General features: G+C 27.2%; 217 protein-coding genes, 1 tRNA gene, 1 pseudogene, 8 riboswitches and 2 other annotated features. Of the genes and pseudogenes, 52 read left to right on the forward strand and 167 right to left on the reverse strand.

Translation table 11 applies throughout. The features are described 5' to 3' along the window. Positions 1-63 precede the first annotated feature (63 nt). From truA to IC175_RS02130, 21 genes are all read right to left on the reverse strand, one after another. Positions 64-804 carry a tRNA pseudouridine(38-40) synthase TruA gene (truA, locus tag IC175_RS02030; RefSeq protein ID WP_227483137.1) on the reverse strand — a complete coding sequence of 247 codons (741 nt, stop codon included), beginning with the start codon at positions 802-804 and terminating at the stop codon, positions 64-66. 21 nt (positions 805-825) lie between these two features. Next, a complete protein-coding gene (walK, locus tag IC175_RS02035) occupies positions 826-2259 on the reverse strand; it encodes a cell wall metabolism sensor histidine kinase WalK (protein WP_227435951.1) in 1434 nt (477 codons plus the stop codon). 2 nt (positions 2260-2261) lie between these two features. Continuing rightward, positions 2262-2960 (reverse strand): cell wall metabolism DNA-binding response regulator WalR, encoded by a 699-nt coding sequence (walR, locus tag IC175_RS02040; RefSeq protein WP_227435949.1) that lies wholly within the window; start codon positions 2958-2960, stop codon positions 2262-2264. Between the two features lie 28 nt (positions 2961-2988). Beyond that, entirely contained in the window at positions 2989-4368 is a 1380-nt protein-coding gene (locus IC175_RS02045) for a hypothetical protein (RefSeq protein WP_227435946.1), read from the reverse strand. A gap of 147 nt (positions 4369-4515) precedes the next feature. Beyond that, positions 4516-5664, reverse strand: a complete 1149-nt coding sequence (locus IC175_RS02050; RefSeq protein WP_227435943.1) for a THUMP domain-containing class I SAM-dependent RNA methyltransferase — start codon at positions 5662-5664, stop codon at positions 4516-4518. Between the two features lie 53 nt (positions 5665-5717). Beyond that, entirely contained in the window at positions 5718-6536 is an 819-nt protein-coding gene (gene larE, locus IC175_RS02055; RefSeq protein WP_227483139.1) for an ATP-dependent sacrificial sulfur transferase LarE, read from the reverse strand. A 364-nt stretch (positions 6537-6900) separates the two neighbouring features. Then, entirely contained in the window at positions 6901-7602 is a 702-nt protein-coding gene (locus IC175_RS02060; RefSeq protein ID WP_227435938.1) for a DUF4253 domain-containing protein, read from the reverse strand. Between the two features lie 824 nt (positions 7603-8426). Then, positions 8427-8789, reverse strand: coding sequence for an arsenate reductase family protein (locus tag IC175_RS02065; RefSeq protein ID WP_227435937.1), 363 nt, complete (start codon positions 8787-8789; stop codon positions 8427-8429). 458 nt (positions 8790-9247) lie between these two features. Continuing rightward, on the reverse strand, positions 9248-9919 hold the full coding sequence (locus tag IC175_RS02070; protein ID WP_227435935.1) for an amino acid ABC transporter ATP-binding protein: 672 nt from the start codon (positions 9917-9919) through the stop codon (positions 9248-9250). Between the two features lie 32 nt (positions 9920-9951). Further along, positions 9952-10563 (reverse strand): amino acid ABC transporter permease, encoded by a 612-nt coding sequence (locus tag IC175_RS02075; RefSeq protein WP_227435933.1) that lies wholly within the window; start codon positions 10561-10563, stop codon positions 9952-9954. Between the two features lie 37 nt (positions 10564-10600). Then, positions 10601-11404: an amino acid ABC transporter substrate-binding protein gene (locus IC175_RS02080; protein ID WP_227435931.1), complete on the reverse strand. Its 804-nt coding sequence runs from the start codon at positions 11402-11404 to the stop codon at positions 10601-10603. Between the two features lie 132 nt (positions 11405-11536). Next, positions 11537-11797 (reverse strand) — a binding site (T-box leader). Positions 11798-11883: 86 nt separating this feature from the next. Further along, positions 11884-13191, reverse strand: a complete 1308-nt coding sequence (locus IC175_RS02085) for a hypothetical protein (RefSeq protein ID WP_227483140.1) — start codon at positions 13189-13191, stop codon at positions 11884-11886. A 691-nt stretch (positions 13192-13882) separates the two neighbouring features. Next, on the reverse strand, positions 13883-14215 hold the full coding sequence (locus IC175_RS02090; protein WP_413926924.1) for a helix-turn-helix domain-containing protein: 333 nt from the start codon (positions 14213-14215) through the stop codon (positions 13883-13885). A gap of 92 nt (positions 14216-14307) precedes the next feature. Continuing rightward, positions 14308-14748 carry a SufBD protein gene (locus IC175_RS02095; protein ID WP_227435925.1) on the reverse strand — a complete coding sequence of 147 codons (441 nt, stop codon included), beginning with the start codon at positions 14746-14748 and terminating at the stop codon, positions 14308-14310. Positions 14749-15075: 327 nt separating this feature from the next. After that, complete coding sequence (locus IC175_RS02100) at positions 15076-15453, reverse strand: C-GCAxxG-C-C family (seleno)protein (protein WP_227435923.1); 378 nt, start codon at positions 15451-15453, stop codon at positions 15076-15078. An 86-nt stretch (positions 15454-15539) separates the two neighbouring features. After that, the gene (locus tag IC175_RS02105) at positions 15540-16034 is read right to left on the reverse strand and encodes a methylated-DNA--[protein]-cysteine S-methyltransferase (RefSeq protein WP_227435913.1); all 495 of its coding nucleotides are present in this window, start codon (positions 16032-16034) and stop codon (positions 15540-15542) included. Positions 16035-16162: 128 nt separating this feature from the next. After that, positions 16163-20434: a 2-hydroxyacyl-CoA dehydratase gene (locus tag IC175_RS02110; RefSeq protein ID WP_227851046.1), complete on the reverse strand. Its 4272-nt coding sequence runs from the start codon at positions 20432-20434 to the stop codon at positions 16163-16165. Between the two features lie 387 nt (positions 20435-20821). Beyond that, a complete protein-coding gene (locus IC175_RS02115) occupies positions 20822-21991 on the reverse strand; it encodes a hypothetical protein (RefSeq protein ID WP_227834425.1) in 1170 nt (389 codons plus the stop codon). 381 nt (positions 21992-22372) lie between these two features. Next, entirely contained in the window at positions 22373-23389 is a 1017-nt protein-coding gene (gene gap, locus IC175_RS02120; RefSeq protein WP_227435901.1) for a type I glyceraldehyde-3-phosphate dehydrogenase, read from the reverse strand. A 464-nt stretch (positions 23390-23853) separates the two neighbouring features. Further along, positions 23854-24462 carry an NUDIX hydrolase gene (locus tag IC175_RS02125; protein WP_227483146.1) on the reverse strand — a complete coding sequence of 203 codons (609 nt, stop codon included), beginning with the start codon at positions 24460-24462 and terminating at the stop codon, positions 23854-23856. A gap of 82 nt (positions 24463-24544) precedes the next feature. Then, positions 24545-25246 carry a B3/4 domain-containing protein gene (locus IC175_RS02130; protein WP_227435897.1) on the reverse strand — a complete coding sequence of 234 codons (702 nt, stop codon included), beginning with the start codon at positions 25244-25246 and terminating at the stop codon, positions 24545-24547. A gap of 239 nt (positions 25247-25485) precedes the next feature. On the opposite strand from IC175_RS02130, the gene IC175_RS02135 reads away from it, so the two are divergent. Beyond that, positions 25486-25749 (forward strand): DUF1294 domain-containing protein, encoded by a 264-nt coding sequence (locus tag IC175_RS02135; protein WP_255604585.1) that lies wholly within the window; start codon positions 25486-25488, stop codon positions 25747-25749. Positions 25750-25859: 110 nt separating this feature from the next. Here the strand turns inward: IC175_RS02135 and IC175_RS02140 are convergent, their stop codons facing one another. The 14 genes from IC175_RS02140 to IC175_RS02205 form a co-directional block, all read right to left on the reverse strand. Further along, positions 25860-26279 carry a YjdF family protein gene (locus tag IC175_RS02140; RefSeq protein ID WP_227483147.1) on the reverse strand — a complete coding sequence of 140 codons (420 nt, stop codon included), beginning with the start codon at positions 26277-26279 and terminating at the stop codon, positions 25860-25862. 195 nt (positions 26280-26474) lie between these two features. After that, positions 26475-27257, reverse strand: a complete 783-nt coding sequence (locus IC175_RS02145) for a PhzF family phenazine biosynthesis protein (RefSeq protein WP_227851047.1) — start codon at positions 27255-27257, stop codon at positions 26475-26477. 216 nt (positions 27258-27473) lie between these two features. Further along, entirely contained in the window at positions 27474-28817 is a 1344-nt protein-coding gene (locus IC175_RS02150; RefSeq protein ID WP_227851048.1) for an MATE family efflux transporter, read from the reverse strand. 106 nt (positions 28818-28923) lie between these two features. Continuing rightward, positions 28924-29379: a MarR family winged helix-turn-helix transcriptional regulator gene (locus IC175_RS02155; RefSeq protein ID WP_227435888.1), complete on the reverse strand. Its 456-nt coding sequence runs from the start codon at positions 29377-29379 to the stop codon at positions 28924-28926. A gap of 239 nt (positions 29380-29618) precedes the next feature. After that, a complete protein-coding gene (locus IC175_RS02160; protein WP_227483150.1) occupies positions 29619-30845 on the reverse strand; it encodes an RtcB family protein in 1227 nt (408 codons plus the stop codon). Between the two features lie 244 nt (positions 30846-31089). Continuing rightward, positions 31090-31920 carry a class I SAM-dependent methyltransferase gene (locus IC175_RS02165; RefSeq protein ID WP_227483151.1) on the reverse strand — a complete coding sequence of 277 codons (831 nt, stop codon included), beginning with the start codon at positions 31918-31920 and terminating at the stop codon, positions 31090-31092. Positions 31921-32271: 351 nt separating this feature from the next. Continuing rightward, positions 32272-33174 (reverse strand): SPL family radical SAM protein, encoded by a 903-nt coding sequence (locus IC175_RS02170; RefSeq protein WP_227834428.1) that lies wholly within the window; start codon positions 33172-33174, stop codon positions 32272-32274. A 49-nt stretch (positions 33175-33223) separates the two neighbouring features. Beyond that, positions 33224-33685, reverse strand: coding sequence for a pyrimidine dimer DNA glycosylase/endonuclease V (locus tag IC175_RS02175; RefSeq protein WP_227435873.1), 462 nt, complete (start codon positions 33683-33685; stop codon positions 33224-33226). A 51-nt stretch (positions 33686-33736) separates the two neighbouring features. After that, the gene (gene def, locus IC175_RS02180) at positions 33737-34192 is read right to left on the reverse strand and encodes a peptide deformylase (RefSeq protein ID WP_227435871.1); all 456 of its coding nucleotides are present in this window, start codon (positions 34190-34192) and stop codon (positions 33737-33739) included. Then, positions 34173-34427: a helix-turn-helix transcriptional regulator gene (locus IC175_RS02185; RefSeq protein ID WP_227483153.1), complete on the reverse strand. Its 255-nt coding sequence runs from the start codon at positions 34425-34427 to the stop codon at positions 34173-34175. The genes def and IC175_RS02185 overlap by 20 nt, the downstream gene beginning before the upstream one ends. A 96-nt stretch (positions 34428-34523) precedes the next feature. Then, a complete protein-coding gene (locus IC175_RS02190; protein WP_227851049.1) occupies positions 34524-35240 on the reverse strand; it encodes an ABC transporter permease in 717 nt (238 codons plus the stop codon). Further along, the gene (locus tag IC175_RS02195; protein ID WP_227483155.1) at positions 35237-35920 is read right to left on the reverse strand and encodes an ABC transporter permease; all 684 of its coding nucleotides are present in this window, start codon (positions 35918-35920) and stop codon (positions 35237-35239) included. Before IC175_RS02195 ends, IC175_RS02190 begins: the two co-directional genes overlap by 4 nt. Then, positions 35917-36777, reverse strand: a complete 861-nt coding sequence (locus IC175_RS02200) for an ABC transporter ATP-binding protein (RefSeq protein WP_227851050.1) — start codon at positions 36775-36777, stop codon at positions 35917-35919. The genes IC175_RS02195 and IC175_RS02200 overlap by 4 nt, the downstream gene beginning before the upstream one ends. Positions 36778-36890: 113 nt before the next feature. Then, positions 36891-37481 (reverse strand): TetR/AcrR family transcriptional regulator, encoded by a 591-nt coding sequence (locus IC175_RS02205; protein WP_227823843.1) that lies wholly within the window; start codon positions 37479-37481, stop codon positions 36891-36893. A gap of 276 nt (positions 37482-37757) precedes the next feature. Between IC175_RS02205 and IC175_RS02210 the strand changes: the two genes are divergently transcribed. Next, complete coding sequence (locus IC175_RS02210) at positions 37758-37991, forward strand: ATPase (RefSeq protein WP_227433254.1); 234 nt, start codon at positions 37758-37760, stop codon at positions 37989-37991. Between the two features lie 223 nt (positions 37992-38214). On the opposite strand, the gene IC175_RS02215 is transcribed toward IC175_RS02210, so the two are convergent. The 5 genes from IC175_RS02215 to add form a co-directional block, all read right to left on the reverse strand. Beyond that, positions 38215-40602, reverse strand: a complete 2388-nt coding sequence (locus IC175_RS02215; protein ID WP_227851051.1) for a cell wall-binding repeat-containing protein — start codon at positions 40600-40602, stop codon at positions 38215-38217. 193 nt (positions 40603-40795) lie between these two features. Then, positions 40796-41551 (reverse strand): acyl-CoA dehydratase activase, encoded by a 756-nt coding sequence (locus IC175_RS02220; protein ID WP_227433252.1) that lies wholly within the window; start codon positions 41549-41551, stop codon positions 40796-40798. Between the two features lie 21 nt (positions 41552-41572). Next, positions 41573-42724 carry a double-cubane-cluster-containing anaerobic reductase gene (locus IC175_RS02225; RefSeq protein ID WP_227483213.1) on the reverse strand — a complete coding sequence of 384 codons (1152 nt, stop codon included), beginning with the start codon at positions 42722-42724 and terminating at the stop codon, positions 41573-41575. A 198-nt stretch (positions 42725-42922) separates the two neighbouring features. Continuing rightward, positions 42923-43660 carry an EcsC family protein gene (locus tag IC175_RS02230; RefSeq protein ID WP_227433250.1) on the reverse strand — a complete coding sequence of 246 codons (738 nt, stop codon included), beginning with the start codon at positions 43658-43660 and terminating at the stop codon, positions 42923-42925. A gap of 74 nt (positions 43661-43734) precedes the next feature. Further along, entirely contained in the window at positions 43735-44724 is a 990-nt protein-coding gene (gene add, locus IC175_RS02235) for an adenosine deaminase (RefSeq protein ID WP_227831052.1), read from the reverse strand. A 270-nt stretch (positions 44725-44994) separates the two neighbouring features. Here add and IC175_RS02240 point away from each other — a divergent pair, with 270 nt between their 5' ends. Further along, a complete protein-coding gene (locus IC175_RS02240) occupies positions 44995-46248 on the forward strand; it encodes a sodium/glutamate symporter (protein ID WP_227433248.1) in 1254 nt (417 codons plus the stop codon). A gap of 96 nt (positions 46249-46344) precedes the next feature. Beyond that, on the forward strand, positions 46345-46569 hold the full coding sequence (locus IC175_RS02245; RefSeq protein ID WP_003423664.1) for a FeoA family protein: 225 nt from the start codon (positions 46345-46347) through the stop codon (positions 46567-46569). A 276-nt stretch (positions 46570-46845) separates the two neighbouring features. Here the strand turns inward: IC175_RS02245 and IC175_RS02250 are convergent, their stop codons facing one another. The 8 genes from IC175_RS02250 to IC175_RS02285 form a co-directional block, all read right to left on the reverse strand. Continuing rightward, the gene (locus IC175_RS02250; protein ID WP_227433245.1) at positions 46846-47289 is read right to left on the reverse strand and encodes a FlxA-like family protein; all 444 of its coding nucleotides are present in this window, start codon (positions 47287-47289) and stop codon (positions 46846-46848) included. An 87-nt stretch (positions 47290-47376) separates the two neighbouring features. Continuing rightward, complete coding sequence (locus IC175_RS02255) at positions 47377-48762, reverse strand: sensor histidine kinase (RefSeq protein ID WP_227851052.1); 1386 nt, start codon at positions 48760-48762, stop codon at positions 47377-47379. A 1-nt stretch (position 48763) separates the two neighbouring features. After that, positions 48764-49471, reverse strand: coding sequence for a LytR/AlgR family response regulator transcription factor (locus IC175_RS02260; protein ID WP_227845221.1), 708 nt, complete (start codon positions 49469-49471; stop codon positions 48764-48766). A 309-nt stretch (positions 49472-49780) separates the two neighbouring features. Then, complete coding sequence (grdF, locus tag IC175_RS02265; protein WP_227851053.1) at positions 49781-51088, reverse strand: sarcosine reductase complex component B subunit beta; 1308 nt, start codon at positions 51086-51088, stop codon at positions 49781-49783. 85 nt (positions 51089-51173) lie between these two features. Continuing rightward, the gene (grdG, locus tag IC175_RS02270; protein ID WP_227851054.1) at positions 51174-52460 is read right to left on the reverse strand and encodes a sarcosine reductase complex component B subunit alpha; all 1287 of its coding nucleotides are present in this window, start codon (positions 52458-52460) and stop codon (positions 51174-51176) included. 279 nt (positions 52461-52739) lie between these two features. Further along, a complete protein-coding gene (locus IC175_RS02275) occupies positions 52740-54065 on the reverse strand; it encodes a sigma-54-dependent transcriptional regulator (protein WP_227823835.1) in 1326 nt (441 codons plus the stop codon). Beyond that, positions 54062-56056 (reverse strand): ATP-binding protein, encoded by a 1995-nt coding sequence (locus IC175_RS02280; protein ID WP_227851055.1) that lies wholly within the window; start codon positions 56054-56056, stop codon positions 54062-54064. The genes IC175_RS02275 and IC175_RS02280 overlap by 4 nt, the downstream gene beginning before the upstream one ends. Positions 56057-56139: 83 nt before the next feature. Beyond that, on the reverse strand, positions 56140-57387 hold the full coding sequence (locus tag IC175_RS02285; RefSeq protein WP_227433238.1) for a GntP family permease: 1248 nt from the start codon (positions 57385-57387) through the stop codon (positions 56140-56142). Between the two features lie 237 nt (positions 57388-57624). On the opposite strand from IC175_RS02285, the gene IC175_RS02290 reads away from it, so the two are divergent. Beyond that, on the forward strand, positions 57625-58170 hold the full coding sequence (locus tag IC175_RS02290; protein WP_227851056.1) for a helix-turn-helix domain-containing protein: 546 nt from the start codon (positions 57625-57627) through the stop codon (positions 58168-58170). A 12-nt stretch (positions 58171-58182) separates the two neighbouring features. Beyond that, on the forward strand, positions 58183-58869 hold the full coding sequence (locus IC175_RS02295) for a YjjG family noncanonical pyrimidine nucleotidase (RefSeq protein WP_227433236.1): 687 nt from the start codon (positions 58183-58185) through the stop codon (positions 58867-58869). 109 nt (positions 58870-58978) lie between these two features. Here the strand turns inward: IC175_RS02295 and IC175_RS02300 are convergent, their stop codons facing one another. The 4 genes from IC175_RS02300 to IC175_RS02315 all read right to left on the reverse strand — a co-directional run bounded on the left by IC175_RS02300 (position 58979) and on the right by IC175_RS02315 (position 62597). Beyond that, entirely contained in the window at positions 58979-59599 is a 621-nt protein-coding gene (locus IC175_RS02300; RefSeq protein ID WP_227483225.1) for a hypothetical protein, read from the reverse strand. Continuing rightward, positions 59586-60611 carry a uroporphyrinogen decarboxylase family protein gene (locus IC175_RS02305; protein WP_227851057.1) on the reverse strand — a complete coding sequence of 342 codons (1026 nt, stop codon included), beginning with the start codon at positions 60609-60611 and terminating at the stop codon, positions 59586-59588. Before IC175_RS02305 ends, IC175_RS02300 begins: the two co-directional genes overlap by 14 nt. Before the next feature lies 1 nt (position 60612). Beyond that, positions 60613-61251, reverse strand: coding sequence for a B12-binding domain-containing protein (locus tag IC175_RS02310; RefSeq protein WP_227433233.1), 639 nt, complete (start codon positions 61249-61251; stop codon positions 60613-60615). A gap of 194 nt (positions 61252-61445) precedes the next feature. Next, complete coding sequence (locus IC175_RS02315) at positions 61446-62597, reverse strand: GNAT family N-acetyltransferase (RefSeq protein ID WP_227483228.1); 1152 nt, start codon at positions 62595-62597, stop codon at positions 61446-61448. 438 nt (positions 62598-63035) lie between these two features. Here IC175_RS02315 and IC175_RS02320 point away from each other — a divergent pair, with 438 nt between their 5' ends. Then, complete coding sequence (locus IC175_RS02320; protein ID WP_227851058.1) at positions 63036-63848, forward strand: Mrp/NBP35 family ATP-binding protein; 813 nt, start codon at positions 63036-63038, stop codon at positions 63846-63848. A gap of 96 nt (positions 63849-63944) precedes the next feature. On the opposite strand, the gene IC175_RS02325 is transcribed toward IC175_RS02320, so the two are convergent. The 7 genes from IC175_RS02325 to IC175_RS02355 form a co-directional block, all read right to left on the reverse strand. After that, a complete protein-coding gene (locus IC175_RS02325; RefSeq protein WP_227433230.1) occupies positions 63945-64136 on the reverse strand; it encodes a hypothetical protein in 192 nt (63 codons plus the stop codon). A gap of 159 nt (positions 64137-64295) precedes the next feature. Continuing rightward, positions 64296-65507, reverse strand: a complete 1212-nt coding sequence (locus IC175_RS02330; RefSeq protein WP_227851059.1) for a nitrogenase component 1 — start codon at positions 65505-65507, stop codon at positions 64296-64298. A 1-nt stretch (position 65508) separates the two neighbouring features. Then, positions 65509-66786 (reverse strand): nitrogenase component 1, encoded by a 1278-nt coding sequence (locus IC175_RS02335; RefSeq protein ID WP_227433228.1) that lies wholly within the window; start codon positions 66784-66786, stop codon positions 65509-65511. Between the two features lie 106 nt (positions 66787-66892). Next, the gene (locus IC175_RS02340) at positions 66893-67687 is read right to left on the reverse strand and encodes an ABC transporter ATP-binding protein (protein ID WP_227433227.1); all 795 of its coding nucleotides are present in this window, start codon (positions 67685-67687) and stop codon (positions 66893-66895) included. After that, positions 67687-68667, reverse strand: a complete 981-nt coding sequence (locus IC175_RS02345) for a FecCD family ABC transporter permease (RefSeq protein ID WP_227433226.1) — start codon at positions 68665-68667, stop codon at positions 67687-67689. The genes IC175_RS02340 and IC175_RS02345 overlap by 1 nt, the downstream gene beginning before the upstream one ends. 16 nt (positions 68668-68683) lie before the next feature. Then, complete coding sequence (locus IC175_RS02350) at positions 68684-69580, reverse strand: ABC transporter substrate-binding protein (protein WP_227433225.1); 897 nt, start codon at positions 69578-69580, stop codon at positions 68684-68686. Between the two features lie 64 nt (positions 69581-69644). After that, positions 69645-70394 (reverse strand): nitrogenase iron protein NifH, encoded by a 750-nt coding sequence (locus IC175_RS02355; protein WP_227483231.1) that lies wholly within the window; start codon positions 70392-70394, stop codon positions 69645-69647. Positions 70395-70542: 148 nt separating this feature from the next. Here IC175_RS02355 and IC175_RS02360 point away from each other — a divergent pair, with 148 nt between their 5' ends. Both IC175_RS02360 and IC175_RS02365 read left to right on the forward strand, forming a co-directional pair. Beyond that, positions 70543-71283, forward strand: coding sequence for a helix-turn-helix transcriptional regulator (locus IC175_RS02360; RefSeq protein ID WP_227433223.1), 741 nt, complete (start codon positions 70543-70545; stop codon positions 71281-71283). Between the two features lie 313 nt (positions 71284-71596). Beyond that, the gene (locus IC175_RS02365) at positions 71597-73216 is read left to right on the forward strand and encodes a Na/Pi cotransporter family protein (RefSeq protein ID WP_227433222.1); all 1620 of its coding nucleotides are present in this window, start codon (positions 71597-71599) and stop codon (positions 73214-73216) included. A 149-nt stretch (positions 73217-73365) separates the two neighbouring features. Here IC175_RS02365 and IC175_RS02370 read toward each other — a convergent pair whose 3' ends face one another. Together IC175_RS02370 and IC175_RS02375 are read right to left on the reverse strand one after the other, a co-directional pair. Beyond that, positions 73366-76272, reverse strand: coding sequence for an EAL domain-containing protein (locus tag IC175_RS02370; RefSeq protein ID WP_227851060.1), 2907 nt, complete (start codon positions 76270-76272; stop codon positions 73366-73368). 302 nt (positions 76273-76574) lie between these two features. Continuing rightward, positions 76575-76856 (reverse strand): hypothetical protein, encoded by a 282-nt coding sequence (locus tag IC175_RS02375; protein ID WP_004454426.1) that lies wholly within the window; start codon positions 76854-76856, stop codon positions 76575-76577. Between the two features lie 310 nt (positions 76857-77166). Here IC175_RS02375 and IC175_RS02380 point away from each other — a divergent pair, with 310 nt between their 5' ends. The 3 genes from IC175_RS02380 (at position 77167) to IC175_RS02390 (ending at position 78877) form a co-directional block, all read left to right on the forward strand. After that, positions 77167-77976, forward strand: a complete 810-nt coding sequence (locus tag IC175_RS02380; RefSeq protein ID WP_227433220.1) for a helix-turn-helix transcriptional regulator — start codon at positions 77167-77169, stop codon at positions 77974-77976. 41 nt (positions 77977-78017) lie between these two features. Further along, the gene (locus IC175_RS02385) at positions 78018-78284 is read left to right on the forward strand and encodes a DUF3795 domain-containing protein (protein ID WP_227433219.1); all 267 of its coding nucleotides are present in this window, start codon (positions 78018-78020) and stop codon (positions 78282-78284) included. Between the two features lie 392 nt (positions 78285-78676). Beyond that, on the forward strand, positions 78677-78877 hold the full coding sequence (locus IC175_RS02390; protein WP_227433218.1) for a cold-shock protein: 201 nt from the start codon (positions 78677-78679) through the stop codon (positions 78875-78877). A 246-nt stretch (positions 78878-79123) separates the two neighbouring features. Here the strand turns inward: IC175_RS02390 and IC175_RS02395 are convergent, their stop codons facing one another. Both IC175_RS02395 and IC175_RS02400 read right to left on the reverse strand, forming a co-directional pair. Then, the gene (locus IC175_RS02395) at positions 79124-79813 is read right to left on the reverse strand and encodes a radical SAM protein (RefSeq protein ID WP_227433217.1); all 690 of its coding nucleotides are present in this window, start codon (positions 79811-79813) and stop codon (positions 79124-79126) included. Positions 79814-79831: 18 nt separating this feature from the next. Further along, positions 79832-80539, reverse strand: a complete 708-nt coding sequence (locus IC175_RS02400; RefSeq protein WP_227483234.1) for a B3/4 domain-containing protein — start codon at positions 80537-80539, stop codon at positions 79832-79834. Positions 80540-80602: 63 nt separating this feature from the next. Further along, positions 80603-80697, reverse strand: a riboswitch (guanidine-I (ykkC/yxkD leader). 293 nt (positions 80698-80990) lie between these two features. Here IC175_RS02400 and IC175_RS02405 point away from each other — a divergent pair. Then, positions 80991-81746 (forward strand): lysophospholipid acyltransferase family protein, encoded by a 756-nt coding sequence (locus IC175_RS02405; RefSeq protein ID WP_227433216.1) that lies wholly within the window; start codon positions 80991-80993, stop codon positions 81744-81746. A gap of 71 nt (positions 81747-81817) precedes the next feature. After that, the gene (locus tag IC175_RS02410) at positions 81818-82102 is read left to right on the forward strand and encodes a transcriptional regulator (protein ID WP_227433215.1); all 285 of its coding nucleotides are present in this window, start codon (positions 81818-81820) and stop codon (positions 82100-82102) included. Between the two features lie 82 nt (positions 82103-82184). Here IC175_RS02410 and IC175_RS02415 read toward each other — a convergent pair whose 3' ends face one another. The 13 genes and pseudogenes from IC175_RS02415 to IC175_RS02475 all read right to left on the reverse strand — a co-directional run bounded on the left by IC175_RS02415 (position 82185) and on the right by IC175_RS02475 (position 93643). Further along, positions 82185-83729, reverse strand: a complete 1545-nt coding sequence (locus tag IC175_RS02415; RefSeq protein ID WP_227433214.1) for a hydantoinase/oxoprolinase family protein — start codon at positions 83727-83729, stop codon at positions 82185-82187. A gap of 20 nt (positions 83730-83749) precedes the next feature. After that, positions 83750-84829: a DUF917 domain-containing protein gene (locus tag IC175_RS02420; RefSeq protein WP_227433213.1), complete on the reverse strand. Its 1080-nt coding sequence runs from the start codon at positions 84827-84829 to the stop codon at positions 83750-83752. 53 nt (positions 84830-84882) lie between these two features. Beyond that, the gene (locus IC175_RS02425) at positions 84883-86172 is read right to left on the reverse strand and encodes a cytosine permease (protein WP_227433212.1); all 1290 of its coding nucleotides are present in this window, start codon (positions 86170-86172) and stop codon (positions 84883-84885) included. Between the two features lie 162 nt (positions 86173-86334). Continuing rightward, positions 86335-86546 (reverse strand) — a binding site (T-box leader). A gap of 182 nt (positions 86547-86728) precedes the next feature. Then, positions 86729-86938, reverse strand: a pseudogene (locus IC175_RS02430) (hypothetical protein); the annotation flags it as partial. A gap of 273 nt (positions 86939-87211) precedes the next feature. Further along, on the reverse strand, positions 87212-87646 hold the full coding sequence (locus IC175_RS02435; protein WP_227433211.1) for an MOSC domain-containing protein: 435 nt from the start codon (positions 87644-87646) through the stop codon (positions 87212-87214). 34 nt (positions 87647-87680) lie between these two features. After that, a complete protein-coding gene (gene moaC, locus IC175_RS02440) occupies positions 87681-88151 on the reverse strand; it encodes a cyclic pyranopterin monophosphate synthase MoaC (RefSeq protein ID WP_227433210.1) in 471 nt (156 codons plus the stop codon). Positions 88152-88154: 3 nt separating this feature from the next. Continuing rightward, complete coding sequence (gene moaA / locus IC175_RS02445; protein WP_227851061.1) at positions 88155-89114, reverse strand: GTP 3',8-cyclase MoaA; 960 nt, start codon at positions 89112-89114, stop codon at positions 88155-88157. Positions 89115-89160: 46 nt separating this feature from the next. Then, entirely contained in the window at positions 89161-89664 is a 504-nt protein-coding gene (locus IC175_RS02450) for a molybdenum cofactor biosynthesis protein B (protein ID WP_227483237.1), read from the reverse strand. 62 nt (positions 89665-89726) lie between these two features. Next, entirely contained in the window at positions 89727-90542 is an 816-nt protein-coding gene (yqeB, locus tag IC175_RS02455) for a selenium-dependent molybdenum cofactor biosynthesis protein YqeB (protein WP_227433207.1), read from the reverse strand. Between the two features lie 188 nt (positions 90543-90730). Continuing rightward, positions 90731-91069, reverse strand: coding sequence for a heavy metal-binding domain-containing protein (locus tag IC175_RS02460; protein ID WP_227433206.1), 339 nt, complete (start codon positions 91067-91069; stop codon positions 90731-90733). A gap of 163 nt (positions 91070-91232) precedes the next feature. Beyond that, complete coding sequence (locus IC175_RS02465; protein ID WP_227433205.1) at positions 91233-91604, reverse strand: CoA-binding protein; 372 nt, start codon at positions 91602-91604, stop codon at positions 91233-91235. Between the two features lie 47 nt (positions 91605-91651). Continuing rightward, positions 91652-92233, reverse strand: coding sequence for a molybdenum cofactor guanylyltransferase (locus tag IC175_RS02470; protein ID WP_227483266.1), 582 nt, complete (start codon positions 92231-92233; stop codon positions 91652-91654). 42 nt (positions 92234-92275) lie between these two features. After that, on the reverse strand, positions 92276-93643 hold the full coding sequence (locus IC175_RS02475) for a GTP pyrophosphokinase family protein (RefSeq protein WP_227433204.1): 1368 nt from the start codon (positions 93641-93643) through the stop codon (positions 92276-92278). 277 nt (positions 93644-93920) lie between these two features. On the opposite strand from IC175_RS02475, the gene IC175_RS02480 reads away from it, so the two are divergent. Beyond that, positions 93921-94181: an autorepressor SdpR family transcription factor gene (locus IC175_RS02480; RefSeq protein ID WP_227433203.1), complete on the forward strand. Its 261-nt coding sequence runs from the start codon at positions 93921-93923 to the stop codon at positions 94179-94181. A gap of 9 nt (positions 94182-94190) precedes the next feature. Then, positions 94191-94700 (forward strand): SdpI family protein, encoded by a 510-nt coding sequence (locus IC175_RS02485; RefSeq protein ID WP_227433202.1) that lies wholly within the window; start codon positions 94191-94193, stop codon positions 94698-94700. A 179-nt stretch (positions 94701-94879) separates the two neighbouring features. On the opposite strand, the gene IC175_RS02490 is transcribed toward IC175_RS02485, so the two are convergent. The 8 genes from IC175_RS02490 to recQ all read right to left on the reverse strand — a co-directional run bounded on the left by IC175_RS02490 (position 94880) and on the right by recQ (position 104272). Then, a complete protein-coding gene (locus IC175_RS02490) occupies positions 94880-96274 on the reverse strand; it encodes a YfcC family protein (RefSeq protein ID WP_227433201.1) in 1395 nt (464 codons plus the stop codon). A 179-nt stretch (positions 96275-96453) separates the two neighbouring features. Then, on the reverse strand, positions 96454-97152 hold the full coding sequence (locus IC175_RS02495) for a thiamine phosphate synthase (protein ID WP_227433200.1): 699 nt from the start codon (positions 97150-97152) through the stop codon (positions 96454-96456). Further along, on the reverse strand, positions 97153-98256 hold the full coding sequence (gene thiH, locus IC175_RS02500; protein ID WP_227433199.1) for a 2-iminoacetate synthase ThiH: 1104 nt from the start codon (positions 98254-98256) through the stop codon (positions 97153-97155). A 16-nt stretch (positions 98257-98272) separates the two neighbouring features. Then, on the reverse strand, positions 98273-99043 hold the full coding sequence (locus tag IC175_RS02505) for a thiazole synthase (RefSeq protein WP_227433198.1): 771 nt from the start codon (positions 99041-99043) through the stop codon (positions 98273-98275). A 62-nt stretch (positions 99044-99105) separates the two neighbouring features. Beyond that, entirely contained in the window at positions 99106-99909 is an 804-nt protein-coding gene (thiF, locus tag IC175_RS02510; protein WP_227483242.1) for a thiamine biosynthesis protein ThiF, read from the reverse strand. Then, positions 99902-100096, reverse strand: coding sequence for a sulfur carrier protein ThiS (gene thiS / locus IC175_RS02515; RefSeq protein ID WP_227433196.1), 195 nt, complete (start codon positions 100094-100096; stop codon positions 99902-99904). Before thiS ends, thiF begins: the two co-directional genes overlap by 8 nt. Positions 100097-100144: 48 nt before the next feature. After that, entirely contained in the window at positions 100145-101446 is a 1302-nt protein-coding gene (thiC, locus tag IC175_RS02520; protein WP_227433195.1) for a phosphomethylpyrimidine synthase ThiC, read from the reverse strand. A gap of 142 nt (positions 101447-101588) precedes the next feature. Further along, a riboswitch (TPP riboswitch) is annotated at positions 101589-101700 on the reverse strand. An 88-nt stretch (positions 101701-101788) separates the two neighbouring features. Further along, on the reverse strand, positions 101789-104272 hold the full coding sequence (gene recQ, locus IC175_RS02525; protein WP_227483243.1) for a DNA helicase RecQ: 2484 nt from the start codon (positions 104270-104272) through the stop codon (positions 101789-101791). A 187-nt stretch (positions 104273-104459) separates the two neighbouring features. Then, positions 104460-104581, forward strand: a riboswitch (FMN riboswitch). Between the two features lie 137 nt (positions 104582-104718). On the opposite strand from recQ, the gene ribD reads away from it, so the two are divergent. From ribD to IC175_RS02550, 5 genes are all read left to right on the forward strand, one after another. Then, positions 104719-105831, forward strand: coding sequence for a bifunctional diaminohydroxyphosphoribosylaminopyrimidine deaminase/5-amino-6-(5-phosphoribosylamino)uracil reductase RibD (ribD, locus tag IC175_RS02530; protein ID WP_227851062.1), 1113 nt, complete (start codon positions 104719-104721; stop codon positions 105829-105831). 31 nt (positions 105832-105862) lie between these two features. Then, on the forward strand, positions 105863-106528 hold the full coding sequence (locus IC175_RS02535) for a riboflavin synthase (protein WP_227483245.1): 666 nt from the start codon (positions 105863-105865) through the stop codon (positions 106526-106528). Positions 106529-106551: 23 nt separating this feature from the next. Further along, on the forward strand, positions 106552-107745 hold the full coding sequence (locus IC175_RS02540) for a bifunctional 3,4-dihydroxy-2-butanone-4-phosphate synthase/GTP cyclohydrolase II (RefSeq protein WP_227851063.1): 1194 nt from the start codon (positions 106552-106554) through the stop codon (positions 107743-107745). Positions 107746-107851: 106 nt separating this feature from the next. Further along, positions 107852-108313, forward strand: coding sequence for a 6,7-dimethyl-8-ribityllumazine synthase (gene ribE, locus IC175_RS02545; RefSeq protein ID WP_227433190.1), 462 nt, complete (start codon positions 107852-107854; stop codon positions 108311-108313). Positions 108314-108838: 525 nt separating this feature from the next. Beyond that, complete coding sequence (locus IC175_RS02550) at positions 108839-109267, forward strand: hypothetical protein (protein WP_227851064.1); 429 nt, start codon at positions 108839-108841, stop codon at positions 109265-109267. 211 nt (positions 109268-109478) lie between these two features. Here IC175_RS02550 and IC175_RS02555 read toward each other — a convergent pair whose 3' ends face one another. After that, the gene (locus IC175_RS02555; RefSeq protein ID WP_227823814.1) at positions 109479-110930 is read right to left on the reverse strand and encodes an alanine/glycine:cation symporter family protein; all 1452 of its coding nucleotides are present in this window, start codon (positions 110928-110930) and stop codon (positions 109479-109481) included. Positions 110931-111396: 466 nt separating this feature from the next. On the opposite strand from IC175_RS02555, the gene IC175_RS02560 reads away from it, so the two are divergent. Both IC175_RS02560 and IC175_RS02565 read left to right on the forward strand, forming a co-directional pair. After that, on the forward strand, positions 111397-112662 hold the full coding sequence (locus tag IC175_RS02560; protein WP_227433187.1) for an ArsB/NhaD family transporter: 1266 nt from the start codon (positions 111397-111399) through the stop codon (positions 112660-112662). Between the two features lie 38 nt (positions 112663-112700). Then, the gene (locus IC175_RS02565) at positions 112701-113156 is read left to right on the forward strand and encodes a hypothetical protein (protein ID WP_227433186.1); all 456 of its coding nucleotides are present in this window, start codon (positions 112701-112703) and stop codon (positions 113154-113156) included. 137 nt (positions 113157-113293) lie between these two features. Here IC175_RS02565 and IC175_RS02570 read toward each other — a convergent pair whose 3' ends face one another. The 12 genes from IC175_RS02570 to IC175_RS02625 all read right to left on the reverse strand — a co-directional run bounded on the left by IC175_RS02570 (position 113294) and on the right by IC175_RS02625 (position 122234). Next, on the reverse strand, positions 113294-113665 hold the full coding sequence (locus IC175_RS02570; RefSeq protein WP_227433185.1) for a NifB/NifX family molybdenum-iron cluster-binding protein: 372 nt from the start codon (positions 113663-113665) through the stop codon (positions 113294-113296). A gap of 2 nt (positions 113666-113667) precedes the next feature. Next, a complete protein-coding gene (locus IC175_RS02575) occupies positions 113668-114036 on the reverse strand; it encodes an ArsR/SmtB family transcription factor (protein ID WP_227433184.1) in 369 nt (122 codons plus the stop codon). A gap of 288 nt (positions 114037-114324) precedes the next feature. After that, the gene (locus IC175_RS02580; RefSeq protein WP_227851065.1) at positions 114325-115203 is read right to left on the reverse strand and encodes an NAD(P)/FAD-dependent oxidoreductase; all 879 of its coding nucleotides are present in this window, start codon (positions 115201-115203) and stop codon (positions 114325-114327) included. Positions 115204-115218: 15 nt separating this feature from the next. After that, a complete protein-coding gene (gene trxA, locus IC175_RS02585; RefSeq protein WP_227433182.1) occupies positions 115219-115536 on the reverse strand; it encodes a thioredoxin in 318 nt (105 codons plus the stop codon). Between the two features lie 149 nt (positions 115537-115685). Then, positions 115686-116918 (reverse strand): sensor histidine kinase, encoded by a 1233-nt coding sequence (locus tag IC175_RS02590; protein WP_227851066.1) that lies wholly within the window; start codon positions 116916-116918, stop codon positions 115686-115688. Next, the gene (locus tag IC175_RS02595) at positions 116908-117579 is read right to left on the reverse strand and encodes a response regulator transcription factor (protein ID WP_227433180.1); all 672 of its coding nucleotides are present in this window, start codon (positions 117577-117579) and stop codon (positions 116908-116910) included. The genes IC175_RS02590 and IC175_RS02595 overlap by 11 nt, the downstream gene beginning before the upstream one ends. A 15-nt stretch (positions 117580-117594) precedes the next feature. After that, on the reverse strand, positions 117595-118434 hold the full coding sequence (locus IC175_RS02600) for a hypothetical protein (RefSeq protein ID WP_227831070.1): 840 nt from the start codon (positions 118432-118434) through the stop codon (positions 117595-117597). A 25-nt stretch (positions 118435-118459) separates the two neighbouring features. Beyond that, a complete protein-coding gene (locus tag IC175_RS02605; RefSeq protein ID WP_227433178.1) occupies positions 118460-119098 on the reverse strand; it encodes a DNA-binding protein in 639 nt (212 codons plus the stop codon). 13 nt (positions 119099-119111) lie between these two features. Beyond that, entirely contained in the window at positions 119112-119840 is a 729-nt protein-coding gene (locus IC175_RS02610) for a DNA alkylation repair protein (protein WP_227831071.1), read from the reverse strand. 162 nt (positions 119841-120002) lie between these two features. Beyond that, complete coding sequence (locus IC175_RS02615; RefSeq protein WP_227433176.1) at positions 120003-120692, reverse strand: radical SAM protein; 690 nt, start codon at positions 120690-120692, stop codon at positions 120003-120005. 8 nt (positions 120693-120700) lie between these two features. Continuing rightward, a complete protein-coding gene (locus IC175_RS02620; protein WP_227433175.1) occupies positions 120701-121264 on the reverse strand; it encodes an ECF transporter S component in 564 nt (187 codons plus the stop codon). A 1-nt stretch (position 121265) separates the two neighbouring features. Beyond that, complete coding sequence (locus IC175_RS02625) at positions 121266-122234, reverse strand: nucleoside hydrolase (protein ID WP_227851067.1); 969 nt, start codon at positions 122232-122234, stop codon at positions 121266-121268. 101 nt (positions 122235-122335) lie between these two features. Continuing rightward, positions 122336-122379, reverse strand: a riboswitch (PreQ1 riboswitch). 360 nt (positions 122380-122739) lie between these two features. Here IC175_RS02625 and IC175_RS02630 point away from each other — a divergent pair. The 3 genes from IC175_RS02630 to IC175_RS02640 all read left to right on the forward strand — a co-directional run bounded on the left by IC175_RS02630 (position 122740) and on the right by IC175_RS02640 (position 123811). Beyond that, a complete protein-coding gene (locus IC175_RS02630) occupies positions 122740-123096 on the forward strand; it encodes a DUF3796 domain-containing protein (RefSeq protein ID WP_227433173.1) in 357 nt (118 codons plus the stop codon). A gap of 2 nt (positions 123097-123098) precedes the next feature. Next, positions 123099-123299 carry a helix-turn-helix transcriptional regulator gene (locus IC175_RS02635; RefSeq protein WP_227433172.1) on the forward strand — a complete coding sequence of 67 codons (201 nt, stop codon included), beginning with the start codon at positions 123099-123101 and terminating at the stop codon, positions 123297-123299. Positions 123300-123628: 329 nt separating this feature from the next. Next, positions 123629-123811 carry a hypothetical protein gene (locus tag IC175_RS02640; protein WP_227433171.1) on the forward strand — a complete coding sequence of 61 codons (183 nt, stop codon included), beginning with the start codon at positions 123629-123631 and terminating at the stop codon, positions 123809-123811. A gap of 82 nt (positions 123812-123893) precedes the next feature. Here IC175_RS02640 and IC175_RS02645 read toward each other — a convergent pair whose 3' ends face one another. Then, positions 123894-124721, reverse strand: coding sequence for an N-acetylmuramoyl-L-alanine amidase (locus IC175_RS02645; RefSeq protein WP_227851068.1), 828 nt, complete (start codon positions 124719-124721; stop codon positions 123894-123896). 1055 nt (positions 124722-125776) lie between these two features. On the opposite strand from IC175_RS02645, the gene IC175_RS02650 reads away from it, so the two are divergent. The 7 genes from IC175_RS02650 to pcp all read left to right on the forward strand — a co-directional run bounded on the left by IC175_RS02650 (position 125777) and on the right by pcp (position 130573). Next, the gene (locus IC175_RS02650; RefSeq protein ID WP_227483248.1) at positions 125777-126406 is read left to right on the forward strand and encodes a TetR/AcrR family transcriptional regulator; all 630 of its coding nucleotides are present in this window, start codon (positions 125777-125779) and stop codon (positions 126404-126406) included. Then, positions 126381-126794 (forward strand): FMN-binding protein, encoded by a 414-nt coding sequence (locus IC175_RS02655; protein ID WP_227433168.1) that lies wholly within the window; start codon positions 126381-126383, stop codon positions 126792-126794. The genes IC175_RS02650 and IC175_RS02655 overlap by 26 nt, the downstream gene beginning before the upstream one ends. Positions 126795-126797: 3 nt before the next feature. After that, positions 126798-127274 carry a flavodoxin domain-containing protein gene (locus IC175_RS02660; protein WP_227433167.1) on the forward strand — a complete coding sequence of 159 codons (477 nt, stop codon included), beginning with the start codon at positions 126798-126800 and terminating at the stop codon, positions 127272-127274. Positions 127275-127500: 226 nt separating this feature from the next. Then, positions 127501-128100 carry a GNAT family N-acetyltransferase gene (locus IC175_RS02665; RefSeq protein ID WP_227831073.1) on the forward strand — a complete coding sequence of 200 codons (600 nt, stop codon included), beginning with the start codon at positions 127501-127503 and terminating at the stop codon, positions 128098-128100. Positions 128101-128291: 191 nt separating this feature from the next. Beyond that, positions 128292-128957: a DUF969 domain-containing protein gene (locus IC175_RS02670; RefSeq protein ID WP_227851069.1), complete on the forward strand. Its 666-nt coding sequence runs from the start codon at positions 128292-128294 to the stop codon at positions 128955-128957. Between the two features lie 21 nt (positions 128958-128978). After that, positions 128979-129911 carry a DUF979 domain-containing protein gene (locus IC175_RS02675; protein WP_227851070.1) on the forward strand — a complete coding sequence of 311 codons (933 nt, stop codon included), beginning with the start codon at positions 128979-128981 and terminating at the stop codon, positions 129909-129911. 20 nt (positions 129912-129931) lie between these two features. Then, positions 129932-130573: a pyroglutamyl-peptidase I gene (gene pcp / locus IC175_RS02680; protein WP_227433163.1), complete on the forward strand. Its 642-nt coding sequence runs from the start codon at positions 129932-129934 to the stop codon at positions 130571-130573. Positions 130574-130706: 133 nt separating this feature from the next. On the opposite strand, the gene IC175_RS02685 is transcribed toward pcp, so the two are convergent. Then, complete coding sequence (locus IC175_RS02685; RefSeq protein ID WP_227433162.1) at positions 130707-131039, reverse strand: winged helix-turn-helix transcriptional regulator; 333 nt, start codon at positions 131037-131039, stop codon at positions 130707-130709. Between the two features lie 371 nt (positions 131040-131410). On the opposite strand from IC175_RS02685, the gene IC175_RS02690 reads away from it, so the two are divergent. Then, a complete protein-coding gene (locus IC175_RS02690) occupies positions 131411-132031 on the forward strand; it encodes a flavodoxin family protein (protein WP_227433161.1) in 621 nt (206 codons plus the stop codon). A 149-nt stretch (positions 132032-132180) separates the two neighbouring features. On the opposite strand, the gene IC175_RS02695 is transcribed toward IC175_RS02690, so the two are convergent. From IC175_RS02695 to IC175_RS02725, 7 genes are all read right to left on the reverse strand, one after another. Continuing rightward, positions 132181-132621, reverse strand: coding sequence for a hypothetical protein (locus tag IC175_RS02695; RefSeq protein WP_227483252.1), 441 nt, complete (start codon positions 132619-132621; stop codon positions 132181-132183). Between the two features lie 159 nt (positions 132622-132780). Further along, positions 132781-133602 carry a TraX family protein gene (locus tag IC175_RS02700; protein WP_227483253.1) on the reverse strand — a complete coding sequence of 274 codons (822 nt, stop codon included), beginning with the start codon at positions 133600-133602 and terminating at the stop codon, positions 132781-132783. Between the two features lie 10 nt (positions 133603-133612). Next, complete coding sequence (locus tag IC175_RS02705; protein ID WP_227851071.1) at positions 133613-135016, reverse strand: sensor histidine kinase; 1404 nt, start codon at positions 135014-135016, stop codon at positions 133613-133615. A 3-nt stretch (positions 135017-135019) separates the two neighbouring features. After that, a complete protein-coding gene (locus tag IC175_RS02710) occupies positions 135020-135742 on the reverse strand; it encodes a response regulator transcription factor (protein ID WP_227433156.1) in 723 nt (240 codons plus the stop codon). Between the two features lie 118 nt (positions 135743-135860). Continuing rightward, positions 135861-136634: an ABC transporter permease gene (locus IC175_RS02715; protein WP_227483255.1), complete on the reverse strand. Its 774-nt coding sequence runs from the start codon at positions 136632-136634 to the stop codon at positions 135861-135863. 5 nt (positions 136635-136639) lie between these two features. Next, positions 136640-137527: an ABC transporter ATP-binding protein gene (locus IC175_RS02720; RefSeq protein WP_227834495.1), complete on the reverse strand. Its 888-nt coding sequence runs from the start codon at positions 137525-137527 to the stop codon at positions 136640-136642. A gap of 13 nt (positions 137528-137540) precedes the next feature. After that, on the reverse strand, positions 137541-138563 hold the full coding sequence (locus tag IC175_RS02725; RefSeq protein WP_227433150.1) for a hypothetical protein: 1023 nt from the start codon (positions 138561-138563) through the stop codon (positions 137541-137543). Between the two features lie 220 nt (positions 138564-138783). Here IC175_RS02725 and IC175_RS02730 point away from each other — a divergent pair, with 220 nt between their 5' ends. Together IC175_RS02730 and IC175_RS02735 are read left to right on the forward strand one after the other, a co-directional pair. Beyond that, on the forward strand, positions 138784-139032 hold the full coding sequence (locus tag IC175_RS02730) for a hypothetical protein (RefSeq protein ID WP_227433149.1): 249 nt from the start codon (positions 138784-138786) through the stop codon (positions 139030-139032). A gap of 750 nt (positions 139033-139782) precedes the next feature. Then, a complete protein-coding gene (locus IC175_RS02735) occupies positions 139783-139959 on the forward strand; it encodes a hypothetical protein (protein ID WP_227433148.1) in 177 nt (58 codons plus the stop codon). A 632-nt stretch (positions 139960-140591) separates the two neighbouring features. Here IC175_RS02735 and IC175_RS02740 read toward each other — a convergent pair. Next, positions 140592-140939: a helix-turn-helix domain-containing protein gene (locus IC175_RS02740; RefSeq protein ID WP_285894657.1), complete on the reverse strand. Its 348-nt coding sequence runs from the start codon at positions 140937-140939 to the stop codon at positions 140592-140594. Between the two features lie 133 nt (positions 140940-141072). On the opposite strand from IC175_RS02740, the gene IC175_RS02745 reads away from it, so the two are divergent. Then, entirely contained in the window at positions 141073-141411 is a 339-nt protein-coding gene (locus IC175_RS02745; RefSeq protein ID WP_227433146.1) for a TIGR04076 family protein, read from the forward strand. A 614-nt stretch (positions 141412-142025) separates the two neighbouring features. Next, positions 142026-143303 (forward strand): amidohydrolase family protein, encoded by a 1278-nt coding sequence (locus tag IC175_RS02750; RefSeq protein ID WP_227851072.1) that lies wholly within the window; start codon positions 142026-142028, stop codon positions 143301-143303. 283 nt (positions 143304-143586) lie between these two features. On the opposite strand, the gene IC175_RS02755 is transcribed toward IC175_RS02750, so the two are convergent. The 5 genes from IC175_RS02755 to IC175_RS02775 form a co-directional block, all read right to left on the reverse strand. After that, complete coding sequence (locus IC175_RS02755; protein WP_227433139.1) at positions 143587-144321, reverse strand: hypothetical protein; 735 nt, start codon at positions 144319-144321, stop codon at positions 143587-143589. After that, positions 144314-146560, reverse strand: a complete 2247-nt coding sequence (locus IC175_RS02760; protein ID WP_227851073.1) for a M1 family aminopeptidase — start codon at positions 146558-146560, stop codon at positions 144314-144316. Before IC175_RS02760 ends, IC175_RS02755 begins: the two co-directional genes overlap by 8 nt. Beyond that, complete coding sequence (locus tag IC175_RS02765) at positions 146560-147435, reverse strand: ATP-binding cassette domain-containing protein (RefSeq protein WP_227851074.1); 876 nt, start codon at positions 147433-147435, stop codon at positions 146560-146562. Before IC175_RS02765 ends, IC175_RS02760 begins: the two co-directional genes overlap by 1 nt. A gap of 204 nt (positions 147436-147639) precedes the next feature. Continuing rightward, on the reverse strand, positions 147640-149130 hold the full coding sequence (locus IC175_RS02770; protein ID WP_227851075.1) for a sensor histidine kinase: 1491 nt from the start codon (positions 149128-149130) through the stop codon (positions 147640-147642). Then, entirely contained in the window at positions 149117-149797 is a 681-nt protein-coding gene (locus tag IC175_RS02775; protein WP_227851076.1) for a response regulator transcription factor, read from the reverse strand. The genes IC175_RS02770 and IC175_RS02775 overlap by 14 nt, the downstream gene beginning before the upstream one ends. A gap of 284 nt (positions 149798-150081) precedes the next feature. On the opposite strand from IC175_RS02775, the gene IC175_RS02780 reads away from it, so the two are divergent. Next, positions 150082-150399 carry a pyrimidine/purine nucleoside phosphorylase gene (locus tag IC175_RS02780; RefSeq protein WP_227433130.1) on the forward strand — a complete coding sequence of 106 codons (318 nt, stop codon included), beginning with the start codon at positions 150082-150084 and terminating at the stop codon, positions 150397-150399. 96 nt (positions 150400-150495) lie between these two features. Here IC175_RS02780 and IC175_RS02785 read toward each other — a convergent pair whose 3' ends face one another. The 6 genes from IC175_RS02785 to IC175_RS02815 form a co-directional block, all read right to left on the reverse strand. Continuing rightward, positions 150496-152853 (reverse strand): HAD-IC family P-type ATPase, encoded by a 2358-nt coding sequence (locus IC175_RS02785; RefSeq protein ID WP_227851077.1) that lies wholly within the window; start codon positions 152851-152853, stop codon positions 150496-150498. 233 nt (positions 152854-153086) lie between these two features. Further along, the gene (locus IC175_RS02790) at positions 153087-153389 is read right to left on the reverse strand and encodes a hypothetical protein (RefSeq protein WP_227851078.1); all 303 of its coding nucleotides are present in this window, start codon (positions 153387-153389) and stop codon (positions 153087-153089) included. Between the two features lie 250 nt (positions 153390-153639). Continuing rightward, complete coding sequence (gene gcvPB / locus IC175_RS02795; protein WP_227851079.1) at positions 153640-155097, reverse strand: aminomethyl-transferring glycine dehydrogenase subunit GcvPB; 1458 nt, start codon at positions 155095-155097, stop codon at positions 153640-153642. Further along, positions 155097-157571 (reverse strand): aminomethyl-transferring glycine dehydrogenase subunit GcvPA, encoded by a 2475-nt coding sequence (gene gcvPA / locus IC175_RS19345; RefSeq protein WP_255615798.1) that lies wholly within the window; start codon positions 157569-157571, stop codon positions 155097-155099. Before gcvPA ends, gcvPB begins: the two co-directional genes overlap by 1 nt. Positions 157572-157778: 207 nt before the next feature. Continuing rightward, a riboswitch (glycine riboswitch) is annotated at positions 157779-157883 on the reverse strand. A 658-nt stretch (positions 157884-158541) separates the two neighbouring features. Next, positions 158542-158622: transfer RNA gene (locus IC175_RS02810), tRNA-Leu, on the reverse strand. Positions 158623-158733: 111 nt separating this feature from the next. Next, the gene (locus tag IC175_RS02815; protein WP_227482416.1) at positions 158734-160464 is read right to left on the reverse strand and encodes a Na+/H+ antiporter NhaC family protein; all 1731 of its coding nucleotides are present in this window, start codon (positions 160462-160464) and stop codon (positions 158734-158736) included. Between the two features lie 144 nt (positions 160465-160608). Continuing rightward, positions 160609-160785, reverse strand: a riboswitch (Lysine riboswitch). Between the two features lie 168 nt (positions 160786-160953). On the opposite strand from IC175_RS02815, the gene IC175_RS02820 reads away from it, so the two are divergent. The 3 genes from IC175_RS02820 (at position 160954) to IC175_RS02830 (ending at position 163751) form a co-directional block, all read left to right on the forward strand. Next, the gene (locus IC175_RS02820; RefSeq protein WP_227433120.1) at positions 160954-161940 is read left to right on the forward strand and encodes a lipoate--protein ligase; all 987 of its coding nucleotides are present in this window, start codon (positions 160954-160956) and stop codon (positions 161938-161940) included. Between the two features lie 90 nt (positions 161941-162030). After that, positions 162031-162138: riboswitch (SAM riboswitch) on the forward strand. Positions 162139-162251: 113 nt separating this feature from the next. Further along, entirely contained in the window at positions 162252-163049 is a 798-nt protein-coding gene (locus tag IC175_RS02825; protein ID WP_227482414.1) for a MetQ/NlpA family ABC transporter substrate-binding protein, read from the forward strand. A 102-nt stretch (positions 163050-163151) separates the two neighbouring features. Next, complete coding sequence (locus IC175_RS02830; RefSeq protein ID WP_227433117.1) at positions 163152-163751, forward strand: TerD family protein; 600 nt, start codon at positions 163152-163154, stop codon at positions 163749-163751. Positions 163752-164049: 298 nt separating this feature from the next. On the opposite strand, the gene IC175_RS02835 is transcribed toward IC175_RS02830, so the two are convergent. The 7 genes from IC175_RS02835 to IC175_RS02870 form a co-directional block, all read right to left on the reverse strand. Further along, positions 164050-165909 (reverse strand): GGDEF domain-containing phosphodiesterase, encoded by a 1860-nt coding sequence (locus tag IC175_RS02835; protein WP_227851080.1) that lies wholly within the window; start codon positions 165907-165909, stop codon positions 164050-164052. A gap of 1338 nt (positions 165910-167247) precedes the next feature. Beyond that, the gene (locus IC175_RS02845; RefSeq protein WP_227433113.1) at positions 167248-168216 is read right to left on the reverse strand and encodes a siderophore ABC transporter substrate-binding protein; all 969 of its coding nucleotides are present in this window, start codon (positions 168214-168216) and stop codon (positions 167248-167250) included. An 84-nt stretch (positions 168217-168300) separates the two neighbouring features. Then, positions 168301-169056, reverse strand: coding sequence for an ABC transporter ATP-binding protein (locus IC175_RS02850; protein WP_227433112.1), 756 nt, complete (start codon positions 169054-169056; stop codon positions 168301-168303). Continuing rightward, positions 169053-170009: an iron chelate uptake ABC transporter family permease subunit gene (locus IC175_RS02855; RefSeq protein ID WP_227851081.1), complete on the reverse strand. Its 957-nt coding sequence runs from the start codon at positions 170007-170009 to the stop codon at positions 169053-169055. The genes IC175_RS02850 and IC175_RS02855 overlap by 4 nt, the downstream gene beginning before the upstream one ends. Next, positions 169999-170952 (reverse strand): ABC transporter permease, encoded by a 954-nt coding sequence (locus tag IC175_RS02860; RefSeq protein WP_227433109.1) that lies wholly within the window; start codon positions 170950-170952, stop codon positions 169999-170001. Before IC175_RS02860 ends, IC175_RS02855 begins: the two co-directional genes overlap by 11 nt. 241 nt (positions 170953-171193) lie before the next feature. After that, positions 171194-172177 carry a dipeptidase gene (locus IC175_RS02865; protein ID WP_227433108.1) on the reverse strand — a complete coding sequence of 328 codons (984 nt, stop codon included), beginning with the start codon at positions 172175-172177 and terminating at the stop codon, positions 171194-171196. A gap of 59 nt (positions 172178-172236) precedes the next feature. Continuing rightward, positions 172237-173439: a DUF819 domain-containing protein gene (locus IC175_RS02870; protein ID WP_227433106.1), complete on the reverse strand. Its 1203-nt coding sequence runs from the start codon at positions 173437-173439 to the stop codon at positions 172237-172239. Between the two features lie 196 nt (positions 173440-173635). On the opposite strand from IC175_RS02870, the gene IC175_RS02875 reads away from it, so the two are divergent. Continuing rightward, a complete protein-coding gene (locus IC175_RS02875) occupies positions 173636-174190 on the forward strand; it encodes a cupin domain-containing protein (protein ID WP_227433104.1) in 555 nt (184 codons plus the stop codon). A 100-nt stretch (positions 174191-174290) separates the two neighbouring features. Here the strand turns inward: IC175_RS02875 and IC175_RS02880 are convergent, their stop codons facing one another. From IC175_RS02880 to IC175_RS02925, 10 genes are all read right to left on the reverse strand, one after another. Beyond that, entirely contained in the window at positions 174291-175082 is a 792-nt protein-coding gene (locus tag IC175_RS02880; RefSeq protein WP_227851082.1) for an HAD hydrolase family protein, read from the reverse strand. A 27-nt stretch (positions 175083-175109) separates the two neighbouring features. Further along, positions 175110-176198 carry a cysteine protease StiP family protein gene (locus IC175_RS02885; RefSeq protein WP_227433100.1) on the reverse strand — a complete coding sequence of 363 codons (1089 nt, stop codon included), beginning with the start codon at positions 176196-176198 and terminating at the stop codon, positions 175110-175112. Between the two features lie 53 nt (positions 176199-176251). Next, positions 176252-177490 (reverse strand): phosphoribosyltransferase family protein, encoded by a 1239-nt coding sequence (locus tag IC175_RS02890; protein ID WP_227482410.1) that lies wholly within the window; start codon positions 177488-177490, stop codon positions 176252-176254. After that, on the reverse strand, positions 177468-178544 hold the full coding sequence (locus IC175_RS02895; RefSeq protein ID WP_227851083.1) for an HpcH/HpaI aldolase/citrate lyase family protein: 1077 nt from the start codon (positions 178542-178544) through the stop codon (positions 177468-177470). The genes IC175_RS02890 and IC175_RS02895 overlap by 23 nt, the downstream gene beginning before the upstream one ends. A gap of 60 nt (positions 178545-178604) precedes the next feature. After that, positions 178605-179741 carry a toxic anion resistance protein gene (locus IC175_RS02900; protein WP_227433096.1) on the reverse strand — a complete coding sequence of 379 codons (1137 nt, stop codon included), beginning with the start codon at positions 179739-179741 and terminating at the stop codon, positions 178605-178607. After that, a complete protein-coding gene (locus IC175_RS02905) occupies positions 179742-181304 on the reverse strand; it encodes a YceG family protein (RefSeq protein WP_227823789.1) in 1563 nt (520 codons plus the stop codon). 84 nt (positions 181305-181388) lie between these two features. Further along, positions 181389-184148: a calcium-translocating P-type ATPase, PMCA-type gene (locus IC175_RS02910; RefSeq protein WP_227823788.1), complete on the reverse strand. Its 2760-nt coding sequence runs from the start codon at positions 184146-184148 to the stop codon at positions 181389-181391. Continuing rightward, positions 184138-184767, reverse strand: a complete 630-nt coding sequence (locus IC175_RS02915) for a TerD family protein (RefSeq protein WP_227433092.1) — start codon at positions 184765-184767, stop codon at positions 184138-184140. Before IC175_RS02915 ends, IC175_RS02910 begins: the two co-directional genes overlap by 11 nt. 85 nt (positions 184768-184852) lie before the next feature. Further along, positions 184853-185431, reverse strand: coding sequence for a TerD family protein (locus IC175_RS02920; RefSeq protein WP_227433091.1), 579 nt, complete (start codon positions 185429-185431; stop codon positions 184853-184855). A 34-nt stretch (positions 185432-185465) separates the two neighbouring features. After that, on the reverse strand, positions 185466-186044 hold the full coding sequence (locus tag IC175_RS02925) for a TerD family protein (protein ID WP_227433090.1): 579 nt from the start codon (positions 186042-186044) through the stop codon (positions 185466-185468). Between the two features lie 329 nt (positions 186045-186373). Here IC175_RS02925 and IC175_RS02930 point away from each other — a divergent pair, with 329 nt between their 5' ends. Then, positions 186374-187810: a trypsin-like peptidase domain-containing protein gene (locus tag IC175_RS02930; RefSeq protein WP_227482406.1), complete on the forward strand. Its 1437-nt coding sequence runs from the start codon at positions 186374-186376 to the stop codon at positions 187808-187810. A gap of 73 nt (positions 187811-187883) precedes the next feature. Here the strand turns inward: IC175_RS02930 and asnB are convergent, their stop codons facing one another. Continuing rightward, positions 187884-189767 carry an asparagine synthase (glutamine-hydrolyzing) gene (asnB, locus tag IC175_RS02935; RefSeq protein WP_227851084.1) on the reverse strand — a complete coding sequence of 628 codons (1884 nt, stop codon included), beginning with the start codon at positions 189765-189767 and terminating at the stop codon, positions 187884-187886. 170 nt (positions 189768-189937) lie between these two features. Here asnB and IC175_RS02940 point away from each other — a divergent pair, with 170 nt between their 5' ends. Together IC175_RS02940 and IC175_RS02945 are read left to right on the forward strand one after the other, a co-directional pair. Beyond that, complete coding sequence (locus tag IC175_RS02940; RefSeq protein WP_285891625.1) at positions 189938-190642, forward strand: superoxide dismutase; 705 nt, start codon at positions 189938-189940, stop codon at positions 190640-190642. A 112-nt stretch (positions 190643-190754) separates the two neighbouring features. Next, on the forward strand, positions 190755-191291 hold the full coding sequence (locus IC175_RS02945) for a metal-dependent hydrolase (protein ID WP_227433086.1): 537 nt from the start codon (positions 190755-190757) through the stop codon (positions 191289-191291). Positions 191292-191419: 128 nt separating this feature from the next. On the opposite strand, the gene IC175_RS02950 is transcribed toward IC175_RS02945, so the two are convergent. The 9 genes from IC175_RS02950 to IC175_RS02990 all read right to left on the reverse strand — a co-directional run bounded on the left by IC175_RS02950 (position 191420) and on the right by IC175_RS02990 (position 201349). Then, complete coding sequence (locus tag IC175_RS02950; protein ID WP_227433084.1) at positions 191420-192040, reverse strand: TVP38/TMEM64 family protein; 621 nt, start codon at positions 192038-192040, stop codon at positions 191420-191422. A 216-nt stretch (positions 192041-192256) separates the two neighbouring features. After that, positions 192257-194788, reverse strand: a complete 2532-nt coding sequence (locus IC175_RS02955; protein WP_227433083.1) for an FAD-dependent oxidoreductase — start codon at positions 194786-194788, stop codon at positions 192257-192259. A 107-nt stretch (positions 194789-194895) separates the two neighbouring features. Beyond that, entirely contained in the window at positions 194896-195513 is a 618-nt protein-coding gene (locus IC175_RS02960; protein WP_227433082.1) for a PepSY domain-containing protein, read from the reverse strand. Between the two features lie 563 nt (positions 195514-196076). Next, positions 196077-196961 carry a mechanosensitive ion channel family protein gene (locus tag IC175_RS02965; protein ID WP_227433080.1) on the reverse strand — a complete coding sequence of 295 codons (885 nt, stop codon included), beginning with the start codon at positions 196959-196961 and terminating at the stop codon, positions 196077-196079. A 184-nt stretch (positions 196962-197145) separates the two neighbouring features. Continuing rightward, positions 197146-198396: an MFS transporter gene (locus IC175_RS02970; RefSeq protein ID WP_227482403.1), complete on the reverse strand. Its 1251-nt coding sequence runs from the start codon at positions 198394-198396 to the stop codon at positions 197146-197148. Between the two features lie 254 nt (positions 198397-198650). After that, entirely contained in the window at positions 198651-199415 is a 765-nt protein-coding gene (locus IC175_RS02975) for an ABC transporter permease (RefSeq protein ID WP_227433076.1), read from the reverse strand. Next, the gene (locus IC175_RS02980) at positions 199409-200134 is read right to left on the reverse strand and encodes an ABC transporter ATP-binding protein (RefSeq protein ID WP_227433074.1); all 726 of its coding nucleotides are present in this window, start codon (positions 200132-200134) and stop codon (positions 199409-199411) included. Before IC175_RS02980 ends, IC175_RS02975 begins: the two co-directional genes overlap by 7 nt. A gap of 1 nt (position 200135) precedes the next feature. After that, a complete protein-coding gene (locus IC175_RS02985; protein ID WP_227433073.1) occupies positions 200136-200504 on the reverse strand; it encodes a GntR family transcriptional regulator in 369 nt (122 codons plus the stop codon). A gap of 392 nt (positions 200505-200896) precedes the next feature. Beyond that, a complete protein-coding gene (locus tag IC175_RS02990) occupies positions 200897-201349 on the reverse strand; it encodes a DUF6194 family protein (RefSeq protein ID WP_227851085.1) in 453 nt (150 codons plus the stop codon). A gap of 108 nt (positions 201350-201457) precedes the next feature. On the opposite strand from IC175_RS02990, the gene IC175_RS02995 reads away from it, so the two are divergent. After that, positions 201458-202417 (forward strand): helix-turn-helix transcriptional regulator, encoded by a 960-nt coding sequence (locus tag IC175_RS02995; protein WP_227851086.1) that lies wholly within the window; start codon positions 201458-201460, stop codon positions 202415-202417. A 192-nt stretch (positions 202418-202609) separates the two neighbouring features. Here the strand turns inward: IC175_RS02995 and IC175_RS03000 are convergent, their stop codons facing one another. From IC175_RS03000 to IC175_RS03045, 10 genes are all read right to left on the reverse strand, one after another. Then, positions 202610-204154: a putative bifunctional diguanylate cyclase/phosphodiesterase gene (locus tag IC175_RS03000; protein WP_227823786.1), complete on the reverse strand. Its 1545-nt coding sequence runs from the start codon at positions 204152-204154 to the stop codon at positions 202610-202612. A 691-nt stretch (positions 204155-204845) separates the two neighbouring features. After that, complete coding sequence (locus tag IC175_RS03005) at positions 204846-206918, reverse strand: ABC transporter permease subunit/CPBP intramembrane protease (RefSeq protein ID WP_227823785.1); 2073 nt, start codon at positions 206916-206918, stop codon at positions 204846-204848. Beyond that, positions 206919-207713 carry an ATP-binding cassette domain-containing protein gene (locus IC175_RS03010; protein ID WP_227851087.1) on the reverse strand — a complete coding sequence of 265 codons (795 nt, stop codon included), beginning with the start codon at positions 207711-207713 and terminating at the stop codon, positions 206919-206921. It lies immediately after the preceding gene. A 285-nt stretch (positions 207714-207998) separates the two neighbouring features. Next, the gene (locus tag IC175_RS03015; RefSeq protein ID WP_227823784.1) at positions 207999-209180 is read right to left on the reverse strand and encodes a metal-dependent hydrolase family protein; all 1182 of its coding nucleotides are present in this window, start codon (positions 209178-209180) and stop codon (positions 207999-208001) included. Between the two features lie 317 nt (positions 209181-209497). After that, on the reverse strand, positions 209498-210766 hold the full coding sequence (locus tag IC175_RS03020; RefSeq protein ID WP_227851088.1) for a hypothetical protein: 1269 nt from the start codon (positions 210764-210766) through the stop codon (positions 209498-209500). A gap of 11 nt (positions 210767-210777) precedes the next feature. Next, the gene (locus IC175_RS03025; RefSeq protein WP_227433057.1) at positions 210778-211578 is read right to left on the reverse strand and encodes a hypothetical protein; all 801 of its coding nucleotides are present in this window, start codon (positions 211576-211578) and stop codon (positions 210778-210780) included. Positions 211579-211598: 20 nt separating this feature from the next. Next, on the reverse strand, positions 211599-212810 hold the full coding sequence (locus IC175_RS03030) for a hypothetical protein (protein WP_227823782.1): 1212 nt from the start codon (positions 212808-212810) through the stop codon (positions 211599-211601). Between the two features lie 10 nt (positions 212811-212820). Next, entirely contained in the window at positions 212821-213645 is an 825-nt protein-coding gene (locus IC175_RS03035; protein WP_227433055.1) for an ABC transporter permease, read from the reverse strand. After that, a complete protein-coding gene (locus IC175_RS03040; RefSeq protein WP_227851089.1) occupies positions 213638-214354 on the reverse strand; it encodes an ABC transporter ATP-binding protein in 717 nt (238 codons plus the stop codon). Before IC175_RS03040 ends, IC175_RS03035 begins: the two co-directional genes overlap by 8 nt. A gap of 72 nt (positions 214355-214426) precedes the next feature. Further along, a complete protein-coding gene (locus tag IC175_RS03045) occupies positions 214427-214783 on the reverse strand; it encodes a GntR family transcriptional regulator (RefSeq protein ID WP_227433053.1) in 357 nt (118 codons plus the stop codon). Between the two features lie 353 nt (positions 214784-215136). On the opposite strand from IC175_RS03045, the gene IC175_RS03050 reads away from it, so the two are divergent. From IC175_RS03050 to IC175_RS03060, 3 genes are read left to right on the forward strand one after another with little or no spacing between them, the layout of a single operon-like run. Further along, entirely contained in the window at positions 215137-215595 is a 459-nt protein-coding gene (locus IC175_RS03050) for a GyrI-like domain-containing protein (RefSeq protein ID WP_227482395.1), read from the forward strand. A 3-nt stretch (positions 215596-215598) separates the two neighbouring features. After that, positions 215599-216561: an ABC transporter ATP-binding protein gene (locus IC175_RS03055; protein ID WP_227851090.1), complete on the forward strand. Its 963-nt coding sequence runs from the start codon at positions 215599-215601 to the stop codon at positions 216559-216561. After that, positions 216555-217304: an ABC transporter permease gene (locus IC175_RS03060; protein WP_227482393.1), complete on the forward strand. Its 750-nt coding sequence runs from the start codon at positions 216555-216557 to the stop codon at positions 217302-217304. The genes IC175_RS03055 and IC175_RS03060 overlap by 7 nt, the downstream gene beginning before the upstream one ends. A 182-nt stretch (positions 217305-217486) precedes the next feature. On the opposite strand, the gene IC175_RS03065 is transcribed toward IC175_RS03060, so the two are convergent. The 11 genes from IC175_RS03065 to IC175_RS03115 all read right to left on the reverse strand — a co-directional run bounded on the left by IC175_RS03065 (position 217487) and on the right by IC175_RS03115 (position 227739). Continuing rightward, positions 217487-218542 (reverse strand): SIS domain-containing protein, encoded by a 1056-nt coding sequence (locus IC175_RS03065; RefSeq protein ID WP_227433048.1) that lies wholly within the window; start codon positions 218540-218542, stop codon positions 217487-217489. A 48-nt stretch (positions 218543-218590) separates the two neighbouring features. Beyond that, on the reverse strand, positions 218591-219391 hold the full coding sequence (locus IC175_RS03070; RefSeq protein WP_227433047.1) for a PTS system mannose/fructose/sorbose family transporter subunit IID: 801 nt from the start codon (positions 219389-219391) through the stop codon (positions 218591-218593). Further along, positions 219384-220175: a PTS mannose/fructose/sorbose/N-acetylgalactosamine transporter subunit IIC gene (locus IC175_RS03075; protein ID WP_227831103.1), complete on the reverse strand. Its 792-nt coding sequence runs from the start codon at positions 220173-220175 to the stop codon at positions 219384-219386. Before IC175_RS03075 ends, IC175_RS03070 begins: the two co-directional genes overlap by 8 nt. Before the next feature lie 28 nt (positions 220176-220203). After that, on the reverse strand, positions 220204-220626 hold the full coding sequence (locus IC175_RS03080) for a PTS sugar transporter subunit IIA (RefSeq protein ID WP_227433043.1): 423 nt from the start codon (positions 220624-220626) through the stop codon (positions 220204-220206). A 15-nt stretch (positions 220627-220641) separates the two neighbouring features. Then, positions 220642-221121 (reverse strand): PTS sugar transporter subunit IIB, encoded by a 480-nt coding sequence (locus IC175_RS03085; RefSeq protein ID WP_227433042.1) that lies wholly within the window; start codon positions 221119-221121, stop codon positions 220642-220644. Between the two features lie 132 nt (positions 221122-221253). Beyond that, complete coding sequence (locus IC175_RS03090) at positions 221254-224010, reverse strand: sigma 54-interacting transcriptional regulator (protein ID WP_227433040.1); 2757 nt, start codon at positions 224008-224010, stop codon at positions 221254-221256. 426 nt (positions 224011-224436) lie between these two features. Beyond that, the gene (locus tag IC175_RS03095; protein WP_227433038.1) at positions 224437-224739 is read right to left on the reverse strand and encodes a PTS sugar transporter subunit IIB; all 303 of its coding nucleotides are present in this window, start codon (positions 224737-224739) and stop codon (positions 224437-224439) included. 136 nt (positions 224740-224875) lie between these two features. Then, entirely contained in the window at positions 224876-225508 is a 633-nt protein-coding gene (gene thiE, locus IC175_RS03100; RefSeq protein ID WP_227831105.1) for a thiamine phosphate synthase, read from the reverse strand. Between the two features lie 21 nt (positions 225509-225529). Next, positions 225530-226321, reverse strand: coding sequence for a hydroxyethylthiazole kinase (gene thiM / locus IC175_RS03105; RefSeq protein ID WP_227433036.1), 792 nt, complete (start codon positions 226319-226321; stop codon positions 225530-225532). A gap of 22 nt (positions 226322-226343) precedes the next feature. Beyond that, positions 226344-227138: a bifunctional hydroxymethylpyrimidine kinase/phosphomethylpyrimidine kinase gene (gene thiD, locus IC175_RS03110; protein ID WP_227834565.1), complete on the reverse strand. Its 795-nt coding sequence runs from the start codon at positions 227136-227138 to the stop codon at positions 226344-226346. 103 nt (positions 227139-227241) lie between these two features. Continuing rightward, positions 227242-227334, reverse strand: a riboswitch (TPP riboswitch). Between the two features lie 93 nt (positions 227335-227427). Then, the gene (locus IC175_RS03115; protein ID WP_227433034.1) at positions 227428-227739 is read right to left on the reverse strand and encodes a GIY-YIG nuclease family protein; all 312 of its coding nucleotides are present in this window, start codon (positions 227737-227739) and stop codon (positions 227428-227430) included. A gap of 291 nt (positions 227740-228030) precedes the next feature. Between IC175_RS03115 and IC175_RS03120 the strand changes: the two genes are divergently transcribed. After that, complete coding sequence (locus tag IC175_RS03120) at positions 228031-229284, forward strand: anthrax toxin lethal factor-related metalloendopeptidase (protein WP_227482387.1); 1254 nt, start codon at positions 228031-228033, stop codon at positions 229282-229284. Between the two features lie 143 nt (positions 229285-229427). After that, complete coding sequence (locus tag IC175_RS03125; RefSeq protein ID WP_227851091.1) at positions 229428-230297, forward strand: methionyl aminopeptidase; 870 nt, start codon at positions 229428-229430, stop codon at positions 230295-230297. A gap of 53 nt (positions 230298-230350) precedes the next feature. Here the strand turns inward: IC175_RS03125 and IC175_RS03130 are convergent, their stop codons facing one another. Then, positions 230351-230539 carry a ferredoxin gene (locus tag IC175_RS03130; RefSeq protein WP_227433029.1) on the reverse strand — a complete coding sequence of 63 codons (189 nt, stop codon included), beginning with the start codon at positions 230537-230539 and terminating at the stop codon, positions 230351-230353. Positions 230540-230686: the final 147 nt, after the last annotated feature.

Consider the following 230686-nt stretch of genomic DNA (forward strand, 5'->3'; position numbering starts at 1 on the left):
TTATTTTTCCATTTATGTCAACTATATAATTTATTTTCTTTTTAAAATATTTTCTCTTTAAGCTTACTCATATTTTACTTTCCAAAGGCATAGTCCTTTAGCTGGTGCGGTGTCTGATGACTTGCTTCTGTCTTTCGACTCAAGCATATGCTTAACATCTTGTGGTGCTTTTCTTTTAAGGCCAACATCTATTAATGCTCCTACTATTATTCTTACCATATTATATAAAAATCCATTTCCCTCTATATATATTTCTACAATATCATCATTTTCTTTTATATTTATTGAGTAAATTTCTCTTACATTAGATTTTTTCTTAGACTTAGAAGAAGCAAAGCTAGTAAAATCATGTTCTCCTATTAAATACTCACTTGCTTTTCTCATCCTATCTAAATCTAATTTTTTACTTATGTGTGCAGCATACTTTCTCATAAAAGGACTGTGATATTTGTTATTATCAATCTTATATAAATAAGTTTTTGATTTTACATTGTATCTTGAATGAAATCTTTCATCAACTTCCTCAACAGTTTTTACAACTATATCCTCTGGCAAATATTCATATAGATATTTTTGAATTTTATCTACTGAATCCATACAATTTGTTTTAAAGTTTATAACTTGGCCTCTTGCATGTGCTCCCATATCAGTTCTCCCAGAACCAATTATCTCAATAGTTTCATTGGCCATTTTACTTAAGACAGACTCAAGCTTTTCTTGTATAGTCATGTCATTATCGCCTAATTTTTGATAACCTTTGTATCTTGAACCATCATATGCTACTATCATTTTTATATTTCTCATCTTAATCCTCTTTCTAAGAATTTATGCCTGTTTAGCAAATTTATTTTTTATATTAAAAGTTATTTTTGTTCCAACATTCTTTTCACTTTCTATTTTCATTACTCCACCATGAAGTTTTACAATTTCATTACTAATTGCAAGACCTAATCCACTGCCAGCCTTGTTGTAATCCTCTTGGAAAAATTTATCTAAAACTTTATTTAAATTTTGCTTTTCTATACCTGAACCATTATCTTCAACTGATATAGTTGTTATATCTTCATCCTGAGAAGCTACAACTTTTATGTAACCACCCTGACTAGTGAATTTAAATGAATTTTGTATTAAATTTATAAGAACTTGTCTTAGTCTATTTTTATCTCCTTGGATATTTTCTATGAATTCATTTTCAAATTCAAATAAAAGTGATATATCTTTTTCGGCTGCTTTAACTTTCAACTGATTTACAACCCCAACAACTAATCCTTCAACATCAACTATATCAATATGAAGCTTTATCCTATCAGAAGAAAGCCTTGAGAAATCCAATAATTCTTCTACCAACTTTATAAGTCTTTCTGTCTCATCTTGTATAATACCTAGACCTAAATCTAACTCTTCTCTAGTTATACTTTCATATCCTAATGTTTCACTCCATCCCTTTATAGATGTAAGAGGGGTTCTCAACTCATGAGATACAGAAGATATAAATTCTTCTTTCAATTTTTCACTCTTATCAATTTCATGTGCCATATGTTCAAATGTCTGTGCTAAATCACCAATTTCATCATCTACAATCTTCATATTTTCCAATTTTATATTGTAGTTTCCTACAGCTAATTCGTTTGCAAACTTCTTTAGCTCTCTCAATGGTTTTATAAGAGTCTCAGCAAATTTGAGACTTATTAATATAGCTATAATAAGTATAAATATTCCCGCCAATATAAGCCATGTAGCTTGCTTTAATATGGCGTTATCAATTCCATCTAATGAAACAGTATATCTAACAACACCTTCTATAATATTATTTACTTTGAGTGGTAAGGAGATGCTCATGACATGCTCTCCTGTATCTGGTATTTTATAAGTATATGGTGTTAAATTTTTAGTCTTTACATCTCTTAATGCATTATCTACATCTTCATAATTTGCTTTTTCTTTACTTTTAAATCCATATTGGTCCAATATAACATTTTTATTCTTATCTATTATCGAAATCCCAAATTCTGAATTCTTTGTTAATGGCTGTTTATCAAAAATATTTTTAACTTTTTTCTCAAAGCTTGTAGTTTCCATTGTAATAGCATTATATTCATCAGCGTATTTTATTTCAGATTCAAGTAACTGTTTAACAGAATCATAGTAATAGTTTTGTATATAAAACATGAATAGCCCTTCAAACAGAGTTACCATTATAATAATTATTATAAAATAGTTTTTTATTACTTTTTTTCTCAGACCTTCAAAATGTAACACTATTATTCTTCCTTTCTAAAACAGTATCCATAACCCCAAATAGTTTGTATATATTTTGGTTTTGATGGGTCATCTTCTATTTTATTTCTTATCCTTCTTATATTTACATCTACTATTTTAAAATCATACAAATAATTAGTTCCCCATACCTCATCTAATATCTGATCTCTACTTAATGATTGTTTAGCATTTGATATCAAATATTTTACTATTGAAAATTCTGTTGGAGTAAGTTCAATCTCTTTACCATTCTTAAATAATTTTCTTTTATCTATATCAAGTATAAATGGTGGCGAGACTATCTCACTTGACTTAACATTTGAATCATCTTTTGCAACTCTTCTGATAAGAGCAGAAACCCTAACTAAAAGTTCCTTTATACTAAATGGTTTTATGATGTAATCATCTGCTCCTGAAATAAATCCTTCTATTTTATCATCTTCTTGAGCTTTTGCAGTAAGCATTATTATCCCAACTTGATCAAAATTTTCCCTTATAAACTTACAAACCTCTATCCCACTTATATCTGGAAGCATTACATCTAAAAGAGCTATTGTAATATCACTTTCTGTTGTCATTTTTTCTATAGCTTCTCTACCAGTACCTGCTTCAACTATTTCATAGCCTTCTCTTTTTAAGTTTATACTGACAAAACTTCTAATTCCAATTTCATCTTCTAGTATAAGTATTTTTTCCTTCATAAAATAAAACCTCCAATTGAGTGTAATATTAACCATATATTAATGAGAAATACTCTTTTAATGCGTCTATCGTAATATCTAACTTATCCATTTCATTTGCATCATTTATAGTTAGTAAAAAAGTATATTCATCGCTTTCTTGAAGTACAATAGAATTTTGTGTATTTGCACTTTTTCTATCTTCAAGTTTATTTTTACTCTCTACTATTATATTAAATAAATTCTTACGTTCTGAATAATCAAAATAGTAAAATTTAAATACAGCTTTTTCCCCAACAAATTCTTGTTCAACAATTATTTTATCTACTAAATTATTTTGCATAAATAATCTAAAATTGTATTTATAATTATAGTATATCTGGCTTATAAATATTAATTTTGAATTAGAATCTTCTTTCCCATTCCATCTGTACCAACTTATATTAGCAGATGCTTTAGAGGTATAAGTATTTCTATTCCCTCCAGCAACTATAGGTATCTCTATAATTTTATCTTTATCAACATCATCAACAGGTATGTAATAAGGTTTAGTAATAGTTTTATCATAATCACTAAACACTTTTTGAATTTTATCATTTTTCATATATAATATCTGTGTGATATAATTATTTTCTTTTAACATGGGAATATCTAGTACAACACCTTTGATGGATGCAGCTGAATTTCCAACAGATGAAGCAACATTACCTAGAGTTATATATAACTCATTTAGATTTTTTACATTTTCAAATTTGACATAATCCTTAACCTTCATAGTTCCATCAAAATTTGCAACAGTTGCAAACATCTCATTAGTTTTATTATTCAAATGAAGCATTAATATATCTATCTTGTCATCTCCATCTATATAACCAATCTTTACCTTCATATCGTTAAAATCTTCTTTATTTTGAATCCAAGAAGCATCTAAATCGTATACTTTTGTGATTTCATTATCCCTTACTTTGTATATATGCATATTAGTTTTATCTTTGGATTTAACAAGTAAAATAACTTCCTTATATCCATCTGAATCCAAATCATAGAAATTAGCATATTCTATTGATTCTCCATTTTCTAAATAATGGTCTCCTAGTACATATTTTTCACCATTGTAACTTAAAGTTACAAAACCTACTTTATTAACATTATTACTTAAATCTTCTTTTTGCTCAAATACTACTAATTCATCAACTCCATCACTATTTAAATCTACCTTATTTATTTTTCCTACCTCTTTTGTATTAGAAGGCAATATCATAGATGAGTCTGGTTTTAGTAGCTGATCTATACCATCGTACAATACTTTTTTTGTATCATCATAGTTAGGTATCTTTGCCAATTGTTCTGGAGATTCAGTTTTAACATTACATCCAGTAACAAATAACATCATTAAGCCTGATACAATAATAAGCTTTAATAACTTCATTTAACCCCTCCTAATCCTACAATCTTAAATTTTTCTTTTTTCTCGCAAAAATCTCCTCACAATAGTTAGACGTTTCAAATCCTCATAAGGTTTTACTTATTTTAACAAAACTTTATATTTTGATAAAACTTATGATAAATATAAAATCTAATTATTATTTCTAGGAGGTTTAGGCCCTGGATATTGGAAAAAGTTAGTTTTTAGCATACCATTATATAATTTTCTCTTTTTAGCTGCTTTTTGTCCAAATTCATATTCAAATTCTTCATAGGAAGTTATCAGATAATATGACCAATTTTTTAACTTTCTAAATGCATAACCAAGCTCTTTATATAATTGTTTAACACTATCCTTATCTTCCAATCGTTCTCCATAAGGAGGATTGGTAACTATAAATCCAAATTCTTCTTCACTCTCAAACTCAGTTGCATCTCCTACATTGAATTCTATATATTCATCTACACCTGCTATTTCTGCATTTTCTCGAGCTATATCTATACATTCTGCATCTATATCATATCCATAAATTTTAAATTTAGATTCATTGTCTATTTTATTAAAAGAATCTTTTCTTACATCCCACCAAATCTTTTTATCAAGCGTTCTCCATTTTTCTGATATAAATTCTCTATTTAATCCAGGTGCCATATTTATACCTATCATAGCTGCTTCAATTAATATAGTACCAGAACCACACATAGGGTCTACTAAAGTCCTACCTGCTTTCCAAGGAGTTAAGTAGATAAGTCCAGAAGCTAAAGTTTCTCTTATTGGAGCTTTATTTGCTTTTTCTCTATATCCTCTTTTATGTAAAGCATCTCCTGTTGTGTCTATTGAAAGAGTTACTTTATCTTTGTGTATAAATACAAATATAGGGTATTTTTCTTTATCTTCTTTAAGCAAACCATCCTCTAAATAACTTTTCTTCAAGCTTTCTACAATAGCTTTTTTTACTATAGCTTGTACATCTGGTGTACTGTATAATTTTGATTTTATAGAAGAAGCTTTTGAAATAGGAAATTGAGCTCCATAAGGTATATACTTAGACCAATTTATCCTTTTTGTATTTTCAAATAATTCATCAAAGCTTTTTGCTTCAAACTCAGCAATCTTAAGATGTACTCTTTCTGCACATCTTAACCACATGTTTGATTTTGCTATCCCAAATTCATCAGTCTTATATGTTATTCTTCCATCTTCTGTTTTTATTATTTCATATCCCAAATTAGTAATTTCTCTAGCCAACATTTTTTCCATTCCAAAAAAACATGGCGATATTAATGTATAGTTTTTCATAAAACCTCCTGTTTCCTATATTAATTACAACGATTATTTATTTTTTAACCTATTTACATGTTTAAATTCATACTTCCCATTTGATATCCTGACATATCTAGTGTAACATATTTAAAGCCAAATTTTTTTAATTTAGTGTCAACTTTACTAAAATTGTTATTTTCAAAAAATTTACCTAATTCTTCCTGATTAACTTCTATTCTAGCTATATCTCCATGCATTCTTACTCTAAATTGAGAAAAGCCCAAATCAGATAAATATTCTTCACTTTTTTCTATTATCCTAAGCTTTTCATCTGTAATTTCAACACCATAAGGAATTCTGCTTGCCAGACATGCAAATGATGGTTTGTTAAAAGTTTCTAACTTCATATCTCTTGAAAGTAACCTAATTTCATTTTTCTTTAATCCACTTTCTTTCAATGGACTAATTACTTCTAGTTCATTTAGTGCTTTAAGACCTGGTCTATAGTCTCCTAAATCATCTACATTGGTTCCATCTACTATGTACTTTATATTATGTTCCTTTGCGACCTCTTTTATTTTAGTAAATATATATTTTTTACAATAATAACATCTTTCAACACCATTTTCTTTGAATTCCTTTAAATCAAAATCTTCTATTCTTAATATAATATGTTTAACTCCAAAATTTTTAGTATATTGTTTTGCTTCTTCTATTTCTCTATTTGAGTGCATCATTGCATGAATAGTTACAGCTATAACATTATCTCCTAATGTATCTCTTGCTACTTTAAGTAAGAAATTACTGTCAACTCCACCTGAATAGGCAACTGCCACACTTTCTAATCCAATCAATTTTTCTCTTAATTTTTCTAACTTTTCTCTTTCCTTCACTAAATCTACCTCCATATCAATAAAATATGAACTCTAAAACTATTCTTATTTTTTACATACTTAATGATTATAACATATAAAGTATATATTTAAAAAATTAGAATGACTTTTAAATATATTAATTATAATATTAAAGTACTTTTATTTATATCTTTACAATTTAAGCATATTGCTGTATTACACTATATAAAAACAAAACAGTGTAATACAGTAATATACTTAAAAGCCATGAAGCCTAAATAGCCTATCTTCATGGCTAAGTTCACGATTTTATTCTCATATAATTACTCTTCTTATCGATATAATTGTAAATTACAAAAAGATACTATCATTAAAAATGTTTTAAAAACTTAATACTTATAGTTTACAGAGCTCTATATCAATCCCACCAAAAAAGCCATATGGTAGAATCTTGTATTACCTCTTTTAGAGCTCTTAATGTCTCATATCCTTGTACAATAATATCTTCACAGTACAAGATTAACTCTATGCATAGGTTATTGAACATTGTATTGTCACTAGGTATATTTTTTGAAAAATATTGGACTGTGTCACATCCAATTGCTATTGGGTATGCTCCATAGTTTTCGTACCAATATTTTGCAACTGCTATATGCTCTTCATCACTAGGACAATCGTTAAATCCACCAATTGGTATATATGCAAATACTTCATAAGGTTTAGTTGTTGGAACTTTAGCTATGTAAACTTTGTTATTTTCTTGAAATATATCTATATTTGTAATTGGGTTAAAACTTTTATAATCACAAAAAATATCTTCTGACTCTATGAGTTCCTTTACCACCTCTGAAATTTCACTCTTCCTACACTTGAAAAATTCATTTACATCAATTTCATTATATTTTTTCAGACAATGCTCTTTGTAGTTCTCAAGAGAACCATACTCTTTATTGACAATATCAATGTTTTCTTTTAGCAATCCTACCTTTTCATCGATAATTATAATTGGTGTATATCCTTTTTCTTTTCCATCTTCTATCATTGTCTCCAATAAATTGTCAATATCAATCTCATTGTTCACAGGAACACATTCAAAACCATATAAATCTTCAATACCCATATTTATCTCCTATTCTTTTTAGATTTAATTCTTTTGAAAGTTTTCTTTTTTTGTTGTCAAATTTTTAAATACTATTATTATTTGTAAAACTATAAGTAGAGGTATAATTTATAAAAAACATTCATATTAAATAAATTTTCATTTAATTTTTTGTATAAATATAACGTTTTTATGACAATATCCTCATATAAATATAATATCACAAAACAAATGTTCATGGTTAATAATAAGTAATTTTGTAATAATTCGTTGTAATATTATGTTATTTTAAATAAAATAAATGATATAATTTGTATAAGAAAGGGTATATTTATTCATATTAAATTTATTTGAGACAAGGTCAATGTGAATTTTTTTAATAGTAACAAATATCCCCAAAATAATAAATAATATTAGACTTTATGTATAGTATAAATTCTAATAAATCACATGCATGTTTGCAAGAATTAATAGATTAAAATCAAGATTTAGATTTAATAGTACTTTTATGTGAAAAGATATGTATTTATTTAATATATTAAACTCAGAAAGTACAAGATTCTACTATCTAATAGCTAATAATTCTATTGATGTGCTTTTAATCCCAATACTAAAAACACTTACATAGAGACTAGAAATGTACTTTTCTAACTTGTAATTAACAGTAATTACTATGTATAAATTTTAACTGCATTGAGAAAATAGTAGAATAATATACCTGTAAAATTTATTAGAGTTGTATATTCACGTGTATTTCTTATTATTTATGTATAACAAAAGTAAATTTAATACATAAATTTATAGGTGTACCAATTAAAAATTTTAACTAATACACCCATTGATTTCTATTCTTCCTTTAATAAAATATCTTTCCATACATCTTCTTTAAACCCTAATAGTACATTTTTACCATCAAATAGTAGTGGTCTTTTAATAAGCATACCATCACTTACTAATATTTCTAGCAGTTTATCATCTGACTCAGTCTTTACTACATCTTTAAGACCTAATTCTCTATATTTCATTCCACTTGTATTAAAAAACTTTTTTATATCATATCCACTAATATTATAAATTAATTCTAATTCATTTTTAGTTGGTGGATTTTGAACCATATCTATATCCTCAAATTCCAAATTATTTTCTTTAAGCCATTTTTTTGCTTTTTTAACTGTAGAACATTTTGTATATCCATATAATTTAATCATTATAGTAAAACTTCCTTTCTAATTTTTTATCTCTATATTTACATTTTTATACCCATAATATGTATATTATAATCAAGTTTTATCATAAATACGATAGAACAGTTCAAATTTTCTAGCATCAATAGATACAGTCTTAGTTATATTAAAATCTCCATATTTGCTTTCATTAAATTTATAATTGCTACTGTTGATGATAAATTCTTCCTTCTCATACTTTTTCTTTAGCTACTTTGGTGTGAAGTATGGCATTTCTATAATTTTAATCTTACATTATACATTTTTTGAATTTTTATACATGTAAAAGCCGTGACAGTTTGAGGTCACGACTTTTTTACTACACGGTTAAATTAAATTTTAACTGCTCTAATATATCAAAATTTATATTTTTCATTGTAAAAGTCAGACAAACAATCCTTATTTTTTTATAAAATTTCAATATAAATTCCGTTTTTAAAAATTTAAACAATTTTTTCTTTTATTTGAATATCCTCAACTATACCATCTTTTATACTTATAATCTTATCAGCAACACTATTTGAAAATACAACATCATGTGTAATTATCAGTATAGTCATGCCTTTATCTTTAAGCCTATTCATTATATTTACTACTTTTTGAATAGTATCAATATCAAGTGCAGAAGTAGGCTCATCAAAACAAAGAACTTTTGGCATTAATGCACAAGACCTAGCTATTGCAACTCTTTGTTGCTGTCCTCCTGACAACTCAAATGGATATGAGTTCAATTTTTCTTCCAAATCAACTAGTCTCAAAAGTTCTTTAGCTCTATTTTCAGCTTCCTCTCTAGGGACTTTAAAAACATTAACTGGAGATTCAATTATATTTTCAAGGACAGTCATATGAGGAAATAGATTAAAGTTTTGAAAAACCATACCTATTTTACCACGTATTTTTGCCATGTCTTTCTTACTTTTTATTATTTCATTATCTATTATAATTTCTCCACTATCAAATTCTTCAAGACCATTTATACATCTTAATATTGTGGTCTTCCCTGCACCAGATTTACCAAGCAAAACTCCAATCTGACCTTCTTCTAGTTCAAAAGAAATATCTTTAAGCACTTTATTTTTTTTAAATGATTTATTTAAATTCCTGATTTTCAACATATAAAAAACCTCCTCCTATAATTATTGTAGCTTTATCTGTAATAAGAATATTTTTTTTCAAGTAATTCAAATCCCTTAGTAAGTATAGCTACAAATATAAGATATATTGCTCCTGCCTCAAATAGTGGTAACAAACTTGCTTCTCTATTCATTGCTATTTGAGATATTCTTAAAATATCATTTAATCCTAATATATATACTAAAGATGTATCTTTTACTAATGTAATTACTTCATTTGAAATAGGTGCTAGTATTCTTTTAAAAACTTGTGGAAATATTATTCTCTTGTACATCGTAAATTTGTCAAACCCTAGTACTTTTGAAGCTTCATATTGACCTCTATCTATTGATTGTATTCCACCTCTAAATATTTCTGCAAAGTATGCTGCATAATTTAAGAAGAAAGCTACTATTCCAGCTGTAAACCTGTCAAATACAATTCCTATAAGAGGTAAACCATAGAATATGACTATCATTTGTAAAAGTAAAGGTGTTCCTCTCATTATTAATATATAACATTGTGTAATACCACTTATTAATTTATTTTTTGATAATCTTAAAAATGCAACTCCAATCCCCAATGGAATTGATACTATTAATGTTATACAAAACATTGCTATAACTATTTCTAAACCTTGTAACATGCCTTTAGTGCCCCCTTCTTAACAGCTAACTTATCTCTTATTTAAACCACTTATCATAAATTTTGTCAAAAGCTCCATCTTTTTTCATTTCTTTTAATGTTTCATTTATTTTTTTACAAAGTTCTGGATTTTCCTTAGATGTTGCTACAACATAATCTTCTAATCCAAAATCTTCTTTTAATACTTTATATTTATCTTCACCTTTTTGTCCCATATAGTATCTAATTAAAACTTCATCACCAACAACTGCGCTAGTTCTACCTATCTCTAAGTCTCTAAGTGCTTTATCGTAAGTATCATAAAGAACTGGTGCTCCACCCTTTAAGCTATTCATAAAATCTTTATCTTTTTCTACTGCATCAAGAGCTGTTGAACCTTGTTGAGTTCCAACTTCTTTATCTTTTAAATCAGCTTTTGTATTTACTTTTGAATCACTTAAAGTAACTATTATTTGTTTATTTTGTAAATAAGGTTCTGTATATGATACTATTTTCTTTCTCTCATCTGTTATAGAATATCCATTCCATAATACATCTACAGTTTTTGAATCATTTAACTCTGTTTCTTTCATTGACCAATCTATTGGTTGAAATTTAACTTCCATTCCAAGTCTCTTAAATGTCTCTTTTGCTAAATCAACATCAAATCCCACTGTTTCTCCTTTTTCATCTAAAAATCCCATTGGTACAAATGTATTATCAAATCCTACAATTACCTCTTTTTTTGATGCATTTGAAGCATCTTTATCCTTTTCATTATCTGATTTTGAGCAACCTGCCATTCCACTTACTAAACCTAACATAATTGTAAATAATCCTAATTTTTTTAATATATTTTTCATAATATTCTCCCTCGTCTTTTAAATTTTTAAATTTTAAATATTTTGATTATTTCAGAAAAAATGTATCTATTGCAATATAATTCTCTGCGCGCTTAAAAAATTATATTAAAAAACTCCCGTCTCTAGCTATTGCTAGAGGACGGGAGTTAAATCTCGTGGTTCCACCTCTGTTCATTAATGCCTCACGACACTAACCTCTTTAAGTACAATAAAAATTATACTCTAGCACTATAACGGATGCAAGGATACCGGGAAACTCCTAGTAAAGTATTTTTACTCTTTCAGAGTCCTGCTCAAAGATGTGTTCAAAGTAAAATCTATTGCTCCTCTCACCAATCGGAAACTCTCTGTTTAAGATTACCTACTTTTACTATTTCTTTTCATCGCATTTAATGTTGTTTTGAATTCTTATTTATGATATTGATTTTATATCATAAGGCAATATCTGTCAATATATATTTTAAAATAAATATAAAAATCTAATTCCAAGGTACAACTTCTACCTCACCATAGCATCGTTCTACCAATCTATTAGAATACTCTCCTTTATATCCCAAAATAAAAAGCAAAACAAGCTCAATATATCTTGTTCCTATTGAAATGATATTCCAAATGTCTTCAACTTCTAATGTAGCTCTATGAGCTTTTCTACTTGGATGAACTATACTATTTCTTAAATAAATAACTAAATCTATTCCATCATCAAACTTCTTTTTTATCATGCTATCAAATATGTCTAACTCATATTTACCATATGGTATCTTACATATATCAAGTAGAAGTCTGATATTTTTAGATGCCAAATTATGGTCAAAAGTTTCATCTGTAAGCACCTTATTTTGCTCTACCAGCACTACATATGACAAAGTTTCAAGTGCAATCTGTACAGATATTATGTTATTTTCCATAGTCACACTTCCAAGAGACTCTATATACCAATCAACGACACTCTTTATCGCGGAGCCATAATAAAAATCTTCTAATTTTTTACACATGAGACTTATATATTTTTCTATATTATGATAGTTCGACAGCGTATCTGACCATGTTGGTACATATCTAAAAGGTGTTATTTGATTTTCATTCCAAATTCTATAAACTTCATTACCATTTCTATATCCTTTTGCCAAACAAAATCCAACATATCTGCCACACATAAAACTCAAGGCTGTTGCTATTCTATCTAAAAGATTTATTGTATTATTAGTTCTAAAAATTCTACCATCTTTTCTTCTAATCCTACCTATATGAGTTATTATTGCACCAGATTTAGACTTTAAATCTGACTTCAATTCTTTTCTATAATCATACCGTTTATCTATAGTAACAACATAATCATTTATATCAAATTCAATTCTACCTGCATATACCTTATCATTGTATTTTATAAGTTTTCCAGGTATTTTATCTAAGTTTATTATATTAAAATCTACATGTTCAACATAAGAGTTTTTAGATTTTATACAATCATCATTGATATATCCTTCTATCACAAAATCACTTAGAGTGTTTATTGTTATAGAAATAATCTTATAACCATAGACTTCAAGAATAGCATTATCATAGTCCAAAACTAAGTTCTCATCTTCATTTTCTATATCTTCAATGCAACCTATATCTGCTTTAAAACTTATGGATATTGGAGGTGTCATTTTATAATAAATTTTTCCATTACATCTATATTTCTTATCTAAATATATACAAAATCTACCTTCATAGATACTAATATCTTCATTGATACCATAGCTTAAATATTCTGATGTTATAGAATCATCAATTTCTTTCATTTTTATTCCCACCTTTGCTTTTGTATAATAACATGGGGATTTCATTTCTTTTTTATTTAGTAAAACCCAATCTATTATATAATTCAATATATTATTTTTATTAATTATGTATTTTATAATTTCTTATAAAAACAGTATCATTCTAGTATCATCGTTTGTTAGAGACATTATGTATTTTATAATTTTTTATTTATTAATAATACCTAAAATAGATTTTAAGAAATCATTTTATTACCATAGCTTTTATTCATTTAGATATTATCATTCATATATGTACATTGTCAAAGAAAACATTTAATTTATTAAATATTTTCTTTAACAACATATTATTATAATCTTATAAATAATATATTTAATAAACTAAATCTATTTCATTAAATGATTTTTCAAAATAAAAATGGTAGCTTTAATTTGTTATTTCAAAACTACCATTAGATTATGTATATTTTCTTTTAACATATAAAGCTTTTACTCATTACAACGATTTTTACTACGTTTATTTAGTCTATATATTCAAAATATTATGGCACTCATAAAATTGGAACCCAAAATTCAATCAAACTTTTACCATCCTTATCAACTAATTCTCCATATCTCACAAAATCATATTTAGCATTGGCATGTTGACTGAGGTAACCATTCTTTATAAGCATAATCTACAACAGGTTGTAAGCTATCTTCTCTCTTTGCTTTAAAGGTAAAAACTATATTTTGCACATTCACCTATAACAGAAAAACCTAGTCGTGTATTTCCTTTATAGCCTACTAAAAGAATTTTGTCATTTTCAACCATTTTAACTTCCATTATTCTATCGCCTCTCAAAGTTTCTTTTCCATCAACAGTAAACTTTAATTGTACAGGATGAAAATCTCCTTTTTTTCTAAATGATTGTGGGCTACATTTAAGCATAGCCTTAAATCCAATTGTAAATGATTGTTGTGTTTCATATCCAGCAAATAGTGAAATTTCCATAATTGGCTTATCTGTAAAAATTAGTAACCTTCTAGTCTGATTGTACCTAATTCTGTCTTAGCTATTTTCACATTTCTTGCTATTGTCAAAAAAAATTAATCACTAATAATGATGGCAACCCGTAAAATTTGGATAATATATCTTTACTCAAGGTTAGATAAGGTATTTCTTATGTCCTTTTCTACTAATGACTTCATATTATCATTATAAATATTTATATCTGCATTACTTAATTCCGCTCTTATACGATGAATAAGTTGTTTCTTATACTTTATGATATTAGGTAATGACTGAATAAAATTTCTCGATACAGAAGGCTTTTTATCCACAATGTGACTTAGTATACTATCTATATTCATTTCAATTTTATTATCAGTATCCCACTTAGCATTTGCAACTATTAACAACAATCCTCTTGTACGAATATATGAACTTTCATTATTAATCATTTCTAGAAAATAATCAAAAAAACAGTATGTAATGTTTGATTTTTTACTTTCATTTTCTAGAAATAAAAAAGTTTTATATGCTTCAGTATGATTTTTTGAACATAATTCTTTAATAAGTAAATCAATATTTTCCAATATTTTCATCTCCTTTGTAACAAATATTTATTTAAGCTGAGTATAACATAACAAAAAATAAATAGAAATAATTGCGATACCTATATAAATATTATCTGTTAATCAATCTGATTTACATCAATGCATGTTAATACTCAATTTTCATTTAAATTCTGTTAATAAGTAATATAATTTTTTTCTAAATTATACTAGTAAAAAGACGCTCCTTTCTGAGCGTCTTCATAATATAAAAATCTAATATTCTTTTAAAGTTCATTGCGTTTTATTTGTAATTAATAAGTTATATAATAAATAGACTTAATAAATATATTATATAACTTATATTTATTATAGTTCCTTTTTTAAAGTTTCTTTTAAAGTATCATATGCAAAATCCATTATTTCTCTACAAGCAACTAAATCTTTCTTTAAGTCTATACATAACTCTGAACCATACTCATTTCTTACTGTTGTTGTCAAATCTTTAGCATATGCTTTAGCTTTAGTACTTTCACCCTCATGGTTTCTACCTCTTACATATCCAATTATTATATTTGAGGCATTTACTGCACCACATAAACTAGCAACTCCACAACCTGAACCTAATCCACTACCTAAACAAACTGGTATATCTGTATTAAACTCTTCATTATATGCTTTTATAACTGACTCTGCACAATTAAACCCTTTTTCATGGTATTTTGATGCTATAACTTTATTGCACATTAAAACTCCCCCTTATCAATGTAAATTAAAAATCTCTTCTAACGTAATTATATCAAATATTAACAAAAAAATCACTTTTAACCAATTTAACTATTTTCTTCTAAATCTAATAGTATTTTTTTTAAGTCAGAATGATTCCCCATATATCCACCAATATTATTTTTACCAACAACTCTGTGACAAGGTATTATTATTGGAATTTTGTTGCTTTTACTTGCTTGTCCAATTGCTCTAACAGACTTTGGATTATTTATATTTTTTGCTATTTCTGAGTATGAGAGTGTTTTTCCATAAGGTATTTTTAACATTTCTTCATAGACAGACTTTTGAAATTCAGTACCATCAACACGTATTTTCAAATCAAATGTTTTTCTTTTTCCATTAAAATAATCATCTATCTGATTTATTGCCTCTTTTAAATCTTCTTCACTTCTTTTTATATCTATTCCTTTTTTAATATATTCTTCTTTTAAATTATTAAATTTTTCATCTCCTATATCTAAACTAACTACAAAACCATCTTCACTCAATATGTACAAATTTCCTATTTTAGACTCATAAACATCATATACTAAATTCATATAACGTCCCCCCTTTTATATTAGTATACATATAATTTTTCAAGTAATAAAGAGTTACCCTAAAAAATAGAGTAACTCTTTTTATAATTGTTAATACAATAGTAACTTATTTAGATAGCTATAAATTTTCAATATGTGAAACATTGATCTTCTATATTTTTAAAAGCTTTAGAAAGCATAAGTTTTATCCTGTTAAGCTGATTCACCTCGCTTGCAGAAGGGTCATAATCAATAGGAATTATATTTGCATTCTTATATAATCTTTTTAATTCTTTTATAGAACCTTTACCAATTATATGATTAGGTAAACATCCAAAAGGTTGCATACAAATGATATTTTCCACACCTTCATTCAACAATTCAACCATCTCACCTGTTAAAAGCCATCCTTCTCCAGTTTGATTTCCTAATGATACTACTGGTTCTGTATTTTTCGCAACTGTTTTTATATTTCCTGGAGCGTAAAATCTTTTACTTTTATCAAGTGCTTTTTTATATACTCTTTGGTATATACTTGTTATGTATATAAAGGCTTCTCCTATCATTCTACTTTTTCTACTTCCTTCTAAATGAGTGTGTTTATAAATAGTATTAAACGCACAACTTAAAAAGAAATTTGTAAGGTCTGGTACAACTGCTTCAGCACCTTCTCGCTCTAATATATTCACTAGATTATTGTTTGCAATTGGATGAAATTTAACTAATATTTCTCCAACTAAACCTACTTTAGGTTTTTTAATATCTAATATCTCTAGGTTATCAAACTCATTTACTATCTCTTTTATGTTTTTAGTAAATACAGAAATTTTAGCTTTGACTAGAGATTTTTTACATATATCAACCCATTTTTCATATAGAGTATTTGTACTTCCAATAACTTTCTCATATGGTCTCACTCTATAGAGTACTTTCATCAATAAATCTCCATATACAACAGACATAAAAAGTCTATTGATTAATTTTAGAGATACATTATCCATTATCCCACTATCTTCTATTCCATTTACACTAAGTGCAATAACTGGAACATCTTTAAACCCTGCATCATACATAGCTTTTCTTAAAAATCCAATATAATTTGTAGCTCTACAACCGCCACCAGTTTGAGTTATTGCAACAGATGTATTATTTAAATCATATTTTCCAGACTTTAATGCTGTTATTAATTGACCTACTACTATTATAGCTGGATAACAAGCATCATTATTTACATACCTCAAACCTTCCTCAATAACACTACTATCTGTATCTTTTAAAATTTCTATCTTATATCCACTCAGATTTACAGCTTCTTCAAGGAATTGAAAATGTATAGGTGACATTTGTGGTGCTAATATAGTATGTTTGTTCGTTATTTGATTATTCTTTGCATACTGTATTCTATCTACTTTCATATTTTTTACATCTATATTTTTACTTTCTCTCTCAAACATAGCTGCTTTTAAAGACCTCATTCTTATCTTTGCAGCTCCCAAATTATTACCTTCATCAATTTTTATAATAGTATATATTTTAGATTTTTCATTAAGTATTTCTTGAACTTGGTCTGTAGTTACTGCATCCAAACCACACCCAAATGAATTAAGTTGAACCAATTCTAAATAATTTTTATCTCTTACAAAACTAGCTGCTTTGTATAATCTTGAATGATAGACCCATTGGTCTACAACTCTAAGTGGTCTTTGCATATTTGCTAAGTGACATATAGAATCTTCAGTAAGTACTGCCATGTCTAAAGAATTTATAAGCTCTGGCATTCCATGATTTATTTCTGGATCTATATGATATGGTCTACCACATAATACAATTCCCTTTAAGTTTCTCTCTTTTATCTCCTTAAGTGCTCTTTCACCTGCTGCTTGCATCTCCATCTTAAATGAATTTTGTTCATCAGTCGCTTTATCAACTGCATGATTAATTTCTTCCTTAGTTATATTTATACCATTAAAACGTCTTGATAATTCCTCATGAAGTCTCTTTTTCAACTTTTCCTTATCATTTAGACTTATAAATGGATTTATGTAATTTATATTTTTGTTTCTTATATTTTCCACATTATTTTTTATTACTTCAGAATAGGATATTACAACGGGACAATTATAATAATTATCTGCACTTAAATCTTCTTCATTTTCATTGGTTACACTAGGATAAAATATATTCTTTATTCCTTTTGAAATTAAATTTTCTATATGACCATGAACTAATTTCCCAGGATAACACACTGTTTCAGAAGCAATGCTAGTTATACCAGTTTCATATAATTGTTTTGATGACCTATCTGAAAGTACAACTCTAAATCCCATATCATTGAAAAATGTAAACCAAAATGGATAATCTTCATACATATTTAATACTCTTGGTATTCCTATCTCTCCTTTTTTTGCTTTATCTTTTTCTAATGGTTTGTATTTAAAAATCCTATCATATTTATACTTAAATAGATTTATGGGGTTTTTCTTTTCTAAACCTATCTTTTTATCGCCATAAATGGCTTCTCCCTTCTCACATCTGTTTCCTGAAATAAAAATTTCATTATCAGAAAATTTGTTTATTGTAAGAAGACAATGATTTGAGCATCCTTTACATCTAATTACACTTGATTCTAATTTTATACTATTCAATTCTTCTTTAGATAATAAAGATGTTTGATATCCACTTTCATACTTCTCTCTAGCTATAAGAGCTGAACCAAAAGCACCCATAATTCCAGAAATATTAGGTCTAATTACATTTTTGCCAATTAACCTTTCAAAACTTCTAAGTACTAAATCATTGTAAAATGTTCCACCTTGTACAACAATATTATTTCCAATCTCATTTAAATCTCTGATTTTTATTACTTTAAATAAAGCATTCTTTATTACAGAATAAGATAAGCCTGCTGATATATCTCCAACACTTGCCCCTTCTTTTTGAGATTGTTTTACTCTCGAATTCATAAACACAGTACATCTTGAACCTAAATCGACAGGGCTTTGAGAATAGATACCTTCATGTGCAAATTCTTCGATTGTCATAGATAAAGAACTTGCAAATGTCTCTAAAAATGAACCACAACCTGATGAACAAGCTTCATTTAATATTATATTATCAATTACACCCTCTTTTATTTTTAAACACTTCATATCTTGACCACCAATATCAAGTATAAAGTCTACATCTTTATTAAAAAATTTAGCAGCTTTATAATGTGCTATAGTCTCTATTTCTCCATTATCTATTTTTAATGCTTTTTTAATAAGTCCCTCTCCATATCCAGTTACAGTTGAACTTAAGATTTTAACGTCTTTTGGTAATATATCATATATTTCATTTATGACCTTGATTGTTGTTTTTAGTGGATTCCCTTCATTACTATTATAGTAAGAATATACTAGATTCCCATCTTCATCAATAAGCGCAGCCTTAGTAGTAGTAGAACCTGCATCAATTCCTAGATAACAATTTTTCTTAATTGAATTTATATCTACATAATCTATTTTTTCTTTTTCATGTCTTCTTAAAAATTCTTCATACTCGTTTTTATCTTTGAATAAAGGTTCTAATAAATTTACTTCTCCATCTTCAATATTTTTTATATTGTCTAGTTTTTCTATTAGAGATTTAAGTTTTATACTATCTTCATCTACTGATAATAATCCTGCTCCAATAGCAATATAAAGCTGTGCATCTTCTGGGAAAATTACATTTTCATCTTTTAAATTTAGTACTCTTTTAAAAGCTTCTCTAAGTTCAGATAAAAAATACAATGGTCCACCTAAAAATGCAACATTGCCTTCTATTTTTCTTCCACAAGAAAGAACACTCACTGTTTGTACGACAACTGCATTAAAAATACTCATTGCTATATCAGTCTGCTTAGCTCCATCATTTATAAGAGGTTGAATATCTGTTTTAGCAAAAACACCACATCTTGAGGCTATTGGGTAAATAACATTGTAGCCTTTAGCTAATTCATTTAAACCACTAGCATCTGTCTTTAAAAGGGAAGCCATTTGGTCTATGAATGCTCCAGTGCCACCTGCACATATACCATTCATTCTTTGATCTATTCCTCCACTTAAATAGGTTATTTTTGCATCTTCTCCTCCAAGTTCTATAACAACATCAGTTTCCGGATGGAAATATTCTATTGATTTTGTACTAGATATAACTTCTTGGACAAATTTTACCCCAAGTTTTTTTGAGATTCCAATTCCTCCTGAACCAGTTATTATAATGGTTGCATTTATATCTCCCAATTTTTCGTATATTCCATTTAGTACTTCTTTAACTGATTTCTTCACATCAGAATAATGTCTTTTATATTCTTTATGAACTATATTGTTATTATTAAGTACCACAACCTTTACTGTTGTAGAACCTACATCAATTCCTATATGAAATAATTCATCCATTGTACCCCTCCATACTTATATGCTTTTTTAATTTTTGTAAGTTCTATGGCTTTATTTTAAGTAAGTTATTTTATAATTTTTATGATTAATATTTTTATTTTATGATTCTTTTATTAATCAAGCTTACTCTACTAGGTAATTTCTAATAATACCTTTAAATTTTAAATAAGAACATATAGTTAGTGTACTAAATTTTGTCATAAATTTCTACAGATTTTTGTTACTTTTTACATAAATATAACTTAACTCTAATACCAATTTAATGTTTGTATATTATAAAATATCTTCATTCAAAAAAAATGGTTGTCAGTACACAATTCCTTATTGCATATAGACAACCATTTTTTTGTATATTATTTTTATTTTAATTACTTCTATTTATCATATTTATGATATGAGCATAAATATAAAGTGAGCTGCTGCTCCTGCACATAAACCACCTATTGTATGAGAAAGAATTGCTTTTCCAGCTAATTGTCTAGCATTTAATGCATCCATCATACCAATATGTGTACTTAAATATCCACTCCAACACATACCCATTGCTGTAAATACTGCTATATCATTAGGAGTTATAGCTCCTGATTTTATAAATTCTGGAACTAAAGACATTGCTGCTCCAACAGCTCCTAATGAAGTTATAGGGAATGCTATTGCTTCTGGTGATGTAAATCCAAATAATGGCTCTAATATAAATCCAAGCTTATCCCCAAGAACTGGAAGTAATTTTATTCCTTCATATGCAGCTCCTGTATAAACCTCTTGACCTGTAGCAGGGTCTGTAGATGGTCCAAAAGTTAATAGCATAACTAATGTACATACTACTAGGACACCAGGGATTATAGCCATTCCCATATCTACACCCATCTTACCACCTTCAAGAATAGCATCTAGGCCTCTTTGGAACACATTTCCTTCTCTTATTTCTCTAAATTCAGCTTTTTTCTCTAATGTTCCTGCTGCTTTATCTTCTTCTGGATTATAGTTATAGAACTTCTTAGTAAATGTCAACATTATTCTAACACTTACAACACTACCTATTACTGCACCTAAGTTACCAATCAATGCTGGCAATACATATTCTGTACCTTGAGATATCATAAACGTTGTTAAGATAAGTCCCATACCAAAAGCTGTTCCTAAATTACATAGTGCTGGAACTTGATATTGTTTAAAATACTGTGTGAATGTTTTATCTTTAGCAAAAGGTATAATAGCTGGATTATCTGATAAATAAGTTGTTATAGCCCCTGCTATACTAGCACCAGGTAATCCGTATAAAGGCTTCATAAATATAGCGAAAATTTTATTAATTAATGCTATTACTCCAAACTCTGAAAGTAGTGCGCTTAATGCGCCTGCAAGAACTGCCATAGCCATAATTAAGAAAACTGTCTCTAATAGTAAAGCATGTGCTGTACTCATTATTACTTTAAACATCATTCCTGCGCCCATAATACTACCAACATAGCCAAATCCAACTATTAGTAATATTATGAAAACGAATGTCTCCATGCTTACTGCCTTAACCTGTCTCCTGTCTGTTAACTTCTCCATTTTGAATCATCCCTTCTTTTCTTTTGTTGTAAAGCTTAACAAAACCTTTTCTCTTTTTTAATTATACTTATAAATATTACTCTTTGCAACTTTATTTGTCATTTTTTTATCATAAATAAAATGAAAACCAGTATTCCAATAATAAAAATTTTTCAGATTTCTGCAAGTTTTCGACATATTATCTTTCATATATAAAATGATACAATTTCTTACTAAATAGATATAACCTCCTCTAACGACCTAATATCTAATAACAAGTTGTAACTTATAACTTTTATATTAATCAAAAAAGATTATGAAAAATTTTTTCCTTCAATATTTTTCATAATCTTTTTTTCTATTTTTATAAATTTTTTTCAAAAATTTTTTTTTAGTTATATATTATTTTAATTTTTCAGCTATATATTTTACTAAATCAACAGTTCTTGAGGAATATCCCCATTCATTGTCATACCATGAAACTACTTTGACCATATTATCCTCTATAACCATTGTGGACAGAGCATCTATGATAGATGATCTTGAATCGCCTCTATAATCTATAGAAACAAGTGGTTTGTCACAGTATCCTAAAACACCCTTTAATTCTCCTTCAGCAGCTTCTTTTAATACAGAATTCACTTGCTCAACTGTAACGTTTTCTTTAAGTTCACATACTAAATCAACAAGTGAAACTGTTGGTGTTGGCACTCTAAGTGAAAAACCATTTAATTTTCCTTCTAATTGTGGTAATACTCTTGACACAGCTTTTGCTGCTCCTGTAGTGGTAGGTATTATAGATTCAGCCGCTGCTCTCGCTCTTCTCAGGTCTTTGTGGCTCTTATCTAATATTCTTTGATCGTTAGTATATGAATGTACAGTAGTCATTAAACCTTTTACTATACCAAATTTTTCGTCCAATACTTTAGCAAATGGTGCTAGGCAATTTGTAGTACAAGATGCATTTGAGATTATATTATGCTTTTCATTATCATATTGTTCTTCATTAACTCCAACAACTATAGTTATATCTTCATTTTTTCCTGGAGCTGTTATTATTACTTTTTTTGCACCTGCTTTAATGTGTTTTTCTGCCTTTTCTCTTTGTGTAAATAATCCTGTTGATTCTATAACTATATCAACCCCTAACTCTTTCCATGGTAATTCTTCTGGGTCATTGTATCTCAGTATTTTTATTTCTTTAGAGTTTACTATTAGTGTATCTTCATCCTTTGCTTCTACCTCACCTCTAAAAGTTCCGTAACATGAATCATATGTAAATAAATGTGCCAAAGACTCTGTTGTTGCTCTTGCATTTATGGCTACAATTTCTATATTATCTCCTAATTCTTCTTGAGCTATTCTCAACACAGCTCTTCCTATTCTTCCAAATCCGTTCATTCCTACCTTAATTTTCATTATGAAATGTCTCCCTCCATTACTATGTTTTTACATGATTATTGTACACTAAATAATTCATTTGTTCAATACTTTTTCTAGATTAAATAATTAAATTCTGTGTTTTTTTATTGTCAAAAGACAATTAGTGTATCATTTTTATCTCTTTTAACCCTTATTTAGTATATACTTTTTAATATAAAGAGGCTGGAGGGACGTATTTTGCCCAATGTCCCTTGGGACATATTTCACCACCATTTTTTTGAATTTTTAAACTATATCTATATTTGAAAATACAATATGTATTAAAAGATTATCTCTCAATACAAAAACATCTAAAGATTACCTAAAAATAACCCTTAAATTTTTGTATTGATTACTTTACATCTTAAAAAATAAAACAAAAAAGAGATTATATCATTATATGAATAAAATAAATTTTTATACTTTACTCACTTACATAATACAATCTCTTTTTTGTATAATTATTCAAATAATTTAGTTCCTAAACTTACAAACATTTGTAAAATTAAAAATGCTTTTGTATCTATCTTATGATTACTCTGTAAAATTTCTTTTGCTTCATCTTGTGAAACTAAAATAGCTTCAATATCTTCATCTGGTTCTAAGAATTCATCAGTTATATTACCATCGCATATACAGTAAACAAATGCAATCGATTCATCACTCATACCAGGAGATAGATATACTTTCTCATTACTCTTATTTTTTTGAATTTCTAAAAGAGTAAGCCCAGTTTCTTCTCTAAGCTCTCTTTCAACAGAAATATCTATAGATTCACCCTTATCGATAAGACCTGCTGGCAATTCGTATATATATCCATTAATGGGTACTCTAAATTGTTTTATTAAAATTAATTTTTTACTACTTTTATGAAGACCTACTATTGCAACTGCATCTGCACTATCTTCTTTATTTTCAAGATAAATACTTTTTAGTTGTTCACTGCTTTTTCTTGATGCTACCATCCATATCTTATCTTCATCTAGCTTATTTTTATACTCAATTTCAAAAAGTCCCATAAACTTACTTTCAACCAATGGATTTATATTCTTTATTATAGTTTTTTTCAAATTTACTACGACCTCTCTTTATTTAAATATCCTTAAGTAATTATAGACATAATACTTTAAAATAAGTATTGGATACAGTTTCTTATATCTCCATTTCTAAGTTATCTTTATCTATGAACCCTACTTTAATTTCACAATCAAATATTTCTTTTAATAATTTTGCTAACTCTTCTCTTGCACTCATTACTTGATCTAAATTTGCATTAGTAAAACCATCTATAGGGAAAAATATATTTTTTGAACTACTTGTAATTTTTCCTTCTTCACCTTGTCTCCATATCCATCTTCTAGTTTTTACCATATCTCCAACAGAATAAATTAATTCTCCTTCTTCCATCAACTCAACTTCAGTTTCTCCAAACGGAATAAATTTATCCCCTTTTTTTGAAAATCTAACAAATACATCATCATCTCTAAAATCCATATCATGTGCACCCATTGGAAGTAGATATTTTAAAGAAATAGAGTTTCCTAAGTCTACAATAGGATTTATATGTGGAAGCTTTTTATTTTTAGCAACTCTTGTTGTCATTGCTTCTATCGAACTCATAAATTTATTTGGATTCATCCCTAAACTTCTAAATGCTTCTCTATATGGTATAATTTCTTCTGCTTCTTTTACCTTTTTATCTTTAAAGTACTCTTCTACTCTGTCTATGCTTATATCTAAAAGATTATTTATTCTTTCAATTTCTTTAGTATTGTCTATTCCTTTTGCAACTACTACACCAAAACATACATTTTCTAATTTATCAAATACTTCTTTTTCTACTATGAATTTCATTTTGCCTTGTCCTCCTGTTATTTTACATTATTTTCTAAGTAAATTTTATCACTTTATGTCTTATAAATATACCCCCTATTTTAGCAATTGTTTAATTTTTTTAAATTTTCCAATTAATACAATATTAGTTCTTATGAAATATTTTATATATAGTAATTATAGATTAAGCTTTTAAAAAAAATATTCTTGCTTTATAATGTATAATATATTTTTATTATACGTCTTATGGAGGTAATATTGTGAAAAATTTGATTTCTATATATTTTATAATTATTAATATTATTGGTTTATCTTCAATGTATATTGATAAGAAAAAAGCAATAAAAAATAAATGGAGAATAAAAGAAACTACCCTTCTTGCCATAGCAATAATTGGAGGTAGCATCGGTTCTATCATTGGAATGTATTCTTTTAGACATAAAACTAAGCATATTAAATTTACACTTGGGATACCATTTATAATATTACTACAATTGTTATTATTCTATTTTTATATGCTTTAAAGTGATTTTTAAATATAATAATTCTATTTTTATTAATAATTTAAGGTGTATAAATTTTTTAATTTTATACACCTCTTATCTAGCAATTCATAAAAATCTAACCAATTAAATTAATGACCTTTATGTTTGGCTTTTCTTTTTTCTTGTTTCAAAGTAAAAAGTCTTTCTTTTTCTTCTTCTTTTCTAGACTTAGCTAGTATTTTTTTATCTTGTTTTCTTTCTTCATGTTGAAGCTTAAGAGCATTTTGCGCTTTAGTTCCTATAGTTTCTTTAGACTGTTCTTTTTTTACTTTTCTCTGCATCCTTTTGTATCCAATGTTGTCTTTAGATACATTTTTATCCAATTTGATACTTCCAAAATTTAATGAAAAGAACTTTTCAAGTATGAATTCATATACTTCTACATCCTTAGGTTCTGCTCCAAAAACTACCCTACACACCTCATATTTTTTACCATCTTGTCTTTCGAATATACCTATCCAAAACGGTTCTTCAAATAAGACTGTTAATTTTCCACTAACATTATCCATTGCTAGTTCCTCCTATTTATTTGCTTTATTTCTAAAGAATGGACAACCAAGGAGGCAGGTTACTGACAGCAATTGCTGCGTCTGGACTACCAACCAGACTGTGTTTTTATCTTCATCAGTTAAATATTAACTTTTTTATTTTAATTTGTCAATGTTGATATAAATTTATCTTCCTTACTATTGCTATTAACAACTTTAAATATTATCCATTATTTCTCCATGCATAAACAAAGCTGCTTCTCCAGAAATTTTTACATCATTATCTTTTAATAATTCACACTGAATAATGCCACCACGATTAGAAAGTTGTGATGCTATCATTTTATCTTTTCCCAACTTTTCAGCCCAATATGGTATAAGACTACAATGAGATGAACCTGTAACAGAATCTTCTGAGTCTAATTCTGGACAAAAATATCGAGATACAAAATCTGTATCAGTTCCTTGTGATGTAATTATAACACCTAGCCAACCTGTTAATTTACGTAAATCTTGATAATTAGGTGTATAGTCTATAATTTCTTGTTCATTACTTAGTAACAATATTAAATCTCTTGAAGAGTAGATAGCCACTGATGTACAACCCAGTAAACTACGTTGTTGTACTGATAATTCAATTTCAATAGGTTCTCTGTTTGGAAATATCATTTCATATAGATTCCCATTTCGTGTAACTTCAAGAGTTCCACTTTGAGTAAAAAAACAAATTTTCTTAATATCTATATCAATAAAATTGGATATAACATAAGCTGCAGCTAAAGTTGCATGACCACATAAATCAATTTCTTCTTTAGGTGTAAACCATCGTAAGTCATAATTTCCATTATTTTTAACTACAAAAGCTGTTTCTGGAAGATTATTCTCTGTTGCTATTTTCTGCATTAATTCTAGTGATAACCTCTTTTCAAGAACACAAACACCAGCAGGATTTCCTTTAAATAATCTATTTGTAAATGAATCAACTACATAATATTTCATTATTCACACCTTCTTTCTAATTTAAAGTTAGGAATACATTCATATTATATTATCCCATATTTAAATAATCAAAACAAATTACTATTTCTTATGAATTTATATAATTCAATATCTTACTCTCGACAAGTATTTATTGAAATACAAAACTAGAATACTTCTTTATCAATATTTCAATAATATTTTCTTTTCTGATAAAATCTCTTCTATAAATCTCTTCTATACTAATTGTAGTGACTTTTCTTTAAACCACATTATGACAGTAATAATTGTTGCACATACATCTGCTACCAATTGAGTTGCAATAAGACCTTTCATCCCCCATAAATTTGTGAAGATCAACAGAAATGGAATGAACAGCAAACCTTGACGACATATACTTAGCATACCACCTTGTTTTGCCTTTCCAATTGCTAAAAAGTAATTTCCTATGACAATTTGAACCCCTAATGTCATAAATGAAATAGCATCAACAATTAAAGCAGTTCTTCCAATTTCCAATACTTTAACTGATTCTTGATTAAATATATAAATAAATTGCTTTGAAAATAAAATGCACAAAGTTCCAAACAATACATTTACAACAGTACTCCAATATATTGCTGTCTTAGTAGCTCTTTCAACTCTATCTATTTTTCCTGCACCATAGTTATATCCAATCAGAGGAGAATAACCTTTTAAAAAACCATATAAAGCATTTGATTCCAAAGACATAAGGCGATTAACAATTCCCATAGCTGCAATAGCAGCTTCTCCAAATGGTTTAGCAACAATATTAGTTAAACTCACTGCCCCACCAGTCAAAAATTGGAAGAAGCAAACTGGTAGACCGATTTTGAAAATCTCTGTGTAAATAGTACGCTTGATTTTAAAATAACTAAAAGAAATTTTCAAAAATGTATGCCCTTTTAAAATATAAAATCCATAAAATGAGGTAGAGACAAGTTGTGAAATTAATGTTGCAATAGCTGCACCAGAAACTCCCATATGACATCCAAATATTAAAACTGGGTCTAATATGAAGTTTGTTAATCCACCAAGCAACATAGCAGTCATACTAAATGAAGAACTCCCTTCTGCAACTATCATATTATTCATCATTATATTTAAAACATTGAATATAAGCCCCAAAATATATATCAAACCATATTCTCTTACATAATAAAGTGTGCTATCTGTTGCCCCTAAAATATTCATAAGAGGATTAAAAAATAATAGCATAATTGTAACCAAAACAGTGATTAAAAATATACCTGAAAAGAAAGCTATACTACTACAAGCCTTTACTTCCTCATATTCTTTTTTACCAAGAAGCCTTGAAATATAAGAACCTGCACCACTTCCAAAAAGCAATCCTATTCCAGTACCAACCATAGTTAATGGATATACTAAGGATACTGCAACAGTTTGCAGTGTCCCCAAACGACCTACAAAGAAAGCATCAACAATATTATATAATGCTGATACTATCATCCCCATCATAGTAGGCATTCCTAATTTTAACAGTGATTTCCTTACATCTTCTTTTTCTAAAAGATAGATTCTTTTTTGATTTCCATTCATATCAATCATCCTTTCAAATGTTTTGTTTCAATACAGTATAGTTACTAAACATATTTTCAAAAATAATTGCTACCCTCTACGATAGCAATTTTTTCACACACAGCTATTACTTTTCTTCTAATTTTTTATCAATACTTTCTTCAAAAGCAGAAAAATAACTCAACATATACTCATAAAAAGGCTCTGGCATATCATCTAACAGTTTTAGTGATTCATCATTAGTTTGCTTATGATATTCTTGATGAGCTTTATAATTTTTCATTCCATCATCTGTAAGGCTCAAAACTACTTCTGTATCAGAATCAGGAGATACTTTTTTTACTACAGTTCCTTTATCTACTAGTTTATAAATCATCTGAGAAGCTGCTCCTTTTGTAATACCCAAAACATCTGCAAGAGATGTAATGTTTATTCCAGGATTATCACCAACAGCTGATATTGTATGAATTTCTGATTTTGATAATAGAATCTCTGTTCCATAAGTTCGCTTTTTATCTTCCCACTGATTGTATTTGTGAATAATACGTTCCATCAATGTAATTAGTTTAGAATAATCTCTCATACTTTCACCTCTATTTGTTTAGTTTCATCACTGTTTAGTTACTATACATATTATATCTTTACTTATCAATTGTCAAGTTTCTCTTTAAGAAATATCCAAGGATTTATTTTCATAATTGAATGAATCCTTATTTCTGAACCTCCATATAAAAAAGGAGTACTATTTTTTGTACTCCTTTTTTATAAATTTTATTTTTTATATAGATTAAGATTACTATATTATCTTAATCTTCCAAATTGTTAATTTGACTTAAAATTATAAATTGGTTTCAATATATTAATTATGTCAACTGTTTCTCTTATATTTTCTACAATCTCATCAATTGGCTTATACGCTTGAGGTGCTTCATCAATGGTTTTAATATTTACACTCGTTGTAAATACATTTTTCATAGAATCTTCATAATCTTTCATATTTATACTTCTTTTGGCTTCTCCTCTTGAAAGTATACGTCCTGCTCCATGAGGTGCAGAATTAACCCAATCTAAATTTCCTTTTCCTACTCCCAAGATAACACCATCTCTCATATTTATAGGAATCAATAACTTTCTTCCTTCATATGATGCTATAGCTCCTTTTCTTAGTATTCTGTTTTCAATTTCTATATAATTATGTATAGTTTGAAAATGGTCTAAATCATTGAACTTAAGACCTATACATTCTTCAATTATTCTTTTAGCCATTGTATTTCTGTTTAGTTCAGCATATTTTTGTATAATATCCATATCATGAAGATAATCTTCCATCAATTTTCCTTCTAAATAGCATAAATCTTTTGGTATTTTAGGGGTAAAATTATGTTCTTCTTTAAGCGTTATCAATGCATCCTGAATTTCTTCTTCTCTATTTTCCTTTTTGTACTGCTCAACAAGTCTTTTACTGTCTTCATCAAAGCTATTGCTAATTCTGACATAGTAATCATAAGCTTTTTTTTGGTAGTATTTTGCTACCCTATTGCCAAGATTTCTACTACCAGAGTGTATTATTAAATATTTATTTTTTTCACTATCTTCATTTAACTCAATAAAATGATTTCCCCCTCCAAGGCTTCCAATAGCTCGATTATATTCCTCTGTAGCTTTTCCTATACCTTTTATACAATATAATGATTCTATCTCTTTTTTATAGTTTGCTTTACTATATTTATTTATATTAAATCCATGAGGTATTTTTTTTCTTATAAAATCATCTATCTGTTTCAAATTCAAATCAACTTTACCCAGATTTACACATATAACCCCACACCCTATATCTACTCCAACAAGATTTGGGACTATTTTATCTTGTATTGTCATTACAGTACCTATTACACAGCCAGAACCTGCATGACAATCTGGCATTATTCTTATCTTAGATTTTGTTGTAAATTCCTGATTACATAATTCTATTATTTGACTTATTGTTGTACTATCTACATTATCTGTAAATATTTTTGCTTTATTGTATTTTCCTTGAATCTCTAGCACTAATACCACATCCTTCTAAACTATATATTAATTTTAATATCATATTCTGTTAAAAAAATATATTCAAATAAATTTTATATAAAAAATAATAACAAAAATATTGCTTTTATTTTTATATAATCAAATTTATAATGTATTAAAAATAACATAAAAATGTCCATCTTTCAATATATATACTTTTCTTATGTGATATCATTGTAGATTTCAAATTTTTATTCATTTAAATATATTCATTATTTTTTTACTATTTTTGTAAAACCAATCCCATAGTCATACTATCATCAGAATATGCTTCACCTTTGACATTATTAAAAATTTCAATAGATTTAAAGCCAATATCTTTAATTTCTCTAAAAAAACTCTCTTTTGAAAAGTATTTATTCCAAATATAAAATACATTTTCACTTCCTTCTGTTATAACAAGAGTTTGTTCTAATGTATTGTAATCACTATATTTGCAATTATCTTGTATACACATATATCTTTCACTACTCCAAAATCCTCCATTTTCATTTATTTCCCATGTTTTAACTTCTTTAAAATCATCGTATTTATTTATTGTAAATACATCTAATATCAACTTTCCTCCAGGTTTTAAACTCTTGTAAATATTCTCCATCAATAGACTTCTGTTTTTAGTTGATAAAGCTCCATAATCACAATAAATTAAAGTAGCTATATCAAATTCTTCACTGTAATTCATATTTAAATAACTTTGAAATAAATATGTTATATTTAGATTTTTCTTTTCATTTCTACTTTGTGCATAATTAATAGAACGTTTTGAAAAATCAATTCCAGTTACTTTATAACCTTTCTGTGCAAATCTTTCTGAGTATAATCCTGGACCACATCCTAAATCGATTAAATTTGGATACTTATCTGGAGATGCAACTTTAACTATCCAATCTACAGAATCATTAATAAAGTCTAGACTTCTACTTGCTCCTTCAAAATCAACATCTAAATGTGCTTTTAATAACTGTTTTGAGATATATTCATCATCCCAAAAATTAACTTTACTTTCCTTATAAAGTTCTGGTTTTTCTAAATACATGCATAATTTGTTTAACAAAACATACCACTCCTTAAAATTTATTTATAAAATAAAAAAACCACAGATTTTACTCTGTGGTTTAACTTCAAAAAGATGAGTTTAAATAAGAGTAAAATAGAATCAAATATTTTTAAGCACAACAATAAAACTATCGCTTTATTTTGTTTACTTATTAAATTTGATTTTATTTACTCTTTTCCAGCAATACTTACATCAACGATTTTATGATATCAAGTACCCCGAACAACATCATCCTTTCATATTTTTATTTTATAGATGTATTGTATACTTACTATCTCTATTTGTCAATAAATTTCAGTTTAAATAATTTATAATATTAAATTAAAAAGTACACTATTGTATCTAAAATTAATCAAAAAAAGACAACTGAATATCGCTTGAATGTTTTAATTTTTCTTTCATTACTTTGTCATAACTACTTGATAAAGAATACTTATTTCTAAGTTGATTGACCATTTTATAAAGTTGGTTTTTATACTCTTTATTAGCTGAACCTGTACTGTACAATACTGATAATTTATCAAATAAATTAGGAAATTCTTTTTTAATGAATTCAAAAAAAACACCTCTAGTTATACCTCTTAAATACAGAGTTCCAGGTAGCACATAGTGTACATTACTTTCTTTTGCATATCTAAATAATGAATTTATGTTATCAAAATTATCTGTAATATAAGGTATGATTGGCATAATATGAAGACCAACTGAAGCGTTAGTTTTTCTAAATTCTTTTAACATTTCAAATCTTCTCATTGAATCTACTCCATTTGGCTCAATGAGCTTTTGTGTCTTTTCATCTACAGTCGTAATTGTAGATGCTATGTTAATATATGTAATTCTAGATAATTTATCAACCAAATCATAATCTCTTAAAATTAAATCCGATTTTGTAGAAATAATTGCTGGGGTTTTATATTTGATTAATAGATTCAATATTTCTGGCATAATTTTATACTCAGCTTCTATAGGTTGATAACTATCTGTCACTCCACCTATATTAATTACTTCTCGCTTCCACTTATTGCTACTCAATTGTTTCTCAAGCATTTCTACTATATTTGTTTTTACATAGATATCTTCAAAATAATTATTAGAATTAATATACTTATGTGAATAGATAGCATAACAATATTTACATGCATGTTCACATCCACGATAAATATTTAAATCCCATTTATATGGAATACTTCTTTTTAGTTTATTGCAAGCAGTTTCACAATTTATTGGAATATATTTTACTTTATTATACAAACAATCACCTCTTTACATCTAATAATATCATAATATTAAATTATAGTAATTAAAGTAAGTTATTACCATGCCATAATTCATAGTCATCACCGTATTTACAAAGTAATATATCCCATTCATTCATGGATATTCCTCCACACACTGCTTTTTCTTCTAAATTATATAGACATTGCTTTAAATATATTTCATTATGCCAATCTCTATATAAATTTTCTAAATTTAGATTATATACTACAGATACATCCATTGAGAAATTGTTATTGTTCCATTTTAGCATTTCTATAAACTTAGTTTCATTAGGTCTATAAGCCCTTTTTACCATTTCATCATGTACAACTTTAGCATAAAACTTAAATTCATCAATACTATAATTTAATACTTTATTTACTAATAGATGATTTGGAGTACCTTTTTTCTCTATAGAACCTTTTATAGCGAATAGTTCTCTCCATTGACTTACTAATTGATTTTTTGGTAATACATCAATCAAATCTTTATGCCATAATCTCATAATCTAACTCCTCACTATAAAATATTATCTAAATTTAGTACTTAAATTACCTTATAGTTTTACACGTTCAATAATTTTATCTGTAAAAACTATGCCATCCAAATGGTCTATCTCATGACAAAGACATTTTGCCATAAGTCCTGAACCTTTAATTATTATTTTCTCACCATTCTCATTTAAAGCTTGAACTGTAACTTTTTTAGGTCTTTTTAATTTTCCCCATACATCAGGAAAACTTAAACAACCTTCAACAACAATTTGCTCTCCTTCTTCTTTAATAATTTCAGGATTGACAAGTTTAATAAGTCCCTCTCCTAAATCTATAACAACTAAACGTTTTAATATTCCCACTTGGCATCCAGCTAAACCCCCACCATTTGGTGTATTGTACATGGTTTCTGCCATATCATTTAATAGGTCTCTTATCTTATTATCTACTTTTTCTACATTCTTACTCTTTTTTCTTAAAATTTCATCGTCAAAAGTTCTAATCTCTCTTAGAGCCATAATATTCCCCCCTACTTATCTGAGCTCTTGATTTTCTCTCACTTTGTTCAAATAAAAATATACTTTCTATTGGTTCATTAAAAACTCTTGAAATATCATATGCTAACCATATTGAAGGTTCATTTTTTCCAGTCTCTATAGCATTTATAGCCTGCCTAGATGTTCCAACTAATTCTCCTAGTTGTTCTTGTGTTAACCCCAATTTTTCTCTTAATACCTTGATTTTATTTTTCATATATACTCCATTCATGTAATGTTAACCTTACATTTAAACTGTAACATTTTCTAATTTTTATGTCAAGTCAACCTTACATTTATTTTGATAATCTATTTAACTAGATATTTTTTTATTGAATTTTTTAAGTAATAAAACAATCCAAATTAATGATACAATAAATGAGATAAAAATATATATGTAGTTACTATCTTTAAATGCCTTTGCTAACCAAAATGATGGTAAGAAAAGTAAAATATATTGTATTTTATTTAAAATAAAAAATGGTGCTGTAATACCTAACATAAAAAGTCCTGATAACTTTGTAAGTGCCATACCTTCTAATTTATTTGATGATAAAGAAATTATTAATATTGATATAATAATTCCCTGAGTCAAAGATACTAAAGAAATTGCCAAATTTAATAAAAAAGAAATTTTAGTTAGCGAAAAAGTTAATAATAAAATTACTGTAATGGCAAAGGCTAATATAGCTGGTATTCCAAGTCTTGAAATAAGATAACCACTTTTTCCAATAGGAGTGATTATCAAATACTTTGAAATATTATCATCAATTTCTCCTAACATAACCATAGTAGAAACAAAAAAGAACATAAAAGGTGTTATAAAAGCTAAAAGCAAGTCAAATACTAAAAAATATGGTTCTAAAGTTAATTTATAATAAGAACTATCAATTAATATATTTTGAATTAATGGTATTCCAACTTTTATAAGTCCTCCACATAATATTGGAGAAATACATACTACAAAAAGCATAGCATCACCTTTTATTTGCTCAAATTCTTGTCTAAAAGCATTAATAATTTTTATCATAACTTTATACCACCTACCTTTTTCCAAATACTACAAACAAAATAATATGTTATAAAGTAAACTATTATAGTCATCAATATTAAAATTAATATATTAGTTACTAAAGAATTTTTATCTCCACTAATAAGAGAAATACATATATTAAAAGGATACAAGTTGGTGAATACACTTAAATCCATCAATACATTAATTATTGGTGGCACAAAGCAGACAATCTCAATAGGAATAGTTAAAACAATAAATTGATTTAAACTTGATGCTCTACTTGCAAGTATAAGCCCAAGTAATGAAAATATTATGGATGCAAAGAAAGTTCCCATAATTACTATCAAAATATTATTTAAATTTGCTGTAATTGCAATTACCATAGATACAATACTAGATATTATTGACAATGAAATCACCTTTGATAAAATATATTCTGATATTTTTATGGGAGATACAGCTAGGGAATTTAAAACTCTTTGACTCTTCTCAAGAAGTACAATTGCTCCCATAAAAAATAGTCCCATTGCCGCTGGGTCAGAATAAATCATAATTATAGCTACCTTTTCTCTCAATAATGGTGGAAAGGCATTAAGCAAACAAATATATACAATACTTAAAGTAACATATAAAAAATAAAATCCATATTTAAATTGAAACTTTACATCTCCTAAGATAAGATTTTTTAATCTCATTGTAAATTCCTCCCTGTTATCTCAATAAAAATATCATTTAATGTCGGTTCACTGCTATGTATTGATAAGAGCTTATTTTCCTTAATAAGCATATTTAATTTTTTGTCATTACTAGTATCATTTAAAAAACATTCAGAAGTTTTTTCTTCATTATCAAAATCTTCATTATCAAAATATGTATATCTAATTTTAACAGCACCTTTTGACATAATAAGATTATGTGGTGTATCTAATGCAGATATTTTCCCATTTACAATGAATGCTACCCTATCACAAAGTTCTGTTGCATCCAACATATTATGAGTTGTTAAAATAATAGTTTTACCTTTAGATTTTTCTGACAAAATCATATTTTTCATAATCTTACTATTTGATGGGTCAAGTCCACTTGTTGGTTCATCTAAAAACAATATATCTGGATTATGTAATAAAGCTTTTATAAAATTTAGTCTTGATTTCATACCCTTTGAATATTCTGATATTTTTTTATTTGCTTCACTTTCTAATCCTACTGATTTTAGTAGTTCATCAATTGGTAATAATTTTTTAGAATATAAAGATCCAAAGTATTTTAAATTTTCTATTGCAGTTAATTTTTCATATAAACTAGGAAATTCAAAATCAACGCCTATATTCTCATAAAATTTATTTGAATGTTTTTTGCTTTCTATTCCATTTACAAATACACTTCCTTCATAATTGGTTATCATACCAATTAGAATTTTTTGTAATGTTGATTTACCTGCTCCAGATGGTCCTAAAAATCCTAGTATTTCTCCTTTCCCTACTTCAAAATTAATATTTTGTAAAAATTTTTTATTTGTATAACTAAATGATAAATTATCAACTTTAATCATTTTTATCCCGCCTTTTTATATATTTGACTATTTTAACTATATAGTCAATAAAAACCAATTTTTTTGTTTGTTAATACTTTTTAGTAAAAATATTAGCAAACAAGTTTAAAAATTTATTCCATAAGTTGTATAACTAGACCTCTTATCATCAATCTTAAAGCATCATCAAAGCAATTCTCACCAACTTCATGTTTGTATAACATAGTAAGAAATACTGCTCTAAACGCACCACTAAAGTTTTCTACACTTTTATTTTTTGCATTTGGAATATAAGATATCATCTTACTAATTTCAAAATCATCATGTTTAAAATGTTCTTCAATTATAGAATCTGGTAATTTTCGCATTAGTATTTCAAATTCTCCATTAATTAACAGATTTAAAATTGAAGTATCATCAACTAACTTATAAAATTTCATAAATATATCTGTCAACTGCTCATATGTAACACTGTCATCAAGTTTTTTTAATTCATATAACATTTGATTTTGTATTGAATCATGTATATCTCTCAATACTTCAAAAAAAAGTAATTCTTTAGATTTAAAAAACAGATAAAAAGTTCCTTTTGGAATATTTGCTCGTCTTACAAGCTCATCAACAGTAGTTTTTCTAATACCATATTGCTCAATGCACAAACTAGCTTCTTCTTTAAGTCTTTTAACTATGTATTCTCTTTCTTTATCAGAATATGATTTAGGCATCCTTTCACCTCCTATTTGACTAAATTAATCTTTACAGTCAATATAATTCATTTCCACTTTAATGTCAATAAATTTCTTAATTCCATTAAAAATCTTCGAAAATTCTGAATTTTATATAGCTTTTTTTATGCTATAATGTTATAATTAAAATATAAATAATATATTATTCTATTTTCATATCTATTTGCTTATTTTTTAACTTAGTTTCTAATAGCAGTAATCATATTTATCTTTTTAAAAGTTCCATTTTTAATAAAAAATGAAGGAGTTGATTTTATGACTACTACTACAAAAAATCGTTTTTATGATTTTGTTCAAGAAAACTTAAATAAATATGTTGAAGTAAATTCTTATTTTAGCAGTTGCCCTTTATATGGGGAAATTATAGAAGCAGACAGCTTATCAATTACACTTTGTTCAAGATATATAGACGAATCTAATCCATCTTTAAACGAGACTTACACACTATATTTACCACTTAGCTCTATAATAGCTATTAGAACTATATAAAAAGGTTAATTAAATACAGGTTATTTTTATATAGGATGTAAGACTTTCTATATAAAAATAACCCTTTTCTATTTATACACTTAAAATATTAATACATATATTTAAAGCTGTAAATAGAATCTTATAATTATTGATTGTTTCAGTTATCAATAATTAAAATAACTATTTACAGCTTACATTTGACACTCTCTACTAGAAATATATTAATCTACTAGTATCTATCTTATTTAGCACTTTTTAATTTTACTAACTCCTTAAAGGCGTTTTGATTTGCACCTCCACCAACTTGAGTTGCTTTTTCTAAAGTTTTATTTTTAAGAACATCTTTTTGACTATCAGCTAATTTATCACCAACCAAAATTACTGGTGACGCATTTTTTGCTCCTAAAGGGCCAACTGCTAATCCATCTATTAAATCATTTTGACTCTTGATTCCATTTTTAACTACATATGCATTTTTCAAAGTATCTTTTTTATAAAAATTATCTATTATCTTTGAATTCGTTTCGTCTCTGCTACTACCAGATAATCTAGTGGGATTTTTAAGTTTACTTTCCAAACTAGTTGATAAAGATACTGTACCACCAATAATATAAGACTTCTCTATATTTAGTGAGTTTAAAAATTCATCTGCTCCTTGTAATTCGCTTTTTTCATTTGCAAGTATAATTGGAATATTATTTTCTGCTGTGGCTGCACCTACACTAATTGCATCAGCCAAACCTTTTACACCATTTACAACAGCTATTTGAGAAACATTTTTTATACTATTTAGTTTTTGAGCTAATAGCAAGCTTGTCTTATATCTGTCACTTCCTGATATTCTTTCAGTTGATATATTTAAGTTTTTTAATTGTTGTTCAGTTTCTTTACTTATGGAATTTTCTCCACCTATTAAGTATACTTTTTTTGCACCTAATCTCTGTATTTCAGCTTTAGTTTTTGAATTCAAAGCTTCCTTTTGTGTTAATAGTATTGGTGAATTGATAGCAGATGTAAAAGGAGTTGCTGCCAATGCATCCACTATTGAACTTCCATTTACTAAAACTACATTTTCTGAAGAACTAAAGCCATTTTGACTAACTTTAATGGCAGTTTCATATCTATCACTACCAATTAAAGATTCATTTGGAATACTTTCCCCAGAAGATTTTTCTGTAACAGCTTTTATAGTAAAGTTACATGGATAAAACTTGCTATCTCTATTTATATCATAGAATTTTCCAGTACTATCTATAATGTAACTTTCTCCTAAGTTTGCTTTTGCTTTAAACGTATCGTAACCTGGAACATTTGATTCTGAACCTATAGTTGATTCTCCACTTTTATCTTCTATGCTAACTACTATAGCACCTTTTCCTTCTGGTATATCAAAAGAATCGATTGGAACTGTTATGTATCCCGAATATTGTGTAGTGCCCTCTTTTAATTTTTTCATGTTATTTTCTTGAGGTATGCTATTTACTACTGGAGCATAATATATTTCATACTTAGCTCCTATACTCTCAGTTAAAAACATTACAGACTTTAGAGTCTCATCTCCCCTATTAAAGTCAAATACATTTGCAGCTGTTATCTTGTTTGAAATTAAAGGAACAATACTTGCATAGTCATGTTGATACATTTTTTCATCATCATTTGGTTTTTGACCTCCTCTGATTGAGAAATTATCTATATCAGACATAAGAGTCTTATCTTCATAAGATATCCAGAAGTATCCGCGTTCAGAATTATAATCTCCCCAACTATTTTTTATTAGCCATGCACCATTTTTTGATGGTCTATTGCTTGAATTAAAGTTATCCTTAGAATAATTGTCATCCCAACCTACAACTGAAATAGCATGGTTAGTGTTAAAACTTTTTGTTGGACAATAATATGAATTTTGGTCTTCACTTTGATACCTAATATCTTCATAATAACCTGATGTTACTGCTCCATACTGTAATATAGCATTTTTTGTAGAGTTCATATCATTACTTACACATACAGCATCTGTTACATTAAAGACAGTTGGTGCTGTATTCATATTAACTGGTTTTGTTGCTCCTTGTGCTTTAGATATTTTACCATTATATGGAATATCTTTTTCCAATTTAGGACCTGACCAAGATGTTAAGTATCCCATAGCTTCATAATTTAAAGCACCATCCATATCATTTACAGTCCATCCATATTCACCTTCTGAAGCCCACCATCTTAAATGTTCTTCTGATAAATCATAGTCTCCATAATTCTTCAATTTCAGGAAACTTTCTAAAGTTGCCATAGCTGCAAAGTCCCAGCATATTCCAAGATTTTCTTGATTTTTTATTGATGTCATTAATCCTAACTTTCTTGGGTCATAAGATGCTGGAGCTGTTCTTCCTTTGCTTTGAACTTTAGTACCTTCCAATTGATATGGATTTGGTATAATACCATTATATTTTTCTGTACGTCCATTTTTAGCATCTTCTAGATATTGTTTATAGGTCTCACTGTATTCAGCTTTTTTTATCTGATTCAATGTATTTCCATTTTCAGCTGACACAGGAATCGTTGACATTACTAAAATAGAAATTAAAAATAATGCAATAAACCTTGATGCTTTTCTTGAAGCAAACTTTTTCATACTTTCTCCCCCTAACTTCGAGCTAATTTTTAAAGATTTAATACTATATATGACTAAATATTGATTATTTCTAAATATATAATCATTTAAATCAATTATACCAAAGTTTTCCTTTAAAAATAAATAGAATAAAATAAAAAGCTGAAATTATCTTGGATAACTTCAACTTTTTATTTTATTATTTAAGATATTTTTATTTAAATCCAATTACTGCAGCTCCTAGAGCCCCCATTATCTGAGTATCTTCTGCAATAAATATTTTTTTATCTAATATTTCTTCTATCATTTTTACTAGCACTTTACTCTTTGCAAGGCCTCCAGTAAATGCAATTTCATCTACTATTTCTCCTCTTGCTAGCATTGATGTTGACTTATTTGCAATAGATTTAAGTATTCCTGCTGCTACATCTCCAGTAGAAATATTTTGAGCTAAGAGACTTACTATTTCTGACTCTGCAAAAACTGTACACATACTAGATATATTAACTGGTTCATTTCCTTGAGCTAGTGTATCAATACTTTCTATATCACTCCCCAAAAGATTAGAAGTAATTTCTAAAAACCTACCAGTACCAGCAGCACACTTATCATTCATTATAAAATTAAATACATTTCCATCTCTATCTAAATTTATAACTTTACTATCTTGGCCACCTACATCTAAAATAGTCCTTACATTCTCATTTAAAAAGTACACTCCTCTAGTGTGACACGTTATTTCTGTTACTTTCTTATCAGCAAAGTCCATTACTCCTCTGCCATAACCTGTGCCTACTACTTTTTTTATATCTTTTTTATCAATTCCATCGCTTAACAACTCATAAACTTGTTTAGATGTACTTTTAGGGCTCCATCCAGTTGGTATAATTATTTTTTTGACAATTTTTTGACCATCAAATAACACACCTTTTGTTGCTACTGACCCTGAGTCCACTCCTATACTAAACATAAACCCTCCTATTATTTATTCCTATAACATCTCCACAAACGCTTCAAATCTAGTTCTTAATTGTTCAGTGTCTGATTTTGAATAATCAGTTTCAAGAGACATAAATGGCTTATTTTTTTCTTTTGTAACAAATTCTCTTACTCTGTAACTTTCTATATTAAATGTATGACAGGCTTGTAAAACTACATCTATTACACCATCTACATTATATTCATCTATTATTCTATCTAATAGTTCAATTCTATGGTCATTGTTCATCATACAAGAGCAACCTATATTTATGTATTTTTGTGTTAAAGCATCATACACATCTTCATTTTCTTCATCAACTAATAAATCATTTGATCTTATAGCTCCACAAAGTTCATATGCAACAACTGATGCTCCAGCATCTTCTAAAGTTTTAACTATTTTTTCACTTATTCCACCAATTGGAGAACCTGTTATAAGAATTCTTGGTTTATCTTTTGTAATTGGACATTCTCCTTTTTCATATCTTTCTTTCATATCATCTATAACTTTTCTTAAAGATTGTTTAAGTTCAGCACGGTCAAATTTAAAACCTGCTTGATATAGAACATTATGAAGTTCAAGACCTGTAAGTGCAGATGGTTGTAATTTACCAAGTGCATAAAACTCTTTTAGAAGTTCTCTTTCTTCATTCTTATCTTTTATAGCAGCTCTTATATCATCTTCTGTTATAGTCACTCCTAAAGACTTTTCAACTTCATCTTTTAATTTTATCATTTCATCTTTCCAAAGCTTATAAGCAAACTCACCTTTTGCAGTATTTGGTAAATGCATTACATATGTTGGTTTAACCTTTGCAAGTTCTTCATACATTTTTTTCTTGCCATCACAGGTAGTTTCTCCTATTAATAAATCAGAAAAATAGAAATATGGACATGTATCTGTTATTGCATGTCCATAACTTGATTTTATTAAAGGACAAAGATTTCTTGGTAACACTTTTTCTGCATCTGGAATTGGTTCTTCACTAACTCCACAAACACCTACTACTGTTGCTCCTGCTGCCATTGGAATTTCAACTGGAGTAAATGTACAGAACACTCCAACCATTTTTTTCCCACTTTCTTTAAGTTCCTTTGCATTTATAAATCCTTTTTGTCTAGCTTCATTAAAACTATCAAATTGTTTTGGTAAATTTGCCATGAAAACATTCCTCCCAATTACTTCTCTTTATAATTCATTTTGTATTTTAAACAGTAAAACTTAAATATTTCCATTAAAATACAAACCTCTACATTAGATTTTATCATGCTTTACCTTTCACTCATCATTGTTTTTATCAATGCAAATCAATATATATATAGATATATTTTATAGTCATTTTTAAAATTTTAACACTTATTAATTAAACTCTCTAATCCTCAATCTATAAGCAAATACTGCTGTTTCATGCAATTTATCAATTAATTTTCCATTCACATAAAATCCTACAAATGCTCCTATTCCAGGCATTAGTTGCAAAAATTTGGCTAAATCTAAATAGTCCCTGTATTCTTGCTGAAATGTTCTCCAATCAAAATCATTGATATCATTTGGTAAATTTTTTATATACTCATCCCAATTATCCATCAATTTAAATGTTGTATTTATATGAGATTGGCTAGAAAAGGCCAACTGCAATATATTTAGTATATAAATTCTTTCTCTATAGTCTTTGACATCATATCCATATATTGAAGCAACATCGTATAAAAATTTTATCTTAATACCTAAAAGTAGAGGAAAATCAGAAAGCCCTAAAAAAATCCCTCCAGCTCCTGTACCTGCTCCTTCAATCATTGCTGTAGTTTTATAATTTTTAGCCTTTTCATCAACTAGCTTTTCCCTTTCCTCTAAAGATATATTTCTAATTGGTGTCTTTGTCGCATATTTATATCCAAACAATACAGTTTTTGTCATTCCTTTTATTGAAGAAGTCATTATTTCATGGTATTTATCTGGCAAGACTCCATTGAATTTATTTTGTATACCTTTTGACGCCTTATCAAATATAGACGGTTTTTTTAATATATCTTTCTTCCATTGTTCTAATTCTTTTTTTGCTAATTCATTATAAGAAATCTCTTTATAATTTTTCAAATTTATCTCCTACTCTAAAATACAAATTTAATTAACTTACTTAATTGATTTAAAGTTATAGTTCATTTAACCTACTAAATTAGACTGTATAAATATTTTTTAGTCTCCTTATCTGCAAAACTTGCTTCTACTGTGTTTTTATAAATTATTTTATAGTCTTCTAAATTTAGATTAAATATATCAAATATTAGATTTAGTTCTGAATTTAAACTTATATCTGACACAGTTCTATTATCAGTATTTATGCTTACATTCAAATTATCTTTATAAAAATCGTAAAATGGATGACTTTTATAAGAATCTACTGTCTTAGTTTGTACATTACTGGTTGGACATATTTCCAGTAATACTTTTTTATTTTTAACTAAATCATATGCATCTTTTTCTCCATTAATTTTTATACCATGGCCAATTCTATCTGCCTTTAAAATATTTATAGCATCTAGTACATTTTTTCCACTTGCAGCTTCTCCTGCATGTACTGTAACTTTATATCCATAATCTCTTGCCAATTTAAAAGCTTCTTCATATTCACTGCAAAATCCGTCCTTCTCTGGACCACATAAATCTACTGCTACAACACCTCTATTTATAAAAGATTTACCTGCTTCAATCACCAACAATGCCTCTTCTGAGGTCATTGTTCTCATACAACCTAATATTAAATTCCCTTTTACATCATAAATACTTTCAGCATCTCTAATTCCTTCAACCACACTTTCAATTATACTTTTAGCACTCAATCCATTTTGAGTATGAAGTAATGGAGCAAATCTAATTTCTATATATTTAATATTTTCTTTACTTACATCCTCCAAAAGTTCAAAAGTAATTCTTTTTAAACTTTCTTTAGATTGCATAACTTTTAGAGGTAAATCAAATTTTTTTAAATATTCATCAAGTGAAGTACAATCATGTGGAACTTTTGATAATTTTTTTATTTCATCAATATTATCTGATGGTAAGTCTATTTTCTCTTTAAGTGCTATATCAAATATAGTTTCTACTCTAACACTTCCATCTAAATGGCAATGTAATTCTATCTTAGGTAAATTTTCAAACATTTTATCCTCCTTTTATACTTATAAATAATATATTCTATTGATAAGTTTTTAAGTCTTATTTCTATTATAACAATATACTAAAATTTTTCATGTTAAAAGCTGTGTATTAGTAAAATATTCTCATTTAATTTATAATTATCTAATTATATCCATTGATTTTTTTTAATATACATTTATTAATATACATTTGATAGTAAAAATTCCATTACATAATAATTTAAATTATATAAAGGCAATTTTAAATTTTTAAATTACAAAGGAGGACTTATTTTGATTACTTTAACTTTTAATACTATACAAACTTTAACCTTATCTATGCTATTCTTTTTAATTGGTAATCTGTTAAAGAATAAGATTAAATTTTTAAATAACTTCTGTATACCTGCACCAGTAATAGGAGGTCTATTATTTTGTTTTTTAAATTTATTTCTTAAATACTTTCATATAGCAGATATCTCTGTGAGTGGAAACTTAATGCCAAATTTCATAACTTTCTTTTTTACAACTATTGGACTTGAAATAAGCATAAACCTTATAAAAAAAGGTGGTAGTGTATTATTTAGATATTGGATTTTATGTGGAATATTAGCATTTTGTCAAAATATCATAGCCATATCAATATCAAAAATTATAAAACTTGAACCACTTTTAGGACTTATGTGCGGTAATGTATCTATGGAAGGTGGTCATGGTTACTCGGCTGCATTTGGGCTTACAATAGAAAGTCTTGGTATAAATGGTGCAGTTGGAGTTGGCTTATCGGCTGCAACAATAGGTCTTATTATAGGCGGGATATTGGGATGCCCTGTTGCTAGATTTCTAATAGAAAAGTATAAATTGCAACCTTCAACAAAAGCAGATTTATCAAGCCTTAAATATAAAAAAGATTCAATGAGAGTAATGAATAAATTTTTTAGAAACAGGAATAAAATAATCCAAAATAACTCGTCCCAAAAGATAACTCCTACTATATTTTTGGAGCAAGTTCTTCTTATATTTATTTGTATAAATACAGGAGAAATTATAAGCAGAATATTTTATATGACATGTAACATTCTTTTACCTTCTGTTGTGACTTGTATGTTTTCAGCAGTTATTTTTAGAAATTTAAATGACAAAATAAATATACTAGAGTTAAATTTTAAACTTATAGAGTTTCTAAAAGAACTTTCATTAGGAATTTTTCTAACATTATCACTTATGAATATAGATTTATTTGAATTATCAACATTATTGCCTCCAATTCTTCTAATAGTAACTTTTCAAGTAATCTTTATAATTTTATTTTCAATCTTTATTTGTTTTAAGATACTTGGAAAAGATTTTGATTCTGCCATCATAATAAGTGGCTTAATTGGACATGGAATAGGTGCTACTCCAAATGCTTTAGCCAATATGAGCTCTTTAACACAAAAATACGGAGATTCTCCAAAAGCGTTTTTGGTTGTTCCCTTAGTAAGTGGTTTTTTACTAGATGCCATTAGTATCCCTTGTATACTATTTTTTATAAACATACTAAGCTAGTATGTTTATTTTTTGTTATATATTGACAATTTAGCTTTTTTATTATATATTATAAGTATAGAACTTGATAATGATTTTCATTAGGAGGTGTTAATAATGACTGTTTACAACTTAAAACTTGGACAAAAGGGAATTATAGATAATATAGCTGGGAATGAAAAACTTATGAAGAGACTTCTTGCTTTAGGATTAATAGATGGCACTGAAGTTGAAGTAAAAAAAATAGCCCCTCTTAATGATCCTATAGTGATTAGATTTAGAGGATTTGATTTAGCTATTAGAAAATCTGATGCAAAAAATATAAATTTAAAAAATAATTAATATAAAATAAAAATAAGAAAAGAGATTTTAAAATCTCTTTTTTTATTTGCATTAAAAACATTTGTATTAGAACCATAAGTAATCTTAAGAAGATAGCCACTGACATTTATATTTGGTATAAAATTTAAAATAGAAATTCATAAATAGTAGTTATAAAGCTATATTTAAATTTGTATAAATATAGTATATTTATTTACATTTAATATATTTATATAATTATTCCTTAAGAATATAAAATACTAATTAATATTTCAACAAGTTGATTTTCTAGATACACTATATAGGTCTATTAAATTTTACTTTTAAATTTTTATCGTCTTGAACAAGACTATAAGTATTGTCCCATTGTTCTTCTTCATTGCTTTTTTCAAAAATATCATATGGTGTTTTTGCATTTTTATTATTAGAATTTTCTTCTTTTCTATCTAATGTACTATTCTTCACTTCAGAAACAGTATTTTGTCCTCCCTCTGACTCTTGTGCTTTCTTTTCTTTTAATTCTTGAATTTTACTTTCGATTTCTTTTATTTCTTTTTTTAAATTTTCTATTTTTGACTTAGCCATTTCATTATCAATACTTTTATCGTTTTTAACTTTCTCCAATTCTTCTTGCAATACTTTTTTTTGCTGTTCTAAACTTTGTATTTCACTTTGGTTATTACCTGAACTGTCTATATTAGACATCCTTGGTGTCTGACCACTTATACTTTCAATTTTCATTTTAGTAACCTCCTATTTCTATATGTTAAATTTTTCATTTATATATACTTTTATTTACATATATAATATTGGTTACAAATTCTATTTTCAAGTTAATTGTTCTGAAATGTCAGTATAGTGTAATGAAATAATTAGTAATATATTTATTTGAAAATAATCTGATGTATTCTCTATACTTATAGCTCCCTGGTATTTCTTAGCAACCTCTCTTATATTTGAAATTCCGATACCTGAACCACTTGTGTAATTATTTGCTGCATTATAACTATTCCTTATTTCTATCATAAAAAATCCACCATCTAGTTTAGTTGATAGTTTTAAATATCTATTTCGTTTATCTACAAATTTACAAGCTTTAATTGCATTGTCAATAGCATTGGCAAATACTATACAGAGGTCAACATCATTTATACTAGTATTACTTGGTATAATTACGTCACAATCCACCTGTATTCCTAATTGTTTTGCTATGCTTAATTTATTGTTGAAAAGGGCATCAATTACAACATTTCCTGTATTACAAGAAAATGATAGGTCACTGGTTATTTTTTCGAGTTTATTTAGGTACTCTTGTGCTTTTAAAATTTCGCCTTTTTTTAGCAATCCATTTACAATAGCTAAATGATTATTAAAATCATGCCTAAAAGACATCGTTTGTGACAATCGAGATTTTGCTTCTTCAATGTAATTTTTTTGAGAATGAATTTGTTGGTTTAAAATCGCCTTATTTTTCTCTTCTTTTAAATATTGCATCAATTTCTTAAACTCAAATAAAGAGAAAAAAACACATATAATTCCAATTGAAGAAAAAAGGAAAGCTTGAATTTCTTTAGTAAGAGATGTATTCATTAATAATTTTACAGTTTGAAGTTTTGTATCGATATTTATCGTTGAACTTGAATAACCAGTATGCTCAAATGATTGCCAAAATAATATTATGAGTAACAATGGCATTATCAAAATTATTGAATATCTATCAAATTTTACAGTTTTAATATTAAATTTTTTAGCACTATACCAATATATAAATCCAACTATTATAATCGTAATAAAAAATGAAATCTCTGTATTTATAACAAATTTATAAATATTTATATCTGTATTATTTATAAATAGTAAGTAATTAAATGGAGCTATAAATCCATATGCTAACTGCTCAATTATATATACTAATAGAGATAATACTATAGATAAAACTGTAGATTTTTTTATTACATACTTTACAAACAAAAAAGTCAGTAGAAAAAATATAAGCCGTGAATAAAATAAATTATATAAATTAAAATATGTATTTATACTAATTGACAAAACTGATACTAACAAGTATAAACTACAGTCCCCAAATTTCGACTTAGTATTTGTAAAACTAATTAGAAAGTAATATTGCAATACTGCCATTAGACTTCTATCTACTGCAAAAACGAACAAAATACTATATTCTAATAATACATTAGAAGAAGATAAATTAGCCATGCTATCTCCTCCTATTTTTCATATTTTCAAGCATAGCTTCAGAAAATTCTTGTTGACGTAACCTAGAAACAGGTATCATATCTCCATTTTCCATAACTACATTACCATTTTCATAGCTATATACAGCTTGTAAATTAATTATATAACTACGATGACATCTAAAAAAATTTATTGGTAAACTTCTTTCTAGACTATCAATAGTTTCATAATAATCAATAATTTCTTTTTTTAAATGGATATAAATCTTTCTTTTTATAACTTCACAATATAAAATATCTGCTATTTTTAACCTCCAATATGAGTGCCCTTTTTGTATTGTTATATAATTTTTTTCATTACTATCCAGCTTTATAATTATTCTATCCATTGTCTTAGATAGTTTTTCATTAGATAATGGTTTGAGCAAGTAATTTATAGCATCTACTTCAAAAGCATCATATACAAATTCCTTTAAAACTGTCACAAAAATTATAAAACAATCATTATCATATGACCTTAGTTTTTTAGCTGCTTGCATTCCATTAATACCTTCCATCTGTATATCTAAAAAGATAATATCAAATAATTCATGATTATATAATAGAGTCTCAGCTTTATCAAAAAGCTCTATATTATATAATAAATTATTTTTATTCATATATAGCTCTATATTTTCTTTTAAATCATTTAGCATATACGATTCATCATCACAAATAGCAATTGAAATCAATATGTAACACCTTCTTTCTCATATTATTTTATTATATAAAGTTAACTTCTTTCTTTCAATTAATCTGTTCTAGTATGCTTAATATATGTTCCAAAGTGAATAACTTTACGTTTCATAGTATATCTAATTTAAATTTATGTATCAATACTCTAAATTTAATTTTCCATTCTAGTAAATTTAAAAACAAACAAATATATTTAATATTTTTAAATTACTTAAAATTACTTAATAAAAAAAGATATCATAAAATAATTTTTAAAAACTATTTCATGACATCTATTTTAATTTAAGTGTTGTGCTATATTTTTATTATTCAAATACTGTTTGGTCTTCTACATCTTCTTTTAATGAATTTAAGGCTTTTAAAACTATGTTCTTTCTAATTTTTTTACTTTCTTCTTCTCCTAGCTTTGGATTCCCAAGTGGGTATGGTATACCTACTGCTGGAACAATTCTATTTGCTCCTATTGTAAGTGATATTGGTACTACAGTACAAACATGGACAACTGCTATACCTGCTCTTTCAATCTCTTTTACCATCGTTGCTCCACAACGAGTACAAGTGCCTCATGTAGATGTTAAAATTACAGCCTCTACTTTATCTTCTACCAATTTTTTAGAAAATTCTTCTCCAAATCTCTTAGAATTACCCACACTTGTTCCAGTACCTGTAGTGGTTATAAAGTAATTTGCCAACTCTCCAATCACACCATCTTTTTCAAATTCTCTAACCACATCTAATGGCACAACTAAGTTTGGATTTTCAAGTACATATGCTCTATCATAACCTCCATGTATAGTTGTAAAATCTTTATTTGACATAGAATTCATACCTGTTAAATCATAAATACCATACTTAGTAGCACTTGAAGATTCGATTTTATCTGGATTATCAGTTGGAACTATCCCCCCAGAAGTTACTAATGCAAGTTTTATTTTAGATAAGTCTTTGATAGCCTTTACAGGTGCAACTCTATCGAATTCTGGCATTGGATATTCAGTTTCAAATTGTTCTCCATTCATTTTCTTAACCAGCATTTCAATTGCTCTTTCAGAACCTCTAAATTCATGGAAGAAATTTTTTCTTATTCCCCTCATTATATATCCTTCTACTTTGGGAGGTCCTACTTCTTCACCCTTAACTAATTTAATCCCTAGTCTTGACATTATTGGAACTACCTTTCTAAGACTAGCTGCTGAATTTCCTGTAGCTATTATGTGTAAATCTAGTTTAAACATATCTACACCTGGATTTTCTTTATACATTCCTGTAACTACAGGAATATTTAATTCTTCTTCAACAGCTTTACAAATAGTTCCACAGGCTACTCCATATCTCCCTGCATTAAATGCTGGCCCTGCAATAAATAAATCAGGTTTTTCTTCTTTTATCATTTTTAAAAGTTCTCTAGTAGCATTTTCAATATTTTCTCCAAAATATGTGTCTCCACAAATTACAGTTGAAACTATCTCTGCTTCATCTTTGAATTGACTTTGAAATGCCATTCCAGGTCCTACTACTCCCTTTCTTTTTTCTGGTGGAATATCTGCTTTTTCTTCTCCTCCTATACCAGCAAAGAAATTATTTATATAGTGAACAACTCTGATTTTACTCATATCTTAATCCTCCAAATCACTTTATAGTTATTACATCAATTAAGTTAATAATGGTATTAACAATAACCTATACTCAAATATTTATTTAATAATATCTTGCTGTCAAATGATTGTAACCATTTGCTATAGTTGATGCTATTATAATCTGTAATTCTGCATCCATACTTCCATCATCATTTAAGCATCCTTTATACCCACCAATCATCATTTCAACATAATCCAAAGTTCCTATAACTTTTTTCATAGCAGGAAAATGGACTACTAAGTTTCCCTGACCACAAGAAACAAGTGCATCTGCCTCTTTAGTAGCATCTGCTATAGATTGACTCTTTCCATCTTTTCCAGGAAACTCATCAGTTATTAAAACTACACTTGCTCCAACTTCACTACATTTTCTACAATTCATCATAAGGTCAGTGTCTGGATTTCCGTATCCTTCTTCTGTTACTAATACTCCATCAACCCCTAAAAATTCTACTAACTTTGCAACCATATCAGAACTTCTTTCTTTGTCAACTAAAAATACATTTTCATTAGTTAAAATTACACCTATAAAATTTAAGTCTTTTCCATGTCTTTTATATAAGTCATGTATAACTGGATTATTTAAATGGTGGAAAGTAGTCACTTTATCACATGGTGCAACACAATTACCAGATATTATGGCTCCATCCATTATTTCAGTTGGATACATAAATGTTGGAACTATTTGTTTAGCATCAACTCCATAATAATAAGTATCATGTAAAAGTCCCTGTGATTGCAACATATGAACATATGCTACTGTTGGTAGGTCTGGATATTCTTTCACTTGTTTTAATAGTGGTTTTGTTTCATATACTATTATTTCATCTGGTTCAATTTCCTTGCCTGCTTCTCCTATATAGGCGCCTATCTTTAATCCAACTATTCTAGCTGCTTCTTCATAATCATGAGTTTCTATTCCCTCTTTTGCTTTTATAACAATACATACATTATTTGTTTTTGAAAAAGGTGTATATTTAGCAGTAGGACCACTCATATCAATTACACCTTCCTGAAACCCGACTATATTTCCACAAGTTATAACACAAGTTCCTGAAAGGACATGAGTTCTTCCACTTCCTACAGTCTTTACTTTGTTAATAATTCCAGGAAATATTTTGCTTTCATCTCCAATTTTAACTCTAGGTTCTATAACATCTTTAACTGGTGCTATTCTTATTGATTCACCAGGTCTTGCAAGTTCAACATTTACACTTACAATTCTTTCATCTTCTAAAGCTATCTGTTCTATTTCTTTACCATTCACGTATAATATGCCATCTTTTACTTCTGTTTTCTCGCCAAATTCAACGTTTTTTATAAATATATTCCCTAGCTCTAACTTCATATGAAAATCCCCCTTAATACATTTAATCGCAATTAAAAATATCTATTATTACGTTTATTTATATACAAAGCATTTTATATGCCAATTATTTAAAATATAGCTTTTTTATGTTAATGCTATAGATATTTTCATTTTTTACTTATATAAACATTGAATTTACCTATAATTATTGTAAGTCTTAAATTTAAAAATTATAATAAAAAAAATAAGTAGAATTTTTCTACTTATCTTTTAATAATTGTGAGAAATTTTTTGCTCAGTATATGAGAAGTTTTTTTCTCACTTAATATTGTACTCTGATATTTTATTAGTTAATTGTCTTCTGCTAATCTCCAATTTTTTTGCTGTATTTGAAATATTATTTCCACATAGAGATAGAACCTTTTCAATATATTCACACTCAAATTCTTTTCTTATTTCTCTTAGAGGTCTAATACTTATTTTATCATCTATGTTTATATTATTTGATATTAAGTTTAAATTATCTTTTGATAACTTACTTCCTTCACTTAAAACTACTAATCTATTGATTATATTTTTTAATTCTCTTATATTACCTGGATAATCATAATTTATTAAAAAATCAACTACTTCTTTATCAATTGAGGATATTTTTTTATCATGTTCAATCTGGTATTTATTTAAGAAAAAGTCTATAAGTGTATTTAAATCCTCTCTTCTATTTCTTAAAGGTGGTATAGTTATTGTTATTGTACTTATTCTATAAAAAAAATCTTCTCTTATATTACCATTTAGTATTTCTATTTTAGGTTCTTTATTCATTGCACAAATTAATCTAAAATCAACTTTAATAGACTTGTTGCTTCCTATTCTCTCTATAGATTTATCTTCAAGTGTCCTTAACAATTTTACTTGTACATTTAGAGGTATATCTCCTATTTCATCTAAAAATAAAGTGCCCTTATTTGAAAGTTCAAATCTGCCTTTTCTATTATCTACTGCTCCAGTAAAAGAACCTTTTTCATGTCCAAATAACTCAGATTCTAATAAGTTTTCAGAAAAAGAACAACAGTTTACAGGTACAAATATTTCATCTCTTCTTGGACTTAGACTATGTATATATCTAGCTAAAACATCTTTTCCTACACCAGATTCTCCAAGAATTAGTATATTTACATCTTTACAAGCAGCCTTTTCTGCGATTTTTATTATATTATTAAAATCCTTATTTTTAGATTCTAAAGTAAAGTCCAAATTATTTTTTTGTGTACAAACTACTTCTTTTTCTGTTTTTACTTTCTCAATTTCTTCTAATAAAGTTTCAATAGGATTGCTTTTTATAAAATAAGATAAAGCTCCTCTTTTCATGGCTTCAACTGCATTTTCAATACTTCCATATCCAGTAACTAATATAACTTCTATATTTTTATTAATAGATTTAATTTTATCTAAAAGTTGTACTCCATCCATGTTTTTCATCATAACATCAGACAAAATCAAATCATAATTTTTATTTTTTTTGATAATACTCACAGCTTCTTCTCCACTTAGTGCTATATCTACCACATATCCATTCTTTTGCAAAATTTTTTTCATTATTGTCCCATACTCTAATTCATCATCAACTACTAGTATCTTCATCATATAGTCACCTCTTTATTTAGTGGAATTTTTATATAAAAACAAGTACCAACTCCCAATTGACTTTTGACACTTATATCTCCGTTATTCTTTTTAATCTCATTATATGTAATATACAATCCTAATCCAGTTCCTTCACCAATCGGCTTTGTAGTATAAAAAGGATTAAATATATCCTTTAAAACGTTTTCTTTTATACCATCACCATTGTCTTTAAAATCTATAAATAAAAAGCGCTCTTTCACATAGCAATTTATAATAATTTTACCGCCTTTATGTACTGCATCTACTGAATTAGATATTAAATTTATAAATACATGTTTTAAAGACTCTCCATTTATGTAACACACTAAATCCTTATTGCAGTTTATATTTATTTCAACATCTTTTAACTGTAAAACTTTATACTGAAGCTTGACTATATTTTCAATAAAATTTCTTATATTTATATTTTCTAAACTATCATCTGATATTCTTGCAAAATTTAATAAGTTCGTTATTATATTACTTGCTCTATCTACATTACTTTCTATTGATTTTACACAATCATTTACCTCTTCTATAGTGACATTATCTTTTAAAAGATAACAATTATTTCTTATTATTCCTAGAGGGTTTCTTATCTCATGTGCTACTCCAGAAGCTAGTTGCCCTATAGATATCATTTTATTATCTCTCAACAACTTTGCTTCTATTATTTTATCATTAGTTATGTCTTTAATTAAAGCTACTATATATTCAACATTATTTTTTTTATATTCTACAGGGAAAGTACTTATTTTCAAAATTTTATTACTCAATTCTATTTCACTTGTTTCATGTGTATTTTCAGAAAATGTATTCTCAATAATATTTTTTATTATATCAATTAATTCTTCTTTTTTATATTGTGTCTCATTGATAAAATCATAGAATACTTTATTTGATTCAACTATATTGTAATTGTCATCTATAAGCATTATTATGTCTGTGATACTATTAAATGTAGCCTCTAAAGCCTTCTTATTTTCTATTACTTCTTCTGTTTTCCTTTTTATTTCTATTTTTAATAAATATGTATAACTATAAAAAATATAAATAGATATCAAAATTATGCCTATAAAAATATAAATGATTGGTATGACTCCTCTATCATATAATACATCATCAACTTCATTATATATAGAATACCATTTTTTATTTAAATCTTTATATACACCATTTTTCTGAAGTTTAAAAATTCCCTTATTTAAAATACCAACTAATTCTTCATATTGTTTAGGAACAGCGAGAACTGCCTTTTTGGTATAAATAGGAGTATTTAAAATACTATATTTATCTGAAAGTTCATAGTTTATTACATAGTATTGTAGTACTGGTTCATCACCAACAACTACATCTACTTTACCTGACATTAAATAATTGACTCCAGTCTTTATATCTGGAGTCAACACAATATCTATATTATCAACTCTTTGTTTCAAAAAGTTTATAGAATAGTCACCCTCTGGTATTGCTATTGTTTTTCCTTTTAAATCTCTATAACTATTTATATTCTGTGATTTTTTATCTTTCAATATATTTGCGCTTAACGTATAAATTGGGTCAGTAAATACAAACTTATTTGCTCTTTCTTTTGATGGAATTAAGTCAAAAAATCTTATACTATCATCCACTGGATTTACAAAGGATTCTTTCCACCATGTATTTGGTTTAAAATAGAAATCTCTCCCTATTTGGATTGATAGGGAATTAATTAAATCAACAACAATTCCTTTGTATTGACCATCTTCTTGACCTTTATATCTAAGAGGAGGAGAGCTCTGGTCAGAACTATAAACTAAATTTTCATGTTTTTTTAGCCATTGTTTTTCCTCTTCTGTAAATGGAAGTGATTTCTTAACATATTCAAATATATTCAAATTATACTCCATACCTACATACATATTTGCGAGTAAAACTACAACTAAAAATGAATAAATAATCCCTATAATTACTATCTTTTTTTTATTCACCTTAAAACTCCAATCTTTCTTTTTTATATAAATTCAATATTTAATAACAAAATCCTACTTTTTTCATTAAATATTTATATTTATTATAAGATTAATTGTATAGATGTTGAAACTATAGTCATTACTATTCCTATTAGTGCTTCATACGGAATCAATTTAAATCTTTCACCTATATCCATATTTATACTACCTGCACTAGTATGAAATAATGAACCATGTGGTAATTGTTCAAATACACTAGAACCTGCATTAACAATTGATGCACCTGAAATTGGCGATAATCCACCACTTAATATAGCATCAGAAAAAGTTGATGATGCTATAGTAGCTCCAGCTGTTGATGATGCTGTTGCCAGTGACATAAGTATACCTGAAATTGGTGCTAATAAAAATTGTGACATATTTAAATATTGTAGTATACCTATTGTACTCTGTTGTAATTCAGACATTTGTATAATACCTGCAATAGTCCCTGTTCCGAGTAATAATATGCATACACCTTGCATCTTAGATAATCCAAAAGATAAATACTCTCTTGTATTCTTCAAATTTCCTGTAGCTATTAAGGTCGCTACTCCTCCTATAGGAAGTGCAACCATAGGGTCTATTACTATAGGTGATATATTTCCTAAAAACAATAAAAATATAGCTACAATTGGACCACAGAATGACTTAAACAAACTTGGTAAGTCCTCTCTTTGCTCCAAGAGTTCATATGATTCCACCTTGTTTCCTTTATTTATTAATAAACTTGCCAAAACAACTGTAATCACAATACCAACAATTGCTGGAATTACGTTTGCTATCATAACACTAGATAGATTTACAGAAAAATTTCCTGCTACCGCAATGGTATTTGGATTTGGTGATATTATATTACCTGCTTTACCTCCACCTAACATAGCTAAAAGTATTGCTAATTTAGAGTAGTTTAATTTTCTTCCTATGTATAAGCCTATTGGTGCTACAGTTATTACAGATACATCCAAATTTACACCTACTCCTGCAAGTACCATTGTTGAAGCAGCTATAGAAAGTAAGGCTCTCTTTTCTCCTAATATCTTTACGATTTGTTCTGATATTTTATCAACTGCTCCTGTTTTTATTAGACTTCCAGCCAATACACCTGATGCTAAAGCTCTAAGAATTGATGGTGAGATATTCATAGCTCCAGTTGCCATAAAATCTACAGTTTCTGTTATACTCGCTCCTCCAATTATTCCCCCAACAAATGCCCCTAACATTAAACTATATACAGCTTGAAATTTCTTTATAATTAAAATAATTGCTACTAATAAGCCAAATATAGCTCCAAAAGTTGTTATTTGCACACTATTCCCTCCTATCTTAAAGTAAGTTAATTATTTTTTACTTAATTTAATTTTATTTAAATATATTTTAAGTATTCTGTATCCACTTGTCAATTATATTTTAATTTATTCAATTAGATTTAACATTATTTATTCAAAATTATATCTTATATGTTATAATGATTTCATACTATATAATCTTTTTATTTAGGTTATTTTAAAGTAATATTTTTAAAACGAAAAAGAGAGGATATTTATATGAATGATTTAAATTTAGGAGAAAAAATAGCTGAAGTTCGAAAAAAACAAAATCTAAGTATTCGAGATTTAGCAAAACTAGCAGATGTTACACCATCATTATTGAGTCAAATAGAACGAGGTCTTGCTAATCCATCTGTAAACTCATTAAAATCTATAGCCTCTTCTCTAAATGTTCCTCTATTTACATTTTTTGTATCTGAAGTAGATAAAAAAAGTTTAATAGTGAGACGCGATAGTAGAAAGAAAGTTATTTTACCTGGAAGTAATGATGTTGTATATGAAGTTTTAATTCCAGATTCTAGTGGTAACTTAGAATTTGCTATTATGGATTTGGCTCCAAATACATCTTCTTGTGTTGATAGAATTACTCATAATGGAGATGAAATTGCATACATTTTAGAAGGAGAAGTCAAACTATTTATGGATGATGATGAATTTACTCTATTCAAAGGTGATAGTGTTAAGATTCCTCTAGGAACAAAGCACAAATGGCAAAATAATTCTAATAGTGAAAGTAAAGTAGTTTTTGCAGTTATACTATAAAGGGTATACCTTATGAAGAGATATAAATTTATATTTTTTGATGCAGATGATACTTTATTTGATTTTAAAAAGAGTGAATCTTATGCTTTCAAGAAACTTTTATCTAAATTTGGATTGGATTTTAACTTTGAAAAATGTATAAAAATATATAGAAATATAAGTGATAAGCTTTGGCTTGACCTTGAAAAAAACACTATAACTTTAGATGAGCTTAAGCTACTTAGATTTGAACTTTTTGCAAAGGAAATGAAATTAAATGTTGACCCTATAATTCTTAGTAAAATGTACTTAAATCTTTTGTCAGAATGTACTTTTTTAATGCCAGGTACACTTGATGTATTGCCATACCTTAAAAGTAAATATAAAATTATCATAATAACAAACGGAATTTCTAAAGTCCAAAATAATAGGCTTAAAAACTCAGAAATAAAAAAATATATTGATGGAATGATTGTATCAGAAGAAGTAAAAGTATCAAAACCGAATCCAGAAATATTTAAATATGCATTTAAAAAGTTTAAGTGTTATGATAAAACTTCGGCTTTGATGATTGGTGATAGTTTAACTTCAGATATATTAGGAGGAATAAATTCAGGAATAGATACTTGTTGGTTAAACTCCAATAACAGTATAAATTATACTAGTTCTATACCAACTTATGAAATAAACACTCTCATTGAATTAAAAAATTTATTATAATTTATAAGTAGAATCTTATTATTTTGCAATAATTTTTTTAGCTAGCGTATATTTAAGCTAAAAAAATTATTGCAACTTGCCAATATCAACTTTAATCTTGTAAAAATTTCTAAAAACACTTTCTAATACATTTACTGCATCTTGATTCAGTATTTTCCTTATCACCCATTAATATGAGCATCGCGACACTTTTTATAGGAGCCAATTGATGATAATCATTGATTTTTATTTCCAAATTATTGTATTTATTTTTTATATATTCATAAATGTCTTTTTGATTTTCAACTTTAAAATCTTTATCTCCTGGATATATCTCGTATGATATATTGAGATTACTATAGGTTTCCTTTAAATACATTTTTATTTTTTCATTAATGTAATCTAAACATACTACACCTATTTTGTCTAGTGCTAGACCTGCCATCATATTACAATTTTTCATGTAGTCGTTCATCTTAATATCAATTTTATCTCCTATAGTATATAAAATAGCAAATGCCTTTTTACACTCTTTAGGCATTTTATCAGTATCAATTTCACTTATATAAACTTTAATATTCAATATGCTTTTTATACTTTTTATTTCTTCTTCAACTATTTCATTAATCATTTCTGGAACTTTTCTATTAGAATATCCCAAAAACTTTAGCACTGTATCTTTATTTATATAAATATTTTCTAAATCTATAAATTCTAAATAAGGCATATTTTTACTGTTATTCCAACTCATTCATACCAATCCTATCTAATTCTTTATAACTAATTCTGCCTGCTTTTATGGCTGCTTGTAAATTTTCTACTGGTGTTGTATTTAAACAGTTACAACCAAAATCGCATAGGAAATTATCATACTTTCTCATCTTTTTTAACAACTTTAGTGTTTCCTTTGTGATTTTATCAGGTGTAGAACGTCCAAGAAGTTTTATTGGGTCTAAATTTCCAATTAAAACTATATCTTTTGGAATTCTTGGTGCAATCTCTTCATAGTCTAGAATTTGGTCTAAACTTACTGCATCTATATTGCAACTCAACATATTATCTAACAACTCTCTTGTGTCTCCACATATATGCATACCTTTCCAACAATCAAGTTCATCATATATCTTATTTAAATTTTTTACTATATATTCATCAAATCTAGCTTTGTTTAAAGTTACTGATGTTGGCTCTGCTATTGAAATATATTTTGCGCCTGCTTTATTTGCAGCCACAGCATATCGCCTTACTAACTCAGTAGTGAATTCTAATAACTCCTCCACAAATTTTTTATCAGTTATTATACACCTTAAAAGTTGTGTAGCCCCAGCTAATTGACCTGCAAGAGTAAATGGACCTTGTATTGATTCATACAATGGTTTTTTTATAGTTTTTGATATTAGTGACAAGCTTTCTAGATTGAGTGGCATACGTCCACTTGTATAAGGGTCTGGTACATCTAATTTTCTCAACTTTTCACTATCTGTTATTGTATGTGTCAATACACTTGGAAAATCGTAATCTGGTCTTAGTGTCTCTAAGCCCAGAGTCTCACAAAATGTAATTCCATCACAAAATGAATATATAAAATCTGATTCAAAATATTTGTCCATAGTTCTTGCTAATTCCAATTGTAAATCTACACTATCATATACTTCATATGCTTTTTTATTTATTAAAAATAAACCATTTGTACCCATATCCGGCAGGAAAAATCCTCTATCTTCACTATTTATATATTGCAATAAAGTCATATCTGAAAACATTTTAAATTTCTCCTCCTATAAGTTTGTCTATTAATTTAACTGCTTTTGGAGCATTTGGACTATATCCATCTGCACCTATCTCTTCTGCAAAATCCATACTTACAGGACCTCCACCAATTATTACCTTTGGCCTTTTACTTAAATTAAGTCTATTAAGCTTATTTATTACTGATTTCATGTTTTCCATTGTCGTTGTCATCATTGAAGATAAACCTATTATATCTACATTGTTTTTTATAGCTTCTTCTATTATATCTTCGCTTTTTCTATTTACACCTAAATCAATTACTTTATATCCAGTAGCTTCAACCATTACTTTTACAATATTTTTTCCAATCTCGTGGGTGTCACCTTCTACTACAGACATTAAAATTACTCCCTTTGATTTTTTCTTTATCTTTCCAGTGCCCTTTAAGATGCTAATACCTTTGTTTAATGCATCTGTACATACTATCACTTCTGAAAGATAGTATTCTTTATTCTCAAACTTATCTAAAGCACCTATCATACCCTTGTTTAACCCATATTCATATATATCCTCTACATTAATATTTTCCTCTATAGCGTCTTTTACTAACTCTTCTATATTATTTACACCCATATTTAATATACATTCTGCTATTTTTTCAAGTATGTCCATATAATACTCATCCTTTCAAATTCCTTCATAAAAGTACTTTTCCAACACTCATTGAACTAATCTTCCATACTAAATAACTTTATACTCAAGTTACTTGATGTAGGTAATCTCTTCTTTGATTGGCTAATTGAATCAACTTCTTTAAACCATCTTTAAGAACATTTCTTTTAAATCTTAGGTAAAAAGTATAATAATTATTGGTAGTTTAAATTTGCAGTCCATGGAAAATCTATAGGAAATACTTTTGTAGTAAATTCATATATTTTTTTTAAATGTTTAAATTCATTGTATTGTTCTTCATTTCTTTCGAAAAATAGCTTGTTAAGTTTATCTAAACTTTCTATCATAAGCTCCTCTTCCTTATATTTGATGATATATTTATTTTCAACTTGTTTAAACTCAATATGCTCTAATAGTTCAGAATCTACATATTGATTAAAATAACCTTTTAAATTATCACATAATTTACTGTAATTTATTATTTTAATTGTTCCTTGTTGATAATCTAAAGACTTTAGTTCATTACATTCTAATTGGTCCTTTAGATTTCTTACATGTACCTTATAGTCTAAATACTCTAAACCAAATTTATTCGTAACATATTTTAATACATTTTCAACATTTATATTATTCACTCCTATTTCAACCACTTCTCCTATAATAGAACCTTCTTTTTTTATTGTTCTTATTATTAAATATCCTATTATATTACTATTTTCTTTTATAAATACTTTCTTATAATCAATTGGCCCCCAAGCAATAGTAGCTGCATGTAATAATTTTTTAAATTCATCTCTCGTTCTTATAAATCTAGTACTATTTTGATTATATAATTCAATCATTTTATCTAAATCAGCATCTTTTTCAAAATTAGTTTCATCAAATTCAACTATTTCATATGGTATTTCAATATTTTCTGGCTTTATTGTATATTTATAGAAACTCTTCACTACACTACAGTTTCTTCTACTATATAAACTTCTTGTCCCTGAAATAATTAAAACATCTACACCATCAGAAAACATTTTTTCTTCTGCTTTATCTAGTATTTTAGATGAATATCCCTTCTTCTCATAATCTGGATGTGTGCATACTCCACCTATAGCTGCAACCTTTAGTTTATTTCCTTGAATAGATACATCTTGTACCAAATAGTTTACATCTGAAACTACTTTTTCATTTTCTGATATTATAATCATATTTTCTATGTTATCTTTATTCAATAAAAGGGGAAACTCTTCCACCATAGTTGGCTTATAGTTTCTTGATATTCTAAACACATAGTTTATTAATCCTGTTACTTTATCAAACTCTTCTACTTTTGCACTTCTTGGTTTTATTTCCATCTATATACCTCCTGATGTTATTTAAAATATTTCAATGCTATCATTTTTAGTAAAATATTTATTACCACATTTTTAAATTTATCACTACATTTCTAATTATATCTTTTTTCTTCATGATTTTTAATTGTTTTTCAACAAACTTCTATAAAAAATATATAATTCCCAGTTATACTTATAAAATGACCATTTATGTATAATATATTGAAATATTTCCTATATGTTTATATGATTAAACTCTATAGGTCAATTGAAACAACCATTTTATTGAGAAGGTTATATTTTTTTATTACCTTCTTTTTTTTATAATAAATTACTATTTGATTAATAGAAAATATTCTAAGTTCCTTTTAAATAATGACTTTATTGTTTAATTGTACTAAAATAGTATATGTAGGTTACAAATAATCTAATAAATACTAAACATTGGAGGTAATAGATATGGCAGATTGTAATTCATGTCCATCAAAGGGAAATTGTAATAGTCAATCAAATTGTTCTATTGAAAATAACCCTAACAATAAATTTGGAAAAATAATTGGTGTTATGAGTGGGAAAGGTGGAGTTGGTAAATCGACTGTAACTGCTTTACTTGCTAATAAACTAAATAAAATGGGATATAAAGTTGGTATATTAGACTCTGATATAACAGGACCAAGTATTCCTAGACTTATGGGTCTAAAAAATGTAAAAGCTTATTCTGATGGTTCTTATATTTATCCTGTAGAAAATTCAAATAACATAAAAGTAATGTCTATAAATCTTATGATAGATGACGAAAATGAACCTGTTGTTTGGAGAGGACCTCTAGTTGGAGGAGTTGTAAAACAATTTTATACTGATGTACTTTGGGAAGAACTAGACTATTTACTTATAGACATGCCCCCAGGCACTGGAGATGTTGCATTAACAGTTATGCAATCTATACCTATAAGTGGAATAGTTATGGTTTCAGTTCCTCAAGATTTGGTATCTATGATTGTATCAAAAGCTGTTAATATGGCTAAAAAAATGAACATAAATGTTCTTGGAGTTATTGAAAATATGAGTTATATTCAATGTCCTGATTGTTCTAAAAAAATCAAACTATTTGATGGTGAATCTACTGAAAAGTTTTTAAATGATTTAGATTTAAAACTTCTAGGTGAACTTCCTATGACTAAAGAAATCATAGATATTACTCATAATGGTGTTACAGACATTAGCAATGATTTAGACTCAATATTAACTGATATTGTTGAAAATATCAAATAGATATAAATTAAAATTTTATAGTTTTACGCTCTAATACTAAAAGAGGTGTGTATTTATTTTGTAATATTACAAATAAAATACACACCTCTTTTACATCTATCTATGTTTTAAATACACAAAATATTCTTCTATTATATCTCCATTTTTCACTTTTACTAAGTATTCATTATAGTGAGCATTGTATGGCTGTGTCATTTTACACTCTACTACATTTTCTATATCTTCCAATTCTAAGAGTTCTACATCTTTTAAAAATTTTCTTTCTAAAAGCTCCATTAGTCTTTCCATAACCTATTCCCCCACTTCTCCAACATAATTAAAATAAAGCAAGTAAATTATCTATTTATAAAATTTACTTATTTATATTATATCCCATATCTTACAAATCCTAACAGAATTCATAAATTATTGTGAGAAAATATGTATTAACCTTTTAATAAATCTATCTTATAGTGATATATTAAGTATTCTTTCAATTATGTAAAGCACTCCTCTTAATCCAATAAATGGTGTATATGGATATATATTTACACTTTTTAGGTTTGGATTACTTATCTGTATATCTAACTTTGAATTGTGACTCATATCAATACTAGTACCATCTCCAAATAAAACCAATAACTCATTTTCTTTTAAATATTTATTTCTTTCTAACTCATTATTTCCAATATATACAGATTCTTCATTACAATCTGTATTATGCAATATATTAACTCTATCAACTTCAAGACCTAATTCATTCAATAAATCTTTAAATCCTAAAGCAGTGTCATAATCTCCAAATACAGCACATTTTTTGCTTTCCTTATAAAAATAAAACTTCCTTTTTATATTAAATACTTGTCTTTTTATGTTAGATACTTCAGCTTCATAAGCACTTTTATCCAAATCCCACATAGTTACTTTTTGTATGTCTTTAATAAATTCTTCAGTATTTTTTATTCCATAAGGCTTTTTATACACATAAGGTATATTGTACTTATCCTTCATAAAAGTTGCTGCTTTAATACCTTCTTTCCTAAGTACTATATTTAAACTAGATTTAGATGCATTTTCTATTTCATCTATTGATGTGTATGATGTAAAGGTTACATTTACTTCTTTTTTGAAAAAAGTCTTTATCATCCTTTTAATTTCTTCACAATCTGATAAAAAGTTATATTGGTCTATATTACATCCAATTATATTAAAACTATCAATTTTTTCATTGCTCTCTTTTACTACATCCTTTGCTAATATATAAAGAAAATCTTCAACTCCTTGATTATAATCTTCTCTTAATCCACCTGTTGTAATTGGGATTAACTTACAGTTTACAGAATCACTTATGATATTGCAAATTCCTACTATATCCACACCTATAATAGAAGATACAGATGAAGCCATTACAAATATATATTTTGGGTTAATATTATTATCTATTTCAATTATAGCCTTTTCTAATCTATCATAATTTCCAAACGTAACATCACTTTCACTCATATGAGTTGAATAAATCTTTGCTTTGTCTTCTCCATTTAAACTTCCAATTGCTTCTATCGCATAGTGAGTTGTTCCTGATGGGCCAAATTCTATGACACAGGCTTCACTTATTGATGATACTGTAAATATTATTCCCATTCTATCAGAAGGATTTGGAAAATATTTATATACTTCCATATTAAATCACTTCCTTTCTTGTAACTTTCTCCACATCAAACAATTTAATTAAAGTTTCCATTATGCCTATTGGAAGCTCAAACCCTATTTTTTGTGCATGTTCGTCTAACGTTATTTGCATAAGTCCTTTTTCTTTTAATAACATTGGATTTTCATGGCCTATATAAATATCTGCATTTATAGTATCATACAAACTTCTAAGTGGAGCTATATTCGCAATTCTGCTTATATATGGATTGTGTCCTTTTTTTATTATGTTGTCTTTAAATAAACCATCTTGTTCATAAAGTTCACGCACTTGTATAAATTCTGGCACTAACCCTAATTCTGTTAAGAAATCCACTGTTTCAAACGCCATCATTGGTGTATTCCCATAAATTAGCTTTTTACCTTCCATTAGAAGTCTACATTTATTCAATAACAAATTGTATTTTTGTCTTTGTTCTAATAATTCATCTTGTACATCTATATCTAAAATGTTACAAAGTTTATTATAGTTTTCCATTATAATTGACTCTTTCATGTTTTTATCAAAATATATGTATTCTATTCCAAATTTATTTTTCATATCTTCAGCTAAATCCAATGCTATCATGTCTGTTACTATATTTAATTTAGCACTAGATGCACTTTTTATATCTCTTATAGTACATTTAGATGGTATTACACAATTTATTTTTACGCCTTCTTTAAAAAGTAACTTTACAAGCTCTGTATCTTCTACATTCTCTTGTCTATGCCCTAAAATATTAACACCTTTTTTATTTGTATGATTCTCCATAACTGATGATAAACTCTTTAAAGCTCTAGTCATTCCAATTATATGAGAATTACAAGTATAATGTTCGGTATTAACTGCTAAAACAGGGATACCTATCAGTTCTTCCAATTCCTCAGATAAAGCATTATAATCCTCACCTATTAACTCTGGTACACATGTAGTTACTATCATTATTGCATCAAACTTTTCAACTTCTGAAATATACTTTACAGCTTCTATTACTTTTTTTTCTGCACCAAAAACTATATCTTTATCTTTTAGAACTACTGAATAAACACTATCTTGACCAGACTGTCTATGATATGCAAAGTTTTTACTATAATAAGTACATTCATTTGTTCCTACTATCACAAGAGCCATGTTTTTTATATATGATGCAGTTAATACAACTCCAAACAATGGACAATGAGTCCCTGGAAACACAGCATATGATAAAGATTTTATATCTTTATCATATGCTATATCTTTTAATCTATTTAATACATTTAAAGTATACATATTTTTTCCTTTCCAATCCTATTACTTATACAACTTTATAAATTTAAAGTTACACTTATATTACTTTTTATATTTTTAAACTGTGGTCATTTCAAATGTTAAAACTTTATATACTACTAGTTCTTCTACATAACATTATTGGATGAATCCTAGGCTTTTTGCTAATTGGGTCTATATCTATATCACATTTTACCTTATAAACATCTTTTATTATTTCTTCACTTATTACGTTATTAGGATGGCCATCCGCTACTATAGCACCATTATTCATAATAATAAGTCTGTCACTGTATTTGCTCGCTTGATTTATATCATGTAGAACCATAATTATAGTCATTCCAAATTTTTTATTTATATCTTTTACAAGTTCCATTAGTTCTAATTGATGAGATATATCTAAATATGTTGTAGGTTCATCTAATAAAAGTATATCTGGCTTTTGACAAAGTGCCATCGCTAACCATACTCTTTGTCTTTCTCCTCCAGATAAATTGCTTACCAATTTATCTTTATATGCTTCAAGACCTGTATTTCTCATTGCCCAATTTACTATCTCTTCATCATTTTTATTTTTACTTTCAAAAAAACCTTTATGTGGTATTCTTCCATAATATATTAAATCCTTTACTTTTATATCCTTTAAGGAGGCATTATGTTGAGCTAATAATGCCACTTTCCTCGAAATTTCTTTATTACTCATGACTTTCATATTTTTCTTACCAATATATATGTCACCCTGTTTAATTTTCAAAATTCTAGATAAGGATTTAAGTAGCGTAGATTTTCCTGAACCATTTGGACCTAATATAGAAACTACTTCTTTTTCCTTAATGCTCACACTCAGATTGTCTATGATAATCTTATCTTCATAACCTATTTTGACATTTTTTACATTGAACATTAATAACCGCCTCTCTTTCTTAATAAATATAAGAAGAATGGACCCCCTATTATAGACATAATAACGCCTACTGGAATCTCTATAGAGCCTCCTATTGTTCTTGCTAATGTATCTGCAATTAATAATACTATACTCCCTAGTACTATACTAAATGGTATCGTATATTTATGGTCACTACCAAGCAACATACGAGTTATATGTGGTACTATAAGGCCCACAAAGCTGATGACACCAACTATGGAGGTAGAAACACCTGCTAAAAATATAGCTACTAATGAGATTAGAAACCTACTTTTATTTACATTGAAGCCAAGATTTGTAGCTGCGTCATCTCCTAGTTGCAGTACATTTGTACTTCTGATAAGTAAAATTGCTCCTATCAATCCTATAACAGAATACCATATTAGCATATTTACATCTAACCAAGTCTTTGTGGCTAAACTTCCGTTTAACCACAACATTGCACTTTGAATTCTTTCACTATACATAGTTGATAAATACGATATAACACCACCTAATATAGTGTTTACAGCGACTCCAGCTAGTATAATTCGCTCTGGTCTAAGCCCATTTTTATACGCCATCAAATATACTACTCCACAAGATATGAGTCCTCCTATAAAAGCAACTATTGGTAACATACTTGTATATTGTGGAAATAAAAGCAATATTATAATAGCAGCTACACTTGCTCCTGTAGATATACCTGTTATACCAGGGTCTGCTAATGGATTTTTCATAACAGCTTGTAACAATAATCCTGAAACTGCTAGATTTGCACCAACTAACGCTGCTAAAATATTTCTAGGCAACCTCATTTTATAAACTATTGTAGTAACCATTGTATTATTTTCATTTATCAATGCATCAAATATTTCCCCAATACTTAAATTTACACTCCCTACAGTAGAAAAAACAATTAATAAAATAATTACAGTTATCAACCCTGTAAATATCAATAAGACTTTTTTATTATCCATATTATTCACCTAAAATCTATTTATCTCCATATAAGATATCTCCCAGTTTATTTATTGAATCTTTGACATGTATATTTGCTGATACATTAAATATACTTGAGTCTAAATCTATAACTTTTCCATTTTTCACTGCATTCAATGTAGCCCATGCAGGATTTTTATCAAAAGAATCATCAAATGCTTTTTTAGTCTCTTCTATATTCCCATGTGCAAATCTAAGTATGTAATCTGGATTTTCTTTTATAATTTGTTCTAAGCTAAATTGTATATAATCTGAATCCACACTATCTGTTAAGTTATCAGCTATATTTTCAGCACCTACTGTTTTAACCAAATCACCAAGATATGAGCTCTTTGTAGCTAGCATAAAACTATTTCCACCACCAAATAAAATAGCTACTCTTGGTTTTTTATCCTGTTTTTTTGATTTTTCTACGACCAATTCTTCTACTCCTTTTAGCTCTTTTATAAGTTTTTCTGCTTCATCTTGTTTATTTATTTTATTACCTAAATTTTCTATACTTTTAAGAAACTTTGTGTATGTTCCAGTTTCAAAATAGAATGTATCTAGGTTATATTCTTTCATACTCTTCTCAACATTTTCTTTAAACATACTATCAACTATAAATACATCTGGCTCAAGAGATGCTACAATTTCTAAGTCAGGATTCATAGCTTGTCCTACTTCTGGTAGATTTTTATATTTTTCTGGCAATTCAGATTTAGTCGTTGGAATACCTACTAAAGTAGCATCTAATTTATCTAGTACTTGTGTTGCTGCTACTGTGGCTGAAACAACTTTTACGTTGTTATTTGACTCCTTATTTGCAGACTCATCATTTGATGGTTTTGAGCATCCTGTTAATATTAATGCACTAAGTAAAAATACTGAACATATCTTTTTAAATTTCATAAAAATTTCCTCCATAATAAACTTTATTTTAAATCTGTATTTTCTATTTTAATCTTATATTTATCTAGTTACTTTGCATAATCTTATTTGCAAGTTCTATATATACTTGTGACATTTCATCATCTTTATCTTCTTCTATAACGGTTCTTCCATTATTCTCAGACTGTTGCATGATTTTATTTCTTGGGATATAGTGAAAAACTTTACTTTTTATTTCATCAGCCAATTTTTCAACTAATTCTATTTCATTCTCAACATTTTTAGCGTTTAATATGAGTCCTTTTAAAGAAGCATATCCTCTATTTTTAAATTGCTCTACAGCTAAAGATATATTACTAGCAGCATACATTGACATCATTTCTCCAGAAGTTACTATATACACTTCATTTGCAAATCCATTTCTTATTGGCATTGAAAATCCTCCACAAACAACGTCTCCAAGTACATCGTAAATTACTACATCTGGATTATATATTTCAAATGCCTTTAATTCTTCTAATTTTTCAAAGGCCGCTATTATGCCTCTTCCAGCGCAACCTACTCCTGGAGTTGGGCCTCCTGCTTCAATACATAATACTCCACCATATCCTTCAAATACTATGTCTTCAAGTTTTAAATCATCTTTCTTCTTTTTCATTACATTGAGAACTGTTGGTATAAATTTTCCTTTCATTAAATTTTTAGTAGAATCTGATTTAGGGTCACATCCTATTTGCATAACCTTATATCCTAAATGAGAAAGTGATGCAGATAAATTGGAAGTTGTTGTTGATTTTCCAATTCCTCCCTTCCCATAAATAGCTATTTTTTTCATTGACTTTTTACCTCTCTTACATCATAATATTATTTAACGAAATTAATTATCATTCGCAATAACTATTTTACGCGATATGTTTTTTAAATTCTTAACTATATTTGTTTTTTTATAAAAATATTTGTATAAATTTAGATGAGGTGATTTTTTGAAATGTTTTAAAGATGATATAGAACTTATCATTAATGATTTTTTTGACTGTTGTAATATCCCAACAAAAGTGATTAATAAGGATTTAAAAGAACTTTGTAGTGTTGGCTACAGTGATAAACTAGAAATATACTTTTCAAGTTTAAACATATTCAATAATATAAAAAGCACAGATTTTATATCTAATAAAAACTTATCCTATATAATGTTAAGTTTTTGCAATGACATACAATTTTTAATTATGCCAATACATAAATTTGATATTTCTAGTGGCTATTTTGTTATAGGGCCTTTTAAATCATGCATTAATAATGATATTGAGTTTTCTGATATACCATTTAAGCCTCTATCATGTGTAGATTATATATCAAATCTTTTATCAGAAATATGTAATGATAAAATGAAACACAAACCAGCTCTTAGTTTTTATGTAAAAAAAACTATCGATTATATTCATAAAAACTACTCAGAGGATATAACAGTAAGTGATATATGTAATGATTTACAACTTAATAAAAGTTATTTTTGCTCCCTATTTAAAAAAGAAAGTGGATATACATTTACTAACTTTCTCAATAAGGTTCGAGTCGAAAAAAGTAAAAAATATTTGCTTCGAGAAGACATGTCTATTTTAGATGTTGCTGTATTTGTTGGGTTCAATAGCCAAAATTATTATAGTATGGTTTTTAAAAAGTTCAACAACCTTACACCAATTGAATATAAAAATATTTATAATTAAAAAATATCATTCTGCAAAGGATGATATTTTTTAATTATAAATATTTTGACGAAAACAGTTAATTCTTTGTTAAGTTGACTTTATCCAAAATATGCTAAATATCACCTTAAGTATTTAAATTACTATATGATATAAGTTTTCTCAAATTAACAACAACTTAAAGATTTAACATTCTCTTAACCTATACTTAACAAAACGTTAATATTTAAATTGACAAAATTTGTTATTCTATATTATGGAAACGATAAATTTTAGTTAATAAAGTTTATAATTCATATAAAAAATTTATTAATTTCTTAAGGGAGGAAATATCGTGAATATAGCAGTTAGTCTTATCGGTGGACTTGGACTTTTTCTTTATGGAATGAGTTTAATGGGAGAAGGTTTACAAAAATCGGCAGGAGACAAATTAAAGAAAATCATCGAACTCTTAACAAGTAATGTTGTTATGGGTGTATTGGTGGGTACAGTTGTTACAGGTATCATACAAAGTTCAAGTGCTACTACTGTAATGGTTGTAGGTTTTGTAAATGCAGGAATAATGAATCTAAGTCAAGCCATTGGTGTAATAATGGGTGCAAATATAGGTACTACTGTTACTGCCCAATTAGTTTCATTTAATCTTGAAGGAATAGCCCCAATTGCATTAGGTATAGGTATAGTATTTTATTTATTTACATCAAATCAAAAAACAAAACACTTAGCTGAAATACTTATTGGTTTTGGTATATTATTTACAGGTATGGAATTTATGAAAGATGCAGTAGCTCCACTTGCTGAGTATAAGGGATTTACTGATACACTCTTATATTTTAGTAAAAATCCTATCCTTGGTATATTAGCAGGATTTGCAATCACTGGTATCATACAAAGTTCAAGTGCTTCTATGGGTATGCTAATAGCTTTAGCTTCTCAAGGAATACTTCCTCTATCAGCTGCTTTACCTATACTTTATGGAGATAATATTGGTACTTGTGTTACTTCACTTTTATCAAGTGTTGGTGCAAATAGAAATGCTAGACGTGCAGCTGTAATGCATTTAAGCTTTAATGTCATTGGTACAATAATATTTATGCTTGTTTTAAATAAACCTATATCAGCAATAGTTACTCATTTTGACCCAACTGACACAGCTAGACAAATAGCAAATGCACATACTTTATTTAATCTTACAAATGTTATAATATTATTGCCATTTTCTAAATACATAGTTAAATTAGCAAATAAACTTATACCTATTAAGGAAACTGAGTCAGAAATTGTAAACAATACTAAGTACTTAGATGAAAGAATGTTTAGTACTCCATCTATAGCACTTGGTAATACTGTACAAGAAGTTGTTAGAATGGGCCATAAGGCTACAAACTCTTTAGAACATTCAATTGCAGGTTTTTTAAATAAAAGTAGTGAGGATATTAAGAAAACTTTTGAGTCTGAAAAAGTTGTTAATAAATTGCAAAAAGATATATTAAATTACTTGTTAAAACTTTCTAAAGAACCACTCAGAGATGATGAACGATTTAGAACAGATTTACTTTTCAATACAGTAAATGATATCGAAAGAGTATCTGACCATGCTGAAAATATAGCTGAATTGGCTATGACTGTTAAAGAAATGAATGTTAACTTTTCTGATAGTGCAATAAAAGAAATCTATGAAATATACAATAAAACTATGACTAACTTTAAGGATGCTTTAGTAGTTTTAGATGTAAAAGATTTTGAATTAGCAAACAAAGTTTTAGAAGTTGAAAATGAAGTAAATTACTTAGAAAAAACTTTTAGAAATTCTCATATGATTAGATTAAATAATGGTAGTTGTACAATTGATGCTGGTGTACTTTACCTTGACTTACTTACTAACTTAGAAAGAATTTCTGACCATTCAACAAATATAGTAAAACAAGTTTTAAAACTTAAACAGAAAATATAATGACTACAATTTGTATTTAATTTTAATTAACTACTTAATATAATAAAAAGCTATAAATAATAATTCTATTATTTATAGCTTTTTCAATTTAGTTAATATAAATTTAGAATAGGTATTTTTCTTTTTCTCTTATATAATAAACGAGTACCTTAAACATTTGATTTGATTTTAAGCACAGGATTTTTTAATAATTGCTCAAAATCATCTTGTGGCATTGGCTTTGCATAAAAATATCCTTGTGCCAAATAACATCCAATTTTTTTTAGTATTCTCACTTGTTCTATACTTTCTACCCCTTCACATATAACTTTCATATTTAATTCTTTTGCCATATTTACCACTCCACGCACGACAGCTTGTTCACGACTACCATGCATTCCTTTTTGTATAAATGTACGGTCCAACTTAATTATATCAACAGAAAATTGTTGTAATAAGCCAAGAGAGGAATATCCAGAACCAAAATCATCTATAGAAATAGGAAATTCTGATTCTCTTAGTTGATTAAAATGACTCAAAATCTGATTGAGATTTTCAACAAAAATACTTTCTGTGACTTCTATTTCAAGGTATTTGTGAGGTATTTTATAGGAATCCGCTATTTCTATCAATTTTTCTGAGAAGCTTTCATTATTAAAATGAATTCTGGAAAAATTGCAGGATACTGGACTAATATTTAATCCCAAATCCATCCATCTCTTTAACATTTTGCAGACTTCTTCATAGATATAAAAGTCAATTTCTACCACAAATCCGTTTTTTTCAAAATAAGGAATGAATTTTGCAGGACTTATTATACCTTTATGTGGATAATTCCATCTTACCAATGCTTCACTTCCTACCAATTTATTTGTATTCATATCTACCTTTGGTTGAAAGTATGGAACAAACTCTCCTTGTTCTAAGGCTATTTGCATTCTATCTGTTAAGTTTCTTTGATGTAGCCCTTCCTCTCTCATAGTCATATCATAAAGTACAACACAACTTTTGTGAGTTATTTCTGTATTTCTTCTTGCATAATTTGCTAGGTCAAGCATGAGAGATATATCATGTTTTTCAACTTCATCTACTATATATACACCAAATACAAGAATAAGTTGGTAAGTTTTTCTCATTTTTTCTACCCAACCATTTAATTGATTATCAATCTTGAAGAGACGTTCTTCTAAGCATTCCCAACTATCGTATTTTAATAACATAACAAATTGGTCTGCAGAAACGCGAGCACAAGATTCTTCAAAATATACAGAATCTTGTAAAGCTTTAGCTAGTGCACAAAGTATTTCATCTCCTTCTGAAAAACCTAAAGTGTCATTAATCATTCGAAATTGTTTTATATCTAAATAAACAATCACATATGAACCACTTTCTGCACTTCTTAAACTCTTAATAGCTTCTTTACAAAATTTATTTAAATTCCAAATTCCTGTAAGACTATCTCGGTATAACAAACTCTCAATACGTTTATTATTTTTTGACTTTAATAAAAGTAGAAAACTCAAAAGTATAATAATAATAGCTGATACTATAATAACGCCTCCAATAATTGCCATTGGATGCTGGTGGATAATATCTTGCCAAGTTATATCATATTGAATTATCGTATTTTTTAAAATTATTCTGTCCATTTGTTCTGTTGACATATATTGAATACATTTATCTAGTATAGAAAATAACCTCGAATCTGCAGAATCAGAAATACCAATACTTATTTCTTCTGCATAGTTTGTCAAGGTCGAAACAGAAAATTTTTCATAACGAGGATTGGACAATAGATAATCTGCAATATATGTATTTACATAAACAGCATCCACTTTATCCTTTAATACAGCCTCAAAACATTCTTTTGGAGAATTATAATACTCTATAGTTCTATCTAGTTTCCCATCTTCAGTAATATTTTGTCCAATTAAAGAACCATTTACAGCTGCCACTTTTTTAATTTCATTTTCTTTTTCTCCACTAACTAAAACTACTGGAGCACGTAAATAATACTGCGTTGTTCTTATATTGTTTTTTTGGTTGTTAATATAATCGTTTTCCATACCACAAACTATAGATATTCTAGAATCTTTTGATACTTGAAGTGCTTCACTATAACTTTTTGCAGAAACAAATCTAAATTTTAAACCAGTGTTATTTGTAATTTCCTTAAATAAATCAGCAACCACACCAGAAAACTCACCTGTTTTTGAATCACCATATTCTAGTGGTATCTTTGTAGAATCATAAACAGCTGAAATTTCACCAGATTGTTGTATATATTCTTGCTCATCTTTTGTAAATACTGGCTTCTGAGCAGTACTTATAGAAAAATATTTATTATATAATTTTGTTTCATAACTTGAATTCCTAAGTGTCAATGTATTCAAAGCAGAATTCAGTTGAGATAATAAATCCAGTTTCTTATTTGAAACCACAGTATAGAGTGGCTCTGGAGAAAATTGTGCTACACTTTTAAATGTACTAGTCCGACCAAGATGTGTTATAGCAACACCATCAAGATTTCCATTTTTTAAATCTCTTAATAAATCATCTGTTTCTTTATAAGATATAATTTTAACTTCAAAATCATTTGTTTTACAATATTCTTTAAAGTTTTCAGCATCCTTACTATTACTAATAACACCTACTTTCATATCCTGAAATGAATCAAAATCCTCATAATCATAACGAGTATCATCCACTTTTACATTTAAAGTTGTATAGATATTACACATTGGTAGTGTTGGAAAAAGCATTTCTTTTGTACGTTCTTTTGTATAATAGACACTAGGAAGAACATCTATCTCACCTGATTTTAACATTTCAAGAGCATTTTCCCAACTTTTACAATCTACTATTTCATATTTCCAGTTAGTGTACTTAGTAATTTCTTGTAAGTATTCAAAATTAAATCCTATATACTCTCCATTTTCATTTCGACTCATATAATCGCCATCATCATAATACCCGACTTTAACTGGAACCCTATCTGAAGCAGAGTTAATTTTTATTGGAAAAGAAAGAAAAATCATACAAACAATCAGAATCAATTGATAGGTTTTTAACTTCAAAATTTTGTCCTCCTCCCTCTTAGTAGCTATATTATATCATTTTCAATAGAAAAATAGAATATACTGCCAATTGTTTAACTTTCAAAATACTTCTAAAATATATATTACTAGTGAGAATACAGAAAACTTAACTTATATAAACATACTATTTTTTTATATCTATCACACATAATAAGAATACTTAAAAAGCTATATAAATTTGCAAAATAACAAATTTATATAGCTTTTAACATGGTAAAATAATTCATTTTTTATATAATCTTTTTATAATTACATCAAATTGAAATTCCTATAAATTAATTTTATTGCACAATTGATACTTTAATAATATCCCCATTTTTTCTTTCTAGATGAACCACTTCTCCAGTTAAATCATAGTCAAATGCCTTAACTAGTATTTCAGTAACTTTTTTACCATCAACTACATCATCTTTTCCATTAAATAAATCTAAAGCATTGTTTTCAATCATTCTCTTTGCAAAATTTACAGGTAATTTTATATGTATTTTGTCGCCTGTATGTGATAGAACTCTTATTCTTAAAAACTTTTCTAAATTATTTCTTGGTATTTGTTTTGATGCCATTCTATTAAATCACTCTCCCTTATTTTTTATTTAATAATAAATTTTATTCTTAAAAATATCTTTATATGTATCTATTATAAAAGTAACACTATTATTTTCTGTGTTTAGTTTATACCTAACTCTATCTAATATGCCAGTTTCATGAGTTCATATATTTTTTTTAATAATTGTACATTTTTAGACTTTATTTTATAATTATTCTATATACTTTATACTCTCAATGAAACTTTTTATCAGAATGTTTTATTACATAAAATACTAAAATTAAACTAATCTATTTATCACTAAATAGTATCAGGGGGATATACTTATGATAGAAAAAATTAAAAACATGCTAAAAAATCACAATCATGATATATATATTTCACCACACAAATTATTAAGACCATATATAGCTCACTATACAATAACTTTTCCAGATAAAAATTCTATAGAAAACCTGACATTGATACCTGATGCCAGTGGATGTATCGTATTTGAATTTAGTAAAAAAGATATAACTAGCAAATTTTGGGGTGCTACAACAAAAACTATTATTGTAAAAAATGATATAGAAAATGTACTATTTAGAGTATTTGTTGAATTTCTTCCATGTGGAGTATACTATTTAACAGGTTTTCCTCAGATAGAATCAGCCGATTTAATAATCCCTGTTAAAGACTTTAACACTCAACTTGATTTCGAAACTAATTCTATCTTTGAAAAGTCCAATACTCTTAAAGAACTCATTGAACAATTCGATAGGTTATTTTTATCGTACTTATTTAAATCTAATATAAAAGATTTAACAATACCAATTCTTATAGATGCTAGGAAACAAAACTCTATTATGTCTGTTAAAAATATTGCTCAAATTAGTTGTTATAGTGAACGCCATTTAAATAGGATTTTTAATAATTCTCTTGGTATGAGTGTTAAGACATACCTTAGATTATTACGTATAAATACAGTACTACAAGAAATACAAAGTAATAATATATCATTTACAACTTTAGCTCAAAATATAGGTTATTATGACCAATCTCACTTTATAAATGATTTTAAATCTATTTGTGGTGTTAATCCAACAACCTATATAAAAAATTTGTCTGATTTTTACAATGAGAAATATAAATTTTAACATATGATTATATTAAAGTTTATATTTGAGGAGGATTTAAAATGATAGAATCAAGATGTGGAATTTTGTGTTGTGAATGTAAGTATAAGGAAGATGTAAATTGCGCTGGATGTACAAATATTGATAAACCTTTTTGGTCTGAAGAATGTCCTGTAAAATCATGTTGTGAGAATAAAAATCTTACACATTGTGGCCTATGTGACACATTTCCATGTGAAATATTAACTCAATTTGCATATGATAAAAAACAAGGTGATGATGGAAAAAGAATTTCTCAATGTGAAAAATGGGCTTCTCTAGCTTTATAATAGTATCATATTTATATATTTTATATTGTATATAAATTAAAATATTAATACCTTAATACATAATTGTATATTCTCTAAGATAGATAGCTATTATTCAATATAAAATAATAGCTATCTATTTTTTTCACAAATAAACATTGATTTTTAAATCTCTTAATTTTATATTTTAATATTTATGTCAATTAAATGTTAGTAAAGTATTTTATCTGCATTTACACCAATATATAGTAACACAAAGCTTTTCAATTTTTTATGGTTAAGCATAAGCAAAAAATGTTAACTAAAAATTACAATTAAGTAGACATTTGTATTAATCTATGATACAATAGTATTTGTGGTAATACACAATTAAATCAAGTATATCTTGATATAGGTTAATAGGAGTATTTTTAATGAATAATGGAATAGTGAAATGGTTTAACAACGAAAAAGGATTTGGTTTTATAACAGTAGAAGGTGGAGATGATGTATTTGCTCATTTCTCAGCTATACAAACTTCAGGATTTAAATCATTAGAAGAAGGTCAAAAAGTAAGCTTTGATATAGTTAAAGGTGCTAGAGGTCAGCAAGCAGAAAACATAACTATATTATAATTATATAGATTTTTTCGGAAAAGACTCTTTTAAGAGTCTTTTTTTATTGGTAATATACAATATAATTATTAATTAAGTAAATAATATTATTTGGACAAATAAAAAAATCCCTCTCCTAAATATAAAATACTCTTCATAAATAAGGGTTATTTCAGTAAAGATACATAGTATATTATATATAAAAAATCCAATAGATTAGCTCTATTAGATTTTTATTTCATATATAAATATTTTTCATTAATGTTTTCAAAAGTTTAATAACGTTTTTGAAATTTTATCAAATTTTTCACTAGATATATCAAATTTTTGCTTAAATTTTTCATCGTTCATTCTTTCAACAATTACTTTATCTGGAGATAATTCATAAATAATACTTTTTATCTTATTAATAGATTCCTCATTATCATTATATTCCTTTATAATTGTTACTTCTAAAATAAATTTTCCTTTATACTGTTTATTAAATAAAATCATATTTGAAATATATTCTTCTAGAGTATATCCTATAATTGGTCTCTGAATTTTTTGAAAATCTTTTTCCGATATTGTTTTTATCTCTCCAATGACTTCATCACACATATTGGCTATTTCTATATATTCGTCTTTACCTAATAAATATCCATTAGAAAGTAATCGTACAGGCACTCTTTTGCGCTTTACTAACTCGATTACATCACAAATTTTATCATTCAATAGTGATTCTCCTTTTGAATTAATGAAAACTAGTTCTGCCTTATGCTTTTCTATTATACTTTCTAATTCTCTAAGTGAGTCATCCATCTTGTCAAATGATTGAAGTGTATCCACTTTATTATATGACCTTCCAATAGGACAGAATATACAATCAAAGTTACAATACTTTTCAGGAAGTATATTTACTTCTAATACTCTTTTTCCATCCTCAATATAAATATCTTTATAACTAAAACCACTCATTACTCTATCCTCTCAAAATTAATTTATTGATACTTCTTTATTATTAATATCTAAAATTGAAATTTTACATGTTCCACCTAAATTTTCTTGAACTGTTTTCGCCAAATAATTCAAGGCATTCTCAAATTCTTCAAATCTACTTTCATCTACTAATTCAATACATAAAAATGCATTATTTGTATTTTCAGTAAGCATTGTCCTCACTGCTTCACGCCAATTCCAACATCTACAAATTGCACCTTCATTATCTTTATAGACTATCTCACCTTCATATGGAGATGAGTTTTCTTCTGTTCCTAATGGTATAAATTCTTCATTTCCAACTGCTCTAGTCAACCTAATATCTCCCATAAATTTGTCTATGTCTTCTCCACCACAAGGCAATGCATATTTTAGCGAAATAGAATTGTAAATATCCACTAAGGGGTTAATAGTTGCTATATGATTTCCATTATGAACTCTTTTTAGCAATGCCTCAATAGATGACCTTGCTCCTTTTTTCGTTTTAAATTTTTTGAATGCTTCTCTCCATACTTTAATTACTTGGTTATTGCTAAATTCTAAATCCTTCAAGTGTTTTAATGCCTCTTTTTCTCCCTGCAAAATCATTTCCTTGTATTCTTCTTTATCCTTTATAGAGTTGTCTATGTCCTTACAAATAACAACTCCTATCTTTGAACTAGGAAATAGGTTCCAAAACTCATCCTCAACAACAAATTTTTTCATTAGAATACCTCCTCAACTTTAAAATATATAAAAATAAAAAAGCCTACAGAAATATTATTAAATATCTCCCAGGCTTTTATCCTTCCGTGTACACAATAACTGTGCGTTTTCTCTTGGACCTGCCCATTATAAAATGCGGAACCCTAGAAAACTAAACTATATATTTTTGTAATTTATAAAATACAAATAAATTTTAGCATAATATAAGATTTAAAACAATACTATATTGGATTCTTATATTTGTACAAAATAATATTTAAAGGTTATTTAGCTAATCTAATAGAATACTACATTATTGATATAATTTTATTAATAAAATTATAAGTATAAAAATTTCAGAATAAGTCTATTTTAAATGTAAGTTATAAATCCCAATTAAAATAGACTTAAATTTCATTTTATGTTAAAATCTTTACAGTAATAAACAATTTTATTTTAAGGAGATAATTTTATGAATAATTACTTAAAATTTGCTACATATCAGCTCATAGGCTTTACATCTTCTATACCTAAACTTATAAAAATCAAAAAAAATCCAGATAAATTTAGCTTAAAAGAAAAATTTGAATTTATGCAAAAACAAGCTAAAAAATCTTTAGATATAGTAAATATAGACCTTAATATACTTGGCAAAGAAACATTACCAAAAGAACCAATCTTATTTGTTGTAAATCATTCAAGTATGCTTGATAGTTTTATCCTAGCAGCAAGTGTAGAAAGACCAATTGGATGTGTAATTGCAGATGAGCCAGTTTGGAGAAATATACCTATATTTAAAGAATGGGCGAAGTTGTTACGATGTGTATATGTAAACAGAAAAAATAATAGAGAAGGGATTAAAAGTATTGCTGAAGCCTCACAAAATATACTTACAGGTCAGAGTATGGCAGTGTTTCCAGAAGGAGATTTAACCTGGATTAAAGAACCAAATTCTCTAGTATCAGATTTTAGAAGTGGAGCCTTAAAAATAGCATATAAAGCAAAGTGTCCTATTGTTCCATTAGTCATAAAAAATTCAAAAGATACTTATGAAGGATATCAACCTATTGGTAAAATTAACTCTGTTCCTGTTGAAGTTGAATTCCTAGAACCAATTTATGACCATATTGAAAATCCTAGACTAAAATCTTCTGTATTAGGAGAAAATATTAAAAAAAATATGATAAACAAAATAGAAAGTTTTAGAAAAACAAATAAAAACTTTTAAAGAATTTTAACATTAAAATTTATTGACTAGAAAAAATTTTAATGTTAAAATTTTTTTAAGAGGTGATTAAGATGGCAAAAAATACAAAACAAACAACAGTTCACATTGATGAAACATTACTTAAAGAAGTTAAAAGAATAGGAATTAATGAAAATAAAAGTATATCTCAAATAATAAATGAATCAATAATAGATTATGTATTAGTTTACAGAGAAAACGAAGACAAAGAAAAAAATGAACACGATAAAAATTTAAATGATACAATAAATGCTTTTAAAAGAGAGGAAGAAAAAAGAGTTGAGGCAAAAAGTGCTGCTAGAGCTATAGCAGAAGCAAAAAAACGAGTTCTCTACTAATAAATATAAAAAATCGGTACAAACTATGCACCGATTTTTTTATATCTAAAACATATTCAAAAAGACTTAAATTTTCTTTAAATTATATCAAATCTCCAACAACTTTCACTTTTATAAGGAGTGCATTACCTGGAAGATATGCAAGTGGAACATCTTCTATATTTAATACTTCTATAGTATCCTTTTTAGCACCTGCTTTTAAAGCTTTGTTTATGGCTTCTTGTTTTGCGTCTTCTATAGCATCTTCTCTAGACATTTTATCTAAGCTGTACACTTTTTCTACATCCCCACTTATTTGCCCTAAAGCTGCACCAATAGCATTTGCTGCAGTATAATGAGGAGGTCTTATAACATCACTTATACCTTTTAGTTTTTCTGGAACAATTATACTTCCTCCACCAGTTAAAACTAATTCAACATCATTTTGGCTAGTCTTCATTTGGTCTACAGCATCTTCTAGTTTTAAAATTACTTTTTTATATACCTCATCACAATAATCTTTATCTAAATTTTCAACATTATTTTTTCTATCCTCAAATGCCATGCCTAACTTTGTAACAACATCTGATAAAGTTAAAGTATCACCACCAAATATTATTGCATCTTCAGTTATTCTATACCCTACACTCTCAGGACCTATTTTTATATTGTCTTTTTCGCCTTTTACACAAGTTCCCCCAGCAAGTCCAATAGTTAAAACATCGGGCATTCTAAAGTTCGTATGTACTCCTCCAATTGTAACAGGAATTGAAGATTCTCTAGGAAATCCATTGTATAATACACCTAAATCACTCGTAGTTCCTCCAACATCTAGTACTATTGCATTTTTTACTTTTGACAAGAAAGACGCTCCCCTTATAGAATTTGTTATTCCACATCCAATTGTGAAAATAGGATACTTCATTGTGTACTCCAAATTCATTAATGTTCCATCATTTTGACTAAAATATATTTCTGCATCTATTCCTAAATCTTTCAATGCTTTTTCAAATCCTAAAGAAACAGCCTTACCTACTCTAGACAATGCAGAGTTTAAAATTGCTCCGTTTTCTCTTTCCAGTATACCTATATTACCTATTTCATTTGATAAGGATATTGGAATATCACCAAGAATCTCTCTAACCCATTTTGCAACTTCTTCTTCTTGTTGCTTATTTACAGGAGCAAATACTCCACTTATTGCAACACTTTCTACCTTGCCTTTTATCTTATTGCAAAAATCTACAACTTCATCTTTACAAAGTTCATTTATCTTTCTTCCATCAAACTCATAACCACCAGATATCAATATTGAATCTAATTCTATTTTTTCTCTTAAATCTTCTGGCCAATCTATAAATGGTAAAATAGCAGTGGTTGCTGGTTTTCCAATTCTTATCATTGCTACATTATTAAGTCTTTTTCTTTCTACTATTGCATTTGTACAGTGAGTTGTACCAAGCATAGCATATTTTATTAATGAATGGTCAATTTTACTTTCATCTATAACTTTTTTTAAGGCATTATAAACACCAGTTTCAACATCTTTTGTAGTTGCTACTTTAACTGAATGGATTACTTTTAATTCCTTATCCAGTATACAAGCATCTGTATTTGTTCCTCCAACGTCAATTCCTACACGATACATCAAAATTTCCCCCTAAATTTTTATTTTCCTTGTAATTCTTCTACTGTTTTATACTCTACATCATATCCAAAGTATTCAGGTCCAACTGTCTCAATTCCTTTTTTAGTTCTCCATTTTTCATTACAAGGAAAAGCTACTACCATCACACGAGAACCATATTTTATTCTTTCTGTAGTTATTGGGAATCCAGTTTCTAAATCTAATATTGCTATTAAATCTGGCGTAATACAAAGTGGTGTACTACCTTTTTTTGCAATTAGATTTTCATTTTGAAATAGTACAGAGTATTCTCCATCATATCCATTAATTCCAGCGAAGAATGCATGCCCTCTAGTAAAACCACCTTTTAACTCTCTTTTAATATCAACTACTTTTCCTTCAAATAATTTATACCCTTTTAATTCTTTCAATATATTTTCAATAGCACCTTTTGAGTCTGACTTATTCTCAAGTAAAAATCCTCCTATAGTTTCAGCTATAGTCAAGGTATTTCCTATCGCAGCTTTTTTAACTTGAGCTCCACTTAAATTATAGTCACTAATAGAAGAACTTCCTCCCATTTCTACTGTTAAAGTTCTAGCCAATCTTTCTGACCAAATTCCATCAACAGGATAAAGGATGGCTGAATTACCCTTTTCATCAGCCATTACAGCAGGTGATGCTTCATATCCTTCAAGATAAAAAGTTACCATTTGAGCTTCCGGAAACGCTCTACCCATAGAATCTGCATCCAAAATAGGAAGCCCTTTTTTTGCAGCAACTGCTATTGGCATAAGTGAATTTATTCCTCCTATTTCTATAGGAATTATAACATCAACTTTTCTATTCAATAATTTTTCCATTATCTCTAAAGGAGTAGTTAATTCCACTTCAGAAAGTAATTTTTCTATTGTAATTACAGGGGAACCCATACCAGATACTGGTACTACTAAAGCATCATCCTCTAGCTCATCTAAACTAATCACTTTTACAGGCCCATACTTTTTAATTGCTTGTTTTGCAACTAATTTACCTATGTATGGGTCTCCTCCTCCTCCTGTTCCAAGCACTGCTGCGCCAACTGCTATTTTATCCACGCTTTCTTCTGTTAAAAATCTCATGTTACTTTCTCCTCATATTCCAAATTTATTTTATACTTTACAAGCATATTTCATTAAACTGCTTTTTCTGCTTCTTGTTTGTTTTTTGATGAACAAATCACTTTTCCAATAATTGATTGTATTATAAATCCTGCTATAAATCCATCTAAAGGTGCTATAGTAGTAAGAGTTATAAATCCATATGTAGAAAGGTATGTTATTAATATACCAATTATCCAAGATATTATTGAATGTTTAACTATTGGTTTGTATGCTATCCCCTTATCAAATCCTTTAAGTTCTTGTTTTACTATATAATATTCTGCTGTATACACACCACCAACAGGTGCAATAACAATTCCAAGTAAATTTAAAAATCCTATAAATCCTTCATATATTCCAAATACAGCTAATAAAGTTGCTACAACACCAAGAACTATAGTTAATACTTTTTCAGGAGCTTTTTTTAGTACAAGAGCTATACTTAGTGATGCAGAATATACATTGCTTGTATTTGTAGTCCATTGAGCTAATGTAAGTACAATTATACCTGGTATAGCAATTCCTAATGTAATAAAAATTCTCATAATATCTGAAGTACCCATACATTTTACTAATATTATTGATACTACTATCATAAAAGCATTTCCAAATTGTATCCCTAGAAAACTTGAAAGTGCACAATCTCTTCTACTTTTAGCCCAGCGACTTATGTCAGGTGATACTATTGCTCCAACTATTATTATACTCATTGATAGAGAAACTCCACCTGCAAATGTCATAGTCGATTTCATATTATCATCAACTGGAATTCCATTTGCTTTAAAAGCTAAGAATATAGTTAACATCATAAGAATTAATAAGAATGGTACTGAATACACACTTAATTTTTCCATTGCTTTATATCCATAAATAGCTGTACTCATCATCAAAAGACCACCTATGAGGCTTAAAATTTGCATGCTCACATCTAGATTAAATATATCTTTTATTATTATTTGAGCATTTTGAGCAAAAAAGCCTACTTGAACTCCAAACCATCCTAATAAAGAAACTCCTATAACTAGAGAAAATATTTTTGCTCCAGCTTCTCCAAACACATATTTTGTTATCATAGATGTAGATAAGCTTGTAGATGAACCAACTAAAGAGCATATAGTATACAAAATAGCAGAAAAAAATGAACCTACAATTACTGATAATATTGCTTGTTTCATTGGCATACTTTGAGCTAACTCAGCTCCTAAAATAACAGATGATAAATCCACACCTATTGCTACTAGCACTGAAAACATAGCTACCCAACCACGTTTTTGATTCTCTGGAACCTGTTCCAGGGCATAATTAATTTTTTCTTCTTCCATTTTCATCCCTCCATTAAAATTGTAAAACCATTTAATTTGTTTGTTTTACAATTTTCTAATTTATAAATTTATTAACAACTATATATTTATAATTTTCATTTAATATATAGTTTTAAATTTTCTGAAATAATTTTATAATAAAAAACGCCTCTTGGAAAAAATCCAAGAGACGAATACCAATCCGTGTTACCACTCTTATTAGTAAAAATTTATTTTACTCACTCATTTTCTTAAGGCGAATTAAACCACTACTACAATAGAACTGTAATAGTATTCTCCAAAGCTCTTTTCACACAAATTTCAATATTAGTTCTCAGCCAAATCTAACTCTCTGTAAAATTCCTTTATGCTACTTTCTTCTTCTGCGAATCTACGTTATTTATTTATTTATGATTTATATCATAATATATATGCAATATTTTGTCAACTTAAAAAGTAAATTACTTGTATTTTTTAGTTTTATATGTAATTTTTTATATTATTACTGTATTTATATTTTGTATTTTTTAAATTTAATAAAAATTTATATTATTTTTATATACAATTGAATATAATTTTACAAATTATTTTCATTTTTTTGTAAAGTTCTACAACCATATTTTACAATCCAGTTAGTATATTCATTTACACTATACCAATCCTTCGCAAGCTTTACAACTAAATCTGGGTGTGTTTTAGAAATGTCATTTAAATTATTAGCAACACTCTTTCGCACATACAGTGATGAGTCGGTTTTTAATTGTTCCAATATAGGTAGAATAGGTGTAGGGTCTTTTTTAAATTTAGTTAGTGCTTAACCCCAAGGCAACTGTGGACGACAACATGAACGTACAGCAAATAATCATATCTCACATTATACAACAGTATGTTATATTGTTAAATCTATCTATTTAAAATACTTCACACTGCACATTCTGAAATATTGTAAAGTATCTACTGACAGTAAAAATGTCCGAACAGCCTATAAAACAAGGCTATACGAACATTTAATAAAATTTTAAAATATAATCAGAAATTTATTTTAAGTTCAATCAAATTTTTATTGAATTATATCTATTGAATCTCCAATACTTATAATTCCTTCCTTTAAAACCTTAACAAAAATTCCTTCACGTGGCATTACACAGTCCCCTGTTAATTTTTTAATTTCACATCCATTATGACACTTTTTACCTATTTGAGTTACTTCAACTTCACATTTGCCTATCTTTAATTTTGTACCAACAGGTAATGAAAACACTTCTATTCCTTCTGTAGTTATATTCTCAGCAAAGTCTCCAAATTTTAATTGGTCAAAACCTCTCATCTTCATTTTATCTATACTTTCTTTTCCAAGTAAACTTATTTGACGATGCCAGTTTCCCGCATGTGCATCTCCAACTATTCCATAATTTATTTTTAGTTCTGCACATTGCACAGGAACCTTAATTACACCCTTTTTGTCACTTATATTTATTGACACTACTTTAGCCATATTTCCTCCAAATTTTCACCCATATATTCTTAAATTATTCAAACTTAAAATCACCTGATTTTCCACCAGTTTTCTCCACAAGATGTATATTGCTTATAACCATCTTTTTATCAACTGCTTTACACATATCATAAATTGTAAGTGCTGCTAAAGAACAAGCATTTAATGCTTCCATTTCTACACCAGTTTTACCAAGTGATTTACATGTTGCATATATTCTAATAGCAGATATAGAATCATCTATCTCAAATTCCAAATCACATCCAACCAATTTAATTTGATGGCACATTGGTATATTTGAAGATGTATTTTTAGCTCCCATTATCCCTGCAACTTGAGCTACAGATAATACATCTCCCTTTTTTATTTGTCCATTTTTTACCTTTTCTAAAGCTTCTTTACCAAGAGTAATCGTAGCTGTTGCTATAGCAGTTCTCTTTGTATCATCTTTTTCACTTATATCTACCATTTTAGCATACCCTTTTTCATTTATGTGCGTTAACATTACCTATCCTCCAATTTCATACATACGTCTATTTGTATCACTACATTTATTTTCTATTAAATGATGTTTTTCTGGCTTTTCTTTTATTATATCTTTCATAGTTTCTCTAAATAACAATGGTTTATGTAAAAGTGGTTTTATATCTATTTCCTCTTTTGAATGTAGACACAGTTTTATTGCACCACTAGAGGTAAGTCTAATACGATTACAAGTGTTGCAAAATGAACAACTTAATGGAGTTATAATTCCTATTCTTCCTTTTGCTCCTTTAAACTTATAATATTCTGCTGTACTTTTTTCATCATTTTTAACTTTATATAAACCATATATTTTTTCAACCATTTCTTTTACATTAAAATATCCTTTTTTGTAGACTCTATTAGCTTCACCTAATGGCATAAGTTCAATAAATCTTACATCAATTGCTGATTTAACTGTTAAAAACATAAAGTCTTTAAGCTCATCATCATTAAATCCATTTATGGCAACACAATTTACCTTTACTTTTATACCTAAATTTAAACATGACTCAATCGATTTTAATACTTCTTTTAAATTGCCACCTCTTGTCACAGATTTATATTTATATTCCTTTAAAGAATCTAAGCTTATATTTACTTTATTCAGACCACATTCTTTAAGCTCAAAGATTCTATCAGAAAGTCCAAGAGCATTAGTTGTCATTCCTATATTTTCTATTCCACATTCTTCTCTTGTAAACCTTATAAGTTCATTTAAATTGGGATATAAAAGAGGTTCTCCTCCAGTAAATCTAACCTTTTTTATACCTTGTTCTGACATAGCCTTTATAATGAATTTATAGTCTTCAAAACTTAGATTATCGTTTATATAATTTTTTTCAAATTTAACATCTGGTGGCATACAATAAACACACCTTAAATTACACTTATCTGTAAGTGAAATACGAAGGTAGTCTATTTTTCTTCCATACTTATCAATCATACTCTATCTACCTCTTTGTCTATTTTTTATCTATCTGAATTATATACTATTTTTTGTTATTAGTGGCACATTCTGTGGCTTCTCCTCTTAAAATTTCTATGCCATGGTCTAAGACATCAATAATGAAACTTAGATTTTCAACTGCACCTTTAGGACTTCCAGGTAAATTTATTATTATAGAATTATTCCTTATTCCACTTACACCCCTACTTAGTATAGCTTTTTTAGTAATTTCTGTAGATTTCATTCTCATGTATTCACTGAGACCTGGTATCTCTCTTTCTAAAACATCTTTAGTAGCCTCTGGAGTTATATCTCTCTTTGAAAATCCAGTACCTCCATTAGTAAGAATTAAATCTACTTTATTACTGTTACAAATTTTTATAATATTTTCCTTTAACATTTCCTTATCATCTTTTATCAACACGTATTCAGTAACTTTATAATTCCCTGTATTTTCAACAAATTCAGTTAATTTTTTCCCTGTTATGTCTTCTCTTTTCCCTTCATAGCCCTTATCACTAAGCGTTATAATTGCTACATTAAACATATGGTTTCACCCCTTTATATATTAATTAAACTTTTATAAATAAAAAATCTATTTAATAGAACCTATTCTGGTAATATTCCTTCTGATAATAATGCTTCTAAAACTGCTCCTGCTATACAACGTCCTTTATCTGATATCGTAAATGAATTTTTTACTTCTTCCATTCGAGGGTCTATATCCAATATCTTTAATCCTTTTTCTATTTGTGAACCATTTCTCAATAAGCCTCTCAAAACACCATCTATAGAAGCTTTCACTTCTATTTTATTTCCATTTTTTTCAGTGATATAACATATTATATCTCCTTTTTTAACCACATCCCCTATATTACATACATTTTCTATTATTCCAACGTTCTCAGAATAAAAAACTCGTTCTTTGGTTATACCCAATATAGCACCTGGTATTCCTGTATTTTTTAAAGCATATCCTTTTCTTATCACTTTTCCTAAATTATGTCCTCTCATAGTTTCAATAACTATGTCTACATCTTTACCTGCACAAAATCCTGGACCTAAGGCTATTGTAAGTGGTGCCATCGCTTTATTTGTTCCAATATTTTTTTTTGCAAGTATACAATCTATAACCGCTACAGGACGTATTTCATCTATATATTTACCTTTTGGGTCTATTATTAGTGCCACGTTTCTTTTATTTAAAGCTTTTTTTATTTCTGCTTTATCTTTGCAATACACACAATAAACACCTTCCACAGAAACTTTCTTTTCATAGATAGCCTCACTAAAAGAAACTTTCCTTCTTATTGCAAGAGGAGTCTCAACTTCTAAAGCGATTATTTTAAAACCACAGTTATGTAACTTATGTATAACTGCTGTTGCTAAATCTCCAGCCCCTCTAACTATTATAACATTGTTCATATTTTCTCCTACTAATAAAAATTTTAAAGTCTATACTTTATATTATATAATATAATTTTACTTATTTATATAATATCATCTTATTTTATTATTATAATGGTTAAAAATTACTTTTACCTGATATTTTTCAAACAAAAAGAGACATCCATAAAATTTATAAAAGATGTCTCTTTCTAATTCCTTATATTTTATTTTTCAGATATATCATTGTTATCTTCTAAAATAACTGCTGTTCCATAAGCAAGCATTTCTGCCGCTCCTTGCATAACTGAAGCTGAAGACAATCTAAATGCTATTATTGCATTTGCACCTTTAGATTCTGCATCTTCAACCATTCTACCAATTGCAATTTGTCTTGCTTCTGTAAGCATTTCATTATATCCTGTAAGTTCTCCTCCAACAAGATTCTTAAAGCTTGCTCCTATATCTTTTCCAACATGTTTTGCTCTTATCGTACTTCCTCTAACTAGCCCTAAAACTTCTGCTATTTTTTTTCCTTCTACTTTTTCTGTAGTTACTATTAACATAATATATCAACTCCTTTATATTTCTGTTTAATATATTATATCATGTAAATAGCAATCTTCTTAATAAATCTTGTAATTTAATACTTTATCTAGGAAATCTATACTATAAAATAAGATATTTCGTTAACCAATTATGTTCCTAATCAATTTTCTATATATAAATTTACTTAGTTAACTCATCATATAAACTTAAATTGTATTCTACATTCAATTTTAAATCCTTAATTTTTTTAATAATCATTTCACTAAAGCTTCCTTTTTCAAACCAGATATTTTGTATGTCTAAAAGTTCTATCTCTTCTAAAATGGCCTCCATCTTAGACTGCTTATCTATAATAGCTACAACATCAATATTGTGTGGTACGTCTTTTAGACACTCATATACATCTATACCTTCAATATTCTTTTTCTCTTCATCTATAGCAACAACTTTGTACATATTCTTTTTAAGTTCATCTAATATTTTATATGCTTTGCTTTCTTCGTCACTATTATTTAATATCACTGCCCAAGAATCACATTTAAGTAAATTCATAAATTCTCCTCCATATAAATCCTACTCTATTTTACAACCGTAGCTAATTAAACTTCAGTCAATTTTTTATACTCATCAATAGTATTTACATTTAAAAATAAATCTTCGTTATCAAAGTATATATAGCTTTTATCTATTTTTTCTATAAGAGTTCTAAGCTTCAAATCATTTTTCCCTATACATAAAGATACTTTATTTATTATACTCTTTTTGTATCCAGAACACAATGGTTGTAACTTTCCATTTGTTACTGAAATTACACTTTTATCATCCATTTCATCAGCTATTTTTTCGACTACTTCATTATTTAGATATGGCATATCACATGCAACTGTAACTATATCATACTTTGCATGTTTAAGAGCAGTATATATTCCTCCTATTGGACCAACATTTTTTATTATATCATTATAAACTTTAATGTTATATTTTGAGTATAATTCTTCATTGTTAGATACTATTATTACCTCATCAAAATTTTTAAATACTTCTATTGCAATTTCAATAAAAGGCTTTTCATGTAATTCTAGAAAAGCTTTATCTTTACCCATTCTAGAACTTTTCCCTCCTGCTAAAATTACACCTGTTTTTTCTATACAAATCGCCTCCTTTAAAATACTTTTATTTATATTTGAAAAATGGCGCTATTGCGCCATTTCAACATTGATTGACTACTCAAAAATCTGAATAATTTTTTCTTTAAATGCATTCATAAGTTTTTCTTTTTCTTCTAAATATTCACTATAACACTCATATTCTCTACATATACAATTTATAATTTCACTTGATGTAAAATTGATTTTTTCAAGATTATAGTTATATAAAATTTCAACACTATCAACCTCACTTATGCTATTAAAAATACAATCATATATATCTTCAATTATAAAATTACTATCTTCTTCAAATTGACCTAAAAGTTGTTCTCTATTTTCTTCAAGCAATACATTTTCCTTTATAAATTCTACAAAGTTTTCAAAATCTTCAGTGTTATTACATGGTTCTATTTCAAATAGTATCCTAAAAAATAAATTCCATGGAAACTCTGTATTTAGTCTACTTCTAAAATGATTTCCTAAATCATTACAGAACTTATCATCAAATGTAGGTTCTCTTTCAAACTCTATTTGGTCATTAAAATCTATATCTTTATTTACAATTTCATTTAATCTTGCAAACTCATCAAGCATAAAATTGCCTAAAACTTCATCACTTATATCTTGTTTATTAAAAGAATAACTTAATATAGTTTCACATGGCTTTTTAAAATCCACAACAAAACCTATACTTTTATTCATCTTTTCTGAAAAAGCATCATACACTAATTTTGCAAAGAGTTTTTCAATTTCTTTTTTACTTACTTTCATGTTAAAAGACTTTCCTGAATGAAAGTTTTTATAAATACTCAAAAGCTGATTATCTATCATAGTAAGATTATTCTTTATAGAGTCCATCATATCCTTTATAAATTTATCAGCAAGTAAATATGTGTTATTTTTATAAATTATTTTATGTTCAATCTCACTCCAAAACACATTTACAAGAGATTTAATTTGAAGTTCAAATTTTACTTCTCTATCTAAATATGCAAAAACTCCATCTATCTTATATATTTCAAATCCATTTTTTTGCTTATTAGGTTGTCTTTCAGACAATTTTAATTTAATATTTTTATTTTCTTTATTATAATAGTTTATTTTATCATCTGTTTTATTAAAATATCTTCTTAAAAGCCTATATATCTTATTTTCATCCTCAATAAATCTACACTCAATTCTTAGTCCTATTAAATCAGATACATTATGAATAAGATTACTTGCCTCCCCATATTTTTTTAAATATCTATTTCTAATTATCTTTTCCCTCAAACTTGATTCTGATTTTATTCTAGAGGTTACATTTATATACTCTTGATTTTTTTCGTCCAAGATATTTTCAAAGTACTCTTCTATTTCATCTGATATAGTTTCTAAAGTTGGAGACATTACCCTCAACATTTCTATAGACTCTTCAATAAAATCAAATTCTTTTAATCCCATAAATTTTTACACTCCTATGTTTAATAACTGTTAGCTATTTCAGTTCTTTATATTTAACTACATTCTTATTTTAACATTTTTTCCTATTATAAGTAAGTATTCTCCAAAAACCTTCATATATATTTCAAATTAGAATTAAAATATCAGATAAAATTAAAAGATTTTGTGATAATAAAGTTATAAAAATAGTGGATTTTTTTTCCTAATACGAGTATACTATAGATATAAATATTTAACTAATTAGTTAAATATTTATATCTATAGTAGGGAGGATATTATGGTAAAAGTATTTAAAGCATTAAGTGATGAAACTAGAAGAGAAATTTTAAAATTGCTTAATGAAAGAGATATGAATGCAGGAGAAATAGCAGGTCATTTTAATATGTCTAAACCAGCAATATCTAAACATTTAGATATTTTAAAAGATGCAGAACTTATTAGTTCAGAAAAAATGGGGCAATTTTTGATTTATTCTATTAATTTATCGGTCCTTCAAGAAGTACTTGGAAACTTCTTGGATATTTTTAAAAAGATATAGGAGGCTATTATGGAAAATATAGGTTTAATATTACTTATAGCATTATTAATTATAAACTATGTAAATGCACCAGAAATTTTAGGTTTTTCAAAAGATAACCCTAAAGTTAAAACTGCAAGAAGGTTACAAATGTTATTTTTAATAGTCGCAGTTGGAAGGTTTATCATTCCTTTACTAGGTATAGATGAGATATTTTCTTATGAAATTAACGACAAAGTATCAGTTATAATAAATGCCATTATAATTATGTATTTTGGTAATTTATTACCTAAGCTACAAATTTATAAGAACATAGATACTAAATGTGCTTGGGCCATTGGAGATGAAAAAATATGGAAAAAGGCAAGTAAGATTTTTGCGTATTTATCATTTGTTATATCTATTGGAATGATTATATTGAGTTTTTATTTTGATTCAGATACAGTCACAACAGCATGCCAGTTCATATGGTTTGCAATACCATTATTATATTTATTACTTCATTATAGAAACAAATTTAGAGCTCCTAGTCCTAAATAAATAGTTGTAAATAAAATAAAGCCACCTCTTCTTAAAAAAAGCTATACTTTATTTTAATATTGAAATGAAGTGTTTATAAAATAAATTGCCACCAAGACATTTATGGTGGCAATTTATTAATAATCATATTTTTAGTATTTTATATAATTTCTAAATATATTAAATTAAATTTTCTTCAATTAAAAACCTATATATATACCTATTGTTAAAAAAACTAAAGATACAGCTGTTAAAATCAGTAATATAGGCATTATAAATTTTACCCATTTTGAAAAAGGAATATGAGCTACTGCAAGTGCTCCCATTAGTACTCCAGATGTTGGAGTTATAAAGTTTGTAAGACCTACCCCAAATTGATAAGCAGTTACTATAACTTGAGCTGATATATTAACTAAATCACCAAGAGGAGCAAGGACAGGCACTGTAAGTGAAGCAAGTCCTGAAGATGATGGAATCAAAAATGCCAACGCAGCTTCCAAGAAAAATGATAGATATACAAATATAACCTTTGGAAGTCCACCTAAAAAGCTTGCTGCAGAATTTAATATAGTATCTATTATAAATCCATTTTGAGCAATTATTACAATTCCACGAGCTAAAGCTATTGCAAGGGCAGCTGATGCTAAATCTTTTGCTCCATCTATGAAACTATCGGAAATTTCACTTTGTGACAATCTACCAACTAATCCAGAAAGTACACCTATCGCAGCAAAACACATTGATATCTCTGGAATATACCATCCTTGACTTAAAACACCCCAAATCATTATTGCCATTCCTATTCCAAATATAGCAAGAACAGATACTTCTTTAAAAGTAAACTCTTTTATTTCAGTTGAAGTATGATTAAGTATTGATTTATTATTTTTATCTATCTCATACACTATTGAGCTTTCAGGGTTTTCTTTAACTTTTTTAGCATAATACATAACAAATGCTATACTGATTAATATATATGCTATAAAAATCACTACTCTATATGCTACTCCTGAACCAGGAGCAAGTTGAGCTAGTGCTTGTGCAATACCAACTGAGAATGGATTTATTGTCGATGCAGCCGCTCCTGCCGCTGCTCCTATAAATACAATCGCAATGGCGGTTAGAGAATCATATCCTAAGGATGTCATAAGTGGAACAAATATCATATAAAATGGTAATGTTTCTTCTGCCATCCCAAATGTAGTACCTCCAAGACCAAATAAAATCATTGATATTGGAATTATAAGTAGTTCTTTTCCTTTAAACTTCGATATAACTGATGCTATTCCTGCTTCTATAGCTCCAGTTCTATTTACAATACCAAAAGCACCTCCAACTATTAAAACAAATCCTACAACTTCTGCTGAATCAATAAAACCTTCTATGGGTGCTTTAAAAACATCCGTAAATCCTTGAGGATTACTTTCTACACTTTGATAAGTCCCTGGTACAACAACCATCCTACCTTCTACATCTTCTCTACTAAATTCACCACTTGGTACTATCCAAGTTAATATTGCCATTAATACTATTAGCAAGAATATAATTGTAAAAGTGTGTGGTATAATAAATCGTTTCTTCTTACTGTCAATCATTATAATGTCCTCCATACTTTACTAAATTTTGAATCTATATAGGATACTTTTTAATCTCTCTGACTAAAGTTTTCCCTTTTTACAATTTTTTATTAGCAAAGATACAAAATAAAAAAGCTCTCTTTTAGATTTTAAAAGATAGCTTTTTTTATTTTTATTCAATTTAAATACTTTACTTTCTATTTTACTAATTGAATTTTTTCATTATAATTTGATATTGTTTCTTCAATATTTTTAGATTTCATTATAGTTGACATTACAGCAAAATCATCACAGTATTTTAATGTTTCCTTGACATTAGATGGTAGGATTCCTCCAAGTGCAACGGTCTTAATATCAGTAATTTTCTTAGCTTCCTTCAAAAGTTCAATTCCTTTTGGCAATAAATTTTCTTTACACTTAGTTTCATATATATGTGATAATGTTATGTAATCTATTTTTATATTTAGTTTTCTTATTATTTCTTCTAGACACTTTACTTCTTCTACTTTATGTAATGACAATCCCAGTATCTTATTTTTATTGAAATTATATCTATTTCCCAGTAAATTCAAAAACAATTTAAATGGAAGATGAATACCTTGACAATCTGTCTTTTCAAAAAATTCTATATTGCTATTTATTATAAAGTTTACTTTAAATCCATCATTATTCTCTTTCTTTTTTATACTATTCTTCAAGCTTTCATCCAATATTTTTTCCTGAAAATTAATATACTTAATTTTATTTTTTATCTTTATATATAAATCTTTTAATGCTTCATATTCTAAATCTTTTTCTCTTATTATAATATTTTCTACACCACTCAATATAGATTCTTTAATAACCTCTAAGTATCGTTCCTCGCTACATAAATTTCTATTTGTTATCAAATACATCTAAAATCTTTCCCAATCTTTAAATACATGTTGATAACCAATTGAATTTAGCATTTTCTCTATATCTTCAACAGTACTTTCATCATTTATTTTGAATTGAGCAGTATCATGTTCATCTTGAGAATGCCCTCCTACATCTGTAGATACACCTGCACTTAATTTAGTTACTCCTAAAGGTACTATATGACTTCTCATTTCCAAATTTTCTCTAGTAGATATATTTAAAGCTGCATGAGGGTCAAACAGCCTCATACAAACCATCGCTTGAACTAAATCAGTGTCGCTTATATCTACTAATTCTTCAAAACAACCTTTGAATGGTCTCATTCTTGGTGTTGAATATGAAAGCTCAATATGAGGATATTTTGTTTTTAGATATTTCCCATGCAATATTGTAAAGAAGGTCTCTTTTCTAAAATCATTTAATCCTAAAAGTGCTCCTATTGATAGAGTTCTCATACCTGCCTTTGCTCCTCTTTCAGGAGCATCTAATCTAAATTTATAATTTGATTTTGGCCCTTTTAAATGAACTCTTTTATATATTTTCTCATCATAAGTTTCTTGGTATACAGTTAGACCTTCAACACCTTTGTTTACAATATACTTATATTCATCTATTTCCATTGGATATACTTCAATTCCTATAGATGGAAATTTATCTCTTAATATTTCTATAGCTTCACCTATATATTCTACACTTGAATGAAAACTACTTTCACCAGTTAAAACAAGTAGATGTTTGAAACCCTCTTTTGAAATTTCATTTCCTTCCTCTCTAATTTCATCCATAGTTAGTTTTTTTCTTTTTATTCCACTTTTTATATTGTAACTACAATAAACACATTGATTTACACAGTAATTTGCTATGTACATTGGTGTATATAGGCAGACTGTCTTTCCAAAATATTGAACACTTAATTTATGTGCTTTTTGTGCCATAGCTTCTAAATGTTTTACAGCAGTTTTAGAAAGTAAATTTAATATATCAAAATCCTCAAGTTTGTCTTTTGATAAACTTCTTAAAACATCATTGTCTGTAACATTATTTAAATATCCATCAAAATCAAAATCCCTATATTTTTCTATTACCTCATAAAAACTCATCATCAATCACCACTTTCTATAAATTGCCTAAAAAACCTGTTAAAGGAGAAGATGCATTTGCAAATTCTGATACACTTCCTGTTTTTGCTATATAAGCTTCTCGTCCACCTTCTACAGCTAACTTAAATGCTCTAGCCATTTGCACAGGGTCACCTGCTGAAGCTATAGCAGTATTAACAAGCACTGCATCAGCTCCCATTTCCATAGCTTCCATAGCTTGAGATGGTTTACCAATACCTGCATCAACTATTATTGGTATATCTAATTCATCTATCATTATTTTTATCATTTCTTTCATTTGAAGACCTCTATTTGAACCAATTGGAGCACCAAGAGGCATAACTGCTGCTGCTTTAGCTTCTATAAGTCTTCTTCCAGCATAAAGGTCTGGTGTCATATATGGAAGTACTATAAATCCTTCATCAGCAAGTATTTTTGTAGCTTTTATAGTTTCTTCATTATCAGGAAGTAAGTATCTAGTATCTGATATTACTTCTATTTTTATAAAGTCTCCACAACCCATTTTTCTAGATATTCTAGCTATTCTTACAGCTTCTTCTGCATTAGTAGCTCCTGACGTGTTTGGAAGTATAGTCATTTCTTTTGGAATATATGTTAAGATATTTTCTTGTTTATTATCTAAATCTACTCTTCTAAGTGCCATTGTTATTATTTCGCTTCCACTTTCTTTGATTACTTTAGGCAATATATCATTTGAGCCATATTTACCTGTTCCAACCAATAATCTGCTATTGAATTCATGTCCTCCAAGTACTAATTTATCCATTTTCTTTCCTCCCCATCTTATTTTTTTCAATTTTCAATCTTTTTATTTTCTGATTCACGTATTTATATATCTATAAGTATTTTTGTTGCCAAATTTGCCATATGATTTGCACAAATAGCAACTCTTGGAGCCATAAGTCCCTCTCCAATTTTAGCTTCATTTACAAAATCTCCACATATATAAAATCTATCTCTTATTTTCTTAGTAGTTATTATATTTGAATCATAGTAACCTGCCATACCTGATGATGCTATCAAATATTTATCTTTCAAATTTATTAAGATATAATTACAAACTTGTGCTTTACATGAAGCATCATCAAAAGCTTCAATTATCAAATCTGCCTCTTTAAGTATATCCATATTATATTTATTTAAAAAAATATTTTGCTTTTTTAATTTTATAAATGGATTAATTTTTGTTATATTTTCAACCATAGCATCTGTTTTTAGTTTTCCTATATCATCTATAAAGTATTGCTGTCTATTTAAGTTAGATGGCTCCACAACATCATAATCTATAAGTAGAAGTTCTCCAACTCCAATTCGAGCTAAAGAGATAGCTATATTAGACCCAAGTCCACCTAGTCCCAATATAGCAACTCTTCCTTTTTTTAATTTATTATGCACATTTGGAGTATGTCTAGCTATCAACAAGCTTTCTAACTCATCAAAAGAAGGTTTAACCCCTTTTTGTATAAGTGTTAATTTATCATTTTCAGAAAGTGGAATGTCAGCTTTAATTGGATATCCATTCAACACCAATACATCACATTTATGATTATATTTATCTCTAACTTTATAGGCAGTTGTATTTTTTTCAACATCTGTTAATACTTCATTTACAAATATTTTTATTTTAACCACCTCCAATAAAGCTAATAAGTTCTACAACATCTTCATCCTTTAATATATATGTATTGTAATTGGATTCTTCAATTATTTCTAGATTTATCTCAACTACAACTCTATCGCTCTTCAAATTATATTTATTCAACAAATCTATAACAGTTAAGTTTTCTTTGAATTCAACATTCTTTCCATTAACCTTCACTAAATCACCTCCTCATTTTGACTTTATTCAACTAATGCTCTGCACAAATTATATTAAATTAAGTTCCTCATTGTTTAATATTTTTTTAACTGTTCTCATTGAACACATTTTTCCACACATAGTACAACTATCTTCATGAGTCGGAGTTGACTCATCTCTATATCTTTTAGCTTTTTCAGGGTCTATTGCAAGTCTAAACATTTCACACCAATCTAAATCTGCTCTAGCTTTACTCATTTTGTTATCCCATTCACGAGCTCCTTTAACATTCTTAGCTATATCTCCTGCATGAGCAGCTATTTTAGCAGCTATTATCCCTTCTTTCATATCATCTAAATTAGGTAATCTTAAATGTTCTGCTGGAGTTACATAGCATAAGAAGTCTACTCCTTTAGCACATGCTAATGCTCCTCCTATTGCACTAGTTATATGGTCATAACCTGGGGCTATATCTGTAACCAATGGACCAAGAACATAAAAAGGTGCTCCATGACATAGTCTTTTTTCTAACACTACATTTGCTTCTATTTCATCAATAGCCATATGACCAGGTCCTTCTATCATGACTTGTACATTTCTTTCCCATGCTCTTTTAGTAAGTTCTCCTAATACTACAAGTTCTTGAATCTGAACTCCATCTGTAGAATCTTTTATACAACCAGGTCTACATGCATCCCCCAAACTTAATGTAACATCATACTCTTCACATATATCTAAAATCTTATCAAAATTAGTATAAATAGGATTTTCTTTATTATTTAACTCCATCCAAGCAAATAATAGTGAACCTCCACGAGATACTATATGAGTTAATCTTTCATGATTTTTTATCTTTTGACAAACACTTCTAGTAAGACCAGCATGTATAGTAATAAAATCAACTCCGTCAATAGCATGTTGTCTTATTACATTTAAAAATTCTTCTTCTGTTATATCCTTTAGTTCTTTTTCTAAATACCCTACTGCATCATACATAGGAACCGAACCTATCATTGCGGGTGACATTTCAACAACTTTTTCTCTAAATTCTCTAGTTTTTCCATAGTTACTCAAATCCATTATTGCTTCAGCTTTCATGTCTATTGCCACTTTAACTTTTTCAAGTTCATTTTCTATATTCTTACAATCTCTTGAAATTCCTAAGTTTACATTTATCTTTGTTCTTAAATTTTTACCTACACCTTCTGCACTTAAGGATTTATGATTTTTGTTAGCAGGTATAACAACTTGTCCCTTTGCTATTAATTCTCTTAATTCATTTACATCTACTTGTTCCTTTTGAGAAACGATTTCCATTTCTTTAGTTATTATGCCTTTTCTAGCAGCATCCATTTGCGTTGTATAATTCATATTACATTCCTCCAAGATTAAAGTTATAGTTTTTAACAATAAAAAAAGTGCTTTTCCTTGTTTTGGAAAGCACTCTTATAATCATATATACACTTAGACAAATTTCTCACTATGCAGAATAATTTATCTATTTATATAACAAAATTATATTACAAAGCTTCCCTTCGCAAGCATTATCTTGATCAGGTTATTAGGGTTTGTAAGTTACGGCTTTATCTCTCAGCTAGCCAATTCTAGCGCCCCTAGCTCTAAATTTTTATCATTTTTACAAATTCAGTATAACACAGCAAAAATATTAGTTCAACATAATAATACAAATTTTATATTTTAATCCAGCTAACTTTACTCCAATGATGCACCTTTTTTTGAATTTTCAAGATAAGATTTAAGTATAACAGCCCTTATATTTTCATACTTTATTGAATCTGGAAGTTTTCTTTTTATGTTATTTAAATTTTCATAACCTACTTCTTCACATACTTCTAAAATCATCTTCCTTTCATCTTCACTATAAAAATTTTCTAAATCTAATGTAAATGATATACTTTGCCCATCTTTTAAATAATCATATACATATCCAATAACTGTAGATAGGGAGACTTCTATTTCTTGACTTACACTTTGTATATCCTTACCTTGATTTAACAAATCTAGTGCTATTTCATTGTTTTTTCTGCTTTCTCCATCTAGTATCAATTTTCTTTTTTTCTTTTTCTCCCAAGTAACATCAATACTATTTTCTTTTACATAATGTTTAACTTCATCTAAAATACTAGCCCCATACTTTTCAATTTTTACTTCACCTATACCAGAAATATCCTTTAATTGTTCTTTATCAATAGGATATCTTCCACTTATTTCTTTCAAAGCCTTATTAGTTAAAATCATGTATGGAAGTAATTTTTCTTTTTTAGCATATTCTTCTCTAATATTTATTAGCCTTTCATATAAAGCTTTATCTGTATTAACTTCAAGAAATTCACTATTGACATTCATTAAATCGACATTTTTTTCTTTGTCTTTTTTATCTATATTGTTTTTTTCGACATATTCTTTGATTAGTGTTTCAAAATCTTCACCATATTTTTGATATTTAATTTCTCCTACTCCAGATATATTTAGCATTTCTTCTTTATTGACTGGATAACTACTAGACATAGCTCTAAGTGTTCCATCTCCAAAAACCATATATGGAGCTATTCTTTCTTCACTTGCAATTAAGTGTCTTAATTCTCTTAAAGCACTATATAATTCATCTTCTATTTCTAGAGATTTTGTCATTACAATTTCCTTAAATTCTACCTTTACCTCGCCCTTCAAAACTTTCATAGACATATCATTTAATCTTATAGTTGGGTAACTTCCTCTGTTTCCGCTACCTAAAGTTTCGACTAAATCTAAAAAACCATGAGAAACTAATGTATTTATAAAATTCTTCAAGTCTTCACTTGAATAATCTCTCATAATATTATATGTAGACAAAGTATCTAAACCAAGTTGTAAAATTTTTTTGTTTTTAGACCCTCTAAGTACATCTACAATAGTAGTAACACCATAACTTCTTTTCATTCTAGCTACACATGAAATAACTTTTTGAGCATCTATAGTTTTATCCACTATTTCTCCTTCAACTAAACAATTACTACAGTTATTACAGTTTTCTATATAATTTTCTCCAAAGTAATTTAATATTGTCCTCCTATAGCATGAATTACTATAAACTAAATCAATCATATGCTGAAGTTTTTTATGTTGAAATAATTTTCTTTCAGGATTTTCAACACCAATATCTATTAAATATTTTTGTATATGTACATCTCCTGGAGAAAATAAAAGTATACATTCACTTTTTTCTCCATCCCTACCAGCTCTCCCTATTTCTTGGTAGTAATTTTCTACACTTTGAGGCATATTGTAGTGTATAACCCATCTTATATTGGGCTTATCAATACCCATCCCAAATGCATTTGTTGCTATCATTATATCTATATTATCATTTATAAAATCTTCTTGATTCTTATTTCTTTCATTTTTAGATAAACCTGCATGGTATTTTGATACAGATATATTTCTCTTTGCCAAGCCATTATAAATATTTTCAACTTCTTTTCTAGTAGCTGTATATATAATTCCAGACTCATTTTTATGATTTTGAATATAGTCCAAAATATATTTATTTTTACTAGATGATTTCACTATATTTATTGCTAGATTTTCTCTATCAAACCCTGTTATGTAACAATCTGGACTCTCTAAACACAATAAATTTATTATATCAGCTCTTACCTCTTCTGATGCAGTAGCTGTAAAGGCTGTGACTATAGGTCTTTTAGACAAACTATTGATAAACGTAGAAATCCTTCTATAACTCAGTCTAAAATCATGTCCCCATTGAGATACACAATGTGCTTCATCTATTGCAATTTGACTTATGTCATTATTATTTATTAGTTCAAGAAATTCTTGGGTATCTAATCTTTCTGGAGCAATATAAAGTATTTTATAAGTATTTTTTCTAATATTACTTAATATTTCATTAAATTCTTTGTTTCCCAATGAACTATTTATAAAAGCAGCATTGATTCCCATGGCTTTTAAAGCATCTACTTGGTCTTTCATAAGAGATATAAGTGGTGAAATCACTACTGTCATCCCATCTAATATCAATGCTGGAAGTTGATAACATATAGATTTTCCTCCTCCAGTTGGCATTATAGCTAATACATCTTTTTTATTCAAAATAGAATTTATTATGGACTCTTGGCCTTTTCTAAAACTTGTATATCCATAGTATTTTGATAATATTTCTAAAGGTTTTTTATTCATATATTTCTCTCCCAATTCAAATTAATTAAACTTCTTTTCTGATTATGTTCAAATTTTTATTTTTATATTCACAATCGCATTATTCCAAAGTTTCTAGCTGTTATATATTATATATTAACATATATTTTTAAAAAAATAGTTTGCAAAGTAAAATAATTTATGATACATTCTAAATATAAATTTAATACTTAATCTTCGGGGTAGGGTGAAATTCCCAATCGGCGGTATAGCCCGCGAGCTGAGTTAAAACTTGGTTGATTTGGTTAAATTCCAAAGCCGACAGTAAAGTCTGGATGGAAGAAGATATATGCTAAATAAGTGTTTTTGTAGAGCCGTTTTGCTATACATTTATACAATATTTATTGTAGATTATTCTAAACCCCGAGTTAATTCTCGGGGTTTTTTGTTTGAAAATTATCTAAGTTTAAATAGGGGGTGTAAATATTGTGAAATTTATAAGTCAAAAAGAGAAAGATATTTATTATATGGAAAAAGCTATTGAATTAGCCAAAAATGGAGAAGGTTTTGTAAATCCAAATCCATTAGTGGGATGTGTAATCGTTAAAGATGATGACATAATAGGTAAAGGATATCATGAGAGATTTGGCTCTAATCACGCTGAAATAAATGCTATAAATAGTGCTAATCAAAGTTTAAAAGACACTACCCTTTATGTAAATTTAGAACCCTGTTCTCATTATGGCAAAACACCTCCTTGTGTAGATAAAATTATTCAAAATAAGATTAAGAGAGTCGTAATATCTACATTAGACCCAAATCCAATCGTTTGTGGTAATGGAGTAAAAAAACTAAGAGACAATAACATTGATGTTACTGTAGGTATATTAGAAAAAGAAGCAAAACAATTAAATGAAATATTTTTTTACTATATAAAAACAAAAAAACCTCTTTGTATTGTAAAATCAGCAGTAAGTTTAGATGGCAAGATTGCCACAAAATCGCTAGAATCAAAATGGATATCTAATGAATCATCAAGATATCTAACTCATAAGTATAGAAATAAATATCAAGGTATAATGGTTGGGATAAACACAGTTTTAAATGATAATCCATTGCTAACTTGCAGACTTAACCAAGAAAATGTATCTCACCCTGTAAGAATAATAATAGACACAAACTTAAAATTGCCAGTTGATAGCAAATTAGTTAAAGATAAAAACAATAAAACTATAGTTTTTACGTGTTGTGAAGATAGTGAAAAATCATTAGTTCTAAGAAAAAATAATATTGAAGTAGTACTTTCTCCTAAAAAAAATAATATGGTAGATTTAGAATTTGTAATGTATAAATTAGGAGAATTAAAAATTGATTCTGTTTTAGTTGAAGGTGGTGCTACACTTAATGACAGTCTATTTAGAAACAATTTAGTTGATAAAGTCAAATTGTTTTTATCACCTAAAATTATAGGTGGAAAAGATGCTCCTACTTTCGTTTCTGGAGATGGAATAGATTACTTATCAGATGCTATACAATTAGAAATTAAGAATGTAACTTTAATAGATGGCGATATTTTGGTAGAGTCTGATGTTTTAAATTAAATTTATAAATATACACGTCTAGGAGGTTAAAATGTTTACTGGCATAGTAGAAGAAGTTGGAATACTTAGAAAAATTACTGCTAATGGCAAAAGTGGAAAAGTCACCATACAATCAAATAAAATACTAGATGGTACAAATCTTGGAGATAGTATTGCTGTAAATGGAGTTTGCTTAACTGTTTCAAGTTTAGGTAAAAATGAATTTACTGCTGATGTCATGATGGAAACAGTCCGTTCCACAAATTTAAGTTCATTAAATCCAAGTGATGAAGTAAATCTTGAAAGAGCTATGAGTCTTTCTTCTAGATTTGGTGGACACCTAGTAACAGGTCATGTTGATAGTAAAGGTACTATTTGTAAATTTGAAAAAGATGAAAATGCAGTTTTAATAAGCATACAACCGTCCAAAGAACTTTTATCAACAATGATACACAAAGGTTCTGTTGCTATTGATGGTGTAAGTCTAACTATAGCTTATTTAGATGATGAGATATTTAAGGTTTCGGTTATACCTCATACTAAATTTAACACTACTCTCTTGACAAAGAATATTGGAGACTTTGTCAATTTAGAAAGTGATGTAATTGGAAAGTATGTTAATAATTTTCTTGTAAAAAACTACAAGGAATTAAATTCTAATAGTAGTAACTATAAATCAAATATAGATAAAGAATTTTTATTTAAAAATGGTTTTTAAAAATAATAAAAGGAGTGAATTACATGTTTAACACTATTAAAGAAGCTATTAATGATATCAAAAATGGAAAAATGGTAATCGTAGTTGATGATGAAAGCAGAGAAAATGAAGGAGATTTATTGATGGCAGCTGAAATGGCTACACCTGAGACAATAAACTTTATGGCTACATATGGTAGGGGCCTTATTTGTCTTCCTGCTACTGAAGAAAAATTTAAAAGTCTAAATATACCTCTTATGGTTAAAGAAAATACAGACACATTTCAAACTGCATTTACTGTCACTATAGATGGAATAGATACTTTAACAGGTATATCTGCATATGAGAGAGCTGAAACTGTCAAACTATTCTGTAATGAAAGTTCCACAAGTAAAGATTTTAAAACACCTGGACATGTATTTCCATTAATAGCAAAAACTGGAGGTGTCCTAGTTAGAGATGGTCACACAGAAGCTTCTGTAGACCTTGCTAGACTTGCAGGATTTAAAGAAATTGGTCTTATCTGCGAAATAATGAAAGATGATGGTACAATGGCAAGAGTTGATGATTTAATGATATTTAAAGAAAAACATAATTTAAAAATAATTACTATAAAAGACTTGATAGAATATCGAAAAAGAAATGAAACCACTATAGAAAAAATTTCTAGTGCTTTTCTTCCAACAAAATATGGAAATTTTGAAATAATAGGATATAAAGATATTTACTCAAATGAAGAACACATTGCCCTTGCTTATGGAAATGTAAATGAAGAAAATACACTAGTCAGACTTCATTCTGAATGTTTAACAGGTGATGTATTTCATTCTTTAAAATGTGATTGTGGGCTACAGTTAGAAACTTCTATGAAAAAAATTGTAGAAAATGGAAGTGGTGTTTTAATTTATATGAAACAGGAAGGCAGAGGTATTGGGCTTTTAAATAAAATTAAAGCTTATAAACTTCAAGAAGAAGGTTATGATACTGTTGAAGCAAATTTAATGCTTGGATTTGAAGAAGATATGAGGGATTTTTATATCGCTGCTCAGATATTAAAAAATTTACATATAAAAAGTATAAACCTTTTAAGTAATAATCCTGACAAAATAAATCAATTAGAAAAATATGGAATAAAAATTGAACATAGAGTTCCTATTAATGAAGAAATTAATGATTTTAATAAATTATATCTGAAAACTAAGAAGGATAAAATGGGACATCTATTAGATATTATATAGCTAATGGTATTTAATTTTTATTCTACTAAGTAATTTTTATTACAATAATATGCATATATACTAAAAATATAGATTTATAACCTAAATAAAATTGGAGGAAATAAAAATGATATATGAAGGAAAACTTATTGGAAAAGATTTAAAAATAGGTATAATAAACTCTCGTTTTAATGAATTTATAACATCAAAACTTTTATCTGGTGCTCAAGATTGCCTTTTAAGACACGATGTTACTCAGGAAAATATAGAAGTGGTTTGGGTACCTGGAGCTTTTGAGATTCCTCTCGTTGCTCAAAAAATGTCTAAGAGTGGTAAGTATGATGCTATAATATGTTTAGGATGTGTTATAAGAGGTGCTACTTCTCATTATGATTATGTATGTAGCGAAGTATCTAAAGGCATTGCAAAAGTATCTTTGGATAATGAATTACCTGTTATATTTGGAATAGTAACAACAGAAAATATTGAACAAGCTATTGAAAGAGCTGGCACAAAAGCTGGAAATAAAGGATATGATTGTGCTATGAATGCACTAGAAATGGCAAACCTATTTAAGGTTCTAGATTAAATACCTTTATTGATTAAATAGTGGAAATTAAAATAGAGGCTATAAAATACTATTAAGTACCAATATGGCAAAGCATACTTGTCTTTTGGTACTTAATAATTTTAAAGATAATTATCTATTTGAACAACCTTACCCATATCTTCATATTCATTAGAAATGCCAACTCTATTCACGTATATTTTGAAATTAAAATATATACAATCATTATGTAAATTTTTAAGGACACAAGATAGATTTTTAGTGTTAAATTCCCTGTAATCTAGGAAATATAAGTTAATAATAAAAAATACTTTTAAAAGCTTAAAATAACTACAAATATAAATCTAAATATAAAATACCATAAATTTTTACATATTACTATCAAAGCTATCGTTTTTATTTATAGCATATATTAATGTTATATTAATTATCTATTTTATTATTTTCTCGATTAATTATACAATATAATTAAGTAAGCAATAATAAACTATAAATGAACACCATAATTTAATGGTTGTTTATTGAATATTTATGGGGGACTGAATTATGAAAACAAGTTCAATACAAGATTTAACACTAGAAAAACGTAACCTTATAAAAAAATATTCTCTTACTTTGAATGAAGATTTAATTTGGGAACTTAAACACGATAAATACCACACTGTAAAATACTTCACACACAAGTTTGCAGTTAAAGAATCTATATTTGCTCTTTTATTCAATATACACAGATTATGTTATGCTAAAATAAAATACTTTGAATCAAATTTTTCAAAATATGAACCTTATAAATACAACTATCAAGAAGGATTTGTTAAATGTGAAATATATGATATGAGTTTTATGTTGCATAAATATAGCAACATGATGATAGACTTAAGAAATTTACAAGAAATCAAAAATATAGAAGAGTTTAGATTATTTTGTGATTACTTAGAAAGCTTTGAAGATAACTTACAAGATTTAATTGTGTAGTATTTAAAAAGAGAGGTTTTAATATATTATTTATGATAACTAAATTATATTAAAATACTAAAAACTCTTAATAAAATATAATATACTTGATATAAAAAGATATTACTGGAATTAAAAATTCCAGTAATATAAGTTAGCTAAAATACTATATTCACATAAATTAAATACATTCTAATCTATCAAAATTACTCTATAATTTTTATACTACTTTTTATCCTAAACGTTCATCAGATAATTCAGCGTGCCACTCTGATACATTTTCCAGTCCTTCTATTTCATCTGCAATAAATACAGGGTCTTTTATTCCAGATTTTTTTTGGCTTGTATAGTCTTTTAAAGCAATAAATGCGTACTTACCTAAAAGAGTTATTGCTATTAAGTTTATTATAGCCATCAGTGCCATAAATAAATCTGCTAAATTCCAGACTACTTCTACTTGAGTAAGAGAACCAAATAAAACCATACCTACAACGAAAACTCTAAATACATTAAGTTTAATTTTACTTCCACTCATAAACTCCATATTTGATTCTCCATAGTAATAATTTCCTACTATAGAACTAAATGCAAATAAGAATATACAAACTGCTATAAAAATATTTCCTATTGGACCTATATGGTGAGTTAAAGCTTCTTGAGCTAATTCAATTCCTGTTGCTCCACTACTAGCATAATCTGAATATAATAATACCATGAATGCTGTACAACTACATATAATTATAGTATCTGTAAAAACACCTAGAGATTGGATTAAACCTTGTTTTACAGGGTGAGTTACATGTGCTGTTGCAGCAGCATTAGGTGCACTACCCATTCCTGCTTCATTAGAAAATAAACCTCTTTTTACTCCAGTCATTACAACTCCCATAAATGTACCAATTGCCATTCCTCTAAAATCAAATGCGCTTTCTACTATTAATGATATAACTCCTGGTATTTCTGTTATATTCATTACAACTATAGCTAAAGCAACTAATATGTATAATCCTGCAAATACAGGAACTATTATTTCTGAAACTTTTGCTATTCTATGAACACCACCAAAAATAACTATTGCTGTTAAAATTCCAAGACCTATTCCCATAGCCATTTTACTTATACCAAATGCATTATTAAATGCCAATGAAACAGTATTTGCTTGAACTGCATTGAATACAAATCCATAACAGATAGTTATAAGTATTGAAAATAAAACACCCATCCATCTTTTATTTAAACCTTGTTCCATATAATAAGCTGGTCCACCTCTAAAAGCTGGTCCATTCTTAACTTTATAAATTTGAGCCAATGTACTCTCCACAAAACTTGAAGCAGAACCAATTAAAGCTATAAGCCACATCCAAAATACAGCACCAGGACCTCCTGCTACTACTGCAATTGCTATCCCTGCTATATTTCCAGTACCAACTCTTGAAGATGTACTTATACAAAAGGCTTGAAATGAAGATATTTTTCCTTCTTTTTTTGCATTTTTATTTGCTGCACCATCACCTAAAAGCCTAAACATTTCTATAAAATATCTGAATTGTACAAAATTTGTTTTAATAGTAAAGTAAATACCAATTACAACTAACATTATAATTAGAATATAAGACCATAAGTAATTGTTTACAAATACTACTGCATTGTTAATGCCTGTTAAAATACCATTTAAAAAATCCATTTTATTAATTACCCCCTGTTAATATTGTTTTCTCAATAAATCTTAAAATCAAAAAAATGCATAATTCCTTGTGAAAAATTCATTAATTTAATTATAATATTTATAAAATTAAATTACAAGGTTTAAAATGAATAATTTCTTTAATAAATTGCAGTTTTATCTTTGAATTCAACTTTATTTTATTAATTTTATAACTTAGATGTAATTAATACTTTATATTGCTTATCAAATACAATAAATTATACTTTTGAAGTATATTTTTTCGTTTGTCGTTTAATATTATAAGTAATGATATGATTTTAAAATTTATTTAAATAACAAAAATTTTCTCTAAATTCTGTTAATTTTTTAAAAACTTTGTTAAATAATATACTTTTATACATCCATTGAAAAAACTAGAAAAAAGTAATACTATATATAGTACTAGCATTAGACACAAAAGAATACAAATGGAGGTACTTATATTATGGAATTTCAACAAATAATAGCTATATGTATATTTTTAATAGTTATGGCAGCTATTATTACAGAAAAGGTAAACAGATCTGTAGCAGCGGTTGGTGGTGCACTATTAATGATAATATTCAATATACTTACACTTGATGAAGGATTAAGCCATATAGACTTCAATACTATTGGAGTATTGGTTGGTATGATGCTATTTGTTGCTGTTGTTAAAAACTCAGGACTATTTGAATATATAGCTATTTGGACTGCAAAAAAAGCTAAAGGTGATCCATGGAGAATAATGATTTGTTTTGCTATTATAACAGCTATTTTATCTGCTGTATTAGATAATGTTACTACTGTTTTACTTATAGGTCCAATGACTATAGTTATTACACAAATTCTAGGACTTAATCCAGTTCCATTTTTAATAACACAAATTTTAGCTTCAAATATCGGAGGTACATCTACTCTTATAGGTGACCCTCCAAATATTATGATTGGTAGTGCTGCCAATCTTAGTTTCATGGATTTTGTAATAAATTTAGGACCTGCTGTTATAGTAATACTTATTATAACAATAATATGTTTTAAATTTATTTATGGAAAAGAACTTGTTGTAGATGATAAAGCCAAAGAAGTAATATTAAAGCTTGATGAAAAAAAATCTATTAAAGATAAACCCTTACTTATAAAAAGTCTTCTTTTAATAGCATTTATACTCTTTGGTTTTATGTTTCATAGCACAATCCATATAGATTCTTCTGTTGTAGCATTAACTGGTGCATCTATAATGCTTCTTATAGGAAAACAAGATGTAGATGAAATTATGGCAGGTATTGAATGGTCTACAATCTTATTCTTTATGGGATTATTTGTAGTAGTTGGTGGATTAGTAGAAGTGGGTATAATAAATAAATTAGCTCAAGCATTGATTGGACTTACAGAGGGCCATATTGTATTTACAATGTTATTAATATTATGGTTATCAGCAATAGTTTCTTCATTCTTAGATAATATTCCGTTTGTTGCAACATTAATTCCACTTATTTTGACTATGCAAGCTGAAGGAATTGATGTAATGCCACTATGGTGGGCAACATCCCTTGGAGCTTGTCTTGGAGGTAATGGGACACTTATTGGAGCCTCTGCCAATGTTGTACTAGCAGGTATAGGCAATAAGCATGGTCATCCTATATCTTTTAAAGAGTATTTTAAGATAGGTTTTCCACTTATGATTATATCTATTATTATATCTACTGTTTATTTAATTATAAAATTTTAGAAAATATAGTATAATAGTATTAAAGGGGATGTGTATATATGAATATTAATACTGTTCAAGGAGATTCAATTGAAGTTCTTTTAAGACAACTTGGAGCTACAAAAATATCAAAAGTAAGTAGTACATTATATTTTATTAAGTTTGATTTAGGAGACAACTGGGAAATATCTTATACTTATAATATTAATGCTAAAGATCAATATTTTTTACAAAGAATTGAACCATATCCTATTGGTAGAGGTCTATTTAATGATGAATATGAAATAATATCATTTATATCAAAGGATTTAAACAAATTTCTAAATGCTAAAAATAGTAGTAACTTTAAAACTTTTGTTGAAGTTACTAGAAAAGTCAATTCTATTATTGATAATGTAGAAGAGTTATTTTTAAACTATAATGTAGATGGAGATGATTTAAAAACACTCAATAAAGAACTTAACGATATATTAAATGATATTAACTATATAGAAAAGCATACAAAGAAAATCTAAAGTAAGATACTTATAAATTTAAGGTTATATATAAAAACTTTGTACAACCTCAAAATTTAATACTAAATATAAAGAATCTTATTTGTTAAAATGATAAAATAGCTGATGAAGCATATGCTTCATCAGCTATCTTGTTTTTAATGATGCCCACATCCATCATGTGAACAAGTATGATTTGATGGAAATTCTACTAATTTTCCATCTTTAAGTAAGTCCAAATTACCACTGATAGTATCAGCTTCAGCTCTATAAACTTTTATTCCCATACTATTTAATTTAACTATGGCACCTTGCCCTATTCCTCCAACTACTACTGCATCTACAACTGTACCTGATAATGCTTTTATTGGTTGGCATTTCCCATGTTCATGACCTAAATCTCCATTGTCTAAAGATTTAACTTCTCCACTTTCTAAGTCACACACAACAAAGATTGGTGCAGAACCAAAATGACCATATGGTTTACTATCTAATCCTTTATTTTCTTCTACTGGTATACATACTTTCATTATTATTTCTCCCTTCTCTTGCAACATTTTTTCATAGATTTACATTCTTTACTGCATCCTAGATGTATTGTATTTATATCAAATACATCTATAAAGCTTTCACTAGAATTACTTAACATAGAATTTATAAAATCCATACATATGTTAAACACTTCTTTGTTAATATGATATAAAACATAGTATCCTTCTTTATATCCTGTTATTATGCCAACTTCTTTTAATATTTTTATATGTTGTGAAACAGCAGAATCTGAAATTCCTAAATATTTAGAAATTCCTTTTTGGCAGATATTTCTTTTAGATACTAATATAAGTATGTTAAGTCTAGTTTCATCACTCAATGCTTTAAATATTTTAACCAAATTTTCCATAAAGACCTCTTTTTGATTAAGTAATTACTTAATTAAATTATAGTACTCTTAATTAGATTTTTCAACTATTATTTTGAAATTTTGGAACTTATTATAAATAATTCTAATTATTTCTATATATATTTCAATTGTCAATTTAAATCTATCAAAATAGACATACCTAGAGATACATCTCTAATGTATCTTGAAATAAAATAATAATATACAAATAAAAAACTGTCTAAAATAATTATATTATTTTAAGACAGTTTTTTATTTGTATATTTAAAAATTTACTTACTAATTATACTAAGCTCTTTTTAATTTATCTAGATAATAAACAGCATTTAATGCTGCTATTTGTCCTTGCCCAGCTGCTTTGATATAAGAATAGGGTTTACCTACACAATCTCCTGCGGCAAAACATCCTTCTATATTAGTTTTCATATTATTGTCAACCTTAATATGGATACCATCAATTTCTATTCCAGGAATCAATGTACTTGGAGCTGTACTATCTTTTATAACGAATACTCCATCAACTTCAATATGATTTTCTTTAAAAGATATCTTATTTACAAGTTTATCTCCATCTATTTGCACTGGTCTATCATGTATAATCTCAATAGAATCATCTAAATTATCTGAACTTCTCATAAGGTTTTCTTTTTTATACATAGGTATAAAATAAGTTTTTGAAGTAAGTTCACTTAAGAAATTTGCCTCTTCTTTAGATTCTTCATTATATCCTATAACTGCTACTTTTTTATTTCTATAAAGTGGTGCATCGCATGTAGCACAATATCCTACTCCTCTTCCTAGAAATTCTTCTTCACCTTTTATTGGTCTAGTATATTCTACACCAGTTGCAAGGATTACAGTAGTAGCTTCATACATATCATTTCCAGACATTATTGCAAAGTATTCTCCCATAGCATAAATATTATTTATTCTTTTATTTTCAATTGAAATATCCATGTTATCTATATGGGATTTAAATTTTTCTTTTAATTCATCTCCACTTATATCATAAAAACCTAAATAATTATCTATTGAAGGAGCTTTAACAAGCTTATTGCTTAAATTATCATTGCCAAACATAATCATTGTTTTATTTCTTATTTTTGCATTTATAGCAGCAGATAATCCTGCTGGACCACTACCTATTATAGCTATGTCATATCTCATAATATTCACCCATTTTTATAAATATGATTTTACTTTCATCTCAATTTTGTTCTTAGGCATAAATCCAATTAGAGTTTCAACTGGCTCTCCATCTTTAAATATAATCATAGTTGGTACTGTAGATACACTAAATTGTTGAGCTATTTCTAAGCTTTCATCTATATCAACTTTTACAAATCTAGCTTCGTCTTTCATCTCTTCGCCTAATTCTGCAAATACAGGTCCTAACATATTACAAGGTCCACACCAAGTTGCAAAGAAATCTACTACAACTACTCCTTTACTACCTTCAACACTACTTCTAAATTCAGATGTATTTATAATTTTTGCCATTTTTTTAATCCTCCTAAAAATTTATTATCCTTATAATTATACTATGAAATTTATAAATATAATTTTACTTTTATAAATTCTTTTATATTTTATTTTATACTATTAGTATACCCATTCTTTATTTGTAAAAACAGATTTTTATATTTTTATTATTTTAATTTTTTTGGTATTGATATTTCAAATGTAGTTCCAATACCTATATCAGAAGTTACATCTATTTCGATAGATAAATTCAAGCTAATCATATGTGCTATTGAAAGACCTATTCCAGAACCTTCTAAATCTTTATTTCTCACATTTTCACTTCTAAAAAATCTGTCAAATATAAAAGGCATTTCTTCTTTTTTTATACCTATACCAGTATCTCTTATAAGTAATGTTACTTCATCTTCCACATCTTCTTTTAATTCTAATACTATCTCATCACCTAGTTTAGTATATTTAAAAGCATTATCAATAAAAATTAATATAAGTTGTCTCAATTTATTTTTATCTGTTATTATAACTTTATTCTTTAATTCAGAGTTAAATGTAAATTTTTTTTCTTGAAACTCAGCAATATCCACATAATCTTCTGATATTTCTTCTAGTAATTTTTCTAAATCAAGTTCCTCCAAGTTAACTTTAACAATAGAATCTTCCTTAGTAAGAGATAGTAAATCCGTTATCATCTTTTTAAGTCTTCTAGTTTCTTTCATTGCAGTAGCTATTGTTTCAACTTCATCATTTACTGTATTTTCTGGAGATTTTAACATACTTTCTAATTTTGATGAAACTATTGTTATTGGAGTCCTTAACTCATGTGAAGCATCTTGTATAAATTTAGCTTGGTTCCTCCAAGCAGTCTCTATTGGAATTAATGCTTTTCGAGTAAGATATACAGCTACAAAGTATGTTATTATAACAGAAATTAGTATTCCAATTATAAGTACAGATGTCAACTGTTTTAAAGAATTCATCTCTGAGTCAATGTTTCTGATTATTTGTATCTGATATCTGCCCACATCCACATTTAATTCTCTAAATGTATAACCATTTTCTGTATATTTAAAAAATGTATTTTTCTTATCTAGTCTTCTGTCTGGAAGTAATTCATCAAAATATTCATTTTGAGTATAGTAACTTATTCTGTCATTCTCATAAACATATACCATATCTTTAGGGTCTTTAAGTCTTATTGGGTTTAAAAATGAGGTTCTCTTAAATTGAGAAACTATATACTCCAGTTCATCATTGATTTCACTATCAATTCCACTATATGTAAGACCTCTAAAATATGAATATATAAATATAGAAAATATTATTAAAAAACTACCCACTACAACAATGTACATTTTTATCAAATGGTTTTTAGTGCTGGTAAATACATTCTTATTTATCATCGAATATGTATCCTACCTTACGCTTAGTTTTAATATATTTATCATATCCATATTTACTTAGTTTTTTTCTCAGATTACTTACATATACCTCTACTATTTCAATAGTTGCATCTGAATCAATTCCCCATATTCTATCATAAATCTGTTCTTTTAATAAAATTGAACCTTTATTTAAAACAAAATATTCCAATAAGTTAAACTGTTTATTTTGAAGTTTTATTTCTTCTTCTTCAATATACACTCTTTTTTCTAATGTATCTAGATATAAAGATTTAAATTCTAATCCATTTCTTTCTTTTATTTTTCCATTAGTCCTCAATATGGCATATACTCTTGCTACTAGTTCCTCCATATAAAAAGGTTTTGTTAAATAATCATTAGCTCCTATAGTAAATGCTTCTACTTTATCATCTAATGCTTCTTTAGCAGTCAATATAAGTACAGGTGTATCTATATTATTGATTCTCATTTTCTTCAAAATATCAATTCCATTTATATTAGGAAGCATTAAATCTAAAATAACTAAATCATATATATTTTGATTTATTAAATATAATGCTTCTTCTCCATCTTCACATTTTTCAGTTTCAAAATGATTACTAAGTTCTTCTACTACACTTTCTAAAAGCACCCTATTATCTTCAACTATCAAAACCTTCATAAATATCCCCTACCTTTACTTGTCTATCTTGACTTTATGAGATTTCAAATCAATATCTACATTTGCTTTTTCTTTTATATCATCATAAGTATATCCTACTATTTCAACATTCTTTGCTTTTGTTGAACATGTTATATCTATATCTGTTTCTTCTGAAGCCTTCAAAACTTTGTATGATGGTACACGACTTACTGTCAAGTATTCCCCATTATCATTAACTTCTGCCGTCTTAAGGATAATATTTCCTAAGTCTTTTGATGATGAATTCTTTACTTTTATTTGATATGTGATTCCCTCTTTTGACTCATTTACTTTTTTAAGTTCTGAAGTAGATAATACTTCATACTGACTACTATTTTCTAGCTTAATTTTATTGTTTCTTATATCAATAGTATTTTCTTTTAAATTAACATATACAATTTTACCCTCTGCTTCATATTCATATGCATAGACTTCTACACTTTTGGCAAAAGTTTTATGTCCACATTCTACATAAGCAACTTTCCCAGGCATTAAAGTCATATCTAACAGAGATTTACTATCAGATGAAGTAATTTTTTTATTATCATCGTATTCATTATATATTAGTTCAACATTCGATATATTAAATGTTGAATTATTTTCTATCTTTGTGGATGTATCTATTTTTCCACCTTCATCTACAGTTATAATCTCTGTTGCTCCTATATTCAATACTTTTGCATTGTCCTTATCTATTATTACTTCATTATTGTCTTCTGCTTGAATCTCAACTGAATCAGATTGTTCTTCTTCCCTTTTACATGCAGTCAGTGTAAAAATAAATATTGTTAATATAATCATTAAAAAAATTAATTTTTTTACTATTTTATTCATATTAAGCACCTCATATAGTAGTATTTTATAGTAGATTTTTATACTTTTTCATAAATTCCTTCAATGCTTGTGTAAGTATTTGGTGTTTTTCAAAATTTGAGTTGCTACATAATCTTTCAAAGTCACTCCAAGTTTCTTTATCTATACGTACTCTTGTTGTTTTTAATTCACTTAAAGATTCATTATCTATATGTACATCTTTTTTATTAGATATTTTTTTAGGTTTTATATTATAATCCTTCACTTCTAAATACCAATCATACACTTCACAAAGCTTATCTAAATCTTCTTGAGTTATATTTATTTTTCTGTCTTTTTTAGGTTTAATATTTTTTCTTGATTTTATATTTTTTAAATCTGTGTCGTTAAACTCAATTTGTTCAATACTCTTATTTAAAACCTTTTCATTAGATTTCTTCTTTTTGGTGCTTACCTTTTTTACATTATTAGTGTTATCTTCCTTAGTTTTTTCTTTATCCAAATCTTCTTTATTCTTTAATTCGTCTTTTAATATGTATTTACCTTTTTCTGACTTATATCCTTTTTTATTTAAAAAAGTTCTTAAAGTACTTTGACTAATTTTTAGATTTTGAGCTATCTCTGTAAATTTGATTCCTTTACTTTGAAATTCTAAAAATTTATCAATTCTTTCCTCATTATTCATTAATACTCCTCCGTCAATATCTTCTTGTCTTTCTTTTCATACTTCTTATTATATTCTTCTTTTCTAAATCTACTCTGTTTGATTCAATTATTTTTTGTAACATTTTATTATAAGTAAAATCATCTAAATTATTGTTTTTTATATAAAGAAGTGTTTCTTCTTCATACTTAACAAAACAAATTGACAATAGCCATGCCATACCCATTTTAACATAATATTCTTCACTTTGTATATTGTTACAGTATTCAAAAATATCTTTAATATGTTCATCATCAACATAATATATTAAAAACATAACTAATGCAAATCTAATCTCCCACGGATTTTCTGAACAAACATATTTTTTTAATATATCATACATGTATTCTTTATAATTATTTGTACATTTTAGTCCAGAACAAAATCCATCACAAATTGCCCAATTACTAATTTTAGGTACAAATTTTTTTATGTAATATAAAATCTCTTCAAAATTACTATTTATATTGCCAATCACCATACCCTGTAACATAACTTCTTCATAATAAGTATCTTCTGCTACTTCTAAAAATTCTTTCCAGTTGCCTTTACTTATTTCTTTTGACAACTTTCTTAAATTAGGAATTCTAATACCTATTATATTTTCTGTTCCTGGTATAAGTTTCTTATTAAAATCTCTATACTTAACATCTTGCATAGATTTCATATACTCTAAAAATTCGATATATTCCAATTTATCCCATTTTTCCCTACTAAGCATCATTTATTTACTCCTTAGTTCCTTTTTTCTTATTGTAACATAAAATTATATAAAAAAAAGCTTCTACATATCAGAAGCTTTTTCAAAAATGTACTAAATTTTTCAATTTAAAATTTAAATTAAATTAAGCTTTACTACAGCATAATATCTCTTTAGAAAATCTTACTAATCTCCCACACCGAAGTCTGTATTATTGTATAAAACTTCTATATTTGGATTTTCATTTAAAAATTCATACTTATTAATAAACCATTTAACCAACTCTTCATCTCTTTTTATTTTAGAAGAATTGTTTATAAAAACATTCACAGTTGCTTTTTCAAAAGTATTTAGAATAATATCCATGTCATTATCTATCATTTCTTTAGTCTGTCCTTTGATTCCAACCATAATACAAGGCGAATCAAAATATTCTTTTACATCTTCTGGAGTTTTAAATCTTGCATTCTTATTTAAAAAATTATTTCTAAAATCATAATCAAATGTTTCAACCCCAATTTTAAATATTATAGGAATTTCAAAATAATCTCTCATTTCCTTTAGTCTATTTTTGTAGGACCAATGACTTTCTAAGAATAGTTTTTTTATATTTTTTTCTTTTATAATCTTCTTTATTCTCTCTAAAGTATCTTTAGGTATTTCAAAACAGCTACCAGAATTTATGACTTCAAGAACTCCATATTTTCCAGTTATATTTTTTAAAACTTCAAAGTTTACTTTGTTCATTTCTTCTTCCAAATTAGAATTATCATCTATATAATCACAAAAAGAACATCTTCCCCATATACATGGAAAGCTTTTAAGTAAAACTATTTCTCTTTGATTTTTATTTATTATCTCACTATATCTATCCATATTCTCTCCTATCTTTCTCCAGTTAATGATACTTTTAAAGTCTTTGGAACTGCATTTAATCCCAAATTTACCAAAACAACAGCAATTAATTTATCTGTATAATCTGTGAACACTTGAGTTATAAACACACTAAATACATCTCCAAGCCCTAGTACTTTTAAAATTTGAACTATATAAGAAGAACCCGATGATGTCACCCCGCCAAACAAAAAAGCTGAAATTACTGAACTTACTATAGATGTTGGTATGGCAAACAACAATACTCCTAATGGAGTTTTTAAACCAGTTAAGAATTTCTTTTTAAAAGCAATACCAGCAAGTAATCCTGTTGATATCTGAACTGGTGCAAAATAAAGAGAATATACATCAAATGTAACTCCACTTATTAAACTTCCAAACACACCTGTAATAACAGCATATTTAGGCCCCAAAAGTGAAGCTATCATTATAGTTCCTATTGAATCTAAATATATAGGTAGCCTCAGCCCCATAGCTATAAACGCACCTACTATATTTATAGAAATCCCAAAGGCTATAAGTGTAATAGTTTTGACACATATTTTTCTTTTCACACTATATCACTCCTTCCACAGAGTCTATAATGTTTTCATATCCTTTAAAAAGTCTTTTTAAAAACATATACATAAATTTCTTTTCATCAACCTCATTTAAAATAATCGCATTAGCATGTTTTTTGTAGAAATTAAATGAGTCTACTATGGATTGCCCCATAGCTATTCCATCTTCCACAATTTCTACATATGATTCAAATCCTTTACATATACTTCTGTCTATAAAATATGCCACTGCTAGAGGGTCATTTATTACACAACCTATTATTCCTTCTTGCTCCCAATGAAAATCAATATAAAATCTAGTGATTTCAGTTATATATTTTGCCATTTTTTCATCAAGTCTATTTATAAACTCAATAATATTAGGAGTAAGTACAATTTTTCTAGTTACATCTAAACCTACCATGTGAATTTTTTTAGATAAATTCTTGTAAACATAATCTGCTCCATGTGGGTCTACCCAATAGTTAAATTCTGCTACTGGAGAACAATTTCCATGAATTTTAAAAGCTCCTCCCATAGATACAAATTCATCAAGATTTTCAAAGGCTTTTTTATCTTTCATAAGTGCTTTAGCTATGTTTGTAAGTGGTGCAAGTGCTATTATAGATACTTTTTCACGATTATGTAAAGTATTTATTATAAAATCTACTGCTCCATTTTTTGCTTTAACTTCTGTCACTTTTTGATAAAAATTTTCTCCTATACCATCTTCTCCATGTGTATCTTGAGCTGTTACAAGTGTTCTTTTTAGTGGTGCTTCTTCTCCTATATATACTGGAATATTTAGTGAAGAACACATTTGAAGTGTTTTTAGTGCATTTTCTGCACCTACATTTGCTGGTACGTTACCACAACATGTGGTAATTCCAATTACTTCTAGCTCTGGTGAGTTTAAAGCCAAAATGATTGCCAAAGAATCATCAATTCCTGGGTCACAATCAATTATTACTTTTCTTTTTTCCATATTACTATCCTCCTTGATTTGTGGTCGAGGAGAACTACACATCTTTTTTCCACTTTCAAAAAGGTGTGTCTAAGGGTATTAATTATATACTGCCACTATATAATTCCTTAGTTTTTTATACTTGGAGTTCTCGAACAAGTACAGATGTTAAGTTTAGTTATGATTTTAAGTCATTTATTATAACCTGTCAATCAACTAAAACCTTTCAAACACCTGATTTACTAACTACAAAAACACTGTTTGTAGTTTAAAAGAATTTATTATATTTTTATGTGTCTCATTAAAGCATGCTTAAATAATAAACAAACTTTAATAAAATGTGGCACGTTTAAACCGATTATTATTATACAACAATATTATAAATATTACAATTAATACCTTTAATTAAATTTACATATAAAATTTATACTAAATTTAATTTTTATGTTGCAAATAAGCATCAAATGTTATATATTTTTAACAAGAAGTTAAAAATATATAACATTTACTAAAGGAGTTGTTAATAATGAAAAGTTTTAGGGAATTAAATAAACTAGGATTTTTAGGTTTCTTAGGTTTTTTAGGACTAGCTGGAATATATGCTGGTGAAATACGAACTATTAGTTTTTGTGCATTCTTTGTTTTTTTTAGATACTTTAATATTATGCCAGATGAATTATTTAGAGAAAACCTGAGAAAAGCAGCTGTGCCAGCATTTTTCTTTACACTTTCATCGCTATCAGTAGCTATGGTTTTATCCATCATCTCAGATAATATTTCTACTATTGAAAATGGTCTAGGAATAAGTTTTTCTATATCAATGATTAGCTTTGTTGCAGTTTTTGCATACTTACAGTATAAAGAAGGAAAAGGACTAGAGTAATGATGATTCGTTCAAGAACTAAAGAATATAGAGCAAAATATAATATGAAACAAGATGAACTGGCATCATTAGTAGGAGTAAGAAGAGAAACTATAGGAAATCTTGAAAATGGAAAATATAACCCTTCATTAAAATTAGCATTTGACATTGCTAACGTATTCAATGTAAGTATAGAAGAAGTTTTTGAATATATAAAGGATTAGTAACTATTCTCTTCTTAAAATTTTTGCTATACTTTTCTTAAATAGATTAAAACTAATACAATTTGGTGATTATATGAAAAGAAAACTTTCAACACGCTTTTTTGGATATATTTGGTTTGTTCATATTCTTTTTAGTGGCTTTTATATTAAAAAAATTAGTACTAGATACTATGATAGGAATAATAATTCAACCAGTTTTACAGTTGTAATATCCAGTTTTGCATATACACTTGTAAAATATATTAAAGCGAAGTATTATACATATATATTTTCAAATAAAATAATTTATTTTATTTACTGAATATTTTTATTTTTTAGGGGGATGTATTGTGTTTAAAGACAAAATTGATGAATGTGTTCATATAATGACTGCATACATTGTTAGTTTAAAAGAATACTATTCATTTATAGAAACTCAGATTGATGATTTTATTAAAAGATATGGAGAAGATATTGTAGAGTCTTGTCTTCATAGAATTATGATTTTATTATGTGAATGTGGTTTGGCATAAAATTTAATTCATCAAAAAGAATAAGAAGAATTTTATATAAATTCTTCTTATCTAAATATTTAATTTCAATAAAGATTTTAAATTACGCTTTTTCTTTTATAAATGCTCTTACTTTATCCATTGTTGACCACACATCACTATCATATATTTGTGTAAATTTTTCTCCTATGCTCTTACTCATTTCTTCCATCTTGCTACAAGCACCTCCGCCAATAACATACAAATTTTCTGTTTTATATGGCTTATAATCTTTTATATCTGTTACTAAATAGCTTTCATCTTTTCTTTTATAATATAACCCTATTATTTCTGCTGAAACTCTATCATCTCCACTATAAACTATTGTATGTTTAATCTGCTTGATATCTCCACAATTTATATTATTATTTAATACGCCTTCTACGATTAACTTAGCCACACCCTCATATCCAAGTTTTTCTGCTTTCTCATAATCCTCTTTATTGTCACAAAAAAAACTTTCTATTAATATAGCAGTAGGTTTTGAACTATTTAGAATATACAATCCTTTATCTAATTTGGCTCCTCTATTTTTAAATACCATACCTAATTTATTACATATTCTAGTTGCATATTCTAAACCTTTATTACTATAATATAACACTTCTGAACCTTTTCCTTGACCATCACTTGCATTTAAATGTAACTCTATAAGTAAATCATATTCTCCATTATTAACTTTAGGTATTTTATAAGACTTTTCCTCATTTTTAGAACTAAACTGTTTTTCAGGGCATATTATTACGCTTACTGTATGCCCTTTTTTCCTAAATATATCTGCTAATATTGGTGCCAATAATTTGTTATACTGATATTCATTAACTAATCCATCAGCAGAAGTACATGCACCATTTTTTAGAATACTGTGTCCTACTGTAATACATATTTTCATAACATTTTACTCCTTTAATTAAATTTTATCCATGTATATGTCCCATAATAATGAAAATCTAAATTTATATAAATCATTCATCTTCATAAAAAAAATAATTATCATTTTATTTTTTATAAAAATATCACAAATATTCTTAATATTCAATATATAATACATAAGTGGTAATCTAAAACGCATAACTAGACAAAAACATTTTTATTTTCATTTATTTTCATCTGATTTGATAAACTTTTATGTGATTCTACTATATAATCTCTATTGTCTATTTTTATTTAAAAATTCGTAAAATTATTAATTGATAATACTTTTTTTAACTATAACACTTTTTTATCATTTATATATTTTATAAATACTCTGTTTTAATTTTTTTATGTTAATATCTAATGATTACATTTTTTAGTATAACTTTAGTTATATCAAAAATATTTTAAAAATCTTAAATATATTCACACATTCTCATAAATTATGTTATAATGAGAATATTGCGATGACAGTTTTAGATTTTTGACAACTGGAGTGTAAAATCACTCCCTTTTCTTTTTACTAATTATGATAAATATTTAGTTAATACTAATATGCTATTATATAAAGTAAATATAAAAAATAAACTTTGTTATATGTACATTTTGCATTAATGCAAAAATGAATTTCATATATATTTCTCACAATAGGAGTGCTATGGCACTCTTTTTTGTTTTTTATAATTATGTGAAATATTCAGATACCATGTAATAAACCTTCATTTTTCAATTTTATATAAGAATCAATCATTAGATAAATACTATCTTTTTTATCTTAATATTATCCAAATCAGCACATAATAAATCCAATGTATCTTCTTAATATCACATAAGAAGATTCTAATCAATTTTAGTATCCTAAATTATTTTGCAAAACCAAATTAATTTGATTTAATAGTAATTCAATTAAAATGTGTAAGTACTGTACCAATATAGAAAGTATAGAAATCTAGATTGTTGACAAACTTAAAAATAAAACATACAATAACATTGTAAATTAAATTAACACTGTTAAGTTAAAGAGGTGATTATATGAGTGTCAAAGAAAGACGTAAAAAGGAAAAAATAGAAATGAAGAAAAAAATTATGGATGCTGCCATTGAAATTATCAATCAAGAAGGATATGAAAATTTATCAATTAGAAAAATTGCTACAAAAATAGAATATTCTCCAACTACTATTTATCTTTACTACAAAGATAAGGCACAGATTATTAATGATATGGCTAATGAACTTTATAATAAAATAGAAAATGATTCTATTACTGTTATGGATAAGTACTCCTCATTTTCAGTAGATAAACAAATCAGAGAAATTATGCTTACTTTTATCAAAATTCTTTCTAGCAATCCAGAAATGACAAAAGCCATAATGTATAGTGGAATGAATATTATATTTGCATCTCAAAATACTGCTAGTACTCCTGCTAATAATGGTATAGAGATGTTTGATAAACTTCTTGCTATTGGAATTAAGCAAAAAATATTTAAACCAAACATAGATAATGCTTCTTGGATGCTTATAAGTGCATTATTAGGTTTTGTTTTATGTGCTGTTGAAAATCACTTGTATTCTTTACATAACTTCCCACAATTTATAGACAATTTCGTGGATATTTTACTTGGAGGAATTTACAATGAGCATTCACATCAAAAATCTTAATAAGAAAAATAAATTTTTAAGAATTCTAAAAGTATTAATAGTTTTATTTTTTATATTTATATGTATTATTATTGTAGCTGTAGTTAATTTGAAACCAGAAAAATTAGTAGTACAAAATATAAATCCTACTAAAATAAAAAATGGTACTTATCTTGGAAATGCTGATAATGGTCTAGTAAAAGCTACTGTATCTGTCAAAGTTAACAATGGAGTAATAAAAGATATTCATATATTGAAACATGACACTCTTTTAGGTAAACCAGCTGAAAAGATTGTAAATAATATTATTAAGCAACAATCTTTAGAAGTGGATGCTATAACTTCTGCAACTTACAGCAGTGATACTATACGAAAAGCTATAGAAAATGCTTTACAAAAAGGAGAGTAAAATATGGATACTATTATTGTATATTCAAGTAAATATGGTTGTACAACAGACTGTGCAAATATATTAAAAAGTAAACTATCAAATAATGTGACTATTGTTGATATTAAGGATAAAAACAGTAAAATTGAATTATCAAAATTTGATACAGTTATTATTGGAAGTTCAATATATGTGGGTTCAGTTTCAAAAGAAATTCGTACATTCTGTAATGATAATATAGAGTCATTAAACCAAAAGAAAGTTGGAATTTTTCTTTGTTGCGCATTCTCTGAACAGACGGATAAATATCTATCAAGTAATTTCCCATCATCATTATTAAAGAGTGCAAAATCAATAAGTGTATTTGGTGGTGAAGCTAGATTAGAGAAAATGAAATTTTTTGATAAATTGATTATGAAGTCAGTTACAAAAAATGATTACAATGGTTTGAAAATATCACAGGATAATATAGATAATTTTTTAAGAAATTTTAATGACTAAAATAAGCTATACTCTTCGTTAACAACCCCATCTACCCCTCCTTTATGGCAAAGAGCTCAAAAATCATGGAATGTTTTACCATATATTTTTATATCAAAAGTTACATAACTTTCCCTTATATAACTTTTGATATAAAATATAATAAAGTATACAATATGTTTTCACCTTTAAACTTGAACATTATAAAACAAAAACTATTATATTTACTACATTGGAGATGATACTTATGGGAAAAGTTAAAATCAGACTAGCAAAGGAAACAGATGCTGAAGAAATATTAGAAATATATACACCATATATCACTAATACAGCAATTACTTTTGAATATGATATACCAAATATTAGTGATTTTAAAAATAGAATAAAAACAATTTGTTCAAAATATCCATATCTAGTATGTTTAATTGATGAAAAAATTGTTGGATATACTTATGCTCATGAACATAATGAAAGAACTGCTTATCAATGGAATGCTGGATTATCAATTTATATTGATGAAAGGTTTGTAAGTTGTAAAATAGGCATAGCTCTTTATAATTCAATAATAGATATATTAAAATTACAAAATATTCAAAACTTATATGTTAGCATTGCATCGCCTAATATTAAAAGCGAAAGACTTCACCAACACTTTGGTTTCAAACTATGTGGAATTTATCATAATACAGGATATAAGTTTGGTAGTTGGCATGATGTTATGTTATTTGAAAAATACATAGGTACTCATCCTATAAAACCAGACTACATAAAAACAATCAAACAAATTGATACGAAAGAAATCGACACTATTTTAAAAAAAAGCAGTCTTCTTGTTAAATTACTTTAAAATAAAAACTTTAAATAAACCAAAATAAAAATAAGAAAGTAACTTTAAAATAAGTATTTTAAAGTTACTTTCTTATTTTTTATTAAATTTTATAATAATAGTCATATTAACGTAAATACTATAAAAAGAGTTTAAATTTATTTATTTAGTAAAATTAAATCAAAATAGAAAAAATGGAAGGAGAATAATTGATGATAAAACTGATTGGTATATTAATAGTTGTGATTGGATTTATACTTAAAATTGATACATTATTTACTGTATTATTAGCAGGAATAGCAACAGGACTTGTAGCAGGATTAGATTTTAACCAAATCTTTACAACCCTAGGAGATTCTTTTGTCTCAAATAGAGGTGTGTCATTGTTTATACTAACATTACCTGTAATTGGTGTTTTAGAAAGATATGGATTAAAACAAAGAGCAGTTTCTCTAATAGAAAAATTACAAAGACTCACAACAGGAAAAGTACTGAGTATATATATGTTTGCTAGACAAATAGCTGGAGCCTTATCAATAAGAATGAGTGGACATCCTCAATTTGTAAGACCACTTGTTAACCCCATGGCACAAGCTGCTGGATTAAGCAATAGTGATGAATTAAAAGAATCAGACGAAGAAGCTATAAAAGCATTATCTGCTGCATCAGAAAACTATGGTAACTTCTATGGTCAAAACTTATTTGCAGGTAGCAGTGGAGTTTTACTTATAGCATCTACTCTTACTCAATTTGGATATAATGTAACTGGAATTGAGATTGTAAAAGCTAATATCATTATGGCCATAATAGCATTTATAGCTGCCACAATCCAATTTACTCTATATGATAAAAAATTAAATAAAAGTCATAAGAGATAGATTTATTTAGGAGGTATAAAAGTGCAAAATTTTATAAACATATCATTAGAAATTTTTTATGCATTAATGGGGCTTTTAATGATTGTCATAGCATACAGGTCTTTTACTACAATAGACAATAATAAAAAATACGGTACATCATTATTTTGGATACTAATATCACTACCATTTATATTTGGAAGATTAATTCCAGCTAATATAATAGGAATCATACTAATATTATCTAGTTTATTAACACTTACTAAACAAGTCATATTTGCAAAATACGAAGAGCCAAATGAAAATTTTGGGAAAGAACAGGCAGACAAACTTAAAAATAAAATATTCATACCATCATTAATATTAGCTTTTGCAGCAGTAATTGTAGCTATGAGTCTTTCTAATTTCGATAATTCTTCACAGTTTGCAATAGGTGTAGGTTCAATAATTGCACTAATATCTGCTCTTATAATAACCAAATCAAAATCATCTACCTCAGTTCATGATGGTTCAAGATTATTGCAACAAATGGGACCAGCTAGCATGCTACCACAACTTTTGGTTGCATTAGGTGCTTTGTTTACTCAAGCTGGAGTTGGCGAAGTTATCTCAAGTATGATATCAGGAGTAGTTCCTACTGACAATAGATTATTTGGCGTTATAGCTTATGTATTGGGTATGGTTATATTTACTATGATAATGGGAAATGCATTTGCTGCATTTTCAGTCATAACGGCAGGAATTGGAATTCCTTTTGTATTGTCTCAAGGTGGAAATCCTGCTATAATTGGAGCATTAGCATTAACAGCAGGATATTGTGGAACTCTACTTACTCCAATGGCAGCTAATTTTAATATAGTTCCAGCAGCTTTACTTGAATGTAAAAATGATTATGTTGTTATAAAGTATCAAGCACCAGTTGCTTTAATATTAATTGTAGCACACATATTAGTAATGTATTTTTTAGGATTTTGATATAAATAGGAGGTAAAATAATGAAAGTTTTATTAACAGGGTTTGACCCATTTGGTGGAGAACCAATTAATCCCGCTCAAGAAGCTGTCGAAAGGGTCAAAGATAATATAAATGGCTCAGAAATTATAAAAATAACTATACCAACAGTTATGACAAAATCTGTTGAAGCAATAGATAAAGCTATTCAAAAACACAACCCTGATATAGTAATATCAGTCGGACAAGCAGGAGGTAGATTTGATATTACACCTGAGAGAGTTGCTATAAATGTAGATGATTTTAGAATAAAAGATAATGAAGGAAATCAGGTTATAGACACGGTTATAAAAGAAGATGGTCAACCTGCATATTTTTCAAAATTACCTGTAAAAGCTATGGTAAAACATATGAATGAAAATAAAATTCCAGCTAGTGTTTCAAATACTGCAGGTACATTTGTTTGCAATCATGTAATGTATGGAATTCTTTACATGATAGATAAAAAATATCCTAATATAAAAGGAGGCTTCATACACATACCATACATGACTTCTCAAATAATAGATAAAAAGAATACACCATTTATGTCTTTAGAAGAAATAGTTAAAGGTTTGGAATTAGCCATAGAAGCTTGTGTAATCTACAAAGATGATATAAAAGAAATTGGTGGTGAAATTTCATAAAAAATATCTAAAATAAATTTTTTAAATTATAAATGAAAATAGACATTTTTTTAAATATAGACTGTAAGTATATTTGTTTAAATTCAAATTTACCTACAGTCTTTTACAATATGTACAATCTTCAAATGTAAAATTAAATTCTATTCTGTTCTCCCCACTCACACATTGCATCTAAAATCTTAATCAAAGACTTCCCTCTCTTTGATAAACTGTATTCTACTTTAGGTGGTATTTGAGGATATTCAGTACGAATAATCAAATCATCTGCTTCTAATTCCTTTAAAGATAAACTCAGAGTCTTATAAGAAATAGTCTTTATATAACGTTTTAGTTCATTATATCTAACAACTTTAAATTCAGCAAGGCAATAGAGAATTACCATCTTGTATTTTCCATTAATCAGTGAAAGTGTATAACTAAACCCTGTTTCACTTAAATCTGCTTGTGAGATACAATCCATATCCATGTGCTACACTCTCCTTTAGGTTAGTATTGAACAAAAATGTGCGTACTTGTCTTTTAGCTAATTTATAATAAAATTATAGTGTAAGAACAATTAAAAGTCAATTTGCTATAATACATATAAATTCTACTTAATGCTAGTACTTTAGCATATTGTCAAATTTTAATTTATTTACTCTTTAATTCAAGTTATAAAAAACTTCTAACATAATGTAGTTTCATATCACTGATAAATTTAGTAATAGGAGGTGTTTTAAATGTAAATCTAAGAACAAATGGAATATACCTGTACTTATAGATTCATAGAAAACCTATTTTAGAAAAAGCAAAGACCCTTGAATATCGATTAAATAAATTTTACTGGAGGAATTTCTAATGAAAGTTTTATTAATAAATGGTAGCCCAAACCAATACGGGTGTACTTATACAGCATTAAATGAAGTTGCTAAAACATTAAATAAGCATGACATTGAAACCGAAATATTATATTTAGGTAAAAAACCAATACCAGGTTGTATTGCTTGCTCATCATGCTTTCAAACTGGCAAATGTACTTGGAATGATAAGGTCAATGAGTTAGCGAAAGAACTAGATAATATTGATGGTATTATTGTTGGTTCACCTGTATATTTTTCCGGTGCAAGTGGACAACTAACTTCATTTCTTGACCGCTTATTTTTTTCAGCTGGAAGTAAAATGGCAAAGAAACTTGGTGCATCAGTTGTATCATGTCGACGTGGTGGAGCAACTGCAACATTTGACCAACTAAATAAATATTTCTCAATCAGTAATATGCCTATTGTATCATCACAGTACTGGAATCAGGTTCATGGTTTTACACCAGAGGATGTTATGAAAGATAAAGAGGGATTACAAACTATGAGAACTTTAGGTGAAAACATGGCATGGCTTCTTAAGTGTATTTCAGCTGGGCAAAAAACAGGAGTCAAAGACCCTCAATATGAAGAAAAAATTATGACTAATTTTATACAATAAATAATTTGGTTTTATTAATTGTTAATTTAAAATTAAAGTGATACTTAATAAATGGAATAGCGCATAGAAAGCAGTATAATACCTAAATAGTGGTTTTGATTCTATTTATATCAAAACCACTATTTTATTATTTAATCTGTTTAAAACGATTAATTTCTGACATGCTCAGTTATACCCTTCCATTTTCTTTTATAAAAATAGATTAACCCAATAATAGCTGGGAGTATTGGTGATAAAGATTGAGCAAAATAAACGCCTATAAATCCATATTCTAAAATAGTTCCTAGTGTATAACTAAGGGATAGTCTAATAACTACAGAATCTAACAATGCATTAAACATAGCTAGACTAGTAAAACCTATACCAGTTACAAATGAATCATAAATATACATTACTGCATAAATCAAACTGTTAATTAAACAATAAATTCTAAGATACACAATTCCCTCTCTAATAACTGCTTGATTTTTAGACCCACAAAATACAACTATTGGTTCTGCAAATATTTGTACAAAAACAATGGAAATAAATGTTACAACCAAGCTTAATAATGACAGCTTGACCAACTGCCCAACATAGCATCCCGGCAAAAGTATTTATCTTCAATCCAATTCCAGATACTGCTGAGACAGCAACTCCATAATTATTTAACATGCCAGTCATTAATAAGTAGGATATATTGACCATAGACATTTGTATGAAATATAGAAAGTTATTAATAACCATACTTATCAATGTCTTCTATATTCTTAGATTTTTATCAAATACACTCCTAAAATATACAATATATATATATGTATTGGATAGTATAAATAAAACAAATATTTCATACTCTTACCTTTTTCTCCATTATAAAGCAACATAAAAGGAAGTGACGCAATCATCATCCATTGGTAATTTTCTAGAAGAGATTTTTTCAAGCTATAATCTCCTCCTGCTATGGCTACAAATATAAATATACACATCAAAAAATAACAAATACTTAAACTAAACTTCTTTCCTCTACATAAATAAAAAATAATCCCCAGTGCAATCAAAATTGGTCCCCCTTCTACCAAAAATGGTACTGGTACAAAAATCATAATAAACATAAGTACTTTATCCACTGAGCTAAAAAGTAAAGTTAATATAACGATTCCTAAAATTATAGGAACACTTATCATCAAAAGCCCTCTCACAAGATACTTTTTTTCTTTTTCTGCTCTAAATTTCTTTATAAATTCTATAGCCTGTAAATAAATTACTACCAAAAATAATGTTGCAAAAATATTATTCATAATTATTGAACCTTCTGGATTTTGGAAAGCAGTATTAATTATTTGATTCCCTATTGCCATAATGATAGCCCCTACATATAATCTAGCAATATACTTTTTTTTGTTGCTTGTATGACAAAACCCTTCTACTACCATAAACGTAAACAATGGTGCTGATATTCTACCTAACCAATGAAACCAAACTGGTATATGCATTGTTTGTGGCATAAAAGCTGCTATATGGTCAAATGTCATAAATACCAGTGCTAATATTTTAATAGTAAATCCATTGAAACCTTTTTTAAGAAAATCCATATCATATCTCCTACTTCTGATTTATTTTTATGACGACTTCTGTTCCTATTCCTATTTCACTATTCACATAAATACTACCTTTATGAATCTCTATTATCTCTTTAGAAATAGCCATTCCAAGACCAGAGCCTTTATGTAATTCACCTGTATTAGTACCTCTATAATATTTTTCAAAAATATGCTTTAAATCATTTTTACTTATTCCTACTCCACTATCTTTTATTATAATTTCTATAGTATCTTTTTTTACTATTTCTATTTTTATCAGAGTTTCTTCTTTATTATGCACTATTGAATTAAATATGAGATTTGTTATAGCTCTTCTAAATAAAATTGAATCTACATATACTTCAATTAAATCTTCATAACTTACAAACTCAATATTTCTATTTTTATATCTATTGTCATTTAGAATATCTATTATTATATTTCTAACCAAACTAACTAAATTTATTTTCTTCTTGTTCAAAACTAAGCTATTATTTTTTAATCGAGTTGATAAATTTAAATCATCAACCAAATTTTTTATATACTTGGACTTATTGTATATAATCTCTGTATATTCTCGTAATTCCTCTTCCACAAATTCATAATCTTTATCATTGATTATCTCTGCATATCCTTGTATAGAAGCCAGTGGTGTATTTATATCATGTGTTATATTAGCTAACCATTCCTCTCGCATCTCTTCATTTTCTTTTCTCTCTGCTTCGTTTACCTTCAATGTATCAGCCAACATATTGATATTTTCAAAAACTTCTTCATATATTCCCCTGTTTTTAAGATATAAACTATAATTTCCGTTAGCCATAGTTTCAATACTCCATATTACATTGGATATTGGCTTTGTAAGTTTTCTACTAAATAAGTATCCTATGCTTAAAGCTACCATCCCATCAATTACCAATGTCAAAGTGATAATTTTATTTAAAATTGCTTTAGCATTATCTTGAGAATAAGTTAAAATTATTCTCGATACATCTCTACTAGGCATACCTATTATTATATTTAGATGTTTGTTGCCTAAATATTTTTCTAAAACAAAATTAGTATACTCTGTTTCTATATATTTGTAGTTATTAACCATTTGAAAAGGAGTATATTTTTTTGGAGTATTCGTTGGCACATTTACTCCATACAATTCTTCTCCTGAGTCATTTAAAACTTGTACCCAAGAATGTGATTTTTTTAATTTGTCAATGCCAGCTTTTGATAACTTGAACTCTCCATTTTTTTCATATAGATCTTTTTCAAAAGAACGAGCAAACTCTTCAGGACTGTTTTTAGAACCTACAACATTAAAAAAATTATTAGTCGAAATCACATATAAAATAGACGCAATATTTATAATAACCACTGATATAACTACAAATACGATTGTAAACATAAAGTTTCTAGTAATCTTCCACTTCATATTCTAATCTTCCTTTACTGCTAATTTATATCCAAGTCCTTTTATCGTAAGGATATATTCTGGCTTTGAAGGATTATCTTCTAATTTTTCTCTAATCTTTCTAATATGAACCATTATAGTATTATCAAATCCAATATAATCTTCACCCCATACTTTATCCCATAACTTTTCTTTACTTATAATTTGATTTTGATTGTGTGCAAATAAAGACAATATTTTTAATTCTTTTGCAGATAATGCAATAGACTTACCATCTTTTATGAGTTCTGCTCTACTTTCATTTAATTTATATGGACCAAATGATATAATCTTTTCTTTATTATCTGAGTTTATGCTTTCATTTTGTTCTTCATTAAAATAATTTAGTCTTCTTAGATGAGCTTTTGCCCTAAAAGCGACTTCTTTAGGACTAAAAGGCTTTGTAACATAATCATCGCCTCCAATTGCTAGTCCAAGTAATTTATCTAACTCTTCCGTCTTAGCTGATAAAAATATGATTGGTACATTAGAGTTTTTTCTTATTTCTTTACAAATATCGTACCCTTCACCATCTGGCAACATAATGTCCAGAATGATTAAGTTGGGATTATATTTTTTAAATACTTCCAATCCTTCCTTTCTTGTTTTTGCAGTATACACATTGTTAAGACCTTCTTTCTTAAATACAGTTTCTAAGAGTTTTAAAATTTCTACCTCATCATCTATTACTAAAATGCTATTTTCCATAAATAACCTCCTATGATAATTTATCTATATATTAACATATATCTTCTCTAAGCTTCATTTATATTATTTTAAATCAAGTCAATATATAAACAAAATCATTGTTCTTTTTTATTCTTAATTAAAACCTTTTACTTGATGTAAAATTTTTATATGTTATTTTAGTTAATATTATTATCAATATGATTGAGATTAATATAGATAAACCTATTAAAGTATTTGGTACATTATACTTAACAATTTGTTGACTCATCATAATCCAGTTTGGAGTAATAGAAACAAATTTTATAGCATTATCTGGTATAAAGCCTGTAATAAAGTATGGAACAGCCATAATTAAGCCTCCTAATATGAAAGGCATTACAGCTGATTTAAATATTGAAGAAAGTGCTAGTCCTATTTGTGCAAATATGAAAGAACCAAAAATGACTGATACTATAACAATCAAGTACATTTGTATTACGGTAAGATTTAAATTACTATTACTAAAATACCATAAGTTCTTAATTGGTTCATTCAAATTTTTAAATTCAAAAAAACTAAATCCTCTAATCCCAACCAATAATACAAAAGAAATGTTAATCATGGACAAAGTCAATCCATTAGCTATTATTTTTGATACTACTACTGACTTTTTCCCATTTTTAGTTGTATTTATTAGACTTGTCATATTAGAATCATATTCTTTTGTATAGTTTCCAGAAGTTATTATAAACATTATCAACCCTATTAAAGGTATAGAACCCTCTATCTTATAAAATATATCTGAATATGTGTCAAAAACATTAAATTTTCTAATCAATACAAACCCAAATAATAGTAAAAATATCCAAAGCATCCAAACACTTTTTAATTTTAAGGCTTTTATTATTTCTGCTTTAACTAAATTTATCATATCTGTTATATCTCCTTTGCATCTTCTAAATCAAAGTAAAGCATATATACATCCTCAAATTTTGCTTGAACTAGTTGTGCATTAGCTTCAGTTGGAGTATTTTCTGACACAACTCTAATTACTATTGAATTAACATCACTTTGAATACTTATAACTTTATATTTAGATTGAATCTCATCAATATCACACTCATCTTCAACTTGAATATTATAAACTTTATCTTGCATATGATTTAATATTTCTTTATGTGTTCCTTTCATAAGAAGTTTACCATTTTTAATCATTATTGTTTCTTTTGCAACTGATTCTATATCTGAAATTATATGAGTAGAAAGAATTATTATCTTATCCCTTGATATTTTTGCTATTAGATTTCTAAACCTCGCTCTTTCTTGTGGGTCAAGGCCTGCTGTTGGTTCATCAAGTACTATTATTTTAGGATTGTTTAATAAAACTTGTGCTATGCCAACTCTTCTTTTCATACCTCCAGAGAATTTTCCTATAGCCTTATTTCTGACATCATAAAGACCTACTAGCTCTAACAATTCATCTATCCTACAATTTAAATTTCTACCTTTTAGACCTTTCAACGCTCCTATATATTGTAAAAATTGTCTAGCTGTAAAGTTTTTATATACTCCAAATTCTTGTGGTAAATATCCTAAAATATTTCTATAATCATCATCCATATTAAATATATCCTTACCATTGTAAAGTATTTGCCCACTCTCAGGTTTTATTAGTGTGGTTATTTGTTTCATTAGAGTGGATTTTCCTGCTCCATTTGGTCCTAAAAGACCATAAACTCCATTTTCTAATGTAACTGTAATTTTATCATTTACTACTTTTTTTCCATATATCTTTGAAATATTTTTAACTTCTAATTTATTCATTTTAATTCCCCTTTTATCTATTTATATACTTTGACTTTATTACTGAGAAACACAAAGTCATTATACCTAAAAATATTACTACTAAAAGTCCTATTGATAGATTGACAATATCTATATTCATTTTAAATATTCTAATATCACCTAAATAATTTCCTATTATTTTATTAAATCCAAATATTAAATCATAGTAATTTACCGTTGAAATAATCGAAAGCAATCCTTTAGGTAATATGTGAACTACTGACATCACTTTAGCTACAGCTATACTTAAAATAAGAAAACCTACTGATGATATTGAAGATTTGCTAATAAAAGAACCTAACATAGCTATCATTGCCCATCCTTCAAACATTAAAATATCTATAGCTATATTTGATATTACATAATTGGTTATATTTGAATTTGCTTTTAATGTAGCTATATTGTCTACTATCCTAAACGATTCTAAGTCACCATTAATTGGTAATCCTTGTTGTATGCAGGTCATAATAAATATCCAGATTAAATAAACAAAATAAATTACTAATGGTATAAATATAGCAATAACTATTTTAGATTTTAATGCCTTTTCCTTCTCTTTTGATGATAGTATAATATCTTTTACTGAAGAAGTTACTTCATCTGTATAAAGATTTGATACAGTTATGATTATGACAATCAACATCCCTATATTTATAAGTGAATTTGTGGCTCTATAATTAAATACCTTCCAAAAGTCAACATTTTTATATTCATCAACATTTAGATTATCAAGTTTTTCTTTTGACATGGATTTAATCTTTTTAGAAAATTTATCACTATATGTTTGATTTGAAAGTTGTTTTAAAATATCAAGTTTTTTTTGAAATTTATCATTAGCTATATCTGTTCTATTACTTGTATATTCTATATGACCTTTTTTCTCATCAATATAATAATCTTCTGTTTCTAAAACAGGTTTAACAAATATACTGATTAATAATATGAATATTAATATCCCTAAAGATATCAACATGCTCTTAGATTTAATCAATTTCTTTATTTCCCAACTTATCAATATACATTTCCTCCTAAGTCTTTTTAATTGCTTTTTATTTATATACATAATAAAACTTAAATCTTATATCAATATAATTCTAACCTTAAATAAAACTTAAATTATGTGTTTAGTTTTATTCACTACTTATTTTTATTGTAATTTTTTAGTTTACATTTTTTATAATAAACTTGCTATACTTTTATTAATAGGATTAAATCTAAGATAAGTTGGTGATTGTATGAAAAGTATAGATATTTATACAAAATTAAAAATAATCTTCTTAACATCTATGGCTATGTTTATTATTGGAGCAGCATTTATCTTTTTTATAGAAAATTATATAGTATCAATTATTTTTGTACTTGTTGGTATTTTTATTGATTGGAAATTTTATCGTTGCCCAAATTGTAATCATTATTTAGATTCAAGAATGGAACTTGTAAAGAATAGTACTTATTGCCCATATTGTGGAAAAATTATCAAATAGTGACTTAAATTGCATTCTATATTTAAAAGGAATTTTTTTAATATAAAAACTTTATTATTAATAATCAAGATATTACATATAAATAATACAGTTTAACTAAATTTAATTACATTGTTTTATTTATTTTTATAAAAGAACATATATATGTGTTATAGATATGCTCTTATCTTTTTTGTTGTCTCTTAAAATTTTTTAGCATAACAAAAAAGATATAAAGAGCTATCTACAAGCTCTTTATATCTTTTAAATATCTATAAGTAAATCAATTAGTTTTTATATCCGTTTTAAAATATCTATCTTAAAGTTCTTACTAACAATAAATTTTATTTTTTATATTATTGTTAATTTTAATATTCTAGCATCTCACTTTATTTATTCTTACATTCATTTTAATAATATATCCTGAATACTTTTTTAGTTTATCCTCTACTTTGAATCTAATTAATTCAAATATATAAACCTTTAATTCAATCTATTCATGTAAACCTTATCAGCTTATTGTCAGAGTTTATTCTTCAAAAAATAAATATAATTTTATAATATTTTTTAATCTAAAACAAGCATGTTGAATAATAAATCATATTCTAGTATTATTAACTTGTAGAATAAAAGCTAAATTGGTAAAACTAGAAAAATTTAGTAATAAAGTTATAGTGATAAGTACTAAAAAATTCTTTGTAAGTTACGTTAGCAAGTTAGCACATATATAATTTTTTTATTTTTACTAAAGTTTTTAGGGGGATGGATAATATGTTTATTGGAGAAATAGACAGATGTACACATATATTAACTGCTTATATAAGTAGTTCATATGATTATTGTAATTTTATAGATACACAATTAGATGATTTTATATCAGAATATGGAGAAACTGTAGTTGAATCTTGTTTATATCAAGTTTTATTGTTAGTAAGTAGATATAATTAAAATTAAGTTTCATTTTCTAGAAAAACCTTTTTAGATTTTCTACCTTAAATAACTATATAATTTTTTATACTTTTCAAGTAACTATAACTTATTTTAAAGTAAAGATGTATTGGGAGTACATCTTTACTTTTTCACTATATAATCTAAAAGTATATACTATAAAATAAAACAACTATACAAATTACATCCTTTATATTCTCTTGAAACACAAGAATCATTCTATACACATATTCTACAATTTCATCAAATATGAATCTAAGTTTTTACTACTCCAAATTTTATCTATCTATAACGCAAATCATATTTATAAAATATCCCCCTATTGTACTTAAATCATATATAAAGTAACATCAATATTTAGAATATTCAATATCAATTGCATAACTGGTCAATAAAAATGTATAACTAGACAAATTTCCATATTTATATAAAAAATTCAAGAAAAATAATCATTTTATTTAGATATATTTTTTATTTTTTTATTTAATTTATATTAAAAAATATCACTAATAAAGATTTTAATTAGTGATTTTCAAAGTATTAATCACAGAAAATTATATACCTGTAAATTAACTTTAGCATTTCTAATTTATAAAATAAAAGCCCAGCAAAATCTTTACTGGGCTTTTATTTTACAAATTGAGTTTATTATTTTCACCCCATTTACACATTTCTTCTAAAATAGGCATTAATGACAATCCCCTTTTGGAAAGTGAATATTCAACTTTAGGAAGAATTTGAGGATATTCTTTGCGTATGATAATACCATCTCGTTCCAATTCTTTTAACTGATTATTGAGAATCTTATCAGTTATTGAACCAATACATCTTTTAAGTTCTCCATAACGTAATACATCATACTCGACTAACCAAAACATTATAATCATCTTCCATTTTCCTCCAATAATTGAAAGAGTATATCCAAATGGTGTAGAAGTTATATTAGTTAAATCAGATGTATTATAGTTTTTCATACTCATTTAATCACCATCCTATAATAAAGATACTATCCTAAATGTTAGTACCTTACTTAAAAGTAAATACTTGTTTAAATATAAGATAGCACATATACTTATATAAATAAAAGTTACAAATTACGAGGAGATGACTTTCATGAAAAAATGTAAAATAGAAGTAATAAAAACAACATTCCATAAAGATTTAGCAGATGAGTATGGATGTAAAGGTATTGGAAAATGCCCTATGCATAAAGTAGGAGAAGTATTTTTTGGAGATTTTGCTAAACCTGAAAAATTATGTGACGAAGCATGGAAAGCAATGTATCAATATGTATTTGCTTTATCTCATGGTAGTGAAAAATTTTACTATGGAGATTGGATAGATAAAGAAGGAGTGGCTATATGCTCCTGTAATGATGGAATTCGTCCTGTCATTTTTAAAATTGAGAGAACTGATGAAGAATCTAAAATGGAATATAAACCCATAAGATAGATAATAGTCTTAAACTAATTTTACTAATCATATTTTAAATGCATTATTCCAATTTATTCCTTAAAATTTAATGCTTATAGTGAAATATAGTACCAAAATTAAATTAATGAAATACAATAAAAGGAAATTGTATATTGTACAATTTATGTCATAAAAAAGATTCATTTAAATCGATTTTAAAAACTGTTAAGTAATGTACCTAATATTTTTTTAATCCACTTATAAAGAGAATACTCCTACCAATAGATGTCTCTAACATGATTATAATATATGATAAATCTTGTTCATTTTGCCATATATTATAATCTTATTAATTCCTAATATATTTTTTGTAATACAAAATTTCCTAATGTAAGAATCCTTTGAAATTTCACTTTTATATAATTTTATTATTTTATTCTCTCCATAATCATAAATTTTAGATGTATTTCCTTTACCAATACATTTGTATTGTTTCATTATTTTCATCCTCTCAAATTCAATAATATTTATTATTATTTAATAGTATTTATAACTCAGATTTGATATAATACATAGGGTAAAATTTTAATTAATAAACCCTATATATTTACTTATATATTAAAGCTAACAAATTTAAAACTAAGGAGAGCTATATGTTAAAAGCAATAAAAGGAAATATAATTTTTACAAAGACTTCAGATACTTTCACAGTATTTGAAAATAGCTACATTATACTAAACAAAGGCAAAGTAAAAGGTGTCTTTAAAGATATACCTAAAGAATATAAAAACTCAGAAATCGTAGACTATACTGATAAACTTATAATACCTGGTATGAACGACCTTCATTGCCATGCACCTCAGTTTAGAAATTTAGGCATGGCTATGGACAAGGAACTTATACCATGGCTTGAAACTTATACATTCCCAGAAGAATCAAAGTATATAGATATAGAATATGCTACAAAGATGTATAAAAAATTTGTAAAAGAAGTATGGAAATCAGGTACTACTAGAATAGCTGTATTTGCAACAGTACATAAAGAAGCATCTATGAAACTTATGGATATTTTTAAAGAAGCTGGTCTTGGAGCATATGTTGGTAAAGTAAATATGAACATGAATTGTCCTGACACTCTACTAGAAAATACTGAGGATTCTATCAACGATACAGAAGAAATAATAAACAAATACAGTGACATAAATTCTATTGTAAAACCAATTATAACTCCTAGATTTATACCTAGTTGTACAAGTAATCTCTTAAGGGAATTAGGAGATTTATGTTTAAAGTATAATGTTCCTATACAATCACATTTATCTGAAAACCATGATGAAATTGAATGGGTTAAAAGTTTAGAACCTGAATCTAAATTTTACGGAGATGCCTACAATAGATACAATTTATTTGGTCAAACAGCTACATTAATGGCTCATTGTATTCACTGCTCTCAAGAAGAAATAGATTTAATGAAAGAAAATGAGGTTATGGCTGTTCATTGTCCTGCTTCTAATTTTAATGTTGGTAGTGGAGCCATGCCTATTAGAAAATTACTTGATAATAATATAAAACTAGCTCTTGGTTCAGATATAAGTGGTGGTCATACATTGTCAATATTTAAAGCAATAGTATCTGCAATCCAGCTATCTAAATTATACTGGGTAAATTCTAATAAGAAATGTAATTTCCTATCGTTATCTGAGGCTTTTTATATTGCAACTAAAAGTGGAGGAAGTTTTTTTGGAAAAGTTGGTAGCTTTGAAGAAAATTATGATTTTGATGCATTAATTATTGATGATTCAGATTTAAATCATGACAGTTACTCTATACTTGAAAGACTTGAAAGATTTATCTATGTTGGTGATGACAGAAATATTATTCATAGATATGTATGTGGAAAATTAATTGAGGAACCTTCTGTAGAATTATAATAAAAATTTTTATTGTACATACCTTACTTAATTCATATACTCAATATTCATATACTCAATAAAAAGAGTATGTACTAAAATCCATGAAATCATAGATTAAAACATACTCTTTTAGATTATCTTTGATTTATTTCTAGTTGTATTTAATTTTAATAATTATATTGTGTTTTTTCATAGTCAGTTTTCTTTCTAAACTTTAATTTGTACACATTACTCTTAGTCCTTAAATAAGAATGCTACAATTTTTATGAAGTTTAACTAAATTACTCTTTGTAATACCCTTCTAAGCTTTAATTTTAGTTTTATTGTATGCTTTGCATACAATAACTATTAAGCCTATACCTATAATCACCAAAGCTATTCTACTTATTACAAATCTCTGTGGAATATCAAATGCAAGATTACCCATCGTGTCTGCAACTTTACTCTCTAGTATAGAGTTCACTAGATTTTTACCAGATATAATAGATAGTGTACCAGAATTTGTTATAAGAAATATTATTGGAATAAAAATATATAGAAAGTTTCCATTTATATTACCAATAAACATGCCCATACCTGATATAAATAACACAGATGGTATTAAAATTAGAATTATAGGTTTTATAAATTGACTAAAATCATTAAATTGAAATAATCTATTGTAAAAAATAAAACTTATTGCAATTACAACTGCAACTGTTAGAAGATACGCAACTGCTATTGTAACACTTTTTAAGCAAAAATATGTTGTAGGTTTTATCTTAGTGCTCATAGTAATTGTCCTTACAGCTTCTTCTCTCTTTGAAAAGATGTACGTGCAAAACACAAGAACTATAACTAGTAAAAATGGATTTACATCAAGTAAAAAACCAGAATAACTCCACTCTGAAAATGGTGCTGTGTCGTTTAAACCATAGATTGTCTTTGTCTTAAGGACATGGTAGGAGAACCATCCTGTTATTAATATTAAAACCAAATATACCTTAGAGAATAACAATCTCTTCATTTCATATTTTATTATTTTTAAATTATTCAAAATTCAATTCCTCCCCTGTAAGATTACAAGCCTTTAAGAAATCATCATATTTTAATATATTGTACTTATACTTGTTATATAAGTCTTTAAGAATAGCTTCAAACTTATCTTGTCCTAAAATCTCTTCTGCCTTCAAAATTTGTAATGGCATTTTGTTATATAGAAGTCTCATAGAATTAGGTGATAAAATATTGAATACATAATTTTCAGGCAATTTTTCCAAATACTGCGGATTATTCATATAGAAATTTCTCTTAAGCTTATCATTTTCTTCTTTCCAATTATCTATAGTTTTTTTACTATACTCTTTTCCATACTCGTATTCCATGAACTTATTAGTTGCATAATTTGTTATTCCTTCTGGTGACCAAGGAGGTGTCATTTGGTCAACTTGTACTATAATCCACCACCACTGGTGGCATATTTCATGAGCCAAAACTTCAGATCCATTTTCTCCCTCTCCTATGTGAGTATCAAATACATCTGGGTTGAAAATACTTTCATCCATATAACTTATATTCTCATGTGCTTTTCCTCCAGTTACCTGTCCTGATGAGGCTCCTCCTTCTACTAGCTTAAGCGGAATAACTTTATAACGTTCTAGTTCTCCATATTGTTTTGTATAGAAATTGATAGAATCTTTTATAATTTTCTCTGCATTCATTTTATTTATTTTATCTCCATGCTTTCTATTATAGTAAAATTGCACATCAATCCCACCTGCTTTTATATCTTTTTTTACATAGTCTGCAGCTATTATAGTCAACATTATTCCTCTTGTGCTAAATTTCCATGTACATTCATTATCCTTTTTATCACCTTTTACCTTTTCTGTACTGATTCCACTTACTACAGGTGTTATTCCAGTAGGTAGAGTTATATTACCATGAATCATCGATTCCATTGTATTCATAGCATCAACTTTAGGTTTTGGAAATATTGAACCTTTACTACGTAACTCAACCTTATCTTTACTTATTGTATCTCCTGCAAGAATAGTTTCAAATAGTTGATTGTTTATTAATTTCCCTCCATACTCAATTTCAATTTTAAGATTTTTTTCTTTAGGTATATTCAAACTAAGTCTTCCTTCTGCTTGTTTCTTCTTAGAAATATCATATTTAGCTTTCTTACCATTTATCTTAATATCTTTAATATCGTATCCAGGATTTAAATCAAATTCCAAGTTTTGATTTTCTCCACTAGTATTTTCCATAGTGTATTGTATTTTGCCATCTAATCTTGCCTTTTTAGGATTTATTTTTATATCAAGATCTGAATCAAGTAATTTTATATTCTTATTTAGCTTTTCATCAGCACCAGTAGACATAACAGCACCTGAGCCAGACTTCTTATCTGATACCTTTTCCATTTTAGGTGGAGGAGTATCATCATAATATGGTTCAAATGCATATACACTATAAGAACCTGCAATTAATACTATAGTTAAAATTGATAGTAATACCTTTTTCATATTAATTAGTATAGATGAAAAAACATTTTTTTCATATTTTCTTGTGCATATCACACCTAATAAATACGTTGATATTGATATAAAACTCCAAAGTAGTCTATTCCAACATAAAGCTTTTAATTGCAAAGTATTCCCAAAGCTATCAGAATAAATAGTAACTTTTGTCTGTACCCAATCAATAAGATAACTATCTTTTATATTTATAGATAAAAATACTAGAACAAGGAGTATAATCATACTTAAATCAATACGTCTTGTTATAGAATAAAATCCTGCTGAAAGTAAAATACCAAATAATAAGGCTGGTAACATTAAAACTAAATAGTTTATAAGATAAGTACTTAAACTAAAATTATTACCCATCTTAATGATAGAATATGGAAAACATATAATCATCGAAATTATTACAGATACTATAGTTGATACAAGAATAGAAATCACTCTAGCTAAATTTAAACTTTTAGCATCCATAATAGTTTCTATGATACCATTGGTTTTGTTTCTATAAATACTATCCATCTCATATATTGTAAACATTGAGAATAAAACTGTACCTATTAAAGCCCCTAACTTTGCTGGATTAAGTAAAACAGGTATACTCAAACTAAGTGATTGTCCTGAACTACCTTGGGGCAATAATCCAGGATTTTCATACATTATTATTGATAGACCTGGTATCAGTGCTATTACTACTATGAAAGTCCATGTAATCTTTGAGCTAAAAATCCTCTTTATCTCATCTTTGATAAATTTAATTGATTGCATTACTTTATCTCCTCCTCAGATATTAAAAACATATACGCATCCTCTAATGATGGTTCTACAGGTATCGCAAATTCTGGAAGCTTATGACTTACAATACGATATGAAGTCCCTGTTGTAGTAAGAATACTTGATGTAACTTTAAATTTGCTTGTTTTATTGCTATGTATTTTTCCATTTTTATCTTCATAAACTCCAACATGTCCCTCCGCTTTTTTAATTAACTCTTCAGAACTTCCATCAAATAGCACATTTCCTTTATTTATTACTATCAATCTATTACATACAGACTGAACATCTTCTATAATATGTGTGGACAATATTACAATCTTATCTCTTGAGTTTTTTGAAAATAAATTACGGAAGTTTATTCTCTCCTCAGGGTCTAGTCCGACTGTAGGTTCATCTAGTATTAATAACTCTGGATTTCCCATTATTGCTTGAGCTATTCCAACTCTCTGTTTTTGACCACCTGATAGGGTCTTAATCTTTGAATTTATCTTTTCTAATAGATTAGTTTGACTAATAACTTCTTCTATTATCTTTTTTGTGTTCTTATTAATACCTTTTAAAACTGACATGTACTCAAGAAATTGATACACTGTCAACTCATCATACAAACCAAATTCTTGTGGTAAATATCCTAATTTACTTTTTAAATTTGTTTCATTCTGTTTAAGGGGTTTACCATTTACTAAAATCTTACCTGAAGTTTGAAGTATTCTTGAAGTCAAAAGTTTCATTAAAGTACTCTTACCTGCTCCATTAGGACCAAGTAAGCCTATCAAATTTGGACTTTCAAGACTTATATTTATATCTTTTAGTGCTTCCTTCCCTGCTCTATAAGTCATATTTAAATTTTTAACATCAATTTTCATGTTTCACTCACCTTTCACGTTTTTTAGTTTCTTATTACATTTTTTATTATATAAATGAAGTATGTAGTTAATATGTTCTTATCTTGTTTTTTATATGGTAGCTAAATACTTTTTAAATACATTCTTATACTCAAAATAACCCTATACTAAAATTTAAATTTAACCTTAAAATTTTAGTATAGGGTTATTTTATTTATAAAATATTTACTGCAATGTATTTTTTAATGCTATAGGAAATATAGCTGTAAATTTTACACCTACTGATGTATTTTCAATTTTATATTTGACCTTGTGCATATCAAATATAACTTTAATAATATACAATCCTAGACCACTTCCACCAGATTGTCTACTTCGTGACTTATCTACACGATAAAAAGGATTAAAAATATTTTCTATCTCAGATTCTTCTATAAATGTATTTGAATTCTCAACTTCAAAAACTCCACATTCATTATTCTTATACAATTTTATACTTACCAAAACACCATTTTTTGAGTGCTTAATTGAATTGTTAATAATATTAGAAATAGCTTTTTTCATCAATTTTATATCTACAAAAGAGTATAAATTTTTTTCTATATCAGTAATAACATCTATATTCTTATTTTCTGCTAATATTAAGTAATTTTGTATTGATTTCTGTACTAATGAACTCATATTAATTTCTACTGTATTTAATTTAAATCCAGATGACTCCATACGAGAAATATCGAGAATTTCACGTACCATTTCTTCCATACTTTCCATTACCTTAAGTGAATGTATTAAATAAGCATCTCTATCTTTATACATGCCAACATTGTATATCATGCCTTCAAGTTGACCTTTTATAATCGTAATTGGTGTTTTTAACTCATGAGATACTGCTGCAAAAAAAGTTCTTCTACTTATTTCATTCTTTCTTTCCTTTTCAATGTCTTCTTGAAGCTTTAAATTTGCATGCTCAAGATTATTAAGTGTGCTTGATAAATTATGTGCAAGCTCATTTAAACTTAAAGCAAGAGAGCCTATTTCATCATCACTTTCTACATCACATCTAACATCTAAATTCATCTGTGCAATTTTTTTTGAAGTATTACTTATCTTGACAACAGGTTTTGTAATTACTCTAGAATAAATAAATGAAGTAACTAGTGATATTATCAAAATCATTATTGTAACTACTGGTATCAATTTTAATAAAACCATAGAAGCTTCATCAACTACCATCAATTTTGGCATAACAGAGAGAATATATTTATCTGAACTATTTTTAAATGTAATATCAGTGGATATGGCACTTACATAACTACTTCCCGAAATTTGATTATTATTTAGGTAATTATATAAAAAATTATCTTCATTGAATATGGTTCTTTGCTTCTTATTTGATATAATATTTTCATCACCTAATTTCCCATACTTTATATTAGATGGTATTTCTACTGATTTTCCATTTTTCATTAAATTAATAGACACATTATTTTCAATTATAAAATCATAAAATTTAGGTGTAGAATCCTCATATTTAGTCTTCTCAATAACTTTAACAAATTCATTCAGATTTTTTTTGATATCATCTGTTAAGTATGATTTATATGTTTTGGGCATTGACATCATGATAAATATGTAAATTAGTGTACAGGATAAAATAAGTATCAAAGTTGTACTTAAAAAAACTTTTCTATTTAGACTTTTCTTAATCCAATACATCAATCCTATATCCTACCCCTCTTATTGTTTCTATGTAATTCACATCAAGCTTTTTTCTAAGATTTTTTATATGTGTGTCTACAACCCTTTCATCTCCTAAAAAATCATATTTCCACAGGCTATTTATTAAATTTTCTCTAGTAAGTACACGCCCCTTGTGTTCTATTAGTTCCTTTAGAACTTCAAATTCTCTAGCAGTCAATTCAATCTGTTTACAATTAACAAAAACTTTATATCCTTCAACATCAACATTGATATCTCTATATGATAAAAATTCTCTATCTTCATGATTTTCTTCCTTATCCCCAGTTCTTCTTAATACTGCCTCTACTCTTTTTAGAAGAACAATTGTAGAAAATGGTTTTGTAATATAATCATCCACTTTTAATTCAAATCCTTTTACTTGGTCTGTTTCTTCATCCAATGCTGTAAGTATAATAATTGGAATATTAGATTCATTTCTTATTATTTCACAAACTACAAAGCCATCTATTTTTGGCATCAGTATGTCTAATAAAATCAAATCAAATTGTTGCTTTTTAAACTTTTCAATTCCATCAAGACCATTATTTGCTGTTATGATAGTATAATCTGCATTTTCTAAAAATGTTTTTATTATATTTTGGATATCTATATCGTCTTCTATGACCAATATTCTCTTTGACAAGCCTATCCCCTCTTTCTATAATTATAAACTTTAGATTGTATAACATATTTAGATTATACACTATCTTTATGTTTTTGATGTGTAGCATATGGTACTTCTCCTAAGTACTTTTCATATTATATTTATAAAATTGCGAAGTCAATATAATAAAAATATGAATTTTTTCTTATTTTATCTTTATTAATTTTTTTTATAAATACTAAATTTTATTTGTAAATATATAGCAATTTTTATATTATTTCTATATAATATATATGAGTAAATAATTTTGGAGGATTTGTCTAATGAGTGAATTTAAAGATGTTACTGCAGTAAAAAAAGCAAACGTTTATTTTGATGGTAAAGTAAGTAGTAGAGTAATAATATTTCCTAATGGAGAAAGAAAAACTTTAGGATTGATGTTACCTGGAGAGTATACTTTTTCTACTAGAGAAGAAGAAATAATGGAAATGCTTGCTGGAAGCATGGATGTAAAACTACCTGGAAGCAATGAATTTGTGACATATAAAGAAGGGCAAAAATTTAATGTTCCTTCTGATTCAAGTTTTGATTTAAAAGTTAATGAAGTTGTTGACTATTGCTGTTCATACATAGCTGATTAATAAATATATATGATATTCTTATATAAAATTTAATGTAAATAAAAAAAGAACAACTATATTTAATATTAAGTTGCTCTTTTTTTTATATTGCTCAAATTAGTTTAAATCTGGAACTATTGTGTCTAGTATCTCATCTAATACAAATAACATAACTTTTATCATAATCGGCATTAACACTGCTAATACCATAGTTATAAGGATTAGCTCTTTACTTAGAGCTACAAATGAGAATAATCCACCTAAAAATAGAATCCCAATAACAAATGCTATGGTCATGCTTACAATTAAAAATAATCTTTCTTTATTAAATGGCAAGCATTGCTGTCTTAGTATTAAAAGACCACATATACCAGTTAATATAGCACACATTGTGGAAAATACACTTGAACTATAACCTAAATATTCGACTATATTGTAAACAATAATTACATTTAATGTTACACATAATGCTCCTGGTAAAGCATTTTTTAATATATTAAGTAAAAAATTTCCTGAAATTCTACTTCTATTTGCCTCAAGAGCTAAAAAGAATGATGGTATACCTACTGTTACAGCTCCAATCAATGATAATTGAATTGGCACAAATGGATACTGTCTACTAAAGAAAAATAATGTTAATAGTGATAAGAAGAATGAAAAGATTGTTTTTACTAAAAACAAAGAAGATGCTCTTTGAATATTATTGATTACCTTTCTCCCCTCCATAACAACCTTTGGCATGGATGCAAAATTTGAATCTAATAAAACTAAATTAGAAACATTTTTGGTAGCATCACTTCCAGATGCCATTGCAATACTACAGTCAGCTTCTTTAAGTGCTAACACATCATTTACACCATCTCCTGTCATTGCTACTGTACGATTTTGTTGTTTTAATGCTACAATCATTTGTTTCTTTTGTTGTGGGCTTACTCTTCCAAAAACACTATATTTATCAACAGCATCGTATATGTCTTTATCATTTTTAAGTGTTGTTGCATCAATAAATCTATTAGCTGTTTTAAGACCTGCTTTTCTTGCTACTTCACTTACTGTTATTGGATTATCTCCAGATATAATTTTTATATCTACACCTTCATTATAAAAAAATTCTAAAGTTTCCTTAGCCTCATTCCTAATTTTATCTAATATCAATATAAAAGCAAGCGGTTTTATATCTTCAGGTATCTTATTATCTTCCATGTAAGAGTTACTATGAGCTAAAGCTATTACTCTATTTCCTGCTTTAGAATATTTTTCAATTTCTATTTTTAAGTCTTTATATCTATCTTTAAAAATAAACTCAAAGGCTCCTATTAAGTATGTACCTTCATTTTCAAAAACAACACCACTGTATTTTCTTGCTGATGAGAATGGAATCAAATTTTTAACTTTATACGTATCTGAAATATCATATTTATCTTTTATAGCATTTAATGTCGCATTATCATCTTTAAGAGAATTACACAAATTTCCCATAATCTCATTTACATCAACTTTTTCAAGCATTACTACATCATCAACTTGCATTTTACCTTCTGTAATTGTACCTGTTTTATCAAGACATAATGTGTCAACTCTAGCAAGAGTCTCTACACAATATAATTCTTGAACTAAAGTCTTGTGGCTTGCAAGTTTTATTGTCCCAACAGCTAAGGCAATACTTGTAAGCAGAGTTAATCCTTCTGGTATCATTCCATTTACAGCTGCCACAGTACCTACTACAGATGTTACTATAGAATCTCCATTTCCAAAATGTTGTTTTACAAACAATATAATTCCTAAAGGAATAATTATTACACCAACAACTTTTAATATTGCATTTAATGAATTTCTGAGTTGAGAATTGTGTTTCTTGGAAATTTTAGCGTCACTAGCTATCTTATTTGCATAGTTATCTTTTCCTATGTTTTCAACTTTTACAAATGCATCTCCAGAAACTACAAAACTACCAGAATATAAAAAATCACCTTTGCTTTTTACAATAATATCAGATTCTCCTGTGATTAGAGATTCATTTACCTCTAACTTTCCTTCTAAAACTTTTGAATCAGCACAAATTTGATTTCCTGTTTTTAAAATCATAATATCGTCTAGCACTAATTCTTGAACATCAATCTCTATTTTCTCTTTTTCTCTTATAACAGATACTTTGCTTGATACTATAACAGATAGATTGTCCAACAATCTTTTTGCTCTTATTTCTTGAATCACACCAATAATAGTATTAATTACAGCAATAAATATAAATAAGGTATTTTTAAAAGAGCCAACTGAAACTAGCAAACAAACTAAAACAATATTTATAAGATTAAAAAGTGTAAATATATTATCTTTAAAAATTTGCTTGTATGTTTTAGTTTTTCCATTGTCAAATACATTAATTAAATTGTCTTCTCTTCTACTTTTAAGTTGTTCACTGTTTAATCCAACATTTATATCACAATTATATCTTTTTAAGTTAACTTTATCCATATTATACTCCTTTCAACTTAACTTTTTCTTTAATAGTAATATCTATAAATATATTGTAAAATTCTAATTTAGTTTAATATATCTTATTGTAGTTTATATAATAAAACATAAATCTAAAGATTTAAATATCATAATTCTTAAGATTTCCTAAATTTTTTATGAATTTCGATATATTCTTATTAAGTTTAAATTAAGTTAAAAGAATAAATAGGTTTATTCCCTATAAAATAAAACTAGTTTATATATTCAATTTCCAAATCTTCATGTTTTCCTTTACCATATATAACCATTCCTATAACTGAAATTATTATAAGCATACTTCCTACAATACTATAAAAATTGAACTTTTCATTCAGTAAAAATACTCCTGCAAATATAGATACTACCGTAGCGATATTTGATAATATTGATGTAAATGATATTGTTCCAATTAGTTGCATTGCTGCTGTTATTTCAATTGGTGTAAATTCACTTTTAGATAATTTTCTTACATATACACCATATGCACCTTCACAAATTACTGCCGCAAGTATCATTATTCTTCCAAGTATACTACTTGTTTGATTACCTGTATTTTGTAAAAATATAGAAATGGTTGAAACATACATAAAATCAAGAGGGATTTAAATCCTCACATTTTCTAGTAATATATAAAAAACTTTAACAGTACATACCATGTATGTCAACATATATACAAAAAAGCTATCTAATTTAAAATAGTTTAGATAGCTTTTTAATACAAATACAAAGTTTTTGTATATTTAAATTATTTATTATTTTAATTACTTATCTTTGTGACCATGTTAATATAGGCTTTTTCACTGCTCTTGCATCATCAACTCTTTTAACTAAAGTATTATGTGGAGCAGTTTTTAGTAATTCTGGCTCTTCCTTAGCTTCTTTGGCAACATTCTTCATAGCTTCAATAAAACTATCTAATGTTTCTATACTCTCACTTTCTGTAGGCTCTATCATAAGTGCTTCATTTATAATAAGAGGGAAATACATTGTTGGAGGATGATATCCATAATCCAACAATCTCTTTGCTATATCAATAGTTTTTATATTTGCTCCTCCTCTTGGTAATCCACCTAATACAAACTCATGTTTACATAAAGTGTCTATTGGTAAAATATAATCATCTTTTATACTTTCTTTTATATAATTAGCATTTAGAACTGCCATTTCACTAGCTTCTTTAAGTCCATCTCTTCCCATTGTCAATATATATGTGTAAGCTCTTACAAGGACTCCAAAGTTTCCATAGAAATTTTTAATTTTTCCAATAGACTTTGGTCTATCATAGTTTAATACATATTTATCTTCTTGTTTTTCGATTATTGGAATTGGTAAAAAAGACACTAACTCTTTTTTTGCTCCAACAGGTCCAGCCCCTGGACCACCGCCACCATGAGGAGTTGAAAATGTCTTATGAAGATTAAGATGGACTACATCAAATCCCATATCTCCTGGTCTTGTTATTCCCATAATAGCATTCATGTTTGCACCATCATAATACAAAAGGCCACCTGCTTCATGTACAAGGTCAGCTATTTCTTTTATATTTTTTTCAAATAGCCCAAGAGTACTCGGATTAGTAAGCATAAGGGCTGCTACTTCATCATTTAAAACTTCTTTTAATACATCTATATCTACAGCACCATTTTTATCAGACGTTATTTGAATTACATCAAAATTCGCCATAGCTGCACTTGCTGGATTTGTTCCATGTGCAGAATCTGGAATTATTACTTTAGTTCTTTTATAGTCTCCTCTATTTTCATGATACGCTTTTATAAGCATAAGACCTGTAAATTCACCATGTGAACCTGCTGAAGGTTGAAGTGTCACTTCATCCATACCTGTAATTTCTGCAAGTTTATTTGATAAATCATACATAAGAGCAAGAGACCCTTGTGCTGTATCTGAAGATTGATATGGATGCATTCCAGTAAAGTTTGGAAGTGCTGCCATATCTTCATTAATTTTAGGGTTATATTTCATTGTACAAGAACCTAAAGGATAAAAACCAGTATCAACACCAAAATTCTTATTTGACAATAAAGTATAATGTCTAACTAATTCTAATTCACCAACTTCTGGTAAGTTTAATTCATTTTGTCTAGCCATAGTTGGGTCAATCATATCTTCTATTTTTATATCATCTATATCTAATTCTGGAAGTGAGTATGCTTTTCTACCTTTTTTAGATATATCTATCAACAAACTATTATATTCTTTCATTATAACCCCTCCATTATTCCAACTAACTTATCTATTTCATTTTTACTTCTTTTTTCAGTTACACAAAGTAAAGTTGAATTTTTTAATTCTGGATAATTGTGTTCTAAATTATAACCACCTAATATATTTTCTTCTAAAAGTTTATCGTTTATAGTGTCTATATTATAATTTCCTTGTACTGCAAATTCTTTAAAAAATCTGCCTTTAAATATAGGTCTGTATTTTCCTGTTTGCACAAGTTTATTATAAGCATAGTGTGCTTTTTTCATTGATTGCATACCAACTTCTTTAAATCCTTCTTTACCCATAGTAGCCATGTAGATTGATGCTACAAGAGCATTTAGAGCTTGATTTGAACATATATTAGAAGTTGCTTTTTCTCTTCTTACATGTTGCTCTCTAGTTTGTAAAGTTAATACATATGCAATTTTCCCTTCTGTATCTAAACTTTGCCCAACTATTCTTCCAGGCATTTTTCTTGTATATTTAGATTTACTAGCCAAAAATCCTACATAAGGACCTCCAAAATTAAGAGGATTTCCTAGTGATTGAGCTTCTCCAACAACAATATCTGCTCCTATTTCACCTGGTGTTTTTAAAACACCTAATGATATTGGGTCAACACTCATAATTAACATGGCTTTATTTTCATGAGTTATTTTTTCTATTTCTTCCATCTCTTCAATAATCCCAAAGAAGTTAGGAGTTTGTATAAGGACACATGCTGTATCTTTATCTACAGAAGTTCTTAATTTTTCTATATCTGTAGTTCCATGTTCATTACAAAAATCAATTTCTACTATTTCACAATCTTTATATTGTAAATAAGTTTTTAGTACTGATAAAGTTTCTGGATGTGTAGTTTTTGATACTACTATTTTACTTTTTCTAGTTTGATTCATTGCCATTATACATGCTTCTATTGCAGCAGTCGCTCCATCATACATTGATGCATTTGCAATTTCCATACCAGTAATTTCTGCAATCATAGATTGGAACTCAAACACTACTTGCAAAGTTCCTTGACTTATTTCTGCTTGATATGGAGTATATGCTGTATAAAATTCGGACCTTGAAGTTATATGCTTTATAATTGATGGTATATAATGGTCGTATGCACCAGCTCCAAGAAAACAAGTTAAATCTTCTAGACTTAAATTTTCCTCTGACAATCTTTTTACTATTTTACTAACTTCCAATTCAGATTTTCCACTATCTAGATTTAAATCTCTTTTTAATTTTAGTTCATCTGGTATATCTGAAAATAATTCATCAACTGAGTTTAATCCAACTACTTTTAACATTTTTTCCTTATCTTCATTTGTGGCAGGTATATATGAAAATTTATTTTCTTTATTTACTACAACATTATCTTTTTTATATTGTTTTTTATAAAAAGGCTTCTTAACTGTTATAGCAGGAACAACTTTTTTTCTAATGGCTATACCTATTTCATTTCCTGCTTTTGCATATTCAGCATCTATAATTCCCATTCCTAAGATTTTTCCTGTTGTTGGAGATGCACACCCAGTAGTTACAAAACCAACTGTTTTATTTCCAACTTTTATATCATATCCATTTCTAGGCATCCCTTTACCTTGCATTTCAAATCCTACTAATTTTCTTTTAATCCCATTTTCTTTTTCTTCTGCTAAGATTGATTTGCCAATAAATGATTCCTTATTTACTTTTACAAAAACAGATAATCCTCCTTCAAGTGGAGATATGTGTTCATTTATCTCATGTCCATATAGAGGTAGAGCTGCTTCAAATCTTAAAGTATCTCTACAACCTAGACCAGCTGGACATATATCTTCTCCTCCAACTTTCAGGACTTCATCCCAAATTGCTTTTATATGTTCATTTTTGCAATATATTTCAAAACCATCTTCTCCAGTATATCCTGTTCTTGAAACTAAACAAGAGTATCCAGATACTTTTATTTTTGGCATTGACTTATAAAATTTTATTGATTCTAAATTTATGTCCGTGATTTTTTGAAGAATTTTTTCTGCTTTAGGTCCTTGAACTGCTAATTGACAAACTTCATTAGATATATTTTTTATATTTACTTTATACCCTTCACTTTGCTTCATTATCCATGCAACATCTTTGTCTATATTTCCTGCATTTATTACTAACAAATAATCTTCTTCCCCAAACTTATATATTAATAAATCATCAACTACTCCACCATTTTCATAGCACATAGGTGTATATATGATGTCATTGACTTTTAATACACTTATATCATTCGTAACTAGATTTTGTATAAATTTTTCTGATTCTACTCCTTTTACTTCTATCTCTCCCATGTGAGATACATCAAATATACCTGCACTTTTTCTAACCATTTCATGCTCTTTGTTTATTCCTTCATATTCTAAAGGCATTTCCCAACCAGCAAATTCAACAAGCTTTGCACCAAGCTCTTTGTGTGTATTATACAAAGGTACTCTTTTTAATTCATTCATATATAACCCTCCCTATAAAACTAAACTTATTCTATTTAAGCAACTTCGCCATTATGTCCTGTATTTTCCCATAAAAAAAAATATATAAGCATAGGAAATAATCCTAGCCTATATATCCCTGTTTGTATACCTGAAAGATTTAATAATTTAATATTATTCTGCTTCTTCGGTGACTTATAGTATTTAACTTAAGTCTCTCCAGAGTCCCATCAATTAGCGATATCTTTGCCTGAAAGCTTCTCTAAGAATTGGCATTTCTTAAATTTCTTCTTCGGCGCCTTTTTGTATAAAGGTCTCTCTCGCTAATCTCACTTGGAAATATTTATTTTCAATTTTATTTTATGAATATTTAAATCAAATGTCAACACATTATATTTATTTTTTTTTATGTATTAATTTTTTTGTTAAGTTTTTATTATCAATTATTTCTCTTTTATATTATTCACTCTTCTGCAAACATATTATATATTAATGCAAAATAACATTTTCACTTAATTTATTATTAAAATAACACACAAAGAACCAAATGTAAATTTGTATCGAGATTTACTATAACATGTTAAAAGTATATTCATACACTTGATGAAATCGTTTACAATTTTAAACTTGTGAAAAATAAGATTTTTAAAATAGAATATTTTTAATAGAATTACAACTATTGAATGGTTATGTGATTTGAATATTTCTTAAAATTTTAATCATTTTATACTTTTAAAATACATTGCTATAAAATTTTATACCTTTATTTACATACATTTTAAATGTTGTATATGTAATTTTATTTTTGTATAACAAAAAGAACTTATTGAGCTTTTTTACAAGTTTTCTAAAAATAACAATATAGCAAATTCCTATCATTAGGTATCCCTATTAATTTAATATAGTTATTTATCAAAAAATAAAAACGGGATAGCCCACTCCGAAAGCCAGCAACCCCAGTTTTTTTTCAGCACAACTAAGTACTGTAAAGTGCGGATGAAGGGAGTCGAACCCCCACGCCAATGGCGCTAGATCCTAAGTCTAGTGCGTCTGCCAATTCCGCCACATCCGCTTATATTACTCTTTTATTTTACTATATTTCGCTATTATTTTCAATAACTTTTTTAAATTATCTAAAAATAAACAAAATAATGATAATAAAAGGTAAAATTCATTTACAGCCTTATTCTGCAAGTTCTATTTCTGCTTCATCAACTCTCTTACCTATAACTTGAAGACCTACAAATACAGCTGCTATAGCAACTGGCAATACTATATATATTGGCAATCCAAATCCAGCTGGTATATATCCAAATACAATAGTAATTACTGCTGTAAATATAGCATATGGCATTTGAGTATTAACATGGTCTATATGATTACATCCAGCTCCCATTGAAGAAAGTATTGTTGTATCTGAAATTGGAGAACAATGGTCTCCAAATATTGCACCTGTTAAAACTGCACTTGTGCTTACTATTACATAAGACATGTCAGGATTTAGTGAATATGCAAGTGGTATCGCAAGTGGCATAAGTATACCCATTGTTCCATAAGCAGTTCCAGTAGCAAAAGATATTATTGCTCCTAATCCAAATATTAAACTTGGTAGTAAGAATGGAGGCAGTGAACCTGATAATAAATGTATCAAGAATTTAGCTGTACCTAACTCTTTTATTACTGAACTTAATGACCAAGCAAGTATTAATATTACACCAGTGATTACTAAACTTTTCATACCATCTATCCAAACATCAATTGCTTCTGATACTGTAAAAATCTTCTTAACTACAGCCATTATAATAGCAACTAAACTTGCAACTAATGCAGATTGGAATAATGCTCTAGATGCATCAGATGCACTAAACGCTTCTTTGATTGCTTCAAAAGAATATGGCGAATTTGTAAATAATTGTATTAAAGTCTTATCTTCTCCTCCCATTATAGATGTATATCCACTATAATAGAATGATGCTAGTGCAACTACTATTAATGTACCTATTGGAATTATAGCATTCCATACACTTAATTTCACTCCATCTTTTGGAGCTAAATCATCCAACTCTTCAACACCTTCATCAAGGTCTGTACCAATTTTTCTACTTCTAGATTTTATTTCAGCTTTTCTCATTGGTCCAAATTCTTTTAATAATAACGCTGAAATTACAATAAATGCTAATATTAATATGTTATAAAATCTAAATGGTATTGTATTTAAAAATATGCCAAATGCATCAACATCTACACTTATACTTTCAAAAGCATCATGTATCAAACCAACTTCAAGACCTATCCATGTAGATATTATAGCAAGCCCAGCAACTGGTGCTGCTGTAGCATCTATTATAAATGCTAATTTTTCTCTTGATATTTTCATTTTATCTGCAACTGGTCTCATCATAGGTCCTACAATTAATGAATTAGCATAATCATCAAAGAAAACTAAAAGACCTAAAAACCAAGTTATAATCTGTGTACCTTTAGCTGATTTTGCTCTCTTTGCAAGTGCTTCAGCTATAGCCTTAGCACCACCCATCTTGGCAACAAGATTTATTACTCCCCCAATTGCTAAGACTTGTAGTATTATCCCTGCATTCCATGGGTCTGACAGAGATACTAAAGCTCTATCTACTAAGTCTAAAAACGCTTGTATAAATGCAGCAAATACATTAACTCCACTGACTTGAATTATAAAACTTCCAGAAAGAATTCCTAGCAATAAAGAAATTATTACATTTTTAGTTATAAATGCAAGTATTATAGCAACTAATGGTGGTATTAAAGTTAAAATTCCAAATTTTTCTGCGTTAGCCAGTGCAATTGTATCTATATCTTCCTCTGCAAATACCATTACAGTTGACATTATAAACATAATTGTCGTCAGAAAAATAATGTTAAATTTTTTATTTCTCATATAAATCTCCCTCTCTTTTTAATTTTGTGAATTATATAGGGTATTATGGGTTATGATAAAATAAAAAAGCCTTGAGTGGTAAACACTCAAGGCTTAAACATTACAATACATTGATAATACTAAAAACAAATATAATATAATTCCTTAAATGATAGCTCACCACAAATAAACCTGTGACAGTTGTACATATATTTTATGTACCCCCAGCAATATAATCTTAAAGCATCGATTATAAAACTTCGGCAATATCCCCTTTCCCAATAATTCTTTGTGCTTAACTCCTTATTGGTACTGATAGATTATTGCGCCTCTACCCTTTTATTCACTTTTATTAAATATATTTTGAGTATATATTATTTATTTAAAATTTGCAAGGAAGTTTTAAAAATTTTACTTTAAAGGATTTTTTATATTATTGTCGAATTATAAAAATAATTGTACTAAAATCAGCTAAAAAAATTTTATCAATTATATGGAGGAATTACTTTAATGTTATTAATTTACAATGAAAAAACAAACCCTTATTTTAATTTAGCAATGGAAGAATATCTACTTAAAAACTTTGACGAAGATTTATTTATTTTATGGAGAAATGAACCTTCTATAATCGTTGGAAAAAATCAAAATACACTTTCTGAAATAAACTTAGAATATATAAAAGAACATTCAATACCAGTTGTTAGAAGACAATCTGGTGGAGGAGCTGTATTTCATGATTTAGGAAATATAAACTTTACATTTATAGCTTGTAATAATAATAGCTTTAGCGATTTCAGAAGATTCACTCAACCAATAATAGACTTGCTTAAAACCTTAGATGTCAATGCTGAGTTTTCTGGAAGAAATGACCTTCTTATAGAAGGTAAAAAATTCTCTGGAAATGCTCAACATAACTATAAAAATAAAGTGATGCATCATGGGACACTTTTATTTTCATCTGAAATAAATGACCTTTCAAATGCACTAAAAGTAAAACCCATAAAGTTTGAAGGTAAAGGCATAAAATCTGTAAAGTCTCGTGTAACCAATATAAGCGAACATTTACAGTCTGATATGGATATACTTGAGTTTAAAGATGCTATAATGAATTATCTTTCTTCAACAAATACTGGTAATACAAATTACTCTCTAAGTAAATATGACATAGAAGAAATAGAAAAACTTACTAAATCAAAATATGAAACTTGGGATTGGAATTTTGGTAATTCACCAAAATACTCTCTTTCAAATGAATTAAAATATGCTGGTGGAAATGTAGAATTTAATTTAAATGTTGATAAAGGTATAATAACTAGTATAAAGTTTTTTGGAGATTTCTTTGGGAAGTGTGATGTATCTTTTGTAGAAGATAAACTTATTGGTACAAAGCATGAGGAGAATTCATTGAGAGCTATTTTAGATGCTATTGAAATAAATGACTATTTCTTGGGTGCTGATACTAATATTTTAGTTTCTGGAATTTTGGGTGTTAAATAGAAATAACAAAAACTTTAAAATATTTATAAAATTATGTTTACAGACACAAAAAATCATGCTAATATGTATAACATAATTAAAAATTAATACTTCTTATCCAGAGTGGTGAAGGGACTGGCCCTGTGAAACCCAGCAACCAGTATATTTTTTAATATACATTGGTGCTAAATCCTGCAGTATTGTACTGAAAGATGAGTTTAAATTAGCTTTTAAAGCCTGAGTTTACACTCAGGCTTATTTTATTTTCACAATGTGATAAAAAGAGGGTATTTTATTTTTAACTAATCAATTATATTCAGGAGGGAATTTTTATGAAATTCAAAAAATTATTAAGTTTGTTATTATGTCTAGTATTTACTTTATCTGTAGTTGGATGTTCAAAATCTAAAGACGATAAAAAAATTGTTGTTGGTGCTACTTTAGTTCCAGGTGGAGAGTTGTTAGAGGAACTAAAACCACTGATTGAAGAAAAAGGTTATACTTTAGAAGTTAAGAACTTTGACGATTACATACTTCCAAATGAAGCTTTAAATAATGGCGAAATTGATGCAAATCTATTTCAACATGAACCTTATCTAAAAGAAGCTGTTAAAGCTAAAGGTTATAAAATAATGGCAGGAACTAAACTATATGTATGCCCAGCGATACTTTACTCTTACAAAATAAAATCTGTTGATGAATTTAAAAAGGGAGATACAATTGCAATAAGCAACAATCCATCTTCTTGTTCTAAAGACCTTAGATATCTTGAAAGTATAGGACTTTTAACTTTACCTAAAGAAAATAATTTAGTTAGTCCTAAAGATATAATTGAAAATCCAAAGGGCATACAATTCAAAGAATTAGATATTGCTCAAATACCATCTTCTCTTCCAGATGTAACTGCTGCATTTATAGACACTACTTACGCAGTACCTGCTGGTCTTGATGCTAAGAAAAATGGAATCTACACAGCACCAGTAAATGATGAATATGCTAATCTTTTAGCATTTAGAAGTGAAGATAAAGATAGTGAAAAAATTAAAGTTCTACAAGAAGTTCTTACATCAGATAAAGCAAGAAACTTAATTAAAGAAAAATACAAAGGAATTGTAATTCCTGTTTTTTAGTAGAATTAGTATAATTTTAATATTATTATTGTAATCTTGTTGAATATTGACTTGTTAAGTGCTACCATTTAAGTAAATCTATGTTTGTGGAGGAAGATTACTATGGCTATAGAATTGAAAAAAGGACAAAAAATAAATCTTACAAAAAAAGAAAATACCGATTTAGGTGAGATTTTAGTTAATTTAAATTGGAATCAAAAAGTACAAAAAAAGGGCTTTTTTGGAGCTCTAAGAAATAGTAATATAGATTTAGATTTAGGTTGCTTGTTTGAAATGAAAAATGGTGTAAAAGGTGCTGTTCAAGCGTTAGGCAATTCTTTTGGCAATTTAGAACATCCTCCTTTTGCTCAACTAGATGGAGATGACCGAACAGGAAGCAATACACAAGGCGAAAATATAAGAATCAATGGTAACAAGATAAAAGAAATAAAAAGAATATTGATTTATGCTTTTATTTATGAAGGTGTGGCTAATTGGTCAGAAGCTGACGGAGTTGTAACTATTAAACAAAAACAAGATTCTGATTTAGTGGTTAAGCTTGATGAGCATAAAAATGGCTATAATATGTGTTCAATAGCATTAATAGAAAATGTAAACGATGAAACATTTAGTGTTGAAAAGGTAGTTAAATACTTTAAAGGACATAGAGAAATGGATAATGAATTTAACTGGGGCTTAAAATGGGTTGCAGGAAAAAAATAACAATGTTTAAGAGACTATAAGTAAATCTACTTATAGTCTTTATTTATGTATTCGCCATCAACACTATCAATAAGTTCATCTTCTCTAAAACATAACTCTATATTATTTACACCTCACATAAAACCTTATAAGAATTTATAGTTTTCATGTAATTATTTAAATAAAGTTGTATATTATGTATTGATGTTATTCTCAATATTTGTATCACTGTACATTTTAGATAGTTAACAAAATTAATAAAGCACTTATATTATAAGCACTTTATTAGATTAGTATATATTAAAATATACTTTAACTATTATAAACTATAAACAGTTTCTTCATCTAATATTTTTTCAAAGTCTAATATTGGTATTGGTTTATAAAAGACAAACCCTTGAACCAAATCACACCCAATCTCTTTAAGAAACTCAACCTGTTCTTTATATTCAATACCTTCAGCAACAGTTATAATATTTAACTCTTTTATCATATGTATAATATTTTTTATTACTATCTTCTCTTTTTCTTTATTTAAACTTTCTTTAAAAAACATTGAGTCAAGCTTTAAAACATCAAATGGTAAATCCTTCAAAACACTTAGAGACGAGTATCCTTTTCCAAAATCATCCAAAGAACAAGTAAAGCCACTTTCATGTAGGTCATGTACAATTTCTAAAAGATGCTCTTGATTTTCAAAAGCAACACTTTCTGTAAATTCAATTTCTATAGTATTTTTAGGTATATTATATTTATTTTGTATACGCGAATAAGTTTCTACAAACTTAGCATTATAAAATTGAATCTTAGAAACATTAACTGAGATGGGAACAACTTGTTCATTTTCATCTAATCTCTTTCTAATCCATCTGCATACCTCTTCAAATACATATTGGTCTACTAAGCTAATAAAAAATTCCTTTTCTAATATTGGAATAAATATCGCTGGAGATATCACACATTTGTCTGGTGTCATCCAACGTACTAAAGCTTCTGCACAATCTATTTTTTGATTATGTAAATTAACTTTAGGTTGAAAATAAACAACAAATTCTCTTCTATTGAGTGCTTCATGTATTCTACTCTTAATGGTATTTTCTTCAATCATTTTTTTGCGAATATTTTCATTATAAAAAGCATACTTAGTACCAGGTTTATTCTTGACAGTCTTTTGTGCAAAATTTGCACGATTTATCAAATCATCTATATTTAATTTTTCATTCACATCTTCAATACAACAAATTCCACTGACAATAGTAATACTATATTTATTTTTAATTTCATCTGTAATGTTAATCAACTTATCATCTACAATTTGTTGTCTTCTTAGTAAAGCTTCCTTATCTACATAACATCTTAATGCAACAAATCTATCTGCAATCTCTCTTGCAAATGTTTCATATTTTCCAATATCATCCATCATGAAATTAGAATAGCGTTTTAATATCATGTCCCCATAATCGTATCCAAATATATCATTGATATACTTAAAATTTTCAAAATCGATATAAAATATAGCAAATTTCTTGTCTTTATGTTTATAAATATACTGTTCTGCATCCAACTTAAACTTGTCTATAGTATTTGCTCCTGTAAGTTCATCTTTATATGCAATATTTTTTAAATCTACATTTAATTTTTCAAGTCTAATTAATCTTCTATTGTACTGCATAATCAATATAATCCATGCTACTATACCTACAATTGATATTATAATTATTAAAGTCATTAAATAATCGCTTTTTTCTTTCGAATAATGTTCTATCTCAAATACTGTGTCATTTGCAATCTTAAAAAATTCTTCACTTGTTTGTAGTAACTGACTACTATCTTCTTCCATCCTTACTTTTTTAATTTCAATATTTAAATCTTCCCATTTTCTTTCTAATAAAGATAAATACTCGTTATATTTTTTACAATCAGTGACTACTAGACCATATTTTCCATGTCCTGTATTTAATTCATGTAAAATTTCATCGATATATTCTACTAGTTCATCATTTGGTTGAAAATTCATTTCTAATTTAGTTAGACGTTGACTCGCTCCACGAACAATACCAACATAATTAATCAACTTTCCATAATCTCCAATGTTGTGAATTAATTGAACAGAAATGTAACTTATAGAAATTAATAAAACAAATAAAACTAAGATAGTTATCTTTAAAAATCTCTTCATAAAATACCTCTATCCCCTATGTTTTCACGTTTATCAGATATTCTACAATTATGCTAACTAGGTTTTTATATGTTATAAATAATTAATATGATTTCTTCAATAAATTTTCTAAACATTTTTAATAACCAACTTAGTAAAATATTGTATAATCATTTTCTCAAATAACGTGTATTAAACCTTAATAAAACTCTCTTATTACTTAAAATATAGAAGATTTTATTCTACATAGTTTATTTTTGACATTGCATATTTTTGTAAATCATCATTTTTTCAAATTTTCCAATAGGTCTAGGTTTAGTTTCTGTTAACAAACTTTAGAACCTATATAAATACTATAATCATAATAGCTATTGCAAGTTTAATGTTTGTTTATTTTTATTCAAAATCTGCAATCTAAAATCTATCGTGACCTTTTTCCTTTTTTTCATTGTTATTAATCTAGCTTGTTAATTCTCCTTTGTAGGTGGTATTGAAAATATCAATGTGTTTTTTATAATCATACTTAATAAAATAATCACTCATAAGCCCATACACTTGTAAATGTTTTTCAAGTTTTGTTGTGCAAAGTATTTTTTATGTAAACTAGTTGAGAAATAAGGGTCTGTTTAATCAATTTCTACATTCTTTCTTTAGTGCATATGCTGGAGGTTTTATATGGATAAAATCAATAATTAGTAACAAAAATAGAAAAACGTTTTTTTAGAAGATTTTATTCTAATATTTAAACCACTCCTGAGAGATTATATAATAAATATATATCCATTGAATTATTAATATAATAACATAACCTTGTTCATGTATGTATTAGATTAATTGTATCAAAATAACTAATAAACCGCAAGTTCTAGCTAGTTTTCTTAAACCTTAAACATAGAATGATAAAATAAGATTCATCAAATAAGTTGTATAATAATAGGAAGTGTAAATACTTTGAAACACGAATATGGCTTGTATTATTTAATTTATGAATACTATGTATAGAGTATATTATTTGGACATGACATTATAAAAAAGGGCAAACTCTACCATCTATTGAAACAATTTACAAGCAATTTAGAGTTGCACCACAAACAGCTCGTACTGCTCTATCAAAAATACAAGATGCTGGCTATATTTCAATTAGAGTTAAACTAACTTCTATTATCATCTCTGAACAAGATGAAGAAATTCAAAAAAGTATTCAATTAATTACTTTTCAGCAATAAAGGAAACTGTTATAGATTTATACAAGTCTACAAAACTCGTCCACAGAAGTATTTAAATCAAAAAAAATCAGCCACTTTAAGGTGGCTGATTACATAATCATTATATAAAACACATTTGCCATAAAAAATAGACTTACTTATTAACTGCTTTTGAAGCATCATCTATCATCTTATTTAAAGATGTAAGACCACCATCATTTACATACCATGTTGGTGCATCTAAGTATATTATATTATCATTTTTATAAGCATCCATAGACTTTATTACGTCATTGTTTAGAACAGATTTAGCTGTTAAACCAGCTTTCACATCACTACCAGTAGCTATACCTCTATCTATAACAAACATAATATCTGGATTTTGTTTAGCTACATATTCAAAAGTAATATTTTGACCATGACTTGATTCCTTTATATTTTTATCTTTATTCTTAAATCCAAAACTATTATATAATATGCTAAATCTAGACTCTTCACCAAATACACTTAAATTTCCCTCATTTACCATAAGAGTTAAAGCATTTAAGTCTTTTTCTGTTACTTTTTTATTTAAAACTTCTATTTTCTTTTCAATTTTAGCAAATTCTTGATTAGCCTTCTCTTCTACTCCAAATATTTTAGCTATTTTATTTATATTATTTTTGACAGATTCTAAATACTTCTTATCATCTTTGCTTGTACTTATTGTTGGTGCAATCTTAGATAATTGCTCATAAAAATCTTCTTGTCTTCCATTTATTATGATTAAATCTGGATTTGTTGATTTTATACTTTCTAAATCTGGTTCTTTTAATCCACCTAAATCTGCATATTTTTCATCTTTATACTTTTCTAAAGATACTGGTAAGCTTGATTTTGGAAGTCCTACTAAACTCTCACTTACACCTAGTGCATCCATTGTATCTAGTGCTGAATAATCAAATACTACTACTTTTTTAGGCTTCAACTTTACATCTGTTTCTCCTAAGCTATGAGTTATTTTTATAGTAGCATTTGAAGCATCTAATGTTTTCTTATCACTTTTTTTACTCCCACCTAATGCAAATACTGCTACTAATCCTACTATAGCCACGGTTGCTATTATTGCTGCTTTTTTATTCATCTTAATGTCTCCCTCATTTTTTATTAATACTTGTCTTAGTTTAAATTTTGATTAGAAAATTCATAGATTTTTATCTATAGTGTTTTAAAAATAAACACATATTCTATTTCCATTTATATGCTTAATGTCAAAGTTCATTTCGTAAATATCTCCTAAAACTTTTTCATTAACTATTTCATCTGTACGACCTACCTTTTCAATTTTTCCATTTTTAAGTGCAACTATATTATCTGAATAGCATGAAGCAAAATTTATATCATGCATGACCAACACTATAGTCTTACCTAACTCATCACAAAGACTTCTAAGTACCTTCATCATTTGTACTGAATGATTCATATCCAAATTGTTAAGTGGTTCATCAAGTAATATGTACTCCGTATTTTGGGCTATTACCATTGCTATATAAGCTCTTTGTCTTTGACCTCCACTTAATTCATCCAAATATTTGTCTTGTATATCAGTTAATTTCATATACTCTATTGCTTCATTAATATATTTTTCATCCTCTTGAGTTAAATTTCCTTCACTGTATGGAAATCTTCCAAAGCCAACTAATTCTCTTATTGTGAGTTTTAAAGTTATATTATTAGATTGTTTAAGTATAGCTATTTTTTTTGCAAGTTCTTTATTGTTGTAAGAACTCAAGCTTTTTCCTTCTATCAATACTTCTCCACTATCACCTCCTATAAGTCTTGTTACTATTGATAACACAGTGCTTTTACCAGCCCCATTTGGACCTATAAAAGATGTTATTTTTCCTTTTTCTATATTAAAAGAAACATTATCTACAACATTTTTATTTTTATATTTTTTAAATATATTTTTTATTTCTATCATCTATTTGCCCCCTTTAATAATAATTGGATAAAGTAAATTCCTCCTATAAAATTTATTACTACACTTAATGTTGTATCAAATTTGAATATATGTTGTATAAAAAATTGACCTATTATTAACGTAATCATTCCTAGCAATATAGAACCTAAAATTAAATAGGTATGTTTATATGTTTTAAAAACTTCTCTAGCTATGTTGGCTAGTAAAAGACCTAAAAATGTCATAGGTCCAATAAGTGCTGTTGATACTGAAACTAAAATTGCTATTAGGATTATCATTTTTTTTACTACTTTATCAAAATCTACACCTAAATTAATTGCTTGCTCTCTACCTAATGATAGTACATCTAAATATTTTATATCATCATATATAAAAGGTATTGTTGCAATAACTATTATAAATGCAATTAACAATACATTTGTATTTATATTATTTAGACTAGCCATTATGCTAGTTTGTAGTGCTAGATATTCATTAGGGTCTATCATTACTTGAATAAATGTTGTTGCACTTTTAAATAGAGTTCCAAATATCATTCCTACTAGGATTAAAAAGAAAATATTATTTTCTTTTCTTTCAAACAATGCTCTATACAATAACATTGAAGCTACAATCATTATAGTAACATTAATGATAAAATTATAATTTTCATTTGTAATGAGATTACTGGTTGCTCCAAATATAAATACTATTATAGTTTGAATCATTACATATAAGGAATCTAACCCTAGCACACTTGGTGTTAATATCTGATTGTTAGTAATTGTTTGAAATACTACTGTAGTAAATGCTATACATCCTCCTCCAAGTATCATTGCAAGTATTTTTGGTATTCTTTGTGATAATGCATAATCTAGATTATTCATATCTATTCCATAGGTTAAAAAAAGTACCATTGATATCAAGAGTAATGCAGTCACTAAGTAAATTTTTTTATTAAGACTAAGCTTCATTTATATTCCTCCTTAGTATTAAGTAAAGGAATAGTATACTTCCTATAACACCAACTGTAAGCCCTATAGATATTTCATATGGATAAATGATAAGCCTTCCAAAAATATCACATATAAGTACAAATAGTGCCCCAAATAATCCCGTATGCCATATACTATCTCTTATATTGTCACCCATATACAGAGATACAATATTAGGAACTATTAGACCTATAAAAGGTATATTACCAGCAGTAACAACTACACATACTGTAACAAGAGCTACTATTATTAAACCTATATTAACGACTTTTTTATAACTTAGACCTAGGTTAGTTGCAAAATCCATCCCCATCCCAACAACAGTAAATCTATTTGCATAAATATATGCTACTATTATGAGAGGTATTGTTATGTATAATATTTCATAATTTCCTTTAAGTATCATAGAAAAGTCACCTTGCATCCAAGAACTTACATTTTGACTCAAATCATATTTATATGAAATAAAATCAGTCATAGAACCTATTATATTTCCAAACATTATACCTACTAATGGCACGAATATTATACTTTTAAACTGTAACTTCCTTATTATTTTCATGAACATAAATGTTCCTATAAGAGAAAATATAAATGCTATTATGGTCTTCGTGAAAATCGATGCACTTGGTATTAAAAGCATACAAATTACTATACCAAATTGAGCCGCATCTATTGTTGCTCCTGTAGTAGGCGATACAAATTTATTTTTACTTATCTGTTGCATTATAAGGCCTGCTATACTCATTCCTATACCTGCAATTAATATACTTATTAATCTTGGTATTCTACTCATGACAAATATCATAAGTTTATGCTGATTTTTTGCAAATATATGCATTATGTTTATATCTTCTGCTCCTATAAATAAGGAAAAATAAGATAAAATTATTATTCCTATAATTAAATATCTCTTTTTCATTCTCCCTCCTTAATTTTTTTACTAAAAATGATAATTATTATCATTTCTTTTTCATTTTATCAATAATAATTATCATTGTCAATATGTATATATATTTGTTTTTTTATATAAAAAATGTTACTAGAATTAAAAATTCTAGTAACATTTAAATTTAATCTAACCCATATCTCATATATAAATCTATATATATGAATGCTTCTTATTAAATATAGTATTTTCTACACCTAATTTAATTACTATCTTACTTTAGTATCTCTTTAAACACTCTATAAAAGTTTCCACTAGATATTAGATTTATATCACTTTTTTTATATCCTCTTTTTTCAAGCTCTACTATTATATTCTTAGCTTCATATGTACTTTTAAGCCCATCTACACTTGGATTTTTGGAATTTTCTTCAGTAAAAGAACCTATAGTCTCTTCTCCTAGATAATCGCTAAAATCAAAACCAAAAGATACATGCTCTATACCTATAAGATTCACCATATAATCTATATGGTCAACTAAATGTATTAAATCTTGCTTCTTAGGATTAATATTGGTAAATGCTCTAAAGCTATTTATTCCCACTAATCCACCTGTTTTTGAAATTTCTTTTAATTGATTATCTGTAAGATTTCTTTTTACATCACATAGATTCTTAACATTAGAATGAGATGCTATAACTGGTTTACTTACAACTGACATCAAATCCCAAAATGATTTTTCATTTAGATGTGATACATCTATTAGCATACCTAATTGTTCTAACTTATCTACTGCTTTTTTTCCTATTGCAGTTAAGCCTCTATTTTCATCTCCTAAACACCCTGTAGCAAGTTCATTCTGCTCATTCCAAGTTAATGATGCATGTCTAGCTCCAACTTCTTTATAATAATATTCGATTAAGTCTAAATTTTTTCCAACATGGCTTAAACCTTCAAGACCAATTAAAATATTTATTTTATTCTCATTTAGACCTTTATTTATATCAGAATATTTTTTTACTATGTTTACAATATCCTTCATATCTTCAATTTCTTCTTTTACACATTCTATTATCTGCTTAACTCTCTTTTCAGGCTTTTTATCATATGGTGGGTCTATCCATATTACAAAAATAGCCCCTTCAATATTTGCTTTTTTAAAATTTTCAAGATGGATTCTTCTAAATACATCTTTCTCTCCATTAATTCTTCTTATCGTTACATCTGACCAAGTATCTGAATGTCCATCAAAAATCATGACAACCTCCAATTAAATAAAATCTTTTTCAAACGTTTGTTTTTCACTCTTTACAAAACTTATATTAAAATATTTCCTACCAAAAGACCAAAATAATTACCAACTATATAACCAAATGTTCCAACTATAAGTATTGGCCCTACTAACTTAGACCACCCTTTTGATATTGCCATAGCTGCTGCTGTTGTAGGTCCACCAATATTTGCATTAGATGCAAGAATAGCTTCTTCCAAGCTAAACTTAAATATTTTGGCAACTGTAAATGTAACTAGCATGTTTATAAGTACCATTATTCCACAATATAAAAGTAATAATGGTGATTTTTGAATTATTAATGGGATTGAAGCAGGAACACCTACTACAACAAAGAAAATGTAGATTAAAAATGTGCCCAGCTCTTGCGCTCCTTTTATATCACTAAAGAAATTAGGCATAAAGGTAGCAAACATCATAGTTAAAGTAGTTATTATTAGATATTGATTGCCAAATAAAGTATTTAACATTGCTAAAAATGGATTTGATGTTGGTATTATAGCTTTAAACCAACCTGACAATTCTACTGATACTGCAACTATTATAAAAGCACTACCAATGGCTATTGCTATATCTTTTAAAGATATTTCTTTTCTTCCCCAATAATTTGCTGCTATTGTTTCGCCTTCATTTACACCTATGCTTTCCATCTCATCTACATGTGGATGTTTAAAATGTTTTCTAAAAAATCCAATAGATGGGATAGCTATTAAAACAAAGAAATATAATGCCATCAAAAGATTATCTGCTACAACAGTTGCTGATACCAATTCTCCAGGTGCATCAAATGCTCCTGACATAGCTGCAAAGTTTACATTTCCACCTATATAAGAACCTGTCATCATAGCTGCAACAATATTTAAATCTGGTACTGCATTTTTTAATGCCAAGAATCCAATCATAGCTCCAAGTACAGTTCCTATAGAACCTACAAGAAATATTACAAGTAATCTTCCACTCTCTTTCCATATCTTTTTGATATTACATTGATATAACAACAAAGCTATGGCTAAAGGGACAACATAACCCCAGACTTGGTCATATACAACAGACTCTACTGGTATAATATTTAGATTTGATAATAACATTGCTCCTACAAGAGCTATTATTGCTCCTGATATTTTTGATGCCCAACTATACTTTTGCTCTAAATAAATACTAAATGCTGCCCATCCAGTTACAATTGCCCACAATACCCAAATATTATCAGGACTTACAAAACTCCTCATCTCAACCGCCTCCATTTCATTAAATTAAAATATAAGTATTAATATTCAATATATTGAATATTAATACTATTATAATTCATCTTTTCAGAAAATTCAATATAACGATGTAAATACATGCATTATATAACTTTTATTTTATTTTATTAATTTTGAAAACTATATATGTTATAATCATGTTTGAGGGGGTTTTTATCTAATGGACATAGATGTTGGAAGCAAAATTAGAGCTCTTAGAAAATCTAAAAATATAAGTATAGCTACCTTAGCAAAAGAGTCTGGTTTAAGTACAGGTTTAATAAGTCAAATTGAACGTAATATGGTTGTTCCATCAATTATAGCAATGTGGAAAATATCAAAAACGCTTGATGTAAACATAGGTTATTTTTTTGATGATATTGGGAAGGATAATTCTAATATAGTAGTAAAGAAAAACAATCGAAAGAAAATAGTAACTAACGATTCTACAAAATTTTACGAGCTTCTTGTTCCTAATTTAATTGGAAAAAAAATAGAATTTATACTTGTTACATTAAATGGACATACAAAAAAAAGTAATGAATTTGTTACACATGAAGGAGAGGAATGCGGATACATAATAAAAGGAAAAATGAAAATAACACTTGGTAATAAAGAGTATATATTAGAGGAGGGTGACAGTTTTTATTTTAACAGCACTATACCACATATATATGAAAACTGTGATGATGATGAATGTATTTCCGTCTGGGCAATGACTCCTCCTTCATTTTAATATATGCAGCTCTTGTTTAAATATAAATTAATAAAAATCTGAAATAAATTAGTATGATAAATTTTATCCTAATTTATTTCAGACTTTTCTAGTTTATTGGTTATATATTGAGTAGACAACTTTCATCTAAAATTTCAGATAATATTTCCTCAGTTCCACTCATTCCATCAAATTTACTTGATATAAATGTGTTTTTTATTTCATTTTTATTTATATCACCATGCTTCAATACATAAGCTTTATTTGAAATATCGAGCATCCCATAATCCATCATAGAATCCCCAATTGCATAAAAACTTTCTATTCCTAATTCTTTGGTTAAATATTCTATGGCATTTTCTTTTGAGATTTCTTTTGGTATAAAATAAATTTTTCTACCACTCACATACAATCTCCAATTTTTTGATTCTAATATATTTATATACTCCCTAATTGAATCTAAATTAAATTTTTTAAAATCTACAACTATATAAAAAAATGTATCCTCTGCAACTTTAAAATTAGTTATTCCTTCTACATTCAAATAAATTTTAAATTTATCTACCATGCTTTCAATAGGCTCATAGTCAGATTTTAATTTGTCTATCTTTTCACTCCATGATTTCAATATTTCATTATCTTTAAGTATAACTCCTCCATTTGAAGTTATACTCCATGGAAAGTAAATACCATATTTATTAAATTCTATACGCTTAAACTGCTCTATTGTTCTAGTAGTAGTTGGTACAAACATACCATAGTACTGTATTTGTTTTATTAAATTTATAGTATTTAAAGATATATAAGAGATTTCTTTCTCTTTATAGATTTCTATATTGGTATATCTCTTATTAGTATTTAAAAATTTATCAGAGTAAATAATACTCCTGTCTAAGTCTGAAAAAACAATCATTCAGCATTCTCCTGTCAAATATATTTTCTAAACATCTTTCATATTCTTTATTATGCCACAACACTTGTAAGCTTTTAAATCTATTTTTTCAACTTCAACATTTTTTTCTTTTGCCAAAATAAATATATGCTCTAAAGATTTATCATTTAAGTCTTTAACAAGTATCTTATATGGAACTCTCCTAAGTAAAACTCTTGTTGTTTCTCCTACCCCTGGCTTGATAAAGTTGATATCTTTTATATCGTACTTTTCCTTTATATTTAAAACATCAAAATAACCATCTTTAGTTATAATATCACTTTTCCATTTTTCAACTTCATCAGATATATTTTCAAATTGGTTTTTGAAACATGCTTCTATAGTTTCTATATAATTTATAGACTCATCTTTATCCTTTAAATGGCTATAAAACTTAGCACCATGAAAATCATCCTTACCAATCAAATCTTCTCTTAGCACAGTTCTACTCACTAATCCAGAAACAGTTGAGTTTAAACATGCACTTGGTATTAAAAAGTCTTCTCTAATTCCATAAAGTCCAGAATATCCAGCAGGGTCAGCTAATACAGCAAGTGTTGAATCAAAATTCTTTTTAAATTTAATTTTAAGCTCATCACATGCTTTTTCTAGCTCCCTTGATATTGTTCCCTTGCCAGTCCATCCATCTAAAAATTGTATGTTTGAATTTGGATGACTACTTATTATATATTCAACTGCATTCATATCTATTCCTTTATCTCTTATTATAGATATTGTATAGTGAGGTAAATTTAAACTATACTTATTTTTTAGATATCTTTTTGCCAAAATACCAATTGGTGTTCCTGCTCTAGCAAGTGAAACTAGTACAACATCATTTCCATTTTTTTTAATTATCTTTTCACACATAACACCTATAGAAAATGCAAGTTTATTCTTATTTTCTTCTAGTTTATCATGATATAATTTCAGATAATCTTCGCTAACCTCATACTCTATTGGTATCATTTCCGAATAATGTCTGCCATTTTGTATTTTTAACTCTCTCTCTTTGTTTCCTTCTTCTTCAATTAAATTTGATATATCTTTTAATAAAAAGATAACATCATCTTTAGAATATGTGCTAAATTCTCTCATATGACTCAACTCCTATCTTAAAACTGTGATATATTTTATCGTGATAAAACATTTTAGCTACAACATACTATAGTCAATTTTTTTATACTTGTATTTTTAATTATATCAATAAATTCCAGATAAGAATTCTCACTTTTATCTAACTCAACAAATAAATAACACTCAGAAAAATTATGTCTGTCTATGTTGTAAATGTAATTTTGAACATCTAAATTATAAAAACTCTTTAATTTAAATTTACTTCTAACAGGATAATTATTTTTATCAATATTAATTATTGGACTTCTAGTTGTTGAATGATAGTATATATCACATTGATTTTCTTTTTCTTTTGCAAATAACATAGGTATATACATAAATTCTTCAGTGCCTAAAAATAGAACCTTTTCTGCTTTCTTTTTTAAAGATTCTTTACTTTCTATAACTATTTTTTTACTTTCTCTTTTTATAATTTCTTTTAATTTAATTTGTTCTCTTTTGTTAATTCCAAACCTACCTGTATATCTTATATATTTTTTATTTCCAATATAATCTTCTAAATCAACATTGATATGATTTACTATTAAATTTATTTTATCATCCTTCATAATACTCAATTTACTAATATTGCAATTATCATTGTAATTTGCAACAATATCTTCATTTATATCAAAATTAAAGTCTCCTTTAAATAAATACACAAATTCTATTTTACATCCAAGTTCTATTTCTAGACTACTAATTCTTCTTAAATTTTCATCACTTACCCAATTAAGTATAGAACATATAGTATATATTTTTTTAGGATAGATACTTTGAATCTTTCTGATTATATTCATACATGTATTAGCTGTAGTAATTTCATCATCTACCAAAATTACTTCATCGCCAAATTTAAAGTTGTCTAGCATTTCAAAATATAAATTTTGGTCTGTTGCATGAGAATGTTCTTCTAAAAAGTCTAAATTTTCTAGTTCATCAAATTGCTCTCTAGTGGTATGAATAAATTCATAATTTCCAGATAAGTAATCAAAAAAGCTATGCCCAACGGCTGTCCCAGTTTCTGCAAAAGCTATTACAGTTCCATTTGATGCCACCTTGTTTTTTTTATTATAAATCGTAGCCATTAGTTTTCCTAAATTATCCATTTCACTTGGCTTACAAGCTAAATGTTTTCCAAGTTTTTTTGATATAAATAAAAAACGTCTTTTGCTGTTATTTCTTATTCCTATATCTAAAAAATCATTTAAATCTAAGTTCAATGGATTATCAACAATGTCAATCTCACAATTAAAATTTAAGCAATTCTTCATAGTCTACTCCTTTATTTAATACACCATATATTTTAGATAAAATCAATGTTTTTTTAGCCCATAAAAAATGAGGATTAGTTTCATTCATTCTCTCACCTAATATGCCTTTACTCACACCATATTTACTATTTGTACTATCAAGTATCTCCAAAGCATCAGTAAAATCTTCATATGATACTGCAGACAAAGCTTGTACAATTTGAATTTGCATTGGATGAATTACTGTCTTTCCAACTAATCCATGAAATTTATCCAATAGTATTTCTTCTATATACTTATTTCTTATCTCTTCATTTGTCATATCAAAAAATTCCGATACACCTCCACTTATTGGTATATCTATCTCTGGTCTTTGAATATATGTAATTATATCTAATATAAAAGAAGAACAAATTAAATTATTATATATAGAAAAATTTTTATTTCTTCTTATACCATACATACCTAATATGTCAGTTAGACCTATTCTAATACTGAGTATTCTTGATTTATATCTTAAAATAGTATTATATAAACTACTGAAGCTTAATTCTTTGTTTTCTTTATATATGAATTCTCTTGTTTCTATTATTGGAATAACATACATATTTTGAAGACCTATAGAATTCAAAACTTCTATACAGTTTTCAATTAACTCAGAATTTGCTTTAGGAATCAATATTCCTGTTATTGTATTATTGTTTTTAATTATAATCTCTTTAATTCTTAGCAATTGCTCTACATCTTTTATTCTCACAAAAATTAATGGTATACCATCTTTATTAGTTATATTTTCATTGCTAATATTTTTCAAAATCAATTTAAGATTTTCTATAGCCTCAGATTCTCCATTTGCCCCAACAGCATCTTCTAAACAAATAGCTAATGGTCTAACTCCCTTAACATCACCTATAATACTTTTATAAATCATGTTATATTGAGTCGCTGGAACGTATAAAAAAGCACCTAGTGCATATTTCAGTACATCTTTTTCAGTATTGGCATTAAAGTCTTCTGGCACTTTCAAAAAAATTTTCTCTAAATCCTCTTTGCAGATATAATCGAAATATTTCAATGTGTGGCCTCCTCATATACATAGAAAGGGCCAACTTTATCAAAATTAGCCCTTAATATACTACTTATTATAAATTATAGCTGTATTTAATTCTTCTAATCTCTTTGTATTATCCTTAATTGTAACTCTATTATTTTCTTCTATTCTCATAGTTTCATCTATACCAGATTTAATGGTATTGTACATTTTTTCTAATGTCTCTATTTGCACAGAGCTTGTTCCAGCCATTCTAGCTATTTGTGCACTTTGAGAACTTACATTTTGTGCATTTCTAAGCAGTAATTCATTAGTTTTATCATCAAGAGCTTTTAAAGACTTTGCTTGTAATTCTTGCTTTTTAAGTAATATAGCTTGAGATAAACATTGTTTAAATACTGGTAGAGTTACAACAAAGGCACTATTGATTTTTCTAATTAAACCATAGTTATTATGTTGCATACCTCTCAGCATAGGTATAGTCTGAATAGCTATATTTTCTGCTATCCTTAAATCATAGACTCTTTGATTTAACATATCATAGACTTTTAATAGTTCTTGATAGTTGACAATATCCATTTGGTCTCCACTAGTCTCTGATTTTTGTTTGAAATATGGTAGTATTTCATTATCCATTTCTTCTACTGCCATTTCTCCAGCAACAATATATTTTTGAAGTTCATTATAAAAGTCAAAATTTTCATTTAGCATAGCACCAATTTGCTTGTTAGAAAGAGCTATATCTCTTTCATATTGTTCAAGTTCAATTTGAATCTTTTCAACTTCTCCTCCCAGTGTTTCATACTTTTGAAACATCATTTCAATAGCATTATTAGCTTTTTTGAAAAGTTTTTGAACAAAATTTGGTTCCTTAGTTTCTTGAAAATCATCTAAATCAAACTTATCCATTATTTTAGTTAAGTGAACAAGCATCTTAGAATTTTCTTCATTTCTATTTAATTTTATTGTGTTTAATAGGCTATCAGAAACTCTAGCTACTCCTTCAGATGCTTTTCTACCAAATTGTAAAATTGTATCTGGATTTTCTACTTCTATAAGAGAAGTTAAAGCCTCCACCTCTTTAGACTTTCTAAGTTCATTTTTTTTATTATTTGTATATTCCATTATATCAAAATTTTCTTCTTGTATAGTCGTAGGTAAATTTTCAACAGTCTCTACAGAATTATTATCTTTTGAAAAATTATTTATATTTATCCCCATTTAAAATCGTCTCCTCTTGCCAAAAATTTTTTTAAGTAAAGGTATTCCATCTTCAAGTAAGTTCAATTTAAGGTCATATACCATTTTATCCAATCTGTGTATATCAATCAATTGGTTATTTATAACATTTTCTATATTATTTTCTCCGCCTGGAGATAATATAATAATATCAAATCCAATTTTACTAAGTAAAAGCATTAGGAATACAACTTCTTTATCAAACACAATGCTCTTATACATATATATAACCAACTTTGGATTTATGAGAGAGTAATCGAAATTATTCATCATATGAACAAGCTTTTTATCCATATGAAGTACTGTGAATAAGCCTTTTATTTTATCCTCTCCACTTAGTCCATTTAAAAACATGTTGCCTTCTATAAGTTCTTCCACTTTTTCTAAAATCATAATTTGTTGATTTAATGCTAATGTTGAAATAGAATATTCTTTATTATTTAAAACAGAATTTTTATCTATAATACCTTTTGAATTTAATACAAATGATAGGCTAAAAGCTTCTCTTGTAAATTCTTTTGAAAATCTATCTATCTCTCCATTAAATTCAATAAATGTTGAACTTTCTGAATCTCTTAATAAATCTAAAAACTTAATGTATTCATTTTTATCATTATATATTCCATTGATTTTAGAAAAGAAAACTGGAGTTTCTACTATAATATCATTAAACTTAAATCCTGGTCTCAATTTTAATGGCTGATTCCAATATATTGATATTTCATCAATAGTTGAACTTAAAAGCAAGCTTTTTATTTTTCTATCTTGAAGTTGCCAGGGTTTTATAAATCCAGCATCATTTAACAATTCTTCACTTATTCTTTTTGATGCTTCTGCTCCAACAGTAAAAGCTTTTTTTACAGAGCCTTTATCTATCTTTTCACCTGAAACAACTCTATCTTCAAAAGAAACATTTTCTTCTATTATATTAGCCTCTTCTAATTCTATCTTATATTTCTCTAAATTTAAGATACTTATATTACTCTTTGAGTTTGGATTAAGGTATAATATATCAAATCCTGCTAAGTACAATATTAAAAGTAGATAGACTTCATGCTTTTTTATGTCTCCATAAAATATTATTTTTGGAGCATCATTTTTATTTATATCTAAGGCACCAATATAAGTCTTTATCCATGCCATTATTTTCACTATAAAATTTTGTTTAACTCTATCATTAGTAAAATCTTTTTCTTCCTCTTTTAATACTTTATCTATTGCTTGCTTTATTTTATAATCTATTTCTTCAAACCCTAAAATACTTATGTCTACATCTTCTGTACTGTTTTTATAATTTTTAAGCCCATTTTTAAAATAATTAATAATGTCAAAATCACTAGGATTTGCTATAGCATCAGTAAATAAGGCAATATCTTTTCTACTATCAATATTTTGCTTCGCCTTAAATATTTCAAGATTATACAAAATCTCATCTTCTAAACCAATATATGAAATAAAATAACTTAGATATCCCTTTGAAGGAGTGTAATTTCCTCTATCTGATTGGCTGGAGAATATTTTTTCAAATACCTTTGAGTCACCCATAATTATCCTCCCAATTTAATTGTTTATTGATAACTGACTCAAAATATATATTTTGAGCCAGTTTGTTTTTTTATAAAATTTGTTTTAAGCTGTTTTCTTTGGTTTTACTAATCTTATTACACACTTTACAACTTCATTGACTACAACTACACTTGCTGCAACACATAAAACTTTTACCCATGTCATAACATCCATAGCTACAGAATTAAAGAAATCTTGGAATAACTGAGTAAATATTACTTGTGCAATACCTGTTAAAACTATTATTTGTAATGCTAGTTTATTATGTGTAAAGTTTGGAAAAATACTATCTGCACTAAATTCTCTACAGTTAAATGCATTAAATAATGCACTAAAAGCAAATAACGCAAACATTACAGTTCCCTTATGAGCTTCATCAACACCTAAGAAGTTAAATGTAGATTGTAACATTAGTATTGCTGTTATATAGAATGCATTTAATACTATTGTATATACCATTGACTTAGAAATTATATTTGCTTTTCTATCAACAGGTTTTCTATTTAATACGTGGTCTCTAACAGGCTCTAAACCTAATGCTAGTGCTGGTGGCCCATCCATAATTATATTTACCCACAACAATTGTATTGTTGTAAATGGCATTTCTTGTCCCATAACCTGAGATATTATAGCCACTAAAAATGCAATTACATTTACTGTTAATTGGAATTGAACAAATCTTTGGAAGTTATCATAAATTCCTCTACCCCATTTAATACCTTTTACAATAGTGCTAAAACTATCATCAGTTAAAATTATATCTGCTGCACTTTTTGATACTTCTGTACCAGATATACCCATTGCTATACCAACATCTGCCTTTGAAAGCGCTGGGGCATCATTTATCCCATCACCTGTTACAGCAACAACATCTCCACTCTTTTGAAGAGCTGAAACTATTCTCATTTTACTATCTGGCTTACTTCTTGCAACAATCGAAATAGTTTGTATTTCTTGTTTTAATTCTTCATCATCTAAAGTATCTATATATGAAGCTTCAACTGCTCTCATATTTCCTTTTAATAGACCTAACTCTTCACCTATAGCTCTTGCTGTATTTATATTGTCTCCTGTAAGCATTTTTACAGAAACACCAGCTTTATTTGCTGTATTCACTGATTCTATAACATCTTTTCTAAGTGGGTCTCTTATACCAACAAATCCACTAAATACTAAATTACTTTCCATTGCACTTACATTCATAGAATCACTTTCAGCAGTTACTGCTGCTTCTTCTTCAGCTTGGGAAATTTCTTTATATGCAAAACCTAAGGTTCTCATTGATTTTACTTGTAATTTTTTTATTTCTTCTAAAATCTCATGTTTTATACCTTCAGTTATTGGAACTATGTCTTTACCTCTTTGAATGTGTGAACATAGCTCAAGCAATACTTCTGGTGCTCCTTTTGATAACAACACATGATTATTATCTTGACCTATGACAGATGTCATTCTCTTTGAATCAGAAGTAAAAGGATTTTGAGCTACTATATTAGATTCTTTTCTAACTTGTCTGTAATCTACATTTTTATAATATAGAAGTAATGCACATTCTGTAGCACTTCCTAGGTACTTAACATCATTATCATTATGCTCTACATCAGCTGTAGAGTTTATCATACAGTTTTCTTCAAAATAACTATTTATTTCTTCTTCTGAGCTCTCAATATATCTTCCATCAATATATGCAACTTCTACTGTCATTCTATTTTCTGTTAATGTACCAGTTTTATCTGAACATATTACAGAAACAGAACCTATAGTTTCACAAGCTTCTTTTTTGGTAACTAAGGCATTTATTTTAGCCATTTTTTGCATTGTTATTGCAAGTGTCATATTTATCATAGTTGGCAGACCTTCTGGAACTGCTGCAACTATCAATGCAACACATACTGTAAAGGCTGTTTTAACAGGGTCTATTGATTCTAAAAATGGTAAAATTCCAGACATATCAACATTTAATACATTCTTACTTACCATTTGGAAAACCATGAATATAAATAATAGTCCTGCTACTGCACTGGAAACTTTAGCTATCAATCCACCTAAATTTCCAAGCTTTATCTGAAGTGGAGTTTGCTCATCTGCATCTGATAAGTTTTGAGCAATTTTACCCATTTCACTGCTATCTCCAATTGAAGTTACAACTAATATTCCTCTACCATAAGCAACAAGTGTACCACCAAATACCATATTTATTTGTTTTGCAGGAATTGGTTCTTGTACCACTAGTGCTCCTTTAGATTCTATTTCTTCCATTGGAACTACTACATCACATTTTTTAGATACATCATCTGATTCTCCTGTTAACATATCTTCTCTAATTTTAAGATTTATAGTTTCTATAAGTCTACCATCAGCAGGTACCATATCACCAGTTTCAATATATACTATATCTCCTGGTACTAGTTCATTCTTAGAAATTTGATGTATTTCTCCATCTCTTAGTACTTTAACTTCAATATTTTCAGTCATCTTAGAAAGAGCATCTGCTGCTTTCTTAGAACGACCTTCTGTAATCATACCTATTGCTATACCTATTGCTATAGCTCCTACAATCCCTATTGCATCATGAGTTTCTCCAATTACTGCACTTACTACTGCTGCAATAATTAAAATAACTATCATTGGTTCACTTAAACTGTCTTTTAAATCATCCCAAAAGCTTCCTTCCTCTTTTGGTGTAAATTCATTTAAACCATACTTTTCTCTTCTAGTCTTGACTTCTGATTCTGATAGACCTCTATCAGGGTTAACAGATAAGTCTTTAGTTACGTCTTCTTTGTCAACATTATAATATTTGATATCGTTATTAAATTCCATATACACACTCAATCCTGTCTAAATTTTGCATTACTTCTTTAAGACCCGCATCTTTTGTTCCTTCACCTATTGCTTTAAACTGCCAACTTCCATCTTTTCTATATATAACCCCTACTATAAGAGTAGTTTTTTCTGAATAATTATCAGATAAATTATACTTTGCTATTTCCTTTTTATTGCTTTGGTCCTCAACTCTTATATAGGCATTTTTTATCATCCCAAAGTGTTGTTTTCTGTCTATACAATTGTATATATTTACTACAAATAATAATCTGTGAATATTTGATGGAACTTTATCTAAATTAACTAGAATTTGTTCATCATCACCCACACCTTCACCAGTTAAGTTATCTCCTGTATGTAAAACTGACTTACAGGCACTCTTTAAATTTCCAAAATAAATTAAGTCTTTTATACCACTTAATTTTCCTTCCTGATTTAGCATAAATACAGATGCATCGCAATCTATATCAGCTTGTCCTCCACCAAATAAAGACTTAAGGAATCCTCCACCTGCCTGTTGCACAGGGTCCCATCCTAGGCCCACAAGTATATTACTCAATCCTGGGTTGGATTTTTTTAAATCTATTTTATCACCCTTTGATAAATTAATTGACATACTAAACCTCCATAAAATTTTATATAATATAACCTATACATTATTTGTATAGGCTACTTATATTTAATATACTGTGTTACTCATACTAAACACTTAATCCATAGTTTCTGCAAAGTGCTTCTAAGCCACCTTCAAATCCTGCTCCAACTGCACTAAACTTCCATTCTCCATTATATTTATATATCTCACATACTGTAATTGCAGTCTCTATACTAAATTCTTCACCTAAGTCATATCTTAATATTTCTTGGTCATTTTCAGAGTTTAAAACTCTTATATATGAGTTGCTTACTTGTCCAAAGTTTTGTTTTCTTTCAGCAGCTTCATATATTGTAACTGTTACAGCTATTTTTTGTATATGCTTTGGCATTGTATCTAAGTTTACTAATATTTCTTCGTCATCTCCATCACCTTCACCAGTTCTATTATCACCTAAATGCTCAACTGCTCCAGATGGATGTTTTAAATTATTATAGAATATAAAATCTTCATCTCTTTCAACTCTTTGAGATTCTCCTACCATAAAAACACTGACATCTAAATCGTAATCATATCCACTATCAAATGAATTTGTATCCCATCCTAGTCCAAGTCTAATATTTTTAAGTCCTGGATTTCCCTTAGTTAAATCAATTTTTTGTCCTTTTTTTAATACTATAGCCATGGAAAATACCCCCTCTAGTTTATTGTATTTAAAATTATAAGTTTATTCCAAAGTTTCCACATAACGCAGCAAGTCCACCTTCAAAACCAGAACCTAGTGCGTTAAATTTCCATTCTCCATTGTGTTTATATATTTCAGCTACTACTATAGCTGTCTCTATACTAAAATCTTCACCTAATTCATACTTTATTAGCTCTTCATTTGTATCTTTATCTACTATTCTTATATAAGAATTACTTACTTGCCCAAAATTTTGTGTTCTTTCTGTAGCATCATGAATTGTAACTGTAAAAGAAATTTTGCTTATTTCTCCAGGAATCTTAGATAAATCAACAACTATTTGCTCATCATCTCCATCACCTTCACCAGTTCTATTATCACCTAAATGTTCAACTGCTCCAGAAGTATGCTTTAAATTGTTGTAAAATACAAAATCTCCATCATTAGTAACACTTCCACTTGCTCCTGTTAAAAATGCTGCTGTATCTAAGTCAAAGTCAAATCCACCATCATACTTGTTAGTGTCCCATCCTAACCCTACTAAAATATTTTTAAGCCCTGGGTTTCCCTTAGTTAAATCAACCTTTTGGCCTTTTGATAATGTTATACCCATAATTTATCGCTCCCTTGTTAATTTTAGCTAAACAAATCTTGCTAATTATTTATCTTTTTCTTTAATCATATTATAACATTTTTTATTCATTTGTGAATAAAACTTACTTGATATTTTTAAAATATAATTAAAAAAATGTTTATATTTCTTACTTTTTACATAGATTTTACATATTTTTTTAAATAGATAAAATCTATGTTTAATATGTAATTATATATCATTTATATATACAAGTATACATTTTATTTTGAAACTACAAAATTCTTTGTACTATATTGTTTTAAGATGTTTTATAATAGATTATATCATCTTATTAGAGGAGAAAAAATATGATTTGTACTATTAAACCATTAAAAGTTGTAATAAAGAACTCAAAAGAGCCTTTAAATGAATTTATGTCTAGTAAGTCTTATACAAATAAGAGTTCTTCTTATATTAAAGAAGTCTACTTTACACGATATATAGGTATTGATAATTCGATTGATAAATACATAAAAAACATCAAAAATATAGATGCTCATTTTTTTAACAATATAACAGTTCCCTATATTAGGCTAAACAACTTAAATATAAATTTTGATAAATCACAAACAGATAAGATGCTCAATACTTTCAATACTTATAATGATGCTAAATTTAACAGTTGGAATTTATACAATATTGAATTTCCTTGTAAGATAGAAAATGATACATTAGATTGGACAAAAAAAATTGCATTTAAAAATACATTAGATTTGTTTTCTAAAAACACACCACATTCAACACCTTCTATTGTTAAAAATTTTGCTGTTAAACTTTTATGTTGGATAGATTATTTTCTACCTAAATTATTTTATAATAAAATTAAAATTACTGTTTCACCCAAGGTAGTGTATTTTGGAAATATTAAGAGACAGGAACTTTTTTTCTTATATTTTTTATCACAGCTTGGATGTGATATTTTATATATAAATCCTCATAAGGATATCCTTGATTTGTATCCTGAATGTTCTAGATTTTCTACTTTAGTTGAATTTTCTAAAAAAAGTCCAACTATGCTAGATATACCTTTGGAAAAATTAAATACAGATATAAATAAGAACATCAATAATAACAAAACTTATACTCCTATAAATAAACCTCAATCTGAACAAACTTCTGTTGACACAAACTTTACATCTACAAAAAATAAAAAAGATAAAGAAATAGAACTTACATATGAAGAACTCGCAAAATTATCAACTTCCGTTGTTATGATTGTTGTGTGTGATAATGAAAACAAACCATTCAAGAGCGGTTCTGGAGTAGTCATAAATAGTGAAGGTTACATACTTACAAATCTCCATGTAGTTAATGAAGGCTATTCATTTTTAGTTAGATTTGAAAATGATGATAAAGTTTATACATCACATCAAATCATAAAATACCACTCAGATTATGATTTGGCTGTAATAAAAGTTGATAGAGAATGTAAATCAATACCAGTCAAGGTTAGTAAAAAACCTGTAAGAGGCCAAAAAATAGTTGCAATTGGAAGCCCTTTAGGTCTTTTCAATACAGTTTCAGATGGAATTATCTCTGCTTTTCGTGACTTTGAAACAGTTCAAATGATACAATTTACAGCTCCAATCTCTAGTGGTAGTTCTGGAGGGGCTCTTTTAGATATGTTTGGCAATTTACTGGGATTAATTTCTGCTGGATATGATGATGGACAAAACTTAAATCTAGCAGTGGAAAGTCATCTTGTCAAAATATTTGCCAATAATTTTATCGAAATAATAAACTAATTTACTCTTTCTTCATACCAATAGAGAGGGTGAGAACATTATATATGTTCGCCCTCTCCATATCATGAAAAAATTAATACTTGATGTTTTTATGCTCTATAAACAATTGATGCCATAGACAAAATGTAAATATAGTCCATATTTTCCTTGAATTATCTTTGTGACCTTTTAGATGTTCATCTAAAAGTTTTATTATATATTTTTTATCAATAAACTCGTCTACATTTGCATTGGAAATAGTTTCTCTTACAACAACTCCTAAATCATCTTTTAACCAAACTCTTATTGGCGTTGGAAATCCTAATTTTTTTCTCTGAATAACATGCTCTGGTACTATATCTTTAAAAGATTCTCTAAGTAGCACTTTTGTGTTATTTTTTGTTATTTTTTGTTCAACTCTTAAATTTTTTGCTACATCAAATACATCTTTATCTAAAAAAGGTACTCTAAGTTCTAGATGCTCAGCTACAGAAAATTTATCAACTTTTTGAAGTATATCACCTTGAAGCCATGTATTTACATCTATATGTTGCATTTTACTTATATAATCGTAATTATTTTTCTGCGCTTCTCTGTACAAATTTGATAATAAATACTCATGTATATTCTTTTCCTTATATTTAAAAAAGAATCTTTTTACTTCATTATTTTCAAAAATCTTCGCATTTCCTATATATCTCTTTTCTAAAGGTGTTGTAGCTCTGTAAAGATATTTTTTGCCTTTTATATTAGGCATAAGCTCTGAAACTCTATTTAATACGCCTCTAATATACACTGGTGAATTTATAACTGATTTCACATTATTATATTCCTTATATACATTATATCCCCCGAATAATTCATCAGCACCTTCTCCAGACAAAGCTATTTTAACATATTTACTAGCTTCTTTAATTAAAAAATAAAGACCTACTCCTGATGGGTCTGCCACAGGGTCATCCAAAAAATAAATTACACTCGGTAATGCTTTTATATAGTCATCTTGTGTTATGTTAAGTGGAATGTTTTCTATGCCCAATTTATCAGCTGTTTTTTTAGCTATTTCCAATTCACTATACCCTTTAACATTAAAACCTAGCGAAAAAGACTTTATATTTGGATTAATTTGTGAAGCTATAGAGGTTATAATTGATGAATCTATACCACCAGACAAAAATGTCCCAATTTGTTTATTTTCTGCTACCTGTCTTCTTACCGAATCTATTACTACATTTCTTATTTCTTCTTCGCCTATATCTCTATTCCCTAAATGATTCTTACTGTAAAAAAATTTTGTACTACTCCTAAATTCAAGTTTATTGTATCTCTTTAAAGATAGTATTCCGTTTTCCACTCTAAAAAAATGTCCTGCTGGTATCAATCTTATTCCTTGTATCATAGTATCTTCAGGAAGAACATATTGAAACGAAAAATAACTCTGTAAACTTCGTTCATTTATGTTTAGTTTTTTAACATACTCGAGTATAAATTTATATTCTGATGCAAAGATTATCACTTTTTCTTTATTTATATAGTAAAGTGGTTTTATTCCAAATAAATCTCTTGCCCCAAATATGCTTTCATTTTCTTTATCATATATTATAAAGCTAAACATACCTTTTATCTTATGTACACAATTTTTTCCAAATGCTATATAAGATGTTAATAAGATTTCAATATCACTATCTGTAGCAAAGCTGTACCCTTTTTTAATCAATTCTTCTTTTATCTCGCAACTATTATATATTTCACCATTTAAAACTATAACCTTTCCATCTTTTTCAAATGGTTTAACTCCATGTATAACATCTATTACATCAAATCTATTAAAATCAAACTCTTTTTCCTCACCTTTTAAGTATCCTCTACTATCAAGACTTATATGATTTATATTATTTACAGATTCTTTTATTTTAAATTTAATATCTTCTTTTTTAGATATATCTCCTTTATAATAAATTGAAATATTGCCACACATATTATCAAATTTCCTTCCTAATTTTTAGTGTTATCCTTATTTCATAGTTTTGTCTTTGCCTTCAAAACTTATTCAATTTTAAAAAAATTACTATCAAATTTTTATAAATTATCTGCTAATCTTTCATAATTTTTTAATTTCTAGAAATACTATATTAGGAGGTGATTTTTATGAAGAAAAAAATGTTAATACCAGTTATTATGTCTTTATTTATACTTTCACAGTGTATAACTTTATTTGCTTTTACACCCGAAAATAACAAGTTTAAGGTTAAACCATTACCTTATGCTTATGATGCACTTGAGCCATATATAGATAAAGAAACTATGATTTTACATCATGATAAACATTATCAGGCTTATGTTGATAAGTTAAATGCAGCTCTTGAAAAATATCCTGAGCTTTATAATTATTCTTTATGTGAATTATTACAAAACTTAGATTCTTTGCCTAAAGACATTGCTACAACAGTAAGAAATAATGCAGGTGGTGCTTACAATCATAAATTCTTTTTTGATATAATGACTCCTGAGAAAACTATACCTTCTGAATCTTTAAAAGCAGCTATTGACAGAGATTTTGGTTCTTTTGAAAAATTCAAAGAAGAATTCCAAAAAGCAGCTTTAGATGTTTTTGGTTCTGGTTGGGCTTGGCTGGTAGCCACTAAAGATGGTAAATTGTCCATTATAACTACTCCAAACCAAGATAGCCCTGTAAGTAAAAACTTGACTCCTATCATAGGTCTTGATGTTTGGGAACATGCTTACTATTTAAAATATCAAAACAGAAGAAATGAATATATTAACAACTGGTTTAATGTAGTTAATTGGAATGGAGCTTTAGAAAATTACAAAAATTTAAAATCTCAAGAGTAATTAAATATTAAAATCCTTTTGAAAAAAACTTATGTTTGCTATATAATATAATAAAAGATAGTCTAAATTTACCAATATTGTGTTTATAGTGACGATTCAGGAGGATTTTTATATGATAAAAGAAACACATGAAAGGGGAGGATATATATTAGCGCTTTTGATACTCCCCTTTATAAATAATATATATTTAGTCAAATACGATACTACATATAAAATAGTATTAATTATAATCTATATCTATTTTGCATATTTAGGTTCATTGTTTCCAGATATAGATATGAGAGGTTCTTACATAAGTAAAAAATTCATATTAATTTACAAATTATTTGGAAGTAGGTTTAGACATAGAGGGTTTACCCATAGTCTTCTTGCATTATTACTCATTAGTAGTTTTTTTAAGTCTCTAACAATCTTTACCAACAACAATATAGTTTTTTCATGTCTGTCTAGTGGATTTATAATAGGATATTTTTCTCACATGTGTCTTGACCTTATTACCAAAGAAGGTATCGAATTGTTTTTTCCCATTACTATAAACATTTCCTTACTCCCTATAAAAACTAGTTCAAAAACGGAAAAATTCATATCTAAACTTTTAAATTTCATAGTTATTTTTTTAATCGGATATCAATTTTACATTTTATTTTAATGTATTTTTATAGTTACATATTTATAAATTAATTAAATAAATTAAAAAAATTGTCTTAAAAGAATACTTTTAAATTTAATTTTTATTTAAATCTAATTCTTTTAAGACAATTTTAATTTTTTGACAAGTTAAATTCTTTTGTTATCTCTATCATTATCGTGTTTTTTATGATGAAATTCATAGTTATGATTTTCAAGGTTTTTATTAACTTTACTTCCAATCTTCCATGATAAAAATACTAATAGTATAAATGATGCTATCTTTAGTGGACTTGTTATAAATCCTTCTATATCACTTGCCACATAACTTATTACTATAAACATTACAAATTTTCCTGCCAACATTGCTGGAACAAAATCTTTTATATCTTTTTTACAAAAAGCTGATGCAACAGTAACTAAACACCCAGGCATAAATGGACAAGCATATGCTATAAATAGCAGTTTAAATCCCTGTTTGTCCATCCAACTTATTGCTCTTTCAGTTTTACTATTTCTCAACTTATTAAAAAGTCTACTATCAGTAAATCTACTTATTAATAAAAATAATGAGGTTGTCCCAAGCCCTGAGCCAATCCATGATAGCAAACACCCAAGTAATAACCCTTGTATAGCAGCATTTGCTGTAACTATCGCCACAAGTGGTAAGGCTGGTATAAAGCTTTCTATAAATGCACTTAATAAACCAATTATTGTGGCTAACACCCAATAGTTTTGAGTTAAATCAAGTAATTCTTGTATATACTGCATATTGCTTTTCCCCTTTTTTAACTTTAACTATTATTATATACTCTATATTGCTATTACATACCAATTTCAAAAAGGAATCTAATATTCAAAAGTAAATAATTTATGTAAATTTACAGTTAAGGTATCTTTATTTTATTATATATTATAACAAAAAAGTCTTAAAATATGAATCTATCATATTTCAAGACTTTTTCTTTTTATCTAGATATATTTAAACTATAGTATATCTGACTTCATAACATCTTCAAAATCCCCTTTTTCAGATATTAATCTTATCAATTTAACAGTGCAACTTAAATCATTTATAAGTATAGCTCCTACTAATGAACCATCTTTCATAAATAATTTTTTATATACTCTTTTACCTTCATCTTTTGATGAAATTTCTTTATCAAAATCTTGTATATTACCAATACTAAATACTTTAACATTCATAGCATCTAATGAAACTGGATATACATCACTTTCAAATTTCAAACTATCTCCACTTGCATTTGCTCCTGCTATTTTTCCCATTTCTACTGAAGATGGCCATATTGCTAGACTAGTGTTTCCTACTTGTGCAACATCTCCACAAGCGTATATATCTTTAACATTTGTCTGTAATGTATTATCTACAACAATACCTCTATCAATTTTTACAGATGTATCTTGAACCATCTGAGTATTTGCTCTCACTCCAATTGAAAAGACTACCATATCACAGTCAACACTATTGCCATCTTTAAATACAACTTTTTGAGCCCTTCCATTGCCATCAATACCATCAACTGCCACACCTAATCTTACATCTATTCCTGTATCTCTTACACATTGCTCTAGTATTTTACTGCCTTCTTTATCAAGTTGTTTTGATAATATACCATCCATTGCTTCAACCACTACTACTTCTAAGCCTTTTAATTTAAATTCCCATGCTGCTTCAAGACCTAATAGTCCTCCACCAATTACTACAACTTTCTTAGACTTTTCTAATGCTTCTTTTACATTATATAAGTCTTTTATATTTCTAAGTGTAAATACATTTTCTAAATCATGACCTTTAATTGGTGGTATGAAATTTCTACTTCCTGTGGCTATTACAAGCTTATCAAATTTAATAGCTCCATCATTTACTACAATAGTTTTATTTGCTTCATCTAATTTATCTACATTTGTTCCTAATATTACTACTATGTTGTTTTCGTCATACCAAGCTTTATCTTCCATATAGAAATCAGAATTAAGTTCTTCATTTATACCATCAGAAAGTGCAGGTCTATAGTAAGTTAACTCTTCCTCATTAGAAATCATAGTTATCTTACAAGTCTTATTTCTTTTTCTTATAGCATCTGCTGCATAGAAACCAGCTGCACCATTTCCTACTATAACAAAATATTCGTCAGTATCTTTTCTAAAAGTAACCTCATCTTCTTCAACTTCTATAAATTGGTCCTCTTTGGCTCCACATACAGGGCATATACTAGGAGCACTATCTCCTTCAAATACTTCATTACAAATTACACATTTAAACTTTTTAGTCTTCTTTTTACTTCCAAAAGTAGAGTTTAACTTATCTAAGAATTTTCCTGTATAAGCATATAATTTGTCAACTTCTTCCCCTGATGGTTTAAAATTAACAGCAAATGGTTTCACTGTTGTCATTCTAAGCTGATTGATTCTCTCCATAGCATTTTCTATACCTTCTCCACTCCATCCATATGAACCAAATACTGATGCAACTTTTCCACCATGAAGAACTGGATTTAAAGATACTAATATATCCCATATAGGTTTTAATGCATCCCCTAATATTGTTGGTGTTCCAAATAATACACCTTGCGATACTGCTATTTTATCTAGAATTTCTTCTTGCTTATGCTCTATTACATCAAATAAATTTACTTTATAATTGCTATTTTTTTCAATATATGATTTTATAGCCTCTGCCATGATTTTTGTATATCCATGTGCAGAAACATAACAAATTGTAACTTCTTTTTCTAATTTTACTTGTTCATTTACACTCCATTTATAATAAAGGTCTATAATTTTTCTAGGATTTTCAGTCAATACTGGTCCATGACCTGGGCACACTGTGTCTATATCTAAATCTTTTATCTTTTCTATAGCAGTTACCATAGATGGTTTAAATGGCCCCATTATACAATCATAATAATATCTTAAGGCATCTAAGTAATCCTTTTCTTCATCTTCATTAAGAGTGTTTACTATCTTGTCATTACTATAATGACTTCCAAATGAATCACATGTTACAAGAGTTTTATCTTCTTTTATATATGTGTATATAGTATCTGGCCAATGAAGCATAGGTACAGAGAAGAATTCTAAAGTCTTATCGCCTATTGATAGCACATCTCCATCTGCAACTGCAATATATTCAAAGTCTTTGTTTACGATTTCCTTTAGATACTTAATAGCAGTTTCTGAAGCTACTACTTTTGCATTTTTTGCTAAATCTAATAGCTTTTCAACGCTTCCTGCATGGTCTGGTTCAGTATGACTTACCACAATATAGTCAATTTTTTCAAAGTCTATATTTAAATCATTTAATCTTTCAATATATTTCTCAAAATGTTTATCTTTAACTGTTTCAAATAAAACTGTTTTTTCTGTGCCTTTTAAGACATATGAATTATAAGTTGTTCCATAAGGTGTATACATAATTATGTCAAATACTCTTAAATCAGGGTCAAGTGAACCTACCCAATATAAATTTTCTTTTATTTTCAATGATTTTAATGACATACCGTACTCCTCCTAAAATAGTTATTTAACCTTTTTATACCCTATTTGTTATATTTTAAACAAATTTTATTCAAAAAAGAATTTATTTTAAAAGCAACTTGAAACTCTTAATCTTCTTTTTCTACCTCCAGTATAGTTCCTTTTTTAGAATCTACCTTTATGTCATATTCATTTTTATCTTTATCTATTCTTATTTTATAAAAAGTAACATCTAAATCTTTATCTAAACTCCATTCTTTTACTATTCCATCTTGTTCTTTCAATGCAATTTCCATAGCTTTTTGAGGTGTTATTATATCATTTAAATCTAATTTTTCTTTTCTAGCTTTACCATTTAAATCTTCTGAATCCAATTTTTCAGTTTTATCTTGCAATACATCCTTTGTATTAGCATCTATTTTCATCTTATACTCATTATTATCATCTACACCTTCAACAGTATAAACATATTTATTTAAATCGCTTTCAAGACTTAAATCTACTATATCAGCATCCTTATATTTGTCTTTAAACATATTTATTGCATCTGTATAAGGTACTTTGAAGTCTTGTTCCATTAAACTTTCATCAATTTTGCCATCTTTTAAATCACTATTTGAAGCATTTGCTTCTTTTTTTGTATTGCTATTTTGAGGTGCTTGTCCTGAATTTGAATTTCCACTACATGCAGTTAATAAACCTGCAATAAGTATACTTGCTACTAATAAATATAATTTTTTACACATAAAAATCCTCCTTAAATAATAATTAATTTATTCTATATTATGCCCTTTAAACCCTTCATTTACCCTTTTATATTGCATATTTTCCTTACTTTATTTTAATTATTTTCAAAGCTTTATAATCAAAAGCTAAAAATCTATTTTAATATTACTTATATGAAAATTAACCTAAATAATAAGATATGAGTACAAATTTTTAAATTTCTAATATAATACCTGTTTATAAATCATAGTTATTCTTAAAAATAGAAATGTTGAGATAAACTGAGATGAAATTGGATGATACACAAATATCCAAAGTTATACAACTTCTTATTATTTTAAAATACTGAGATAAGATGACTTTCTGTCTATCATAAAATAATATTTAACTATACGTGTATCGCTCAAAGATGAAATATTTTTAAAATCTATATAATATAATTTATTATACCAGAATTTTAAAATTTAAATCTATAAAATAGTAAAAATTATCATTAATTAAATATGAAAATAAAAAATCTACATAAAATAAAAACAACTAAAAGAGATGCTTTAAATAGCATCCCCTTTATATAATTAAAAACTTAAATTTTATTTAGTTCCCTAACTGTTAAATCCATTTTAGGATAAGGTATTGTAATTCCTTCTTCATCAAATCTAATTTTAACATCTTCTAATAAATCAAGGTAAATTGTCCAATAGTCTTCTGTCTTACACCAAGCCCTAATTGCAAATTTAATGGCATTATCTCCATGTTCTACTACTCCTATAAATGGTTCTGGTTCATTTATTATTAATTTATGTCTATTTACAATTTCTTTTAAGACTCTTCTAACATGTAATATATCATCTTCATATCCTACACTAAAAACTAAATCAACCCTTCTAGTATTTTTTGCAGAATAATTTATCAGACTATCATTTGATACAGAGCCATTTGGTATAAGTATCTGCTTATTATCTGGAGTAGCTAATTGAGTATAAAAAAGTCCTATTTGCTCAACTGTTCCTCCATGACCTGCTGCTTCTATGTAATCTCCTACTTTAAAAGGTCTAATCAAAAGTATAATAAATCCTCCAGCAAAATTTGATAAACTACCTTGCAGCGCTAAACCTATCGCTACCCCTGCTGAAGCTATTACAGCAGCAAAACTAGATAAACTCATCCCCCAGTATTCAAGAACAACTATTATAACAGCAACTTTAAGTACACTTAAAAGAAGAGATTTCAAAAACCTTCTTAAAGTTAAATCGACATCTCTTTTGCCAAGAACTGTCATGACATGGTTTACAATTTTTTTTATTATTTTAAATCCAATTGAAAGTATGAGTAAACCTATTATAAGTTTTACTCCACTTGTAGTTGCCCATTCCAAAAGGCTTTCCATCAAACCACCCATGTCCATTTTATTAATATCTAGATTATTTAAATCTAACTTACTTATATCATCTATTTTTGTTGTATCCATAGAAAAAACTCCTTACTTTATATTTTAGAACCAATATTATAGTTTAAAGTTCTTATTTTTCTATTTAATATGATACAATATCATTTAATCATAGTAAACAAGATTTATATTCCAGTTAGCTCTTTTTTCTAAATCCAAACCTTCTATTATTTGTAGAACTTTATGCTAAGCCACTATGAAAATGCTATTGAGTTTTAAAATCATCATTTTTTACACCAATATGAGATGCTATTATAGTTATAATACTTAATACTATAAATACAATAAATCCTCTTTTATATCCATCAACTGTATTATAGAAATTTATTTGTAAAGATATAGCTATGATTAAATTAATAATACCACTTCCTATAAATTCAAAGGTATTAATAACACTAGTTGCCAATCCAGAATAAATCTCTTTATTTTTATATTTAGCATCATTAAATACTTGTAGATGTGACATGACTATACACCCCATTATAAAAAATGCTACTGGTAAAAACATTATTGGTGGTTTTACTTTAAAAACAATTACAATTATTATCCATATAAATAAGTCTATCATTGCACCATATTTTATTATGTTAAACTTGCTAGACTTTATTTTTGCAAACACAAAATCCATGATTATTGAACCAAATATAAATCCATATGTAAAAAATGATACTATAAACGCAGAAAAACTCTTACTAACTCCATAAACATCCATTATGTATCTTACTCCCCAAAGACTTGTAAATGCACTTGTTAAACCTACAAAAGAAAACATTATTATTGAATTATACCATGTTGACTTATTAATTATAACGGACTTAATCCCTTCAATAATACTAATTTTTTCTGATTCTTCATAAATATCAACATTTACATTAAATCCATATTCTCTTGGTGTATCTCTAACAATAATATACATACAACATCCAATTAAAATACCTATTATACCTATTAATAAAAATGAATTTCTCCAACCAATAAATTCGGACAAAAATACTAGCGGAAAAGTAGCAAGAACTCCTCCCACATTTCCAACAAATGAGAACTTAGCTGTTGCAGAAGCAAACTCCGATTTATCAAACCATCTACCTTGAATTTTTAAGATACAGAGTAATATTACTGATGTTCCTGCTCCTACAACTATACGAGAAAGATATGCTAATTCTATATTTTGTATTAATCCAAATAGTATCGAACCTATACTAGCCGTTATTATTCCAATACTACTAATCTTTCTTGCTCCATATTTATCAATTAATATACCTGCTGGTATTTGCATAAGTGCATATGAGTAAAGGCAAAATGATGCTATATTTGATATTTGTATAGAATTAAACCCTAACTCTTTTGCTAAATTATCTGAGACAACAGCAGTTGACATCCTTAAAAATAAGACTAAAATAAATGAAAATGTAATTATGCCCCAAACACTCCATTTAGTCTTTGTATAACTTTTCATATTTTCTCCCTCAAATCTATGTAATTTTAACTTTTATTACTCTGTTTGTAGACTTTCTATTTACAGTATTTGTTTATAAGAATTTTGTAATTATTTATCAAAATTTTTAATATGCATTTCTATTATACAATACACATACACATTTAACCATATATAAGAATTTATTCCTGTTTATATAATACTTAATTAATTCTTAAAGTAAACAAGAGCCATCTTTTAAAGTAACTCTAAAAGATGGCTCTTTATAAAAATATCTATTCTAAATTTAAATTTCTATCTAGTATATATTTTGTAGCAATAAATAATATTACTAAAATTATAATACTACCAAGTATAGCAAACATAAAATGAGAACTTTGATATAAATGATAAATCATGTTAGTATTTTCTCCTGGTAAAAATCTTTCAATTGTACTACCAACAGTTGATATTATCATATTTATAATTATAAAAGAAACAAATGCAGATACATTTCTATGTTTATTAAACTTTGGTAATTGCCCCATTGAAATTGCTGTATATAGCAATAAAATAAATGAAGTATATGAAATAAGCATTGTTAATAATAGCAAGAACATATCTAAAAAATTTTCAAACCCCAATCTGAAAACATTATTAAAAAAATCTAAAATCTCAGCAAATGCAATTCCAGAAGCACTAAAAAACATTAGTACTGCAAATGTACCTACTGCAACTATAAAACTAAGTACCGCATATATAAGTGCTGTTATACATTTGGATAATATAAGTGAACTAGTACTAACAGGAAGAGTAAACATTAAATAGCCTTCATCTCCCAAAAGATTTTTTCTAAATCTTTGAATTGTAACTACAATAGTTAAAACACCCAGTGCCATAAAAAGACTTGTAAGTACAAGTATTCCTATTCCTTGTATTTGGAATATATCAATCTTCATAAATATTCCATTTAATATAGCCACTACTATTATAGCTATATATAATGGTATAAACGTTCTTCCACTTGCCTTTAACTCATATTTTAATAGTTTTCCTAACATTTGAATTCCTCCCTAAATAATGCATCTATAGATTTACCTTTTTCCTCTCTTATTGATTCAACATCTCCTTGTAGTACTATCTCACCTTTAGATATAAATATTACTTCATCACATATATTTTCTATCTCACTTATTAAATGAGTTGCAATCAGCAAAGTACTATCCTCATAATAGTTTTTTAGTATAGTCTTAAGTATATATGACCTTGCAGCTGGGTCAACACCTCCAATAGGCTCATCTAAAATATATATATTTGCTTTTCTTGACATGACCAGAATAAGTTGTACTTTTTCTTTAGTTCCTTTAGACATTGTTTTTAATTTTTCATCTACATCAATATCTAAACTCTTAATCATTTCATTTGCCCTTCTAACATCAAAATCACTATAAAAATCATAGAAAAATTTAAGTAAATCTGATACTTTCATCCAGTCGTTTAAATAAGTTCTTTCTGGTAGGTATGATACTATTTTCTTTGTTTCTATAGATGGCTTCATTCCATTTATCATAATTTCACCATCATCAGGTTGTAATAATCCATTCATCAATTTAATCATTGTACTTTTGCCACTTCCATTAGGACCTAACAAGCCAACTATTTTTCCTTTTGGTATATTCAATTCAACATTCTTTAAAACCTTTTTAGTTCCATAGCTTTTATTTACACCTTTAAATTCAACTATGTCATTTTGAGAAACATCATTTATATTTTTATCCATTTTATAATTCTCCTTTCAAATTTTCTGTTATAAGTTTTAACATTTCATCTTCGTCATATCCAAGTTTTACTAAAGTCTCTTTTAATGTATTTATTTCAACATTGGCTATTTCCTCTTTCATAGCTTTTATTTTTTCCTTATCATCTGTTACAAATCTTCCTTTTGTTCTTTGGCTATAAACCAATCCTTGTCTTTCCAGTTCTGTTAAAGCTTTTTGCATCGTATTTGGATTAACTTCAGCATCCTCAGCAAGTGCTCTTACTGTTTCTAATTTAGAACCTATTTTTATTTCCCCTGAAACTATTTTTAACTTTAGATGTTCTACTAATTGTATGTATATAGGTTTGTTATTATCAAGTTCCCATTCCATATTCATGCCTCCTCATTGTGTTATTATATTATTGTATTAATAACCTAATACAATAATATAATAACACAGCTCATATGTCAACTATTTTTAAATAAAATTATGAATATCTACAAGCTTTTTCATTTAAAGATAGTTTTTATAAAAAATAGCATTTTAAAACCTACTATTAAATCTCAAAATCTTCAGGTCTAAATAGGTATAATACAAGAAATTTCCTTAATCACTATGTTTTTTGATATTTCATTTGGTATTTATTTTTCTCTTGTCTGACTTAGAGATTTACATTCAAGGCTACCAAATTTTATATGAATCTATAAGAATATATGAAGTGAAAAAATAGAATTGTATTTTCAGGTCTCAGTAGCCTTTATTATAATTATGTTCACATGCTATTACTTTTTTATCCTTTTAGCAAACTTTTCCTTAGCAAAATAGTATGACTCTTGTATCATTACTTTTAATTCTTTAAATGTTTTTTCTGAAGGATTTAAGACACACACCCATCCCATCCATGCATAAACAGGATGAGGCATAATTGTATCCAGTTTTGTAAAATCAAAATCCATTTTCACAATTTGCCCAGCATATGGTCGTTTTGGGATATTATCAAACCTTTTAATAAATGTTTCCTTTTTCAAGCATACATTTACACGATAAACATTACTTCGGTTTAGTAATGAACTTTTGTCATTTTCACCATCTTTTTCTTTGATAGTAAGAACATATACTCCTTTCTTTAAAATACCATTAGGATTATAAAATATCCCTCTTTCCCCCCAATTTTCTGTTAAAACAACATCATCTAAATTTGATACACAGTAATTGAATATATCGTCAGCTTTCATATTAAATATCCATCCTTTCTATAATATTTATATTGCTTTCAACACGATAATATCCTATCATATAATAGTGACAATAATTGTCACTATTGTAAAAAAAGGAGTAGAAAAATGTCAAAGGCTGAGCGCTTAATTGAATTGATGATAACTATAAATGCAAAAAGAAATTTTACTCTAAGAGAATTGGCTGAAGAATTTTGTGTATCAAAACGAACAATACTTAGAGATTTACAAGCTTTAGAAAGCATGGGATTCCCTCTATATTCAAAAACAGGAGCAACAGGTGGTTATCATATGTTAAAAGAACGTATACTACCACCAATTACCTTTTCAGAAAGTGAAGCAAAAGCAATATTTTTTGCCTATCAATCGTTAGCTTTTTATCGTGATTTGCCATTTGAACAAGAGAGAGTCTCTGTATTAAAAAAGTTTTTAAATTGTCTACCAGCAGATGTACAACATAATATTACTCAAATACAAAATAAAATTGTATTCTGGACACCAGATAGACATTGCTCTTCTCCCTTGCTAAAAGAACTATTTAACATAATTACAAATAATTCTGCTCTTACAGTTCAATATTCATCAAATAAAAACCAAAGTATCAGAACTATTATACCTGTTGGTTTATATGCAATGAATGGTCTTTGGTACTGTCCAGCGTATTGCTTAAAGTCAAAATCTATCCGTGAATTTCGTGTAGACAGAATTGAAAAGATTGTAAGTATAGAAAATATAACAAGTTCAAAGTACAGTATTCCAAATTCAATACATGAATATCTTGAAAATTTAGAAGTTGCTAAAGATTATCATATTAAAATTCAACTAACAGATATAGGAGTAAAACGCTGTGAGGCAGAATTTCTATTAGCAAAAGGATTGACTGTTTTTCCTAATGGCGGTTACATAGATATGTATATCTCAAAAACAACACTAAACTGGGTAGCTGAATATTTCTTGTCATTTGGAAAAGAGGCCCCTGTACTAGAACCAATTGAGCTTAAAACATTGATAAAATCAAAAATTCAGGAGTTATACAATCATTACTGCAAAATAAACACTGGAGTGTAATGTCAATGGATGCTATCAATATATACTACATTCTAGTGTTTTGTCTAATCTATATGAGATAAGACTATATTTATATTTGTTAATGTTTACATATTTTAATAAATAAATGTATAAAAATCCACATAAAAAAATGAACTCTAGCTTAAAGTTCATTTTTAATATAACTTATTCATTTTTTATAAAGTAAACTGATTATTCTTTTGCTGAAGTGTATGCAATCAATTTTTCAAATTCTTCAATTGGCATTGGTTTTCCAAATAGATATCCTTGTGCCATATCACATTTGACTTCCTTCAATAGTTTAAACTGTGCTTCTGTCTCTACACCTTCAGATATTACTTTCATCCCCAATTCCTTTGCCATCTCTACAACTTTAGTAACAATTATTTTACTTCTCTTACTATTATATGTTTCCATGATAAATTTTTGGTCAAGTTTTAAAATATCCATAGGAATTTCTTTTAACATATTTAATGATGAATACCCTGAACCAAAATCATCCATAGATATTAAAAAACCTATCTCTTTTAAACTATTCATTATATCAATTAAAATATCAAAATTATCAAATATAATACTCTCAGTTAATTCAAGTTCTATATATTTTGCAGGTATATTGTACTTGTCAATTATATTTTTATAGGTTTCTATAAAATTATTACAATATAAATGTATTCTTGATACATTAACTGAAATAGTTAATGGGTTTATACCTGTGTTAATCCATTTTCTAAGTTGTATACAAACTTCTTCTAGTACATATAAATCTAAATTTATTATAAAACCATTTTTCTCAAAAAATGGTATAAACTCATTTGGAGGAATTAATCCCTTATCACGACTTTTCCATCGTACAAGCGCTTCCGAACCTTGTATTTCTCCCGTATTTAGTTCTATTTTAGGTTGCAAGTATACTATGAACTCTTTATTTTCTAAGCTTGAGAACATTGTATTTTCCATCTCTTTTTCTTTTATTTCTTGATCATGAATCTTGTTGTCATAAAATGCATATGAACTTTTATGTCCTCCCTTTGCCATTTTATGAGGTATATTAGCTCTATCTATTATTGGGTTGATATCTTTATCTTCTGGAAGTATAAAGTATATTCCACAACTTAAAACTAATTTATATTTTTCTTCCTGATTATTATTAAATAAATCCAATTCTTTAAATATACATTCTAATCTATTTATTATATCTTCTTCTTCTCTATATTTCATGATTATTGTGAAATTATCAGCAGATATCCTTGCAAATATTTCTTCTTCAAATATATTATGTTTAATAATATTTGTTAAACTACATAAAATTTTATTTCCCACTTCATATCCAAACAAATCATTTATATACTTAAATTTATCAATATCTATATATAATAACGCATATTTCTCTTGAGTGTTTTTGCTTAATATTTTTTTAGCATCAATTACAAATTTATCCATAGTACTTGCTCCTGTAAGACCATCTGTATATACTATCTTTTGCAATTTAACTCTTAAACTTAATTTATCATATATTATATAAAAAATAAGTACTAGACATATTATCGTCATAATAAATATTATCTGCAATGCATAGTAGCTAATAAATTGTTTATTAAATAATCTGAATTCAAGGTTATTTATGGAGTTATTTTTATAAAGCTTATGTAAAGAATAGACTGGTGTTGTATATTTAACTTGTAAAATTATACAAATAAATAAAAAAACCATTAATTTTTTTTGTAATTTCCTCATAAAAATTTCCTCCCATTAAAGCACCTCTATTTGATTATAAATCACTAGCAAACAAACACATTCCAAAAGTTTCCATTTCTTGTAAAATGGATAGTTTTTATTAAAAATTAATATAATTATAATATAAAAATAAAATTTTTCAGAAAATTCATAGAAAGATATAGGCTTTTCATCAATAATTATATGCCAAAATAATCCAATTTATTTTCTATTATACCGATATGAAATGTATAAATCAATAGGAAAGACAACTAATATAACATATTCTATATATATAGTATAGCAAAATTTTACAAATTTTAAAATAAATATAAACTATCCATTTTACAAGAAATGACTACTTTTTATTAAAACACAGTATTTCCAATACATTCACCTTTAAAATTTCATTATGTTTTTCTTCTTCTATTCATTTCGACAAATCAACACTTAATTTTTATAATTAACTAAATTGAATAATATTTAATATAAATTTTTTAATATGCCATTTTTACCTAATTTTTTAAAGTCATTTTTTAGATATAAACTCTTTATAAATTCATTTATATAATTAAAATATTATATAAATGAATTTATAAAGAGTTTATATAATGAATAAATAAATAAAATAACACTAAAGTATATATAAATAAAGCAATACTTATATATTTTAGTGTTATTTATTATCTCAATATATTTAAGAAATTTATATTTAATTTTTTAAATCTTTTCTGTATAAAAGTCTCATCCCTAATATAACTAATATAAAGCTTATTACAAGAACTAAAGCAAATTTAAATATATTTAAATTTGAAAAATCAACCTCAATAAACTTATATAAGTTAGCTATATTTCCTGTTGCATAATGGCTTACTATAACCGCTACACTATTATTTAAGAAATGTAATAACATTGATACAAATATAGAGCCAGACTTATATACACTGTATGCAAATATGATTCCTAATATTGATGTTGGAATTATTCTTATAAAATCCATATGCATAATACCAAACAATACTCCACTACATATTATTGCTAACTTTACAGACTTAACTCCATTTTTGGATTTACTAAATGCAGAAAATATAAAACCTCTAAAAAATATTTCTTCACATATAGCTGGCAATAATCCTATTATCAATAAATTCAATAAAAATTTATCCTTCATAAAAAGAGATTTATTTAAACTCTCAGCCACTTCCATATTTTGAGGAAATAAAAATAAAATTAACTGAGTTATAATCATAATAATTATGTATCCTCCAACCCAAAGAACAACGCCTCCTAAGAGATGTTTTAATGTTGGAATCTTTATACTAAATACTTCTCTAAAATCAGCTTTGATATAATATGCAAATATTAGTGGTAAAGCAATTATCATAACTTGTGTCATTACAATACCTGCTGTTCCAAATTTAATTTGAACCAAAGAACCAACATAAATTAAAAGAACTAATCCTACTGCATACAAAATAATACCATCACTCACAGTTGGTATAGACCCTTTTTTTATATTGCATCTTTTCTCCAAGAAAGAAAAACTCTTACTATTTCCAAAAAGTATTTCTTCAGAATTAAACATTTTAGACAGAAGTATAATTGCCAATATTACAAAAGCTATATTTGATGTTAAAACTAGTGCTATCAGATTTAAATCACTTTTAAAAGATAATACACTTTTTATAAGTAATGATATATTTACCACAGGTATTACAGCTGTTACTCTATCCAATACTATATTGGGTATCATAGAAACATAAGATGGTATCATAATAACCAACATAAGAGGAGTTATATAGTTTTGAGCATCTTTAAAACTTTTTGCTAGTGAACATACACACATACTTATTGCTGCAACTACCATTGAAAACAGACATACACATATTAAAGTAGTAATAACTGGTAAAACTAAATCTCCATAATTAAAATTTCCAAAACCAAACTGGCTACTAAGACCACCACTAACTAAAATAAATGCCATCGTTAATCCCATAGATAAAATATTTAAAATTGCTGTTACTATTGCACTAAGGGAAACAGCCATATATTTTCCCATTACTAATTCTAAATTCGATATTGGGAGTGTAAATAAAGTTTCTAGTGTACCTCTTTCCTTTTCTCCAGCCATAACATCTATTGCTGGATATATTGAACCAAGCAAAACTCCTATTATTAATATAAATGGTAATATCTGACCTAAAAAGTAACCTGCTACTTCTTCTGTTTTTGCAACATCTATAGTACTGTATGTTATAGGTTCCAATGTACTCTGTGCATCTAATCCTTTTTCAGCTAAAGTATTTTCTACAGTAAGTCTCTTGTATTTATCTAAAACAGTTTCAATTCTTTTTACAGAATTAGAAGAATTTTCCTGAGATGAATTCATATATATTTTATAACTTGTAGCTGATTGCTTTTCTTCTATTTTTATGTAGGCATCAATTTTATTTTCTTCTAAAGACTTCTTATAATTATCAACACTTAATATTTTTATCTTGCCTTTATCATTTGTAGTATCTTTATTGTTCCCAGTGTCTCCCTCTAAGTTATTCTCCTTTTCAATCATTGATACAAGCACTTTATTGGGTGTACTATCAAAAGCTATATTAATATCTTTACTATTCATACTATTTGCGGACATATTCATTACCTGAATCATCAACAACATAAGCAAAGGATATAAAAGAAGTGGTATAACAATCATCATAAATAAAGTCTTTTTGTCTCTTAGTATGTCTAACATTTCTTTTTTGAATATGTATTTTACAATTTTACTTCTCATCTAAACCTCCTCCATTCTAGCAAGATTTATAAACACATCTCTCAAGTTATTTACTCCTGATTCTTCTTTTAAACTTTCTGGAGTCCCTGATGCAATTATTTTTCCATTATGAATCATTAAAATCTTATCACATAAAATTTCTGCTTCTTCCATATAATGAGTTGAATAAAGTACAGTTTTTCCTATTAACTTTTCATTTTTCATAAAGTCTATTATAGATGCACTACTCAAAACATCAAGACCTAATGTCGGCTCATCAAAAATATATACTTTTGGGGAATGTATTAAGCAACGAGCTATAGATGTTCGCTGCGTCTGACCAGTTGATAGATTTTCAATTCTGTTGTCTATAAACTCATTCATATCCATTACTTTTACAACATTTTTAATTGATTCTTCTATTTCTTCTTTTGTCATTTCATATAAACTTCCAAAAGTTGTTAAAAGTTCTCTAGGAGAAAGTCTCCCATACAGCTTTGTATTTCCAGATAGATATCCTATTTCTTTTTTTGCTGAATTTCTATCTATTGAATAATCATATCCAGAAACACTTATATTTCCTGATGTTGGTGTTAATATTCCTCCTAACATTCTAAGTAATGTTGTTTTTCCAGCACCATTGGGTCCTAATATTCCAACTATCTCACCTTCTTCAACACTAAAAGAAACATTATTTACAGCAAGAAAGTCTTCTTTTTTAGTTTTAATCTTCTTTAATTTTTTTATCGAACTTTTACCTTTATCATCTTTTACAACCCTTGTAAAAGATTTACATAATTTATCTACCTCTATCATTTACCAACTTGCTCCTTTCTTATTTATAGATATATTTATATAAATATAACATATAAACCTTTTTTATATACTGTTTTTTATTTTAAAATATATTATTTATAAAAACACATATATTTACATGACAAATTATTACTTTTTATTCTTTTATAATATATATATTAACTAATGGATATAAAATAACATATGAATTTTTAAAGTATTAATAAATATTATCAATAAAAAAAAGTGTCTCTAATCTTTTAAACATTCTTTCAGACACTTTTTTCTAATTTCTTTTTTATTTTATTATCTAACTTTTTTGCCAAGTTTAAATACTGATAAAACATCTGACATTACATCTATATTATCTATAGGATTTCCATTTACCACTATCACATCTGCTTTCTTTCCTTTTTCTAGAGTTCCATAATTTTTATCAATTCTTAAAAGTTCGGATGCAGTTTTTGTAGCTGCTACTATTACATCCATGTTATCCATACCATAATCTGACATTAATTTCATTTCATAATACGTCTTTCCATGTTCATTATAAGAAGTTCCTGCGTCAGAACCAACTGCAATTTTAATTCCTTTTTTATACGCTTTTAAGAATGATTCCTTATGAGGAATAGCAACAATTTCGCACTTTCTAAGAGTAGCCTCAGTTATTCCACTTTCTTTTCCTGCATTTAAAATAAAATATGGTGCAGCAACTGTTGGAACTAGATATGTTCCTTTTTCAAGCATCAAATCAATTATTTCATCATCTAAATAAACACCATGCTCTATAGAAGTAATACCTGCAAGAACTGCATTTTTTATACCAGTTCTTCCTTGTGCATGTGTAGCAGTTATTTTACCTGCTTTTATAGCTTCATCTACAGCAGCCTTCATTTCCTCTAAAGTCAACTGTGGTGAACCTGGCTCAACACCATCAGTTGTTACACCTCCAGTAGCCATTATCTTTACACAATCTACTCCATTTTTTAAAACTGTTCTAGCTGATTTTCTACATTCATCTACTCCATCACTTTCAATACCAAAATAGTATCCATGTCCTCCTGTCATACATATAACTGGACCTGAAGTAACTATACCAGGACCATCTATAGATCCTTTGTCTATAAGATTTTTAAGTTGTACATCCACATATTTCGGACAACCTAGACTTCTAATATATGTTACTCCTGAATCTAAATATGCATCAAGTTGTTTTATTGTATTTACTACAAGCTCTACATCAGATACATTCTCATAATAAACTTTTGGATTTCCTACTGGTTCCATTGTCAAATGCACATGACAATTCATAATTCCTGGCATAACAGTTTTATCTAGGTAATCATACACCTCATATCCACTTAAATCTTCTCTTATATCTTCAATTTCAAGTATAGTATCTCCATCAATAATTATACCTTTATTCTCCATAATACTATTTCCTGTTCCATCAATTAAATTTCCTGCTTTTATATACTTTTTACTCATTTTTAAATTATCCCCCTCTTCAAGTATAATGTATTATTTATTTATTATTTTTAATATTCTAATAATTAATTCTACCACTATATTACTATCATTTCAAATTTAAGTGAATTAAATATCGGATTAAACTAGAATATATTATAATATTAGAATATTTATAATATGTAAAAGATATTAATCAAATTGCTTTTATATCAATGCTAAAATAAGACAAGATAATCAAAATGTATATAATTATCTTGTTTTATTTTTATCTATTCATTTTTATATTTTACATGAAAAAATATCTAAATTTAAAGTTATTTGATTAATACTATTATTTAATTTGCTACAAAGAATAACTTATCTTGTAAACTTACATCTCCATTTATCAATTCAGCTTCATATACTGTTTTTTTAAGATTCATATCAAATACTTGAAATTTTATTGGCTTGGTTCCAACTATATCAGAAGTAACTCCACTTCCTTTTTTCTCTCCTGAAATAGTTTCCTTTACACTTGAAATAGAGTATATTTTATCGTCTAATAACTTAACTTTCCTAACACCAGATAGTGCTTCATCATAATCTACTTTTAAATTAAGCTTTTCATAATCTTCTAGTTTAATTTCATTAGAATCAACACTATAAACAAGATTAATTATAAAACGACTCTTATCTGTAACTATAATATTTAGTTTGTTATCTTTAACGATATAGTCTAACTTTGTTTTACTCAATAAGCCCATTTCCCCTTGGTCAGCATTTTTTTCTTTATTTAAATTATCCATAAACTTGTTACTTTTATCGAAAGAATTCTCTTCTATATCATACACAATGAAATCTGAATAATTATCATGACCTTCAATGTCACCATTTATCTCTTTGTTGTTTAACCTCTCTAAATAAAGCTTACTTCCAATAGAAAATTTAATCTCATTAATATTTTGTTGGTATTTACTTTGTGAGTCTAAATTAAATCTATTTAATAATTTATAGGATTTATTTTTTATATCTACCTTTAATATACAAATATTATTGACTGTAACACCTGAAACACTTGTTTCACTAATCACCATATATAAATTTCCTCTATATATTTTGTTAAAAATAGTTTGCCAACTATTTTCTTTAAAATCAGATTTTTTTAAATCAATATCAAAATTTTCTTCTAAGCCACTTTTCAAATTTTTATTTGAAACTTTTATATAATCATTTAAATTGTTTCTTTCCTGTACTGAATTAGACTTAGTAGAAGTATATGCTACCCCTATATTCAAATCATCTTTATATATAAATTCGATTCCTTTACCATCAATAAAATCGCTGTATTTCTTATCAATATGCAAATAATCATTTCCAATTTTAGTTTTAGGATTTATATCATTTCTTGTCCCATTTTTACTTATGGTTACTTCTTCATAAGTATATCTACTTATATTTGGTGTATATACTAAACTAACTCTTCCTATATCCTTTAGATTACCATTTAAAGTTCTTATAGATAATTTATTTTTACTAAGACAACTCAATATCAAAGTCATAATAATCATTGATAAACATACTGTTATAAAACATATTGTATATTTTCCTAATTTCTTTTCTCTCATATATACACCTCCTAAAAGTCAATTTTATTATTTAAAAGTTTATTAGACATAAAACTACATACAAATATGCTCACACTTGAATATACTACAGTAAATACATTACTATATTCATAAGGTATAATAAACTCTACAAGAATTATAAATATTAGAATTTCTATAACTAAAAATAGAAAACTCATTAAAGCTCTCATCTTATACACAGATTTATTTATAAGAATTGATGTGAATACTACACATATAACTCCTATTAGTAAAAATACATATTCTACTAATAAGTTCTCAAAGCTGTATGGAAGTAAAATATTTAATTTATATATTGTTTCTTGTACAAAATTATAGTTTGCAATACTACCAAGCATATAATTAGGTAGTATTTTACTTGCAATAAATAAAGTTATTGTAAATAATATAGTGTAGCTATACACTAGAAACAATACATTTAATAATTTAGATATATAAATATTAATTTTATTCTTAGGAAGCATCACAAGTGTATATATGGATTTGCTTTTCATGTCAAAATCTCTATACCAAATAAAAAAAGCATAACAAATACACACAAATATCCCAAATAAAAAACATGATTGTATAGAACCCATTATGTTTCCAAAACTTGAAAACCCCATGACACTTACTGTTTCTATTGTCTTTCCTACTTTTGATAACTGCTCAGTTTTTACTGCATTTTCTATTATATAGTTATAATCATTTAAATTTTTCACTAGATTTAAAAATACAATAGAACAAAAACAACTTATTATAAATATATAATTTTTTATGTTTCTTTTTAAATCAAACTCAAATAACTTCATTAAATCCCTCATCAATTCACCTACTTTATTTCAAATTCTAAACTGCTATTTGAACTATTAAACTGTAATTCTCCCTTATACACTATTTCTTTCGAATTTTTATTTATTATATATAGAATAGTCTTATTGTCCCAGGGTAGTACGGAATTTGTTTTTGATGTACATACAATGATTTTATTTGAATCAATTTCAATGTTTCTGATGCTTCTTTCTTCTTTTTCATCCAAAACATATTTATCTTCAACTAAACTGCCATCTAGTATGTTATAAGTTATTAAATTTACCTCTTTACTTTTATTGGAATTATCTCTTTCTGACATTATCATATATAATTTACTATCTTTTAGCTTTGCTTTTTCCAAAGACATTCTATTATAACTTTTTAATTCTATTATTTTCTCTTTATTCTCTTTAACATTATACTCAAGTAAATTGAGCTTAGAATCAACATCATCCCATGTATTTGCATTTATCGCTTCTATCAAAATATACATTTTATCTCCATCTTTACTAGAATAACTTACATCAATACTCTGTATGTTGTTGTATTTTTCAAAAAGATACTTGCTTATATTTATACTTTTTATCGTCTCTATTTTTTTACTTTTAGTATTAATCTTTATTATATCTATATTATTCAAATCTTCTTCATTTTTTTCTGATGACTCATTTGGAGCATAAAGCACAGACACATATAAATCTTTTTTGTATCTTTTTGATGATAGCACTTTTACATGATACTCATCGATATCTTTATCTACTTTATATTTAGTTCTTATAAAATTATCCATATCTAGTTTTTCATATTCAACTTTTTTATCACTTCCTTCTGAAATAAATACACCTTTTTCTAGGTCTTCTTTTTTCTCATCTATAACAAAATTTATCCCTTTTGAACTAGATTTAGAATCATCACTTATTTCAAAACCAACATGAGCTATTGAATCCAAACCACTAGAGACATCGATTAGGTTATTCGTGTTCTCACTCTCTTTTATTGATTTTAATAATTCTGTTTTTTTAGTTTTATTGCTTCCATTTATTATATATCTTGAATTTATATATCCATTAAAATCATATCCAAAATATATGTTTATATAACCCAATTCATCTTGGTCACCTTTTATCGTTTTTATACTTAAATTGTTTTCATTGTTCAATAGGTCTATACTAAAATATATCGCCACTGCTAAAAATATAATAAGTATAGATATTTTAGATTTTAATTTCATGTCACACCTCCTAAATAGACAATTTCTTATTTATTAAGAAATAAGAGATTCCATTTAAAATAAACATTATAACTATAAAACTTAATACATAGTTACCTAAGGAATTAAGTTGTGTTCCAACAAATCCATAATACTTTCTAAACAAACTAATTATATTTATATATACTGTTGAAAAATATAACCCTGCCAAAATTATCAAGGTAATTAAAATCACATAAAATTTACCTCTGTAAGAAAATGTGAATAATATACAACTATTCAAAAAAGAAATAGCTACAAACAGTAAAAATACATAAATTGTTATGAAAGAAATAAAATCGATTGGAATACTTTTTAAATTTAAATAATATAAATCCTGAGCAAAGGACATATTAACTATTGGAACATTTCTAAAAACAAAATTAAATATGTGTTTACATATAAATAATGTTGCTATCTGACTTATCAAAAAACCATATACCATTGTTATCAAAGTGATTGACTTAGATATACAAAGTTTAAATTTATTCTGAGGTAACATCATTAAAGTATAAATACTTTGATTTTTAGAAAAGAAATCTCTTTTCCACATAAAAATATAGTATGTAAACATTCCCAATATTCCATACAGTAAAATTGTTTGGATACATCTAAGATTGCCAATGATACCTATTCCATAAAATACACCTCCAAAATCCTCTATTGCTAAGTTTATAATAAATTTAGAGTTCTTAAATTTAATAATTTCAAATAAATTTAAGCCCAATGTAATTAAAGATAAAAAAGATATATAGGCTATATAAAACCTCTTATTTCTCCTTAAATCTACATTTATTAGACATAGAAGCTTATTCATTCTTATATACCTCCCTCATTTTATCTAATATAGACTTACCTTCTCTTTCTCTCAAATCTTCTGCATTAAATGATGTTATTACTTTACCTTCATCAAGAATTATAACTTCATCAACTAGACTTTCTATTTCTACTATCTCATGAGTGGTTATAATAATAGCTTGATTTTCTTTCATATACTGTGCTATTACTCCTATAAATTCTTCTCTTTTAAACAAGTCAATCCCTGTGAATGGTTCATCAAGTAATATATAGTCTGGGTCTTGACAAAATCCAAGAATTAATTTTACTCTTGCAATATTTCCTTTAGATAAATTGTCAATTAATTCATTTTCATTCAGTTTAAATATATCCATCATTTCTTTTGATTTTTCTTTATTCCATCTTGGATAAAAAATTTCCATAAATTCAAATGACTCTTTTATTGTTGTATTACTAAAGTGAGATTCTACATCTGGAACAAATGCAAGTTTATTATATATGTTTTTATTCATTTTTTCTCCATCTATTAAAATCTCTCCACTATCAATTTTTATAAGCCCTGCTATTGCTTTTAAAATTGTTGACTTACCAACACCATTTATCCCAAGTAAAGCTGTTATTTTTCCTTTTTCAATACTAAAGCTTACATTCTTTAAAGCATCTATTTTCTTTACTTTTAGTCCTTGCATTATTTTATATGTTTTGCTTACATTTTTAATTTCTATCATATTAGTATCCTCCATATTTAATATGCTTGTACAATTAACCTTATAAGTTAAGTGTTTATATTTATTAAAAAACTAATATCTATCTTCTATTATCTTTAAAACTTCTTCTTTAGTAACATTTATTGCCTTCATATCTTCTATAAATACAACTAAAGATTCATTTATTAACTCTAGTTTTAAATTTTTTAATATATTTTCATCAACTGTCACGCTACTCTGATAGTTTTTAAAAGTATTTATTATATTCATATCACCCATCTCCTTATATGCTCTTTGAACAGTATTTAAATTTACTTTTAAATTAAGTGCCATTTCTCTTCTTGATGGTATTGTTTCTCCTGGTTTTAATTCTCCTGTTACTATTTGTCTCTTTATATGCTTTATTATTTGCAAATAAATTGGAGATGTATTATCTAATTCAAAATTCATACTTCCTCCTATTCTAGTGTATTAATACGATAATACACTTTTTCTAAAAAAATACACTTCTACTTTAAATTTTATTTTATATTTCGTTAAGTGTATTATACGATTAATACACTTAATTTGTAAATACTTTTTAATAAATTATTTGATTTTAATTTATTAAATCATTGAAATCAAAATTCAAATAATAAGTTTACAAAATTGAGCATCAAATGAGAGGATATATATTTTATGTTATGTTAGACTTGAAAACAAACAAGGTAAGGTTATATCATCAATGAATCAAAAATCTTATATTGTACTAATACTTAATGGGTTAATTAAACCATTATAAACATACCTAAGGAGGAAAACAAATGAATTATAAAATTGAAATTAAAAACATCGAATCAGTCACAGCAGCTACTATGAGTTACAATGGACCCATGACTGAAGCAACAAAATATTTTCCAAATGTATTTAAATCTATAAAAGGAAAATCAAATGGTGCACCATTCTTTTGCTACCATAATGTTGACCAAGAAACTGGCATAGGAAAAATGGAGTTATGTGTACCAACTTCTGAAACTCCAAATCGTATGGGTGTAACAATAAAAGAGTTTCCTAAAACAAAAGCTTTGTTTTTTACCCACATTGGTTCATATAACAATTTGCCGAAAACATATGAAATGATATTTAAATATATTCATGAAAATAATCTAACAATAAAAACTCCTTGGAGAGAAGTATTTATTAAAGGACCAGGTATGCTAATAAAAGGTAATCCAGATAAATATATTACAGAAATCATATTTCCACTTAAAGAGGAGGAATAATACATGTTGGCAATCGAAATCAACAATTTAGTAAAACAATATAAAAATGGTGTAAGAGCTTTAAATGGTCTAAGTTTTAGTGTAAAGACTGGAGAAATATTTTCTTTACTTGGTCCAAATGGTGCTGGTAAATCTTCGCTTATCAATATTTTGACCACTTTTTATAAGCCTACAGCGGGTAATGTAACGATGCTTGGAAAAGACTTAATAAATAATCCATCTTGGATACGCACTCAAATTGCTTGTGTAGCACAACAAGTATCTATTGATGAACACCTGTCTCTCATGGAAAACATGATATTCCAAAGCAAAATGTATAAAGTGGAACCACAAGTTGCAAAAGAAAGAATAAACTCTTTAATTGAAAAATTTGAGTTAACTAGTTACTTAAAGTATCCTACTTCATCTTATTCTGGTGGAGTAAAACGTAGATTAGATATAGCTATGAATATGGTGTCGTCTCCTAAGATTCTGTTTTTAGATGAACCTACTGTTGGTATGGATGTAGATTCAAGAAAAGCTATGTGGGATATGCTACTAAAAATTAGAGATGAATATGGTACAACTATTTTTCTAACTACTCATTATCTTGAAGAAGCTGAACAGCTAAGTGATAATATCTGTATTATGAAAAATGGAAAAGATTTGGCACAAGGAACACCATCTAGTTTACGTAATTATATTAAGCAAAATATACTTCGTATCGCATTTCATGATATTGAAGATATAAAAAAATATAAGAATGATATTAAAAATGCTTGCTTAGTTAAATTTATGAATATACATGAAAATTCTCTTTTCATAAGTGTAAAAGAAAGTAGAACTTCACTTACTTTAATAAATAAATTTCTTTTAGAGCATAATATAAAGTTTGATGCGATAGAAATTGTAGAGCCAAATCTTGAAGATGTTTTTTTAGCATTAACAAGTTCTAATAAAGATTTAAAGGAGGAATGGAAATGTTAAATATCTTATGGCGTAATATGAAATGGCGTTTTAAAAATCCAATTTCATTTGTAGTTACTATATTACAACCTCTTCTTTGGCTTATACTTTATAGCTCTGTCGCAAACCAAACTATGAGTGATATGAATGTCGATAATTATACAGCTTTTATACTTCCAGGTATAATTGTATTGGTTATCTTTTCATCATGTAGTAGTGGTGGTATCATCAATTTTATAATGAAAAATAGCGGGAGTTTTTATAGAGTTTTAATTGCACCTATTAGTCGATATTCCATTGTCTTTGGTCAGTTACTAGAAGCTATCCTAGTGTCTTTTATTGAAGTAGCAATTTTATGCATAGTAAGCATATTCTTTTCAGTAAAAATAGCATCTGGTATTGGTGGAATTGCTATAATGATAGTATTGATATTTATGACAGCCTTTTTTTTATCAAGCCTAGCTTATGCTATAAGTCTATTATTACCAAATGAAATAATTTATGAAACAATTATGACTGCCATTGTACTTCCTATTTTCTTTTTAAGCTCTGCTCTCTTCCCTGTTGAAGATTTATCTGGAGGATTAAAAATAGCAGTTATGCTCAATCCATTTACCCATGTTATTAATACTTTACGTAGTCTAATATTTGGTGAAACCATTCTGGTTGGAGATATACTACCTGTTATAGTGTTATTTTTAATATTATGTTGTGGAAGTTTCGCACTTGCTATGTGGAGACTGAAAAAAGAAATGGTAAGTTAATTTTTGAAGATAATGTGTGTAGATTTGTAAAAAACTAATCTATTATATATACACTAAAAAGTGGTGTTCCAAAATTATTAATTAAAATCATTTTGAAACACCACCTTTATAATTCATGCTACTTAAGTGTATATTTATAAATTTATACAAGAAACTATAAACTAAAGTACTTATATGTATAATTACTTATTAAACTTCTTACTACCTAACTTCATGTGGAACTTAGTATCTTTTGGAATACTTGGGTTTATACCTCTTAATGTAGGTATTTCTCCACATATCAATTGTATAGGTACTATGAAGTTAAACGTTTGATAGTAAGGATTATCTATAATATCTGCCTTTAAATTTTTATCTTCTTCTGCAACATCTCTACCTATGACAAATACATTGTCTGTCCATCCAGAAAGTACTTCAACCATCTTAGTTACTCTAGGTTCTCTTCCTGTATCTAGTATAAATATAGTAGAATCACTATTTATAGCATTGTATACACCATGTATGAACTCTTCAAACTCATATCCAGTTACAGGAATTCTCATTGTCTCTAATAATTTTAATGCTGACTCTAATGTATCTCCATATATATCAGAGTGACCTACTACTCTTATTTCTTTAGCGTTAACTAACTTTTCTTTGTTTCTTTCAATCCATTGCTCAGATGATTTATATACTGATTCAAATCTATCTATTGCATCCAATATCTTATTTATCTCTTCATTGTACTTTTCACTAGATATTATTCCCTTTTCTCTAGCTATTTGAAGACCTAATAACATTAAATTTAACTTTGTACAATAAAAGCCTTTTGTTTTAGCACCAGATTTTTCTTCACCACAATTCACTGTTAATATATAGTCAGAAATCTCATCTATTAGAGCATTTTTACAGCCTGCCATAGATGCTATTTTACAACCCTTGTCTTCAGCTAACTTCATAGCATTATATGCAGAATAACTACTTCCACCTTGAGATATTCCCACCACTAAAGTATTTTTATTATCAAATTTAAATGTATCTTCAGTTATCATAAATGGATACTTTTCTACAACATCTATGTCTAATAAATTTTGCAAATATGGTTGTACTTGCAATCCTGAGTGATAACTAGTACCTGAACCTGTTATTATAATCTTTTTTATATCTTCTTTCTTAATTTCATTAAATAAATTATCTGCATTAGATATCATTTCTCTCATTTTTGCTGGTGTTTCTAACATATAATCTTGTATTCTCATTTTGTATGCCTTCCTTATTCATATATTTAATAAATTATAATTTTCTTTCTATAATAACCCTATTGCATGTAAAGCAATTCCTCCCACTATAATGCCTAGAGTTAACTTTGTTACACTTACCTTTCGCTTTAACATGTAATATATTACAAATGCAAAAGCTAAAGGTAACATGTTAGGTATTATTTTATCTAATATATCTTGTAAAACCACTTCTGCACCATTTAAATTAAATTTTAGTGGAGTAGTTATACTCAACATTGTTGCAACCATTCCTCCTACAACGAATAAACCAACAGTTGTAGCCATAGACATTATTTTCTCCATAAGACCTTCTCTTTGTATTCTTTCAAGTGAATTTACTCCGACTTTATATCCATATTTAAGTCCAAGTATTCTTAGAGCAAATGCTGGGATATTGTACAACAGTAAGAATAATAGCGGGCCAAATATATTTCCTTCTTTTGCAAGTGATACTCCTATTCCAGCAGCTATAATTCTAAATGTTCCCCAAAATAGTGAATCCCCAATTCCCGCAAGAGGACCCATAAGAGCTGTTTTAACAGCACTGATTGAGTTTTCATCAAATTCTGAATTATTAGCATTCTCCTCTTCCATAGCTGCTGTTATACCTAATATAGCAGGAACTACTACTGTGGTTGTATTAAAAATTTCTAAGTGTCTTTCTATCGCTTTTGCTTGATTTTCTTTTTTATTATATAACTTCTTTATTGCAGGTAACATTGCATAACAATAACCTAAGTTTTGCATTCTTTCATAATTGAATGCACCTTGAAGAGCAAATGAACGCCAAAACATACTTCTTAATTCTTTTTTTGTTAGTTTATTCAAAGTCAATCTCTCCTTCCGTTAAAATATTAGTTGCTACTTGAGGATTTTGACTATTTTCTTTGCTGTTAATATAAAAGTTTAATATAACTGCTACACAGACTCCAAACAACGCTATTGCAGTTATATCTAGTCCAACATAAGATGCTAAGAGGAATCCTATAAAGAAAAATACAGACATCTTTTTTGAAAGTAGCATATCCATAAGTAGTGCAAATCCTACTGCTGGTAACAATGTTCCTGCAACACCTAATCCATCTAATATAACTTTAGGTATTGCATTTATTAACGTTGTAACTTTATCAGCACCAATCATAATTGCTAAAAATGTTGGAACTGATGTACTTAAAAAGAATAATACTACTGGAATCCACATCATTATAGTAACCTTTTTAAAGTCAGCTTGTTTAGCATAAAAAACTGCCTTTTGAGAAAAATATGAGTTTACTATTCTAACCAATACTCCAAGAGATTGTGCTAAAACTGCTACTGGCACTGCTACAGCTAGAGCAACTTCTGCACCATTTCCTGATAATATAGCAAACGCTGTACCTAATACACCACCTGTTACTACATCTGGAGGAGTAGCTGCACCTATTCCTGCAATTCCCATCCAAATTAATTCAAGTTGTGCACCAATCATAATTCCTGACTTTATATCTCCTAAAACTAATCCTACTAATGCCCCTGTAACTATTGGTCTATCAAACATAGACTGACCAAATATACGTCCATCTAATATACCAAAGCCTGCTATAATAGCTAACATAATAGCTTGTACTAACATAGTGAACCTCCCTCTTAATTTACATTAATTACATCACACTTTTGATTTCATTTTTATTTTCTAATAGTTCATTTACATGAACTATTCCATTTCTCGCTTCCTCTAAACCTGATTTAGCTAATAGCTTTGCATCCTCTTCTGTTGATAAAAGAATAGCCAAAAGCATCGGTAAATTTACTCCTGTCAATAACTCAAATTTAAACCCTTGTAAGAGTAAATTAGTACATATGTTTGCTACACTTCCACCAAATATATCTGTTAGTATGATAAGTTCTCCATTATTTTTGTTATTTGATAATATACTTATCATTTCTTTCTCAGCATCGTCTGCTGATTTATCTTTTGTCATACAAAAGTACTCAACATTACTTAATGAACCAATTATTAATTTACTTGTCTCAACAAGCTCCTTAGATAATTCTCCATGTGTTGCAATTAAAAAATTTTTCATTTTCTTTCTCCCAAATTATTTTATTAAGTCTGATAATTTTTTCTTTTTGTCTCTAGGTAACATTCTAAATTCTATATCAATTCCTAAATCAGTTATTTCTTTAAAATTGTTTATATCATTATCATCAACAGCAACTAAGTCTGTCAGCTTCTTCTTTCCTTCCTCGTATCTTAATCCACCTACATTTATTTCTTTTAAAACTCCTCCTGAGTTTTTAGCTACATCTAAAGCATCTTTTGTATTTTTTACTAATACTAATACATTACTTTTCTTTGAAGAAGCAAATTTTTCTACTATTTCTCCAGATTCCTCTACCCCCCTTATATATAAAGTTACATTGCTAGGCTTAGCTAAATTTAATGACATGGCTTTCATTTGATCGTTTTTTGCTTCATCATTTGCAACTAATATTACATTTATACCTAATGATGTTGTCCATCCATATGCTACCTGACCATGTATTAGTCTGTCATCAATCCTCATTAAAGATATCATTTTCCTCAAATCCTCCATTATATATTAAAATTTTTATTTTTTATCCTCTTGTTTATTTATAAAAGCAAAAAGCATGCCAACTAGTGGCATACTTTTTTTCAATTTTATTTATTTATTTTTTAATACTGTATTTTACTGAAGTGGACCATAAATAATATTATAGATATATCCGATTTCTGAAATAGATATTTGCACACTATAGCTCTTTTCTAGCACACTAAATGCATTTTTTATTAGTTTAACTTCACTGTGATGGTTTTTAATTAATAAATTCATATCAGTATATTCTTCAATCTCAGCTTGTCTAACCAATCTTTCAATCATACAACTTAAGTGAACATATAAAGCAATTTTTTTATCATTAGGAAGTTTTTTCTTTTGATTATTTTCTATAGCATTGATTCCTTCTTCTATTCTCTCTATTATTTTTTTTGAGTCTAAAATAGTCAGACTATCTATTACTCTAATCAGAGAAAAATTCTTTATGATAGAATCATTTATGTTTTTGATTTTTTCACTTTCTACTACTTTACTAAATATTCTAAAGACATCATCTTCTCCTTTTCCTGATATTATATCCTCTAGTAGTATGAAATCTACTCCATTTACATTTGGATTAGCAGTTCCTACTATGGCCAATACATCATACATTTTAAAAAGTGGATCTTTATCTCCCATAGAAACAAGACTCTCATAATCGTGCGGTATTATCTTAACATCAACTATCCCCATTAAGCTTTCTGAAAGTAGATGTTGGATTTTTATAGCAGTACCTATCCCAGTAAAACAAGAAGATACTATAGCATACTCTTTATTTTTTTGAGGATAATACAATTGTATGTTGGGTTTAATTTCTTCATCCATAATTTCTGCTATATCTTCAATGTTTTTACCTTGCATTAATAAATTACCTACCTCTAGTGCAAAAATAGTGGATATTTGGTCTATAAACAACATTGGACTACTTATTTTACTTTTTAAATCTTCATATATCAGATTAAGAGAGCCCATATCAAATAACACAACTAGTCCATTTTTTATCCTATCTCCTTCCAAGTATCTAGACATTTGATTTGATACATCAGCAATTGTCGCATCTATAGGCATATCTATAGCTGTAAATACATTTTTACCCAACATACGATTACATACATTTGCCATACTACTAGCAGTAGCATACCCATGTGCTATAATCATTGCATTAACTTTATTAGACTTCATTCTTATAACTGTCGACTTAATAAATATAATCATTATAATTATATCTACATTATTAAGATACATATCCAATCTATTTGCTATTAATGTCGATACTTTATTTACTATAGAGTATTCTTTGTAATTTTCTTTCTTTAAATATGTTAGTAATTTACTTTGTAAGATTTTACATTCATCAGACAATTGATAAGACTCATCCTTCAAATAAAGATACGAAGAAAATGCTAATACATTATTTCCATCATATTTTATATTGTTGTTAACTTCTAAATTTCTAAATATATCCTGCATTATAGATATTATAAGCTCCATAAGTACATTTTTATTTTCATCATTATTTGAAAAAACTAGGTTATCCATTAACCTAATCATTAAGTTTGAGCTCTTTTCACTAAATATCTCTTTTGTTATTTCTTTTTTTTCTAGTCTATCAAAATAATCTAAACACTTTGTAAGACTTTGATATATTATATTTCTTTTATTTCCTTCATCTGATGTCTCAATATTAAATTGTTTAGGAGAAAACACAATACTTTTGCTTTTAGCACTTTGGAACTGAAATATATCTACATTTTCTATATAAATATTTCTAGGAAGGTCTTGAAGTGTAACAAAAATATTTCCATTTCTTTTTTGGTTTTTTGCATATGCCCTTCCACATGCATATTTTATTACATTTTTACATTCACCTATATTACCTTTGAATTTTATCTTTAAAATCGTATTTAATGTAATTTGAGTTATCTCTATAGGTAAACCAAGCACCTTACTTTCCTCATATATAAAATGTTCTATAATCTTCCTTTTTTCAATAGTTCCTCTTTCCTCTATATTAGGAACATAAATATTTATAGGTATTCTTCTTAAAAAAGTCTGCAAAAACTCAGATAAGCTTTCTGTTGTAGCAAATACTAGCCTTACCTTAGCACTTCTATTTACTCCATTCTCTCCAATTCTAGAAAATGTACCTGTATCCATAAATGTAAATAACTTTTCCTGACCTTCACTGTTTAATCTATGTACCTCATCTAAAAATAATATACCACCATCAGATTTCTCTATTAACCCAGCTCTAGATTCATTTGCTCCAGTATAAGCCCCCTTGACATGTCCAAATAGTATACTTGATAATAACTCTGGATTATTATAGTACTGTGCACAGTTTAGTACATTATATGGAGCATTTTTTTCTAATATATTACTACTTACACTATACTTATATATTACCTTCGCTAAAAAAGTTTTACCTACACCACTTTCACCTGTTAGCATTATTGTAAGTCCATCATTTGGATAAAGTACAGCGGTTTTTATTTGCTCTATTGCCTCCTTTAGGCTACTTTCATGACCTATAATACTGTTAAATACAATCTCCTGCTTTAATAATTTACACTCATTACTAAGTTCATCAACACTTTCATAAATACTTTTTTTCGTAGGACCTATTGCATCATTTATCTTATTTTTTGGTAGAAAGATAACAGGTCTACTATTTATCTTTATAAGATTATCAGACTTTACCAAATCATTTAATAATCTGCTTGATTGAGTTCTACTTAAATTAAACTTTTTTACTATATCTTCTGTTACTATACCACTTTGTTTTTTAAGTTCATCAAAATTGTCAAATAATACCTTTTCATTTATAAAACGTAAAATTTCATTCTTCATAATCAACCTCCAATATAAATGTCAATGATACCAGTATATCCTTTATATATTAGTGAAAAAATAAATTATATTCTTTTATTCTAATAAATAGTACTGCACTAATTTCATACAATCAAATCCAATTATTACCATATAAATTGATAAACGAGTAAATAGAAGTGTATTTTGAATAGATTAAAATCTAAATGGATAAGTATATAATCAGTGCAAATTTAGGAATAATTTACATATAGAAACAACTCTACCTTATATTCTCCTTTATTAATTTTTTTCTAGAAATAATTTTTTTCTAAGTTAATTATATATTAAGAGTCTATGAAGATGAACAATTTAAATCAGCCTTGTTGAAAATAAAAAAATTTGAAAAAGAACTATAAAATATAAAAAGTGAACTCTATATCATAGAGTTCACTATCAGTGATTAATTTAATTTAGTATTTCTAGTACTGCATTTAATACAGCATGACCATTACAAGTACCATAGTTTACCATATCTATTATAGCTACTGGAGCTTTATCTCCAACTATAGATTTTACATCATCAAACATAAATCTAAGCTGTGGCCCAAGAAGCAAAATATCAAAATTACCAAGTTCTGATTTTATATTTCCCTCTCCAACTGCCCATATTTTACAGTCTATATCTCTTTTCTTTGCATCTTTCTCCATTTTATTTACCAATAAAGTAGAAGACATACCGCCAACACACACTAATAATATCCTAATCATTAATATCTCCTTTTAATCAAATCTACATATATTTTGATTAAAAAGTATATGTAGAAAAGTTTACATTTATAACTTCCTATATTTTACTTTTAAATTATATCAAATTTTTCCAATTTTTTCACTACCTTAACTCATTTTATATTTTTAATGTCCACTTTTCTACTTCTTCAGAAATATTTTCAGATTTTAATACAGCAGATATTATAGCATATCCATCACTATTTAAGCACTTAAGTTTATCTACATTATCTAGTTTTATACCACCAATCAATACAAATGGTATATCTATCTTTTCTTTAATTTCTTTGACAGTTTCAAATGATGCGGATTTAGCATCCAGTTTGGTAGATGTTGTAAATATAGACCCTATACCTAAATAGTCTGCACCATCATTTTTTGCACAGATAGCTTCTTCTAAAGTTCTTGCTGATACACCTAGTATTTTATCTTTCCCTATAAGCTTTCTAACTTCCTTTGCATCAATGTCACTCTGTCCTACATGCACTCCATCTGCATCACAAATAATTGCTATATCTACTCTATCATTTATTATAAACTTAACACCATGTTTTCTAGTTATTTCCCTTAGCTTCATAGCCTTTTTTAAAAATTCTTTTCCAGAAGCATTTTTTTCTCTGAGTTGCACCGTTGTTATTCCAGAAACAATTGCATCTTCAATACATTTATAAAAATCTCTACCTTCTAGCATTTCAGAATCAGTCACTAAATATAACTTTAAGTCTTTTTTTAAACATTCTTTATCTATCATTTACAGCCTCCTGTTGACCATTTATTCATTTAAAAATTCAATATTAGAGTTTTTACTTATAATCTCTTCATCCATTTGATAAATAGAATTCATTAGCTTTTCTTTAAATGTACCTATTGGTGGATTATTTAAATTAGCCAGCTCCCCACTTAACGACATTGTAAGTACACCCATTGTAGCTGCTTCTAATTTATTTTTAGTCACAGCCATAAAACTTGCAATCAAACTAGCAGTCATACACCCTGTGCCTGTAATACCTTTTAATTTATCAGTTCCATTATTTATTTTATATGTATTCTTACTATCAGTTATTATATCTATTTTTCCAGTTGCTGCAACTATACATTCAAGCTTCTCAGAAACTTTTTTTATTATATCAGTAGAATCTTCTTCATCATCAAAGGAATCTACACCTTTACCCATTACATCAAAGCCACCTATAAATTTTATTTCTGCTATATTCCCTTTAACCACATCAAATTTAACTTCATTTAAAAGCTTATTTGTAAGTTCTGCTCTGGCTTTACTTGCAAAGACTCCCACTGGGTCTAAGATAACAGGTTTATTGTATTTATTTGCCGCCTTTCCAGCCAATAAAAACAAATCTAATATATTTGAATTCATAGTTCCTATATTTATAACTACAGCATTTGCTATACTTACCATTTCTTCTACTTCCTCATATGAAAAACTCATAAGAGGGCTTGCACCTATAGCTAAAGTTACATTAGCACAATCATTTATTGTTACATTATTAGTATAGTGAATTACTAATGGGTTTACTTTCTTTACTTCTTCAATTAAATTATACATATTCTACCTCCATAAAATTTTATTATTCAAACTTATAAAAATGATGTACTGGGCCTACTCCATGACCTATATCAAAACTATTTTTTATTGCTTCTGTTATATAAATTTTACTTAATTTTACTGCTTCTTTTATTTCATAACCTAATGCAAGATAAGATGTTATTGCAGAAGATAATGTACATCCTGTTCCATGTGTATTTTTTTTATCAATTCTTTCACTTTTATACACTTCAAATATATTTTTACCAACTAAAATATCCACTGCTTCTCCATCTAAATGTCCGCCTTTCATAAGAACAAATTTAGGTCCAAGCTCTAATATTTTCTTTCCTACTCTATTCATATCATCTACATTATGTATTTTTATTCCTGTAATTTCTTCTGCTTCTGGAATATTTGGTGTAATTATATATGCAAGTGGTATTAAATACTTAATTAGATTCTCCTTTGCTTCTGGTTTTAATAAATAATATCCACTTTTAGATATCATTACAGGGTCTACTATTAAATATTCTGGATTATATTTTTTTAAATTTTCAACTATTTCAAGTATAATTTCTGGGCTTGAAACCATTCCTATTTTTACTGCTCTTGGAGGTATGTCATCAAATACTGCCTCTATTTGTTTTTTTATTATACTTTGGCTTAAATCTTCTACAGCAAAAACTCCTTGAGTGTTTTGTGCCGTTATAGCTGTTATTACACTCATTCCATATGTGCCAATTGCACTAAAAGTTTTCAAATCAGCTTGGATTCCAGCTCCTCCAGATGAATCTGAACCAGCTATTGTAAGTGTTGGTATTTTATAGTTACTCATTTATACCCTCCTAAAAATTTAATTTAAATAGATTAACTAAAAAAGCTATACCTACAATAGGTATAGCTTAGAAATTCGCATATATCACAAATAATACATACTTAAGTTTTATACTAAGCTTTCCTACGCTGGCATTATCCAGTTCAGGTGTAAGGGTCGGTATTCCTCTCAGCTCTTGGCTCCCCTAGCTATTTTAATTTATTATATTTATAACTTCATTATATTACAATAGTATTTATTGTCAAGTTTTTACACTGTATACACTTATTTACAATATAATTAAATACACTTACTTCAGTTCTTTTATCTCTTCTCCAATAATATAATTTTCTTTATTGTCAATTGAATCTATAAGTATATTGGGATTTTTTATTATAGATAATTTTTTATCCCTAGTTAACTTTTTTATATAGTATTCTAATTTCATTGCATTACTTTTTGTATTTGTTACAAAATAAACCTCTAACTTTTTAAATCCCCTTGCTCTTGTATACTTTGAATTAATTCCTGACTTATGCTCATTCATTCTTCTTTCTATATTGCTAGTATATCCAGTATATAGAGAATCATCTTTGCACCTTATAATATATGTAAAATACATCTTAATTCACATCCTTAAATTAAATATATAAACATTATATTATAAAATAAAAAAAACTGCTGTAAATTTTATATATTGGTCAGCTATAACAATAACTCAAATGTAAATTCGTAAAGTAGATTCTAAAAGTATTTGACGCTAAATTTTGACATATTAATAACATATTTATTCTTCTAACAAAAAATTCACAAATATAAAAAATAAAATTTTCAAAAAAATTATAATTTTCAAAAAAATAAATTGACATATATAAAAAAATTATGATAACCTAATAAAAAGGGGGCAATGATTATGGAAAACAATTTAATTATAGCTAAAAGCAATAATATTGAATTATCACAAAAGAACTTATTTAAAGTCAATTTACAGATAGGTGTAGACTTTACACTTTTGTCAAAATCACTTAAAGCCTTTTATAAAAAAGAAGAAGATTTTTATTGCATTGCTCTTGCACCATGCAATGTATCTGATGAAAAAGCAAGCAAGAAGATAAATATTCCTGAGATGATAAAAGAAATTAATACTTTAATTGAAAGTGTAACTGATAAAAGTGAACTTTTAAGTGAAGAAATATTTACAAACAATCTATCAGAATTTTTCGACGAATCTTTAGATAACATTTATATAGAGTTAAGACAAGCATATCTATATCTTAAGAAGAATACAAACAATCTTGATATAGAAAACTCCATTGAATATGTATTCGATGTCAGTATAAGTAATAAAACAAAAATGAAAGAAAATCCACTAATTAACTTTAATTCACTTTCTTTAGTGGTATGGAGTGGTGAAACAAAAAATATTTTACATCAAATGAACATTTTAGATTTAGAAAATATTCACTCCTCTTTTTCAGAAAACGATGCAAATATGACTTTTTATCGAGATGATAGCCTCAAATATGAAGTTAACAAAAACAGTAAAAATATAAGAGAAAGTAATATAGATATAATTGAACAAATGATTATACTTCCAGATAATTCAGACTATGATAAAGATGAAGTTGAAAACATGAAAAACAGACTTTCAAACATAAATGGAAAATATCTACAAACACTTAAAGAAAAAGATATAATTATAAAATTAATAAATTCAAATTTAACTGATGAACCAGAATTTAGTGATTTAAAACACCAATTACCTCCATGCTGGGTAAGATCAGGTAAAACTTGGAAAGATGTACCTGGGGTATATAGAAACAACTCTATTGTGGCTAAAATAGGTTATAGTAACCCTAGTTATGCAAATGTTCATTCAGCTAAAAATTTGGAATTACATGAAACTGCACATGCTATAGATAAAAATGTATTAGACAAAAAATCAAATTCAGAAGAATTTATGGAAGTGTTTATTCAAGAAAGGTATAAACTTTATGACCCTAAACAAGTTGCACATGCATATATTAGTAAATTCCCAGAAGAATTTTTTGCGGAATCATTTGTGCATTATTATCTTGATGAAGACTCAAAAAATATATTGAAAGAAAATTGTCCTTTAACATATAATTTTCTTGAAGAATTAGAACTAAGCTATGAAACACATTAATACTTAATAATATATTTCTATTTAATAAAGTACTCTTTATAAAAGACTTTTTGATATTTATGTTATAATATTTCTAATGGTTATATTTTAAAATAGTTTATGTAGCCCATAATTTAAATAAATAATAAAAAGGATGAAGAGTTATGAAATTAAACAGAAACGATGCTTGTTGGTGTGGAAGTACTAAAAAATATAAAAAATGTCATATGGATATAGATAATAAAATAAATTCATTCGCTCAGCTAGGTCATATTGTACCTACTCACGACATCATAAAAAATGCAACACAAATTGAAGAAATTAAAAAAAGTGCTGTAATAAACACAAAGATTTTAGATTATATTTCGGACAAAATTAAAGTTGGAATGTCTACAGAAGATATAAATGAATTAGTCCATAACTTTACATTAGAAAATGGAGCTATTCCTGCACCACTAGATTATAATGGTTTTCCTAAAAGTGTATGTACATCAATAAACAATGAAGTTTGTCATGGTATCCCAAGTAAAGACATCCTATTAAAGGATGGAGATATTATAAATATAGATGTGTCTACTATTTTTAATGGATATTACTCAGATGCTTCAAGAATGTTTATGGTAGGAAATGTTAAAGAAAATGCAAAAAAATTGGTTCAAGTTACTAAAGAATGCATTCAAAAAGGTCTTGAAGCTGCTAAACCATGGGGATTCTTGGGTGATATAGGTAATGCTATTAATTCTTATGCAAAAGAAAATGGATATTCTGTTGTTAGAGAAATTGGTGGGCATGGAGTTGGACTAAGTTTTCATGAAGACCCATTTGTAAGTTATGTTTCTAAAAAAGGAACTGAAATGTTGTTGGTTCCTGGAATGATATTTACTATAGAACCTATGGTAAATGAAGGAACTCATGAGATTTTTGTTGATGAAGAAAATGATTGGACTATCTACACAAAAGATGGTAAATTATCTGCTCAATGGGAGTGCATGGTTTTAGTTACAGAAACAGGAATTGAAATTTTAACTCAATAAAATATAAAAGCCTATAAAGATTGAGCTTTCAATCTTCATAGGCTTTTCTTTTGTTAATGCACATCTATTGCATCAACTGGACAGCTTTCTCTAGCCTCTTTTGCTGATTCTTCAGCATCACTTGGTATTTCATCAACTATAACATGTGATTTTCCATCATCAGCCATGTCAAATACTTCTGGGCATATTGATGGACATAATCCACAACCTATACAAGTATCTTGATTAACATTTGCTTTCATAATAAAATCCTCCTAGATGTTACAAATTTAAAATTTTTGTTTACCAACGATTGGCGAACTAAAACTTTGACCTTCAGTTCTTTTTTATTATGTCCTCAAATTTGAAAATAATACCTTTTCAAAATAAATTTTATAAAATTTATTAGT

The sequence above is a fragment of the Clostridioides sp. ES-S-0123-01 genome, assembly GCF_020658415.1.
In the GTDB taxonomy this organism is placed as follows: Bacteria; Bacillota; Clostridia; order Peptostreptococcales; family Peptostreptococcaceae; genus Clostridioides.

Bases quoted from the DNA above. Each gene is read 5' to 3' on its own strand.
- IC175_RS02435 (WP_227433211.1), bottom strand. From the start codon at position 87,646: ATGGCTAAAGTAGTGTCAATAAATATAAGTGACAAAAAGGGTGTAATT.
- IC175_RS02450 (WP_227483237.1), bottom strand. From the start codon at position 89,664: ATGTTTAATGTAGCAATTATAACGCTTAGTGATAAGGGCTATGAAGGG.
- IC175_RS03045 (WP_227433053.1), bottom strand. From the start codon at position 214,783: ATGAATTTTGAATTAGATAATACATCTCCAATTTATTTGCAAATAATA.
- IC175_RS02225 (WP_227483213.1), bottom strand. From the start codon at position 42,724: ATGGCAAATTTACCAAAACAATTTGATAGTTTTAATGAAGCTAGACAA.
- IC175_RS02900 (WP_227433096.1), bottom strand. From the start codon at position 179,741: ATGGGGATAAATATAAATAATTTTTCAAAAGATAATAATTCTGTAGAG.
- IC175_RS02660 (WP_227433167.1), top strand. From the start codon at position 126,798: ATGGATACTATTATTGTATATTCAAGTAAATATGGTTGTACAACAGAC.
- IC175_RS02995 (WP_227851086.1), top strand. From the start codon at position 201,458: ATGTCAAAGGCTGAGCGCTTAATTGAATTGATGATAACTATAAATGCA.
- ribE (WP_227433190.1), top strand. From the start codon at position 107,852: ATGATATATGAAGGAAAACTTATTGGAAAAGATTTAAAAATAGGTATA.
- IC175_RS02385 (WP_227433219.1), top strand. From the start codon at position 78,018: ATGATAGAATCAAGATGTGGAATTTTGTGTTGTGAATGTAAGTATAAG.
- IC175_RS02140 (WP_227483147.1), bottom strand. From the start codon at position 26,279: ATGGATAATGTTAGTGGAAAATTAACAGTCTTATTTGAAGAACCGTTT.
- IC175_RS02295 (WP_227433236.1), top strand. From the start codon at position 58,183: ATGAAGAGATATAAATTTATATTTTTTGATGCAGATGATACTTTATTT.
- thiE (WP_227831105.1), bottom strand. From the start codon at position 225,508: ATGATAGATAAAGAATGTTTAAAAAAAGACTTAAAGTTATATTTAGTG.
- thiH (WP_227433199.1), bottom strand. From the start codon at position 98,256: ATGAGTTTTTATGAGGTAATAGAAAAATATAGGGATTTTGATTTTGAT.
- IC175_RS03015 (WP_227823784.1), bottom strand. From the start codon at position 209,180: ATGAGTAAAAAGTATATAAAAGCAGGAAATTTAATTGATGGAACAGGA.
- IC175_RS03095 (WP_227433038.1), bottom strand. From the start codon at position 224,739: ATGATTAGGATATTATTAGTGTGTGTTGGCGGTATGTCTTCTACTTTA.
- IC175_RS02780 (WP_227433130.1), top strand. From the start codon at position 150,082: ATGAGTGAATTTAAAGATGTTACTGCAGTAAAAAAAGCAAACGTTTAT.
- IC175_RS03115 (WP_227433034.1), bottom strand. From the start codon at position 227,739: ATGTATTTTACATATATTATAAGGTGCAAAGATGATTCTCTATATACT.
- IC175_RS02765 (WP_227851074.1), bottom strand. From the start codon at position 147,435: ATGAAAATTGATGTTAAAAATTTAAATATGACTTATAGAGCAGGGAAG.
- IC175_RS02670 (WP_227851069.1), top strand. From the start codon at position 128,292: ATGATAAAACTGATTGGTATATTAATAGTTGTGATTGGATTTATACTT.
- IC175_RS02665 (WP_227831073.1), top strand. From the start codon at position 127,501: ATGGGAAAAGTTAAAATCAGACTAGCAAAGGAAACAGATGCTGAAGAA.
- IC175_RS02505 (WP_227433198.1), bottom strand. From the start codon at position 99,043: ATGGATAAATTAGTACTTGGAGGACATGAATTCAATAGCAGATTATTG.
- IC175_RS02195 (WP_227483155.1), bottom strand. From the start codon at position 35,920: ATGAGATTAAAAAATCTTATCTTAGGAGATGTAAAGTTTCAATTTAAA.
- IC175_RS02760 (WP_227851073.1), bottom strand. From the start codon at position 146,560: ATGCAATCAATTAAATTTATCAAAGATGAGATAAAGAGGATTTTTAGC.
- IC175_RS03120 (WP_227482387.1), top strand. From the start codon at position 228,031: ATGGAAAACAATTTAATTATAGCTAAAAGCAATAATATTGAATTATCA.
- IC175_RS02750 (WP_227851072.1), top strand. From the start codon at position 142,026: ATGTTAAAAGCAATAAAAGGAAATATAATTTTTACAAAGACTTCAGAT.
- IC175_RS02460 (WP_227433206.1), bottom strand. From the start codon at position 91,069: ATGTTAATAGTAACTACAGAAAAAGTAGAAGGAAAAAAAATAGCAGAA.
- IC175_RS02730 (WP_227433149.1), top strand. From the start codon at position 138,784: ATGAAAAGTATAGATATTTATACAAAATTAAAAATAATCTTCTTAACA.
- IC175_RS02625 (WP_227851067.1), bottom strand. From the start codon at position 122,234: ATGGAAAAAAGAAAAGTAATAATTGATTGTGACCCAGGAATTGATGAT.
- IC175_RS02605 (WP_227433178.1), bottom strand. From the start codon at position 119,098: ATGAATAATGAGGAAAGAATTGATAAATTTTTAGAATTTCAAAGTAAA.
- IC175_RS02560 (WP_227433187.1), top strand. From the start codon at position 111,397: ATGGAATTTCAACAAATAATAGCTATATGTATATTTTTAATAGTTATG.
- IC175_RS02990 (WP_227851085.1), bottom strand. From the start codon at position 201,349: ATGAAAGCTGACGATATATTCAATTACTGTGTATCAAATTTAGATGAT.
- IC175_RS02600 (WP_227831070.1), bottom strand. From the start codon at position 118,434: ATGAATAAAATAGTAAAAAAATTAATTTTTTTAATGATTATATTAACA.
- IC175_RS02315 (WP_227483228.1), bottom strand. From the start codon at position 62,597: ATGGAAATAAAACCAAGAAGTGCAAAAGTAGAAGAGTTTGATAAAGTA.
- IC175_RS02550 (WP_227851064.1), top strand. From the start codon at position 108,839: ATGAAAACAAGTTCAATACAAGATTTAACACTAGAAAAACGTAACCTT.
- IC175_RS02290 (WP_227851056.1), top strand. From the start codon at position 57,625: ATGAATGATTTAAATTTAGGAGAAAAAATAGCTGAAGTTCGAAAAAAA.
- IC175_RS02830 (WP_227433117.1), top strand. From the start codon at position 163,152: ATGGCTATAGAATTGAAAAAAGGACAAAAAATAAATCTTACAAAAAAA.
- IC175_RS02735 (WP_227433148.1), top strand. From the start codon at position 139,783: ATGTTTATTGGAGAAATAGACAGATGTACACATATATTAACTGCTTAT.
- IC175_RS02415 (WP_227433214.1), bottom strand. From the start codon at position 83,729: ATGTATCGTGTAGGAATTGACGTTGGAGGAACAAATACAGATGCTTGT.
- IC175_RS02940 (WP_285891625.1), top strand. From the start codon at position 189,938: ATGAAGAAAAAAATGTTAATACCAGTTATTATGTCTTTATTTATACTT.
- IC175_RS02325 (WP_227433230.1), bottom strand. From the start codon at position 64,136: ATGGAAAGACTAATGGAGCTTTTAGAAAGAAAATTTTTAAAAGATGTA.
- IC175_RS03055 (WP_227851090.1), top strand. From the start codon at position 215,599: ATGTTGGCAATCGAAATCAACAATTTAGTAAAACAATATAAAAATGGT.
- IC175_RS02400 (WP_227483234.1), bottom strand. From the start codon at position 80,539: ATGAAAAAATTTGTTGTTGAGGATGAGTTTTGGAACCTATTTCCTAGT.
- IC175_RS02380 (WP_227433220.1), top strand. From the start codon at position 77,167: ATGATAGAAAAAATTAAAAACATGCTAAAAAATCACAATCATGATATA.
- gap (WP_227435901.1), bottom strand. From the start codon at position 23,389: ATGAAAATTAAGGTAGGAATGAACGGATTTGGAAGAATAGGAAGAGCT.
- IC175_RS03030 (WP_227823782.1), bottom strand. From the start codon at position 212,810: ATGAAATTAAAATCTAAAATATCTATACTTATTATATTTTTAGCAGTG.
- IC175_RS02330 (WP_227851059.1), bottom strand. From the start codon at position 65,507: ATGGAAGTATATAAATATTTTCCAAATCCTTCTGATAGAATGGGAATA.
- IC175_RS02150 (WP_227851048.1), bottom strand. From the start codon at position 28,817: ATGAATGGAAATCAAAAAAGAATCTATCTTTTAGAAAAAGAAGATGTA.
- IC175_RS02580 (WP_227851065.1), bottom strand. From the start codon at position 115,203: ATGAGATATGACATAGCTATAATAGGTAGTGGTCCAGCAGGATTATCT.
- IC175_RS02215 (WP_227851051.1), bottom strand. From the start codon at position 40,602: ATGAAAAAGTTTGCTTCAAGAAAAGCATCAAGGTTTATTGCATTATTT.
- IC175_RS02155 (WP_227435888.1), bottom strand. From the start codon at position 29,379: ATGAGAGATTATTCTAAACTAATTACATTGATGGAACGTATTATTCAC.
- IC175_RS02395 (WP_227433217.1), bottom strand. From the start codon at position 79,813: ATGAGTGGTTTTAGTTATAAAGATATTTATATTGAGGATGGAAAAAGA.
- IC175_RS03130 (WP_227433029.1), bottom strand. From the start codon at position 230,539: ATGAAAGCAAATGTTAATCAAGATACTTGTATAGGTTGTGGATTATGT.
- IC175_RS02345 (WP_227433226.1), bottom strand. From the start codon at position 68,667: ATGGATAATAAAAAAGTCTTATTGATATTTACAGGGTTGATAACTGTA.
- IC175_RS02850 (WP_227433112.1), bottom strand. From the start codon at position 169,056: ATGATAGAAATAAAAAATATATTTAAAAAATATAAAAATAAAAATGTT.
- IC175_RS02970 (WP_227482403.1), bottom strand. From the start codon at position 198,396: ATGAAAAGTTATACAAAGACTAAATGGAGTGTTTGGGGCATAATTACA.
- IC175_RS02085 (WP_227483140.1), bottom strand. From the start codon at position 13,191: ATGAAAGAAATTGATGATTCTATAACATCAGAATATTTAAGCTATGGT.
- IC175_RS02645 (WP_227851068.1), bottom strand. From the start codon at position 124,721: ATGAAAATATGTATTACAGTAGGACACAGTATTCTAAAAAATGGTGCA.
- IC175_RS02985 (WP_227433073.1), bottom strand. From the start codon at position 200,504: ATGGAATGGGAACTTGATAATAACAAACCTATATACATACAATTAGTA.
- truA (WP_227483137.1), bottom strand. From the start codon at position 804: ATGAGAAATATAAAAATGATAGTAGCATATGATGGTTCAAGATACAAA.
- IC175_RS03050 (WP_227482395.1), top strand. From the start codon at position 215,137: ATGAATTATAAAATTGAAATTAAAAACATCGAATCAGTCACAGCAGCT.
- IC175_RS02845 (WP_227433113.1), bottom strand. From the start codon at position 168,216: ATGAATAAAAAAGCAGCAATAATAGCAACCGTGGCTATAGTAGGATTA.
- IC175_RS02465 (WP_227433205.1), bottom strand. From the start codon at position 91,604: ATGAATTTACTTAAATGTGATTCTTGGGCAGTGATATTAAATAATAGT.
- IC175_RS02915 (WP_227433092.1), bottom strand. From the start codon at position 184,767: ATGTCAATTAATTTATCAAAGGGTGATAAAATAGATTTAAAAAAATCC.
- IC175_RS02785 (WP_227851077.1), bottom strand. From the start codon at position 152,853: ATGGATAAAGTTAACTTAAAAAGATATAATTGTGATATAAATGTTGGA.
- IC175_RS02835 (WP_227851080.1), bottom strand. From the start codon at position 165,909: ATGAAGAGATTTTTAAAGATAACTATCTTAGTTTTATTTGTTTTATTA.
- IC175_RS02710 (WP_227433156.1), bottom strand. From the start codon at position 135,742: ATGGAAAATAGCATTTTAGTAATAGATGATGAGGTAGAAATTTTAAAA.
- IC175_RS02250 (WP_227433245.1), bottom strand. From the start codon at position 47,289: ATGAAAATTGAAAGTATAAGTGGTCAGACACCAAGGATGTCTAATATA.
- IC175_RS02475 (WP_227433204.1), bottom strand. From the start codon at position 93,643: ATGGGATTAAAAGAATTTGATTTTATTGAAGAGTCTATAGAAATGTTG.
- IC175_RS02105 (WP_227435913.1), bottom strand. From the start codon at position 16,034: ATGAATTTAGTATATGATGTTTATGAGTCTAAAATAGGAAATTTGTAC.
- IC175_RS02630 (WP_227433173.1), top strand. From the start codon at position 122,740: ATGAAAAGTTTTAGGGAATTAAATAAACTAGGATTTTTAGGTTTCTTA.
- IC175_RS02130 (WP_227435897.1), bottom strand. From the start codon at position 25,246: ATGAAATTCATAGTAGAAAAAGAAGTATTTGATAAATTAGAAAATGTA.
- IC175_RS02690 (WP_227433161.1), top strand. From the start codon at position 131,411: ATGAAAGTTTTATTAATAAATGGTAGCCCAAACCAATACGGGTGTACT.
- IC175_RS02220 (WP_227433252.1), bottom strand. From the start codon at position 41,551: ATGTTTAGTATAGGAGTGGACTCAGGGTCAGTAGCAACAAAAGGTGTG.
- IC175_RS02565 (WP_227433186.1), top strand. From the start codon at position 112,701: ATGAATATTAATACTGTTCAAGGAGATTCAATTGAAGTTCTTTTAAGA.
- add (WP_227831052.1), bottom strand. From the start codon at position 44,724: ATGTTTGAAAATTTACCTAAGATAGAATTACATTGCCATTTAGATGGA.
- IC175_RS02575 (WP_227433184.1), bottom strand. From the start codon at position 114,036: ATGGAAAATTTGGTTAAAATATTTAAAGCATTGAGTGATGAAACTAGA.
- IC175_RS02745 (WP_227433146.1), top strand. From the start codon at position 141,073: ATGAAAAAATGTAAAATAGAAGTAATAAAAACAACATTCCATAAAGAT.
- IC175_RS02870 (WP_227433106.1), bottom strand. From the start codon at position 173,439: ATGAGGAGTTTTGTAAGTCCTGATAATATTTGGGTATTGTGGGCAATT.
- IC175_RS02355 (WP_227483231.1), bottom strand. From the start codon at position 70,394: ATGAAAAAAATAGCTATTTATGGGAAGGGAGGAATTGGAAAATCAACA.
- IC175_RS02615 (WP_227433176.1), bottom strand. From the start codon at position 120,692: ATGGATAGATATAGTGAGATAATAAATAAAAATCAAAGAGAAATAGTT.
- IC175_RS02950 (WP_227433084.1), bottom strand. From the start codon at position 192,040: ATGCAGTATATACAAGAATTACTTGATTTAACTCAAAACTATTGGGTG.
- IC175_RS02635 (WP_227433172.1), top strand. From the start codon at position 123,099: ATGATTCGTTCAAGAACTAAAGAATATAGAGCAAAATATAATATGAAA.
- IC175_RS03125 (WP_227851091.1), top strand. From the start codon at position 229,428: ATGAAATTAAACAGAAACGATGCTTGTTGGTGTGGAAGTACTAAAAAA.
- IC175_RS02925 (WP_227433090.1), bottom strand. From the start codon at position 186,044: ATGGGTATAACATTATCAAAAGGCCAAAAGGTTGATTTAACTAAGGGA.
- IC175_RS02275 (WP_227823835.1), bottom strand. From the start codon at position 54,065: ATGATGAAGATACTAGTAGTTGATGATGAATTAGAGTATGGGACAATA.
- IC175_RS02245 (WP_003423664.1), top strand. From the start codon at position 46,345: ATGACTGTTTACAACTTAAAACTTGGACAAAAGGGAATTATAGATAAT.
- IC175_RS02945 (WP_227433086.1), top strand. From the start codon at position 190,755: ATGATAAAAGAAACACATGAAAGGGGAGGATATATATTAGCGCTTTTG.
- IC175_RS02930 (WP_227482406.1), top strand. From the start codon at position 186,374: ATGATTTGTACTATTAAACCATTAAAAGTTGTAATAAAGAACTCAAAA.
- IC175_RS03005 (WP_227823785.1), bottom strand. From the start codon at position 206,918: ATGAGAAGTAAAATTGTAAAATACATATTCAAAAAAGAAATGTTAGAC.
- thiC (WP_227433195.1), bottom strand. From the start codon at position 101,446: ATGAATTATACAACGCAAATGGATGCTGCTAGAAAAGGCATAATAACT.
- IC175_RS02145 (WP_227851047.1), bottom strand. From the start codon at position 27,257: ATGAAATATTATGTAGTTGATTCATTTACAAATAGATTATTTAAAGGA.
- IC175_RS02060 (WP_227435938.1), bottom strand. From the start codon at position 7,602: ATGGGTATTGAAGATTTATATGGTTTTGAATGTGTTCCTGTGAACAAT.
- IC175_RS02350 (WP_227433225.1), bottom strand. From the start codon at position 69,580: ATGAAATTTAAAAAGATATGTTCAGTATTTTTACTTAGTGCATTAATA.
- IC175_RS02110 (WP_227851046.1), bottom strand. From the start codon at position 20,434: ATGGATGAATTATTTCATATAGGAATTGATGTAGGTTCTACAACAGTA.
- IC175_RS02305 (WP_227851057.1), bottom strand. From the start codon at position 60,611: ATGTTTTCAGATATGACTTTATTGCAATATATAAATAGTGAAGATAGA.
- IC175_RS02740 (WP_285894657.1), bottom strand. From the start codon at position 140,939: ATGAGTATGAAAAACTATAATACATCTGATTTAACTAATATAACTTCT.
- IC175_RS03035 (WP_227433055.1), bottom strand. From the start codon at position 213,645: ATGAATAAGCTTCTATGTCTAATAAATGTAGATTTAAGGAGAAATAAG.
- IC175_RS02920 (WP_227433091.1), bottom strand. From the start codon at position 185,431: ATGGCTATAGTATTAAAAAAAGGACAAAAAATTGATTTAACTAAGGGA.
- IC175_RS02045 (WP_227435946.1), bottom strand. From the start codon at position 4,368: ATGAAGTTATTAAAGCTTATTATTGTATCAGGCTTAATGATGTTATTT.
- IC175_RS03065 (WP_227433048.1), bottom strand. From the start codon at position 218,542: ATGAGAATACAAGATTATATGTTAGAAACACCAGCAAAAATGAGAGAA.
- IC175_RS02860 (WP_227433109.1), bottom strand. From the start codon at position 170,952: ATGAAAAAGAGATATTTAATTATAGGAATAATAATTTTATCTTATTTT.
- IC175_RS02890 (WP_227482410.1), bottom strand. From the start codon at position 177,490: ATGAAGAATTGCTTAAATTTTAATTGTGAGATTGACATTGTTGATAAT.
- IC175_RS02300 (WP_227483225.1), bottom strand. From the start codon at position 59,599: ATGAGTTGGAATAACAGTAAAAATATGCCTTATTTAGAATTTATAGAT.
- IC175_RS02535 (WP_227483245.1), top strand. From the start codon at position 105,863: ATGTTTACTGGCATAGTAGAAGAAGTTGGAATACTTAGAAAAATTACT.
- IC175_RS02720 (WP_227834495.1), bottom strand. From the start codon at position 137,527: ATGAATAAATTAGAAGTTAAAAATATTTCAAAGATATATGGAAAAAAA.
- IC175_RS03020 (WP_227851088.1), bottom strand. From the start codon at position 210,766: ATGAGAGAAAAGAAATTAGGAAAATATACAATATGTTTTATAACAGTA.
- IC175_RS02335 (WP_227433228.1), bottom strand. From the start codon at position 66,786: ATGTATACTTTAAATGTATTAAATAGATTAAAAGATATAGCATATGAT.
- IC175_RS02880 (WP_227851082.1), bottom strand. From the start codon at position 175,082: ATGATTGTTTTTTCAGACTTAGACAGGAGTATTATTTACTCTGATAAA.
- IC175_RS02190 (WP_227851049.1), bottom strand. From the start codon at position 35,240: ATGATAAAAATTATTAATGCTTTTAGACAAGAATTTGAGCAAATAAAA.
- gcvPA (WP_255615798.1), bottom strand. From the start codon at position 157,571: ATGAATGAATTAAAAAGAGTACCTTTGTATAATACACACAAAGAGCTT.
- IC175_RS03060 (WP_227482393.1), top strand. From the start codon at position 216,555: ATGTTAAATATCTTATGGCGTAATATGAAATGGCGTTTTAAAAATCCA.
- IC175_RS02685 (WP_227433162.1), bottom strand. From the start codon at position 131,039: ATGGATATGGATTGTATCTCACAAGCAGATTTAAGTGAAACAGGGTTT.
- IC175_RS02320 (WP_227851058.1), top strand. From the start codon at position 63,036: ATGGCAGATTGTAATTCATGTCCATCAAAGGGAAATTGTAATAGTCAA.
- IC175_RS02815 (WP_227482416.1), bottom strand. From the start codon at position 160,464: ATGAGAAATAAAAAATTTAACATTATTTTTCTGACGACAATTATGTTT.
- IC175_RS02070 (WP_227435935.1), bottom strand. From the start codon at position 9,919: ATGTTGAAAATCAGGAATTTAAATAAATCATTTAAAAAAAATAAAGTG.
- IC175_RS02080 (WP_227435931.1), bottom strand. From the start codon at position 11,404: ATGAAAAATATATTAAAAAAATTAGGATTATTTACAATTATGTTAGGT.
- IC175_RS02555 (WP_227823814.1), bottom strand. From the start codon at position 110,930: ATGGATTTTTTAAATGGTATTTTAACAGGCATTAACAATGCAGTAGTA.
- def (WP_227435871.1), bottom strand. From the start codon at position 34,192: ATGGCTCTAAGAGAGATTAGAACTTTTGACGATGAAATTTTAAGAAAA.
- grdG (WP_227851054.1), bottom strand. From the start codon at position 52,460: ATGAAGTTAGAGCTAGGGAATATATTTATAAAAAACGTTGAATTTGGC.
- yqeB (WP_227433207.1), bottom strand. From the start codon at position 90,542: ATGAACAATGTTATAATAGTTAGAGGGGCTGGAGATTTAGCAACAGCA.
- IC175_RS02495 (WP_227433200.1), bottom strand. From the start codon at position 97,152: ATGTATTTGATAACAAATAGAAATTTATGTAGCGAGGAACGATACTTA.
- IC175_RS02820 (WP_227433120.1), top strand. From the start codon at position 160,954: ATGTTATTAATTTACAATGAAAAAACAAACCCTTATTTTAATTTAGCA.
- IC175_RS02200 (WP_227851050.1), bottom strand. From the start codon at position 36,777: ATGATTAAAGTTGATAATTTATCATTTAGTTATACAAATAAAAAATTT.
- IC175_RS03000 (WP_227823786.1), bottom strand. From the start codon at position 204,154: ATGAGGAAATTACAAAAAAAATTAATGGTTTTTTTATTTATTTGTATA.
- IC175_RS02655 (WP_227433168.1), top strand. From the start codon at position 126,381: ATGAGCATTCACATCAAAAATCTTAATAAGAAAAATAAATTTTTAAGA.
- IC175_RS02115 (WP_227834425.1), bottom strand. From the start codon at position 21,991: ATGGAGAAGTTAACAGACAGGAGACAGGTTAAGGCAGTAAGCATGGAG.
- IC175_RS03025 (WP_227433057.1), bottom strand. From the start codon at position 211,578: ATGAAGTTATTTGAGTTTGATTTAAAAAGAAACATAAAAAATTATATA.
- IC175_RS03085 (WP_227433042.1), bottom strand. From the start codon at position 221,121: ATGATATCTTTAATGAGGATTGATGACAGACTAATACATGGTCAGGTA.
- IC175_RS02540 (WP_227851063.1), top strand. From the start codon at position 106,552: ATGTTTAACACTATTAAAGAAGCTATTAATGATATCAAAAATGGAAAA.
- recQ (WP_227483243.1), bottom strand. From the start codon at position 104,272: ATGAATAAAAAACCTTTAGAAATATTATCAAAATACTATGGATATACA.
- IC175_RS02595 (WP_227433180.1), bottom strand. From the start codon at position 117,579: ATGAAGGTTTTGATAGTTGAAGATAATAGGGTGCTTTTAGAAAGTGTA.
- IC175_RS02175 (WP_227435873.1), bottom strand. From the start codon at position 33,685: ATGAGATTATGGCATAAAGATTTGATTGATGTATTACCAAAAAATCAA.
- IC175_RS02715 (WP_227483255.1), bottom strand. From the start codon at position 136,634: ATGATAAATTTAGTTAAAGCAGAAATAATAAAAGCCTTAAAATTAAAA.
- IC175_RS02610 (WP_227831071.1), bottom strand. From the start codon at position 119,840: ATGATGCTTAGTAGGGAAAAATGGGATAAATTGGAATATATCGAATTT.
- IC175_RS02980 (WP_227433074.1), bottom strand. From the start codon at position 200,134: ATGGATAAAAATATAAATGATGTTTCTCAAAATGACATAGTTGAATTT.
- trxA (WP_227433182.1), bottom strand. From the start codon at position 115,536: ATGGCAAAAATTATAAATACATCTGAATTTAGAAGTAGTGTTGAAGGT.
- IC175_RS03010 (WP_227851087.1), bottom strand. From the start codon at position 207,713: ATGATAGAGGTAGATAAATTATGTAAATCTTTTACAAGGGTTGTAAAA.
- IC175_RS02790 (WP_227851078.1), bottom strand. From the start codon at position 153,389: ATGATACTTGCGGCAGTAATTTGTGAAGGTGCATATGGTGTATATGTA.
- IC175_RS02065 (WP_227435937.1), bottom strand. From the start codon at position 8,789: ATGATTAAATTATATGGATATACAAAATGTTCTACAGTTAAAAAAGCA.
- IC175_RS02255 (WP_227851052.1), bottom strand. From the start codon at position 48,762: ATGGCTAATTTATCTTCTTCTAATGTATTATTAGAATATAGTATTTTG.
- IC175_RS03090 (WP_227433040.1), bottom strand. From the start codon at position 224,010: ATGAAGAATGAAATTTTACGTTTTATAAATGAAAAGGTATTATTTGAC.
- IC175_RS02960 (WP_227433082.1), bottom strand. From the start codon at position 195,513: ATGTGTAAAAAATTATATTTATTAGTAGCAAGTATACTTATTGCAGGT.
- IC175_RS02375 (WP_004454426.1), bottom strand. From the start codon at position 76,856: ATGGCATCAAAACAAATACCAAGAAATAATTTAGAAAAGTTTTTAAGA.
- IC175_RS02650 (WP_227483248.1), top strand. From the start codon at position 125,777: ATGAGTGTCAAAGAAAGACGTAAAAAGGAAAAAATAGAAATGAAGAAA.
- IC175_RS02340 (WP_227433227.1), bottom strand. From the start codon at position 67,687: ATGTTCAATGTAAAAAATGTCAAAATAGGTTATGAAGATAAGATTATC.
- IC175_RS02700 (WP_227483253.1), bottom strand. From the start codon at position 133,602: ATGGATTTTCTTAAAAAAGGTTTCAATGGATTTACTATTAAAATATTA.
- IC175_RS02210 (WP_227433254.1), top strand. From the start codon at position 37,758: ATGACTACTACTACAAAAAATCGTTTTTATGATTTTGTTCAAGAAAAC.
- thiM (WP_227433036.1), bottom strand. From the start codon at position 226,321: ATGTATAATTTAATTGAAGAAGTAAAGAAAGTAAACCCATTAGTAATT.
- walR (WP_227435949.1), bottom strand. From the start codon at position 2,960: ATGAAGGAAAAAATACTTATACTAGAAGATGAAATTGGAATTAGAAGT.
- IC175_RS02965 (WP_227433080.1), bottom strand. From the start codon at position 196,961: ATGGATACAACAAAAATAGATGATATAAGTAAGTTAGATTTAAATAAT.
- IC175_RS02485 (WP_227433202.1), top strand. From the start codon at position 94,191: ATGGAAAATATAGGTTTAATATTACTTATAGCATTATTAATTATAAAC.
- IC175_RS02955 (WP_227433083.1), bottom strand. From the start codon at position 194,788: ATGTCATTAAAATCATTGAAAATAAAAGAAAATTTATATTGGGTAGGT.
- IC175_RS02390 (WP_227433218.1), top strand. From the start codon at position 78,677: ATGAATAATGGAATAGTGAAATGGTTTAACAACGAAAAAGGATTTGGT.
- IC175_RS02185 (WP_227483153.1), bottom strand. From the start codon at position 34,427: ATGAAAAATAAAATCAAGGTATTAAGAGAAAAATTGGGGTTAACACAA.
- IC175_RS02075 (WP_227435933.1), bottom strand. From the start codon at position 10,563: ATGTTACAAGGTTTAGAAATAGTTATAGCAATGTTTTGTATAACATTA.
- IC175_RS02310 (WP_227433233.1), bottom strand. From the start codon at position 61,251: ATGGACATACTTGAAAAAATAGCAGAATGTATATTAAATATGGGTGTA.
- IC175_RS02910 (WP_227823788.1), bottom strand. From the start codon at position 184,148: ATGGAATTTAATAACGATATCAAATATTATAATGTTGACAAAGAAGAC.
- IC175_RS02100 (WP_227435923.1), bottom strand. From the start codon at position 15,453: ATGTGCAATAAAGTTATAGCATCAAAATACCATGAAAAAGGGTTTAAT.
- IC175_RS02855 (WP_227851081.1), bottom strand. From the start codon at position 170,009: ATGAAGCTTAGTCTTAATAAAAAAATTTACTTAGTGACTGCATTACTC.
- thiD (WP_227834565.1), bottom strand. From the start codon at position 227,138: ATGAGTAACTATAAAATACCAACACTTACAATAGCTGGTTCAGATTCA.
- IC175_RS02705 (WP_227851071.1), bottom strand. From the start codon at position 135,016: ATGAAGTGGAAGATTACTAGAAACTTTATGTTTACAATCGTATTTGTA.
- IC175_RS02405 (WP_227433216.1), top strand. From the start codon at position 80,991: ATGAATAATTACTTAAAATTTGCTACATATCAGCTCATAGGCTTTACA.
- gcvPB (WP_227851079.1), bottom strand. From the start codon at position 155,097: ATGAAAGAATATAATAGTTTGTTGATAGATATATCTAAAAAAGGTAGA.
- IC175_RS02865 (WP_227433108.1), bottom strand. From the start codon at position 172,177: ATGATTTTTGATGGACATTCAGATACTTGGTCAGATGTAACGATAAGA.
- IC175_RS02425 (WP_227433212.1), bottom strand. From the start codon at position 86,172: ATGGAAGAAGAAAAAATTAATTATGCCCTGGAACAGGTTCCAGAGAAT.
- larE (WP_227483139.1), bottom strand. From the start codon at position 6,536: ATGGAGGTAGATTTAGTGAAGGAAAGAGAAAAGTTAGAAAAATTAAGA.
- IC175_RS02975 (WP_227433076.1), bottom strand. From the start codon at position 199,415: ATGTTAGGAAAACTATTAAAATATGAGTTAAAGGCAAGTGGAAGAACG.
- IC175_RS02480 (WP_227433203.1), top strand. From the start codon at position 93,921: ATGGTAAAAGTATTTAAAGCATTAAGTGATGAAACTAGAAGAGAAATT.
- moaA (WP_227851061.1), bottom strand. From the start codon at position 89,114: ATGATTGATAAGTATGGAAGAAAAATAGACTACCTTCGTATTTCACTT.
- IC175_RS02770 (WP_227851075.1), bottom strand. From the start codon at position 149,130: ATGTATTGGATTAAGAAAAGTCTAAATAGAAAAGTTTTTTTAAGTACA.
- moaC (WP_227433210.1), bottom strand. From the start codon at position 88,151: ATGTTAACGCACATAAATGAAAAAGGGTATGCTAAAATGGTAGATATA.
- IC175_RS02875 (WP_227433104.1), top strand. From the start codon at position 173,636: ATGGACATAGATGTTGGAAGCAAAATTAGAGCTCTTAGAAAATCTAAA.
- IC175_RS02590 (WP_227851066.1), bottom strand. From the start codon at position 116,918: ATGATAAATAAGAATGTATTTACCAGCACTAAAAACCATTTGATAAAA.
- pcp (WP_227433163.1), top strand. From the start codon at position 129,932: ATGAAAGTTTTATTAACAGGGTTTGACCCATTTGGTGGAGAACCAATT.
- IC175_RS02885 (WP_227433100.1), bottom strand. From the start codon at position 176,198: ATGAGAGAATTTAGCACATATTCTAAAGATGATGTTATCTTTTTATTA.
- IC175_RS02490 (WP_227433201.1), bottom strand. From the start codon at position 96,274: ATGATTGACAGTAAGAAGAAACGATTTATTATACCACACACTTTTACA.
- IC175_RS02570 (WP_227433185.1), bottom strand. From the start codon at position 113,665: ATGAAAGTATGTATACCAGTAGAAGAAAATAAAGGATTAGATAGTAAA.
- IC175_RS02420 (WP_227433213.1), bottom strand. From the start codon at position 84,829: ATGAGATTTTTAACAGAAGAAAGCGTGGATAAAATAGCAGTTGGCGCA.
- IC175_RS03080 (WP_227433043.1), bottom strand. From the start codon at position 220,626: ATGAAAAATTTTTTAATTGCAACACATGGAGAATTATCTAAGGAGCTT.
- IC175_RS02825 (WP_227482414.1), top strand. From the start codon at position 162,252: ATGAAATTCAAAAAATTATTAAGTTTGTTATTATGTCTAGTATTTACT.
- IC175_RS02050 (WP_227435943.1), bottom strand. From the start codon at position 5,664: ATGAAAAACTATACATTAATATCGCCATGTTTTTTTGGAATGGAAAAA.
- IC175_RS03075 (WP_227831103.1), bottom strand. From the start codon at position 220,175: ATGTTAGTACAAGCTATTATGTTAGCTATTATAGCAGGCTTTGGTATA.
- IC175_RS02905 (WP_227823789.1), bottom strand. From the start codon at position 181,304: ATGGGTGACTCAAAGGTATTTGAAAAAATATTCTCCAGCCAATCAGAT.
- IC175_RS03040 (WP_227851089.1), bottom strand. From the start codon at position 214,354: ATGATAGAAATTAAAAATGTAAGCAAAACATATAAAATAATGCAAGGA.
- IC175_RS02410 (WP_227433215.1), top strand. From the start codon at position 81,818: ATGGCAAAAAATACAAAACAAACAACAGTTCACATTGATGAAACATTA.
- asnB (WP_227851084.1), bottom strand. From the start codon at position 189,767: ATGTGTGGCAATATTTCAATTTATTATAAAGGAGATATATCTAAAAAA.
- IC175_RS02205 (WP_227823843.1), bottom strand. From the start codon at position 37,481: ATGCCTAAATCATATTCTGATAAAGAAAGAGAATACATAGTTAAAAGA.